Genomic DNA, 225,611 nt, shown 5'->3' with positions numbered 1-225,611 from the left:
GCCGCGCCTTCCCATTCGGATCGGCGTCGGCGGAACGCCGCAGTCATTCGCGCGGGCGGGCCAGCTTGGGCTTCCACTAATGATCGCGATCATCGGAGGCAGTTTCGAGCGTTTCCGGCCGCTGGTCGATCTTTATCGCGAAACCGGCCTGCAAGCCGGTCACAACCCCGACAGTCTTTCTGTCGGAGTGCACGCGATGGGGTTTGTGGGCGAAACGGATAAGGAAGCGAGAGATGCCTTCTATCCCGGTTGGGCGCATCTGACGGGGTCGATCGGCCGTGAACGCGGCTGGACACCTCCGACGCGCCAACAGTTCGATGACATGGCGGGCCCGGACGGAGCGTTTTTGATCGGCGATCCGACCACGGTCGCCACCAAGATGCGCCATGCCAGTGACACGCTTGGGGGTATTTCACGCATGACTTTTCAAATGAGCACGGCTTCGCTCGAAACGGCTGCGATGAAGCGCTCCATCGAATTGCTCGGTAATGAAGTCGCGCCGATCGTCCGCGAAGGGATACCGCACGACGCCCTCATGCAGAAAACCTGACAGCGCGGGCCGTGGAGCGCGGCGAGACGTGGAAACAGGATGAGATGGAAAAGCACGAACAGATTCAATTTTAAAACGAGGGGAAGAAGTCAAAGCATCGAGATACGGCGACCTGGATCGCGAACCGCGCGCCGATAGTCGGTTGGACTGATTTTCTGATGTTTGGTGAACACACGGGCAAGAACCTGGTTCGACGAATAGCCGACTTCAAGCGCGATCTCGGTAACGGAAAGCTCGGTGTGTTCGAGAAGCTCACAGGCTTTCTCTACTCTCAACCGCGTCAGGTAGACACGGGGCGGCACACCGAGGCTGTGCTTGAACATACGCGCAAAATGAAATGGCGAGAGATGTGCTTCGGCGGCGATTTCATCCAAGGTGATGTCTTCGGAGAGCCTGGCGCGCATCAATTCCAGGCAGCGACGTTCTGCCCAAGGTGCAAGGCCGCCCTTTACTTGCCCGAATGGCGTTCCGCCCAATCGGCAGAGTTCAGCGAGGATTTCACATCCTGCAGCGCGCGCCAGCAAGCGCGATGGCGCACCCTCCTCATCACAAAGAGCCCAAAGTGTCCGGAGCCCCGATCGGATGGCCGGCGAGTCGAACTTCCCGTTGTAAATGGGAAGGTCGAACGAGAACCGACCGTTGGACGCATCGTCGAGCATTTCCCGCCACTGCGCCACAGGAAACGCCACGGCGCGAACCTGCTGGCGGATATTGACCGTGGACGAAAGGGCGAAATTCGGCGCAGCCGCAGCAATGTCGCCTTTATGGTAAACCACATCGAAACTTCCGCCGCCCAAATTGCCGAAGATACGACTGCCGCCGCTCAAGTCTTGACATAGGACGAGATCCGGAAGGCCTGGCCGAGACATTTCTCCGGCCGGTCGCTCGAACTCAACCAGATCCAGAATGCCACCTGTAGACTTCGCCTTGCGCAGTTTATATCCGCAGTTGCCTTCGCGGTACCACCGGGCGGATTCAGAATAGGCATGCACGGTCATTGCTTTGTTCCCAAGCCGGCTTTAATCAATCCCAGTATTCCTCCGAGGCTTTTAACGGTCGGAAATAGTACGTTTGTTCGCACTCGCGATGCCGTTGGGCGAGCGACGAATGGCCTGCAGCATCATTCGGTCTCCTGTCGAACGGCTAGTTTCCCTTTCGGCAAGACGTTTTTGCACGGCGCAGATGCGAGCCAGTCCCACCGCAATCGCGAATTCATCGAGAAAAATCGTCCGAACCCCTGCCGCAATCTCATCCTGAGGATTGAGGGCTTGGATGAACCCGTCTCACGCCTCATTTTTCACGCCCAGAATGGCGGATTGCGTGGTGCGTTGGAACTGAGCCACAGTATGTCACAGCCTACCAAAGGTATGAGGCAATCATACCAAGATATGAATCGTGCTTGCGCGATTTGGCTTCGGGACAACTCTCGGCAGAAAGCCGATGATCGTTCTCATGCGAGGATAGGAAAAGATGAAAACCCGCGCCGCGACAGCGGAATATTGCAAGAAAAATCGACAGTAGCACCTGCCAATAGATGCAGTGCGCGGGAAAACACTTTCTTGCGGCTCGGTAAGATATCTAATTTCAGGAAATGCTTCAGCAGCTCGAGCGGAAATCATTAATGAGGACAAACGATGCGCGGTGCAGCCTCATCTTCATCTGACGGTCAGCTCAAGCTTATCTCCCGAAAGAAACCTTCACGACTGCAAATCGGTCTCGCCGCCGGGTCGATCTTTGTCCTAGCAGCGATTGCCCTTCTAACAGCCGGTGCCAGCCAGCCGCCCACGCAAGGCGGCAAAGCTCTACTGCCGGCCTATGCGGCCTGCATTCTGATCGTCGAAGTGCTTACCGCCAGCCTGCTTCTCACCCTTTACAGAACCGAACCAAGCCTGTCGTTGTTGATACTTTCCACCGCCTATCTTTTCACAGGTCTTATGGTCGTGCCTTGGGCTTTGACTTTTCCGGGTATCTTCGATGATTTCCGTTTCGACGTAGGTTTGCAAACGACGGCATTCATCGCGGCAATTCGACGTCTCGGCTTTCCGATCCTCATTCTCGCCTACGCGCTGTTAAAAAACGCTTCAATAAATACCGAGACGAACCGTTACAGCCCTTCGGTATTGGCAATCTCCGTCTGCGCCATCGCCATTCTTTTGGTGTTCGCAATCAGTTGGTTCGCGATATCGGGGCGGGAGCTTCTGCCGACATTCATGATGAATCCGACCGAAACAACTCGATTGTGGAATACTGTCCCGATTGCGTCGATCCTTATCTCCTGTACCGTTCTCGTCTTGCTGTCCCGCAAGAGCAGCACACTCGACCTCTGGCTCATGGTGGCGATCGGCTCCTCCATCATCGAAACGATCCTTCTTGCCTATGTGGGCGGAGGAATCCGACTGAGTGCCAGCTGGTGGGCCGGCCGATTGTGCGGTCTTTTTTCCGCGAGCATCCTTCTGTTGCTGATGATTGCCGAGACAATGGCTCTTTATGAGCGACTGGCAAAAGCCATCGCATCCGAGCGGCGTATGAAAGAAACAAGAGTAAGCGAGATGGAGGCCATGTCCGCATCCATCATCCACGAACTGACGCAACCGCTGGCGAGTATTTCGGTGAATGCCAACGCAGCGCAGAACTGGCTGGCAAAGGACCCTCCGAACGTTGAAGAGGCAGAACAATCAGTCCGGCAAATCTCGTCAGACAGTCACCGCACGTCCGAAGTCATTCAGGGATTGCGCTCCGTATTCAAAAAAGCCCCGCAAGATTTCATGCGGGTCAACATCAAACGCACGATACTGGACGCTGTCAAATCATTGAGGTCAGAAGCCACCGAAGCTCATGTATCCATCAAAACCGACCTTGGATCCCATCCGCTTGCGGTCCATGGTAACGCGGTGCAACTTCAGCAGGTTGTTACGAACATTATTCTCAACGCGATCGAAGCGATGTCGACGACCAGAAATCGCGCCCGTATTTTGTCAGTTTCCAGCCGACCTCAGGGTGAGGACGAACTTTGCCTGTCGTTCACAGACACAGGACCAGGCATAAATTCGGCGGATCAGGAGCGGATTTTCGATCCGTTCTTTTCCTCAAAACCGCATGGCCTGGGCATCGGTCTCATGGTCAGCCGATCGATAATCGAAGCTCATGGAGGCAGATTGGATCTTGGTAAAAACGGTCCGGATGGCGTGACCGTGGAACTGACATTGAAAACTGCCGATTAACGGGCGCTGTCGTCAATATGAGTGCGAGATGAGTGAAAGGATCTCATGGACAAGTTGTTTGCCGTCAAACGGTTTTTCGAGAATGCGCATATCCAATCCAATCGGTCGGGTCCGTTCATCCGGGTAAGCCGTGATCAAGATCGTTGGGACCCATCTATTCAAGGCCTTCAAGTGAGCGCACAAGTCCCACCCGCTCATTCCGGGCATCTTGATGTCGCACACGAGACAGTCGGGAACACTCGTCCTGTCTGCCAGAAAGTCTTCGCCAGAAGGGTACAATCGCACATCAAAGCCATCCGAGCGCAGAAGACTGCCCAGGGCCGCTCGCACGGAACTGTCATCGTCCACGACACTGATCACACGGGGTTCAACAACCATTCACCTTCGCCATGAATTTTTCATTTCACCTGCAAGAAATGACCGGGACGTTCATTATTCAGTGCCGGAGAAGTAGTCTATGGCGTCTCAGAACTCCTTATGTTTTTGACTTCTTCAGCAAATCGCACCAGATCCGCAAAGGTTCGCGCCGCCATTTTCCGCATCACCTTGCCGCGATGGATTTTCACCGTGATCTCGCTCAGGCCAAGTTCGAAAGCGATCTGTTTGTTCATCATGCCGGCCGTCGCAAGTGACATCACTTCCCGCTCGCGCGGGGTCAGCCGATCATATCGAGACAACGTCTTAGCTTTCTCCTCGTTGACTTCGCGACGGTGCAAGTCCGCCTTGATTGCAGCGGCAACGGCATCGAGCATTTCCTGATCTTTGAAGGGTTTCGACAGAAAGTCGACTGCACCTGCCCTCATCGCGCGAACGCTCATCGGAATATCGCCATGGCCGGTCATAAAGACGATGGGGATTTCAAACTTTGCACGCGACAGTTCGACCTGAAGTTCTAGGCCGCTCGTGACCGGCATCCGAACATCGAGGATCAGGCAATTTACTGCCAGTAAATGCGGGCTGGACAGAAAAGCCTGAGGCGAAGGATAGACCCGAACCGAATAACCAACAGAGCGCAGCAGATTGTCCATTGACGATCTGATGGATGCGTCATCATCGACAACAGCCACCGTGATTTGTTCGGCACTGGATTTCTGCTTTTTCACTGGCGGTACCTTGGCAGTCGGCGTGGAAAAGAAAACTAAATGCCGCGTCGGAGCGTCAGGAGGAACTTCTGAAGGATATGGCAACGTGATGTCGTCCGCATCTTTCATAGACAAGCATCCTTTTGTCAAAAATCATACTCGGTTGCGGCTTGGCTATGGAAAGGCCACATGAAAGAGGGTGGAAAGTGAAACATTCCCGCTCTGGCCGACGGCGTTTCCGCGAAGATTAGCCTAGCCAGTGCGCGCTACAGGGAGCACTCATACGAAGGTATAGCCGCTACCAAAATTCCTTTTTATATTGCTGCTGGCTGCCGTGATCCTGGTCGCGGCTCCCGATTGTAATGCGGTACATTGCGGCTGAAGCGCGTCCCGATACGTCGATTGAAACTTCGGCCCGTCTGGCGCAGGCTGCCGGAAACGCCCGGAATGGAGACGCGCCATGTTGAAGACGACCCCTGTCACCCCTAATATCGCCCACTGGAAAGAGCGGGTCGAACTGGCCGCGGCATTCCGCTGGACGGCTCGGCTGAACATGCATGAGGCGGTGGCGAACCATTTCAGCCTGTCGGTCAACGACGACGGCACGCAGTTCCTGATGAACCCCAACCAGGTGCATTTTAGCCGGGTCAGGGCATCGGACCTGCTGTTGATCGATGCGGGAGACCCCGAGACGCTGGACCGCCCCGGTGCGCCCGACCCGACGGCCTGGGGCCTGCATGGCGGGGTGCACCGGGCCTGCCCGCACCACAGGTGCCTGATGCATGTGCATTCGATCCACGCCACGGTGCTGGCCAGCCTGGCGGACAGCCATCTGCCGCCGATCGACCAGAACTGTGCGACGTTCTTCAATCGCTACGTGATCGACGATCATTACGGCGGGCTGGCGTTCGAGGAAGAGGGCGAACGCTGCGCGGCGCAGCTGGGCGATCCGTCTAAGAAAGCGATGATCATGGGCAACCATGGCATCCTGGTGATGGGCGACACGGTCGCGGACTGTTTCAATCGGATGTATTATTTCGAACGGGCCGCAGAGACCTATATCCGGGCTTTGCAGACCGGCCAGCCGCTGCGGGTGCTCTCGGACGAGGTGGCCGAAAAGACCGCGCGGGAGATGGAGGAATATCCAGAGCAGGGGGAGCGGCATCTCGCGGAACTGATGGCAATTCTCGACGCGGAAGGATCGGATTACGCGGCATGAGGCCGGGCGGGCCAAAACTTTTGCTGAAAAGTTTTGGCAGAAGCTTCGTGAAGGCTTCTCGCTAGGCGCGGCCGGCCTCGGAGGACAGGGTGACCGAGCTTACGCCCAGCTTTTGCAGAGCGGATTCCCACTTGTTCGCGTCCGCGTGGGAGAACACGATCTCCTTGTCGGCCTCGACCGTGAGCCAGGCGTTCTGCGACAACTCGCTTTCGAGCTGGCCGGGGCCCCATCCGGCATAACCGAGCGCCACGATATTGCGCAGGGGTCCGCGGCCCAGGGCCAGGTCTTCCAGTATATCCATCGTTGCGGTCATGGCGAACTCATCGTTGACGTCCAGCGTGGAGATCGCCGAGTGGTAGCCATAGTCGTGCAGCACGAAACCGCGGCCATGTTCCACCGGGCCGCCGAAATGCACCGGCAGGTTGGTCATGTCGCGGCCCTGCGCGATGTCGAGCTGTTCCAGAAGGTCGGCGAGGCGCAGGTCGTCGGCGCGCTTGTTGACGATCAGGCCCATGGCCCCCTCGGGAGAGTGGGCGCAGATGAACACCACCGACTGGGCAAAGCGGTCGTCACCCATGGCCGGCATGGCGATCAGCAGTTTTCCCGTCAGGTCAATGTCGCTCAAGGCGGTCCCCGATTGTCTGGTTGCAGTCCCATGATGGGGGTCGCGGCACCTGTGTGCAACCATCCTGCCTGGAGGCGCGCGGGATTTCTCGCTTCAATGTGAATTGGCAAAGCAGGTGAAACCAGCCATGAGAGGCCCATGCGACACATAAAAACCTTTCTCAAAGCCGCCCTTCTGGTGGTCTGTGCCGGCCCGGTATGGGCGCAGGAAACCGCCGATATGGTACAGGTGGACGTGCTGCCCGGCTGGCGGGCGACGGATGGCAGCCATTACGCCGCCCTGCGGCTGGACCTTGCGCCGGGGTGGAAGACCTATTGGCGCAGCCCGGGCGAGGCCGGTGTGCCGCCGCTGTTCAACTGGCGTGGGTCTCGCAACATGGAGGGGCTGGACGTTATCTGGCCCGCGCCCAAGCCGGTGCCACAATTCGGGTACATGACCATCGGCTACGACACTGACTTAGTGGTGCCGTTGCGGATTCGCCCCGAGGCGAGTGGACGCGATGTGCGGCTGGAAGGCCAGTTGGAGATCGGGGTGTGCAAGGATATCTGCGTGCCGGTCAGCGTGAACGTGGCCCAAATCCTGCCGGGTGCCGTCAGCAAGCCGGACCCGACCATCGTGGCGGCCCTGACCGAGCGGCCCTACGGTGCCGACGAGGCGGGTGTGCGCGAAGTGGCCTGCCGGTTGTCGCCGGTGGCGGGGGTGTGCAGCTGACCGCGAAGATCCGGATGCCGAAGCTGGGCGTGTCGGAATACGCGGTGGTCGAATCGAGTGACCCCAAGGTCTGGGTCTCGCCGCCCGAGACCACGCGGCAGGGCGACAGCCTGATCGCGCGCGCGGTGCTGAGCCATGTCGACGGGCGGTCTTTCGCCGTGGACCGCAACGGTCTGCGCTTTACCGTGCTGAGCCGGGGCGGCGCCGTGGATATTCAGGGCTGTTCGGCGGGCTGACGTCGCATCGCGTGGCGGATCGCGACCACGGCGTAGAGCAGTAGCACGATCAGAAGGCTTCCCAACACGAAGAGCATCAGGGCCGCAGGCATTGGCGCGGTGACGGCCAGTGCCGAGAGCGGCGCCGGCAGGCTGCCCGTGATTGTGGCCGCGCCCAGCGTGGCGGCGAAGAGCGCCGCGATGGCCATCCCGCCCGCCAGCATGACGCCGCGCAATTCCCCGGGTTTGGAGCGCAGGGCGCGTCGCAGGGAGGCGGTCTGGCGCGCAACATCGGACTGGATCGCAATGATCGCGGGCACCAGCAGCAGGACGAGGACCATGCCGAAGGCCAGGCCGTAGACAAGCGTAATCACGGTGGGTTTGATGAACTGCGCCTGTGTCGATTGCTCGAAAAGAAGCGGGGCGAGGCCCAGCACGGTTGTGAGCGTGGTCAGCATGACAGGGCGCAGGCGGTCGACCGCGCCTTCGATGATGGCCGGCACGATGCCGCGCTCCTTGGCGTAGTCGTCGATCGTGGTCACCAGCACGATCGAGTCGTTGATGATGATGCCGGTCATGCCCAAGAGCCCCACCACGGTGAACATCGACAGGGGCACCTCCCAATATGCATGGCCGTAGATCGTGCCGACAAGGCCGAAGGGGATGATCGACATCACCACGATGGGCCGGGTCCAGCTGGCGAAGACCCAGGCGAGGACGAGGTAGATGCCGGTCAGGGTCAAAATCAGGCCGAGGCGGGCATCGTCGAGGAACTCGCCTTCCTGTTCGGCGAGGCCGCCCAGCTGCCATTCGACCTGGTGAACGCTGGCGATGCGGGGCAGGATCTCGGTCTCGAGCGCGGTGCTGATTTCGGCGGCGCGGGCGGGGTCATCCTCGGAAATGTCGCCCGTGACATTGATGTGCCGGATGCCGTTTTCGCGCCGGATGGTGGAGAAGCCCACGCGCTCGGTCACGCTGACGATATCGGCCAGCGGCACGTAGGCGCCGGTGGGGGCGCGGACCTGCATGCGTTCGAGGAAGTCGGCTGTGAGCTCGGACTCCGGCACCTCGACGCGGATCTCGGCGCTGCGGGCGCTGTCGGGATAGGTCGCGGCCTCGATTCCGTTCAGGCGGTGGCGCAGGACGGTGCCCAGCTCGTCGATGGTGAAGCCGAGCGCCTGGCCCTGCGGGGTCAGTTCCAGAATCAGTTCCTGCTTGTCATAGGCGAGGTTGTCCTCGACCGCCGACACCTCCGGGTAGTCGAGCAGCGCGGATTTGAGCGCCTCGGACGCGTCCTTCAGCGTCTCGGCGGTGGCGCCGTAGAATTCCACGTCGAGCGCGTCGCCGCCGGGGCCCGAGCGCCAGCCGCGAAAGCTGAGTTCCTCGGTCAGGGGGTGGCGGGGGACGGCATCCTGCAACTCGGCGACGAAGGCGAAGGAGGAATAGGGGCGCAGGTCGGGGTCGATGAGTTCGATGGAGATGCCGCCCAGTTGGTCGGGCTCCTTGGTGTCGGCGCCGGCGAGGCCGCCGCCGGCATTGCCACCGATCTGGGCGATGGCGAACTTGATGGGGTTGGCGCCGTAGCGGTCCTCGTAGTCTTGCCCGAGATCTTCGACGGCGGTCTGGATCTGATGCATCATGGCGATCGTGTCTTCGCGCGTGGCGCCGGGGGCCATGGAGAAATTGCCGGTGACGCTGCCGCGCTCGGGAGCGTTGAAAAAGCGCCATTGCACGTCGCCCTTGATGAATAGCGCAGCCTGCGACGCGAGGAGCACGATGATCCCGGCAAGCACCGGATAGCGCGCGCGGATGACCAGCGCCATGAAGGGACGGAAGGCGCGTTCGCGCAGCCAGACGAAGCCGCGGTTGACCGTGCGAGACGGCCAGTCGTACCAGCTTTCGCGGCCTGCGTGGGTGAGCGCGTTGGACATGTGGTGCGGCAGGATCAGGAAACATTCGACCAGCGAGGCCGACAGGACGACGATCACGGTGAAGGGGATGTCGATGATGAGGTCCCCGAAGCGCCCGCCGATGGCGACCAGCCCGAAGAAGGCGATGAGCGTGGTGAGCGTGGCGGAGAAGACGGGCAGCGCCATTCGCTGGGCGGCGCGTTCGGCGGCTTGCACGGGGTTCTCGCGGTACTTGCGGACGCGTGCATCGGCGTGTTCGCCCACCACGATGGCGTCGTCCACAACGATGCCGAGCGTGATGATCAGGGCGAAGAGTGAGATCATGTTGATCGTCAGGCCCGCCATGTACATCAGCGCGATTGTGGCCAGCATGGCGACTGGAATGCCTGCCGCGACCCAGAAGGCGGTGCGAGCGTTGAGGAAAAGGAACAGCAGTGCGACGACCAGCGCCAGCCCTGTCAGCCCGTTGTCCATAAGCATGTCGAGGCGGCCCGAAATGGCATCCGAGCGCGTGTTGATGAGCGTCAGGTCCGTGCCTTCGGGCAGGGTCGCTTCCATCTCGGCGGCGATTTCCTCGACCTGGGCCTGGATGGCCAGCGCGTCGCCGTTGGCCGAGCGGTCGACGCGGATTTGAAGGGCGGGGTTCTCGCCCACGAAATACTGCTGCTCGCGGTCGATGCCTTCGACGCGCACATCGGCCACGTCGCCGATGGTGAGCTTCGAGCCATCGGGATTCGAGCGCAGGATCAGCGCCTCGATCTGGTCAGTGTCGCGTTTTTCCGAGCCGATGCGAACGCGGGTGGCGCCGCCGGTGATGTCGCCTGCCGGGTCGGTGTCCGCCTCGGCGGCAATGACGGCGGCAATCTCGGCCATGGTGATGTCGTAGGCCAGAAGGTTGGTGGCGGGCACCTCGACGATGGTGTGCGGTGCGGCGACGCCCTGAAGCGTGGTACGGGTGACACCGGCATCGTAAAGGCGCGTCACCAGCTCGTCTGCAAACTGGCCGAGCTGTGGCGTGGCCACGGGGCCGGTCAGGACGATGTCGGTGACCCGGTCGCGCCAAGCGCCGCGGGTGACGCGCGGCTCCTCGGCCTCTTCGGGCAGGTCGGTGATGCTGTCGACGGCGGCCGAGACGTCATCGGCGGCGCGGCCCATGTCCCAGCCCGGTTCGAATTCCAGCCGGATGCTGGCAGTGTTCTCCCGCGAGGTGGCTTGCGAGGTTTCCACGCCCTCGACCGCCAGAAGGGCGGGCTCGAGCACCTGCACGATGCCGCTGTCGATATCCTCGGCGCTGGCGCCGTCCCAGAGGACCGAGACGCTGACCTCGTCGACGATGACATCGGGGAAGAACTGGGCCTGCATGCGCGGGGCAGCGGCGAGGCCCAGCACCACGAGCACCACCAGCAAAAGGTTCGCCGCCGTGGGGTGGCGCGTGAAATAGGACAGGATGCCGCTGGCGCGGTCGGGCAGGTCGCGGACCATCGCCTAGCTGCCCATGCGGCGTTCGAGCCGTTCGACGGTCTGGGCCGGGACCTGGGGTTGCTCAAGTTGACCCAGCAGGCGGGTCTTCATGGCGGCAGGGATGTCGGGGCTGTCCTCGACGAACTGGCGCAGGCGGGCGCGGCGGTCCTCGCTGAGTTCCAGCATCTGGGCGGTGTTGTCGGCCTCGGGCGTGTTGCCAAGGGGACGGACCTTTAGGCCGGGGCCGAGAAGTGGGCTGCGCTCAGTCACTATCTCCAGGCCGTCGAGGTCGTTGCCGGAAACCAGGATGTCGTTGCCCTGACGGCGGACCAGCGTGACAGGGACCGCGCGCAGGCGGTCCTCGGACGTCAGCGCCAGCACGGTGCCATCGGAGCCGAGCGCCGTGGCGGGCAGGCGCACGACGTTGTCGAGCGGCGGTTCCTCGATCAGGACGGAGACGAAGTCGCGGGGTTTGAGGCCCTGCGGGTCGTCGATGCGAGCATAGACCAGCCGGCCGGTCTGACCTTCCTCGATGCTGGCGCTGTCGCGGGTGATGCGGCCGGTAGTTTCCATTTCCAGGCCGAAGACGTCGAGCCGGATGCGGACGGGGGCGAGGATCAATTCGCCGTTTTCATCCAGCAGGCGGCGATGCTGGGCGGTGGAGACGCGGAAGGCCACGTCGAGCGCGTCGGCGTCGATGAGGTCGGCGAGTTTCTCGTTCGCGGAGACCAGGCGTCCTTCGACCACGCTGACCGCTTGGAGCGTGCCGGTGAAGGGGGCGGTGATGGTGGTCTCATCGAGCGCCTTTTGCGCCTCGGCCAACGCAATGCGGCTGCGCGAGAGGCGGGTCTGGGCCTGGTCGACGCGCGCCTCGGCGGTGGCCTCGGCCTGGCGGCGGGTCAGAACGGCCTGTTCGGCGCTGGCGGCATCCAGTTCGGCGAGTTCGACGGCGGCGGCGGTGCCGACGCCACGCTCTTCGAGGTCAAGCTGACGGTCGAGGGCGCGCCTGCGCAGTTCGGCCTGGGACTGCGCCGCCGCAAGTTCGTCGCGGGCAAGGTTCAGACCGCGTTCGGCCTCGCGTACCTCGGCCTCGGCATCGGTGAGGTCGGCGCGAGCGAGGTCCAGCGCGAACTGCGCGTCGGTGGGGTCGATGCGGGCCAGGACCTGCCCGTTGCGGACGCGGCCGCCATCCTCGAAAAGTGCGGTGAGTTCGGTGACGCGGCCTCCGGTATCGGAACGGATTTCCAGCGTGCGGCGGCTTTCGACCTCGCCATAGGCGGTCAGGACGGGCGTTTGCGTGCCCGGCGTTGCGGTAACGGTGTTGACAGCGAAGACGCGTTCGCGCCGCTCGGGCGCTTCGGTTTCGGCGCTCATTCGTTCCTGCACGGCGGAAAACACGATCTGACCGGCATAAGCGAACAGGCCCACTGTCAGGGACAGCAGGAATAGGCCGGTCAGGCTGTGGCGCAAGAACCGCATTCAGATCAACCTTTTAAGTCACTTGGCGCGGGACAGTCATACCATAAAGATAGACGCCTGCGGCAAGGTTTCATGGGGCTGATACGCGGCGAAAGGTCACTTCCGTCGCAAATGTTCGTCCAAGCGCGGCATTATTTCGACGAAATTGCAGGGGCTGTGGCGGTAATCGAACTGGTAGGACAGGATTTCGTCCCACGCGTCCTTGCAGGCGCCGGGGCTGCCGGGCAGGGCGAAAAGGTAGGTGCCGTTCGCGACGCCCCCTGTCGCGCGGGACTGTACGGCGGAGGTGCCAATCTTTTTCATTGAGACGATGGTGAAGACCGTGCCGAAGGCGTCGATTTCCTTTTCATAGACTTCCCTGTGCGCCTCGACCGTGACGTCGCGGCCCGTCAGGCCGGTGCCGCCGGTGGAGAGGACCACGTCGATCTCAGGGTTGGTGATCCATTCGCGCAGTTGCTCGGTGATCTGGTCGCGTTCGTCGCGGACGACCATGCGGTCGGCGAGCACATGGCCGGCGGCTTCGATGCGTTCGACCAGCACGGCGCCGGAGCGGTCCTGGCTGAGGTCGCGGCTGTCGGAGACGGTCAAGACGGCGATGCGGACCGGGATGAAGTCCCTGGTGTCGTCGATGCGGCTCATGGCGGGTCAGGTCCTTTCGATCAGGGCGAGGCGCAGGGCAAGGCCGGTGAAGATGGTGGCGCAGACATAGCCGATGCCCCGGGCGAAGCCGGGGGAGCGGGCCATGCGGCGTCCGAGCCCGCCGGCGAAGATGCCAACGGCTGCGTTGACGATGAAGCCGCCCGCCGCAATGACTGCGCCCAGGATCAGGAACTGGGCGAGGACGCTGCTACGCACGGGGTCGATGAACTGAGGCAGGAAGGCGAGCACGAAGAGAATCACCTTGGGGTTGGTGAGGTTCACGACCATCCCGTCGCGAAAAGCGCGGGCAGGTTTGACGGGGGTGTCTCGCCAGCTTGCGGCGGGTGGCGGAGCGCCTGCCAGGCGAGCCAGAGCAGATAGGCGATACCGGCCCAGCGGATGACGTCAAAGAGCCACGGCAGGGTGGCGACGGCGGCCCCGAGGCCGAGACCGGCGAGCGTGACATGCACCATGCCGCCCAGCACGATCCCGGCGCTGGCGGCCACGGCGGGGCGCGGTCCGCCGCGCAGGCCTTGGCCGAGACAGAACATCATGTCGGCCCCGGGCGTGAGGTTGAGCGCGACGGCGGCGGGTATGAAGGCCAGCAGGGTGAGCGTGTCGATCATCAGAGCTCGAACCAGTTGGGTCGGGGACCGAGATTGACCACCTGCGTCGCGCCGATGCGCCCGGTCACGCCCCAGCTGTCGTGAATGTGGCCGCAAAGCGCCAGTTTCGGTTGGATGCGCGCGATGGCGTCGCGGATGGCGGTGGAGCCCACGGACATCTCGAGCGACGTGAGGTCGGCCACGCCCTTGGGCGGGGAGTGGAGGACGAGGATATCGGCGGCCTCGCACGGGGTGAGAAGAGACGCGGCCTCGTCATTCGTGAGGTCGCAGGACCAGTCGCCGAAGGGCGTGACGGGCACGCCGTAGCCAAGGCCGAAGAGCGTGAGGTCGCCCTGGGTCGTACCGCTGCCGTGCAGAACGGTCATGTTGGGCAGGGCCGCTGAAGTGAGTTCGTCGAAGCTTTCAGCGTTGCCGGGGACGGCGACAATGGGTGCCGTGATGCCGGACAGCATCTCCATCGCCTCGTCCAGCCCGGCTCGGTGGTTGCAGAAATCGCCCGCACCGATCACGAGGTCGGCCTCGGCGCTGGCGGCGGCCAGGTCGGCGGCGCGAGCGCGGGCGAGGTGCAGGTCGGAAAAGGCGAGGATCTTCATGTGTTTCCTTCGAGGCGGGCCTGAAGGTCGAGCAGGTCGGCCCAGGCGACGCGTTTTTCGTGGGGTTTGCGCAAGAGGTAGGCGGGGTGGAAAGTGGGCAGCGCCGGCTTGCCGAAGGCTTGCGTCCACTGGCCGCGCAGGCGGGTGATGCCGCGTTTGCCCAGGGCGGCCTGACAACTAATATTGCCCATGAGCACGATGACCTCGGGATCGGCGAGCTGCACGTGGCGTTCCACGAAGGGCAGCATCATGGCGATTTCCTGTGGGTTGGGATCGCGGTTTTGCGGCGGGCGCCAGGGCAGGATGTTTGTGATGTAGGCGCCGGTGGCGGCATCGTCGTACTGTCGCGACAGGCCGATGGCGGCCAGCATCTTGTCCAGGAGCTGCCCGGCCCGGCCGACGAAGGGTTTGCCCTGCTGGTCCTCGTCGCGGCCCGGCGCCTCGCCGATGATCATCAGGCGGGCGGACGGGTGGCCGTCTGAGAAGACGAGGTTGCGCGCGCCGCGCTTCAGGTCGCAATGCTCGAACGCGGCGAGGGCGGATTTGAGCGCATCGAGAGAGCCTGCGTCGGCGGCGGCGAACCCCGCCTCGGCGGCGGTGTCGACCTCCGGGGCCTTGGCGGGGATGGGGGGCGGTATCCGGTTTCTTGGCGGGTGTCAGCTTCTCGGGTGCCTCAAAGCGGTTCACGGGCGCGTCGCCGATCGCCTCGGTCGCGCCGAGGTCGATCTGCCAGTCGAGCAGGGCAAGGGCGGTGTGCGAATCCAAGGGGGCGGTCATGGGGCGGAAGATAGCTTGTGTGGCGGGGCGGGGGAAGGTGGGTTGCTTGCCGGGCCGGATGGTCTGGTATTCGGTGTGTGGTCAGATGGTGTTAAGGTGGGGTGGAACCCCACCCTACGCGTGCGCGGCTGTTGTGGGTGGTGGGTTGGGACCCCACCCTACGCTTGCCCCGGCGTCCGGGCTTTCCTATAAGCGCGCAGACAGTTGACGACGGAGCGGTGGCATGGCTTTTCAACACGCGCATCTTCTGGGGATCGAACCCCTGGCGCCGTCGGATATCTCTACCCTGCTCGATCTGTCGGACCGGTACGTGGACCTCAATAGGCGCGACCAGAAGCACGCCGACGCGCTGGCGGGGCTGACGCAAATCAACATGTTTTTCGAGAACTCCACCAGAACGCAGGCCAGTTTCGAACTGGCGGGCAAGCGGCTGGGCGCGGATGTGATGAACATGGCGATGCAGGCCAGTTCCATCAAGAAAGGCGAGACGCTGATCGACACGGCGATGACGCTTAACGCGATGCATCCGGACCTGCTGGTAGTGCGGCATCCGCAATCCGGGGCGGTAGACCTGTTGGCGCAGAAGGTGAATTGCGCGGTGCTGAACGCCGGAGACGGGCGGCATGAGCATCCCACCCAAGCGCTCCTGGATGCACTGACGATCCGGCGGGCGAAAGGCCGGCTGCATCGGCTGAGCATCGCGATCTGCGGGGATATCGCGCATAGCCGCGTGGCGCGGTCGAACATCATCCTTCTGGGCAAAATGGAGAACCGCGTGCGGCTGGTGGGGCCGTCGACCCTGATGCCCGCCGGCATTTCCGAGTTCGGCGTCGAGGTGTTCGAGGACATGCGTGAAGGGCTGCGCGATGTGGATGTGGTGATGATGTTGCGCCTGCAACGCGAGCGGATGGATGGCGGGTTCATTCCCAGTGAGCGGGAGTATTATCATCGCTACGGTTTGGATGCCGAGAAGCTGGGCCATGCCAAGGCGGATGCCATTGTCATGCATCCCGGCCCGATGAACCGGGGTGTGGAAATCGACGGAGAGATCGCCGACGACATCAATCGCAGCGTGATCCAGGAACAGGTCGAGATGGGCGTGGCCGTGCGGATGGCGGCGATGGATCTGCTGGCGCAAAACCTGAGGGCGAAACCCAAGGAGGTGATGGCATGAGCGACCGGATCGAAATTCGCGAGAGCGAGAGCGGCGTGGTGCGCGTCTTTGACGTGGACCTGACCCGTGCGGAGGCCGAGACATTCAACCGGCGCAACGGAAGCTGGCCTTTGCAGGAGGCGCTGGGGGCCGAAAGCCTCGATCCGCATTACGTCGACCTGATGCAGGTCGAGGATTTGGAAGGGTATGGCCTGAGCCAGTACCTGGAGCAGGGGATGGGCGTCTCGTCGCACGACCTGGAAGACGCGCATGTGCTGATCGAGGGTCTGAAAGGCACGGTGCTGGTCGTCGGCTCGGGCGCCTTCGGCGGGCAGGCCCAGGTGCTGACGCCGCGCAAGCCGCTGCGGCTGGTGGCAGCATTCAGCGAGGAGTCTTCCCCCGTGCAGTTCGAACCGCTGCCGAGCGCCGGGGCACAGGTGGCGCCCGCGCCGGAGGAGGCGCGGGAGACGAAGGCGAAGAAGAAATCGGATGCGGCGATGTCGGGCCGGGTGGCGATGATCGCGCTGATTGTCCTGTTCGTTTTGACGGCTGTGGTTGTGTGGGTGGCTTCGTGAGCGACACGCGTTCCGTCATGGTTCCGGCGACGGAACTCGAACCCGGAGAGCGGTTCGTGGAAAGTTTTCACCCTGACCGCCCGGCTTATTGGCGTGATCACGCCTGGATGGCCGCGGGCGCGATGGCGCTGGGAATGGGCGCGCTTTCGGCCATCGGCAATCCGCATGTCTGGACTGGTGCGGTGGGCGGGTTGGCCGCAATCGCGGTACGCGCCGGGTACCTGGCTTCGGACGAGATGAAGGCGCGGTGGGATTTGACCGACCGGAGCGTGCTGAGCCCTTTGGGCAAGCAGGCGTGGTTGCGGGACATAGCGCGGGTGCGGGTGCTGGGCTCGGCGGTGCAGTTAGATACCACCCGCGGCGACAAGCACCTGATGAAATACCGGGCGGATCGGGACGCGGTGAGGGTGCGGATCGAGCGAGCGATGGCTGGGACGCAATGATGAGTGCGGGAGAAGACGAATGGGACGCAATTCTCTCGCCGGATGAGAGGATCCTCTGGAAAGGGCGGCCGGGAACGGGACTGACTTTCGACATGAAAAACGCGAAAGAGTTTCTGCCCGGCGCCTTGTCTTTGGGTTTCTCAATCGTCTGGATGCGTGCGACACGGGATGGCGCGACCGAAATGCAGGTTATAGGCTTGCTGCTGTTTCTGGCGGGCTTGTACCAGTTGTTTTTTGCCCCTTTTTTTCGTGGCTATTTGCGACGCGCGTGCACCTTCTACACCCTCACCGACAAGCGCGCATTCGTTGCGGTCGATCACCCACTGATCGGCAGGTCCCTGAAATCCTACAAAATCGGCCCGGAAACGTCGCTGGACTTCCAGCCTGGACCATACGCTTCCATCTACTTTGCGACCGAAGTCGAACAGGGACACGAAAGCACAGGGGCGCGCCGGATCGGTTTCGAGAACCTGAAGGATGGAGAGGCGGTGTTCGGCATGTTTGGGCAAGTACAGCAGGGACGGGCGTCATGAGTAGGAGCATCGGCTTGTCAGGGCACCGGTCCGGCTTGGGATGGCTGCGCAAAGCAGGGCCGGCGCGGGGAGAGCGGATAAGATGACGCGAGTGCTGTTCGAGAATGCCCGGCTGATCGATCCCGAGGCGGGAGAGGTGACCGAGGGCTGGCTGCTGGTCGAGGATGGCCGCATCACGGCCCGTGGATGCGAGGCCGCGGCGCCGCGGGCGGACAAGCGGGTCGATTGCGGTGGCAAATTCCTGGCGCCGGGCATGGTGGACTTGGGCGTCAAGGTCTGCGAACCGGGAGAGCGGCACAAGGAAAGTTACCGCAGCGCCGGCGCCGCGGCGGCGGCGGGCGGCGTGACGACGATGATCACGCGGCCTGACACTCTGCCTGCGATCGACAGCCCGGAAACACTGGAATTCGTCGCCCGCCGCGCCAACGAGGCGGCGCCGGTGAACGTGCTTCCCATGGCCGCGCTGACCAAGGGCCGGGAAGGGCGCGAGATGACCGAGATCGGTTTTCTGATGGATGCCGGTGCGGTGGCCTTTACCGATTGCGATCACGTGGTGCGTGACAACAAGGTGCTCAGCCGGGCGCTGACCTATGCGCGCAGCCTGGGCGCGCTGGTCATCGGGCATGTGCAGGATCCGGGGCTGAGCGCTGGCGCCGCAGCGACAAGCGGCAAGTTTGCCTCGCTCAGGGGATTGCCGGGTGTCGGCACGGTGGCCGAGCGCATGGGACTGGAGCGCGACCTGGCGCTGGTCGAGGCCACGGGCGCGCGCTATCACGCGGATCAGATCACCACGGCGGCAAGCCTGCCTGCATTGGAGCGCGCCCGCGCGACGGGACTGGACGTGACCGCCGGCACGTCGATCCATCACCTGACATTGAACGAGCTGGACGTGGCGGACTATCGCACCTTCTTCAAGGTCAAACCTCCGCTGCGGTCCGAGGACGATCGCCGCGCCATGGTCGAGGCCGTGCGCGACGGCAGCATCGACATCATAGGCTCGATGCACACGCCGCAGGATGAGGAATCCAAGCGTCTGCCCTTCGAGGAAGCGGCCAGTGGGGCGGTGGGGCTGGAAACCCTGCTGCCGGCGGCGCTGCGGCTCTACCATGCCGGGGAGTTGGACCTGCCCACGCTCTTTCGGGCGCTGGCGTTGAACCCGGCCAAGCGGCTGGGGCTGGAATCCGGGCGACTGACCGAGGGCGCCCCTGCGGACCTGGTTCTTTTCGATGCAAACGTGCCTTTCGTGCTGGACCGGTGGACGCTGCGCTCGAAATCGAAGAATACCCCGTTTGACGGCCAACGATTGCAGGGTAGGGTTCTTTCGACCTATGTCGCCGGGGAAGTGGTTTTCGAGAACATAAATGCCTGATTTCAATTCGACTCTGACGGTCCTCGCCCTGTGGAGCGTGATCGGTTACTTGCTCGGGTCAATCCCGTTCGGAATGGTGGTGGCCCGCGTCCTGGGCCTTGGCAACCTGCGCAATATCGGCTCGGGCAATATCGGCGCCACCAACGTGTTGCGCACTGGGAACAAGCTGGGGGCGGCGGCGACGCTGATCCTGGACGGTGGCAAGGGCGCCGCGGCGGTGCTGTTGGCACGGACCATGGCTGGCGAGGATGCCGCGCAACTGGCGGGGCTCGCCGCCTTTGCCGGGCATTGCTACCCGGTGTGGCTCTCGTTCCGAGGCGGCAAGGGTGTGGCAACGTTCCTGGGCATCCTGCTGGCGCTTGCCTGGCCGGTGGGTTTGGCCTGTTGCCTAAGCTGGCTGGTTGCGGCGGCGGTGACCCGGATTTCCAGCATGGCGGCGATCTACATGGCGGCGCTGTCGACGATCTGGATAGTGTTCCTGGGGTACAGGGAACTGTTCGTGCTGGGCATTGTTCTAACGCTGTTCATCTTTCTCCGCCACGCCGCCAATATCCGGCGGTTGAAGGATGGGACGGAGCCGAAGATCGGCCAGAAATGACGCTGGGCGCGCAGACGTCTATTTCCCGAAGCAGTGCGAATGACGCAGATCCGCAGCTCGAAGATGCTTGCCGATAGCTGGGAAGGACTTCAAAAACCCATAACGTGTCCCGGTCGGGACGGCCTAACTCTTTGAGGCGAGAGGCCCCGGGTCAGGCCCGGGGCGGCGCATCATTCAGTAGCTGAAGTCTTCGTAGATTTGGGTCAGGTCGCCGTTCCAGGCGCCGTGATAGCGGTCGAGCAGTTCGTCGGCGGGCACGCGGCCGGACTCTACGCTTTCCTGGAGCGCGTTCAGGAAATGGGTCTCGTCGGGAACCATGCCGCCGGCGCCGGGGCGGGCGCGGGCCTTGAGGCCGGACTGTGCTATGGAAAGGACCTCGCGGGCGAGATCGTGCATCAAGACATTGCCGACCTTTGCGTCGAGTGCCTGTTCGCTGGCGGCGACGCGTAGGGTCTCGCGGGTCTCGGCATCCCAGCCCTTGGCCAGGTCCCACGCCGCGTCGAGTGCGGACTGGTCATACATCAGGCCCACCCAGAAGGCGGGCAAGGCGCAGAGCCGCCGCCACGGGCCGCCATCCGCGCCACGCATTTCCATGAATTTCTTGATCCGCGCCTCGGGGAAGATGGTCGTGAGGTGGTCGGCCCAGTCGCTGAGCGTGGGCGTCTCGCCGGGCAGAGCGGGCAGTTCGCCCTTGAGAAAGTCGCGGAAGGACTGGCCAAGCGCATCGATATACTGCCCGTCGCGGTAGACGAAATACATCGGTACATCGAGGGCGTACTGCGCATAACGCTCGAAGCCGAAGCCGTCCTCGAAGACGAAGGGCAGCATCCCGGTGCGATCGGCGTCGAGGTCGCGCCAGACGCGGGAGCGCCAGGATTTGTGGCGGTTGGGCCGACCGTCGAGGAAGGGCGAATTGGCAAAAAGCGCGGTGGCGACGGGTTGCAGCGCGAGCGCCACGCGCAGTTTCTGCACCATGTCGGCCTCGGACGCGAAATCGAGATTGACCTGAACGGTGCAGGTGCGGCGCATCATGGTCTGGCCCATCGTGCCGACCTTCTGCATGTAGGCGTCCATGAGCTTGTAGCGGCCTTTGGGCATCATCGGCATGTCTTCGTGCCGCCAGATCGGGGCGGCGCCAAGGCCGATGAAGCCGACCCCGACCTTGTCGGCCACGTCCTTGACCTCGGCCAGGTGTACGTTCACCTCGTCGCAGGTGTGGTGGATCGTCTCTACGGGAGCGCCTGAGAGTTCAAGCTGGCCGCCGGGTTCAAGGCTGACATTGGCACCGTCCTTTTCCAGGCCGATGAGGTTGTCGCCTTCCATGATCGGCGACCAGCCGTGCTTGTCGCGCAGCCCTTCGAGCACGGCGCGGACGCTGCGCTCGCCGTCATAGGGAATGGGCCTGAGCGTATCCTTGCAATAGCCGAATTTCTCGTGCTCGGTGCCGATGCGCCACGCGTCGCGCGGCTTGCAGCCGCTTTCGAGATAACCTGCCAGTTGGACCTCGGACTCCACCGGGCCGCCGCCGGATTGGGGGATGGACATGAAGACTTTTCCTGCGTTGCGCGCGAACTTGGAAGAGAGGCTTGGCCCGAATGGACGGGGGTGTCAATGCAGCCGATTGGAGTAGGTTGACCAGACGGTGACGGTTTCGCGGTCTTGTGACGAGAGCGCCGCGAGCATTTTTTGCACGCGCAGGCCCGGCAGCGTCGCGAAAGCGTCGAACAGCATATCGGCCCCTTCTGCCGTTACCGGGATCATGAGGGCAGGCTGGCCGGGTTGGTGCAGGCCCCAATGCGCGGGCTTGGCGGCGTGGTCAAGCGTGAGGCGGGACATCTCGGCCAGGTCGACGGTGCCGCCGGTGAGCGGTCCGAAATAGGTGACGCGGCCCTCGTCCACCTGCACGATGCCGGGCCCGCCGCTGGCGCGGCGGAAGCGGGCGCGTTGCAGGCCGATGAACGCAAGTGCGGCCCCGACCGGCAACAGGATGTAGCCGACCCAAGAGAGGATGCCGATAAACCCCAGCGACCACCAGATTCCGATGAGGATGACGGTCGCGCCGATCAGAACCTCGCGCCAGCGGGAGAGGCTTTGAGCGGCTTCGGGGCGGATGAAGCTCATGCCCAGTCCCCGAAGCGCTGCTGCCAGACGGTCATGGCGGCCACGGCGGCGGTGTCGGCGCGCAGGATGCGGGGGCCGAGCGACGCGGCATGAGTGAAAGGCAGGTCGTGGAGGCGTACGCGCTCGGCATCTGAAAAACCGCCTTCGGGGCCTATGAGAATCGCCCAAGGCGCCGCTTGTCCGTCCTTGCGGCCGGCCTCGCCTGGTCTGGCGAGGGCTTCGTCGCAGAACATCAGTTGGCGGCCCTCGGGCCAGTCGGCAAGCAGGCGGTCGAGCTTTTGCAGATTCGTCACTTCGGGAACATATGTGCCGCCGCATTGCTCGGCGGCCTCGACGGCGTGGGCTTGAAGGCGGTCCTGCCGGATGCGTTCGGAATTGGTGAAATCGGTCTGAACGGGCAGGATGCGGGCGGCGCCCATCTCGGCGGCTTTCTCGACGATGAAGTCGGTGCGGGCCTTCTTGATCGGGGCAAAGAGAAGCCAGAGGTCGGGCGGGTCTTGCTGAGGGCGGGTCTGGCGCTCGACGTTCAGCAGGCCTTTGCGCTTGCCCGCCTCGGCCACGGTGGCGCGCCACTCTCCGTCGTGCCCATTGAAGAGCAGGACGGCGTCGCCCGCGCCTTGCCGCATGACCCCGAAAAGATAATGCGCCTGATCGCGATCCAGAGGAACCGTTTGCCCTTCCCCGAGGGGGTGCACTACATAAAGCCTGATCTTTGCAGTCGACATGGGGCCAACATATGACCGGACCGAACCAGACGCCAGATGCGACCGGAGAGGTGGCCGATGCGGTCAAGGGCAACTGGGTGGATCGATCGGCCCCGGCGTGGAGCCGGCCCTATCTGCGGCTGAGCCGGGCGGACCGGCCGATCGGGACGTGGCTGCTGCTGTTGCCGTGCTGGTGGGGACTGCTCTTGTCGATGCTGCATGACGGGCGCGCCACCTGGCACGACCTGTGGATATTCGCGGGCTGCGGGATTGGCGCGTTCCTGATGCGGGGCGCTGGGTGCACGTGGAACGATATCACCGACCGGCATATCGACGGGTCCGTTTCGCGCACCGCGTCGCGGCCCATCCCCTCGGGGCAGGTGAGCGTGATGCAGGCGCTGGCTTGGCTGGTGGCGCAGGCGCTGGTGGCGTTCTGCATCCTTTTGACCTTCAACATGGCGGCGATCACCCTTGGGATCATTTCGCTGGCGCCGGTGTGCATCTATCCCTTTGCCAAGCGGTTCACGTGGTGGCCGCAGATCTTTCTTGGCCTCGCGTTCAACTGGGGTGCGCTGCTGGCGTGGACGGCGCATAGCGGTCGGCTGGAATGGCCGGCGGTTGTCCTTTACCTCGCCGGGATCGGCTGGACGCTGTTCTACGACACGATCTATGCCCAGCAGGACGCCGAGGACGACGCGCTGATCGGCGTAAAATCCACCGCCAGGCTGTTCGCGGAGCGCACGCCGTTCTGGCTTCAGCGGTTCCTGATCGGGTCTGTCAGCCTGATGGCCTTCGCTGTGATCGGTGCGGCGGCGGGCGGCTCGGCGCTGGCCGTGCTGGTGGCACTGATCGGTCCGTGGGCATTCGGCTGGCACATGTTCTGGCAACTCAGGCAGTTCGACATGCAGGACGATCCCACATTGTTGCGGCTCTTCCGGTCGAACCGGGATGCGGGCCTGCTACCCCTGCCGTTTTTCGCCGCAGCCTTGTTCGTTTGATTGCACTCGGGGACCGTGGGGCATAAATAGGCCGGGTGGTAAACAACGGCGAGCCAACGGTTCATGCGCCTTTCTTCCATTTTCGCCATACTTGGTACGTTCTTCCTGGCCTTCGTGCTGTGCCTGTTCGCGGCGCGATTCTCGGTGCAGGTGATCGAGGAAGGTTCGCGCAATGCCGTGCGGGACACGCTGGACGAACGCGGCATGACGTGGGCGGAAGTGGACGCAGACGGTCTGCAGGTCTTCCTTGCAGGCACCGCGCCGTCCGAGGCAACCCGGTTCCGGGCGCTGTCGATCGCGGGGAGCGTGGTGGAATCGGCGCGGATCATCGACCAGATGCTGGTGGCCGACAGTGCCGATATCGCGCCGCCTCGGTTCTCGGTCGAGATCCTGAGCAATGACAGCGGGCTGTCGCTGATCGGGCTGATCCCGGCGGCGACCGACCGCGAGCAACTAATCGAGGACGTGTCCGAGAACGCGCCGGGCAAGGAGGTGACAGACCTTCTGGAAACCGCCGATTATCCTTATCCCGAAACGTGGGAAGCATCATTGGACTATGCCGTAGGTATCCTGGAGCGGATGCCACGCACCAAGATTTCGGTCGAGGCGCGGCGGGTCAGCGTCGTGGCCATGGCCGACAGTGACGAGCACAAGCGCAACCTGGAGACCCAGCTGGCGCGGCGAGTGCCCGACGGTGTGCGCCTGTCGCTGGACATATCGGCACCGCGGCCGGTAATCACGCCTTTCACGCTGCGCTATCTGCTGGAGGATGGCGTCGGTAGCTTTGACGCTTGCGCTGCCGATACCGAAGCCGCGAAAGACCGTATCCTGGCCGCCGCCGGCCAGGCCGGCTTGCAGCAGAAGGCGCAGTGCACGCTGGCGCTGGGTGTGCCATCCCCGCAATGGGGCCGCGCGGCGGAACTGGCGATCGGCGCGCTGGGAGAGCTGGGCGGCGGCAGCGTTACCTTTTCGGATGCCGATATCGCGCTGGTCGCCGCCGAGGGGACGGACGAGAAGCTCTACGACACGGTGATCGGGCGTCTGGAGACGAGCCTGCCGGATGTCTTCGCGCTGAAGGCCGTGCTGCCCAAGCCAATAGATGCGGCCGAGGAGGCGCCGCCGGAGTTTGTCGCCACGTTGTCGCCCGAGGGGCTGGTGCAGATTCGCGGCCGCGTCGAGAGTGCACAGGCGCGGGAGATGGTCGACAGTTTCGCCAAGGCCAAGTTCAGCTCGGACGTGGTCAGCACCACGGCGCGGGTGGCCGAGAACCTGCCGGCGGATTGGACGGTGCGGGTGCTGACAGGGCTAGAGGCGCTGGCCTACCTGTCCAACGGCGCCGTGACGGTGGGGCCGGGGGCCATCACCGTGTCGGGCCTGACCGGGCGAGAGGCGGCGAGCGCGGAAATATCGGCGATGTTCGCGGCCAAGCTTGGCGAGGCGGCGGAGTTCGACATCGACGTCGCCTACCGAGAGGAACTGGACCCTGTGGCGAGCAAGCCCACACCGGAAGAATGCGAGGCACAGATCGCCGAGGTGCAGGCCGACAGCAAGATCACCTTCGAGCCGGGCGAGACAGATGTCGATGCCAACGGTGCCGAGATCATGGACCGTATCGCGAATATTCTGAAAGCCTGCGGCGAGATCCGCATGGAGATCCAGGGACACACCGACAGTCAGGGCCGCGAGGTGATGAACCAGCAGCTGAGCCAGGCGCGGGCGCAATCGGTTCTCAACGAATTGCGGTCGCGGCGGGTTCTGACCTCGGCCATCCGGGCCAAGGGGTATGGCGAGAGCGACCCAATCGCCGACAACGACAGCGAGGAAGGCCGCGAGGCCAACCGCCGGATCGAATTCCGCGTCATCCGTCCGGAACCGATCGAAGAAGAACAAACAACGCTTGAAGCGTTGGAACAAGAAGCGCTAAACGAGACCGGTGCGGCGGGTGGGGACGCCGAGCAGGAATCTGGGACGGATGAACAGAACTGAATTTATCATAGCCACGGCGATCGTTCTGTTCGTGGCGTTCTGCATGGGTTGGTTCGCGAACTGGCTGGTCCATCGGTTCATCCGGGTATCGGGGTCGGATGTGGGAGAGCTGGAACGCATGGCGCAGGAACTGCACGAGGCGGAGGAAACCCGCGACCAGGCGATCACCTACCTGCAACAGCGCGAGGCGGAACTTACCAACCAGCTGAGCCAGACCGAGGCGGAACTGTCGGCAACGATGGACGGGCTGCGCGAGGCACGGCACGAAGCCGAGGAATTGCGCAACGCGTTGGAAAAAAACCGCGCCTGAGGCATGGCGCGAATGCCTTCGACGTCGCTAAGTTCACGATAGCGTAGGGCGTAGTTTCGCGCTGGCACCGCGTGGCGTAAGGTCACCCCAATGTGGGGTGGTCCCCGGTGCCTTGAGGAGCCGTAACGCTTGTTCCTGTCGCTGAATTGCCTAGTTTCCCGGGTGACGCTGCCCGGTGCGGCCGCATGGTGAGCTGCCGGACCGGACGCCCGATGACCGAACGAGCCTTCGTATGATAAGACGTTCCCTTCCCGTGGCCATGGCGGCGATCCTGGTATCGCTTTCCCTGCACGTCGCGGGCTTTGGTTGGCGGCAGGTTCTGGAAGCGCCCGAGGCGCCGCCAGTGACGCAGGAGGCGCCGCTACCGCCCGACACGGGACGCAATTTCGAGGATCTCGTCGAACCGCTCCCGGAGCCGCCAGCGCCGGAGCCGGCAGAGGCGCCCCAGCCGCCTGATGCGCTTCAACCGGATGAGATGCCGACAAGCCAGGCTATGGTGGCCTCCGACAACCCCGAGAACGTTATCTCTCCCGACGGTCCCGCGGGCGAAACCGGAAGCCCTGATGAGGGAGCCGGGCCCGTGGCCGAGGAGGCGGCCGAGGACAGCGGCGAGGACAGCAGCACGTCGGACATCGCCATGATCGCGCCCGATGCACCAGAGACCACGCCGCAACCGCCGGAGGGCGCACAGGATGCCGCGCCGGGCCCTGCCGAGGAGACCGCCGAGACCGAGACGCCGCCCGAGCCCGAGGCGGTCACGCCGGAGACCGACGAGGCGGCGCTGGCCCCTACGCCGGACGCGCCCGACACCGTTATCGCGGCCGAAGAGCCGGACCTTGCGGCGTCGGCCGTAACCCGCTCGTTGCGGCCGCCCTCGTCCCGGCCCACTGCCGAACAGCTTGGCGTGCCGGAGGAGCCCACGGCGCAGGCCAGCCGCGCGCCCAGCTACGAGTCGCCCCTCACAGCCTACAAGCGCGACGGCACCGATCTGACCGCCCTGGGGCGCATCGGCAATGCCAGTCCGGGCGATTTTGGCGGCTCGGGCGGGCAGGGCAATGCGGGCACCACGAACTATGCCGGGCGCGTTCTGATGCAGCTTAACCGCGGTCCGCGCGTCGACAACCAGGCCAAGGGCATGGCGCGGGTCTATTTCCAGATCAACCCGGACGGTACGCTGGGCTGGATCCGCATTCTCGATAGTTCGGGTGCGTCCGGAATTCGCAGCGCAGCCCAGGCTCAGGTCCGAAGCGCCGCGCCTTTCCCGCGCCCGCCGGGTGGCCGGCCGGAAAAGCTGGTCTTCGTCTATCGCAACCGCTGATCGTGCAGGAGGTGCGTCGCGGATCGCCTTGGACATCCCAATCCGGCCCGGTGGGCCGCAACCGCGATGCCGCAGCGGCTATAGTGTGGGACTGTGTGAATATTCGTACGAACTTTCACACGGGGGGCCGTGTGATTACCTGCTCGCTTTCCGCGCCTTTTTCCGGACCTTGTTCGCTTTCTTGGCGGCTTTCTTCTTGATCGCCTTGGCCTCGGTTTTCAGTTTTGCGGCGCTCTTTTTCGCCTTGGCCTTAGTCTTGCCGGACTTGTTCTTGGCCTTGTCGTCGGCTTTCGCCGCTTTCTTTTCGGCCTTTTTGGCTGCTTTTTTTGCCTTGGCCTCGATTTTTTCAGCCGCCTTCTCCGCCTTGGCTAACTCGGCCTTCGCGGGGTCTCCTCGGCTTTTTTCTCTTTTTTCTTGCCGGCTTTCCTGGCGCTTTTCTTCTTTCCGGCACTCGGCCGCGCATCCGTTTTCGCTGCCGGAGCCGGTGTGGACGTCTTTTGGCTGGCCGGCGTGGCAGGAGTGCTTGGCGCGGGCGTGGGCGCCGTCAGGTGCCTGGCCCGGGCAATGAGAACCGGCGCGGTACCTGCACCGATGCCGCGAATGGTCAGGATATCGGCAGGTTGCGCCTTGGCGAGCGCCTCGGCATCGGGCAACCCGGCGGCGGTCAACTGCGCGGCGAGGCCGGGGCCGATGCCAGTGACGCGGGTGAGGTCGGTCATGTTCATGCTCCGTGAGTGGTCGGTTTGAATGTATCGTTTCGAGTGATACATTGTATATACATTTCGCGCAAGTGGTCGCGATGCGATCATCAGGCCCGTGCGAAATCGACGATTGCCTTGACGAGGCAGTCGAGGCTGTCCGTGTTCGGTGTGCCGGGGGGCAGGGAGTGGGCCATCAAAGAGAGTTCCGTGCAGGCGATCAGCAGGTGATCCGCACCCTCTGCCGTCATGCGGGCGGCGATATGGCCCAGCCGTGGAGTAAGGGTGTCGAGCGCTTCGCCCGCCTTGACGGCGCGAATGATGGAGAGAAGCACGCCTTCCTCCTCGGCCCACAGGGGCACGAGGTCATGCGCTGCGAAGGCCGACTCGAACACGCCGGTCTTGCGCGTGGCCGGGGACGCGAGCATGCCGACCGTTTTGGCGCCCGCCGTCGCGAGGTGCTGGGCCGTCAGATTGATCATGTCGAGAAACGGCAGGCTGGTAGCGTGGGTCACCGCGACGGCGTAGTGGTGCGCGGTGTTGCAGGGCATGGCAAGCGCCTGGGCACCGGCGCGCTCGAGGTCCTGCGCCATGGAGATGAGGACCGGCATAGGGTCGGCGCCGCGGCCTTCCATCAAGGCTTTGATCCGTGACGGAACCTGCGAATTCTGGTGCACGATCAGGGGGATGTGATCAGCATCGTCCTGCGCGGGCACGGCGTCGAGGACCTTCTGCATGAGCAGGATGGTGGCCTCTGGTCCCATCCCGCCCAGGATTCCGACCGGCTTCATCGCGCGGCTACTTCGGCACGTCGAAACAATGGCTATACCCGGTGAGGCCGATGGCACCGCCGGTATGTAGGAAGACGACGCGCTCACCTTTCTTGAAATGGCCCTTGCGGCAGAGATCGATGAGGCCCGCGGCGCCCTTGGCCGAGTAAACTGGGTCCAGCAGGATCGCCTCGGTTTTAGCGAAAAGGTCGATCGCCTCCAGCGTGTCCTCGGCGGGGATGCCATAGCCGGGGCCGACGTAATCGGTGTTTGCGACCACGTCCTCGCGCGCGACGACGCCGGGGCAGCCCAGTTTCTCGGCGGTCTTTACGGCGAGGTTGTAGACATTTTCCTCCTGCTTGGTCTTGGGCGCGCGGACGCCGATACCCAGCAGCGGGATCTGCGCGTTCATCGCCTTGAGACCGGTGATCAGGCCGGCTTGCGTTCCGGCCGAGCCGGTGGCGTGAACGATATGATCGACATTCAGGCCGGTGGTAACGAACTGGTTCAGCATCTCGAAGGCGCAGTTGACGTAGCCAAGCGCACCGGTGGCGTTGGAGCCGCCGCCGGGTATGGTGTAGACCTTCTTACCCTCTTCGCGGAACTTGTCGGCCACGGCTTCCATCTCGGCGTTCATGTCGAGGTCAGGGCCGCGATGTTCCATAGTGGCGCCATGCAGGTGATCGAGCAGGACGTTGCCGTTATACTTGTAGTTGTCGTAATTGTAGCCGGTCCGATCCTCGAGCAGGATGTGACAGGCAAGGCCCAGCTTGGCCGCCGCGGCCGCGGTCTGGCGGGCGTGGTTCGACTGGGTGGCACCTTGGGTCATGACCATTTCGGCGCCCTCTTCCTGCGCCTCGGCCATCAGGAATTCCAGCTTGCGGGTCTTGTTGCCGCCTGTCGAAAGACCTGTGCAGTCGTCCCGCTTGATCCAGATCTCGGGGCCGCCCAATGCCTCGGAAAGGCGCGGCATGTGTTCGAGCGGAGTGGCAAGATGCGCAAGGCGCACGCGGGGAAACTTGGCGAGGTTCATTTGGTCTTATCCTTCGGAATTCGCGGTGAGTTTGGCAGGTCCGGCCAGTTTGTCCAGCCGGATATCGGCGGCCAGCGCGTGGCCCTCCATCCGCTCGGCGCGGCTGAGGGCTGCAGTGGCGCGGGCAAGGTCGGACACGGCCTCGTCCGAGACCGTCTGCCAAGTGACGGTCTTTAGGAATTTGTGCACTGAAAGACCGCCGGTATATCGGGCCGAACCTGATGTGGGGAGCACGTGGTTAGGCCCCGACGCCTTGTCGCCAAAGCTGACGGTGGTGTTCTCGCCCAGGAAAAGCGAGCCGTAGGCTGTGAGCCGTTCACGCCACCAGTCGAGGTCTTCGGCCATGACCTGAAGGTGTTCGGGGGCCTTGGCGTCGGCATATTGCGCCATTTGCTCGGGCGTGTCGCAAAGAACGATTTCGGCCAGGTCGGTCCAGGCCTGTATGGCGGCGGCGCGGTTTGGGTCTGGAAGCGCCTCGATCAACTCGGGCACGCGGGCCAGGACCGTGTCGGCAAGCATGCGGTCGGTGGAGGCAAGCCAGACGGGGCTGTTTGCGCCATGCTCGGCCTGGCTGACCAGATCGACGGCGACGACCTCGGGGTCGGCGGTGTGGTCGGCCAGCACGAGGCTGTCAGTGGGGCCTGCGAACATGTCGATGCCAATGGGGCCGAAGAGCTGGCGCTTGGCCTCGGCGACATACGCGTTGCCGGGACCGACGAGGATATCCGCGGCGGGCGCCCCGAACATGCCGAATGCCATGGCGGCGATGCCCTGCACCCCGCCGATGCACAGGATACGCGTGGCGCCGGCGAGGTGCATGGCGTAGAGCATCGCGTCGGGGATGCCCTTCTCGCCACTCGGCGGAGAGCAGGCGGTGATGTCGGGCACGCCCGCCTCGCGCGCGGTGGCGATCGACATGAGCGCCGAGGCGATATGGGTGTAGCGCCCGCCGGGGACGTAGCAGCCCGCCGCCTGCACAGGGATCTGGCGCTGGCCGGCGATCAGACCGGGGCGCAGCTCGATCTGCATGTCCTGGGCTGTGGCGCGTTGCGCGGCGGCGAAGCGCGAGATGTTGTCGTGGGCCCAGCGGATATGATCTTTCAACTCCTGCGGGACGCGGACAATGGCGGCCTCGACGGTGGCAGTGGGCACCACGATCTCATCGGTCCATCCATCCAGTTGGCGGGCATATTCCAAGGCGGTCTGCGCACCGCCGGCCCGTAGTCGGGCAAGCATGACCTGAACGGTGTCCGCGATGTCTGCCGCGGTTTGAGGCGGCTGGCCGGGGGCGGTCTTGAGATAGGTAAGGGGCATGGCAAATCTCCTGTCGCTATCCCGATTGCGCCGATCGCGGTGATCAGGCAAGGGGCGCGACCCGTTCGACGGACTGTTTTTCCAAGGCCGGAAAGGGAATTTCGGGAAAGGCGAAACTATGACCGAGGCTGGCGAGTATTCGTACGAATAATCTGCGAGGGGCGACCGTGGACCATGGCGCAGTGTTGGTGGATCGCTGGGGGCGAATCGTTTCCAAAACGTTTGAAGGAGATATATGAGCCGAACCATGGCATCCGGCGCGGAGGTGGCAAATACCCATGAGCAAAATCGTGATCCTGACAGGGGCGGGGATCTCCGCCGAAAGCGGCCTGGGCACGTTCCGGGACGAGGACGGGCTCTGGGCGCAGCACCGGATCGAGGACGTGGCGACGCCCGAGGGGTTTGTCCGCAATCCCGCGCTGGTGCAGGCATTCTACAATGCGCGACGGTCGCAAGCCGCCGACGCGCGGCCTAACCCGGCCCACCAGGCCCTGGCGCGGCTGGAGGCCGAGCATGACGGCGATGTGCTGGTGATCACACAGAACGTCGACGGTCTGCACGAGGCCGCCGGAAGCCGCAACGTTCTGCACATGCACGGGCAGTTGGACCGGGCGCTGTGCCATGTCTGCGACCACCGGTGGCCGGCGCCGGACGAGATGCGGGTCGAGGATGCTTGCCCCGCCTGCGGAGCCTGTCAGACACGGCCCGACGTTGTCTGGTTCGGCGAGATTCCCTATGGCATGGACCAGATCGACCCGGCGCTGGCCGAGGCGGATATCTTTGCCGCCATCGGGACCTCCGGAAACGTGTATCCCGCCGCGGCCTATGGCCAGCATGCACGGCGGATGGGTGCACATACGGTGGAGCTGAACCTGGAGGTCTCCACCGCTTCGCGCGACTTTGAGGAGCACCGCCGCGGACCGGCCAGCGAGGTAGTGCCGCTTTGGGTGGAGGAAGTTCTGAAAGGGTGAACCGGCTCCGCCCGCCCGGACCGTATCGAAAGGGACGCGGGCCAGCGGAGGCCGGACGATGGATCAGCCGCCGAGTTGGCTGGAGAACTCCACCACGATCGGGTCGAAGCTGATGTTGCGGATCGACGTGTCGCCGTGGGGGTTCTGGTCGGTCGATATGTCGTCGCCCGTCGTGTCGCTGAGATAGGTTACGGCATCGAGATAGCCCGGCAGGTTGCGCTGTATCAGGATCAGGCCGCCATCCTCGGCGGGGCCGATTGTGGCACAGCCGATGGGCGCGCAGCCGGGGACGGGCCGCAGGCGCGTGGTGACGATAGGATCGGTGATGATGCGACTGACGAAGCGGGCACCGTCGGAGGGTTGCCAGCGCCAGACCTCGGTGGGCGCGGTGCGGATCGAGGTGGCGGTGCCGTCGCCACCGTCCTCGCGGGCCGAAAAGATCACCGAGGCAAAGACCGCGCGGCCGCCCCTGCCGATGGTGAGTTCGGTGCCGAGCGTCATGATCGGGCCGTTGCCGTCGAAATCGCGGTCGGCGCCGGCGCGCGCGACGGTGGGGACGATATCGGAGGTAAGGTCGCGAAGAACGATGGTGCCCTCTTCCGCGAAGGCGGCGGGGACGGTGGTGGTGACGGCAAGGAAAGTCAGCGTGAGAAAGCGTTTCATCGAAACTGCTCCTTTCGGGTTGATGGGCATGGGTCGGCTAGGGAGTTGCCGAGGTTCAACAGCGCTTTTCTTTCGTGGCCGCACCGGGCAGGGTGGCGGCCAAAAGGAGGGCGCGGATGACCGGCCATGTCGACCCCACCAAAGAGCGTTTTGCGCGGTTCCGAGAGATGGAGCGACCGGGCCCGGTGCACATGCTGAACCTGATCCGGTTGCGGCAGGATGCAGCCTACGAGGACGGCACGCAGGCCACGGGGGCCGAAGCCTATGCAGCCTACGGACGGGAGAGCGCGCCGATCCTGCGCGACCTCGGCGGGCTGATCGTCTGGGCGGGACAGCCGGAGCTGATGCTGATTGGCCCGGCAGAGCAGTCATGGGACATCGCGTTCATCGCCGAGTACCCCAGTATCGCGGCCTTTGTGGGCATGTTGCGCGACCCCGAGTACCGCAAGGCGGTGCGGCATCGGCAAGCGGCCGTCGCGGACTCGCGGCTGATCCGGACGCGGCCGGGTATTCCCGGTGCCGGGTTCGGGGACATGACGCTGGCCGACTCATGAAGATGCGGCTGAAACAGTGCTCATGAACGGAGCGGTCGTTTTCGATCTGGACGGGACGCTGATCGACAGCGCGCCGGACATTCATGCCGCCGCCAACACCGTGCTGGAGCGCCACGGGATCGCGCCGTTCACGCTTGCCGAGGTGCGTGGCTTTGTCGGCCATGGCGCGGAGGTCTTTGTGGAACGGTGCCTGTCGGCAAGGGGCCTTGCCGGAGATGCGGCGCTCGAGGCGCAGGTTCTGGACGAATTCCTCGACCTATACGAACAAGCGGTGCACCTGACGCGACCCTATCCGGGGGTGATGGCCTGCCTCGATGCGCTGGCGGCTGAGGGATTGACCCTGGCGATCTGCACCAACAAGCCGGAAGGCCCGACCGCCGCGGTGCTGGCGCATCTCGGAATGGACCCGTATTTTGCCGTGGTGGTCGGGGGCGATACGCTGGCAAAGCGCAAACCCGACCCCGCGCCGCTGCGCGAAGTCATCTCGCGGGTCGGGGCGGCCAGAACCGTGTATGTCGGCGACAGCGAGGTCGATGCCGAAACCGCCGCGCGAGCCGAGGTTCCCTTTGTGCTTTATACCCAAGGGTATCGCAGAACCCCGGCCGAGGACCTGCCCCATGACGCGCGGTTCGGCATGTTCGGCGGTCTGCCCTCCGTCGTGCGGCGATTGCTGGCGGCGGCGTGAGCGCTTTCAATTCGCCGAGGCGCTGTTAGGCTGTGCCAAGGCGGCGAACAAAGCGAGCGGGAACGATGCGGATTCAGTCGAAGATATCGCGTGCCGGTGTCCTGCGCCGGTTTGAAGTGAGGCGGGGTGACAGGCTTGCCGGCTGGATAGACATCGGGAACCAGCGCTGCGGGACGGTGGCATGAGCCCGGACATCACCGCAAGATTGATGGCGGAGGTGACGGCGCGGCGCGAGGACTTGGTGGCGCTGACCCAGTCATTGATCCGTATCCCGACGCTGAACCCGCCGGGAGCGCACTACCGCGAAATCTGTGATCTGCTGGATCGGCGGTTGCTGAAGGCGGGTTTCCACACCGAACTTGTGCGCGCCGAAGGTGCAGTGGGCGACAGCGACCGGCATCCGCGCTGGAACATCGTGGCGCGGCGCGAGGGCAGCGGCCCGGGACAATGCGTGCATTTCAACAGCCATATCGACGTGGTCGAGGTGGGCCGCGGCTGGACCGTCGATCCGTTCGGCGGAGAAGTAAAGGAGGGCCGCGTCTATGGCCGGGGCGCCTGTGACATGAAAGGCGGACTGGCGGCCAGCATCGTCGCCGCCGAGGCCTTCATTGCGGTTTGCCCCGAATATGCCGGTGCCATCAAGATAAGCGGCACGGCTGACGAGGAATCGGGCGGGTTCGGTGGCGTCGCCTACCTGGCCGGGAAGGGGTATTTCAGCCCCGAGCGGGTTCAGCACGTGATCATACCCGAGCCGCTGAACAAGGACCGCATCTGTCTGGGCCATCGCGGCGTATGGTGGGCCGAAATCGAGACGTTGGGCGAGATTGCCCATGGCTCGATGCCGTTCCTTGGCGATTGCGCCGTGCGGCACATGGGGGCGGTCGTGGCCGAGATGGAAAAAACCCTGTTCCCGGCCCTGGCGCAGAAGCGCACGGACATGCCGGTGGTGCCGGAGGGCGCAAAGCAGTCGACTCTGAACATCAACTCGATCCATGGCGGCGAGCCGGAGCAGGACATGGATTATACCGGCCTGCCCAGCCCCTGCGTGCCCGACAGGTGCCGAATGGTGATCGACCGTCGATTCCTGATCGAGGAGGATATCGGCGAGGTCGAACAGGAGGTGCGCGATGTGCTGGAACGGGTGCGCGCGGGTCGGGCCGGGTTCGACTATACGATCAAGGGCATTCACAGCGTCGAGCCCACCATGACCGAGCGGAACGCGCCGGTCGTGGGGGCGGTTGCGGGCGCGGTCCAAACGGTTTTCGGGCGCGAGGCGCAGTATGTGGTCAGCCCCGGCACCTACGATCAGAAGCATATCGATCGGATCGGGCGGCTGAAGAACTGCATTGCCTACGGACCGGGCATCCTGGACCTGGCGCACAAGCCGGATGAATATGTCGGGATCGATGACATGGTGGAAAGCGCGCAAGTGATGGCGCTGGCATTGCACCGTTTGCTGCAGGCGTAAGGCGCGTGAAAACCCCACGCCGCGCGGGACGGTGCGGCGCGATCCCTTGATTTCCCAAATGTTCGGCGCAGTTCGACAGTGGAACTTAACAGGAGGACACTCATGAAACGTTACGTTCTGGCCGCGGTGGCGGCACTTGCAGCGGGCCCGCTTGCGGCGGGCGAGCTTGCGACCGGCGATGAAATCACGTCGGCGATATCCGGCAATACCGTTCAGGGCGACATGTCCGATGGCACGGCCTACACCGAGTTCTACGATACCGATGGCACGATCCGTGGGGCCGACTACACCGGTAACTGGCGGGTGTCGGATGACAAGATGTGCTTCGATTACGGCGAGGGCGAGAACTGCTGGGGCGTGTCGCTGGACGGAGAGGGGGTCAGCTGGATGAACGGCGACGTGTCGGACGGCACAGGCACGATCCTGGATGGAAATCCCAACGAATTTTGAGCGGCGTCGCGTCCCAGCCCCTGTCGGTGTGCGCAAGTCACGCGATTAGGGTGGTCTGTGTGCGGTGGATCAGACCGCAATGTTGTCGATGAGCCGCACACCGGCGAGGTGCGCGGCGGCGAAAAGGCGCGCAGGCTGGGCGGTGTCCTGGACACTGCGCAGATCCGACTGGGCACGCAGGTCGAGGTAATCGACTTGCGTGAAGCCGGCCGTGAGCAGGCGGGCAATGGCGGCCTCGCGCAGCGGCTCGAAGTCCTCACCGCGCGACAGCGCTGCGGCGATTTCTTCCATTTCATCGTGCAGGCGCGGAGCCATGGTGCGGGCCCGGTCCGACAGCAGAAGGTTGCGCGAACTGAGCGCCAGCCCGTCGATGTCGCGGATCGTGGGGCAGCCATGCACGGTGACGCCGAGATTGAGGTCGGCGGCGAGGCGGCGCACGATGAGGAGCTGCTGAAAGTCCTTCTCGCCAAAGAACGCATCGGTGGCGGAGGTCTGGGTGAACAGCTTGGTCACCACGGTGGCAACCCCGTCGAAATGGCCGGGGCGATAGGCGCCGTCCATCACGTCGGTCAGCCCGGAGACCGACACGGTGGTGGCGAAGCCGTCCGGATAGACCTGGTCGGCGTCCGGCACCCAAAGCGCGTCGACATCGAAGCGGGCGAGTTTGCCGGCGTCCTCGGTCTCGGTGCGGGGATAATTGGCCAGATCCTCGGGGTTGTTGAACTGCCTGGGGTTCACGAAAATCGTCACGATGACGTGGTCGCAAGCCTTTTTCGCCGCCGCCACCAGCGACAGGTGCCCGTCATGCAGCGCGCCCATGGTGGGGACCACACCGATGCGGGCGCCGGCCCGCAGCCAGGGCGCGGTGGTGGTGCGAAGCTCGTCAAGTTGCCGCAGGATCGGCGCCGTCATTTTACCGGCGCCTTGTCCGCGAACATATGCTCCTCGGCCGGAAAGGCGCGGGCGCGGACCTCTTCGGCATATGTGGCGATGGCCTGTTCGGCGTCTTCGCCCAGGTTGGCGTAGCGCTTGACGAATTTCGGCTTGAAGGCAGTAAAGAGCCCCAGCATGTCGTAATGCACGAGGATCTGGCCATCGCAGCCTGCCGAAGCGCCGATGCCGATGGTCGGAATCGCGATTTCCTCTGTAATTTCGTCCGAGAGACTTGCCGGCAGCTTTTCCAGAACCACCGAAAAGGCGCCGGCATCAGCCACCGCGCGGGCATCGCGCAGGACTTGGCCGGCACCGGCGTCGCGGCCCTGCACCTTGTAGCCGCCAAGCGTGTTGATCGATTGCGGCGTCAGGCCGATATGCGCCATGACCGGCACGCCACGTGCGACCAGAAAGGCGAGCGTGTCGGCCATGTGCACGCCCCCTTCAAGCTTGACCGCGGCGCAGCCCGTTTCCGCCATGATGCGCGATGCGTTGCGGAAGGCCTGTGCGGGGTTTTCCTCGTAGGAGCCGAAGGGCATGTCGACGACCAGCATCGCGGATTCAAGCCCGCGGCCCACGGCCCGGCCGTGCATGATCATCATCTCCATGGTCACGGCGAGCGTGTTCTGCATGCCGTGCAGGACCATCCCGACGCTATCCCCCACCAGTACGAAGTCGCAATGGGCATCCATCAGTTGCGCCATGGGCGTGGTATAGGCCGTCAACGAAACGATGGGCGTGCCGCCTTTCATGGCGCGGATATCGTCGGGAAGGGGGGCGGATTTGCGGGCTGTGGCGCTCATGGGACGCTCCGGCATTGGCTTCGTGCGAGATGACCTAACAGGTATGTGAAACCGAATCCAGCGTGGAAGCCCAGGGCGTCAAGTTGCTGAAATCGGGGCCAATTGCGTCATGTAGGTCGGGCGCGCACGCGGCGCTGGCGCGGCATTTCGGGGCATCGGGACCGGAAGGGGCTTTCAAACCGGCGGAGAATAAGTACGGTGGCCGGACGTGACGGTGGCATGTCCCGCTCACCCCTGCCGCCCAGGATAGGAGACACCCCTTGCGCTTACTTGCCGTTATAGCCTGGCTTGTGCTGGCCGGCACGGGGCTTGTCATGGCCCAGGAAAAGGCCACGCAATCCGAGCGGCAGGAGGTGATCCGTCTGTTGGGGCAGTTGCCCGATATCGCGCCCATCCGCGAGGATTTGCGCCTGCTGGGATTCAGCGGCGAGAACCTCGAGTTGGCAGTGGCGCAGGCGGAACTTCTCTACCGTGACCCGGTGATTGCGGGACACGTGGCCGACCAGGTGATTGCCGCATTCGAGGACCCGACTGCCGTGCGGGTTTCGGACGGGCTGATGTGGCCTTTGATCGAGCGCGGGCTGGGTCATCTGCCGACGCGGGATCTGAAATTCTATTACACCGTCGAGCGCAAGATCATGGAGACGCTGACTATTCGGCAATGCGGCATGGCCGTGAGCAACCGGATGCGTCCGGCGCGATTTGCCGAACTGACCTCGCGCGTGGCGGCGCGGCTGAACACCGACGCGTTGCAGAAATATTACGGGATCCAGGCCAAGGCAGCCCGGATCGGGGCGCGGCGCCAGCCGGTCATGCTGAGCGACGCGGCCACCCAGCGGGTCGAGGACCGCATTCAGGCCAGCATGACGCGAAGTATTCAGGCCACCGACCGTGCCCCGGACTTGATGGTTGCGATGATGAATCTCGGCCAGGCCAGCAACACCGAGGCCTGCGCTATCGGACGGCTGTTCATGAACACGGTTCTCCAGTTCGAGGGCCGCGCGCTGCGCGACACGCTGGTGTACATGAGCCGGCCGTGACATCGGCGCTGCGGATCGGAAACCGGGCCGCGAGGCGGCTGTGGCTGCATGCCAACGGGCTGGGCGCTGCGCCTGGCGGGCCGGTGGACGTCATGGGTACGATCAGGCGCCTGGGGTTCGTGCAGATCGACACGATCCGCAACGTGACGCGTGCGCATCACCACATCCTGTGGAGCCGCAACTGCAACTATCGCGAGCGACAGTTGTGGCCGCTCTTGAAGAACGGCCAGTTGTTCGAGCATTTCACGCATGACGCCTCTTTGATCCCGATGGAGGTCTTGCCCTACTGGCAGCGGCAGTTCCGGCGACTTGGGGAAAAGGTCTCGCGGGCGGACTGGTACCGCTCAGGGCTGGGGCAGGAGGAGGTGCGGCGCATCCGCGAGCGCATCGCGCGAGAGGGGCCGCTGTCGACCCATGCGTTCGATACCAAGGCGGAAAGCCGTGAAATGTGGGCGCGGCCGCCGCACAAGAAGGCGTTGGACCAGATGTGGTACGGCGGCGAACTGGCGACCTGTCACCGCGAGAACTTCGTGAAGTTCTATGACCTGGGCGAACGGGTGTTTCCCGAAGCGCTGCGCCAGTGTCCGGGCGAGGACGTGGCCGCCGACTGGCTGTGCGATGCGGCGCTCGACCGGCTGGGGATGGCGACGGTGGGCGAGGTGCAGCGGTTCTGGGAGGCGATGACTGCCCCGGAGGCGAAGGCGTGGTCGCAACGCCGCGACCTGGTGCCGCTGGAAGTGCAGGGCGCGGACGGCATCTGGCGGCAGGCCTGGGGCGCGGCCGACATCGAGGAGAGGCTGGCAACGGCCGAGAGCGTGTCGTCGCATCTGCGGCTTTTGAACCCGTTCGACCCGGCGATCCGCGACCGGGCTCGGCTGGAGCGACTGTTCGGCTTTGCTTATCGCAACGAGATGTTCGTGCCGAAGGACCAGCGCATCTGGGGGTACTACGTCTATCCGCTGCTGGAGGGGGACCGGTTCATCGGGCGACTTGAGCTGAGGGCCGACCGTGCGGCAGGCTGGATGCAGGTGACCGGGTTCTGGCCCGAGCCGCGGGTGAAGTGGACGGCGAAGCGGCTGGCCAAGCTGGAGCTCGAACTGGTCCGTTTCGCCCGATTGGCGGGGATCGGAAACATAGGCTGGAGTGTGCCGCGTCCGGTGTGATCCGGCAGACAGGGCTTGCGCCGCAAGCCATGGCAGAGTGCCATGTGCCGAAAGGCGGGAAGGAGATTGAAGATGCGGTTGCAGGGAAAGACGGCAGTGGTGACCGGCGGTGCAAGCGGCTTTGGCGCAGGGATCGTGCGCAAGTTCATCGCCGAGGGAGCACAGGTGATGATCGCCGACCTGAACGGTCCTGACGCAATGGCCTTGGCCGAGAAACTGGGCGCGGCGGCCTGCCCGGTCGACGTGTCGGAAGGGGCCAGCATGAAAGCACTGACCCTGGCGGCCGAAATGACGTTCGGCCTGCCCGACATCGTGGTGAACAATGCCGGAATCACGCATCTGCCGCAGCCCGCCGAAGATGTCGCCGAGGAAGAGTTCGACCGGGTGTTCGCGGTCAACTGCAAGTCGGTCTACCTTGCGGCACAGAACTTCGTGCCGGGGATGAAGGCGCGGGGATCAGGCGTGTTCCTGAACGTCGCCTCGACCGCCGGGGTCAGCCCACGACCGAATCTCAACTGGTACAACGCATCGAAAGGCTGGATGATCACGGCGACCAAGGCATTGGCGGTCGAGCTGGCACCCGAAGGCATAAGGGTCAATGCGCTGAATCCGGTGGCGGGCGAGACGCCGCTGTTGAAGTCTTTCATGGGCGAAGACACGCCCGAGATGCGCGCCAAGTTCCTGAGCACGATCCCGTTGGGGCGGTTTTCGACGCCCGAGGACTTGGGCAATGCCGCGGCTTTCCTGTGCAGCGACGAGGCGAGCATGATCACCGGCGTCTGCATGGAGGTGGATGGCGGGCGCTGCATCTGAGCGGGGGCATTCTCCGCGCGGAAAATGGGATAGAAAATGCGCATTTTCTATTCCGGAATTTGCGCAAATTCCGAAAACGCCCGGCGGCTTGGGCCTGTTCATTTTCCGCGCGAGGCATTACGGACATGCGAAAGACAGGATTGCGGGGGCCAGGCCCATGAAGACAGCACTGATTACAGGCGTGACGGGACAGGACGGGGCGTATTTGTCGGAGCACCTGCTGGCCGAAGGCTACGAGGTGCACGGGATCAAGCGGCGCACATCGCTGTTCAACACGGCGCGGATCGACCATCTGTTCGAGGGCGAGCCGGGGCGGACTGGCCAGTTTCAACTGCATCACGGAGACATGACCGACAGCTCGTCGCTGACCCGAATCCTTCAGGCGGTGCGCCCGGACGAAGTTTATAACCTTGCCGCGCAAAGCCACGTGGCGGTCTCCTTCGAAGAGCCGGAATACACCGCTAATTCAGATGCGATGGGCGCGCTGCGCCTGCTGGAGGCGATCAGGTTCCTTGGGCTGGGCGACAAGACACGGTTCTACCAGGCGTCGACCTCCGAGCTTTACGGGCTGGTGCAAGAGACCCCGCAGCGCGAGACGACGCCGTTCTACCCGCGCAGCCCCTACGCGGTCGCCAAGCTCTATGCCTACTGGATCACGGTGAACTACCGCGAGGCCTATGACATCTATGCCTGCAACGGCATCCTCTTTAATCACGAGAGCCCCATTCGTGGCGAGACCTTCGTCACGCGCAAGATCACGCGGGCGCTGGCGCGGATCAAGCTGGGCACGCAAAAGGACCTGCGGCTGGGCAACATGGACGCGCTGCGAGACTGGGGCCACGCGCGGGATTACGTCAAGATGATGCACCTGATGTTGCAGCAGGACAAACCCGAGGATTACGTGATCGCCACGGGACAGCAGTATTCGGTCCGCGAGTTCGTGAAACGCGCGGCTGACGTTTTGGGCATGACCGTCACCTTTGAAGGCGAGGGAGTCGACGAGGTGGGTCGTGACGAAACCGGCCGCGTGATCGTGCGGGTCGATCCGGCCTATTTCCGGCCTGCCGAGGTGGAGACACTTCTGGGCGACGCCAGCAAGGCGCGGCAACAGCTGGGCTGGACCCCGGAGACGCCGTTCGAGACGCTGGTCGAGGAGATGGCGCTGTCGGATTTCGAGGAAGCAGCGGCGCAGAAGCGGGCGCAGGAGCAGGGATGAAGGTACTGCTGACCGGCGGGCGCGGCATGGTGGGCCGCGCCATCCAGGACCATCCGCGGGCTGCGGCGCATCGGATCGTGGCGCCTACCAGCGCCGAGCTGGACCTGACGGACCGGGCTGCAGTGATGACTTTCGTTGGCGAGACCGCGCCGGACATCATCATCCACTCGGCGGGCCGCGTGGGCGGGATTCAGGCCAACATGGCCAACCCGGCGGCGTTCCTGACCGAGAACATGGATATGGGGTTTAACGTCGTGATGGCCGCAAGGGAAGCCGGCGTGCCGCGCCTGCTGAACCTCGGCTCGAGCTGCATGTACCCGCATGACGCGCGCAACCCGCTCCGCGAGGACATCCTTGGCAAGGGCGAACTTGAGCCGACGAACGAAGGGTACGGGCTAGCCAAGGTCGCGGTGGCGCGGCTTTGTGCCTTTGTCAGCCATGAACGCGACGACCTGGCGTACAAGACCTTGATCCCGTGCAATCTGTATGGGCTGAACGACAAGTTCGACCCGAAGGTCTCTCACCTCGTGCCGGCGATTATACGCAAGCTGCACGAGGCGAAGGAAAGCCGCGCGGAAACCGTGGAGATCTGGGGCGATGGGACTGCGCGGCGCGAGTTCATGTTCTCGGGCGATCTGGCGGATGGGATCTGGGCGGCGGTCGAGCGGTTCGACGCGCTGCCGGAGCGGATGAATATCGGTTTGGGATATGACTATTCGATCAATGAATATTACGCCGAAGCCGCCCGCGTGATCGGATGGGACGGCGCATTCGTGCATGACCTGACCCGGCCCACCGGCATGAAGCAGAAGCTGCTGGACGTGAGCGCGCAAAAGGCGTTTGGCTGGCAGGCGCGTACCTCGCTGACGGACGGGATCGCGCAAACCTACGCGCATTTTCAGCACCTGGTGGAACGGGGGACGGCATGAGCGATGCCAAGGGTTTCCCGCTGGCGACGACCAGCTGGGACGAAAAGGAGTACGCGGCCATCGACCGGGTGGTGCAGTCGGGCATGTTCTCGATGGGTCCGGAGGTGAAGACGTTCGAGGAGCAATTCGCGGCGGCGATGGGATCCGCCCACGCGGTGATGGTGAACTCGGGCTCGTCGGCGAACCTGCTTATGGTGGCGGCGTTGCGGTACCATTCCAAGATCGACCTGCCCGCGGGGGCAGAGGTGATCGTGCCTGCGGTTAGTTGGTCGACGACATACTATCCGCTGCACCAGTACGGTCTGCGGCTCAAGTTCGTGGATATCGACGCCGATACGCTGAACTACGACCTTGAGGCGCTTGAGGATGCCATCGGCCCCGAGACCAGGGCGATCATGGTGGTGAACCTGCTAGGCAATCCCAACGATTTCGACCGGATCGAGGCCATTGTCGCCGACCGCGACATCGTGGTGATGGAGGACAATTGCGAAAGCCTGGGCGCCACGTTCCGGGGTCGGCAGGCGGGCACCTTCGGGATCGCTGGCACCTATTCGTCGTTCTTCTCGCATCACATTGCCACGATGGAAGGCGGGCTGGTGGTGACCGATGACGAGGAACTGTATCACATCATGTTGTCGGTCCGAAGCCACGGCTGGACCCGGCATTTGCCCAAGTTCAACCACGTGACCGGCGAGAAGAGCGACGATTCGTTCGAGGAAAGCTTCAGGTTCGTGCTGCCGGGCTATAACCTGCGCCCGCTGGAGATGAGCGGGGCGATCGGTCAGGAGCAGATCGCGAAGCTGCCGATGATCGTCGGCGAGCGGCGCAAGAATGCCGAGGCATTCCGTGGATTGATGCAAGGCTATCCGCAGATCCGCATCCAGCGTGAGATCGGCCAATCGAGCTGGTTCGGCTTTTCGATGGTGGTGCAGCCCGATGCCGGGTTCTCACGCGCCGATCTGATTGCCTCCCTGGGCCAACAGGGTGTGGAATGCCGGCCCATCGTGGCGGGGAATTTCGCCAAGAACGAGGTCGTCACAAAGCATATGGATCACGTGATCCACGGCTCTCTGCGCGACGCCGACGAGGTCGACACCAATGGGCTTTTCATCGGCAATCACCATTATCCGCTGGCCGATCAATGGGATCTTCTGCGCGCGGCACTTGACGCCGTGACGGGGTCCTGAGGGCGCGCCCCAGATTATTCTGCGAATAATCTGACCTGAGAAAATTCGTACGAATTTTCTCAGGCGACGCCGGCGCGCAGGGCGTCGTGAATGTGGACGAGGCCCACAAGGCGGTTTTCGGTATCGGTCACGAGCAGCACCGTCCGCTTGTTGGCATTCATCACGCCAAGTGCTTCCACCAGGAGCGTATCCGGCGCGGTAACAAGAGGCGATTTCGTCGCGACTTCGCCGGCGGTGCGTGTCATCAGTCCGTCCATGTTGCGGCGCAAGTCGCCATCGGTGACGATGCCGACGAGATTATCCCCCGAGACCACGGCGGCGACGCCGAAGCTTTTGCGGGTCATTTCCACCAAGGCCTCGCCCATCGGGGTGTCTTCGGTCACGAGGGGGAGTTCGTCGCCGGTGTGCATCACTGCCGAGACCTTCAGCAACTGCGCGCCCAGCGTGCCGCCGGGGTGGAAGGCGAGGAAGTTTTCCCGCTCGAATCCACGCAGTTTCATCATGGCGACGGCCAGCGCATCGCCCATCGCCATGGCGCAGGTGGTCGAGGTGGTGGGGGCCATGCCGATGCCGCAAGCCTCTGGCGCGTCGGGCAGGGTCAGGACGTGGTCGGCCTGCCGCGCAAGCGCACTATCGGGCTTCTTGGTGAGCGCAACCAGCTGTATGGAAAAGCGGGCACAATGGGCGATGATATCGGCCAGTTCGCGGGTCTCGCCGGAATTCGAGATCAGGATCACCGCGTCCTGCCGCGTGACCATGCCCAGATCGCCGTGGCTGGCCTCACCCGGGTGAACGTATTGCGCGGGCGTGCCGGTGGAGGCGAAGGTGGCGGCGATCTTGGCGGCCACGTGGCCGGACTTGCCCATGCCCGAAACGATGACGCGGCCCGGCACCCTGAGCAGGCACTCGACCACAGCATTGAATGCCTCTGGCAGGGTATCGCGCATCAGGTCGAGCGCATCGCGTTCGATGGTCAGCACGTCGCGCGCGATATCGGTGGGGGTCGGAGTGTCCGTCATGGGGGTCGCTTTGCTATGTTGCGGTGAGCCTGTCCGAGGGGGCGTAGCCGGTCAAGCATCGTCCTCGTGTACGATCTTGATGTGGCGGGTGCCACGGGCCTCGGCCAGGGCCATTTGTTTCTGGCGTTCGCGGAAGCGGTTCTTGTCGGCCTCGCTGGTCTCGGCTGCACAAAGGTGGCAGGCAACGCCCTGTTCGTATTCGGGGCGCTGCGTGTCCTCGGGCAAGATCGGGCGGCGGCAGGCGTGGCAGAGCAGGTGCGGTCCTTCCCGAAGGCCGTGGCCCACCGAGACGCGCCCGTCGAAGACGAAACACTCGCCCTTCCATTTGCTGTCCTCGAGCGCGACCTCCTCGAGGTATTTCAGGATCCCGCCCTTGAGGTGGTAGACGTCTTCTACACCCTGCCCCAGCAGGTAGTTCGTGGATTTCTCGCAACGGATGCCGCCTGTACAGAACATCGCGATCCGCCTGCCCGCGAAACGATGCTTGTTCTGCTCCCACCACGCGGGGAAGTCGCGGAAACTTTCGGTCTTTGGATTGATGGCGCCTTGGAACGTTCCAATGGCCACCTCGTAATCGTTGCGGGTGTCTATGACGGCAACGTCTGAAGATTGGATCAGGTCGTTCCAGTCGGCCGGGCCGACGTAGTGTCCGGTTTTTGCCAGCGGATCGACATCGGGTTGACCCATCGTGACGATTTCTTTTTTCAGCCGGACCTTGAGTCGACGGAAGGGTTGCGACGCGGCGGTGCTTTCCTTCCATTCCAGGTCGTCACACCCCGGAAGCGCGCGAATGTGGGTTATCACCGCGTCGATCCCCGCACGAGGCCCGGCGATGGTGCCGTTGATACCCTCATGCGCCAGCAATAGCGAGCCCGATATCCGTTCCGCCTCGCACAGCGCGAGCAGGGGACCCTGAATCGCGGCGGGGTCGTCGAACCGGGTAAAATGATAGAGCGCGGCAATGGTATACATGCGCCGCGATCTACGCTCTTCGATGAATTTCAGCAAGACCCGGGCGGTCAGCCCGCTGCGGTCTTGGCCAGACGCTTCAGCTGCTTGGCGATGAACTCACGCGTGTTGTCGTCGGTCAGCTTGCCGTTTTCGATCTTGCCGGCCGCGCCGCCAATGGCGATCTCAAAGCCCGATTGCACGTCGGCATTTATGACAGACAGCACCTGGCGCAGATTGTAATGGGCCGTCAGGCCCGCCGTGGCGCCGGGCGACTGGGTGATGATCAGAGTGGGCTTGCCGGAAAAAGGCGCGTTCGGCTCTTTCGACATCCAGTCGATCACGTTCTTCAGAACGCCCGAGGTGCCGCGGTTGTATTCCGGCGACACCACGACGATGGCATCGGCGGCGGCCAATTTCTCGGCCAGGTCGCGGACCGGCAGGGGAGAGGTGTCGCCGTCCTTGATGTCCTCGTTGTAAAGCGGGATGTCCGCGATGTCGTGACGGGTGACGGTCACGCCGTCGGGAACAAGCTCCTGCAGGGAGTCGGCGACGGAGGTGCTAAGGCTGCCCTTGCGAAGCGAGCCGCTGATGGTGGCGATGTTGAGGTCTTTGGTCATGGTCAGGTCTCCTTTGACGTTACAGATAATCGGTTTGGGAATGAAAGAAACAGAAAGGTTCGCAGGCGTTCTCTGCAATTCCGCACAGAAAAACCGGGGCGTTGACCATTGCTTGCTGCTGCTTCAGGGTCCGCCTCGCATTGGCAACAGGAGAGACTCATGCCCAAGGCCCTGATCGTGATCGACGTGCAGAACGATTTCTGCCCCGGCGGCGCACTGGCCGTAGACGGCGCCGACCGGATCGTGGCCGGGATCAATACGATGATGAAGGAGGCGGGCGCGGTCGTCCTGACGCAGGACTGGCACCCGGCGGGCCATTCTTCCTTCGCATCGAGCCACGAGGGCAAGGAACCGTTCGAGATGACCGAGATGCCCTATGGCCCGCAGGTCCTGTGGCCGGATCACTGTGTTCAGGGCTCGCCGGGGGCCGAGTTTCATCCTGACCTGGAAACGGACCTGGCCGACATGATCGTTCGCAAGGGGTACAATCCGGCGATCGACAGCTACTCGGCATTTTATGAAAACGACCACGAGACGCCGACCGGCCTGCACGGATACCTGCGCAGCCGGGGCATCACCGAACTGGTGATGGTCGGACTGGCCACGGATTTCTGCGTGAACTATTCAGCCGTCGATGCGGCGCGGCTGGGGTATCCGGTGACCGTGCTGCGCGACCTTTGCCGGGGGATCGATCTTGACGGGTCGCTCGAGGCGGCGTTGAACGGGATGCGCGACGCCGGGGTGACGCTTGCCTGACGATATTGTCCGGAAGATCGAGACCTGCCGGATCTGCGCCGATCGTTTTGCCGCGACAAAGACTGCTCATGCACCGCGCCCGGTGGTGTGGTTCCGGCCCGGCGCCCGCATCCTGATCGCGGGTCAGGCGCCGGGGATCCGGGTCCACCAGTCTGGCAAACCCTTTGACGATCCGTCCGGCGACCGGCTGCGTGACTGGCTGGGCATGACGGCCGAAGAGTTCTATGACAAGCGCCGCGTGGCGGTGATTCCGATGGCGTTCTGCTTTCCGGGATATGACGCAAAGGGGGCCGACCTGCCACCACCCAAGATTTGCGGGCAGACATGGCATGACCGGGTGATGGCAGCACTGGGCGAGGTGCGGCTGAAGGTGATCGTGGGCAGTTATTCGCATCGCTATCACTTAGGCACGAAGGGGCCGGTGACGCAGACGGTGCGCAACTGGCGCGACCATGCGCCGGAGGTTTTTCCCTTGCCGCATCCGTCCTGGCGCAATAGCGGATGGTTGAAGAAGCACCCGTGGTTCGAGGCAGAGGTGCTGCCCGCCTTGCGGCAGGAGGTGAGACGCGCATTGGATGACTGACGAGACACACCTGGATCGGGCCCACGCTGCGATGGAAGCGGGCGGCGAGGCCGAGCGGCTGCGGTATTACCAGACGCTGGCGGCGGCGGAATTGTTCTTGTTGCTCGAGGCGGAGGCCGAGGACGACGACGTGGTCCCGCAAGCCTTCGAGGTGGAGGGCCAGACCTTTGTGCTGGCCTTTGACACCGAGGAGCGGCTGGCGGCTTTTGCCGGGGCCAAGGCGCATTACGTGGCGCTGTCGGGCCGGGCGGTGGCCGACATGCTGGCCGAGGCGGACCTCGGGCTGGGCCTGAACCTGGAGTCGGGACCTCAGGCGGCGCTCTTGCCCAATGCGGCGATGGTCTGGCTGGTCGAGACGCTGGCCGAGGGACCCGAAGAAGTCGAAGCACAGCCGGCGTCGTTCCACCCGCCCAGGGGTCTGCCCGAAACATTGGTGGCGGCGATTGACGCGCGCCTGGCGGCGATGGGCGGGCTGGCGGAACTCGCGTATCTCGTGGGCGTGACCTATGACAACGACACGAGGGGACATCTGCTTGGCGTCGTGGACGCAGTGCCGGGGGCGGAGCCGGCGATAGCGCGGGCCGTGTCGGAAGTGCTGGCGCTGTCGGGGCTGGAGGCCGGGTTGCTGGATGTGGGGTTCTTCCGCGGGACGGACGCGGCGGCGGCGCGGATGGCGTTGGTGGGTTTGCGCTTCGATCTGCCCAAGGCAGAAGAGACACAACGCGCGGCGCCGGGAACCGACCCCGACGAGCCGCCGAAGCTTAGGTGAGCGAGGCGTTTTCTTTAAAAGAAAACGGCCCCGGAATTTCTTGAAAATTCCGTCCCCGCGGCCAAGGGGGACACCGTACTCTCAGGCGTGGTCAGTACCCCAGATCACGATCGACAAGATGCAGCAGATCTTCGCCCGCTTCGCCGCGCCGAATGTTCTCGGCGATCACCTGCGCTGCCGTGTCGGGCCGGGTTTCCGAGGCGATATGCGGCGTGACCGTCACCTTGGGATGGCCCCAGTAGGGATGTTCTGGCGGCAGGGGCTCCGTGCGGAAGACATCAAGCGTGGCGTGACCGATATGGCCGTCGTCGAGCGCCGCGAGCAGGGCGTCGTCGTCGATCAGCGGGCCGCGGCCGGGATTGATAAGACATGCGCCTGCAGGCATTCGCGCAAGCGCATCGGCATCGATCACGTTCTCGGTCTGTGGCGTATCTGGCAGCAACAGCACCAGTATCTGCGCGGTGCAGAGGGCTTGGGGCAGTCCCGCGTCGCCTGAAAGGCACGCGATCCCGGCGATGTTCTTCCGGCTGCGCGACCAGCCCGTGACGGGGAAACCCAGATACACCAGCGCCTCGGCGCAGGCCCCTCCAAGAGCGCCGAGACCGAGAATCGTTACAGGGCGGTCCTTCGCCAGCGGGGGCACTTCGTGGCGCCATGTACCGTCCTGGCCAAGCACATGTGCATCGGTGCCCAGGTGGTGACGCAACACGTGGCCGGTGACCCACTCCACCATCCCGCGTTCCAGCCCGTCATCGACCATGCGGGTCAGCGGTTGCGTCAGGGTTTCGTTGCGAACGATTCCTTCGACCCCGGCCCAAAGATTGAGCACCGCCTTCGCGCGGGTGTAGGGCGTGAAGTCCTGCAAGGGCGAGTTCGGCGCGTAAATGATGTAGTCCACCTGATCGGCGGGCAGGTCCATCGACAGCGTGTAGCCATCAATACCTGCGTCGGACAGCGCCTTGTGCAGGGGGGCTTCGTACTCCGTCCAACGCTCGGGGCGGGCGGCGAAAAGTATGTTCAGGGGCATAAGACCTATCGGGGACGATGAATGTGGGCGCTTTGCACTAGGCCGAAACCCAGCATCAGGATGAGCATGGCCGAGCCGCCGTAGCTGACCAGTGGCAGCGGCACGCCGACGACCGGCGCAAGGCCCATCACCATCGACATGTTGACTGCAAAAAACAGGAAGAAGGTCACGGCGACCCCAAGCGTCATGAGAGACGAGAAACGGTCGCGGTTCGCAAGCGCCGAGGTGACGCAGAATACGACGATGAGCGCGTAAAGCACGAGCAGCGAGATTGCCCCGACGAAACCGAACTCTTCGGCGAGGGTAGTGAAGATGAAGTCGGTATGTTTCTCGGGCAGGAAGTTCAAACGCGATTGCGTGCCCTGCATGAAGCCGCGCCCTGTCCAGCCGCCGGACCCGAGCGCGATCTTGGACTGGGTGATATGATAGCCGGCGCCCAGCGGATCGGACGACGGGTCGAGAAAGGTGTCGATGCGCCGGTACTGATAGTCGGCCAGCAACTGCCAGTCGGTGCCGCGACTTTTGAAGACTGCCGTGATCAGTCCGCCGATACCGGCAATGACGGCTGCGAAATACGCCCAGTGCACGCCCGCGAGGAACATGATCAGCCCGCCGCCGGTGATCAGCAGGATCGACGTGCCGAGATCGGGCTGGCGCAGGACCAACGCGACGGGGATCAGGATCAGTGCGACGGGCAGCAGAACCCAAAGCGGGCGCGAGGTCTTTTTCAGCGGCAGCCAGTCGTAATAGGCCGCCAGAAACATGACCAGCGTGACCTTCATCAGCTCGGACGGTTGCAGGCGCATGAACCCCAGGTCGATCCAGCGCTGCGCACCCTTCCCCTCGACGCCGACCAGTTCCACCGCCACCAGCAGCAGGACGGACACCGTGTAGGCCAGCACCGACATGTTGCGCCAGAACCAGATCGGCACCATCGCCACGAAGAACATGGCGGCAAACCCGAGCGCATAGCGTTTCGCCTGCGGTTCCGCCCAGGGATTGAACGATCCGCCGGCCACCGAGTAGAGCATCAGGATTCCGATGGCGGCGACTGCCGTCAGCAAGAGCGCCAGCGGCCAGTTGAGGTAGAGCACCTTGCGCAGGCCAGAGGGCGTATGCTTGACGGTATATTCAAGATAGCTCATGCCGCACCCTTCATGCCCGGTCGCTGTCTTCGCCGTGGCGACGGTCCAGCCGCGAGCGCAGTTGTTCCTGCTGCGTCTTGATGCGGCCCCTGTCCTTGGACGGATACGCCTCGAGCGGGGGTCCTCACCGTAGAGGGCCTGCAGGGTGATGTCGCGGGCAATCGGCGCCGCCGTGGCAGAGCCGCCGCCGCCGTGCTCGACGATTACCGCCACGGCGACCTTCGGCGTCTCGTAAGGCGCGAAATTGACGTAGAGCGCATGGTCGCGGCGCTCCCACGGCAGGTCCTCGTTGCGAAACACGCCGCGGGCGCGTTCGGCGGCGGTGATGTTGCGAACCTGGCTGGTGCCGGTCTTGCCGGCCATGCGGAACGCGCCTTCGATGATGCGGCTGCCATAGGCCGTGCCGCGCCGGTTGTTGGATACGGCGTACATAGCGCTGCGGATTTCGCGCAGGATGTTCTCGTTCAGGCCGAGGGACTCGCTGGGTTTGGGCGGTTCCTCGACGCCGTCGACCGAGCGGACGAGACGCGGCGAAACAGAGCGGCCCGTGGCCAGCCGCGCCGTCATGACGGCCAGTTGCAGGGGCGAGCTGAGCACGTAGCCCTGGCCGATGGCAGCGTTGGCCGTGTCGCCGATGCGCCAGTCCTCGCCGCGAGACGTCGCCTTCCACAGCTTGTTCGGGATCAGGCCTTCGGCTACGGAGGTCATCGGCAGGTCGTGTTCAACGCCTAGGCCCAGTTTGCGAGCCATCTCGGCCATCTTGTCGATGCCGACACGAAGGGCGAGGTCATAATAGTAGACGTCGCAACTTTCGCGCAGCGAGCGGTGCAGGTCGACATTGCCGTGACCCGCGCGCTTCCAGCAGTGGAAGCGACGGTTCGAGACCTTGAGGAAGCCCGGACAGTAAACTGTCTCGTTCGGATCGACCTGTCCGTCCTCGAGCGCGGCCAGCGCCGTGATCATCTTGAATGTCGAGCCGGGCGGATACACACCCTGCACCGTCTTGTTGGGCAGCGGGCGGTACTTGTTGTCGAGAAGCGCGGAATAATCGGCTTGCGAAATCCCGCGCACGAAGAGGTTGGGGTCGTAGCCCGGCGTCGAGGAACAGGCCAGCAGGTCGCCGGTCTCGCAATCCATGACCACGGCGGCGGCGCTTTCGCCTTCCAGCCGGGCGGTGACATAGGATTGCAGCGCGTTATCCAGTGTCAGTTGAATGTCCGTGCCTGCCTCGCCTTCGACCCGGTCCAGTTCGCGCATGACGCGGCCCGCGGCATTGACCTCGACCCGCTTGGTGCCGGCCTTGCCGCGCAGCGTGTCCTCGCGCCGGCGTTCCAGGCCGATCTTGCCGATCTGGAAGCGCGGGATCAGAAGCAGCGCGTCGGGCGCATCGATGCGTTCCAGGTCGCGGTCGCTGACCGGGCCGACATATCCCACGACATGCGCGTAATCCTCGCCCATCGGATAGTGCCGCGACAGGCCCACCTCGGGGGTGACGCCGGGCAGGGCGGGGGCGTTGACGGCGACGCGGCTGATATCCTCCCAGCTGACGCGATCGGCTACGGTCACCGGCGTGTCACCGCGCAACTTGGCCAGATCTTCGCGGGCCTTTTCAAGTTCCTCGGGGTTCAGCCGCACGAGCTTGGACAGGCGGGCGATCAGGTCCTCGAGGTCGCCGGCCTGTTCGCGGATGATGTTGATCCGATACGAAGGAATGTTCTCGGCAATCACACGCCCCTCGCGGTCGAAGATACGGCCACGGGACGGCGGGATCAGGTGGATGTTGATGCGGTTCTCGTCGGCCAGAAGACGGAACTGGTCGGCTTGGTCGACTTGCAGGTAGCGCATGCGCAGACCCAGAAGGCCCACGAATCCCGCCATGCCGCCCCCCAGCAGAAGGCCGCGCCGGGTGATCTTGCGCTGGCTTTCGGTATTGTCGCGGGTGGGGCGCTTCATGTCCGGCCTCCGAGTGCGTCGATATCGCCGGGCGCCAGTTTACGCACCCCGAAGAGAGATTGCGAGACCAGCACGACCAGCGGATAACAAATCATCGTCATCAGAAGCTGGATGAAACTGAGGCCGAGCGGCGCCTGATCGACCAGCAGCACGGCAAGAATGGTGCGGTAGGCCAGCGTCATGACCACCAGCGTGGTTGCGACCGAGACCCATTCCACTGCAAAGGTGAGGTCACGCAGCCCGATATGCCGGGCCCGCAGCGCCTCGGCCGCGATCAGCACCAGCGCGGCCCAGAGACCGGGCGGGCGGTGGAACATCAGGTCGCCCAGCAGGATCACCCCGGCCACTAGAAGAGGCGGAACGTATTCAGGTCGCCGCAGGATCCACGCAAACGTCAGCGCAACGATCAGGTCCGGCCCGGCCCAGCCGCGCGGCAGGGTTTGAAGCGGCAGCAGGCTGAAGAACATTACGAAAAGCGCGAGCCCCAGATAAAGCAGGCGCATCGTCCACATTTGCAGCGCGGCGTTGTCACCCATCGGTAGCCTCGCTGGTCTGTGCTTCGGCGGGCAGTTGCGGTTCCGGATCGGGATCAGCACCCTGCACGACCGGCACGGACGGCTGAATGAGACCGCCTGGGTCCAGTACGCGCTCATGCCCGTAATTGCGCAGCACGCGCAGGAATTCCAGCCGTTCGTAGTCGGCGGCCAGCCGGACGCGCATCCGTCCACCCGGGTCCTCGGCCATCTGCCCCACCAGCAGGCCGGCCGGAAATACCTCGCCATCGCCCGAGGTCAGGACGCGATCGCCCGGGCGCACCTTGTCGGCATCCTCGATGAAGTCGATCGGCGGCGAGGCGGTGTTGTCGCCGATCAGCAGTGCCTGCTGGCCCGAAGGCTGGATCGTGACGGGTATGCGGCTGGAGGTGTCGGTCAGCAGGATCACACGTGCGGTATTGTCGCCAACGCCCGAAATGCGGCCCACAAGCCCCAGCCCGTCCATCGTGGCCCAGCCGTCGACGATACCGTCACGAGCGCCAACATTGATCAGCACGGACTGGCGGAAAGGCGAGCCGCTGTCGGCCAGCACGACGCCGGTGACAAAGGTCAGTCGGGGGTCGAGTTGCACGTTATTGAGGTCGAGCAGACGTGCGTTCTCCTGTTCCAGTTGCAGCGCGGCCTCTTTCCACGCCTTCATCTGCTGCAATTCGCGGCGCAGTTCCTGGTTTTGCTGGTAGATGCGCTGATAGCTCTGGAAATCGCGCAGAATGTTGACCGCGCCAGTGACCGGTGCCATCGCCCAGTCGAAGCTGGGCACAACCCGGTCGATCACCTGGGCGCGAAACCGTTCCACGCGCGGGCTGTCGATGCGCCACAGCAGGAACAGACCGATAAGGCACACCACCAGAATCCCCAGAAGCAGACGCTTCAGAGGTCCGGTGTAGTCACTGCTTTGTCCTCTGTCTCGGGCCAATGGCGTCCCCGGATTGCAAATGGCCTTGGCGGTGTTGCCACACCACAGATATCACCGTGTGCCATAACCTCAAAGAGCGGGCGCCTCAGCTGTCGTAGTCGATGGCGTGGCGCAGCTGTTTTTCGAATTCCAGCGCCTTGCCGGTGCCGAGCGCCACGCAGTTGAGGCTGTCATCGGCAATGGAGACCGCCAGCCCGGTCTGTTCGCGCAGTGCGAGGTCGAGGTCGCCCAGGAGCGCGCCGCCGCCGGTAAGCATTACGCCACGGTCGACGATGTCGGCGGCAAGGTCCGGCGGGGTGGCTTCCAGCGCCGTCATCACCGCCTCGCAGATCTGCTGGACGGGTTCGGCCAGCGCCTCGGCCACCTGCGCCTGGCTGATCTCGGTTTCCTTGGGCACGCCATTGAGCAGGTCCCGGCCGCGGATCTGCATGGAACTGCCGCGCCCGTCGTCGGGCATGCGGGCCGTGCCGATGGAGGTTTTGATGCGCTCGGCGGTGGATTCACCCACCAGAAGGTTCTGCTGCCGGCGCAGGTAGTTGATGATCGCCTCGTCCATACGGTCACCGCCTACGCGGATCGAGCGGGCATAGACGATGTCGCCCAAGCTGAGGACGGCAACCTCGGTGGTGCCGCCGCCGATATCGACGACCATGTTGCCCGTGGGGTCGGTGATCGGCATCCCCGCACCGATGGCCGCCGCGATTGGCTCGGCCACCAGGCCTGCGCGCCGCGCGCCGGCACTGAGCACGGACTGGCGGATCGCGCGTTTTTCAACGGGTGTCGCGCCGTGGGGGACGCAGACGATGATCTTGGGCTTGGAGAAGGTCGAGCGCTTGTGCACCTTGCGGATAAAATGCTTGATCATCGCCTCGGCGGTGTCGAAATCGGCGATGACGCCTTCGCGCATCGGGCGGATCGCCTCGATGGACCCTGGCGTGCGGCCCAGCATCAGCTTGGCGTCCTCGCCCACGGCCAGCACCTTCTTGACGCCGTCCTTGACGTGATAGGCCACCACGGACGGCTCCGACAGAATGACGCCCCGCCCCTTGACGTAGACCAGCGTATTGGCCGTGCCGAGATCGATCGCCATGTCGGCGGTGAAGAGCCCGGGGATTTTGTCAAAGATGGACATGGGTGCCTGCGTCCTATGGTTAATAGTTTCCTGGTCCCCGACTCGACCACCGGAAACCGTTCGCTCTTATAGAGTGGGCGATTGCCGGGTGAAAGGGTGGTTTCGGGACTGCTAAGCATCAAATTGCCGGGGGTGATCACGATGCGCCAACCTAACGTGCCCCCGGATATGCAGAAAACCGCGATGCATTGAAGAGGCGCGCGCCGCAAGAGAGCCTGTTTTGGTGCTGAATGGAGCAAGACCGGGATGATCACCTCGTCGGTGATCATGGTGCTGCTGGGGAGGATTGAACTCCCGACCTCACCCTTACCAAGGGTGCGCTCTACCACTGAGCTACAGCAGCGCCGGTTCGTGGCGGGGTGATTAGACCGTTCCGTGCATTCGTGCAAGCGTAATCTGGACGCTTTTTGGCGACTGCTGTAGACAGGCGGCATGAGCACGAACCCCCCGCCCAAATCAGGCGCCAAACCCAAGCAGAGCCGAGAGGATCGGCTGAAGGTGGCGTTGAAGGCGAACCTGGCGCGCCGCAAGGCCCAGGCACGCGACAAGGCAGCGGGACAGGAGGGGCAAGAGGCAGGTCAAGGCAAGAAAAAGGGCGGATAGGGCGCATGGATTCGATACTCGTGACGGGCAATGGCCCGCTTGAAGGGCAAATCCCGATTGCCGGGGCCAAGAACGCGTGCCTGACGCTGATGCCGGCCACGCTTTTGAGCGAGGAGCCCCTGACACTGACCAACGCGCCGCGCCTGTCGGACATCAAGACGATGACCGCGTTGCTGCAATCGCTAGGCGCCGAAGTGACGACGCTGCAGGATGGCCAAGTCCTGGCGATGTCGAGCCATGACCTCGACAGTCACGTGGCCGACTATGACATCGTGCGCAAAATGCGGGCCTCGATACTGGTGCTGGGCCCGATGCTGGCGCGGGACGGTCACGCGGTGGTGTCACTTCCGGGCGGATGCGCCATCGGGGCGCGTCCCGTGGACCTGCACCTCAAGGCGCTGGAGGCGATGGGCGCGGAGCTTGAGCTGAAGGAAGGCTATGTGCATGCCAAGGCGCCCGGGGGCCTGAAGGGCGGCACGGTGGACTTTGCGTTGGTGTCGGTTGGGGCGACGGAAAATGCGCTGATGGCGGCCACGCTGGCTAAGGGCACCACGGTCCTGAAAAACGCGGCGCGCGAGCCCGAGATCGTCGATCTGGCGCAATGCCTGCGCAAGATGGGCGCGCAGATCGAGGGCGAAGGCACGAGCGAGATCACCATCCAGGGGTCGAGCGGCTGAATGGCGCGACCCATCCGGTCGTGACCGACCGGATCGAGTTGGGCACGTTCATGCTGGCCCCCGCGATCTGCGGCGGCGAGGTGGAGTGCCTCGGCGGGCGGATCGACCTTGTCGAGGCGTTTTGCGAGAGGCTCGACGCCGCCGGTGTTTCCGTCGAAGAGACCGATGCCGGCCTGAAGGTCACCCGGAAGAATGGGCGCGTACGCGCCGTCGACGTGGTGACCGAGCCGTTTCCGGGCTTTCCGACCGACTTGCAGGCGCAGATGATGGCGCTGATGTGCACAGCCGAGGGCACCAGCGTTCTGGAAGAGAAGATTTTCGAGAACCGTTTCATGCACGCCCCGGAACTGATGCGGATGGGCGCGCGGATCGACGTTCATGGCGGCACCGCAACCGTGACCGGCGTCGAACGGCTCAAGGGCGCGCCGGTCATGGCGACCGATCTGCGGGCGAGCGTCTCGCTGATCCTGGCGGGCCTGGCCGCCGAAGGCGAGACGCTGGTCAACCGCGTCTATCACCTTGACCGCGGCTATGAGCGGGTCGAGGAAAAGCTGGGCAATGTCGGCGCAAAAATAGAACGGGTGCAGGGCGAATGACCGAAGACGCGCGTTTCGAAGATGGGCGCGAGGCGCCGCTAAACCTGGGCGCCTTCGATGCAGAGGATCTCGACGTGGTGTCGAGCCTGGTACAGGACGCTGTCTTTACCTTGCAGGATATGGCCTGGCGCCCCCGCGAGCGCCGACTGGCGCTGCTGATCAACCGGTTCCGCTGGGAGGACGGCGCGCGGGCGCGGCACGGAGCCGAGCGGGTGCGCTCGCTTCTGGTGATCGACAATGTCGAGGGCGTCTCCAGCCAAGGGTTGGATCGCAGTGATCCCGATGTGGTCCTGTCGGTGCTTTCGGTCGGGTTCGAGCCCGACGCCGCCGAGGACGTGGCAGGCTATGTGACGCTGACTCTGGCAGGTGACGGCGCCTTGCGGGCCCGGATCGAGGCGCTGGAAGTCACGCTGCGCGATGTCACGCGCCCCTATCGCGCACCGTCCGGCAAGGCGCCGGACCACGACGCATGAGGCTGCGCGTCCAGAGGCGGGGCCGGCGGGCATGAACATCGCGCGCTTCGTCATCATCGCCGTTCCGCTGGGTGTCGTTCTGATTTATTTCGTCATGCAGTCGCTCACCATCGGCGAGGCCGCGCACCGGGACCTGGTGGATGACGGCAATCTGATGGAGGAGATCCGAAAACGCTCGTTCCCCGGCCTTTACGACGCCATCGAAGCCGGCTTTCCCGAAGACTATGCCGAGCATGTCGAGGAGATCGAGGAGATCGCGCTGGATACCGATGTGGCTCGGCACGACCTCGACCCCGAACTGATGGCCGAAAGCGATGCCTTCGTGGCCGAATTGCGGGCCGATAACGCCATGCATGTCCGCAATGCGGGGCGCGACCCCTGATGGAGATCCAGCGGGCGCAGCTGGCGCTTCTCAAGGGCCTGACCGATGCGCCGGATCTGTGTATTCGCGTCGCCAAGGGCGGGCTGGGCAGGCTGGACCGTGTCGAGCTGAGCCGGATAGAACCGGACCTGCATGGCCGCTGGCTGACCGCGCAGTTCGCGGCGATGGCGGCGGGACGGGACATGCCGGAGAGTTTTGAAAAACCGTCTGAAGCGGACTGGCGGATCTTCCTGCAGGGCTGGCGCGAGGCGGAAGGCGAGACGACGCCCGCGATGCAGGCCTATCTTTGGTCGGACGAGGAGGATCCCGGCCTTTACTGCGAGGGGGCCATCGGGTTTGCCCGGCCGCTGATCGCGGATGCCACGCCGTCGGGCCTGCGTATCCTAGCCGACTATACGGCGAGCCTTGTGCGGTAACACCGAATTGGCGGTGGTGGCGCAGGGGCTTGAGGCGCGGCAGGCGTCGGTCTAAGTCTGCGCGGCGACAGGAGGATGCCCATGCCGGTGCGACTGACCACCAAGGACGAAGATTTCGAGGCGCGGTTCACCGCGCTGCTGAACGCCAAACGTGAAGACAGCCCCGACGTGGACAAAACCGTGGCGCGCATCATCGCAGATGTGCGGGCGCGGGGCGACGCGGCGCTGATCGAACTGACCGCAAAGTTCGACAGGCAGGAACTGACGCCGGACCGGCTGCGGTTTTCGCCACAGGAAATCGCGACACTGGTGGCAGATGTCCCACGGGACGAGATGGCGGCGTTGGAACTGGCGGCCGCGCGCATCCGGGCTTATCACGAACGGCAACTGCCAGAGGATGCCTCTTGGCAGGACGAATGCGGCGCAACGCTGGGCTGGCGCTGGTCGGCGGTCAGCGCGGCGGGCCTTTACGTCCCCGGCGGGCTTGCGTCCTATCCGTCTTCGGTGCTCATGAACGCGATCCCGGCCAAGGTGGCAGGGGTAAAGCGGCTGGCCATCGTGGTGCCGACGCCGGATGGTGTGGCAAATCCCGCCGTCCTGGCCGCAGCACAGATCGCCGGGGTGGACGAGATCTACCGCATGGGCGGGGCGCAGGCAATTGCGGCGCTGGCCTATGGCACCGAAACCATCGCGCCGGTCGACAAGATCACCGGACCGGGCAACGCCTATGTCGCGGCGGCCAAGCGGCGGGTTTTCGGCAGGGTGGGTATCGACATGATCGCCGGGCCGTCGGAGATATTGGTGATCGCCGACCGCGACAACGAGCCGGACTGGATCGCGCTGGACATGCTGAGCCAGGCGGAGCACGACGAGAGCGCGCAGGCCCTGTTGATCACCGATGATGTCGCCTTTGCTGACGCGGTGGAGGCGGCGATAGCGTCGCGGCTGGAAACACTGGAACGTCGGGCGATTGCCGGGGCAAGCTGGCGCGATTTCGGCGCGGTGATCGTGGTCGAAGACATGGACGAGGCCGCGACGCTGGCCAACCGGATCGCGCCGGAACACCTCGAGTTATGCGTGGCCGAGGCCGAAATTTTGGCCGACAAGATCACGCATGCGGGCGCGATGTTCCTTGGCGCCTGGACTCCGGAAGCGATCGGCGACTACGTCGGCGGACCGAATCACGTTCTACCCACGGCACGCTCCGCACGTTTTTCCAGTGGGCTCAACGTGCTGGATTTCATGAAAAAAACCACCATGGCGCGGATGACGCCCGGAGCACTGAAGGCGATCGGACCGGCGGCGGAGACGCTCGCGCAGTCCGAGAGCCTCGAGGCGCACGGGTTGAGCGTACGGGCACGGCTGGACAAGCTGAACGAAGGCTAGCCGGCTGGCTGATCGGGCCTTGCGGGTCACATCGTCGCAAAAACGCCATGACAGGACGTTCGGCTGCATTGCTCGTTCCCGGGGGTGGGGTAGGCAGGATCGAGACTGCCGAAGAGAAGACCCATGAGCCGTATCTGTCATATAGAGTTGGATGATGCCAACCTGCCGCCGCCCACGCCCGAGATCGAGCAGGAGCGGAAAGTGGCGATGTTCGATCTGATCGAGGAGAACTCGTTCAGCCTGCCCATCCGCGACGACCGGGTTGCGCCAGATGGGCCTTACCGCGTTGGGTTGTCGATCCGCGAGAAGCGGCTGGTGTTCGACATTCGCACCGAGGATGATGCGCCCGCAGCGGAATTTCACCTTTCTTTGTCGCCCTTTAGACAGGTGGTCAAGGATTACTGGGCGATCTGCGAAAGCTATTTCGACGCAGTGAAGAACATGCCGCCGAGCCAGATCGAAACCATCGACATGGCCCGCCGGGGCATTCACAACGAGGGCGCCCGGGTGCTTGAGGAGCGGCTGGAGGGCAAGGCGAAGGTGGACAACGATACCGCGCGGCGCCTGTTCACGCTGATCTGCGTGCTGCATTTCGGGAGCTGACGCGAATGGTCGAGGAGCTTCCTCAGTCCGTTCTGTTTTGCTGCGATCATAATGCGGTTCGGTCTCCGATGGCCGAGGGAATCATGAAAAAGTTATATGGCGCAGACACTTACGTCCAATCGGCGGGCGTGATGGGGGACATGGACATCGACGGGTTCTCGATCGCCGTCTGCGACGAGATCGGCGTTGAGCTGGCACGCCACCGCACGCGCAGCTTCGACGAGATGGAGCAATGGGGAGATGATCTGTCCTCGTTTGACCTTGTGGTCGCGCTCAGCCCGGCGAGCCAGCGCAAAGCCCTTGATCTGACACGGGTTTTCCATCTCGACGTCGTTTATTGGCCGATCATGGACCCGACCGGGCTGGGGGAGACGCGGGAGGCGAAGCTGAACGCCTATCGCCAGACGCGCGACCAGATCGTGGAGCATCTGAAGAAAAGGTGGGGAAACCCCAAGGATTTGACATGACTGCAAAAAATGTAATCGACGCGTATTTCCAAGCGTTCAACAAAGGCGACGTGGACGGGATGCTGGAGTGCCTGAGCGAGGACGTGGCGCACCACGTGAACGAAGGGCAGGTGCGGACGGGCAAGGCGGCGTTTGCGGCGTTCTGCGAGCACATGAGCCGGTGCTACAAGGAACACCTTGATAACATGGTGATTTTCGAGGCCGAAGACGGCACGCGAGGCGCGGCGGAGTTTGTGGTTAACGGGACTTACCTGGCGACAGACGAAGGGCTTCCGGAGGCAAAGGGACAAACCTACAAGCTGCCGGCGGGGTCGTTTTTCTCTTTGGAAAACAACAAGATCACGCGGGTCGTGACCTATTACAACCTTGCGGACTGGACGCGGCAGGTCAGCGCCTGATGCGGGTCGAGCGGCTGACGGGCGAGGGGCTTGCGGCGGCGCTGGACGAGGTGGCGCAGCTGCGGATCACGGTTTTTCGTGATTTTCCATACCTTTACGATGGCAATGCCGCCTACGAGCGGGCCTATCTGGAGCCTTATCGGCAGAGCGAGGACGCGATAATGGTGGCGGCGTTCGACGGGGACCGGCTGGTGGGGGCCTCGACGGGGACGCCGATGGAGGACCACGCCGAGGATTTCGGGGCGGCGTTTTCCGGTCAAGATATTGAAATGGAAGATATATTTTATTGTGCCGAGAGCGTTTTGCTGCCCGAGTACCGCGGCCGCGGACTGGGGCATGCGTTCTTCGATGCGCGGGAAGCCCATGCAAGGGCGCTCGGCCGCGACTACGTCGCCTTTTGCGGCGTGGTGCGCCCGAAAGATCATCCTTTGAGACCAGAGGGTTACCGACCTCTGGACGGGTTCTGGCGCAAGCGGGGATATGCCCCGGTCGAGGGGGCCGTGGCGACCTATCGCTGGAAGGATATCGACCAGCCGCAAGAGACCGATCACCCGCTGCAATTCTGGGTGCGGCGACTCGAAGGTTAATAGCGCCGATCGCCCGGGAAAACGGAACGTCGGTATCGTGTCGGTATTTCAGCGGTACGCCAACGGTGCGATTTTCGCGACTGACCGTGGTTAACCGGGCGTGCGCTAGTGGTCGCGCAGAAGCTGCCCGAGACCGGTCAGGCGGTCCTCTATCCCGGCGAGGCGCAACACGTCCCAGAGCATCGCCTGGTTCGAACAGATCACCGGCTTGCCCAAGCGCTGTTCGAGCCGGTCGACCACCTCGATGCTGCGCAACGCGCCGCAACTGATCAGGACGGCGTCGGCCTCGGGGCGGTCGATGGCGCAGGCGAAGTCGAAGATGTAATCGGGCGCGACGCGGATCATTTCGGTGTCGTAGTGGAGGCCCATGCCGTGGGCGGCGAGGACCTCGATGCCGGACCGCGCGAGGAAGCGGGCGACGGTGTCGTTGAGGTCGGAAGTGTAGGGGCTGCCCAAGACGATGCGGCGCAGCCCCAAGGCCCCGAGCGCCTTGCGGACGGACCCGGCGAGTGACGTGGCGTGCGCGCCCGGAGCGCCCCTGGCCAGTTCGGCGCAGGTTTCAGCCTCGCCCACGGCGACGGTGCCCGAAGTACAGGCGAAGGAGATCACGTCGAGGCCATCGTCGGGCAGGATGCGGGCGGCGGCGGTGGCGAGGGTTTCGCGAACCTGCGCGAGGCTGTCGGTGGAGATTTCGCGCGGCATCGAAGCGCGGGCGAAGAAGGCGCCGACGCCGGGGGGAAGGTGGCGAAGCATCTCGTGCTCGGTGGTCTGTTCGTTTGGGATGAGGACAAAGCCGACGCGGGCGCGATGATGGACGCCTTCGTCGAAACGGGGGGCGGAGAGGACCGCCGCGCGGGCGGCGTCGGAAAGGGGGGCAGCGTTGGTCATGCGCGAGGGGCCTTTGCGGTAGGTGTCGGGGTGGAGGGTAGCATGGATCTGGTCCCGGGTCTTCCCGGGGTCGCCGCAACGTCCTCTTTCGGCGATTGCCGAAGTTCGCCGTTCGGTCAGCGGATGATCGTGCGGTGATACGGGACCGGACTTCATCCCGGACTGGATCCGGGATCTCCTGCAACCGTGAGGTCCCGGGTCAGGCCCGGGACGGGTGGCGGAATTGTTGCGTGAAGCCCACGGTGCGGAAATTCGGGAGATCGACAATGGCTCCGCGCGGCGCTTTCGGTGTACCCCTTCAGAGCCCGGGGGGCGAAGGGAATGGGACGATCGACATGACGCGCCTCCTTGCAGCGTTTTTTGCCGCTTTTGCCGTGCTGGCGACGGGTCAGTCCGCCGACGCCACCCCGCGCGAGCGGATCGGCTATGGCTGGCTGGCGACCAACGACATTTTCGGCGACCTGCACGACCGTTGGCAGACCGGCTCGGTCTCGACCAGCCGGATCTGGGGGCGGGGCTGGGACGGGCGTCTGCCGCAGGGATTTGGCGAGGTGCTGGAGCTGCGCTTCAACGGGCGGATCGTGTCGCCCCAAAATCTGAACAGGCCCGCGCCGGGCGACCGGCCCTTTGGCGGCGCGCTGTCGCTGGGGCTGCACACGCATTTCGCCCGAGGTGCGATGGACTATGTCGTGGGCGTGGACGTGGTGGTGACCGGGCCGCAGACCGGCCTCGACGATTTGCAGAAGTTTCTTCACGACTACCTGGGCGGGCGGAACATTTCCGGCCGGGTGCGCCGCAACCAGGTCGGCAATGACGTGAACCCCGAACTGGTGATGGAAGCAGGCCGCAGCTTCGACCTTGGTGGCAACGCCGAGCTTCGGCCCTTTGTCGAAGGGCGCTGGGGGTTCGAGACGCTGGCGCGGGTGGGATTTGACATGACGATCGGCCAGCGCGGGCGCGATGGCCTGCTGGTGCGCGACCCGGTGACCGGCCAGCGGTATGTCGCGGTGCAGGGCAGCGAGGCGCCCGGCGCGAGCTTTGTCTTCGGCGCGGACGTGGCCTATGTGGACAGCAGCGAACTGTTGAACCGCGACCGGGGCATTCAGCTGACAGATGCGCGGACAAGGGTGCGCACGGGCGTCAACTGGCAGGGCAAACGGGGTGGCACGGTGTTCTATGGCCTGACCTGGCTGGGCGAGGAATTCGAGGCGCAGAAGGAAGGCCAGCTTGTGGGCTCCGTGCGACTGCGCCTCAATTTCTGAACGTAACCCCTTGAAATTTCTTCCCACAGTGATTCGCGCCTGTTAGGTTGCCGGCACAAAAAGACTAAAAAAGACTACAAAAGGCAGGCATACAGGCAATGGGAACGACCTTTCGGGGCGCGTTCGTCATATCCTGGTCGCAGACGGAAGTGGACGGTTTGGACGCCGCTCCTGTCCAGTCTCTGAACGTGGGGGCCGCATGGTCCTGGCGCGGGGATCTGGTGCGGGTGGACGGGCCTAACGAAGTTCTGCGCCTGGAGCGGACGGAACGGGACGCAATGAGCCGCAAATGCGCGGCCAAGCTGGTGCGGCGGCTGGTGAAGGCCGCGCGCACGGGCACGACGCAACTGGACGAGGTGGAGGTGCGCGAGCCGCTGATGGACAGCGGATTCGTGGTGACCAACGGAGTTCGAAGCTATACCATCACGGTGATCGACGTGGGGCATGGTGCGCCGCCACTGCTGATGTTCCTTGACGACATTCCGCCGAGAAATACCGAGATGTGGGTGGTGCATCAGGCGCTGGGCGCGCATCGCAGCCAGACGACGGACGTGGAAAGCGGCGGGGTGATCTGTTTCACGCCGGGCACCCGGATCGAGACGCCGGACGGGCCACGGTTGATCGAGGAGTTGCGCGAGGGCGACTATGTGCAGACCAAGGACAACGGCGCGGAGGAAATCCAGTGGATCGGCAGCCGCCGGATGACCGGGGCGCGGCTCTTTGCGATGCCGCATCTGCGGCCGGTGCGCATTCGCGCGGGCGCGCTGGGCGTCGAGCGGCCGGACGAGGAACTGCTGGTCAGCCCCGAGCACCGGATGCTGGTCGAGGGCGAGATCGCGCAGACGCTCTACAACACGCCCGAGGTTCTGGTGTCGGCCAAGGACCTGATCAACGGCGGCAACATCGCCATCGACCTTGCGGCGCGGGAGGTGACCTATGTGCATCTGCTGTTGCCGCGCCATCAGGTGCTGTGGGCCAACGGGGTGCAGACCGAGAGCTTTCATCCCGCCTCGGCCTCGCTTCAGGCGCTGGACGAGGACGATCGCAAGCGGCTTCTGGAGTACAATCCGACGCTGGAATTCGAGCCGCAGACCTATGGCGGGTTCGCGCGGCGCAACCTGAGCGCGTCGGAAGCGGCGATCCTGATGCACGAGGCGGCCTGACGCGACAGAAGGTTGCAGGCGGGATGTCCCGAGAGATGTACCGTGCTGCATATGCACGAATTTATGATGCAATAACCACCCCTTATATCGAGGGCCCGGTGTCGTTTTTTCTTGCACTCCCGTCGCTGGAATGCAGTTTAGGCCGGAATTTACGAACCTGTTACGCCAAGGAGTTCGCGTGTCCCTCTTCTTTATCGTAGCACTTCCGTTTTTCGGCGCCCTGCTGCCGGGCTTGATGAATTCGGCGGGGCGGTCCTCGTGCGCCGGGGTCACGTTCACGGTGTCGCTGGCGGCGTTCATCGGGCTTTTGACCAACCTTCCGACGGTTCTGGCCGGGGGCACGGTGATGGCGCAGATCGACTGGATGCCGGCGCTGGGGCTGAACTTCACGCTGATGCTGGACGGGCTGGGGTTCTTCTTTGCCTTCCTGATCCTGGGCATCGGGATGCTGATCATCGCCTATGGCCGGCAATACCTGAGCCGCGAAGACCATATGGGCGAGTTCTTCACCTACCTGCTGCTGTTCCAGGGCGCGATGGTTGGGATCGTGCTGAGCGACAATATCCTGCTTTTGCTGGTGTTCTGGGAGTTGACCTCGCTGTCGTCCTTCCTGCTGATCGGCTATTGGAAGCATCTGCCCGAGGGTCGACAGGGCGCGCGGATGGCGCTGGCGGTGACCGGTATGGGTGGCCTGGCGATGATCGGGGGGATGCTGATCCTGGGCCAGATCGTGGGCAGCTACGACCTGAGCGTGATCCTGCAAAACCGCGAGATGATCCAGGCCGATCCGATGTACGTGCCGGCGCTGATCCTGATCCTGCTGGGGTGTTTCACCAAGTCGGCGCAGTTCCCGTTCCATTTCTGGTTGCCGCACGCGATGGCGGCGCCGACGCCGGTCAGCGCCTACCTGCATTCGGCCACCATGGTGAAGGCGGGCATCTTCCTGATGGCGCGGATGTGGCCGGTTCTGTCGGGCACGCCGGAATGGTTCGTGATCGTCACCACGGCGGGGCTGATCACGATGGTGCTGGGCGCGGTGATTGCGCTCTTCAAGCATGACCTGAAGGCGCTGCTGGCGTTCTCGACGGTCAGTCACCTGGGGCTGATCACGATGCTGCTGGGCACCGGGACGGCGTTTGGCGCGATGGCGGCGGTGTTTCACATCCTGAACCACGCGACGTTCAAGGCGGCGCTGTTCATGTCGGCGGGGATCATCGACCACGAGGCACACACGCGGGATATTCGTCTGCTTGGTGGGTTGCGCAAGCTGATGCCGGTGACGTTCGTGATCGCCACGCTGGCCGCACTCTCGATGGCGGGGATTCCGTTCCTGAACGGCTTTCTGTCCAAGGAAATGATGCTGGAGGAGGCCAACCACACGGTGCTGTTCGACACGTGGTGGTTCGTGCCGGCGCTGGCGGTGATTGGCTCGCTGTTTTCGGCCGCCTATTGCTTCCGTTTCATTTCGCACACGTTCCTGGGGCCGGTGCGCGACGATTACCCGGCCAAGCCGCATGATCCGCCGGCGGGCATGTGGCTGCCGCCCGCGATCCTGGTCGTGCTGGTGGTGGTGATCGGCGTGGCGCCGTTCCTGGTGCAGGATTTCGTGTTCCTTGTGGCCAAGGCGGTGATCGGCGGGGTCGAGCCGCTGGAGGTGAAATACATCAAGATCTGGCACGGGCTGGTCCCGGCGCTTTACATGTCGATCGCCGCCGTGGTGGGCGGGCTGATCGTGCTGGCGCTGTTCAAGCCGTTGCTCAAGCTGTGGGATGCGGCGCCGCGGCCCGAGGCCAAGGTGATCTTCGAGTGGATCGTCGAGACGGCAGCGGCGGGGGCGCGGGCGCTGATCCATCCGATTCATAACGGATCGTTCACGCGCTATGCCGCAGTGGGGTCGGTGGCGATCATCGTGGTGGGCTATTATGCGTGGGCCACCGGGACCGTGGCGGAAGCCACGCGCAGCATGCAGCCCGCGACGGCCGTGACCATCGCCGGATGGCTGATGCTGGTGGCGGCGACCGGGGCGCTGGTGATCCTGCATCGCAACCGCTTCTTCTCGTTGATCCTGATCGGGATCGTGGGGCTGATGGTGTCGGTGGGCTTCATCTTCTTCAGTGCGCCGGATCTGGCGATGACGCAGTTCACCGTCGAGGTGGTGACGATCATCCTGTTGCTTCTGGCGCTGAATTTCCTGCCCAAGACGACGCCGGTGGAAAGCAGCCTGCTGCGCCGGGTGCGCGATGCGGGCGTGGGCATCGTCGGTGGGCTGGCGGCATTCGGGCTGTCCTATCACTACCTTCTGCGCGACGCGGTGAGCAGCCCGATTTCCGAGTATCATCTGGCCAACTCCTATAAGGGCGGCGGCGGGACCAATGTGGTGAACGTGATCCTCGTCGATTTCCGGGGTTTCGACACTTATGGCGAGATCATCGTGCTGGGGATCGCGGCACTGCTGATCTATGCGCTGACCGAGACGCTGCTGAACAGCAACGTGCGGGCGCGGCTGCTGAACCGCAAGCCGGACCAGCCGCGGGCGGGCGACATGCATCCGATGATGATGGTGGTGCTGACGCGGGTGATCATGCCGGTGGTCATGATGGTCGGTTTCTACATCTTCCTGCGCGGCCATAACGAGCCTGGCGGCGGGTTCATCGCCGGGCTGGTCGTGTCGATCGGCGTGGTGATGCAGTACATGGCGAGCGGCTTTGCCTGGACGTCACAGCGGTTGAGATACCCCTATCACGGGGTGATCGGCGCCGGCGTCCTGATTGCCGGGCTGACCGGCATCGGGTCGTGGTTCGTGGGCAAGCCGTTCCTGACCTCGGATTTCACCTATGTGCGCATCCCGCCCTTCGAAAAGTTCGAGCTGGCGACGGCGGCGCTGTTCGACCTGGGCGTGTTCCTGGCCGTGGTGGGCGCGGTGATGCTGAGCCTTGAGAGCTTCTCGCGGCTGGCGCGGCGGGCGCATACGCCGGACACGGAACACCCGATGGACATCGATCCGTCACGGGATGACCCGCCGAAAACGGTGGGCGCAAGCGGGGGGCCTGTCTGATGGAGTTTCTTGTTGCATCGGCCATCGGTGTCATGACCGCGGGCGGCCTCTACCTTGTGCTGCGGCTTCGGACCTTTCCGGTGATCCTTGGAATTTCGCTGCTGACCTATGCGGTGAACGTGTTCCTGTTCGCCTCGGGGCGGCTGACCGTGGGGGCGCCGCCGGTACTGGTGGACGGGGTGGAGACCTATACCGATCCGCTGCCGCAGGCGCTGGTGCTGACGGCGATCGTGATCTCGTTCGGGATGACGGCGGTGGTGGTGATGATCGCGCTGGGATCGTTCCTGGGTGCGGATGACGACCACGTGGACGACCAGCCCGAGGAAGACGAAGACGCGCAGGCGGAGGGCCAGCAATGACCCATTGGATTATCGCGCCCGTCGTGCTGCCGGCGTTGCTGGCGCCGTTCATCGTGCTGGCCGCACGGTTTCATTTCGGAATTCAGCGGGCCTTTTCCGTGGCCGGTGTCGTGGCGCTGATCGCCATTTCGGCAAGCCTTGCGTGGTCCGTGTCGGACGGTGACGTTATCCTCTACCAGTTGAGCGACTGGGCCGCGCCCTTCGGCATCGTGCTGGTGGGCGACCGGCTGTCGACGCTGATGGTGCTGCTGACCTCGGTGCTGGCGCTGTTCGTGCTGCTTTATGCCATCGGGTCGAGATGGGACGAGCGGGGCTGGCATTTCCATGCGCTGTTCCAGTTCCAGTTGATGGGGATCATGGGCGCGTTCCTGACCGGCGACCTTTTCAACCTGTTCGTGTTCTTCGAGGTGCTGCTGATCGCCTCCTACGGCCTGATGATCCATGCGGGCGGCAATGAACGGTTGCGGGCGGGGGTGCAGTATGTGCTCTACAACCTCATCGGCTCGACGCTGTTTCTGTTCGCGCTGGGTTCGATCTATGCCGAGGCGGGGACGCTGAACATGGCGGACCTCGCGCAGCGGGTCACGCAGATCGGCGCGGAAGAGACCGTGGGCATCCGGGTGGCCGCCGTGCTGCTGCTGCTGGTATTCGCCATCAAGGCGGCGCTGGTGCCGCTGCATTTCTGGCTGCCGTCGAGCTATGCCGAGGCACCGGCGCCGGTGGCGGCCCTCTTTGCGATCATGACCAAGGTGGGGGCCTATGCCATCATCCGGGTCTACACGATGATCTTTCCGCCCGACCTGGAGGCGACGGCGGGGCTGCACGTGGTGTGGCTGATGCCGGCCGCGCTGGTGTCGCTGGCGATCGGCATGATCGGCGTGCTGGCGGCCAAGAAGCTGGACCGGCTGGTGGCGTTCTCGATCATCGGGTCGATGGGCATGGTGATGGTGGCGATTGCGCTGTTCACCGAGGACGGGATCGCGGCGGCGCTCTATTACATCGTGCATTCGACGCTGGCGGGCGCGATCCTGTTCCTGATCACCGACCTGGCGCGGTCGGGGCGCGACAACCTGAACCTGACGGCACAGCCGCCGGTGGCGGGGGCGGCACTGACGGCGGGGCTGTTCTTTGTCGGCGCGATTGCCATGGCGGGCCTGCCGCCGCTGTCGGGGTTCCTGGGCAAGCTGCTGGTGCTGGACGCAGCCTATGACAGCGCGCAGATGGCGTGGATCTGGGCCGTGGTGCTGGCCTCCAGCCTGATCAGCATCGTCGGGTTTGCCCGGGCGGGCAGCAACGTGTTCTGGAAGGCCCGCAGCGTCGCGCGGCCCGAGGGGGCGCCGCTGGTGGCCGCGCCGTCGGCGCTGAGCTATACCGCTGTCGGCGGGCTGGTGGCGCTGTTGATTGCGCATACGGTCTTTGCCGGGCAGGTGCACGGCTATACCAGGGCGATCTCGGCACAGCTGTTCGCGCCCGAGCCTTACATCTCAACCGTGCTGGAAACGCCGGGCAAGCTGGGCCGGCCCGAGGACAAGGCCAAGGGCAGCTATGGGGACGACGCCCATGGCGACGGCGATGACGCGGCCGCGGGCGAGACCAGCGGCGGCTATGGTGACGAGCAAGAGGACGAGGGGTACTGACATGACGCGCGCGTTCTACTGGCTGATCCCGCATCCTTTCCTGACCCTGCTGCTGACGCTGGTTTGGGTGCTGTTGCAGAACGGATTTTCCGCCGGGATGGCGGTGTTCGGGCTGATCCTGGGCATCATCATCCCCTGGATGACGTCGATCTGGTGGCCGGACACGCCCAAGGGCTTCAACCTGTTCCGTATGTTCACCTATGGCCTGATCGTGATCTGGGACATCATCATCGCCAACCTTCAGGTGGCGTGGATCGTGCTGACGGTGCCGAACGACAAGCTGAAGCCGGCCTGGATCGTGGTGCCACTGGATCTGCGCCAGCCCGAGGCGATCACCGTCCTGGCAGGCACGATCACGCTGACGCCCGGCACGGTGTCGTCGGACCTGTCGGATGAGGGGCACAGCCTGTTGGTGCACGTGCTGCACACCGACGACCCGGACGGCGTGCGCGACGAGATCAAGACCCGCTACGAGGCCCGGCTGGAGGAGATTTTCGGATGAGCAACCCTGCCGACATCATGGATATCGCGATCGTCATTTCTTTCGTGGCGCTGGCACTGGGGCAGCTTCTTTCGATGGTGCGCCTGGTAATGGGGCCGACGCCGGGGGACCGGATCCTGGCGCTGGACACGATGGTGATCAACGCGCTGGGGCTGGTTGTGATGGTGGGCATCTACCAGGGCGTGCAGGTCTATTTCGAGGTCACGTTGCTGATCGCGATGCTGGGCTTCGTTTCCACGGTCGCGCTGGCGCGGTTCATCCTGAGGGGGGACATCATCGAATGAGCTGGATCGACATCGGATATCTTGCCGTCGCGTTCTGCCTGCTGGTGGGCTCGGGCTTCGTCATGGTAGGCGTCTTCGGCCTGCTGAAGTTCAACGACCCGATGGCGCGCCTGCACGCGCCCACCAAGGTGGGCACGCTGGGGATCGGGATGTTCCTGCTGGCGTCGTTGATCCACTCTTTCCTGATTGGCGACAGGTCCTTTCACGAGCCGCTGATCATGGCGTTTCTGTTCGTGACGGCGCCGATCTCGGCGCATTTCATCGCCAAGGTTAACATCCACAAGCGGGCCTGCGAGACCCCGCCCAGTCCGCCGCGGGATGACACGTGGTCGACCCTGACGGACCCGGACGTGGAGAAAGAGGCCGAGGCGGACGCGGCGAAGGCGCGGGAGTAGGCGCGCGACAGGGTGGCGTGAGGTCCCGGATCGGGTCCGGGACGGCAGTTTTCCAATTTTGCACACGCGGAACAAGGGGTGACGGCGCGCCTTGGGGCCGCGCCGCCGCGTGGGTTTTCACCCGCCCTACATGAACTTCGGCTAAAAGTTAGCTTTTTGACTTAGTGTTATTGACGCGGCCCCGCTTGGTGGATTACTTAGTCGTATGGCTAAGTATGATTCGAAGCTGGACCTGTGTTTCTCCGCGCTGGGTGATCCGACGCGGCGGGTTATCCTGCAACGGCTGGCACGCGGCCCCGCGAGTGTCAGCGAACTGGCCGCGCCACACGACATGGCGCTGCCGTCCTTCATGAGCCACCTGAAAAAGTTGGAGGAGGCCGGGCTGGTCACCTCCGACAAGCAGGGCCGGACCCGGACCTGCACCCTGGCCCCGGACGCGTTCGCGCCGGTCGACGACTGGCTGAGCGAGCAGCGCCGGATCTGGGAAGGCCGGCTGGATCAGCTGGACGATTACGTTGCAACCCTGATGAAGGACCGAAAGACATGAACCTGAATCCCGAAACCGATCTGAGCTTTACCCGCACCCTGAACGCTCCGCGTGCGCTGATCTGGGGGTGCTGGACCACGCCGGAGCACATCAAGCATTTCTTCGTGCCCAAGCCGCACAGCATCGAGAGCTGCGAAATCGACCTGCGCGTGGGCGGGCGGTTCAACACGGTGATGAACGTGGACGGACACCTGATGGACAACAAGGGCGTATACCTGGAGGTGGTCGAGATGGAACGGCTGGTCTTTACCGATACCTATACCGAGGGCTGGGCGCCGGTGCCGGACCCGTTCATGACGGCGATCCTGGACCTGGAGGACGACGGTCAGGGCGGCACGATCTATACCGCGACGGCGCGGCACCGGTCGCCCGAGGCGAAGAAGACCCACGAGGACATGGGGTTCTTCGATGGTTGGGGCACGGTGGCGACGCAGTTGGAGGAGTACGCGCAGAGCTTGAGGTAGAGGGCGAGGGCGCGTGGGTTTTCACCCACCCTACGCCTGCGTTGCGGGAAATGTGCGGATTGAGCGAAGCGACGTGTTGACTCTGCCCCGAACCCTTATATAAGCGCCGCTTCATTGGTGTTGGTGGCCCTCGCAAGGGGATGCCTGTCGCCCGAGAGCCCGGATCAAGTCCGGGACAGGGAAAGGACAACGCCCTTCCTGTCCACGCCCCGAAAAGTGGAAACCGGTTTTCGGGTCAAGGCGTGGAAGCAAATCGAGAAGGAGATCAGCAGATGACGAAGAGAACTGCTGCCAAATACAAGATCGACCGCCGGATGGGCGAAAACATCTGGGGGCGTCCGAAATCCCCGGTCAACCGCCGCGAATACGGCCCCGGCCAGCATGGCCAGCGCCGCAAGGCGAAGATTTCCGACTTCGGCCTGCAGTTGCGCGCGAAGCAGAAGCTGAAGGGCTATTACGGCGACCTGACCGAAAAGCAATTCCGCCGCATCTTCCGCGAGGCCGAGCGTCTGAAAGGCGACACCGGCGAGCTGCTGATCGGCCTGCTGGAGCGCCGGTTGGACGCGGTCGTGTACCGTGCCAAGTTCGTGCCGACCATCTTTGCCGCGCGTCAGTTCGTGAACCACCGCCACGTGCGCGTGAACGGTCAACTGGTGAACATCCCGTCCTACCGTGTTAAAGAGGGCGACGTGATCGAGGTTCGCGACCGTTCCAAGCAGATGGCCGCCATCCTGGAAGCCACGCAACTGCCCGAGCGCGACGTGCCGGACTATATCGACGTGGACAATTCCAAGCTGACCGCGACCTTCGTGCGGACGCCGTCCTTGGGCGACGTGCCGTACCCGGTGATGATGGAACCGAACCTGGTCATCGAATTCTACGCGCAGAACTAAGCCTCTTAGGTCTGCAGCACCTGATCCGGAAGGCCGCGCCGCTGGGCGCGGCCTTTTGCATTTGCAAGGCATTTGAAGCTGGAGGAGACGCAGAGCATGGCACAGGACTTTCCAAAGTACGGGCGTATCGACGGGACCATCGTGATGATCGGCTTCGGGTCGATCGCAAAGGGGACCTGGCCGCTGATCGAGCGGCATTTCGACTATGACGCCGACAAATTCGTGGTGATCGAGCCGAACGCGGCCAATCACGAGGCGTTGCGCGAGCTTGGCTTGCGGTTTGTTCCCGAGGCGGTGACGGCGGAGAATTACCGCGACCTGCTGGGCGGGCTGATCGAGCCGGGCAAGGGGTTCGTGGTGAATCTGAGCGTGGATACCTCGTCGCTCGACCTGATGAAGTTCTGCCGCGAGCAGGGCGTACTTTACATCGACACGGTGGTGGAGCCCTGGGCGGGGTATTACTTCGACACGACAGACAACGCGGCGCGGACGAACTATGCCCTGCGGCAGGCGGTGCGGGACGAGAAGGCGGCCAATCCGGGCGGGACCACGGCGGTGAGTTGCTGCGGGGCCAACCCCGGGATGGTGAGCTGGTTCGTGAAGGAAGCGTTGCTGACTCTGGCCCGCGATACCGGCAAGGATGCGGACGCGCCGAAGGACCGGGAAGGCTGGGCCAGGCTGATGCAGGGGCTGGGCGTGAAGGGCGTGCATATCGCCGAGCGCGACACGCAGGCGCGGGCGCTGCCGCGGCCACGGGGGCATTTCGTCAACACATGGTCGGTCGAAGGCTTCATCGCCGAGGGGTTCCAGCCCGCCGAGCTGGGCTGGGGCACGCATGAGACGTGGTTTCCCGAGAACGGGCACAGCCATGAGACGGGCTGTCGAGCGGGCATCTGGCTGGAGCGGCCGGGGGCGATCACGCGTGTGCATACGTGGTGCCCGACGCCGGGGCCACAATTCGGGTTCCTGGTGACCCATAACGAGGCGATCTCGATTTCCGACTTCTACACGGTCGGCGCGGCGGAAGCGCCGGAGTTCCGGCCCACCTGCCACTATGCCTATCACCCCTGCGACGACGCGGTGCTGTCGCTGCACGAGATGTTCGGCGCGGGCCGGCAGCAGACCATGCACGAGATCCTGGACGTGGACGAGATCGTGACCGGCATCGATGAGCTGGGCGTGCTGCTTTACGGGCATGAGAAGAACGCGATGTGGTACGGCTCGCGCCTGTCGAACGTGGAGACCAAGGACCTTGCGCCCTACCAGAACGCGACCGGGCTGCAGGTTACGAGCGCGGTGCTGGCGGGCATGGTCTGGGCGCTGGAGAACCCGCAAGCGGGCATCGTGGAGACCGACGAGATGGACCATGCCCGGTGCCTCGAGGTGCAGCGGCCGTATCTGGGACCGGTGGAGGCGCATTATACCGACTGGACGCCCTTGCAGGACCGGTGGGAGCATTTCCCCGAGGATATCGACGAGAGCGATCCGTGGCTTTTCCGGAACGTGCTGGCGTCATGAGACGGGCGCGGCGTGGTCTGGACGCCGCAGGTCGTGTGATTTGATCATCGCGGGGCTGGTCACGACACGCCGCTGTCGGTAATGCGGACGAGGACCACCTGTTCCGGGCTGCTGCGGCCCGGCACAGTGCGTGTCGCTGCCCCGCGAGGAAAGACATCATATGACCAAGATCATGCCACAGCCCGGGATACTGGATATCGCGCCCTATGTGGGCGGAGCCAGCCATGTCGAGGGGGTGAGCAACGTGGTCAAGCTCAGCTCGAACGAGAACCCGTTCGGGCCGAGCGAGGCGGCAAAGGATGCGTTTCGCAAGGTGGCGTTCGACCTGCACCGGTATCCGTCGACGGATCATGCCGGCCTGCGCGGTGCGATTGCCGAGGTACACGGGCTGGACCGCGACCGGATCATCTGCGGTGTGGGTAGTGACGAGATCCTGTCGCTGTTGTGCCAGTGCTATGCGGGGCCGGGCGACGAGGTGATCCATACCGAGCACGGGTTTGCGATCTACAAGATCGCGGCGCTGTCGAACGGCGCGGCGCCCGTGGAGGTGCCCGAGCGCGAGCGGGTAACGGATGTGGACGCGATCCTGGCGGCGGTCACGGATGCGACCCGGCTGGTCTTTGTCGCCAATCCCAACAATCCGACGGGCACAATGGTGGGCGACGGTGAGATCGCGCGGTTGGCCGAAGGGCTGCCGGAGCATGTGTTGCTGGTGCTGGACGGAGCCTATGCCGAGTATGTCGAAGGGTTTGACGGAGGCGCGAGCCTGGTGGATGCGCGCGAGAACGTGGTGATGACGCGGACCTTTTCCAAGCTTTACGGGCTGGGCGGGCTGCGCGTGGGCTGGGGCTATGGCCCGGCGCATGTGATCGATGTGCTGAACCGGGTGCGGGGGCCCTTCAACCTGAGCCAGGCGGCGCTGGTCACCGCCGAGGCCGCGGTGCGCGACCAGGCCTGGGCCGAGAAATGCCGGACCGACAACACGCGGATGCGGGCCTGGCTGGCCGAGGCGCTGGCGGGGCATGGCGTACCCTCGGACACGTCGCTGGCCAATTTCATCCTGGCCCGCTTTGCCGACCGGGAACAGGCCGAGGCCTGTGACGAGTATCTGAAATCCGAAGGGCTGATCGTGCGGCGCGTGGCCGGCTACAACCTGCCGAACTGTCTTCGGATCACGGTTGGCGACGAATCCAGCTGCCGCCGTGTCGCCCATGCCGTCGGTCACTTCATGGGAGACGCGGAATGAGCGTGATCTACGATCGGGTTGCTCTGATCGGGCTGGGGCTGATCGCGTCGTCGATGTTCTGGGCGATGAAGCGCGCGGGGCTGGCGGGCGAGGTCACGGGCTATGCCCGGTCGGAAGAGACCCGCGCCGTGGCGCGCGAGATCGGACTGTGCGACCGGATTTGCGGCAGTGCCGCAGAGGCTGTCGAGGGCGCGGACCTGGTGGTGTTGTGCGTGCCGGTGGGCGTGATGGGCGCCGTGACCGAAGAGATTGCGTCGGCACTGAAACCGGGCGCGACGGTCAGCGACGTGGGATCGGTCAAGAAGGCCGTGATCGAGGCGGTCGGCTCACACTTGCCCGATGGCGTGCATTTCGTGCCGGCGCACCCGATGGCGGGCACCGAGCATTCGGGGCCGCGTTCGGGCTTTGCCGAGTTGTTCGACAACAAATACACCCTGATCGTGCCGGTCGAAGGCAGCGACCGGGAGGCGGTGGACCGGCTGGAACAGCTGTGGCAGGCGATGGGCGCGCGGACCGACGAGATGGATGCCGATCACCATGACCTTGTCTGTGCCGTGACCAGCCACACGCCGCACCTGATTGCCTACACGATGGTGGGGGTGGCCGACGACCTGCGCCGGGTGACCGACAGCGAGGTCATCAAGTATTCTGCCGCCGGTTTCCGCGACTTTACCCGGATTGCCGCCAGCGACCCCACGATGTGGCGCGACGTGTTCCTGACCAACAAGGACGCGACGCTGGAAGTGCTGGGCCGGTTCACCGAGGAACTCTTTGCGCTGCAGCGGGCGATCCGCACCGGGGACGGCGATTTGCTGCACGCGTATTTTACGCGGACGAGGAGCATCCGGCGTGGTATTATCGATGCCGGGCAAGATACGGATGCGCCGGATTTCGGGCGCGGGAAAAAAAGGTGAGCAGGATGCGCTTGGCGTGGATTTTTCCAGTCTTTCTGGCGAGTTGTTCGTTTGGCGGTGGCGACAGGGAGGACCCCGAGCTGGTGACGCGTGGTGCGGTCTGCGGTGATCCGTCGATCCAGGGCGTCGTGGTGGGCGATGTGCCGGGAAGCGGCGCCTGCGGGATCGCCAACGCGGTCGAGGTGGACGCGGTCGGCGGGGTTCTGCTGAGCCAGCCCGCGACGATGAATTGCCGGACCGCGCAGACCCTGAATGCCTGGGTGAAGAACGACATGAAGCCGATCGTGGGAGACACGGGCGGCGGCGTCGTAAGCCTGAAGGTGGCAGCGCACTACGTGTGCCGCACCCGGAACCACAAGCGCGGCGCTCGGCTGTCGGAGCATTCCAAGGGCAACGCGATCGACATCTCGGCGTTTATGTTACGGGATGGTACGGATATTTCCGTGCTGAACGACTGGGGCACGGGCAAGCGGGGCAAGATCCTGCGGCAGTTGCACAGCAGCGCTTGCGGGCCATTCGGCACGGTGTTGGGGCCGGGATCCGACGGGTATCACAACGACCACTTCCATTTCGACACGGCGGAGCACCGGAACGGATCGTACTGCCGGTAATCATCCAGGTTCGACGGGGTGAAGCTCAAGAAATCTGCACGGCGAGAGCAGCCACGCGTCAGGCAGTGTCGGAGGCGTGCTCTTTCAGCACGTCGATAGGCACGATATCCAGCGCGCGGGCGTGGGTGGCCTCGAGCCGGACCTTGGGCGCGCAGCCTTCGTCATGGGCCTGAAGGAAGCGGCCGGCGCAAAGGCACCAGTGGTCGCCGGGTCTGAGACCGTCAAAGCCGAATTCGGGGCGCGGCGTGGAGAGGTCGTTGCCAACGTACTTGGAATAGGCGAGGAATTCGGCGGTCATCAGGGCGCAGACCGTGTGGCTGCCCTGATCCTCGGCGCAGGTGTTGCAGTGCCCGTCGCGGAAAAAGCCGGTCATCGGCGCGGTGGAGCAGCTTTCGAGCTTGCCGCCCAGCACGTTGACGGAGGTGTCCATTTCGATAGCCATGCGGTGCTCCTTGGTCCGGTTGGGCATATCCTGCACGGGCCGCGCCCGTGGGGCAAGGGAGGCGGGGTGTCGCGGCCCTAGAACGTTTCGGCGATGCGGCGGAACATGGCGATGTTGGCGTCGTTCACGCCCGGCTCGCGGAAGGCGCGGTCGGCGGCGGTGGTGACGATGACCACGTCGCGGCCCTGGTCGATATAGATGTACTGACCGTAGATGCCGCGGGCCATGAACTGGCCCGGCTCGGCGCCTTGCGGTATCCACCATTGGTAGCCGTAGCCGATCTGGCCCGGCTCGGTGGGGGCGCTGGGGGCGGTGGAGTCGGCGATCCAGTCGGCGGGGACGACTTGCCGGCCGCCCAGCTGGCCGTTCTGTTCGATCATCAGGCCGAAGCGGGCATAGTCGCGGGTGGTCAGGTTTAGGCCGCCGAGCACGAAGGCCACGCCTTCGCCGTCGGTGATGTAGTAAGGCGCGGACTCGAGCCCGAGCGGGGCAATGATCTTTTCCGACAGAAGCGAGGGGATATCGCGGCCCGTGGCGCCGCGGATGATCATGCTCAGGACATGTGTGTCGATGGAGACGTATTGCCAACGCTGGCCGGATTCCGTGTCCCGCTCGGCGAGGCCGGCGGCGAAGCCGTCCATCGTGCCGCCCAGTGCCAGGACGCGGCCCATGCGGTTGATGTCGGAATCGTAGTCCAGGTAATCCTCGTCGAAGCGCACGCCGCTGGTCATCTGCAGCACGTTGCGGATGGTGGCGCCGTCGTAGGCGCTGCCCTTCAGCATCGGGGCATACTGCGTGACCGGGTCGTCGAGCGAGGCGATATCGCCCTCGGCCACGACAATGCCCATCAACGCCGAAAGAAAGGACTTGGCCACCGACCAGCTGATGCGGCGGTCGTCGGGTGAGGTGCCGAGGTGATAGCTTTCGTGGACGACCTCGCCCTGGTGCAGGACCATGAGCGAGGTGACGGCGCGGGTGTCCATCCAGTCCTCGGTGCCGTTCGGCAGGGTCATGGGCTGGCCCTCGGGCAGGGGCATGACGGGGGCGTCGCCGCGCGGCACGGAGGTGTGCAGGAAGGCGCTGTCCATGTTGGAGAAATTCTCGACGATGTGCTCGGCCTCGAAGAGCGTGTTGACCGCCATGAGGCGCGCGATCTGCTCGCGCTTCCAGAGGCCGATGGCGATGGCGGCGATGGCCAGGACGGCAAGTATCCGGAGCGTCCATTTCAGGATGCGGCGCATGGTGTGGTCCTCCCCGACAGGCAGCAAAGCACCAGGGGCGCGGGGCGGCAAGGGGAACGCGGCGTTACCTGAACTTGTCGATGAGCTTTTGCAGGGGGCTGCGGTCTTCGGTGCCCGAGGGGGCGGGGGGCTCGTCGGACTTTGCCGCCGGTCTCGCGTCGGCTTGCGGTTTCGGGGCGGATTTCGAGGAGCGGGCGGGTGCGGTGCGCAGGGAAACGGCGTTGAGGAACTTGTCGTTATGGCCCGCGGCCAGTTCGGAGGCGCCATCCGACAGGCCGCGCAGCAGGTCGTCGAGCCAGTCGGCGTCGGCCTTGGCGAAATCCTGAAGCACGTAATGCGACACCAGGTCCTTGCGGCCCGGGTGACCGATGCCGAGGCGAACGCGGCCATAGGCCTCGCCGATATGCGCGTGGATGGAGCGCAACCCGTTGTGCCCGGCGTGGCCGCCGCCCTGTTTGACGCGGCATTTGCCGGGGGCAAGGTCGAGCTCGTCGTGGAAGACGATGACGTCCGACGGCTCCAGCTTGTAAAAGCGCATGGCCTCGCCGACCGACTGGCCGGACTTGTTCATGAAGGTTTCGGGCTTGAGCAGCAGGACCTTTTCGGAGCCGAGCTTGCCCTCGGTCAGCTGGCCCTGGAACTTTGCCCGCCAGGGCGCGAAGCCGTGATCGGCGGCGATGCGGTCGAGCGCCATGAAGCCGATATTGTGGCGGTTCTTCTCATATTTGCCGCCCGGATTGCCCAGGCCCACGAAAAGCAGCATTGCCGATCACCCATTCTTTGATGAGGATGGTCTACGCGGCGCAGCGCGCGGAATCAACAAGACCGGCAGGGGCAGGGGAAATGGGCGAATACGCGGTGAACGGTGTGACGCTGGTGGTGCCCGACGAGATGCTGAACGACCGGGTCGCGGGCAAGCTGGCAAGCGGAACCTACGAGGCGCACGAGGCGCAGGCGGCACAGATGCGGCTGCGCGAGGGGATGCGCGTGCTGGAGCTGGGCGCGGGCGTGGGATACATCGCGTCGATCTGTGCGGGCGTGGCCGGCCCTGCGCACGTGGTGACGGTGGAGGCCAACCCGGCGATGCTGCCGGTCATTCGCGCCAACCTTGACCGCAACGGGTATCAGGCGACGCGGCTGATCCACGGGGCGGTGACCGGGGAAGGCGATGCGGAGGAGATCGCGTTCGACCCCAAGAAGGTGTTCTGGGCCGGGCGGATCGCGGACGAGGAGGCGGACGCCGAAAAGCTGGTGACGGTGCCGATGCTGCCGCTTGCAGGATTGCTGAAGGAGCACCGGCCGCACCTTGTGATCATGGACGTGGAGGGGGCCGAGCGGCATCTGTTCGATGCACCCTGGCCCGAGCACGTGTGGGCGGTGATGATGGAACTGCACCCCAACCAGTATCCCGACCGGGTGATCAAGCAGATCGTGGATTGCATGTCGCAGTCGGGGCTGACTTATGATCCGGGGCCGTCGCGGGGGCGGATCCTGTGCTTTCGCCGGTTGCGCCACACAAAAAAAACGCGAGGGCCGGGACCCTCGCGCTGATGTTCTCGCAATTGGGAGAAGAGCTTACTCTTCGCCGCCTTCTGCTTCCTCGACGCTGTCCGGGCCGGCCTCTTGCTCGGTTGCCGGAACCTCGTCGGCTGCGACGTCTTCGTCTTCATCCTCGGCATCGGATTTCAGCGCCGACGGAGCCGCGATGTTGCAGATCACGAAGTCACGGTCGGTGATCGTGGGTTTGGCGCCCTGCGGCAGCTCGATCTGGCTGATGGTGATCGTGTCGCCGATGTTTTCCATCAGGCTGAGGTCGACGGTGATGCTTTCGGGGATGTCGCCGGCGGTCACGACGAGTTCGATCTCGTTGCGGATGACGGTCAGCACGCCGGTCTTCAGCGCCTCGCACTTGTCCTCGTTGATGAATTCAACGGGGATGAAGAGGTTGATCTGGGTCGTGCGGCGCAGGCGCATCAGGTCGAAGTGGGTCGGAAGGTCCTTGACCACGTCGCGCTGAACGTCGCGGCAGATCACGCGGACGTCGTCGTGCCCGTCAACCTTGAGGTTGAAGAGCGTGGACTTGAACCGGCCCTGTTTCAGCCGCTTCAACAGGACGTTGAACGGAATGTTGATGGGCAGCGGTTCGACGTCGCCCCCGAATACGATCCCCGGAACCATGCCGTCGCGGCGTGCAGCACGAGCGGCGCCCTTGCCCGTCCCCGTGCGTTCCTGGGCGTGAAGATCAGGAATTTCTCCAGCCATTGTAATTCTCCATATGCAAAGGCGGGGCTCCTCCAAGGCTGTAGCCCCGCGTGAAGCCGTCGCTTTAGAGGATTAAGGGCGGCTTGAAAAGACCAAATATGCAAGGTTTTGCGGGTTTTCCGACCGCAGGTCGCGGGTCATGCCGGACGCGTCAGTTCCGGCCCGGTTCGGGATCGTCGAAGCACCTGCGGCCATTGCGGATCGCGACCAGGCTGAGGATCGTGATGACGCCGGTGGCGGCCAGGCCCATGATGCGCTCGACCAGGCCGTCCCACCGGGTGCCCATGGTCAGAAAGACCGGGACGAGAACGACCCATATGGCACCAAGCGCGATCATGGCGCGCGCCGACTTCGGCGCGACGTGGCGCAGGGCGCTGGCCATGGTGGCGGGGACAAGGGCGAATAGCGCGCCCAGCATGTAGACCAGATAGATGTGGATCACGACGCCGTCCTGGTCGCCGTCGCCGTATTCGTTGCGGGCACCCACGATAACGACGATTCCCGCGATGGCGGCGAGGCTGAGCACGCCGATGGACCAGCCGGACTCGCCCAGGTGATCATGCGACGCGGCCAGGGCGGTGGCCATGATGCCGGTGGCGAAACCGTAGAGCGCCACGTCCATGATGATTTCCGAATCGCCCGCCGCCAGGTCGCTGACGGTGTCAGACCACCAGTTGTAGTCCGGCACGTAGAATGGCGCGACGAGCGTTCCCAGGATGAGGCAGAGACAGCCGGCAATGCCGAGAAGGCCCAGGAATATCATGAAGACCGGACGCTTGCGGTGCGCCGGATCGAAATCTTCCCTGTGAAGTCGTGCCATCCGGCTCGCGCCCCCCTTCGCCGTGATGCAAGGTCAACGCGATCGAGGACGGGGACGTTCCGGAGTTACTGCCAGTCGCCGGAAAAATCCTTTGGTATCATAAGGATATCTCTGTCGACCTTGTTGATGTCGGTGTGGCCGCAGAAGGCCATGGAAACGTCGAGTTCCTTGTGGATGACCTCCAGCGCGCGGGTGACGCCTTGTTGGCCCATGGCGCCAAGGCCGTAGACATAGGCGCGGCCGATATAGGTGCCCTTGGCGCCGAGGGCGATGGCCTTGAGCACGTCCTGGCCCGAGCGGATACCGCTGTCGAAATGCACCTCGATCTTGTCGCCGACGGCGTCCATGATCTGGGGCAGGGCGCGGATGGCCGAGAGCGCGCCGTCGAGTTGCCGGCCGCCGTGATTGGACACGACGATGGCGTCGGCGCCCACGTTCAGCGCCTCGCGGGCATCGCGGGGGTCGATGATGCCCTTGATGATGAGCGGGCCGTCCCACATCTTGCGAAACTCGCGGATGCGGTCCCAGTTGAGCGCCTCGTCGAACGCCTCGGCGGTCCAGGAGCTGAGCGAGGAGGGGTCCGAGACGCCCTTGGCGTGGCCGACGATATTGCCGAAGAACCGCCGCTTGGTGCCCAGCATGCCGAGGCCCCACTGCACCTTGGTCATCATGTCGGCAATGGACTTAACAGTCAGTTTAGGCGGCGCGCTGAGACCGTTCTTGAGGTCCTTGTGGCGCTGGCCCAGCACTTGCAGATCGACTGTAATGACGGCGGCGGAACAGTTCGCGGCCTTGGCACGGTCAAACAGACGCTGCATAAAATCGTTATCTTTCAAGGTGTAAACCTGAAACCAGAACGGTTTTTCCGTGTGGGCCGCGACGTCCTCGATCGAGCAGATCGACATGGTCGAGAGCGTGTAGGGCACGCCGAAGTCTTCGGCGGCGCGGGCGGCCTTGATCTCGCCATCGGCGTGCTGCATCCCCGTCAGGCCCACGGGCGCGAGGGCCACGGGCATCGACACGTCCTGGCCGATCATCCGGCTGGCGGTGGAGCGGTTCGACATGTCCACGGCGATGCGCTGGCGCAGGTATATGTCACTGAAATCGCTGGAGTTCTGACGGAAAGTCTGTTCCGTCCAGCTGCCCGATTCCGCGTAGTCGAAGAACATCTTGGGCACGCGGCGGCGGTAGATCTTTTTCAGGTCGTCGATATTGGTGATGACGGGCATGGGCAAAGGCTCGGGCTTTGGTCAGGTTTTATGACCACTAGCCCGGATCGGGGCGGCTTGTCCATGCGGCGCACCGTCCTGCGCGGAAGAGGTTAACGCCGCCGGGAAGGGCGGCAGCAGGGGGTGACATGCGTGCACCCTGCGTGCACCGGGCGTGCACCGCCACGGCGCGGCAATGGTGTTGCGCGAAAATTTTTAACGCGCCGCGCGGCGGGACGGCGCCTCAGGCGGAATGCGCGCCGTCGGCGAGGCCCTTGACGAAGTCGAGCACCTGCGCGGGGCTTTCGCCGTCGGCCAGCTTGCCGACGATGGCGGAGCCGACGACGCAGCCATCTGCGACCGAGGCGATCTCGCGGCTGCTTTCGGGCGTACGGATGCCGAAGCCGACGACGATGGGCAGGTCGGTCTGCGACTTGATGCGTTTCACCTCGGGGCCGACATCGGCGGCCTCTGCCGCCGCCGCGCCGGTGATGCCGGTGATCGAGACGTAATAGACAAAACCCGAGGTGTTGGTCAGCACCTTGGGCAGGCGCTTGTCATCTGTGGTGGGGGTGGCGAGGCGGATGAAGTTGAGCCCGGCCTTCTGCGCGGGGATGCAGAGCTCGTCGTCTTCCTCGGGCGGCAGGTCGACCACGATGAGGCCGTCGATGCCGGCCTCTTTGGCGTCTTTCAGAAACGTCTCGACGCCGCGATTGTAGATCGGGTTGTAGTAGCCCATGAGCACGATCGGCGTGGTGTCGTCGCCCTTGCGGAATTCGGCGGCCATGTCGAGGGTGCGTTGCAGGGTCATGCCCTTTTCGAGCGCGCGCTGGCCCGCGAGCTGGATCGTCGGGCCATCGGCCATGGGATCGGTGAAGGGCAGGCCCAGTTCGATGATGTCGACCCCGGCGGCGGGCAGGCCCTTGACCACTTCGAGCGAGGTGTCGAAATCGGGGTCGCCAGCCATGACGTAGGCCACGAAGGCCTTCTTGTTCGCGTTGCGCAGTTCTTCGAATTTGGCGTCGATGCGTGTCATGTCGCGGTCCCGTCGTGATGTTCCGGCATGGTTTGGCGAATGCGGCGCGAAAATGCAATGGTATGTGCGTGTGGCAGACGCCGGAAATGAGTATTTGAAGCAAGAAAAAGCGGGGCGTTGCGCTGGGCGCGGCTTGGGCATAGAAGGCGCCGGAACGAGAGCAAAGAGGTGCATCATGGGCTTCAAGATGGGAATCGTGGGGCTGCCCAACGTGGGCAAGTCGACGCTGTTCAACGCGCTGACCCGGACGGCGGCGGCGCAGGCGGCGAATTTTCCGTTCTGCACGATCGAGCCCAATGTGGGCGAGGTGGCGGTGCCCGATGCGCGGCTGGACAGGCTGGCGGCGATTGCGCAGTCGAAATCCATCATCCCGACGCGCATGACCTTTGTCGATATCGCCGGGCTGGTGAAGGGCGCCAGCAAGGGTGAGGGGCTGGGCAACCAGTTCCTGGCCAATATCCGCGAGGTGGACGCGATTGCCCATGTGCTGCGCTGTTTCGAGGATGGCGACGTGACCCATGTGGAGGGGCGCGTGAACCCGGTGGAGGATGCCGAGGTGATCGAGACCGAGCTGATGCTGGCCGACCTGGAAAGCATCGAGAAGCGGCGCGCGGGGCTGGTGCGCAAGCTGAAGGGCAACGACAAGGAGGCGGTGCAGGCGGACCGTCTGCTGGCCGCGGCGCAGGCGATGCTGGAAGAGGGCAAGCCCGCGCGACTGGTCGAGGTGGATGCCGAGGACGCCAAGGCGTGGAAGGGGCTGCAGCTGCTGACGTCGAAGCCGATCCTGTATGTCTGCAACGTGGACGAGGCCAATGCGGCGGATGGCAACGATCATTCGGCTGCGGTGGCGAAGATGGCCGAAGAGCAGGGGGCGGCGCATGTGATCATCTCGGCGCAGATCGAGGAGGAGATCAGCCAGCTGGATGCCGAGGAAGCCGAGATGTTCCTGGAGGAAATGGGGCTGGAGGAGGCGGGCCTCGACCGGTTGATCCGGGCGGGTTACGACCTTCTGCATCTGGAGACCTATTTCACGGTCGGCCCCAAGGAGGCGCGGGCCTGGACGATCCGCACCGGCACGGCGGCGCCGCAGGCCGCGGGCGTCATCCACGGGGATTTCGAGAAGGGCTTCATCCGGGCCGAGACGATCGCCTATGACGATTTCGTCTCGCTGGGCGGTGAGCAGGCGGCGAAGGAAGCCGGCAAGATGCGGGCCGAGGGCAAGGGGTATGTCGTCAAGGACGGCGATGTGCTGCACTTTCTTTTCAATACCTGAGGCGCCGGCGCAGGCCGGATCGGGTGCGGATGGCAATGCGGCGCGGGCCTTTTGCAGGAAGGACCATCGGGCGCCTGTCGCCAGGTCCGCGCGCACGGCCGGGGCCGGCGCCGGGTTCAGAGCGTAGGAAGGTTTTTCGCCCGGCGGGCAGAATCGCCTTGTAATCCCCAGGTTTGCTTGGCTATACGCGTCGGCGGAGACGTGGCCGAGTGGTCGAAGGCGCTCCCCTGCTAAGGGAGTAAACGGGAGACCGTTTCGAGGGTTCGAATCCCTTCGTCTCCGCCATTCGCGGTAAGTCATTGAAATGTAAGGTTGTATCCGCATGTGGTACGCCCTACTTGGTGGTACATGACGTACCACAAGGAGCAATCGGCAAACGTGTCAGGCACCGAGGCGTCTGACATGCAGTACCTGATCAAGCCAAGTGGACCTGTCACGCTTTCGTGCCGCTCCGATTGCTCACTTATGCAGCCTTCGCTTCGAAGGCCAAGGGGCTTTTCCAGCCCAATGCTGAGTGCCTTCGACGCGGATTGTAGAAGCCGTTGATGTATTCGAAGATGGCCATCTCAGCATCGCGACGTGTCCGCCAAGACCGCTGCCACAGCAGTTCCGCCTTGATGGTCTTGAAAAAGGTTTCGACGGCAGCGTTGTCGTAGCAGTTCCCGGTCCCACTCATCGATGCCTTGAAGCCGTGCTGGCGCGGAGAAAAACTGGCGGATTGCGCCCAAACAGCGACGCAGTCATAGTGACTTTAAGGGCAGGTTAGCGTTCTTCTGCGGAGGATGGAGAGACGTGTGGTCCTATTAACTGGGGAACCCCATAAATCTATATACCCCTTCTACCACAACATACCTACTCCCACATCACCACGCTGCCTTGACGATCTTTTTGTGAAGAAGATGCGGAGCTGTCGCTGCGTTGGTTTCGACCAAAATCACCATCCGGTCGATCAGCGCCTCGATCTTGTAGTTGTTGCGGATGGCAATATCCGGCACCAAGACGATCTTGTCATTCCGATCAAAGCGGATCATGCCGCTCGTTGACGTGGAGGATGTCGCAGCTGGCAAATATCGCAGACGGGATCGCGGCAAGAATATCCCGGCATGACCTCTATATTCCTCCTCCTGCGCAGGCGATGAATAGCGGAGCTCAATCTCGAATGCTGACAGTAGTGCCGGCACTGGCGTCACTGGCTTCGTCATAGCGGAAGCTTTCGTTCCCGGTCGGTCCGTGCTTTTTCCAGTGATCGCCTTCAGCACCTTCTCGATCTCTGGCGATTTCTTGATCTGCTTGCCGTCGACCACATAGGCACCGGACTTCAGGTGTTCCATGTACCTGAAGGGCATCGACGCTGCGGTTGTGATACCGTGCGATCGCGTTCGTAAGGCGCTCGGAGAGCAACGCCTCCCTAAACTCGTAGTTGCCTCCGCCATCAAACGATTATGCCGTAGCAATAAGCTCTCTTTCTGCGACGAAAAAGGTGCGCCGCGTCTCACGGACGAGGTCCCTGATCGGCCTCACGCCGCACCGGTCGGCAAAGGCTGACCGGCCCTTTTCCTTGCTGAACAGGCGCCCTTTCGTCGGAGGCCAAACTTGGATCGAGGGCTGTTCAGGATGTGGATACATGCTAAAGGATGTATGTGGGCCGTTGACGGCTGAAAGACAGGCTACGCGTACATGCGTTCACACGACTGCCCAGGTGTCGCACGGCGTTGCGCGGTGTGGCGATGCGACGGTCCAGGCGCGGTCGGCGCGCGAATTTGTCGAATGTATGGGCCTCATATACTAACTTATGCTTCCCAGTGCCGTAATTAGTTGTATAATGACAACTGGTATAGGTTTGTGGCAGGTCTATCTGCTTTTGGATGAAGTTCCTTGTCGGGTTTGCAGGTAAGTGGCTGCAGGCACTACAGGATCACTTGGAGGCCCGAGGGCGTGGTGGCGAAGAAGGGTAGGCACGAATCGGTGGATCACACCGGAGAGAACGGCGCGCCGTCTCTCTCTGCGAGCGTGCCTGACTCCGATCGGCAGGGGCCCCGGTCCGGCCTGAACGGAGCGGCGTCCAGCGCCATCGGCATGGGCCTGGTCCTGCAGAGCGGCCGCGCGGAGGCGCGTGCCACCGAAAGCGGCGAGGCCGTGGTGCAGGACGAGGCGGTCCGCACCGAGGAGCGTCAGATCTTTACGGTCGAGGAGGCCGAGGTCGAGGCCGCGTCCGAGGTGCCCGATGTGCAGGTAATGGCGCAGGCGTCTTCGGGAGTGAGCGTGAAGGAGACGGAGGCGGAGCCGCCGGTCGAGGTCGCGGAGCTTCCGCCGGCCGGAGCTGTCGCGGCTTCGGGGGGCACGTCGGAAATCGAGGATGCCGGTGCGGCAGCTGCGTCCGCCGCCGCCATGCTGGCGGAAGGCGAGGACGCAGAGACGCTCATCCCGCGCGCCCAGGCGCCGACCGAGGCACCGAAAGTTTATGTCGAGATCGATTCCGAGGATGGCGAGGATGGCCTGTTGGGGCCGGTCCTCGACCCCGTGCTTGACCCGGTGCTGGGGGAAGGCGGCGTTGTCGACGGCCTGTTGGGCGCGATTGCCGGCGATGGCGGTGTCCTGGACAGCCTGCTTGGCGAGGGCAGTGTCATCGACGATGTGATCGATACGATCATCGGCGACAATGGCCTGCTGGACCCTGACGTGCTTGAGGGCCTGCTGGGCGAGGGCGGCTATCTTGGTGGCGTTGTCGATGTCGTGCTCGGCGACGAGGGTCTGGTCACGGATATCCTTGGCGAGGACGGGGTCGTGGACGACCTGCTGGACCCGCTGCTCGGAGACGAGGGCGTGCTGGACGGTATCCTGAGCCCGGTGCTTGGCGGTGGCGCGGTCGATGATCTGCTGGGCCAGGACGGTGTCGTGCCGGGGCTCGTCGGGGACCTGATCGGTGAGGACGGCCTGGTGGACGAGATCGTCGGAGATATTCCGGTGGTGGGTGATCTGCTCGGGTCCGACGGGTTGCTGGGAGGCGTGCTCGGGGGCGACAGCGCGCTGGGCGGGCTGCTTGGGCTGGGCGGCAGCGGCATTGATTCGACGGACGACGGCACCGGGTCCGACGGTTTGCTGGGCGGCGTGCTGGGCGATGATGGCCCGGTAGGCAGTTTGCTGGGCGATGACGGCCTTGTGGACGGCGTGCTGGGCGATGAGGGCCCGGTGGGCAGCTTGCTGGGTGATGACGGCCCGGTGGGTAGTTTGCTGGGCGATGACGGCCTTGTGGGCGGCGTGCTGGGTGATGATGGCCTTGTGGGCGGCGTGTTGGGTGATGACGGCCCGCTGGGCGGCGTGCTGGGCGATGAGGGCCCGGTGGGCAGCTTGCTGGGTGATGACGGCCCGGTGGGCAGTTTGCTGGGCGATGACGGCCTTGTCGACGGCGTGCTGGGCGATGACGGCCTTGTAGGCGGCGTGCTGGGTGATGCTGGCCTTGTGGGCGGCGTGTTGGGCGATGATGGCCCGGTGGGCAGTTTGCTGGGTGACGACGGCCCGGTGGGTGGTTTGCTGGGTGACGACGGCCTTGTGGGCGGCCTTCTTGGGGCGGGCGGCGACGATGATGATACCGCTGCGGATGACGGTGATTCCGGTGGCAGCGCCAGTGGCCTGCTGGGATCGCTGACAGGCGGCGGCGGGCTGATCGGCGGCCTGTCGGGTATTGTTGCCGGCGGCGGTGGTGCTCAGAACAACGCGGTAGTGACCGGCGCCGGTGATACCGGCAGCGTGGAGTCCGCGTCGGCGGATGATTCTGTGTCAGGTGCGCCTGACGCGAACGGCTCGGAGCCTGAACAGTCTGAGCCCCTGCCCGAAACGGGCACGGATCCGGAAGCAGGTGCAGATTCGTTCGATGACCTGGAGGAGTCGGGGGATGACGGATTTCTCGATACCCTTGTCGGAGCGGGCGATGACGTGGCCGCGGACCTTGCGGAGAACCTGACGCAGTTTGGCGGGGGCCTTCCCGTTGACGGGATGGACGATGTCCTGACCGGGCTTCTTGGGGACGACGACGCGTTCGGCGTCGAGGTTCCCGAAAGCGAGATCGACGGCTTCGACGACCTTTTCGCCGGTCTTGTCGGGGACAGCAGTCTGACCGGCACATTGGTCGGGACGGGCGGTGACCTGCTGGCCGACGGCGAGGTCGATGACCTGCTGAGCGAGATCCTCGGGCCTTCGAGCGCGGATGTCACCGGTGGGGACGGCGACGTGATCGGGGCGCTGCTGGGCGATGCGGATGCCGATGGCGCAGATTCGCAGGTTGGCGGTCTGCTGGCAGATATCGGCGGCCTGTTTGGCGACGCTGCCGGTGGCATGAATGCGGACAGTTCGCTGTTGGATGATCTGTTCTCGTCTCAGGACGATAGCGTCTAATAGAACACAACCATAACGTTGCAGGCTATTGAGACTAAATGGGATAGTGCACTACATCCAATTCGGTGGTAATTGTTCCTTGCAATGCTTTCGGCTGTAAGAGATCTTTTACTTGCGGTTGAATTGTGTATCTTGATTAAGCGTGGGGTTGAATATCAGGGGGTGCCGTCCTTTTACAGGGCCGGCGCCAGTGGTGTCGTGGGATGAGCAAGCAGCGCGAGCTGTCATTTCGTAGGGGGCGCGCTTTCGAAAGCAATGACCGGGGCCGTTCCGCCGCGGCTGCCTTCGATGCTTTGAACCGGCCGGTTGCGGTCATTGCCCTGTCTTTCCTTTTCATTCTTGCCATTGCCAGCCCGGTGCGGGCGCAGATGTCGCTGCAGGAGGCGGTTCTGCTGGCCGCGCAGACGGATCCGGGCGTCGAGGCGCTGCGGCAGGAGGTCGCGATAAAGAGCGTGGATATCGACGCCGCGCGCGACGCCTATTTCCCCGCGATCAGCCTGTCCGGTGAAACCAGTACGACCGCCAGCGACGGGCCCGGCCTGGTGCTGAGCGTCACGCAGCTGCTTTTCGACTGGGGCAAGACGAAGGCGGAGATCGAGCAGGCCTCGCAGGTGCGGGTGCAGGCGATGGCCGACCTGAAGATGGCGGTGGAGGACCTGTCCTTCGAGATCGCGGGATATTTCCTCGATGTCGAGGTGCTGGATCGCAAGATTGCCTATACCCGGGAATACATGAGCTTTTCCCGCCGCCTGGCGGGACAGGCGCAGGACCGTGCCAGGGGCGGTGTCGGCGACAACAGCGAGGTCGCGCGCGCCCGGCTGGAGATCGCGCGCGCGGAAGAGCAGATGTCGCAGCTCTTGGCGAACCGGCAGATCGCGCTGGCGCAGCTGGAATATCTGGTGGGCCGGCCGCTGGGCGATGTGCGCAGGCCGCCCGCGATCGGGTTTGCGCAGCATTACGGGTCAGTCGAGAAGATCCGCGCCGCCATCCGGATCGCGCCGGAATACACCGCCGCCCGGGCCGAGGTGGCGGAGGCCGAGGCGGGGATCGATACCGCGAAGGCGCAGCGCTTTCCCACCATCAACCTGCAGGCGCAGGGACGCGCGGACCTGAATGGCGGTGACACGCAGACCGCGCTTGGAATCTCGGCCGGGGTCGATCTGAATTCGCGCGGCTTCGGCCAGCGGCAGATCCAGAGCGCGCGGCTGGAGCTGGAAGGCGCGAAGGCGTCGATGCGCGGGGTGGAGCGCGAGTTGCTGAACACCACGACAACCGCGCTGGAGCGGCTGCAACTGTTGCGGACGAGCGAACGCTCGAAAGCGGCGCAGCTGGTGGAATCGGAAAAGGTGCTGGCCTCGTACGAAGAGCAGTTCATCGCGGGACAGCGCGAGATTCTGGACCTGCTGACCACGGGGCGTGACCTTTACGACGCGCAGATCGACGAGATCGATACCTATGACGAGAGAAAGAGGACCGAGTACGAGTCCGCCAGGGACCTTGGTGTCCTTGGCACGATGCTGTCGGCGGGCACGGTAAGATGACGACGGGAAGACACGGGGAAAACGCGATGACTGATGCGGAATTGCACGATCCGCTTGTATTGGGGCTGTTGCAGCTGTGCAGGATCCAGGGCGTCACGACCTCCTCGGCTCAGCTGACCGAGGGGCTTCCGCGGGAGGCGGGCAGCCAGTTGTCCGCGGACCTGGCGCCGCTGGCGCTGAGACGGGCGAACATGAGCTGCCGGACGACGCGCGAACCGCTGCAGTCGCTGCCGGAGCACAGCTTTCCGGTGCTGGCGTTCCTGAAGAACGGCCGCACGGTCATCGTGGAGGCCTACAAGGAGGGTCGGGCCAAGGTGCTGTTGCCGGAATCCGGCGGTGGCAGGGCGGTCTGGACCGCCGAGGAACTGGACCGGCTGCGCGACGACAGGGTCCTGATCTCGAAACCCATCGACATCGTGTCGGGCCGCCTGGATGGCAAGAAAGAAGGGCGCGGGCACTGGTTGACGGGGCCGGTCTGGGAGAACTGGTGGATCTATCGCGACGTGATGATCGCCTCGATGGCAGCAAATATCCTTGCGGTGGCCACGGCGCTGTTCTCGATGCAGGTTTATGACCGCGTGGTGCCCAACAACGCGATGGATACGCTATGGATCCTGGCCAGCGGTGTCGGCATCGCCATCGTTCTGGAGCTGATTCTGCGCCTGATGCGGTCGTCGCTGGTGGACGTGTCGGGACGGGACCTGGACCTGCGTCTGTCGGCGCAGCTTTTCGACAAGGTCGCGAACATGCGGCTGATCAACCAGCCGGCCTCGACCGGGGTGTTTGCCAACCAGGTGCGGGATTTCGGCACGGTGCGGGAGTTCTTTACCTCGAACACCGTGACGGCGATTTGCGACCTGCCGTTCGTGATCATCTTTCTTGGCGTGATCTGGTTCATCGGCGGACCCATCGCGCTGGTGGTGCTGGCGGGCGTGATCCTGACCGTGCTGCCGGGGCTGCTGATGCAGAAGAAACTGGCAAACGCCTCGCGCGAGAACACGCGGGAGGCGGCGGCGCTGAACGGCCTGCTGCTGGAGACGATCACGAACCTGGAGACGGTCAAGGCGGCCCGGGCCGAAGGACGGCTGCAGCGGTCGCACGCACAACTGACGGCCACCATGGCGACCACGGCAGTCAAGACCCGCAACCTGACCGCGCTGATGACGCAGCTTGTCAGCACGGTGCAGCGGCTGGCCTATGCGGGCGTGGTGATCGTCGGGGTGTACCTGATCGGCGCCGGGGAACTGACCGTGGGCAGCCTGATCGCCTGTACGCTGTTGTCGACCCGCGCGATGTCCCCGATGGGGCAGGTGGCCGGGCTGCTGGCGAAATGGCAGCAGGTGCGTGCGGCGATGGAAGGGCTGAACGAGATCATGAAGCTGCCCGTGGAGCGGCCGACGGACCGGCATTTCGTGCGCGCCACGGACATGAAGGGCGATTACCAGATCCAGGACGTGGTGTTCCGCCACGATCCGCAGGCACCGCCAGTTCTGGCCATTCCCGAACTGAAGATTGGCGCCGGAGAACGCATAGCTATGCTGGGCGGGAACGGGGCTGGCAAATCCACGCTGCTGCGGCTGCTGGCCGGCCTGACCGATCCGCAGGCGGGCAGTGTGCTGGTAGACAACCTTGCGATGAGCCAGATCGACCCGATCGACCGGCGGCGCCAGATCGGCTATCTGCCGCAGAGCGTCGCCCTGTTCCAGGGAACGCTGCGGGAAAACCTGCTGCTGGATCACGGGCTGCATTCCGACGCGGAATTGCTGGAGGCTCTGGACGCTGTGGGGCTTGGCACGTTCGTGCGGCAGCATGTGCGGGGTCTCGACCTGCAAATCCAGAGCAACGCGAATGTCTCGGGCGGTCAGCGGCAGTCCATCGGGCTAGCCCGCGTGCTGCTGCAGGACCCCAGGGTGGTGTTGCTGGACGAGCCGACCTCGGCCTTCGACCACGTGACCGAAGCGAAAGTGATCAGCTATCTGAAGGAGTGGCTGAAGGGGCGCACGGCGATCATCGCGACGCACAAGCGCGAGCTGTTGGGGCTGACGGAACGAGCGCTTGTTCTCAAGGACGGCAGGGTCGCGCGTGATGGCGACCTGTTGCAGATACTGAACGCGGCGCGCGCCAACACGGCACAGAAGAAACCGGTGCAGGCAGTGACATGAGCCACGCGGAGCTGGAAACCACGAGCCATCTGGACGGCACCTATCGTCGTCAGACGCTGCGGCGGGCGCGCTGGGTGATCCGCACTGTGGTTCTGTCGCTGATCATCGCCGTGGCCTGGGCGGCGATGGCCGAGATCAACGAGATCACGCGCGGCGATGGACGCGTCGTCCCCCTGCGGCGGTTGCAGTCGATCCAGAGCCTGGAGGGCGGTATCCTGGCGGAACTGCATGTCAGCGAAGGCGACATGGTGGAGGAGGGCCAGCTGATCGCGCGGCTTGATCCGACGCGGTCGGAGACGGCCTTCAACTCGACCCAGGCCGAGATCACCGCGCTGACGGCGGAGGTCAAGCGGCTGGAGTCGGAGGTTCTGGAAGTGCCGGAACTGGATTTCGGGCCGAACCCGACCGAGACCGAGGCCACCGAATTGCGCCTGTTCGAGGCGCGGCGCAAGAAGCTGGACGCCTCGCTGGCGTCGCTGGAGGAGGAGCGCGAGACGGTCCAGAGCCAGATCGACATCACCAGCCCACTGGCGGCCGGCGGCTCGGTCAGCCAGATCGACCTGTTGCAGCTGCGCCAGCAAAAGGCCGAGCTGGACGGGAAGATCAACGAGGTGCGCAACGCCTATGTGCAGGAAGCCTACAAGGATCTTGCAACGCGGCGCGCCAAGCTGACGACCTTGCGGCAGGACCTGATCCAGAAGCGCGACGAGTTCCAGCGGACGGAAATCAAGTCGCCGGTGTCGGGGCGGGTGAACAACATCAAGATCACCACGCTGGGCGGCGTCGTGCAGCCGGGCGAGCCGATCATGGAGATCACCCCGACCGACGACCAGTTGCTGATCGAGACCAAGGTCAAGCCGCAGGACGTGGCCTTTGTCGCGCCGGGAATGCCGGCGAGCGTCAAGATCACGGCCTATGATTTCGCGACCTATGGCGACCTGCTTGGCGTGGTCGAGCAGATTTCCGAGGATACGGTCGAGGAAGAGACCGCGCAGGGGATGCAGGATTTCTATCGGGTGATGGTGCGCACCGAGAGCAGCTATCTGAAGAGCTTTGGCGAGGAATACGCGATTCGTCCGGGCATGGTCGCCCAGGTCGATATCGAAAGCGGGAAACGTTCCATCCTGAGTTACCTGACGCGGCCGCTGACCCGTGCTAGATTGAGATAGACGCTCCGAAAGGGGCAGGCCGGAGCGTGACGCGGGGGGCGCGGCCACGCAACGGTTTACTGGAAAGAAAGAAGAATATGCTGCCGCCAGAAATCGTTTCTTCCCGGCGATTCCCGGGGTAAACCTTTGTTTCGCCGTGCTTTTCGTCTGTGGCATGTCGCTGACGCCAGCGGCGTTCGCGCAATCGGTCCGAACGTTCGAGAGGGTCGAGGTACGCGGCGCGGAGTTCATCCCCGAACAGGATATTAAGGATACCTGCGGTGCGGTGCCGAACGTGCCTTACCTGGAGCTGGAGTTGCGGGCGATCGAGGAATGCCTGATGTCGACGGGCGTGTTCGAGAGTGTCGCGCTGGTCCCCGAGGGGGACACGCTGGTGATCGAGGTCGAGGAGCTGAACACGCGCCCCGGACGGATCGAGGGATCCATCGCCTATGCATCCGATGACGGGCTGATCGCGGGCCTGTTCTTTGAGCGGTACAACCTGTTTCCCGACACCTACGGGTCGGCCCGCGTAGAGGTGAACGAAGACGTCAATCGCGTACTGGGGCAGCTGTATCGCGTGGACGTTTTCGGCGATTCCATCGACCTTGGTTTCAAGGCCGGGTGGGAAGACACGTCCTATGACGACCACGCCTTTTCGCAGGAAACCTACCAGGCGGAGGCCTATCTTGCCTGGACGCCGAACGAGGCGACACGGTTCGAGGCCGGGCTGGGATACCGCGATCACCGGCTGTACGACGTGGCGCCGGCGACCAGCGCGCTGTTGCTGAAGGAGCGGACCTCGGGCATCGAGGCGCCATATCTGCGGCTGGGCCTGGAGCACAGTTCGATGACCGCGGAAGATACCGGGTGGTCCTCCATGGAATACAGCGTGGGGCTGGACCATTACTTCTGGAACCTCGGGACCAGTGACCGTCTTTCCGATTTCAGGCTGGAGACACGGTCTTATGTGCCGCTGTCATCGAGGATGCGCCTGGTGTTTGGCCTGGATGCGGGAACGGTTTCGAGCCTGGGCAGCAATCCCAGCCGCGCCGTCGACCGGTTCGCGTCAGGCGCGAACGGGTTTCGCGGCTTCGCGCCGCGGGGAATCGGCCCGCGCGACCAGGGTGCTGCGCTGGGCGGACAGAATTACCTGGTGTCGACCATAGAACTGCAGCGGAACCTGGAGGACATATTCGAGGCGCCGCTGATCGGGGGGCTGTTCTGGCAGACCGGTGGGGTCTGGGACCTCGATGATACGCTGGGCGGCTCGATCGACGACAGTTTTCACAAGCGCAGTTCCGTCGGGGTGTCGGTATCGTTCGAAGTGGGCAAGACGCCTGTTTCGGTTTTCGTCGCCGTGCCGGTCGAGAAGGAACCGGGCGACAAGGAACAGCTGTTCGGCCTGAGCCTGACCACGAATTTCTGAGTGCGGGCGAGCCGCCGCGGGGATCGTGGCCTGGTGGGCGAATCATCGGGGTTTTCAAGGTGTTGCCAGCACGCGTGCGCGCAGGAAATGCAGCGCGCCGTTCGGTTTGCCGGGGTGCGGAGCCCGTGGGGCGGCAAGCATGACGCTTGGACCGAGCGCGGTATCGGAGCCATTGTTTACAGGGCTTTTGCAAGGAGGAGCAGGTTTGGCGTCATTGGAGTTACATACAAAAGAATGGTAAAGTGATAAAATACTAGTAAAAAGAATGTCTGTATTGTAGAAAGTATGTAATCCGGAGCGTCAGGAAAGCTGCCGTTTTACGCGACGTCCGGACCTTTTTTATCTGGTTTCGGTTCGTTCCGACGCCGCAGGGGATGTTGGTATCAGGATGAAATGGCTTCGATCCGCTCGGGCGAATTACGGGCCCTCTTCGGCGCCCAGTCTTGCCGACCGCATTTTTCACCGCACCGAAGACGAGATGGAGCGCGCGTGCTGCCTGCGCGCGGATGTCATCGGGCTGCTGCGTGTCAATCGGGATGCTGCCATTTCTGCGTGTACCAATCGGAGGAACAGGCGGACATCGACACCTGTCGACTGGATTTCCCGGGTTGGTTCAGGGGCGGCCCAAGACGTTGCGTGGGGTTCATGACAGAGATTTTCGAAGGGGATGTTTCATGCTGCTGTATAATTTCGAAATGGAAACCGCGATACCCGTCGCCGGACAGGCCCCGCGGGAGGAGCGGAGGGTCCTGGCCTTTCTCGACTGGGACCATCTGCCCTATGAGCTGAGCCGGCCCGGACAGGGGTTTCGGATGTGGCTGTTGCGCGGGGAGGATTCGGACCGTGCGATGGGCCTTTTGCGAAAGTGCCAGGCGCCGCTGGACGTGTTGATCGTCGACGAGGATTTCTTCGGCTTTCCCGAGGATGCCGCCGACATCTGCCTGCAGATCCGCCGCATGTATCCGGATATCCGCATCGTCGGGATAGAGAGCGAGATGGTCGAGGGCGACTCGGTTTTGATGTCGCTGGGGCTGTGCGACCGGACGTTGCCGGCGGCCCCCGATGCCGGGGCGATCGCGGGCACGCTGATGGCGCTGGACGCAACCCGGCCGCACGCGGGGGGGCGCCACCCGTCAGATGTAGTTCATGTCCCGCGCCACGATGACCGCCTGCGTGCGGTTGCTGGCGCCCAGCTTGGTGCAGATCGACTTGACGTGCATCTTGACCGTCGCCTCGGCCAGCGACAGCGCCTCGGCGATCTCGCGGTTCGGGCGGCCCTCGGTCAGAAGGCCGAGAACGTCCATCTCGCGGTCGGAAAGCGGGGCCTTGGTGGTGCCGCGCGACTTGAGCCGCTGCTGATCGATCAGTTCCACCGGAACGTACCGGCCCCCCGCCGCCATGAAGCGGATTTCGTTGGCCAGGTCCTTGAGCGACGCGGTCTTGAGGATCACGCCGGAGCTGCCCATCTGGAGGATTTCGGAGATCACCTGCGCGGCAGGATCACTGGTGAGAAGGCCGGTCGGGCGGCCGCTGTTCGCCTCCATCGCGCGGGCGAGCCCCGATGTGCCGTTCATACCGGGCATGTTGAGGTCGACGAGAACCAGATCGAACGGACCTTCGCTGGAGATGATCGACAGGGCCGTGTCGAGATCGGGGGCGGTGGTGACCTCGAAATCGGGCAGGTTGGAAAAGAAATGCTCGAACATCTCGAGCACCAGGGCATGGTCGTCGGCAATCAGCACACGAATGACCGACGCCTGGAAACTTCCAGATGATGCAGCTGTCGTCACGCGTTTTTCCTCTGCGCAGTTGGTTGCCCTTCGGCATCATTGATGTGCCATCCGGCAAGATGGCGGAGACCTCTAAAACAAAAACTAATGCTGCATAAAGAAGATCACGCGCGAAAAACAAAGGTGTGCGATTTTTGCGACATTGCGTTGCTCAAGAGCCTCAGTCGAGCCGCTCAAGGGCGTTTTGCGTTTCTTGTACGGCAGCTTCCAGCTGGTGGACGCCCGGTTCGATTGATTGTCGGCTTTCCAGTGCCAGCTCGACCGCGCGCAATCCCTTCTCGACCGTCGCCAGTCCCGTAAGCGTACACGCGCCGGTGGCCGCGTGCAACATGCGGCCCGTATCCTGGCCGATGCCGTCGTCGCGCAGGCGGGACAGCACATCGGAAGCCTCGTTCAGGGCGCGTTGCATGAAGGAGATGGCACCGGATTTCCCGAACTGCTCGAGCAGGTCGTTGACGACGTAGCTGTTGAGCGGGCCCGGCGGCGCCTGCGGTGCGCTGGCCGGCGTCGGGGCCGCGGGGGCCGCCGCGGCGTCATCCGCGCGGGTGGAATCGAGCACGTTCAGGATGACTTCGCGCAGGATGGCGGGGCGCACCGGTTTCTCGATGACTTTCTCGATGCCGCCGGCGTGACAGGCGTCGACGATCTTCTGGCCGACATGCGCGGTGAGCGCGATGATCGGGCCGGTCCAAGGCGCGCTGATCGCGTTGCGGGCGCGGTGTGCGAATTCGACACCGGTCATGTAGGGCAAGGTCATGTCGGTGATGATGAGGTTCAGCCTGTCGCGCACGTCCGGGCTGTCCAGCAGCGACAGCGCCTCGGCTCCGTTTCCCGCCGCCCAGACCCGGGCGCCCGCGCTCCTTAGGACCTGTCCGATCCAGTCGCGGCTGGAGGGGCTGTCCTCGACCAGGATGATGCCGATGCCGGACAAGTCCCCCTCTGGGGCCCCGCCGTGGTACGCCGCGGCCTCGGGGAGGATGTCTCTTTTGCCCTGGAGCAGGGGAATCGTGACTTCGATCACGGTGCCGATCACCGCGCCGGCCGGGTCGTCCCCGGCGTGGCGGTCTTCGAGGTCGAGCTTTCCGCCAAGCTGACGCAGGGCGTGGGCCAGTACGTTCAGGCCGGCCGAAGGTCGGTCGGGCCGGGGCGCGGTGGCGCGACCGAGTGACCTGGTCTGGCCCAGAGCCTCGTACAAACGCGCCTTCTGATCGTCCGGGAGCCCGCCGCCGAGATCCTTGACGACGAGGGATATCCTGAGGCTGTCCTGAGTGCCGTCGGCCGAGGGCAGGGCGCGGCAGGTCAGGATAATCTCGACCTCGCTGCCACCGTGTTTGGCCGCGTTGTCGATCACGTTCTGGAACAGGGCGCGCACGAACTGAACCGGGCCGTGGACCCAGATATCCTCGTGCGGGTCGAGCCGCAGTTTCAGTTCGACGTCGCGCTGCCGGGCGATCGGGCCGATCACCACGAGCATCGACCTGAGTTCCTCGGTGATGTTGAAGGTCTCGTCGGGGCGGATGCCTGCGAGGCTCTGGTCGCCGCGAATGACGCCGAGCACGTTGCTGATGTGATCGAGCGCCACCTCGGAGGAGTGCCGGAGCTGGTCGCGGTCCCGTTTCCTTTCCGCTTCGGTGGCGTGCTCGGTCTCGATCATCTTTTCGGCGGTCGCCAGGAGCGACTGGATCGGGGTGCGCAGGTCGTGTGCGACGCGCAACAGGGTGGCCGAGCGGGACCGGTTGCGCAGCCAGGACGCCTCGTGGTCGTTCTCGGCCAGGCGCAGCAGGTAGCCGTCGCGCGCGCCGAGGGAGATATGCACCACCTCACCCTCAAGCTCCATCGTGCCGAGCGAGAGCGAGGCGGCGGTGCTGCCGGCGCGGTGGGCTTGCGTGCACAGGGTTGTCCAATCGAGCTTTTCCCGGAGTGTCGCCTGATTGAGGCCGAGCCGCTGCGCGGGCGGGTTGGCAAGGAGCACCTTGCCGCTGTCGCTGGCCAGCAGGGACGGTCGGCGATCCGTCGCGATCATGCGCGCGATCGTCTGGATCACCGGGCGCATGCTGAACTCCGGCTTGGCGGATGGCCTGGACGTGTCGGAGATCATACGCGTTTTCATCCCGTTACGATAATCGCAATGGCGGATCGACGGCCTCGGCGGCTGTCGCGTTCAGTCTCTCCGAAATCGCAGTCGCGAGAAACAGGTGCGTGTTCTTCGCGCGGAGGTTCTTGCGAAGCTGGCAGGAGTGCAACACCGAAGGATATAGTGTCTAGACAAAAGTTTAATATTGATACATACATTTGATATGTAATTTGCCGTGGGGGCAATCCTAAGTTTGTGATTCTGGCCTCAGGGGGCCTTGTGAAAAAGGATGTAAGATATGGCGATGAGTGGACAGGTGGCAGGTGATGCGGTGGATGTCCAACTTTCGGTCAACCGCGACAGCGTGAGCCGATTTACGAGGTCCGGGGACGACCTGATGGTCGAACTGACCAATGGCGACACCATTCGGATCGAAGATTTTTACGGCGGCGCCGCGAACGGAGAGGCGCATCGCCTTATCTATGCGGATGGCAGCTATAGCGGCGTGGAAGGCGTGATGGGCGAGGAGGCCGTCGCAGGCCTTGGCCAGGGCTTCGGGATGAACGGCCTTGGGGCCGGGCTGGCGGCCGCGGCGGGCATCGGGGGCATTGCCCTGGCGTCGCACCTGGATGACAGCAACGGCGGCGAGACGCTGGATCCCGATCCCGACCCGGAGCCCGATCCCGACCCGGAGCCCGATCCGGATCCGGAACCCGATCCCGACCCGGAGCCTGATCCGGACCCGGAGCCGGAACCTGACCCCGATCCGGAGCAGACGACCGGCGTTCTCGACTCGGTCATTGCCGACGATGGCATTCTTGGCCCCGTCACCGGCAACGACGGCGGCCTGGGCGCGATCACGGGGTCGGAAGGTTTGCTGGGGACGCTGGCCGGCGATGACGGATTGCTGAGCCCGGTGACCGGCAGCGAGGGTCTTCTTGGTTCCCTGTTGGGGGCGGGACTGATCGGTGACGGTTCGATGTCGGACGACCCGCTGGACAGTGTGACGGACGGATTGCTGGGAGAGGAGTCGCTTCTGGGCGGTCTGCTCGGAACGACGGGTCTGACCTCTGGCCTGGCCGAACCGGACGGCGTTGTCGGCGGCCTGTTGACGGAGGACGGACTGGTCGGCGGCTTGTTGACGGAGGATGGTCTTGTCGGCGGCCTGTTGGCCGAAGACGGGCTTGCCGGCGGTTTGCTGGGTGGCGACGGCCCGGTGGGCGGTCTTTTGGGCACCGAGGGCCTGGCCGGCGGTCTGCTGGGCGAGGACGGCCTTGTCGGTGGCCTGCTTGGCGACGAGGGGTTGCTGGGTGGCGTGACCGGAGAAGAGGGCCTGCTCGGCGGTGTGACCGGCGATGACGGTCTGCTGGGTGGGCTTCTGGGCAGTGAAGGACTGGCCGGCGGTCTGCTGGGCGAGGAGGGCCTTGCCGGTGGCCTGCTTGGCGACGAAGGGTTGCTTGGAGGCGTGACCGGAGATGAGGGCCTGCTTGGCGGCGTGACCGGGAATGACGGTCTGCTGGGCGAGGACGGTCTTGTCGGTGGCGTGCTTGGCGACGAAGGGTTGCTGGGTGGCGTGACTGGCGAGGACGGTCTGCTGGGCGGCCTGCTTGGCGGTAAGGATGACCTGCTGGGTGGCGTGACTGGAGAGGACGGGCTGTTGAGCGGCCTTACCGGGGATGACGGTCTTCTCGGCGGCCTGACCGGAGGGTTGCTCGGTGGCGAAGGCGGCGGGCTGCTTGATCCGGCGATTGCCGATGGCGGTCTGCTGGGCGATGTGACCGGGAACAGCGGCGTGCTGGGCGACGTGACCGGGAATGACGGCCTTCTCGGCGACGTGATCGGTGACGAAGGGGTCGTGACGGAAGTGACCGACCTCGTGCTGCTGACGGATGGTGATTCGTCGGGCTCCGGCGGCCTGCTCGGCGGTTTGCCCGGTGGCCTGCTGGGAGGCGATGACGGCTTGCTCGGTGGTCTTCTCGGAGCAGAAGACTCCCTCATCTGATCCGACTTGCCGGATCGGCACCTTGACGCCCCGCCTTTTGGTGGGGCGTTTTTTATGCCGAGAGGTGGGCGGCGGCCCTGATTTTTGGAGTGTTTTGCTGCGGACGCCGGAAAATCGCCATGAATGGCGTGCAGAAGTCTTGACTTTTAGTGCTTTGGGTCGTCTGATATATACTTAAGGATTTCGCACATACTTAAGGCTGTAGATTTCAGGGGCCTGTGCGAGAGGGGGTTGAAACAGGAGTGGAAAACATGGCGAACAGAATTATCCAAGCGTCCCCGACGGAGGTGCGCGTCTTTCTGAATGTCGATCAGACAGGACAGGAAGTTTATACACGGTCCGGCAACGACCTTGTCATTGACCTGGGGGCCGGAGAGACGGTCACGGTCAAGGACTACTACCTGCCGACCGAGAACGGCTCGCTGCACAGCATCGTGTACAGCAACGGCCCGGTCGTCGATGGCGACCCGACCGACGGCGGCGGCCTTGGCGCCGGGTTCTCGGAGGAGGGAATCGCGGCGGCGGTGCTCGGCGGCCTTGGCCTTGCGGCGGTGGCCGCGAGCGGCGGCAGCAGCGCGCCGCTGGATGATACGGATGCTGATGCGGATGCTGACGCCGACGCGGATGCTGACGCGGACGCTGATGCAGATGCTGATGCTGACGCCGATGCTGATGCGGATGCTGACGCCGACGCGGATGCTGATGCGGATGCGGACGCGGATGCCGATGCGGACGCTGATGCAGATGCCGATGCGGACGCTGATGCAGATGCCGACGCTGATGCTGATGCAGATGCCGACGCGGATGCCGACGCCGACGCTGACGCAGATGCCGACGCTGACGCAGATGCCGACGCTGACGCGGATGCCGACGCTGACGCAGATGCCGACGCGGACGCAGATGCTGACGCGGATGCAGATGCTGACGCTGATGCCGATGCTGACGCAGATGCAGATGCAGATGCTGACGCGGACGCAGATGCCGACGCGGATGCTGATGCTGACGCGGATGCCGACGCGGATGCTGACGCGGACGCAGATGCCGACGCGGATGCTGATGCTGACGCGGATGCCGACGCGGATGCTGATGCTGACGCGGATGCAGATGCAGATGCTGACGCGGACGCGGATGCTGATGCTGATGCGGACGCCGACGCAGATGCCGACGCGGACGCCGACGCGGATGTCCAAGGCTTGCTCGATCCGGTGATCGGCGCCGGAGGGCTGCTCTCGGGGGTCACCGATAATGGTGGGCTTCTGGGAGATGTCACCGGCTCGGAAGGGCTGCTTGGCGATCTGGTCGGTGCCGACGGCGCGCTCGGCGAGTTGGGCGATGACCTGTTCGGCCAGCCGATCCTGGGTGACGGCGTGCAGGGTGACGAGACCGGCCTGCTTGATGGCGTGGTTTCCGATAGCGGCCTGCTGGGCGACCTGACCGGAAACGAGGGCGTCCTGGGGGATGTCACCGGGTCCGAGGGCCTGCTGGGTGACCTGCTGCAGAATGACGGAGCGCTCGGCGACGTGACCGGCTCGGACGGGCTGGTCGGTGACCTGATCGGCACCGGGTCCCTGGGCGAGAACGGCATGCCGGATGACGGGATGGGCGGCGACGGGCCTCTGGACGGTCTGATCGGTGAGGACGGCCTGTTGGGCGGTCGTACCGGAGACGATGGTCTTCTGGGCGGTCTGCTGGGAGGCGACGGCGGCCCGCTGGACGGCCTGCTGGGAGGAGACGGCGGCCCGCTGGACGGTCTGACCGGCGACGACGGCCTGTTGGGCGGTCTGACTGGTGAGGACGGTCTGCTGGGCGGTCTGCTGGGAGGCGATGGCGGCCCGCTGGACGGTCTGCTGGGAGGAGATGGCGGCCCGTTGGACGGTCTAACTGGTGAAGATGGTCTGCTGGGCGGTCTGACTGGTGAGGATGGTCTTCTGGGCGGTCTGCTCGGAGGCGAAGGTAGCCCGCTCGACGGCCTGCTGGGCGGCGACGGTGGCCTGCTGGATGGTCTGACCGGTGAAGCCGGCCTGTTGGGTGGTTTGACAGGCGGTCTGCTGGGCGGCGAAGGCAGCCCGCTGGATGGCTTGCTGGGCGGCGAAGGCAGCCCGCTCGACGGCGTGCTGGGCGGCGACGACAGCCCGCTTGACGGCCTGCTGTCCGGTCTGACCGGCTCGGATGCCGGGCTGCTGGATGACGTGGTGTCGGACGGCGGATTGCTGGGCGATGTCACCGGCAACAGCGGCCTTCTTGGCGACGTGACCGGCAATGACGGCCTGTTGGGCGAGGTGATCGGAGACGAGGGGCTGGTGGCGGACGCGACCGACCTGGTGCTGATCACCGATGGCGACCCGTCGGGCGGCGGCGGACTGCTGGGCGGTCTGACGGACGGCCTGCTGGATGGCGGCCTGCTTGACGGCGGCCTGCTGGACGGGCTGACCGGCGGGTTGACTGGCGGGAGCGACGACACGGCCATCTAGGGCCAAGAGAAAATGTTTCCGGGCGGGTCTGCCGCCCGGAAATCATCCGAAAGGGGCGTGGACACGCGCAGACGAGAACCCGGGATCGCTGACCTGACAGACAGGGAGGCGTAGGAGGAGGCCCCCCTGAAAGCCTTCTCCGAGCGCTGGGACGCCCCGTACCGGAGGCGCCCCAGCAGAGAGGCGGATTGTGCCACCCCCCACCACCACTCACCTAGCATGGTCCGCCTCTCTCCATCGAAAGAAGGGAATTACCAGGTGAGGTGATGCATCGCAGTGTTGTGCGAATGATCGCTCAAGTCCAGAGAAATAGGGGGAAATCGCGCTGGCGAGGCGGCGCGGGAAGGCGGTGGAAACTGCGTTCGGGGATCCTGTCAGGCCTTGCAGTCCTGGGTTGATCGGCAAAAGCTTTGCATACCAAAGGCTTGCAAGTTCTCTCCGATCGAGGGGCACGTCACGTGCGGATGCCGGTGGTGTGACAGAGCTGCGACAGATGGTTTTCGCGGGCGAGCAAAAAACAATACGAAAGATTTATCAATACATACTAAAAATATTGACAATATACTTATGGCGTTGAATTACATGCATAAGCTCTGGGTGAGGGTGAGGCCCATCACGGGCCGCTGATAAATGGGAGTGTTAAAGAAAATGGCGAACAGAACGATTCAAGCGTCTCCGGACCAGGCCCGTGTATTCCTGAACATGGATCAGACCGGTCAGGAGAAATACGTACGGACGGGCGATGACCTGGTGATCGACTTTGGCAATGGCAACACGGTGACGGTCAAGGACTACTACGTTCCGACCGAGAACGGGTCGCTGCACAGCATCGTGTACAGCAACGGCCCGGTCGTCGATGGCGACCCGACCGAAGGCGGCGGCCTTGGCGCCGGATTCTCGGAGGAGGGAATCGCGGCGGCGGTGCTCGGTGGCATCGGGCTGGCGGCTTTGGCGGGTGGCGGAAGCAGTAGTGCGCCGCCGGATACGGATGCGGACGCTGATGCCGACGCGGACGCCGATGCCGATGCGGATGCTGACGGGGATGCGGATGCCGACGCTGACGCGGATGCGGACGCCGACGCTGATGCGGATGCCGATGCGGACGCGGATGCAGATGCGGACGCCGATGCAGACGCGGATGCTGACGCGGACGCCGATGCGGATGCAGATGCTGACGCGGATGCAGATGCAGATGCAGATGCTGACGCGGATGCAGATGCAGATGCTGACGCGGATGCAGATGCTGACGCTGATGCGGACGCCGACGCGGATGCCCAAGGGTTGCTCGATCCGCTGATCGGCGCTGGCGGATTGCTGGCCGGCGTGACCGATGATGACGGTGTCCTGGGCGACGTGACCGGTTCGGAAGGGTTGCTTGGTGATCTGGTCGGTGCCGAGGGCGCGCTTGGCGATCTTGGTAAGGAACTTCTGGGGCAGCCGATCCTGGGCGACGGCGTGCAGGGTGACGAGACCGGCCTGCTTGATGGCGTGGTTTCCGATAGCGGCCTGCTGGGCGACCTGACCGGAAACGAGGGCGTCCTGGGGGATGTCACCGGGTCCGAGGGCCTGCTGGGCGACCTGCTGCAGAATGACGGTGCGCTGGGCGACGTGACCGGATCGGACGGGCTGGTCGGTGATCTGATCGGAACCGGCACGCTCGGCGAGAGTGGCACGCCGGGCGGCGGCACCGGCGGTGACGGCCTGCTGGGTGGTCTGACCGGTGAGGACGGCCTGCTGGGGGGTCTGGCCGGTGAGGAAGGTCTGCTGGGTGGCCTGCTCGGAGGCGACGGCGGCCCGCTGGACGGTCTGACTGGTGAGGATGGTCTGCTGGGCGGTCTGCTCGGAGGCGAAGGTAGCCCGCTCGACGGTCTGCTGGGCGGCGACGGTGGCCTGCTGGATGGTCTGACCGGTGAAGCCGGCCTGCTGGGTGGTCTGACAGGCGGTCTACTGGGCGGCGACGACAGCCCGCTGGATGGACTGCTGGGCGGTGAAGGCGGTCCGCTCGACGGCCTGCTGTCCGGGCCGACCGGTTCGGATGCCGGACTGCTGGATGACGTGGTGTCGGACGGCGGGTTGCTGGGCGATGTCACCGGCAACAGCGGCCTTCTTGGCGACGTGACCGGCAATGACGGCCTGCTGGGCGAGGTGATCGGCGACGAGGGGCTGGTGGCGAACGCGACCGACCTGGTGCTGATCACCGATGGCGACCCGTCGGGCGGCGGCGGACTGCTGGGCGGTCTGACCGACGGCCTGCTGGATGGCGGCCTGCTGGATGGCGGCCTGCTGGATGGCGGCCTGCTGGACGGGCTGACCGGCGGGTTGACTGGCGGGAGCGACGACTCGGCGGTATAAGCCGACCGGACCCCGGCCCCGGAGCGCACGCCGCCCGGGGCCGGATATGCCATCCGCCGATATGCGCGCGAGATGGCATGCTGCTTTCCGGGGAAGGGAGATGCCTGCATGCCCGACTGGACATTGAGGACTGTCGCGACGCTCCTGCGCGGGGCCGCGTGGATGCATGTCGAGGACGAGAGCCGGGTCGTCTCGGGCATTTCGACCTATTTTCCGACCTACCGACCCGGCGATATCGTTTTCCTCAGAACGGGCGAGATGGCCTTCGGCATCACGCCGGAGACATTGGCGCGCGAGGGGCTGCGCCCGCGGCTGGTGGTCGTTTCAGACGAGGTGCCGGCGGCGCTGGAGGCGGAAGCGATTTTGCAAGTGCCGAACCCTATGCAGGCGCTGATGCGGCTGGCGCGAGATGCCCGCGGCCGAATCGAGGCGCCGGTCGTGGCGATCACGGGCAGTTCGGGCAAGACATCGACCACGGACCTGACCGCACATGCGCTGCGGTCGCTTGGGCCGGTCTATGCCACGCGCGAGAGTGGCAACCGGCCGAGAGGCGTGGCCTGGAACCTGGGCTGCGCGTCGGAGCGCGACCGGTTCGTGGTGCTGGAGCTTGCAATCGGCGGCATGGCGGACAATTCCAGGCTGGCACGGCCTGACGTCGCGGTGTTTACCAATATTCAGCTGGCACATGTCCTCTATCACCAGGACTTGCGCACGATCGCAAAGCGCAAGGCGCGAATCTTCGAGGGGATGCGCCCCGGCGCGCCGGTGATCCTGAACAGCGGCATGCACGAGGGTGCGTATCTGCAGGAGGTGGCCCGTAACAAGGGGCTGGAGGTGATCCATTACGGTCGCCGGGCTCAGGATCACGTGGTGTTGCTGGGGTTCGATGCCAAACGCGGTGTGGCGACGATCGGCATAGGTGACAGGCGGGTGCAGCTGGCGCATTGTCTTCGGCACGGGCCGCACATGCTGGAGAATTTCATGGCGACCTGTGCGGTGTTTCACGCCTTGGGCCTGCCATTGAACCGGCTGGAAGAGCGCTTTGCGAGTTTTCGCGTCACGCGCGGCCGCGGCGACATGCATCGGCTGCCGGTCCAGGCCGGGGCCTGCGTGCTGCTGAACCATTCCTACAACGCCAATCCGGCGTCGATGCGCGCGGCATTGATCCACCTGCGCAATACGCCCACACAGGGCCGGAGGATCGCGGTGCTGGGGTCGATGGCGGAGCTGGGCGATGTCAGTGCGCAGGAACACGCCAAGCTGGTGGCGTATCTGGGCGAGCTGAAGCTGGACCGTGTCTATACGTTGGGCCCGGAGTTCGATGGCGCGGCAGACCTGCCAGGCCACCGGGCGCTGGGCGGGCCGGAGGGCCTGCGGGAGGTTCTGAAATCCGAAGCGCGGGCAGATGACGTCATCATGGTGAAGGGTTCGAACGCAACGGGGCTCAACCGCGTGGTCGACGCTCTGCTGAAAGAGTGCACGTGCGCAGTTCCCGAAGGGGTGCCGCCGGGCGTTGGCGCGTGGGGCGCGGGGAGTCAGGCGGGTGGCTCTACCGGGATGGGCCGCGGAAACAGGTAGCAGTCGCTGTTCGGTCTTTGGCCGAGGACGCGAAGCTCGATCTGGAGCGCGCCGGGAACGATATGTTCCTGTGCGGGCGGGCGCAGGCCGTAATGATCGTAATAGATCCGTCCCGGCTGCCAGCGGCTGGTGGGTTGCATCCAGTCGCACGGGTCGTGGTCGGTTCCCCGGCCCCATTCGGCCGCTTCCCCGGAACCTTGCGGGATGGCGACGAAGCTGAGGCGGAGGTCTTCCCGGACAGGTTTGGGGCTGGACCACCAGGTCTCGATCCAGAGCATCTGCCGGCAGGTGATCGATGATGGCCGGATCCGCATGCCAAGCAACTGAAGCCCGTTCAGAGACACCGGTGCGATGCGCGCGTCGCCGGGAACGAATCCTGCCTGCCCGAGGGCGGCATCGGGCGTATAACCTGCCAATACGTCGTGACGGTAGCGGTCGGAGGGCCGGATTGCGGGGGCGGCGGTGCTGCCGGAGCGCGGCGCCGAGGGATCGACCCGGACGAAGGCCTGTTCCGCGTTGCGGGTGAGCGCAGTACCCAGTGCATGGCAGGCACTGTCGAAGCTGTCGATGGCCCATGTTGCCGCCTCGCCTTCGAGGCGCTGGCTGAAGCCGTCGCCGATACCGACCGGCACGTATTCGACCCATGCGATCCCGGTCTTGCCCAGGCCGAAGCGGAAAAGCCCGCCGGGCCGGAACCACGCGCGCGGGGTGTCGGACAGCAGGGAGCCGGTGCCGTGGATGATCGGTTTCCCGTGATAGAGTTCGATCCCGTGGAGATGCGCGCCGGTGGTGCCGAGCACGCCGTGGGCGCCGGCATCGACCAGGGCATGGGACAGCGTGCGGATGTCACTGTCCCGTGTCGGGGCGCTTCGCGCGGGCCAATGCACCGAGACGAGGACGATATCGGCGTGCTTGCCGGCAGCCGCGATCCGTTCGCCCATAACGCGGCGCCAGGCCTGCGGATCCCTGGGGGACAGGTAGGCGGTGCCGAAGCCGTCATCGCCGGCGGCGAAGCGATGCTGGGTCGTGTCGACGCTGAGCAAGGCAACGCGAACATTACCCGCGCGGCAGATGACGGGTGCGAAAGCATCCTGCCGGTTCGCGCCGCTCCCTGTGCTGGCGATACCGAGCGCGTCGAGAATTTCATGCTGCTGTTGCAGGGCGGTTGGCCCGTAATCGCCGCTATGAGCGTTTGCCACGGCGACGGCGTCGATTCCGGCGGCGGTCAGGACACGCAGCATCTCGGGGCGGGCGCGATAGTAGAAAGGGCCGTCCTCGCCCTTGTCGATGCCCTGTGTGCCAAGAGTGCTGACGACGCAGTCGAGGTTCACAACCGCAAGGTCGGCGGCGCGCAGTTCGGGAATGTCGAGGACGTTTTCCGCCCCGAGCTGGGCCGTGCGCATATGCTGGCGCCGGCCGAGGTTGACAGCACCGCCCCAGGCCAGCACCGCGTCGGCGGGCAGGGGCAGGTCCCGCGCCGGGGCCGGATCAGATGACGGGAGGGGCGGCGCAACATCGCGGTGCAGGTAATGGCGAAGATAGGCCACGAAACCGGACAGGTAGTGTTCGACATCGTCGATGCGGACCCGGAACGCGTGATGGCGGATGAAGAAGCTGCCCAGAATGCGTTTCGGATTGCGGAAATACATCGCCGTTTCGGGCCAGAAAAACCCGTTCAGCAGATACTGTGCCCGTGTTTCCAGCGCGCGGTAGAACTTGTCGCGGTCGAGATGTTTCAGGAGGTGGCGATGCGCGTCGCTCTGCTCCAGCCGGAGGATCATCTTGTGCGCCGCCATCATCAGTTCCAGCAGCGTCGGGAAGGTGGTGATCCTTTCAATGACGAAGTCGAGATGGGTGGCGACGTTCTGCAGGCCGAAGCGGAAATAACGCTCTTCCGGGCGGTAGAGCGTCAGTTCGTTGACGCAGTAGCCGAGCCAGTGATCGTTGGTGCGCCAGTGTTCCTGTGCGATGAAGTAGTCGAAGGCCTTTTCCACCAGTGCCAGCCAGCGCGGGTCTTTCGTCAGGCCGTAAAGGCGCATCAGGCCGAAAGCGGCCTCGCCGTCGTAATAGATGATGCGGAACCGTTCCTTGACGGAGAGATCCTCGGCGTCGAGGACGTGCGACAGTTGACCGGTGGCAGGGTCCTGCATGTGGGCGATGCCCTGCGCCAGCTGTTCGAGAAGCGGCAGGTGGCGTTCGTCGCCGGTCAGCTCCGTATAGGTGACGAGGGCGAGAAGACAGACCGCGCTGCCGCCCAGTTTCACCTCGTCGTTGACGTCGAGGAGATAGGCGACCCGTTCGCCACCGGGGAGGGTGTATTGCCGGATGAGTCCTTCGGTCAGCAGGCGCAGGGCACGGTCGATCGCGGCCTTGAGCCCGGCGTCGCGGGTGACCTGCCACGCCTCGAGCATGGCATAGACCGTGCTGGCGTGGCGCAGGGTGTTGTAGGCCTTTATCTCGCGGTCGAAGCAGGGGTGAAGGCCGTAGATGAACTGGCCCTCCGGATCCACCTGGGCGGCGAGGAAGCGGCTGGACTGGTCGATCATGTCATCGACCGTGGCCGCGTCGAGTGGATCGACGCGGCGGCGGCCGGTGTCGCGGCCCTCGGTGCCGCCGCTGAACCCGTGCAGGGGCACCGGGGGCCGATCCGGCTGAAGCAGAAAGGCATCGGTGGCGAAGAGGCGCACCGGATCGGTCGGTGCGTCGGGCAGGTGAAAGTCGTGACCGAAGCGGCGCTGGCCGTAGATCTGCGTGTTCTTCGCGTTCAGCCCGCCCTCTTGCCGGTCGTTGCCGAGGTAGAGCATGGCGTTGGCGTTCAGTTCCTGCTCGAGGAAGGCCTGGCGGAAGGCTGGGTCGAGGGCGATGCCGTAGCGGAAATAGTTGCGCTTGCTGAGGGATATGGCGAGCTGGCACTGCTCCCATGTCAGGTTCCAGGTGCGGGTGACCCAATCGACACGAAGCCAGCGGACCTGCGGATCCGGGTCGGGGCAGGCGCGGCGCCACGAATCGAACCGGGACCAGATCGTTTCGGCGTCCGGACCTGTGAAATGCACGACGCGGGCGCGGGTCTTGCCGTCGCAGACCGAAAAGAACACGCGCAGGGGGGCGTCCTGTTCGGCCGAGGCGAGCGCGTATGTCAGCGCCGCACGTGCCTGTGGCAGAAGGGCCGACAGGGGGGCCTCGGGATGGGCTGCGATGGGCGGCACGAGGTCCGCGATGCCGAGCCCTTCAAAGGATGCGTGTGCCTTCGTCATGAGGATCACCAGTACCGCATGGACGTCGACCGGAGCAAGCTGGCGCTAAGGAGCCGGCGCAGGCTCGCGGCGGAGCAGGCTGCGCCCGGCGACCGGATGCCGCTGGGTTCAGTTGGCGCGCGTGGTGCCACGCCGCGTCTCATTATCCTTTGCGCCGGTACGGGGGCCGGTTGGCAGCGCGCGTGCACTGTCCGGTTACGATGAAACGGATCGCCCAGATTGCCAGCACGAGCAGCCCCGTCACCCAGCCGACCAGCACATAGGCGAGCAGCATGGTCCATAGGTTGGCGCCGTGGAGAAACGCGGTGATCGCCGCCGTCGTGCCGCAGATCATGCCTATGAGAACGAGACCCACGAGGTGCCGGCCGTCCTGCTCTGCGCCGCCAGGATCGGGTTCGTGGCATTCGCTGCTGTCGTACCGGTCAATTGCCGCCATGGATTGCCTCTCGACGAATAGCTAAGGTATGGTTTACACAGTAATAAGGCTATATATACAATACATACGTATGTTTTGCAAGCGGAAGTTGCGCGTGTTTGGTTGCATTTTGCTAAAGACGACGGGCGGAATCCGGCAGGTTTTCAAGTCAATCACGTTTGGAATTGAATGGACGCCATACTTTCATCATATCCTTTAGGATGGGTTACTGGAAGACGGTTACGACCACGAAGATGGGCAAGATGCGCAACCGGCGTGACGACATCGAATACCTGCTGTGGCAGGTCAGGAAAATGCAGGCGGAGCAGCAGATCCGACCTTTCGCGTTTCATCGCGCCGTGGTGCTGCTGGTACGCGACGAACGCTTTATCGAGGCGCTTGCGATCTGCGAGTATGTGCGGCGCTGGTGCGTGAGAGCGGAAGCGTATCACGACGGGACTTCGGAGATGATCTGGAAAAGCCCCCGTCTGCGAAACTGTATCGAGCGTATCGATCAGCTTTATGGCAACCTCTGACGCCGGATGCGCCGGGACACGAGCGTTGCCGGTAATGTGATGGAAGGCCGCTTGCGGCGTCTTTATTAACTGCTCATTATCAATGCCTTCGCGCAAAGCGTTCGCAATGATTTCGTACATTGCTTGTTCAGTCTGGCGGGCCGGCGCCGAAGTTAAGCGAGCAGTGAAGGTTTCTGTGGATACTCCAGATCAAAGAGCCTAGGAGACAATCTTGCAGATGTAACGCGGTAGAATCCGCCATCGAGGGTCGAAACGCAATGACGAACCGTTCCATCCTAGCCGTCGTGACAATGGTCCTGGGCTTGACTGTTTCAAGCCTGTTCACCGGGCGCGCAATGTCTCAGCAGGCCCAGGAGCCGGTGCCGGTCGTGGTTGTCACCTTGCAGGCGCAGACGGTGACTCTGACCTCGACGCTTCCCGGTCGGGTCGCGGCGTCGGCGGAGGCGGAGGTGCGTCCGCAGGTCAACGGAATCATTACGGAACGGCTGTTCCGGGAGGGCGCGTTTGTCGAGGCGGGCGAGGCGCTCTACCGCATCGATTCCGCGACCTATTCCGCCGCGGTCGAACAGGCGCAGGCCGCGGTGACGCAGGCCAGGGTCCAGTTGGATGCGGCGGAGGTCGAGGCCGAGCGGCTGGTGGAGCTGCGCGAGCGCAACGTGACGAGCGAGCGGGCCTTCGACGAGGCCAAGGCGGTTCGCGACACCGCCGCGGCTGCGGTGGAGGTGGCCCAGGCGCAGTTGCGGTCGGCCGAAATCGAGCTGGAACGCACCACGATCCGGGCGCGCCTGTCGGGCGAGATCGGCCTGGCGCGGACCAGTCCGGGCGCGCTGGTGACGGCCAGCCAGGCCGAGCCGCTGGCGGTGATCCGGGACATCGATCCGGTTTATGTCGATGTGACCCAATCGGCCGCAGACCTGCTGCGGTGGACCCGCGGGCAGACGGAAGACCAGTTGACCAATGCCGACACGACGGTGCGCCTGACCCTGGCGGACGGGTCGGAATTCGACGAGACGGGCACGATCACCGCCGCGGAGCCGAACGTCGACCCGCAGACCGGCGTGGTCGTGCTGCGCATGCAGTTCGACAATCCCGACCGCCTGTTGCTGCCGGGGATGTACGTGCAGGTCGAACTGCCGGTGGGCACCGCCGAGAACGTACTGTTGGTGCCGCAGGAAGCGGTGCAGCGCGACAGGCGCGGGCGCCCGTTCACCTGGGTGGTGACGGCCGAGAATGTCGTCGAGGAGCGCCAGGTGACCATCCTTCAGGACCGCGGATCCGAATGGGTGGTCAGCGACGGGTTGCAGGACGGCGAGCGGGTGGTCGTCGCCGGTTTCCAGAAGACCGGCGTCGGCGCGACCGTGGCGCCCGAGGAACGCCCGGACCCGGAGGCCGCGCCGGACGGCGAGGACACCGAAGAGCCTGCCGAGGCGGGCGAACAGACATCCCCATAAGGATCCACTTCAATGGCGCGTTTTTTCATTGATCGCCCGGTCTTTGCCTGGGTCATCGCGATCCTGATCATGGGAATCGGGGTTCTGGCTATCCGGATTCTGCCGATTGCGCAGTATCCGGAAATCGCGCCGCCGTCGGTCTCGATCAACGCGACGTATCCCGGCGCCTCGGCCGAGACGGTGGCCAACACGGTGACGCAGGTCATCGAGCAGCAGATGACCGGGCTGGACGGGTTGCGGTATTTCTCGTCCAACTCGACCTCGGCGGGGCAGTCGAGCATCACGCTGACCTTCGAGACCGGCACGGATGCCGATATCGCGCAGGTCCAGGTGCAGAACAAGCTGTCGCGCGCCACGCCGCTGCTGCCGGAAGCCGTTCAGCGGCAGGGTGTGACGGTGGAGAAATCCTCGGCCGGGTTCCTGATGGTGATCGGGATGATCTCGCGCGGGGACAATTTCGACCAGGTCGACCTGTCGGATTACATGGTCACGAACCTTGTCGACGAGCTGAGCCGGGTCGAGGGGTCGGGTCGGTCCAGGTATTCGGCGCGCAATACGCGATGCGGATCTGGCTGGATCCGTCCAAGCTCGCGGCCTTCGAGCTGACGCCTGCGGACGTTGTGAACGCGGTGTCGGCGCAGAACGCCCAGATTTCGGCGGGGGCGTTCGGCTCGCGTCCGACGGTCGAGGGGCAGCAGCTGAATGCCACGATCACCGCGCAGTCGCTTCTGACCTCGCCCGAGGATTTCCGGCAGATCGTCCTGCGGGCCGAGACCGACGGCGGGCTGGTGCTGCTGGATGACGTGGCGCGCGTCGAGATCGGCGCGGAGAACTATGCCACCATCGCACGCTTCAACCAGGATCCGGCCGCCGGCCTAGCCGTCAGCCTGGCGCCGGGGGCCAATGCGCTGGACACGGCAGAGGCCGTGAAGGCGCGGATGGCCGAGTTCGCGGAGTTCTTTCCCGAAGGCGTGGAATACGTCATTCCCTATGACACCACGCCATTCGTTCTGATCTCGATCAAGGAGGTCATCAAGACGCTGTTCGAGGCGATCGTGCTGGTGTTCCTGGTGATGCTCCTGTTCATGCAGAACCTGCGCGCGACGCTGATCCCGACGCTGGCGGTGCCGGTGGTGCTCTTGGGCACGTTCGGCGTTCTGGCGGCGGCCGGATTCACGATCAACACGTTGACGATGCTGGCAATGGTGCTGGCGATCGGCCTTTTGGTCGATGACGCGATCGTGGTGGTCGAGAATGTCGAGCGGATCATGGAGGAAGAAGGCCTGCCGCCGCGCGAGGCGACCTACAAGTCGATGGGGCAGATCACCGGCGCACTGATCGGGATAGCGCTGGTGCTGTCGGCGGTGTTCGTGCCGATGGCGTTCTTTCCCGGCTCGACAGGGGTGATCTACAAGCAGTTCGCGATCACGATCGTGTCGGCGATGGCGCTTTCGGTGGTGGTTGCGCTGACCCTGACGCCGGCGCTGTGCGCGACGATCCTCAAGCACAAGGATCGCGACAAAAGAAAGGGCGCATTCGGCTGGTTCAACCGCGGCTTCGACTCGGTTCTGGGCCGGTATACCCGCACGGTCGCCTGGAGCGTCAAGCGGCCCGTCCGGGTGGGTATTGTCTATCTCGCACTTGCCGTTGCGATGGCCTTCATGTTCGCGCGCACGCCGACCGCGTTTCTGCCGGACGAGGACCAGGGCATCCTGTTCACCCTGATCCAGACGCCGACCGGCGCCACGGCGGAGCGGACGCTGGACGTGCTGGAACAGGTAGAGGATTATTTCCTGACGCAGGAGACCGACACGGTGAAATCCATGTTCGGCGTCGTGGGATTCAGCTTTGCCGGCAGGGGTCAGAACATGGGCATCGCCTTTGTCCAGTTGAAGGACTGGGACGAGCGCAAGTCGGAGGGCCAGAGTGTGCAGGCGCTGGCCGGGCGCGCCTTTGGGGCGCTGAGCGGGATACGCGACGCGATGGTGTTTCCGATCGTGCCGCCCTCGGTGATCGAGCTTGGCAACGTGTCGGGCTTCGACGTGTACCTGCAGGCGCGGGGCGGGCAGAGCCACGAGGAACTGCTTCAGGCCCGCAACCAGCTTCTGGGGCTGGCGGCGCAAAGCGAGCTGATCGCGTCGGCCCGGCCCAACGGGCTGGAGGATGCCTCGCAGTTCAACCTGGATATCGACTGGCGCAAGGCGGGCGCGATGGGGGTCACGGCAAGCGATGTTGGCCAGTTGCTGACGGTGGCCTGGGCAGGATCATACGTGAACGATTTTATCGACCAGGGCCGGATCAAGCGCGTCTATGTGCAGGGCGACGCGCCCGATCGCGCGATCCCGTCCGACATCGACAAGTGGCGGGTACGCAATGCCAGCGGCGGCCTGGTGCCGTTCTCGAACTTTGCGAAAGGATCATGGAATTACGGGCCGCAGGGCCTCTACCGCTTCAACGGTATTCCGTCGATGCAATTGCAGGGCGCACCCGCCCCCGGTGTGTCGACCGGTGCCGCGATGGCCGAGATGGAGCGCCTGGCCGAGCAGTTGCCGCCGGGTTTCGCGCTGTCCTGGACCGGCCTGTCGCTGGAGGAACGGCAATCGGGCAACCAGGCGCCGCTGCTTTATGCGCTATCGCTTGCGGCGGTGTTCCTGTCGCTTGCCGCGCTTTATGAAAGCTGGTCGATCCCGTTCGCGGTCATGCTGGCCATGCCGATCGGCGTTGTGGGCGCCTTGTCGGCGGCCTATTTCGGCGGGTTCGACAATGGTGTCTTCTTCCAGGTCGGGTTGCTGACGGTGATCGGCCTGACGGGCAAGAACGCGATTCTGATCGTGGAGTTCGCGCGTGACAGGCACGTGGCGGGCGAGCGGGTTGTCGACGCGGTGGTCGTGGCCGCGCGGCAGCGTTTCCGTCCGATCATCATGACCTCGATGGCGTTCTCTCTGGGCGTGCTGCCGCTGGTATTGAGTTCCGGCGCGGGGTCCGGCGGGCGCAACGCGATCGGCTCGGGCGTTCTGGGCGGAACGATATCCGGCACGGTGCTTGGCGTCATTTTCGTGCCGCTGTTTTTCGTGATCGTCACCAGGCTTTTCCGGTTCGGACGCGGGAAGGCCAAGGGCGCTGACGCTGGATAGGGTCGTGATCGCATTCCGGGCTTTTGGTCCTGGCGCGCTGAGGTCCGGCAAAATCCGGGTCCGGATTGCCGGGCCCGGTCACATGCGACGCAACAGGTAGCTGTCCATGATCCAACCGTGCCGGGCGCGGGCCCGGGCGCGTGTGTCCACGATTTTCTGTCCGACCTTTTCCAGGGGCCCCTCGATCAGGATCTGGTTGTCGGAGCCGAGATAGGCGCCCCACCAGATATGCAGGCCCGCCGGGTCGAGTTGCTGGAACGAGCACAATCCGTCCAGCATGACGACCGCGGTGGTTTCCTCTGGCGGCAGGCCATTCGCGCGCAGTTGCCGGCCCGTCGTTATGCGGACGGGGCCGTCCACGGTATTGAGCGGGATGGCGTGGGCCGCGGTCAGCGCCTGGATCGCCGTGATGCCCGGCACGACGCGCAGCGCCGGTTTGGGCGACAGGCGTTCTGCGATCCTGATCGTGCTGTCGTAGAGGGATGGGTCGCCCCAGACCAGCAAGGCGACCGGTCCGTCGACGGAGTGCCCGTCGAGGGCCTTGATCCAGCGTCGGGCGATCTCGTCGTGCCAGGCGGCGACGCGTTCCTCATAGGGCAGGTCGGGGTCGCGCACCGGGTATTCGAAGGGGACGATGCGGGCCGTGCTGCCGGACGCCGTGATGATGGCGTGTCGCAGGTGGGCGAGGTCCTCCTTGTCGTCGCCCTTGGTCGGCAGCAGGATGATGGCCGCATCGCGCAGCGCATCGGCGCCTTCGAGGGTGACATGCGCGGGGTTGCCCGTGCCGATCCCGATGAGCCAGAGATCTTCGATCATGGGCAGGGTCCGGGTGCGGCGGGTCCCGATGCACCGATGGTGCGGCAATGGGGGGCGGGTCGCTGCGTCATGTGTCTGCCAGCGAACCGTAGAGGATCAGGGCGGGATGGTCGCTGCTCTCGCGGCGCAGCAGGTCCGACAGGGTTGCGACGGTGTGGCGGGTGATCTTCTGTTCGGGACGGCTGACGGCTTCGGCCAGGATCGCGGGCGTCGCGGGCGGAAGGCCCGCATCCATCAGGCGCGCGGCCAGTTGCGGAAAGGTGCGCTTGCCCATGAAAACCACGGTCGTCGCGGCCGGGTCGGCCAGGGCGGCCATGTTGACGTCCTCGGGCAGGGCGCCGGTGACGTCGTGGCCGGTGATGTATTGCACGCGCCGGGCGGTCAGGCGGCGGGTCAGCGGAATGCCGGCGGCGGCCGCGGCGGCATTCGCGGAGGGAACGCCGGGAATGATCTCGTATGGAATTCGCTCTGCCTTGAGGGCGACGATTTCTTCCTCCAGCCGGCCGAACACGCCGCTGTCGCCGGATTTCAGACGCACGACGCGCTGGTCGAGGCGGGCGTAATCCACGAGCAGGCGGCTGACATGGTCCTGCTTGGGCGAGTTGCGCCCGGCCCGCTTGCCCACGCCCACAAGGTCGGCGCCGCGCCGTGCGTGGGCCAGGATCGGCCCCGAGGACAGGTCGTCGAAGAGCACGGCGTCGGCGCGCTTGAGCCGGTCGACGGCCTTGAGCGTCAGCAGGTCCGGGTCGCCCGGTCCCGAAGAGACGAAGGAGACGAAGCCGGTCATGGCGTTTCGTCCCCGGTGATCAGGTGAAAGAACGTGCCGGACGCGTGGCCCCGGACCGAGCCGGTTTCCGACACAGGGTTGCCATCGGCATCCGCGACCTGCGCCAGGGGTGCGTCGGGCTGGTCGAGGATAGTGGAATAGTGGAACTCATGACCGCGCAGGGTTGCGCCTGCATCGAATCCCGGCATCGGGGCCGAAAGGGTCGCGCGGCGGTATCCAAGGTGGAACTTGCGCTTTTCATAGGAGGTGACGAGGCCCAGCAGCCCGGCCATTTCGTGGCGTGTTCCCTCCTTGTCGATCAGCGCCTGGCCGAGGGCCATGTAGCCGCCGCACTCGCCATGCACCGGCTTTGCCTCGGCGTGTTTGCGCAGCGCAGTGCGGAACCGCGTGGCGGCGGCAAGTTTGCCGGCGTGTAATTCGGGATAACCGCCGGGTAGCCAGACGAGATCGGCGTCGGGATCGGGGACTTCGTCCGCGAGGGGGGAGAAAGGCAGGATCTGGGCCCCGGCGGCGTGCCAGCCTTCCAGCAGGTGCGGGTAGGTGAAGCTGAAGGCGGCGTCGCGGGCGATGGCGATGCGTTGCGCGGGGGGGCGCGGCAATGCGGCGGGCGCGGGCAGAGGGGTGCCACGGGCGGCGGATCTGATCGCGTCAAGATCGACATTCTCGCGCAGGAAGGCGGCGTATCCGGCGATGGCGGCGTCAAGGTCGGGATGCTCGACCGCCTGGATCAGCCCCAGGTGGCGTTCCGGCAGGGTCAGGTCGCCGCGCCGGGGCAGGACACCCAGCACGGGCAAGCCGGCGCGGTCCATGCCCAGCCGGGTCAGCCGCTCGTGGCGGGGCGAGGCGCATCGGTTGAGGATGACCCCGGCGAAAGGCAGGTCGGGCATATATTGCCGGAACCCCAACGCCGTTGCCGCGGCGGATTGCGCCTGGCCGCCCACGTCGAGCACCAGCACCACGGGCCAGCCCATGGCCAGCGCGGTTTCCGCACTTGAGCCGAAGCCTTGCTGGCCGCGCGTGGCGACGCCGTCATAAAGCCCCATCGAGCCTTCTGCGACGCAGATATCCGCGCCTGCGGCCTGCCCCGCGATGGCCTGCCAAAGCCCCTTGCCCATGGCCCAGCCGTCGAGGTTGAAGCTGTCCCGCCCGCAGGCGGCCTTGTGAAAGGCGGGGTCGATATAGTCGGGGCCGGACTTGAAGGGTTGCACCTTGAGCCCGTCATCGGCCAGCGCCCGCAGCAGGCCCAGCATCACGGTCGTCTTGCCGGTGCCCGAGGAGGGGGCGGAGATCAGCAGGCCGGCGCTCATGACGTGCCTTCGCTTTCCGGGGTCCAGTCAGACCAGGGGCTGTCGGCGCTTTGCGGCCGGTAGCGGCGGTCGTAATCCACGGCATAGAGGCAGGACTCGTCGAACCCTTCGCCGGCAAGCGCGGGGCCGACGAGGATCAGCGCGGTGCGGGTGATGTCCTCGCCCAGGCGGGAGGTGATATAGCCGAGCGTGCCACGGATGATCTGCTGATCCGGCCAGGAGGCGCGGTAGACCACGGCGACCGGACAGTCGGCGCCGTAGGCCGGGGTCAGGTCGGCGGTGACTTTGCCGAGATTCTGGATCGACAGGTGAATGGCGAGCGTCGCGCCGGTGGCGGCGAAATTGGCGAGCGTCTCGCCCGCGGGCATCGAGGAAGCGCGACCGGGGGTGCGGGTCAGCACCACGGATTGCGCGATGCCGGGCAGGGTCAGTTCCATTCCCAGTGCCGCGGCGGCGGCGGAGAAGGCCGGCACGCCCGGTGTGACAGACACGGGGATGTCCAGCGCCCGCAGGCGGCGCATCTGTTCGCCCATGGCGGACCAGACCGAAAGATCGCCGGAATGCAGGCGGGCGACATCCTGGCCGGCGCGATGGGCGGTCTGGATTTCCGCGATGATCCGGTCGAGATCGAGCGGGGCCGTGTTGACGATACGCGCGCCTTCCGGGCAATGCGACAGCACCGCCTCGGGCACCAGAGAGCCGGCGTAAAGGCAGACCGGGCAGGACGCGATGATGTCGCGGCCGCGCAGGGTCAGAAGGTCGGGCGCGCCGGGACCGGCGCCGATGAAGTGAACGGTCATGGGGTCTTTCCTTTGGCCAGGGCACAGGTGGCCATGCGGTCGGTTGAAATGCAGCGGGGGGCCAGCAGCGTCGCGCCGGGGCCCGCGGCGGCAAGGGCCGCGGCTTCGGCGACCGAGCCGGTGCCGCGTGCGCGCAGGGACGCCGCGGAGCTGCTCTGCGTGGCTTGCCGCGCCAGGTCTTCGGGCGGTATCGCGTGCAGGGGCAGGCCAAGTTCGCGGGCGAAGGGCGCCAATTGATCGGCCTTGTCCTGCGCGGTGGCGAGCGCATCGGGCGTGCCGCCGGTCCGGGCCAGGGCATCGCGGAACGATGCGCGCGTGGCGCGTGTGGTGAAACCCATTCCGGCGACTATCATGGAAAGCTCCATTGCGTGATCGGGTAGGCCTGCGTCCAACCGCGTTTGCGCCCCATGGGTTGGGCTTGTGCCACTTCGAAGCGGTGCAGTTCGCCGCCGCGGCGGGCGTGGGCATCGGCCAGAAGCGCCTCTGATTCCAGGGTGACCGCGTTGGCGACGATGCGTACGTCTTTCAGTCCTTCGACAAAGGTCAGAAGGTCGGAGGAAAGACCGCCGCCGATGAAGACGGCGTCGGGTTTCGGCAGGTCTTTCAGGGCGGCGGGGGCCGTGCCCTGGACCACATGCAGGCGGTCGACGCCGAGCGCGCGGGCATTGGCGTTTATCAGCGCGATACGGTCGGCGCGGGGCTCGACGACGCTGGCCGTGAGGGATGGATCGCAGAGCAGCCATTCGATCCCGATAGTGCCCGAGCCACCGCCGATGTCCCACAGGTGCTCGCCCGGTTTCGGGGCCAGGGCCGAGAGGGTCAGCGCCCGGATGTGGCGCTTAGTCATGACGCCGTCGGTTTCAAAGAGCGTGTCGGGCAGGCCGCTGGCGCGGGGCAGGACGGGGCCGTTGCCCGCAACCTCGATCGCGGTGCAGACCGGGTGGGCGAAGTCACCGGACAGGGCGTCGGCGGTGGCGTGCGTGATACGTTCGCGTGGGCCGCCCAGTGCCTCCATCACGGAGACCTTTGAGGTGCCGAAACCGGTGTCGTGCAGGTAGGTCGCAAGCTCTGTCACCGCGTCGCCGTCGCGCAGCAGGACGAACAGGCGCGCGCCCGGGGCCAGGTGCGGGCGCAGGCGGGTCAGCGGCGCCGCGTGCAGGCCGGTGCAGATCGTGCGGTCGAGCGGCCAGCCGAGGCGGTTCGCGGCGAGTGAAAACGTCGACCGGCCCGGATAGGCACGCCATTCGGACGGATCCAGATGCCCGGTGATCGTCGTGCCCGCGCCGAACCAGAACGGGTCACCCGAGGCCAGGACGACGCAGGGCGTGCCGCGCAGTTCCAGCAGGTCTTCGACCCCCTTGGCAAAGGGCACAGGCCAGGGGATCGTGCGGGCGGGCGTCTCGATCAGTGACAGGTGCCGCTCGGGTCCCATGACGATTTCCGCCGCCTCCAGCGCGGATCGGCTTGCGGCGCACAGGCCGTCCGGGCCATCTTCGCTTAGACCGATGATCGTCAGCCACGGAGCCTCAGACATGACACCGACCGTTCTGCTTCTGGGGGGTACGACCGAAGCCATGCGGATGGGGCAGGCACTGGCCGCGCGGGGCGTGCGGGCCACGATCAGCCTTGCGGGACGGGTCAAGTCCCCCGCGGAGCAGCCCCTGCCGGTGCGTATTGGCGGCTTTGGCGGTGTGGACGGGTTGGTTGCCCATCTCAAGGCGGAAGGCGTGACCCATGTCATCGACGCTACCCATCCCTTTGCCGCGCAGATGAGCGCCAATGCGGTTGCCGCCTGTGATGCGTTGGACCTGCCCCTGCTGGCGCTGACACGGGCGCCGTGGAAAGCCGGGGCGCAGGATCGCTGGATCCATGTGCCGGATATGGATGGCGCGGTGGCTGCGCTGTCGGGTCGGCCGAGGCGCGTTTTCCTGGCGCTGGGGCGGATGAACCTGCCCGCCTTTGGCGCGCAGCCGCAGCACGACTACCTGTTGCGGCTGGTCGATGCGCCGGATCGCTTGCCGCTGCCAAAGGCGCAGGTCGTCATCGACCGCGGTCCGTTCGAGGTGGAGGGCGACCTGGCACTGATGCGGGCGCATCGTACCGAACTGGTGGTGTCGAAGAACGCGGGCGGCACGGGGGCGCAGGCCAAGATCGTCGCGGCGCGGAAGCTTCGCCTTCCGGTGGTCATGATCGACCGGCCCGCCATACCGGCCCGCGCCGAGGCGCATAGCGTCGAAGAGGTGCTGGACTGGCTTCATGGCGACACCGCGCGCGGGGTGTAGACGAGGGGCGCGCCGCGCCGCTCGATCAGCCGGGTGGTGGAGTTGCCGACAAGGACGACCGTGCGCATGTCGGCCAGCTCGGGTGTGCAGCGTGACAAGGGCACGACCTGCAAGGTTTCCTCGGGGGTGCTGACGGCGCGGGCGAATATGACCGGGCGGTCGTCGCCGCAGGCGTTGTTCAGGATGTCCAGAGTCCGGGCAAAGCCTTCGGGCCGGGATTTCGACCGTGGATTGTAGAAGGCCATCGCGAAATCCGCCTCTGCCGCGAGGCGCAGGCGCTTTTCGATCAAAGCCCAGGGCTTGAGATTGTCGCTGAGGTTGATGGCGCAGAAATCGTGCCCCAAGGGCGCGCCGGCGCGCGCGGCGGCGGCCAGCATGGCGGTGATGCCGGGCAGGACGCGGATATCAAGGTTACGCCATTCGGCCGGGCCGGCCTCGACCGCCTCGAACACGGCGGAGGCCATGGCGAAGACGCCCGGATCGCCCGAAGATACCACGACCACGCGCTTGCCCTCGCCCGCCATCTCAAGCGCGTGGCGGGCGCGGTCCAGCTCGACACGGTTGTCGGACGGGTGCAGGGTGAGCCCGGGACGTTCGGACACGCGGGCGACGTAGGGAATGTAGCCGACCACGTCGGTGGCCTGCGCGAGCGCTGCGGTGACTTCGGGCGTCACCAGGTCGTCGGCGCCGGGGCCGAGGCCTGCTATGAAGATGCTGCCCGTCATGGACGCCGGCCCTGCCCGTGCACGATGATAATCGAGAAATAGGGCGTGATCTTGTCCTCGGCCTCGGACAGGCGCTGCACTGTCTGGTTGGGCATCGAGGCGTATTCCACTAGCCACGCCGCATCGTACCGGCCCGCCCGGCGCAGGGCGCGGCGGATCTTATCGATGTTGCGGCCGATCTTCATGATCACCAGCGCGTCGGACCGCGTCATGTGATCGACCAGCGTGTCCTCGGGCAGTGTGCCCATCAGGGTCGAAAGGATGTCGTCACCCCAGGTAATCGGAGCGTCGGTGGCCGTCCATGCGGCGGACATGCCGGTGATGGCGGGGACGACCTGCACCGGGCAGTCGTCGCGCAGGCGTGAATGCAGGTGCATGAAAGAGCCGTAGAAGAACGGGTCGCCTTCGCAGATGATCACCACGTCCTCGCCTGCCTTGGACAAGGCACTCAAACGGTCGGTGCAGGTCTGGTAGAATGCCGACAGAATGTCGTTGTAGCGCGGATCGGTCAGCGGAATTTCGGTGGTGACGGGGTATTCCATGGCGATCTCGGTGACGTCTGGGCGCAGCATTCCTTCTACGATGCGCCGGGCCTGTCCCTGTCGCCCCGCCTTGCGGAAAAACGCGACGTGCCGCGCGCCGCGCAGCAGGCGGTCGGCCTTGACCGACAGAAGCTCGGGGTCGCCGGGGCCGAGGCCCACGCCCCAGATCGTGCCCGGCGTGCTCATTCCGCGCGGCTCGCGATGGCATTGATGGCGGCCACGGTGATGGCGCTGCCGCCCAGCCGGCCCTCGACGATGCAGCAGGGCACGGGCTGATCGGCCCAGAGCGCATCCTTTGATTCGCGCGCGCCGACAAAGCCGACGGGGCAGCCGATGATGGCCGCCGGGCGCGGGCAATCCGGGTCTTCGAGCATGTTGAGAAGATGGAAAAGCGCGGTGGGCGCGTTGCCGATGGCGACAAGCGCCCCGGCCAGTTTCGGGCGCCACAGTTCCAGTGCCGCGGCAGAGCGCGTGTTGCCCATCTCGCGCGCACGCTCGACGATGCCTTCGGCGTGCAGAGTGCAGATCACCTCGTTGTCGGCGGGCAAGCGGCTGCGCGTGACGCCTTCGGAGACCATGCGCGCATCGCAGAAGATCGGCGCGCCGTTTTCAAGCGCGGCACGGGCGGTGCGGGCGAAGCCGGGGGAGAAGCGCACATGCTCTTCCAGCCCGACCATGCCGGCGGCGTGGATCATGCGGACGGCGATGGGTTCTTCATCCGCGTCGAACCTCGACAACGCGGCTTCGGCCCGGATGGTGGCGAAACTTTCGCGGTAGATGGCCGCGCCGTCCTTTTCGTATTCGTATGGCATCAAATGGTCTCGTTCAGGTCTTCGGGGCCGAGGCCCCGTGCGCAGGGTGTGTCCCACGGTGCTCCGTTGCGGACAAGGTCGAAACGTCCGTCGCGTCCGGTCAGGGTGGTGTCTGCGGCGCGGGGAAGGGCGCAGCCCTTGGCGCAGCCGGAGACGTGCAAGGTGCCGGAAACGCGGGGAGCCAGATCGCGGGCGATGTCCATGGTGGAAACGGTCGCCTGCGGGCAGAAAGGCGCGCCGGGACAGGCGTGGGCGGACATGAGCGGATTGCCGGGTTGGGTGACGAAGGGCGTGTCACCGGGCGTGCCGTCCACCAGCAGGAAGAGACGGTTCAGCATCAGGCGCATGTGCGATGCGCCGGTGGTTTCCAGCAGGGTCTGTAGATCGGTGGCGGACATTTTGCCGAAAGGTGCGCCGAGAATGAAACCGTCGGGTACGGGGCCGGGATTGCTTGGGGCGGACTGCATGCGCGGTTCTGCGACAGTCCAATCTTGTGGAAGGGGTGCGTCGCCAGATGCCGCGCCATGCGGCCCGACGCGTGGCCGCCGGTCTCGGTGAACCAGTGGGCGAGGTCCAGAAGGGCGGAAGTGGCCGAGGCCTCTGTCACGGGGCGGGCCTTGGCGGCGCCGTCGGCGCGCAGGAGCAGCGCGCCGGAGGCGTCCCGCTCGAACCGGAAATCCGCCGAGCCGTCGACCAGACATGCCGCTGGCCCGGTGTCGATGGCAAAGCCCATCTTCTGAGGCAGGTCGGGCAGGTCAGGAAGGGTGGCGAGGACCCGGTCATAGAGCCGGTCGGTCAGCCCGCCCGCATCGCGCCGGGCCGGGACAAGGATGTTGCGATGACCCTCGATGGCGGGGTCGGCATCTATCAGGCCAAGCGTGTCGAGGGCGGCAAGCAGGGCGGGATGGTCGGCCTCGGTGACGCCGCGCAGTTGCAGGTTGGCCCGTGAGGTGAGGTCGATCACGCCGTTGCCGTAGCGCCGCGACAGGTCGCACAGGGCCAGAACCTGCGCCTTGGTCAGCTCCCCCCGGAAGGGCCGCACGCGCACGACCAGCCCGTCGCCCGACATCATCGGGCGGTGCGCGCCGGGGCACCAGCCCTTGACGATCGGGGGCGCGGCACCGTTCATGCGCTGTCTTCCAGCCCGGCCAGGATGGCGTTGCGGCGGGTCTGCCAAAGGCCGGCATCTAGCAAGGCGCGGAACCGGTCCTGCATGGCGGCATACGCTTCGGGGTTGGCCTCGCGCAAAAAGGCATCGGTGTCGGGGTCGCCCAGCGTCGCGTCGTGGTAGGCGTCAAAGAGATGCGGGCCGACGACCTGCGCGAGATGGGCGAAGGCGGCCATGTGGTCGAGCGTGGCGGCGATCTCGGCGGCGCCCCGGAAGCCATGCCGCTTCATGCCCGCGATCCAGCCGGGGTTGGTGGCACGGGCATGGACCACGCGTGCGATTTCCTCGGGCAGGGTGCGGGCGCGCGGGCGCTTGGGATCGGTGTTGTCGAGATGGTAAAGCGCGGCGTGCCCGCCGGTGACAGATTGCGCGGCGGCAAACCCGGCCTCGTGCGTGGCATAGTCGGCGGCCAGCAGAAGGTCGGTTTCGGGCAGGTCCTGAAGGTGGACGAAGCTGTCGGCGTTTTCGACCCGGGCGCGGATGCCGGCATCGTCGCGCGTGGCCTCGTCGCCGTCGAGCGCCCAGGCGGAGGCGGAGAGCCAGGCCTCGCCCGCCTGGCTGCGGGCCTCCGGAGTGTAGGTTTCGGGTGCGGCGCCCATGCCGAGGCCGAAGCTGCCGGGGGCGGGGCCATAGACGCGCGCGCCCGAGGCGTGACCGGCATAGGGGTTCCAGTCGGGGGCTTCGTCGCGTTGTTCGAGGGCGCGCACGGCTTGAGAGAAGAGGCCCGAGAGGGTCGGGAACACGTCGCGGAAAAGGCCCGAGACGCGCAGGGTGACGTCGATGCGGGGGCGGTCGAGTTCGGCGATGGGCAGAACCTCCAGCCCTGAGACCCGTGCCGAGCCCTTGTCCCAGACCGGCTTGACGCCCAACAAATGCAGGGCCATGGCGAATTCCTCGCCCGCCGTGCGCATGGTGGCGGAGCCCCAGAGATCGACGATCAGGCCGCGGGGCCAGTCGCCTTCTTCCTGCAGGTGGCGGCGGATCAGTTCCTCGGCCAGCCTGACGCCCTGGGCGTGTGCGGCCCGCGTGGGAACAGAGCGGGGATCGGTGGTGAAGAGGTTGCGCCCGGTGGGCAGCACGTCGTCGCGGCCGCGATAGGGCGAGCCGGAGGGGCCCGCCGCGATGCGGCGTCCGTCGAGCGCGTCGAGCAGGGATTGCCGCTCGGCCAAGGCGCTGTTTTGCATCGGTTCCGCGTCGGTATCCGGTCGGCCCCAGATGTGCAGGCCGTCGCCAAACATGCTTTCCTTGATGTCGCACACAAAACGGTCGATGCGGGTGATCGCATCGGCGGTCGATGTGGCGCGGTCGAGGCCCAGGTCGTCCTCGACACCGAGCGCCTGCGCCTCGGCGCGGATATCGGCCTGCAGGCGGTCGCGGCGGCGGGGTCGAGCCCGTCGGCGGTGGAGAACTCGTCAAGCAGCGATTCCAGCGTCGACAGGCGGTCGGGCGCTGCGCTGGCCTGCATCGGCGGGGGCACGTGGCCAAGAGTCACCGCACCGATGCGGCGCTTGGCCTGCGCGGCCTCGCCGGGGTCGTTGACGATGAAAGGGTAGATGACGGGCAGCGCGCCGGTCAGCGCCTCGGGCCAGCAGGCGGGGGACAGGGCGACGGCCTTGCCCGGCAGCCATTCAAGCGTGCCATGCGCGCCGATATGGATGAGTGCGTCGGCCTGGGTCTGAAGCCAGAGGTAGAAGGCGACATAGGCGTGGCGGGGCACGCGGGACAGGTCGTGGTAGTCGTCGTCGCGGGCCTTGGGCGTGCCGCGTTCGGGTTGCAGCGCGACGATGGCGTTGCCGAGGCGCAGGGCGGCGAAACGGAATTCCCCGTCCTGCGCGTCGGCGTCGTCCTCGGGACGGCCCCAGGCAAGGTAGAGGTCCTCGCGCAGAGGGGCCGGGAGCCGCGCCAGCAGCGTCTTGTAGTCCGCAAGCGGCAGGCGCATGTCGCGCGCCAGCAGGCGGTCTTCCAGTGCCGCCGGTGTCGCGTCCAGCGTGTAGCCCGCGTCGCGCAGGTCCGACAGGATGGCGCGGGCCGAGGCGGGGGCGTCGAGGCCCACGGCGTGGCCCATCTGCCAATCCTTGCCGGGATAGGTGGAGAGGATAATCGCCGGATGACGCGACGCGGCGGGCGTGGCGGCGAGGTCGAGCCAGCCTTGCACGCGGGCCACGAGTGCGGCGGTCAGGTCCGGCTCGGCCCGGTGTGCAAAGCGGGAGAATTCGAGGTCCGGATCGCGCGTGCCCGGTTCCTTGAACGAGATCGTGCCGCCGGTCAGGCGGCCGTCGACCTCGGGCAGGACGACATGCATGGCAAGGTCAGCGGGCGACAGGCCGCGTTCGGAGCCGTCCCAGGCGTCGCGGGTGGAGGTTGCCAGCGCGGCCTGAAAGACCGGCACGCCTCCCGCGTCGAGCGGCGAGGTGCCGTCGTCGCCCTTGCCGGAAAACGCAGTGGCGTTGACGATGGCGTGGGGGGCGTAGGCCTGCACCTGCCGGCGCAGCCAGCCCGCTGCCTCGGGGGCCTTGAGCGACGGGGTGAAGAGCGCGCGAACGTGGTGGCCCCGCGCCTGGAAGGCCCGCATCAGTGCCTCGATCGGGGCGAGGTCGGCGGCCACCACGTAGGAGCGGTAGAAGACGATCAGGATGCGGGTCTGGGTGACGGGCAGGTCGACGAGCGGGCAGCAGGCACCGTGCTCGGGCGTCCAGGCGCCCACCATGGGCAGCACCTTGGCCCCGCGCACCGGCGCGGCGTATAGGCCCGCGGCCAGCGACAGTTGTTGCAGGGCGGCCTGTGCCGCGATGCTGCCGCCGTTGTCGCAAAGCTCTGCCAGCCTTCGCAGGGTCGAGACGGGCAGGGTGGAATAGGCGTCGAGCCGGGGGTCGGGCCGGCCGTCGGCGGGCAGGACGGCGAGCGCGATGCCTTTCTCCTGCGCCAGGGCCAGGACCTGCTGCAGCCCATATTCCCAGTAGGGCACCCCGCCGATGAGCCGGATCAGGATGCCCTTGGCGCCGGTCAGCGTCTGTTCGACATAGGTGTCGACCGACAGCGGGTGCCGCAGCGCGGTGAGGTTTGCCAGACGCAGGCCGGGCAGGCCGTCGCGCCGCCGATGCCAGCCTTCCGCGAAGGCGCCAAGGTCGCTGTCGGAAAACGACAGCACCACCAGGTCCGCCGGGCTTTGGCCCAGGTCGGTCGGGGTGTCGGTTTCTTCCAGACCGTGACTTTCGCGGAAGACGACGTGCATCGGTTACTCGGCCGCCTCGGCCGGCGCCAGCACGGCGCGGATCGCGTCGACATTCACGTCGTCATGCTCGGCGATGACCACGAGACGCCCGCGGCGGGCCTCGTCCGGTTTCCACGGGCGGTCGTATTGATGGCGCACGCGCGCGCCCACGGCCTGCACCAGAAGGCGCATCGGCTTGCCGGCGACGCTGGCATAGCCCTTGACGCGCAGGATGTTCTGGCTGTTGGCCAAGTCTTCGATGCGGCTGACCAGATCGGCGGGATCGCTCAGTTCCGGGATGTCGATGACGACGGATTCGAAATCGTCATGCTCGTGATCGTCATGGTCGTCGTGGTGGCTGGGCCGTCCGTCCATGTCGTCTTCTGCTGCGGCTTCCAGCCCGAGGATCACGCGCGGATCGACGACGCCTTCGGCAACCTCGACCACGGGCAGCGGGCGGGGGGCCTCGGCGGCGATGACCTCCTTGGCGCGCGCCACGCCGTCGGGGCCGGCAAGGTCGGGCTTGGTCAGCAGGATGATGTCGGCGCAGGAAATCTGGTCCTCGAACACTTCCGAGAGCGGGGTTTCGTGGTCGATGCTGTCATCTGCGAGGCGCTGGGCGTCGACCCGGGCCACATCGGGGGCAAAACGGCCTGCGGCGACGGCCTCGGCATCGGCGAGGGCGATGACACCGTCGACGGTGATCTTGGAACGGATATCGGGCCAGTCGAATGCCTTGAGCAGAGGCTTGGGCAGGGCCAGCCCGCTGGTTTCGATCAGGATGTGATCGGGGCGCGGATCGAGCGCCATGAGCGCTTCGATCGTGGGGATAAAATCGTCGGCCACGGTGCAGCAGATGCAGCCATTGGCCAGTTCCATGATGTTTTCCGCCGGGCAATCGGGGATGGCGCAGCTTTTCAGGATGTCGCCGTCGACGCCGACATCGCCGAATTCGTTGACCACCACGGCCAGGCGACGGCCGCCGGGGTTCTGCATCAGGTGGCGCACCAGCGTCGTCTTGCCGGAGCCCAGAAAGCCCGTGATGACGGTGACGGGAAGTTTCGCGAGATCGGTCATTGGTCAGCCTTTGCGGTCAGGGGTGGGATGCGCGCAACGCAGTTGCGCTTGAAGTGTTCGGGGCGCTGGCGCCACGGGATCAGCCCGTCCTCGGTCTGTTGATAGAGGACCGCGCCTTCCAGCAGCATGTCGGGATGCGACGTTTCGTCGAGATTTCCGTACAGATACGTCCAGCGTTCGCCGCCGCGCATGGCGGCGGTGCAGCCCGCGTCGCAGTTTTGCAGGCATTCGACAGGTGTCACGGTGACGCCGTCGGGCAGCGCACGCGCCGTGACCTCCTCATAGAGGCGCTGGCCGGGGCGGCGCTCGTCCTCGGGGAGCTCCTGCCCCTTGCGGCACTTGATGCAGATCAGCAGCTCGATGGGCGTGCTCATGTATCCTCCAGTATCAGGGGTGCGCGCGGGAGTGGCGCGTGGCCACCCATCCGAGCCCGGCACACCCCGTCCGGTCCGTTTTTTCCTTCTGGTTGGCAGGTCTCCCGGCTTGCGGTTTCGGGCTTTTCGGCCCACGGTTTCCGGCCTTCCCGGCATTGCGCCAGTGGCGGTGGAAACCTTCCCGGTTCACGGTCGCGGGGGCGGCTGTGCCTGGCGCGTTGCGCTGCACATTCCCTTTTCACCTGTTTACACAGGCACCAACACGGTGCGACATGCTGCGAAAACCCACCTTGTGTCAAGGAGACGTCCCATGTCCGACCCGTCTGACGCGGAAAAGACCGCCCGCCACAACGAGAAGATGAAGAAGATAAAGGCCGCGCGCGACCGCATGATGGCGGACAAGACCGAGGAGAAAGGCCTGATCATGGTCCATACCGGGCCGGGCAAGGGCAAGTCGTCTTCTGGATTCGGGATGATTCTGCGTTGCATCGCGCACGGGATGCCCTGCGCGGTGGTGCAGTTCATCAAGGGCAACTGGGTGACCGGCGAGGCCGAGATGTTGCGCAATCGGTTCGCGGACGAATGCCGCTTCTTCATTTCGGGCGAGGGGTTCACCTGGGAGACGCAGGACCGGGAGCGCGACATTGCCGCGGCGCAGAATGGCTGGCGCATCGCGAAAGAGCAGATTCGCGACCCCGAGATGAAGTTCGTGCTGCTGGACGAGATCAACATCGCGCTGCGCTATGACTATATCGATATCGACGAGGTCGTGGATTTCCTGCTGCACGAGAAACCGGCGATGACGCATGTCTGCCTGACGGGGCGCAACGCCAAGCCCGAACTGATCGAGGCCGCCGACCTCGTGACCGAGATGAACATGGTCAAGCACCCCTTCCGGGACGGGATCAAGGCCCAGAAAGGCGTGGAGTTCTGATGCGTTTGGTCGTGGCCGGCGGAGGGAAGTGCCCGGCGGCGATACCATGTGACAGGGGCCGGCCATGCCTGCGATAATGATCCAGGGCACGGGGTCGAATGTCGGCAAGTCGATGCTGGTGGCGGGCCTGTGCCGGGCGGCGCGGCAGCGGGGCTTGAGCGTGGCGCCGTTCAAGCCGCAGAACATGTCGAACAACGCCGCCGTGACGGATGATGGCGGCGAGATCGGGCGCGCGCAGGCGTTGCAGGCTATGGCCTGCGGGGTGGCGCTGCACACCGACATGAACCCGGTTCTGCTGAAGCCGGAAACGGATGTGGGCGCACAGGTGATCGTGCAGGGCAAGCGTCTGACCACGGCGAAGGCGGTGGAGTATTCCAGGCTGAAGCCGACGCTGATGGCGGCGGTGCAGAACAGCTTTGCCCGGCTCAGCGCACAGCATGACCTCGTGATCGTCGAGGGCGCAGGCTCGCCCGCCGAGATCAACCTGCGCAAGGGCGACATCGCGAATATGGGGTTTGCCGAGGCGGCGGACGTGCCCGTGGTCCTGTGTGGCGATATCGACCGCGGCGGCGTCATCGCGCAGATCATAGGCACGCAGGCGGTTTTGCCGGAGGCGGATGCGGCGCGCATCGGGGGTTTCTGATCAACAAGTTCCGCGGTGATCCGGCGCTGTTCGAGGATGGTTACAGGGAAATCGAGGCGCGCACGGGGTGGCGCGGCTATGGCGTGGCGCCGTGGTTTCCCGAGGCGTGGCGGCTGCCGGCGGAGGACGCGCTGGATATTGCCGACAGCCCGATCCAGGGCGCGTTTCATATCGTCTGCCTGCAACTGTCGCGGATCGCGAATTTCGACGATCTGGACCCGTTGACGCAGGAGCCGGGCGTGCGTGTCACGATGCTGCAACCGGGACAAGTGCTGCCGTGCGACGCCGATCTGGTGATCATTCCGGGCTCGAAATCGACGCGTGGCGATCTGGAATTTCTGCGCCGGCAGGGATGGGACATCGACCTTCTGGCGCATCACAGGAGGGGTGGCCGCGTGCTGGGTATCTGCGGCGGCTACCAGATGCTGGGCCGCATGGTCTCTGACCCTGACGGGATTGAGGGGCCGCCCGGGGACACGCAGGGGCTGGGACTGCTGGACATCGAGACGGTCATGGGGGGCGACAAGAGCCTGGCCCAGGTCGACGCGCACCACGTGGGGCTGGATCTGACGTTTTCCGGCTACGAGATTCACATCGGCCGCAGCGACGGCCCGGACCGCGCGAGACCGTTCGCCAGGGTGGCTGGTATGGACGAGGGGGCGGTGTCTGCCGATGGTCGCGTGGCAGGCAGCTATCTGCATGGCATGTTCGGCGACGACAGGTTCCGCGCGGCCTGGCTTGGCTCGAACGGGGCAGATGCGTCGGACCTGGGGTACCTGGCCATGGTGGAGCGCACGCTGGATGAACTGGCGGCGCATCTTGAGGCGCATCTGGATGTCGCGGGCCTTCTGGCGCTGGCCAGGTGAGGTCAGGCGGCGCCGATCGCCGCCTCCAGCTGCGTCCATCGGGTTCGCGGCGGCAGGCCGAGGCGTAGCCAACGGCTCGAGTAGGGGAAGATGCGGGACCACACCCTGTTGATTGCAAGGGCCTCTTGTGCCGTGTGGGCCTCGGGCACCTCGTAGGTGCGAAAGAGCGGGGTGCCTCCGACCAGGGTCCAGCCGGCGCGAGCCGCCAGGTCGTCCAGTCGTGCGGCGTCTTTCGTCAGCCTTTCGACCGTGCGCGCCTGCCAGCCGGTGTCGGCGAGCGCGGCACAGGCAATCTCGATGGCGGGACCGGAGACGGGCCAGGGGCCTGCCAGCTCGGCGAGACGGTCGGCGACCGCCCCCGAGGCGAGCGCGAAACCGAGGCGCAGGCCGGCCAGACCGTAGAACTTTCCGAAGGATCGCAGGATGAGGCAATTGGCGGGACAATCCCTTGAGCCGATGGACAGGTGCGGCTCGGGGTCGACGAAGCTTTCGTCGACGACCAGCAGGCCCACATCGCTCGCGAGGTCGAGCATTGCATCGGGCGAGGTGCGGCGGCCGTCGGGGTTGTTCGGGTTGACCACCACCGCAAGGTCCGCGCCCCGCACGGCGTCTGTTGAGGCCACCTCTGCGACCTGCCAACCGCAGGCCCTGAGCGCGGCGGCGTGTTCGTTGTAGGTGGGGGCCATCACGGCGGCGCGGCCCGGTTTGGCCAGCCACGGCACGAGCTGAATTGCGCCTTGGGCGCCGTTCATCGGGATGACGCGCAGGGAGGTGGCATAGGCGCTGGCCGCCGCATCGCGCAGCCGCGCCAGGTCTGATTTACGCGGCAGAACCGCCCAGGCGTCGCCAGAGATCGGTGGCACCGGGTAGGGTTCGGGATTGATGCCGGTCGACAGATCGAGCCAGTCGGCGGGGGCGCCGCCCAGCCTGGCGATGGCGGCGTCGAGGTTGCCGCCGTGATCCCGGATCCGTGTCATGAGGCCCTTAGAGCAGCGCAAGACCCGCCAGCGCAAGGGCGCAAAGCGCCATCGCGCGCCGGTAGAGCGACAAGGCGTGCCCCAGGTCTTCGGGTGTCGGATCGGGGGCGGCGCCGTTCAACCAGGGCTCTTCGTTGGCGCGCCCGTCATAGATGCGCGGGCCGGAGAGCCGAACGTTCAGGGCACCGGCCATCGCGGCCTCGGGCCAGCCCGCATTCGGGGACCGGTGCCCGGGCGCGTCCTGGCGCATGATGTGAAGCGCGTGAAAGAACGCCCCCGAGGCCAGTGCGAAGAGAAGCCCGGTCAGGCGGGCGGGAAGCCAGTTCACCAGATCATCCAGCCGGGCGGCGGCTTTGCCGAAGGCCTCGAACCGGTCGTTGCGGTGGCCGATCATGGAATCCATCGTGTTGATGGCCTTGTAGGCGGCGATGCCGGGCAGGCCCAGGATCACGCCCCAGAAGACGGGGGCGATGATGCCGTCGGAGGTGTTCTCGGCCAGGCTTTCGGTGGCTGCCCGCGCGATGGCTGGCGGATCGAGCCGGGACGGGTCGCGCCCGACGATCATGCTGACGGCGTGGCGGGCGGCGGGCGTATCGCCGGAGGCCAGCGGGCGTGCGACGGCGGCCACATGCGCGTGCATGGAGTGCAGGGCGACGAGCGGCCAGGCCAGCACCGCGCCGATCAGCGCGCCGGTCCAACCATCGGGCAGAAATGCCTGGACGAGCAGGGCGGGCAGGGCGGCGAGAAGGATTATCCCGAGGACTGTCACGCCGCCGGCGATCAGACGCCGATGGCGGGCGCCGGTGTTCAGGCGATGCTCGGCCGCCGTGATCGCCCGGCCAAGCCACGTGACCGGGTGGCCGATCCGGGCGTAGAGCCTATCGGGCCAGCCAAAGGCGAGGTCGAGGGCCAGGGCGCCCAGCATCATCAGGGCGAAACTCATGGGCTGCCTGTCTCGAAGCTGAGAATGGCCTCAAGGCCCGCTTCCTGCAGGGCGGATGCGCCGTGCGGCGGGATGGTTTCCGGTGCGAAGATCAGACCGCGGGCGGACCCGGTATGCGCGCGGACCATGCCCAATGCGCCGAGATCACGTGCAAGATCGGCCATCGGATCGGGCGGGCCACGGCGGGCGGTGCAACGGCGCGCGGAGTCCGAAGCCAGGGCGGCGACGCGGGGCAGGTCGCGTGCCTCGGTCGCCGCGGCCCATTCCTCGGCGAGGTCGGACACATCGTCGAACGCCTGGTCCTGTGCGTCGGTACACACGGGCGCGCCCCACAAGCCTCCAAGGATCGCGGCGCGGGGCGGGGCGGGCATGGTTCTGAGCACCTTGCCCGACCGGGAGGCCCAGAGGTGCTGATCGGGAGTGTCGAACATAAGGGGATCGGTGGCGCCCTCGACAGCGATGCAGGCCCTGGCCAGCCGTTCCGGCGTGCCGTCATAGCCCGCTGCCCTTGCGGTGGCCACCAGCGTTGCCGTCGATCCGCCTGCCCCGATGCCGAGCGCGAAATTGCGGCTCGCGCCGGGGAGGGTGTCCAGCCCGAGGGCGGCGGCAAAGCGGGCCAGTTGGTCTGCGGTGAACGGCAGGGCCTCCCCGGACGGGGCCGTGACACGCAACGGGGAACAGGCCAGGGTGATCAGGGCCACCGGCCCCGAAGGACCGAGCCGCCCTTGAATCCATTCCCCGAAATGGCCGAAGACCGTGACATTGTTCATGTGCGGTTGACCTCGATCACCGAGAGCGGGCCGTCCGGGCCACAGCGCAGGCGCGTTACCGACAGGTGCGCCACCTCGAATGCCAGCCCGCCGGGGGCGTGCCCGGTCACGAAGCCGAGCGCGGCGCGGATCACGCCGGCATGAACGACCAGCGCTACCGGACCGTGCGCGGCGGCATGGCGCCCATGCTCGATCAGGGCGGGGATCACGCGCGCGCAGAGGTCGTTGAAACTCTCGCCGCGTGGCGATCGGTGCGCTGCCAGGGCCGCGCTGTCCAGAACGCCGATGTCGGGTAGCTGATCCAGGCCGAGGCCGTCATGCGTGCCGAAATCCTGCTCCCAAAGGCGCGCGTCCTGCTCGAAGGGTCCGAAAATCGCTTCGGCGGTCTGGCGGCAGCGTTGCGCCGGGCTGCTGATGACCCGCGTGACGGAGGTCAGCCGCCGTCTGAGCGCCGCGACCGCGGTGTCGTCGAGGATGGCCGCGACATCGGTTCGGCCATAGAGGCGGCCGGGATCGGCCACGGGGGCGTGACGGATCAGGACAAGCTCTGGCCGGGGGGGCGCAACGGGTTCCAGGATGTCGCCTTTCAGCTTTCTTTTTTCTCGAAAAGTGCTTTCCCACGCTGCAATGAAAAAGTCGATACTCATCACCGGGGGCGCGCGTTCGGGCAAGTCCGCACTGGCCGAGCGGATGGCTTTGCAGCCCGCCGGCCGGGCGATTTATGTCGCCACCGCGCGTCTGCACGCCGGCGACGACGAGATGGCCGACCGGGTGGCGAAACACAAGGCGCGGCGCGGCGCGGCGTGGGAGGATGTGCATGCGCCGACCGATCTGGCCGGGGCGCTGCGGGATACCGATGGCACGCTGCCGCGCTTGGTCGATTGCCTGACGCTGTGGCTGACGAACCTTATCCTGGATGACAGTGACTGGCGGGCCGAGACCGCCAGGTTGGTCGAGACTCTGGCGGGACAGGCCGCGCCGGTGATCCTTGTCACCAACGAGGTGGGGCAGGGGATCGTGCCGGAAAACAAAATGGCCCGGCTGTTCCGCGATGCGGCGGGGCATGTGAACCAATCCGTTGCCGCCGCCTGTGACGAGGTGTGGCTGACCGTGGCGGGCTATCCGATGAAGGTGAAGCCGAATGACCATTCTTTCTGACGTCTCGTCGCTGGATCAAGTTGCGGGACTCGCCGGGTCTTTGCCCGTATCCGATACCGACGCCGCCGAGGCGGCGCTGGCGCGTCAGAACAGCCTGACCAAGCCGCCGGGCGCCTTGGGGCGGCTGGAGGAGCTGGCGATCTTCATGGCGGGGTGGCAAGGCACGGAACGGCCCGCCATCGCCAGCGCGCAGGCCCTGGTCTTTGCCGGCAATCACGGCGTCTGCGCGCAGGGGTCAACCCGTTCCCGCAGGACGTGACGGCGCAGATGGTGGCGAATTTCGAGCATGGCGGCGCGGCGATCAACCAGTTGTGCCGGGCGAACGGGGCCGATCTGTCGGTGATTGCGCTGGAGCTGGACCGGCCGACCGCGGATATCACCGCCGGGCCGGCCATGTCGGAAGCCGAAACGCTGGACGCCATGCGCCGAGGGGCTGCGGCCGTCGATCCTGGGGTCAGCGTTCTGATCCTCGGCGAAATGGGCATCGGAAACTCGACCATTGCCGCCGCAATGGCCAGGGGCGCCTTCGGCGGAGACGCGGCGCATTGGGTCGGCAAGGGGACGGGATCGGATGACGCCGGGGTCATCCGCAAGATCGACGTGGTGACACGCGCCTGCGCGCGTCATTTGGATGCCGGCGGGCTGGACATCCTTGCCCGGCTTGGCGGGCGCGAGCAGGCGGCGATCTGCGGCGCCGTGCTGGAAGCGCGGGCGCGGGGCATTCCGGTCATCCTTGACGGGTTCATCTGCACGGCCGCGACCGTGCCGCTTTTTGCCGCCGACCGGCGGTTCCTGGACCATTGCCTTGTCGGGCATGTCAGCCGTGAGCCGGGCCATGCGCGGCTATTGTCGGAACTGGGAATGCGGCCGATCCTGTCGCTGGACATGGCGCTGGGCGAAGGGTCGGGCGCGGCGATCGCGCTGGGCGTGTTGCGCGCGGCGCTGGCCTGTCACGACGGGATGGCGACCTTTGCCGAGGCCGGGGTGTCCGGTCAATGACCCTGCGTGCGCGCGTTGCCGAGCTTCAACTGGCGGTGATGCTGCTGACCCGGCTTCCGGCGGGGCGGATCGGTGACGACCCGCCGACGATGCTGGCCGCGCGGTGGGCGTTCGTGCCGGTGGGGGCGCTTGTCGGCGCCGTGACGTGGCTGATTTTCAGTCTGGCGGAGGTGGTCGGCGCGTCCGAGCAGATTTCGGCCCTCCTGGCGTTGGGAGGACTGGCGCTTGTCACCGGGGCGCTGCATTTTGACGGGCTGGCGGATTTTGCCGATGGGCATGGCGGCGGGCGCGACAAGGCGCACGCGCTGGAGATCATGCGCGACAGCCGCATCGGCAGTTACGGCGTGGTTGCAGTGGGGGTGATCGCGGCCCTGTGGGCGGTGTCGGTGGCGGACGCCGATCCCGGCTGTTGGGCGTTCGTCGGCGCGGCCATGCTGAGCCGCGCAGCCATGGTGGCGGTGCAGGAGAGCCTGGCGCCGGCCCGCGCGGATGGTCTGGGGCGCAGCGCGGCGGGGCGCAGCAAGGCCGCGCGCGGGGTTCTGGCGGTTGTGGCAGTCGTGGCGCTGGTGGTTTCGCCCTGGGCGCTGCTGGGCTGTGCGCTGGTGACTTTTACCATCGGCTGGCTGGCGTGGCGCAAGATCGGCGGGCAGACCGGCGACGTTCTGGGGGCTGTGCAACTGGTCTCGGAAACCGCGATCTGGGTGGCGCTGGCGTGCCTTTGACGGCCCTTTGGCCGGGCTGTCAGTCCTGCCAGCCCTCGTGCATGATCAGGTCATCGAGCGAAATCCGCTGCCGCCACCCCTTGGCTGCCAGTTCGGGCTGGTCGTAGAGCTGATCGACATACCCCACGCAGAGATAGGCCACCAGCTCGACATGCTCGGGGATGCCGAGCAGGGCGGCGATTTCGCGGTGATCGAAAATGCTGACCCATCCGACGCCGATCCCTTCGGCGCGGGCCGCGAGCCAGAGGTTCTGCACCGCGCAGACGGTCGAATAGAGGTCCATGTCGCGGTTATGCGTCCGGCCCAGGACCACCTTGCCGCCGCGAGTGCGGTCGCACGTGACCACGATATTGAGCGGCGCCTTGGTGATTCCTTCCAGCTTCAGCGACCGGTAGGTGGACTGCCGGTCGTCAGAAAACATGGCGGCGGCTTCCTCGTTGGCGCGGCTGAAGACGCGCTGCACCTCGGCCCGGCGCTCGGGGTCGCGGATCAGCAGGAAGTTCCACGGCTGCATGAAGCCGACGGACGGCGCGGCATGGGCCGCTTCGAGAACCCGGCGCAGGGCGTCCTCGTCGATCGGGTCGGGCAGGAACTCGTTCCGCACGTCGCGGCGCGCGGCGATGATGTCATAGAGGCTCTGCCTTTCCTGCGAGGAAAAGATGCGTGCCGGGCTTGGCCTGGGTTGATCCGCCATGAGGGGCCTCTGCGATAGATGCGGCGAGTTTCGGGCGACCCTTTCGGAGGGCGATATCGTGTGAAAAGCGTCGGCAAGCGGCTTTGCTTTGGCTTCCGGCGCGGCGGTTGTCATGTCTATGTCAGAGTGGGGCGGGACTTTGCAAGCATGACGCAGATTGGGTGCCCGGGGCCGGCGGGAACCCTGGCCTTGCGGTTCGGTCGCTGGGTTCGAGATTCGCTTATTGTTATGCGTTGTATTGTTGACAGGTCGCAATGCTTGCTAGACTAACGGGAATGATCGGTTCCATTTCCGCACGGGATGGAGAACAGGGAACGCGGTGCGCCGGAAAACATTCGGCAATTCCGTGGCTGTCCCCGCAACTGTAGGCGGCGAATCAGGCTGAATACGTCACTGGAGCAATCCGGGAAGGCCAGCCAGACGATGAAGACCCGCAAGCCAGGAGACCTGCTGATCGCGACTGAAACCACAAGGCCTTCGGGTGTGAAGGCAAAGAGGTAGAATTATGAATGTAGAGACTGCAACAGCCACACAGACGACATCCGCCTCTGCGCTGGTTTCGGCGTTCGCGATTGCCGCGCTGGGCCTTGGTGTGATCTTCGTGGCAGGCCATGTGCAGGCCGGGACGCTTCACGACGCGGCGCATGACGTGCGTCACGCCACCGGCTTCCCCTGCCACTGAACCGATGTTCACGCGTCTGCTGACCAGCGCCCTGTTCGCTGGCGCTGCCGCAGGGTTGATTATCGCCCTGTTGCAGCTCTTTTTCGTGCAGCCGGTCCTGCTTCATGCCGAGCTTTATGAAGGCGGTGATCTGGTGCATTTCGGCACCGACTCGACCGTTTCGGCCACGCCGGAGCTGCCTGGCTTCGATGCCGTGCGGGATGGTTTGAGCATCATCTTCACGATGCTGATCTATTCCGGTTACGCGATGATCCTGGTGGCGCTGATGTCGCTGGCCGAGACCCGTGGTGCGGCGATCAACGCGCGGACGGGCCTGGTCTGGGGTGTTGCCGGGTTCGTGGCGGTGCACCTGGCGCCGGGCTTTACCCTCGCGCCGGAGGTTCCGGGCGTGGCCGCGGCGGATGTCTACGAACGCCAGATATGGTGGTTTGCGACCGTGCTGACGGCAGCGATCGCCATGTGGCTGATCGCGTTCAGCCGGAGCTGGGCCGGGTGGGGTGCCGCCGTGGTGCTGTTGCTGGCGCCGCATGTCATCGGTGCGCCCGAGCCCGAGGTCTTTACCGGGCCCGTTCCGACCGAGATCGGCGCCCTGTTCGCGTCGCGCGCACTTGGGATCGGATTGGCGGCCTGGGTCATGCTGGGGGCTTTCGCGGGTTTCTTCTGGTCGCGCGAAAGCGAAGCGACGGGCCAGGCGCAGACCGTCTGACACCGGCATATCATATCCCGGGCGCGTGCCGTGCGCGCCCGCTTTCTTTTCAAGCCTGAGGTCGGATTCGCCAATGGACCGTTCCATTCCAATGCTTCTGATCGGCCTCGTTTTCGGCGGGGGCATCGGGTTTACGGTCGCCGCGGCGAACGGTGTCGCCCTTGACGGTCATGATCATGGCGACCCGGCCCATCATGGCGGTCATGAGCAGCACGCCGGGGCGGCCATGCACGACCACGGCGACATGTTGTCGGTTCCGGCGGGCGCCGATGCGCCAAAGCTGGAGATCGAGGTGACGCCTGATCCGTCTGCCGGCTGGAACCTGCATATCATGACCGAGAATTTTCGGTTCTCGCCGGAAAATGCCAGCCGCGACCATGTTCCGGGCGAAGGACATGCCCATGTCTATGCCAACGGCGTCAAGCTGGCCCGGGTCTATGGTCCCTGGGTGCATCTGGACACCCTGCCCGAAGGCGAGGTGGAACTGGAGGTGGCGTTGAACAGCAACGACCATCGGCCTTTGGCCGTGGACGGTGCTCCGGTTGCGCAGACCGTCACGCTTGGCAACTGAGCGCGGGGACGCGGCCCACCAGACAGAACCGAAGCCTGCCGCAGGGCTGGGCGTCCTCGATCCAACCGTCCGGGGCGGCGAGGTAGGCGCGCAAGGTTGCGACGATATCCGCAGCGTCCTTCACCGGGTCGACCCCGTTGAAGAAATAGGTGGCCCGGCCCGGGCCCTGCATGGCCATTGAAACCGGGCTGGCGCAGCCGTTCATGCACCCGCGTTCGACGATACTCACCGCGTCTGACAGGCCTGAGGCCGCCAGTTCCTCGTGCAGGGGCGCAAGGTCCAAGGGGCCGCAGTTCTGACAGAAATGGACGGTGGCGGCGGGGTCATCCGGTGTCTTGCATTGCTTACAGGCTTCGATGCATACAGATCCCAGCCTTCAGTGTCCCGGATTTTCCGGGTCGGCATCCGCATCGCCGCGGTCGAAAGCGACCGCCCAAGCGTTCAGCAGGGCGCTGTCGCCGTGCTGGCGGCGCCATTGGCGGATCGCGTTGCGCAGACCGGCCCGGGCCACGCGGGTGTCGGCTTCGACCCAGGTTTCGGGTTCACGTGCCTCGCGGAGCGCGGTCCACACGCGCTGTTTCTGGTCGACGTAGTCCGTTGGGCCCCAATCGGACAGCAGCGCCTGGAAGGCCGCGAATGAAGTCTCGTCAAAGTCCTGGTCCTCGCCGAGGCGTCCCATGACGGGACTGTTCGGGTGAAAGCCGCAGCAGGGTACCCAGCCGTCGGGAATGGGCGTGTTGGCGGAATGGGTCCGGTTGGCACGTAACAGCTTGGGCAGCACATGGGTGTGCGGCCCCTCGGGCGAGGTGCCGCCTGTGTCCGGTCCGCCGATCATCTGGTAGACCTCGACCCGGCCCAGGCGGGTGAGGGCCACGCGATGCGGATGCGCCTTGAGGATCGCACCCATTGCCGGGTTGTCCTGCTCGAATAGCGAGCGACCGGCGTTCGCGCGGAGAGTCTCGAGCAACGCGGGATCGGCTGTGCGGATGCAGAAATCGACCTGCGGCTGGGCGAGGCCCATGTCGAAGATGACCGCCTCTCGGTCTTCCTCGCGGATCGCATCGGTGTCGGGGCCGAGTTCGGTCAGAACCTCGCGCCGGTTCATCGAAGCGACGTCTTCGGGCAGGCAGAGCGAGACCGCCTGCGTCCAGCGGTGGGATTTGGGGCTGAGCGTCTCGTAGGCGACGGGCCGGACGCCCTCCAGCGTGTCGATACGGATGCCGCCGCGCGATGTGACCTGCTGCAATGCCGATGCTTCGGACGCCGGGGGATCGCCCACCACGTGGTGAAATTCTGCAATCGCGCCGAAAGAGCCCATGTTCCAGCCCGCGTTTGGGTCGTTCAGCCCTTCCTTCAGTACCGATTCAAGATGTTGCATCGAACATTTCTCCTCTTGTGGCCAACCATTGGCGTGCGCCGTCCAGAACGGCGGAATAGACGGCGCGGCCCGTGGCTTCGCCGATTTCGGTGTGAAGGCCGGCATAGCGTGCCCGCCCCGGCAGTGCCGCGATGGCAAGGCAATCGGTTCCGGTCCCGGTGGCGCGCCCCGGCGCGAGAGGCATGTCCACGCCCATCACAGCAGCCGTACGCGCCTGAATCGCGATGCTCATGGTCTCGATAAGGGCGGCTTCGGCAAGACGGCGGTTGAGACGGAGTGCTATGTTGATGGTGCCCCAGTGTTCGCCTTCGGGAGCGGTCCTGTGCCCCACGCGCTCGGCATTGCTGAGACCGACGGTCGCGACGGCCTGCGCCTCTGTCGCGCCGGCGGTGGCGACGGCGTGGGTGAAGCTGCGAACATCGCGGGAGGTCAGAAAGGCCACGGCATCCTCGGCGTTTCGCGCGGCAAGCTCGGCTTGCAGCCAATCATGGGCCTCAAGGTCCGGTGTCAGGTCCGCGTCGCGCACTTCGCGCCAGACGATGCATCGCGCCTGAACGAGGCCGGGCCTGTGGACGGCCCAGCTCAGCACCTGCATCTCCTGTCCGAGGTCGAAGTCCAGCCAGGGGCGATGGAGCGAGACGCCGTTCATCACAGCACCTCGAGCGGTTGGAACACGAAGCCGCTGTCGGTGTCCTGAAACCATGCGGTGACGCCGAAAATGTCGGCAAGGCGTTGGTCGGTCAGGACATCGGCGGGATTGCCGTCCGCGACGAGGCCCTTGTTGCCCAGCATGACCAGACGGGTGCAGTGACGGGCGGCAAGCCCGAGGTCATGCAGCGACACCAGGGAGGATTTGCCGGTCCGTGCCAGCGCCGCGAAGGTCTGCATGGTGGAAATCTGGTGGGCGGGATCCAGCCCGGCAATCGGCTCGTCGGCGACAAGCAGCGGAGTTTCCTGTGCCAGCGCCCGGGCGATCAGCACGCGGGCCTGTTCGCCGCCCGAAAGCTGCGTGGCATCTCGGTGGCGAAACTCGGTCAGCTCCATCCAGTCGAGTGCGTCGTCGACGGCCTTGCGGTCTTGGGTGCCCGGGTTCTGGATAGAATTGAGATAGGGTGTGCGGCCCAGCATCACCACGGTTTCCACGGTCACCGGCCAGGCGATCTCGCGTGCCTGGGGCATCCAGGCGGCTTGCCTGGCGCGGGCGTTCTCCGACAGCGTGGCGAGGTTGCTGGAGCCGGTGAAGGACAGCAGGCCGAGCGCGGCCCGCATCAGGGTGGTCTTGCCCGCGCCATTGGGGCCGATGAGGCCGACGAACTCGCCTGTCCCGATCTCGAAACTGACGTCGCGCAGCACCTCGCGGTTGCGCAAGGCGACGGTGAGGCCCTCGACGGACAGAAGGGTCATATCCGTTCCTTTCGCAGCTTCAGGATGAGATGCAGGAACAAGGGCGCGCCGACAAGGGCGGTCAGCACGCCAAGCTTCAGGTCGCGGGCGGGCAGGATGACCCGCACGGCGATGTCGGCGGCCAGAACCATGGTCGCGCCGCCAAGCGCCGAGGCCCAGAGCAGGCGCGAGGGATGCGCCCCGACCAGGGGGCGCAGGAGGTGCGGGACCACGAGGCCGACAAAGCCGATGGCGCCCGCGACGGCCGTGCCCGCGCCGACGACGCAGGCGGTGCCGAGCACCAGCAACAGGCGCAGGCGGACAAGGCGGATGCCCATGGCCGCCGCGGCGTCCTCGCCCAGCGTCATCGCGTCGAGGCCACGCCCCAGGCCGGCCAGAAGGGCAAAGCCCACGGCCATGAAGGGCAGGGCGAGCCAGACATGTGTCATCGAGCGGTCGGTGAGCGAGCCCATCATCCAGAAGACGATTTCATTCGCGGCGAAGGGGTTGGGCGAGAGGTTGAGCACCAGAGAGGTCAGCGCCCCGGCCAGGGCAGAGACCGCGATGCCGGCCAGGATCAGGGTCAGGGACGTGCCGCGCGGGCCGGCCAGTGACATGACCAGGATCACGCCCAGCAAGGCGCCCGTGAGCGCGGCCATGGGAAGGCCGAGCACGAACGCCCCCGCGAGCCCGGTATGGATCGCCAGCACAGCCCCGAGCGCGGCAGAGCCGGAGACGCCGATCAGGCCGGGCTCTGCCAGCGGATTGCGCAGGTAGCCCTGCATTGCCGCCCCGGCCAGCCCGAGGCTGCCTCCGATGAGCACGGCGAGGATGGCGCGCGGCAGACGCACCTCGCGCATCACCAGCGTCAGGGGGCCGCCATCGCCCAGGAAAAGCGCCGACAGGCTTTGCCGGATGCCTATGCCCGCGGGGCCGATCAGAAGCGAGGCGGCAAAGAGCGCGACGACCACCAGCAGGAGCGAGAGGAACAGTGCCTTCATTGCTGGCTCCCGAAGAGGGCTTCGCGATCGGCGGCAAGCTCCTCGATGGCACGCAGCACGTATGGCGTGCCGCAGACCCAGTCGCGATCGGTGATGCTGGCCCGTTCGCCCGTCCGGCGCAGCGTTTCGATGACGGGGTGGTTCATGATCGCCTCGGCGCGGGACTCGCCGGGATAGGGCTGCGAGGTGATCACCAGATCGGGGTTCGTGACCGCCAGCACCTCGAGCGGGATCTTCATGCCCGATCCGTATCCGGCCTCTGCCGCGGCGTTGGCAAAACCCGCCGTGGTCAGGATCTGGCCCGCCAGCGTCTGTTCCCCCGAGGTGTAGCCGTTGGCGTAGTAAAGCACCGCACGGGGCCGCTGCGCCACGTCGGCCCGCAGGTTGGCCAGACGCGTGTCGAAGTCCGACACCATGGCCAGTGCCTTTTCCTCACGGTGCAGCACCTCACCCATCTGCAGGATGAGATCGCGCACATCGTCAAGCGACGAGGCGGGATCGAACACGACGACCGGGATACCCAGCCGGCGCAGCATTTCCACGGTGGCGCGGGCCGAATAGGCACCCGCGATCACCAGGTCAGGCTGCATCAGGTAGACCTCTTCGGCGAGACCGTGATTTATGACGTACTCTTGTGCCTCCTCTGCCATGGCCGAGGAGCGGGCGTCCGCCGCGATATAGGTCACCGAATGCAGCTGACCAGGCTCTGCCAGCATCATGGCCAGCTGATCGGTGCAGAGGTTCATGGAGACGACGCGGCGCGGCGCCTCGGCCACGACCGGACTGGCCCCGCACAGCAAGGCTGCGAGGGTCAGTCCGGCAAGAGCCTTGGGCAGGCGCCGCGACTTCATCTCAGAAGGTCGCCGTCAGACCGACGAACGCCGTGCGGCCGGGGGTCTCGAAGCCGAGGACCTCCTGGTATTTTTCGTCGGTCAGGTTCTCGATCCGGCCATAGATCTCGACGCTGTCGGTCACTTGGTGCCGCAGGCCGACATTGACAAGCGTGTAATCGGGCAGGGTCACCGCTACGGATGGGTTGGGAAATGGCGGGAAGAACGAGTCGACATTGTTCGCCACGTGCTGCACGTCCATGCTGAAGCGCGTGCGGTCATCCGGGAAATCGTAGCCAAGCTGCAAGAGCACCTCGTGTTCCGGGCGGCGAACCTCGGTGCTGCCGTTGGGGTTCTCGGCATCCAGCCACGTATAGTTCAGCCCGAGGTCGAGCCGCGCGTTGACCTGCCAGGTCGCACCGATTTCCACGCCCCGGCGGTCACTTTTGCCGGCCTGGTTGAAAGGAGTCAGGCTACCGGTTCCCGGATCGACGGTGGACGAGATCTCGTTGGTCAGCTCGTCATCGAAATAGGTGACGTCGATAAGGCCACGGCCGCCCAGGAACTGTTGCTCGACGCCGATATCCCAGCCTTCGCTCTGCTCGGGTTCCAGGTTGGGGTTGCCGATGAAGTTGTTGGAAAAGCCGAACTGTTCGAACATGGTGGGGTTCTGGACGCCGGTGCCGTAGGAAGCATGCAGTCGCGTGGTCCGGTTGGGCAACATGTATGACACACCGACGGCGTAGGTCGCGAAATCCTCGAACTCGTCATTGAAATCATGCCGCACGCTGGCCTGCACATCAAGACTGTCGGTCAGGTTGCCCTGGTATTCCGCCACGAGAGCGGTCTGCTCGCGCGTCTGCTTGATCAGCTGGCTGGGTGCGAAGACGAAGGCGGGGTTGTTGTTGACGAAGGTCTCCCGCTCCCACTCGGCGCCGAGGGTCAGGATGTGACGGGCGGTATCGACCGTGCCGCCATCCAGCGCGACGCTGCCCTTGTAGCTGATCTTGTGCCGTGTCTCTGTCGTGTCGCCCGACTGCGCGCCGGTGCCGTTGAAATGATCGGTCTGGATGTCCGCGAAGGACAGGTCGAGGCGGTTCCGGAAACGTCCGCCGAACGTGTCGAGCACGGCGTAGATCGAACCGAAGGTTTCAGAGACGTCAGAACCGGAAAGGTCATCGACGAGGATCTGTCCGGCAGGTGTGAGCGCCGTGTAGATCTGACCGTCAAGGTCCGAGTCGCTTTTCACGTGCCGCAGCGTGCCGCCGAAGGTCAGCGTCTCGGTCGCGTAATACTGAACGTTGAGGTTGTAGGTTTCATTGAGATCGCCGTCGTCCTCGCCGTTCAGGCCGGACACGTCATAGCCGCCGGTATCCCGGCGCGTCGCGGAAAAGCTGAGCGCCAGTTTGTCCGTGCGTTGCCGCAAGGCCAGGCTGACTTGCGTCGTTTCGTCGGTGCCGATCTCGAACCCGGCCTGCCCGCTGAAACCCGGCTCGGTCGCGCGCTTGGTGGTGATCGAGATCACGCCGCCGATGGCGTTCGAGCCGTAAAGCGAGGATTGTGGCCCGCGCAGGACCTCGATGCGCTCGATATCGGCGCTGAGAAGGCCACTGAAATCGTATTCGCCCTGGCTGGGCGAGGCCACCTTGACGCCATCAATGATGACCAGCGTGTGGTTGCCCTCGTGGCCGCGCATACGGACCTGGGTCAGGCCGCCGGCGGGGCCGGTCCGCGAGACGGAAACGCCCGGCAGTGAGCGGATGAGATCGACGGCGTATCTTGAGCCGCGATCCTCGATATCCTGTTCGGTCAGAACCGTCCCGGCGCGGCCGTAGGCGCTGCCTTCGATCGGGGTCAGGCCGCCGGAGACAAAGATCGTCCCGAGGTCATAGGGCGTGTCCTGCGCAATGGCGGGCTGGGTGAAAAGGGCAGTGGATGCCGCAAGTGCGGCTTTGAATGAGCGTGACATGGCATGCCCCTCCGGATCTCGCTTGACGCGATGGCTGTTGGTTTGGCCTTTGGAGGGGTGACTCCGCAGACGGTGATGACGTCACCGCTACGGAAAGTCCGTTGTCGAAACGCGCCCCGCGTTTGGACAGGGTGATCACCTCGGCAGGTCTCCTGACTTGCGGGTCAACACTTGGCCGGGTCTTCCCATCATGCACAGCATGACAGTGACATGGTCCGGCTTCGCTCTCCGCCTACAGTTGCGGGGGCAGTTGCGGAATGGACGCCTTGGGCGTCGCACCGCATTCCCTATTATCCCGCCGGCAAACCACCGGGAACCGAAGTGAGTCGATGCGTAAAGGATGGAAAGGTTCGAGAAAAGATAAAACTTGAAGACTGGAAACTTTTACATGCCGACGTGGCGGGAAGAGGTACGCAATCTTTCCTCGATGTCGCGCAGAACCGACCTGAGATCCAGGGCAGGGTGTGCACTCTTGCTGCCGAACAGAAAGATATCAACCGGGCGCAGGGCGATGTGATCCCTCGTCAACGGCGTTACGGTTTCGCTGGACAGAAGGTGGGCCGCAAGGGCGCGAAACCGCGGAATATCTTCGGTCGCGGCGTATTTCCGCAGTCGGCGCAGCTGTTTCTTCAAATGCAACTTGCGGCGCAGGGCGAGGGTGGCGGATGACGCCCCCGACCGGCCTCGGAGCGCCAACAGGACAACGATCATCGTGGCCCCGGAAAAAACCGCGATGTGCGCTTGGCCGACGCCGATGTCCTTGCGCCAGCCGGCCGCGGCGTTGTCGCCAAAGTTTGCATAGCCGATGGGTGCCGCGGGCAGTTTCGCGACACGCGCCGTGCGGGCCTCCGTGTCGAAATAGGGAATCGTGACCTCTGGCAGCACGCCGGGCTCTCCGGTGATGGGGCGCAGTTTCCAGACCCAGACCAGGGTCGTGACAGGACCCTGCGAGGTGACCTGGAAGTCGCGCTCCTCCGGCGGGGTGAAGGTGATCAGCCACGGCTCGCGCAAGGCGGGTTGTTGTGGCATCATCTCGGGCGTGGCGCCGAGCGCGCGGAGCACGACCCGGCGCGTTACGCCTTGTCCGTCCTCTAGCTGCGCCGCGTCGGCGTCCCACGTGTCTGAGACTTCCAGCGCGCGGACGGGGAACCATGTCTCTTCGGCGCCTGCGGGTTTTTCAACCACCTCGATGCGCACCGGTTCGGATCGGACAAGCACGGTTTCGCGTTGTCCGCTGTCGCCGGGGACCTCCAGTTCATGCACGATAGGCAGGAGCTCCAGCGTTCCGGCGCGCTTGGGAAAGAACGCGATCCGCCGCTCGAACACCCGCGACATGCGCCCGTCGACGCGCTGGTCGGTCCATTCGTCCTGGCCCAGCCGCGTCCAATCGAAATCTGTCATGCTGCGCAGCTTCAATTCCTCGTTGGTGATGGTCTCGCGATAGATCCCGCGGATGGTGGCAAGGATCATCTCGCCCTCCATCGGGGCTTCGTCGCGTGGGTCGAGCACCAGTTCGAGGCTCAGCGTCTCGTGCTCCTGTGCGGCCAGGGGGTGGCGAGCAACAGCAGGAGTACCAGGATTCTCACCATCGGCTGGGCTCCTCTCGATGGGCCTCGCCGTCCTTGCGCCGGCGTTCCATCTCGGCGGCGATGCGGCCCTTGAGATAGGCCCCAGGCGCATCGGCCAGCGAATCGAGCCAGCCCATATCCGCCGCCGCCGTCCGCTCGCCGGTGACCGAGCGTTTCAGGCTGGCACGCTTTGGGTCGCGTTCCGCCGCCTGAATGGGCCGCGCGGGGGCGTCGGGATCGAAGGCCGCGGTTTCGACGCCGCCTTGGGACAGGATCGTCTCGATGCGTCCGTGACCGCGCGCTTCGCCGATCACGGGCTCGATCAGGGCCGCAACGACCCGGCGGTTGTGCTGCGCGTCGGCATCGTAGCGGTCGGCGAAGAGCACGGCATCAAAATAGGCGACCGACAGGCTGTAGTCGCCTGTCGCGGCCAGGGTCATGCCCCGGTTGTAGGTGGCGCTGCGGCCGATCTGGGCGAAAACGGCGTCGGCCTCGGCATAGCGTCCGGCCTGGAAGAGTGCCGCGCCGCGCGCGCCGGGGTTTTCGATCAGGGGCAGGGCAAGCGCGGGATGGCCCGCGCGACAGATCAGCTTTGCCCAGGCCTCGGGGCCCGCTGCGATGGCGCAGAACAAAGCGGCGGCAAGGATCGACAGCGAACCGCGGCTCATGCTTCATCCCTTCTGCGCAAGAGGAAAGCCAGTGGCAGCAACGCGAAGGCCAGCAGCCACCGGCCCTGATCGGCGTAGCGCAGGTTTCGCAGGGTGGAGTCCGACGCGACTGCTCCCTGACGCTCGGACAGGATCTTTTCGACGGTGGCGATATCTGTGGCGTCCGCGATCATGCCGCCGCCCGCCGAAACGATGGCGGCCAACCCGTCGCGATCAGGCGGCGGCATCCCGTAGGGTGGCTCGTCAGGCGGGACGAAGACGGCCGAGACGCGTATTCCCTCGGCGGCCATCTGGCGGGCACGGTCCAGCGCCTCGGGGCCGGCACCGCCGCCGTCGGAGACCAGCACGACATCCGGATACGCCGCCGCGGCGTCGGTCAGGGTCTGGCGAGCGAGGTCGAGTGCGCGGTCGGGACGGCTGCCGCCGACCGGCATCGTCTGGCTGTCGGCCACGGCGATGACCGTTTGCAGGGCGGCCGGATCCTCGGTCGGTACGCTGACCAGGAAACTTTCGGCGGAATAGACGGCCATGGCGACGGGCCGCGTGCCGTGACGGTCGATCAGGCGCGATACGGCGGCCTGCGCGTCGTCGAACCCGCCGCCCTCGGTGACCGAGGGCGAAAGGTCCATCAGGATCATCACAGCGTCGAGGTTTCGCAGCACCGGCGCGTCCGGGTCTCGCGTGGCAGGGCCGGCCAGTGCCAAGGCGGTCAGCCCGCCTGCCATGGCCAGCAACCACGGGTCGATAGTGCGGCGCCCGTCCGATACATGCCCCCGCTTGCGCAGCGCCGAGAGCAGTTCGGGGTCGATCACCCGGCGCCACCGATCCAGCCCGCGGGCGGCCCAGGCGACGGCGCCGCCGGCCAGCAAGGCCAGCGGAATGCCGATCAGCCACAGCGGGCGCAGCAGCACGAACTCCCAGCCGTCCGTCATGCCGCCTCCCGCGCCTGCAGCCCGAGCGCCGTGGCCAGCAACGCGAGTGCCGCGCTGGCCAGCCATGGCCAATATTCCTGCCAGCCCCGAACCGGCGGCGAGTCGGCCAGGCTCGGTTCAAGCCGGTCGATGGCTTCGGTCACCGCCAGGAGGTCCTCGGTGCTGCGCACGCGGAAGGTTTTGCCATCTGCGGCCGCGGCAATGAGGCGCAATGTTTCGCTGTCCACCGCGTCGCGCGTCTCCGGGGCGGTCTCGAGGTCGGCGGGACCGAGCGCGATGGTATAGACCCGTACGCCCAGCGTCTTGGCGGTGGTGGCGGCGGCAACGGGATCGACCGCGCCGGTCGTGTCCTGCCCGTCCGACAGCAGCACGATGACGCGGCTTTCGGCCTCGCGCTCGCGCAGGCGTCGAAGCGCGAGGCCAAGACCGTCGGCGATGGCCGTGGCCTTGCCCGAAACCCCGATCTGGGCAGTTTCGATCACCTGTGCGACGGCGGACACATCATGTGTCAGGGCCGCCGCCACATAGGCCCGGTCGCCGAAGACGACCAACCCGACACGGTCACCCGTGCGGCCGCGGACAAAGCGGGCGCCCACGTCCTGCACCGCTGCCAGGCGTGACACCTGCGCGCCGTTCAGGGCGAAGTCCTCACGCTCCATCGAGCCGGAAAGGTCGAGCGCAAGGACGATATCGCGCCCCGAGGCCGGCACAACATCGAGAATGCACTCCACGCGCGGGCCGGTCAGGGCGGCGACCAGCAAGACCCAAGCGAGGATCAGCAGGGTTGTGTGCGCATGGCGCCGAGCCGGAGACGTGTCGGTGGGCCGGAATGTCTCTGCGATGGCCGGTGGCAGGCTTATCGCACCTTCCGCGATCCGGCGCTTTGGCAGAATGCGAAACAGCAGAAGTGGCAGCACCAGCAGCAGCGCCGCCCAGGGGGCTGCGAAACTCATTGGCGCGGGCCTTTCGCGGCGGCGATGATGGCGGCTTCCAGCGGGGCCGGGTCGAACCGGCGGCGCGGGTTATAGAGCGCCTGGCCCAGCCCGTCGGGAGGCGTGCCGCCATGGTCCAGCAGGAGCTGCGTGAGACCTGCAAGCCGGGCCTGCGGTGCGGCACCGGACAAACCGGCGATGGCGGCGCGGGCGGCCTCGGCCGGTCGTGTCTTGCGCACCGTTGCGAACCGGGCGATCCGTGCAATCAAAAGCCCCGCAACCAGACCGAGGGCCGCAGCCGCCATCGCGTCCTGAAGGCCGAAGCGGGCAAAGCTTTCGGGTATGCGGACATCGGCTAAGTGGGCGGTCAGGTCCTCGGGTGTCATGCGGCCTCCGGAAGTACCGGGTCTGCCGCGTTTACGATCCGGTGGGGGATGCACCGGGCTGCAAGGTGGTCGGCTGAGACGGAGGTGCCGAACCGGCCGCGGGTGATGCGCCCGCAGATAAGTGCCGCAAAGCGCCCGGTTGGTGGTGTGGCCTCCACGCTGTCGCGGATCAGCAGGAGTTCGAGCGGGCATTTCTGCATCAGGGCCGCCGCCGCCCTGCCGAAATCCGCGCCGGGCGCGTCAAGCCCGGTTGCGATCTTTACAGCCGTGCCGGGCGCTGCACGGGCGGAGATTGCCTCGAGGAGCACCGCGAGGCTGTCATAGCCGGCCTCCGGCGCATCGAGTGCGGCGGCATGGGCGCATGAGAACGCGCCCGCTGCGCGCAGCATTGCCGTTTCGCGCGGGCGCGGGGCCAGCATCTCGATGGCGCTGCCGGTGACGATCATCGCGCCCACGCGCCCGCCGGCCAGCACCGCGCGCCAGCCCTCCACCGCCAGCGCCTCTGCGGCGGCGACCGAGCGGAAACGCCCGCGGGTGCCCCAGAGCATTGGCGGGCGAAAATCGGCGACCAGAAGCAGGGTGTGCTCCACTTCCTCGTGGCGGCTGCGAACCTGGGGCCGCCCGCTGCGCGCCGTGGCGGCCGGATCGATCCGGCGCAGGTCGTCACCGTCCTGAAACGGGCGCAGGTCGAAGAGATCGCCGCCCTCGCCGCGGCGCGGACCGGAGAGACCACCCGCGAGCCCGTGGGAGAGACCGGGCGGGTGTTTGCCCGCGACGAGGCCGCCGATCGCGACGAGACGGTCGAGTGAGACCTCCGCCCCCGATGCTCGGGGCAGGCTCATAGCGGCGCCACACCGGCGAGGATCTCGGAAAGGATCGTGCGGGCCGTGTGGCCTTCGGCCTGTGCCCGCCATGTCGGCGCCATGCGGTGGCAGAGCACATCGGGCGCCAGGGCCGCGACGTCTTCGGGCACCGCATAGTCGCGACCGTGCAGCCAGGCACGGGCACGGGCGCTCGACGCCAGGGCAAGCGTGCCGCGCGGGCTGACCGCGTGGCGGATCCGGTCGGTCACGTCAATGGTCTCGTTCGCGCGGCGCGTCGCCATGACCAGCGCTACTATGTATTGCTTCAAGGCGGGCGACAGGTGGACCTGAAGCACGTCTTCCTGCATGGCGGCGAGCGTCGCGTGATCCAGCGTTGGTGCTTCGCGCCCGGCATGGCTGCGCAGTTCCGCCTCGACAAGGTCGAGAATTTCCATCTCGGCGGCCTCATCGGGCAGGTCCAGCATGACATGCATCAGGAACCGGTCAAGCTGCGCCTCGGGCAGGGGAAAGGTGCCTTCCTGCTCCAGCGGGTTCTGCGTGGCGATGACCATGAAAGGGTCGGGCAGGGCACGGGTCTGGCCACCGGCGGTGACCTGGCCTTCGCCCATCGCCTCGAGCAGCGCGGATTGCACCTTGGGCGGCGCGCGGTTGATCTCGTCGACCAGGACAAGATTGTGAAAGACCGGGCCGGGCAGGAAATCCATCGTGCCGCTGTCCTGCCGGTAGATCTGTGTGCCGGTGACGTCAGACGGCATCAGGTCGGGCGTGCACTGGATGCGGGAAAAGCTGCCCTCGACCCCCTCGGCCAGCCGCCGCACCGAGCGGGTCTTTGCAAGGCCCGGCGCGCCTTCGATCAGGACGTGCCCGTCGGTCAGGAGCGCGATCAACAGCCGTTCCACCAGCGCGGCGTGGCCCACGAGGCCGAGTTCCATACGAGCCGCCAGCAACGCCGCGGGGTCTGCCCGAGTGCCTGTCGTCCTGTCTGCGATATCCTCCATCGGCTCCTCCTTTTGCCCGTGACACAGAAACATGGGCGGGACATGCAAAGAAGATCTTGCTGACCTTTTCGGCGCATGTCGGGCAAATTGCCCGAGACATGACGGCCGGTTTGCCCGATCCTCGGGTGCAGTACATTTCGGGAGGGAATGACATGAGCCTTCGGTTCCGACTGGTTCTGACGCTCTGGCTGGTGACGGCGCTGGCCGGGGCGATCACCCTTGGCCTGGCAGCAGCAGATGCATACCGGAGCGCCCGCAGCGATACCCAGACGACGCTGACGCGGGCCAGCTATGTGCTGGAGCGGAACTATCACATGGAGCCGCGCGTGGGCGACCCGCTCTATGCCGAGATGACGTCGATCAAGCTTCTCGGCGTGATGGCCCCGGGCACCTGCATCCGGTTCGACCAACGGATGATCTCGGAGCGGCGGCTATGTGCCGGCTGGCAGGTCTTTGGGCAGATCGCGCCCGGCTGGTTCCGCGACCTGTCCGAACGCGTTTTCGAGCCGCCCGCGCCGGTCGCGCGGTCCGGATCGGCGTCACAAAGCGGCGCGTTCCGTGTCGAGGCAACCTTCGATCCGGTGGCCGCCGCGACGCTGGCCTGGCAGCGCACACGGCTGGCCCTGTGGCAGACACTGGCGATGGCGGCAGGCGTGCTGATTTTGGGCTCTTTCGCGATTGTCTGGCGCCTGGGGCCGGTGCGCGGCATCGTCGCCGGGCTAGACCGGCTGGCCCACGGCGACCTCGATGCGCGGGTCGAACTGGGTGGCGCGCGCGAGTTCGGCCAGATAGCGCAGGCCGTCAATCATTTGGCCGAGCGCCTGAGAGCCAGCGCCGAGCGGAGCCGTGCGCTGACCCGCAAGCTGATCGAGGTCGAGGACGTGGAGCGGCGCCAACTGGCGCGCGACCTTCATGACGAGTTCGGTCAGACGCTCACCGCGACGGCCGCGCTTGCCGCTTCGATGCGCTATGCCGCCTCGGGGGACCGCCCCGATATCGAGCGCGACGCGGAGGCCGTCGGTGATAATATCCGCAACATGATGGATTGCCTGCGCGGGGCGTTCGCGCGTCTGCGACCGCCGGATCTGGAGGAGGTCGGCCTGGCCGCCAGCCTGCGCACGATGCTGGGCGGGTGGGAAAAGCAGCGCGGCACCCGCCTGACGCTCGATTGTGACCTGGACGAAGGCGGGATGACGGATGCCGTGGCGCTGGATCTCTACCGTATCGTTCAGGAATGCGTGACGAACGCGATGCGGCATGGCGCACCGGAACATGTTCGCGTGATGCTGCGGCAGGTGGAGGGAAGCATCACGCTTACCGTCGAGGACGATGGAGGCGGGACGCTGGCCCGGGAGCGGCCGGGTCATGGCATCCTCGGCATCACCGAGCGGACGGCGGCCATGGGCGGGCGATTGAACATGCAGCAGACGGTAGACGGCGTCAGGGTCGACGTGACCGTTCCCGGCGCGATCATGCGAAGCGCCGCATGACCGAGCATCGCATCATGATCGTCGATGACCACCCGGTCGTACGCGAGGGGTATCGCCGGCTGATCGACCTGCAACCGGGCCTGCGCATTGTATCCGAGGCCGAAGACGCGCGTAGCGCCTACATCCGTTTCCGGGAGACGAAGCCGGACGTGGTGGTGATGGACGTGACCTTGCCCGGGGCAAGCGGCATCGAGGCGATCCGCCATATCCGCCAGTTCGATGAGACCGCCCGAGTGGTGGTTTTCACGATGCACCAGGGATCGGCCTTTGCATTGAAGTCTGTCGAGGCCGGGGCGGCGGGGTATGTCACCAAGAGCAGCGATCCGGCGAACCTGATAAACGCTATCCTGGGGGTGCTGGAGGGGCGGACCGTGATCTCGCCGGATGTGATCGAGTCTATCGCGCAGGACCGGATTGCCGGGGCCGGCATCGGCCTTGACGAGCTGAGTACACGCCAGACCGAGATCCTGCGCCTGCTGGCAAGCGGCTGGCCCGCGGAGAAGATTGCCGACGCCCTGTCGATCAGCCTCAAGACGGTGCGCAACAACCACTACCAGATCAAGAGCGTCCTGGGGCTGGAAACCGACGCGCAGATGGTCTGGTTCGCGCTGAAGGCAGGGCTGGTGGACGGGTCGAAGGACGCCCAAAGCTAGCTTCGGATAATGCCGGGCCAAGGCCTACGGTGGATACTGGTGCGTCACCGAAAATTAAGCTTTTGACGCCGTTTTGACACTAGGGATAAATTGAGTCGTCGAATTACGAAATTCGGGACAATGAAAAACTATAAACTGACCGACTTCGATGCCGTGCTCGCAATCAGCCGCAGAGGGACATTCCGGGCCGCGGCACTCGATTTGGGGATGTCGACGAGTGCTCTCAGCAATGCGGTCTCCAAGCTGGAAGGGCAGTTGGGGGTGCGCCTGTTCAATCGCACGACGCGCAGTGTCTCGCTGACCGAGGCGGGGCACAGATTCGTCGATCAGGTCAGCCCGGCAGTGCGGGATATCCATCAGGCGTTGGACACGGTCCGGTCGCAACAGGAGACGCCTTCCGGCACCTTGCGCATCAACACCTTCGTCACTGCCGCGCAGGAAATTCTTGCGCCGCTGATCCTGGAGTTTCTGAATCGGTTTCCGGAGGTTCAGATCGATCTCGTGACCGAGGGGAGCCTTGTGGACATCGTGGCGGACGGGTTTGATTTCGGGGTGCGCAGCAAGACGCTCGTGCCGTCGGACATGATCGCGATTCCGCTGGGGCCCGCGCGCCGACACGCCGTCGTGGCCGCGCCGTCCTATTTCGCGAACCGGGATGTCCCGCGCGTTCCGGCTGACCTGAAGGCGCATACCTGTATCCGCGTCCGCCTGCCGAACGGTGCGCTGTATCGCTGGCAGTTCGAATCCGAAGGCCAGCCAGTGCATGTGGAGGTGGACGGGCCACTGACCCTGGATGAGGCCAGCCTGGCGCGCACAGCGGTCCTCGATGGTGTGGGCATCGGGTATTTCATGGAGTCGAACGTGCGCGAAGATATCGCGGCGGGCCGGCTGGTGCGGATCCTCGATGACTGGACCCCGCCGATTGCGCCGCTGTGCCTGTATTACCCCAGCCGGCGCAACCCACCGGCCGCGTTCAAGGTGTTCGTCGACCTTGCGCGCGAGTTGGCGCGCTCGGCGCGGGCTGTGTGAAGAGTGGCCGGGCTATCGCCGGAACGGGGCGATGGCGAAGGCGCGGGCAAGGTGGTCGATGAAGGCGCGAAGCGCCGAGGCCCTAGCGGTGTCGCGCGAGAACACGGCGTAGATTGTGCCCTCGACCGTCGAGATGTCCGGCAAGACACGCATCAGGTGGCCGGCTGCAATATCCGGCATACAGGCATGTTCGGGCAGCAGGGCGACGCCCAGCCCCCTGATCGCGGCGTGCCGCAAGGTGGCGATGTCGCTGGTGACAAGCCGCGGAGAGACGTCAATTGTGTGGGGTGTGCCAGCCCGGTCGAAAAGCGCCCATTCGCGGCTGTCGCCGGGCAGGCACAGGGTGGGGACAGTCTGCAAGTCCCGAGGCGTCAGCAGATGGCTCGTACCGGCAAGGGACGGCGCGGCAACAAGGATGCCACGCGACACGCCGAGCCGCCGCACGACATGCGAGGCGCCGGCCTCGACCTGCGACCGCGCGCGGATCGTGATATCCACATCGTCCCTGACGAGGTCGAGCGGGCCCGCCATCGCGACCAGTTCGATCCGGACCCTGGGAAAGTCGGTGAGGAAATCGGCGATGACTTCATCCAGCAGATCATCCAACAGCCCTGGCGGACAGCCGACGCGGATGCGGCCCGAGGGCCCGTCGCTGTCGCTGGCTGCAAGCCTTGCCGCGTCGAACGCGTCGACCATCGTCTTGCCGTGATCCGCAACGATACGTCCGATTTCGGTGGGTCGCATGTTGCGCGTCGTTCGCTCCAGCAGGCGCACGCCAAGATCCTGTTCGAGCCGGGCGATGGCCTTGCTTAGGGTGCTTTTGGGTATGCCGAGGTCCCGCGCTGCGGCGGCAAACGAGCCTTTGTCGACGACTTTCCTGAAGCGGGCCAGGTCATCGAGGCTGGGCGTTTTCGGCATGTGATTGTCCATCCGGGCAGACAGTGAAACGAAATTCCACTCTATAGTGGCGACGGTTGCGCGCGCATAGCTTTCCTTTCTCAACAAGAGGAAAGCGACATGACAGAACAAGAACCCGTCCGGCTGGCAATCGTCTATTACAGCAGTACCGGCAACACCTACACGATAGCACGGGAAATCGCCGCAGGCGCCGAAGCACGCGGCGCCGCGGTCAGGATACGGCGGGTTGCGGAACTGGCGCCTGACGCGGCGATCGATGCGAACCCGGCGTGGCGGAAACACCTCGAGGCCACGCGCGAGGTTCCCGTGGCGACTCACGAGGACCTGGAATGGGCGGACGGTTTCGTTTTCGGCACGCCGACGCGTTTCGGACTGCCGGCCGCGCAGTTGAAGCAGTTCCTGGACACCTGCGGCGGTCTGTGGATGAACGGGGCGCTGACGGACAAGGTCGTCAGTGCATTCACCGGGGCCGGTAACGTTCACGGTGGACAGGAATCCACCCTGCTTGCGCTGCATAACGTGTTCTACCACTGGGGCGGGATCATGGTGCCTCCGGGGTATACCGATCCGGCGATCCATGCGGCCGGCGGGAATCCTTACGGCACCAGCTTCACCGACGGGCAGGGCGCGGCGCTTCCCCAGACGACGTTGCAAGCGGCGCGGCACCAGGGGGCGCGGATGGCCACATGGGCGCAGGCGGCGCGACGGGTCAGGGCAGGGTGAGAGCGCAAGGGCGGTCCGGGGGCATGGCCCCCGGACTCGGTCAGAACGCCAGAGGTGCGTTGTCCTTGACTTCCTTCAACACGAAGAAGGTACGAATCTGGCGGACGCCCGGCAGGGTGATGAGTTTGCGGCCGTGCAACAGGTTGAACCCTTCCATGTCGCGCGTCCTGATCTTCAGAAGATAATCGAAGTCTCCGGCGACAAGGTTGCAGTCCAGGACCTCTTTCATCCCTCCGACAGCCTCTTCGAACTCGGAAAAGCTCTCGGGTGTGGAGCGGTCTAGCACGACGCCGACCATCACGAGCGTGCCCAGCCCCACGCTGGCCGGTGCGATCTGCGCGCGGACGGACGAGATGTACTTCTGTTCGATCAGGCGCTGGGTGCGGCGGTGGCATGTCGCGGCACTCACGTTCACCAGTTGGGCCAGGTCGGAGTTGGGCACGCGGGCGTCTTTCTGCAGCGCGCGCAGGATGTTTCGATCGATCCGGTCGAGGTCCGGACTGATGGGATCTTCCGGCATTCTATGCCCTTTTGCGGCTTTCAGGCGCTCTTGTGCACCTTTCTGGGTCATCTAAGACACAGATCGGGTGTGGGTGAAAGCGTGCTGTGGGCGCCTCGCCGCGTGTGGCGCGCGCAAACCGGGGGCGAAGTCGGCAGGTCGTGCGGATCGAAGGGCTTGCCACCGATCCGCTGACGTTTCGCTTATGCCCCGGCTTCGACGGGCATTGCGGTGTGCGCCAGCCCGTGCTGAAGGCGGATCATGTCGGCGGCACATTCCCCGATCACAACGCAGGGGGCCATCGTGTTGCCGGTGGTGATGCGCGGCATGATCGAGGCATCGGCGATGCGCAGGTTGTCGATGCCGTAGACCTTGAGCTGAGGATCGACGACCGACATCTCGTCGCGTCCCATCTTGGCGGTGCAGGATTGGTGCCAGTAAGTGACCGCGGAGTTGCGGATGAAATCGGCCAACGCCTTGCGATCCCGCCTGCCGGGCGCGACTTCCTGCCGGACGAGGGGCGTGAAGGCCTGGTGGTTGCCGAGCTCGCGGCACATCTCGACGGCGGCAAAGGCGGTCTCCAGATCCTCGGCCTCGCTGAGGGCGTTGGGCTCGATCAGGAGCGGATCGTCGGCATTCGGCCCGGACAGACGCAGGCGGCCCCGGCTTTTCGGCTGGGCCAGCCCGGCGAACATGGTCCAGCCATGCGGGGGCGTCTCGATCCCGGCTTCGGGGGGCGCGGGCACCGGGAATTCGAGCTGGCATTGCAGGATATCCGGCTGTTGGAGGCGCGAGTCGCTCTGCCAGTAGAGCGTCGCCTCGCACCCGCCGCCGCCGACGCCTTCGGGCTTGTGATAGGCCCAGGTGCAGCCGAAGGCGAGGTGGTCCTGGTGGTTGCGGCCGACGCCGGGAAGGTCGCGCACGATCGGGATGCCGTGGGCGGCGAGCTCTTCCCTGGGGCCGATACCCGATTGCATCAGCACCTTCGGCGTCTGGATGGCGCCGAGCGACAGGATGGTCTCGCAGCGCGCGCGGATCTGCCGGGGCTTGCCGTCGAGCAGGAGTTCGACGCCGGTGGCGGAGGTGCCCTCCAGCAGGATGCGGGTGACCAGGGCGCCGGTCAGGACGGTCAGGTTGGGCTGGTGCATGACGCGGTGGGTGTAGGAGCGGAAGACCGACTGGCGTCGGCCGTCGCGGATGCGGAGATCCGCGATAGCGGCGCCGCCGGGGCCTTCCATCATCGCCCCGTTCGGGCTGTCGAAGACCGGGAGGCCCATCTGGCCGGCGGCCTCGAGCATCGCGCGGGCGACGGGCTGGGGCGAGGCGGGTTGTTCGACATGGACAGGGCCGCCCGTGCCGCGCCGTTCGGCGTCGGGTGTGCCCTGCCAATCCTCGATGCGGCGGTAGTAGCCGAGGACGGATTGGTACCCCCAGGCGGGGTCGCCGGATTCGGCGGCGAAGTGATCCCAGTCTTCCTTGTGGCCACGGGCCCAGACCATGACGTTGATGCTCGACCCGCCACCCAGGCCCTTGCCCATGCTGAGCGGAAGCCTGCGGCCATTGAGGGTCGGGCTGGGTTCGCTCGAGAAGCCCCAGTCGCGCTCGCTGCCGAGGTTCAGGGGCCACATGGCGGGGCTGGTGACCGTGTCTGCCGTGTCGTCGCCGCCGGCCTCGAGCAGGAGAACGCTGACCTCCGGCTGTTCTGCCAGCCGGGCGGCGACGACCGAACCGCTGGACCCGGCGCCGCAGACGATGAAATCGTATTCGGAGCGAAGGGCTTGGCGCAGGACATTTTGGTTGTCCGCGACGTCAATGTCGTGTCGCGAGAGGTCAGGATTGGTGTCCATAAGGATCTCCTTGGGGATGTTTGTCGTCTGGTCGAAATGGCTCTGATCGCGATCACGTGGTTGCGGCGGGGCGCAACCAACAGACCACCATTGGTGGTTTCACCGTTCACCGGGGTGGACGATGCCGCGCCCACCGTTGGCCATGCGGCCTGGAGCCGGTGTTTCGGGGCCCGACGGGCAAAGGGTCAGGTGCTCAGACGGTCGGAACGGTTCCACCGTCTATGGTGTACTCGGTGCCCGTGATCGTGGCCGCGCGATCCGAGGCCAGAAAGGCGATCAGGCTGGCGACCTCGTCGGGTTTGGTCGGGCGGCCTATGGGGATGCCGCCGAGCGACTGCATGATGATCTGCTTGCCGCCTTCGTAATCGGTCCCCGTCTCCTCGGCGAGGCGCTGGGCGAGGCGCACCGATGCCTCGGTCTCGATCCAGCCGGGGGAGACGCGCAGGACGCGGACACCTTTCGGGGAGACTTCCTTGGAGAGGCTCTTGCTATAGGCCGAGAGCGCGGCCTTGGCCGCGGCATAGGCTGTCGTGGCCTCCGGCAGGGGCAGGAGACGCTGGATCGAGGTGACGTGGATGACGACGCCGTGGCCCTGAGCCACCATCTGCGGCACCAGCAAGCGGTCGAGCCGAACCGACGGGAACAGGTTCAGGTCAAGCTCCCTTTGCCATTGATCGTCATCGAGTGCCGCGTATCCGCCGCCCGGCGCGGACGACCCGCCGACCATGTGGACGACGATGTCGATGCCGCCCAGCTCGTCCTTGACCGCATCGGCAACCGCCTTGCAGCCTGCGGGTGTCGTCAGGTCTGCGGCAACGAACGCGTTTGCATTCATCTGGTCCGGGCGCGAGCGCGCGGTTGTCAGGACCGTCGCGCCGAGCATTCGCAGCAGCTCGACGGTGGCGGCGCCGGCGCCCTGGGTGCCCCCGGTCACGAGTGCGCGCTTGTCTTTCAGGTTAAGAAAATCGTGCATGATCCGAGCTCCAGATTTATCGCTGAGTGTTGCTTGCTGGAAAACCTAGGCGATATGTCTGGTTTGGATAACTGGGATAAACGAGTATGCGCTGTTCTGAATTTCCGGATAATGGCATTATCCTGATTTTCGGGATTTGACGTATCGATTTATCCACATTCTTAAATTTTCATCTGGTCCTAAATTGGCTTTCAGCGCGACTGGCAGAGGTCGCAGCGCCTTGAACCACAACAGGAGAATGACCATGAAACCCGAACTACCGACAGTGATCGCCAAGTATTTCTCGGCCGACAAGAAGGGCAACGCGCAAGCTATAGCGGAGTGCTTTACGGAGGACGCCGTGGTCGTTGATGAAGGAAATACGTACAAGGGCCGGGAGGCGATCCGGCAGTGGATGGCCAATGCCTCGACCCAATATACCTATACCGTCGAGCCGTTTTCCCTGACCGAGGAAGGTGAGCGCACGATCGTGACCAGCCACCTTGTCGGCAACTTTCCCGGCAGCCCGGTCGATCTGCGGTACCTGTTCCGTCTCGAGGGGGACAGGATCGCGGAGCTGGAGATCGTTCCCTGACGAGACGCGTTGTCCGGGGCGGTGTGTGACGTTCGAGACCTTTTGCGAGCTTGTTTCGAGATCAGACGTCGACGTGACAGCAAACGCCCGCGCCGGACCGCATCAAGAAACGCAGGCATGTCGTCTGACGTGCCTCGCGTTTATTGAAGCGGTCCTTGCGGGTGGTTAGATGGCAGTGCTTCTGGCGAGTTCTTCGCTTGTCACGCTATCCCTGTCCGCGCTCAGCTTGACCGCTCCGCGTTCGATCACATAGAAACGGTCGCCGAGGTCGAAGGCAAAGCTGAAATACTGCTCGACCAGGATGATAGCGATGTCGCCCTGGGACCGCAGCAGGCGGATTGCCTCGCCGATCTGCTGGATCACGTTGGGCTGGATGCCCTCGGTCGGCTCATCGAGGAGCAGGACCTTGGGCTTGGTGATGAGCGCGCGGGCGATGGCAAGCTGCTGTTGCTGCCCGCCCGACAGGTCTCCGCCGCGCCGGGGCATGAATTCCTTGAGGATCGGAAAGAGGTCGAAGATATCGTCGCGCAGGTGGCGTTCGCTGCGCGGCAGGCAGGCGAAGCCGGTCTCGAGGTTTTCCTCGACCGTCAGGAACGGGAAGATGTCGCGCCCCTGCGGCACGTATCCGATGCCGCGGCGTGCCATGTCATAGGCGCCGAGTTTCCCGACGGTCTCGCCCGCCAGCGTATAAGTGCCACCCGAGCGCGGATGAGTGCCGGAGAGCGCCTTGAGCAGGGAGGTCTTGCCGACGCCGTTGGTGCCCATGATGCAAGTCACTTCGCCCAGACGTGCGCCCATGTCGATGCCGTTCAGGATCTGGCTGCCGCCGTAGTGGAGGGTCAGGCCCTCGACGCTCAGGATGTCATCGGCCAAGATACACCTCGATCACGTTTTCATTCTTGGTGACATGGTCGATGGAGCCTTCGGCCAAAACCGAGCCTTCGTGCAGCACCGTGACCTTGCAGCCGAGGCGGCGGACGAATTCCATGTCATGTTCGACGACGACGACGGCGCGGGTTCTGGCGGCTTCGCGCAGCAGGTCGGTGGTCTTCTCGCGCTCGGCGGTGGTCATGCCCGCCGCGGGTTCATCGACCAGCAGAAGCTGCGGTTCCTGCGCCAGCAGCATCCCGATCTCCAGCCATTGTTTCTGACCGTGCGAGAGTTCGCCAGATTTGCGCTGAAGCGCCTGCGCAAGGCCGATCGTGCCCGCCAAATCGGCGACGCGGTCGCGGTCTTCGGCGCTGGGCTTGAAGAAGAGGACGGCGAAGGGTGAGCGCGGCTTGCGCAGAGCCATCATCAGGTTCTCGAACACGGTCTGGTCCTCGAACACGGTGGGGCGCTGAAACTTGCGGCCGACACCCGCCATGGCGATGGTGCTTTCCGATTTGCCCAGCAAAGAGACGGGCGGCTCGCCCCAGAGCACGCGGCCTTCGTCGGGCTTCGTCTTGCCGGTGACCACGTCCATGAAGGTGGTCTTGCCCGCGCCGTTGGGGCCGATGACGGCGCGTAGTTCCTTGTTGGCGATAGAGAAGGACAGGTTGTTCAATGCCTTGAAACCGTCGAAGCTGACCGAGACGCCGGAAACCTCCAGAAGCTGGCTCATTTGTCGGCCTCCTGTTCGCGCAGAGCGCCCTGGTCGGGGCCGAGGTCGGCGCCGTGGCGGTTGGGTGTCAGGCGATCCGCCAGCAGGTCGAAGAGCCCGCCGATGCCCTTGGGCGCAAAGAGCGTGACCGCGACGAAGGACACGCCCAGCAGCACGGTCCACCAGTCGACCCACTGGATGCGCCAGCTTCCCAGCACGATGTCCGGGGCCTGTCCGCCGGTGAACCACGTGGATAGAAGCGATACGAAAGCGGCGCCGATGACTGCCCCGTAAAGCCTCCCGCGCCCGCCGATGGCGACCCAGACCGCGAGATAGATCGAGGCGATGGGCGCCAGTTCCGCCGGGTTGATGATGCCGGCCTGCGGGTAATAGAGCGCGCCGGCGATGCCGGCGATGACCGCCGACAGGGTGAAGACGAAAAGCTTGTACGCCTCGACCGGATAGCCAAGGAATCGCACCCGGGCCTCGTCATCGCGGATGCCGCGCAGGACCGAGCCGAACTTGCCCGACACGACCCATGTGGCCAACCAGAAGCCCAAGGCGAGAGCAAGCGCCGAGGCCCAGAGGAACCACACCGAGACGACGGATTGCGGGACATTGCCGAGGCCGGGCAGGTTTTGCAGGCCCGAAAGGCCGTTGTTGCCGCGCAACCCGCTGTCGTTCTGAAAGAGGTAGAGGGCGAGTGCGAGGGTCATCGCCTGCGTCAGAATCGACAGGTACACGCCCGTCACTCGGCTGCGGAAGGCGAACCAGCCGAAGACCAGGGCCAGCAGACCGGGCACCAACACCACGGCGGCAAGTTGCAAGGGCAGGGAGTGGGCGACCGCCCAGATGGGCGGGAACTCGGACGCGCCGACGACGCCGAAGATCTGGCTGGCGATGCCGTCGGAGATTTGTTCGGGTGTGGGCGGCAGTGCTTGTGCGGACATGCTTTCGACCACGATAAGGCGGGTGCGTTCATACATCAGCCACATGCCGATGGCGTAGCCGCCCAGCCCGAAAAAGGCCATGTGCCCGAGCGACAGGATTCCGCAATAGCCCCAGACGAGGTCCATCGCCAGCGCCACGAGGCAAAGGCAGAGCGTCTTGCCCAGCGTCTTGACGAAGCTGGTGGAAATGACGCCGATGCCGAACCCCTCGGACAGGATGGTGACGCCGACAGTAAAGAGCGCGAGGCAGGCCATGAAGATCAGGATCGCCGGAAAGCGCAGAGCCAAGGGCTGGCGCGGGGCGGTGCCGGTTAGGGTGCTGTCGGTCATGTCAGGCCTCCGCCGCCCGGCCCTTGAGCGCGATGATGCCGCGCGGCCGGAACTGTATGAAGAGGATGATGAAGAGGATCATGTAGGTCTGGGCCGCCAAGGTATTCGAGGGGTTGAGCCATTCGATGCCTTTCTGAAGCGAGCCGACCAGCGTGGCGCCCAGCAGCGTGCCCCAGATGTTGCCGACGCCGCCGACGACCACGGTCATGAAGCTTTGCACGATGTAGTCCGCGCCCATTTCGGACGTGACCTTGGCGTATAGCCCGATGGCAACGCCCGCGATGCCCGCGATGCCCGAGCCGAAGCCGAAGGTCAGCATGTTGATCCGGTCGGGGTTGATGCCCATAGAGGCCGCCATGCGGGGTTCTGCGTCACCGCGCGCACCTCCAGCCCCAGCCGGGTACGGTTCATCACCAGGAGGAACAGCGCAAGGAAGAGCAGCGCCAGCACGAAGATCGCGATGCGGATATAGCTGATTGAAACGATGTCGTTGAATACAAGCGACCCGTCGAGCCAGCCGGGGGCCGTCAGCGGGCGGGCCTGCGTGCCGAAGATGTTCTTGGCGATCTGTTGCAGCGCGATGGAGATGCCGAAGGTGGCCAGCAGCGTTTCCAGCGGGCGGTGATAGAGCCAGCGGATGACCAGCCGTTCCATCGCCACACCCGCCGCGAAGGTCACGGCAAAGGCCAGCGGGATGGCGAGGATGACCGACAGCGTCTGATCGGGGATGATCTGCTGCACGACGAAGCCGGTATAAGCGCCCATCATGATGAATTCGCCATGGGCCATGTTGATCACCCGCATAACGCCGAAAGTGATGGCGAGACCGATGGCGGCGAGGAAATAGATCGAGCCGAGCGAGATGGCATCGAGGGCGAGGTCTGCGGCCTGATTGACCGCGACGCGGGTCTCGATGCCGTTGAGCGCGTCCATCGCGGCCATCGCGACGGCAGGCGGGGCGCCGGTGAAGATCTCGTAGAAGGTGTATCGGTCCAGCGTCTCGTCGATCTCGGCCTCTGTGGCGACGGGGTCGACCGTGCCTTGCTCGGCCAGCTTGGCGTAGGCCAAGTCGCGTGCGTCTTCGGTGTCGAGGGATGCCACCTGGATGCCAGCGACAGCCTCTCCGTCTATATTGGCGACAAGTGCTGCAGCCTTGTCGGCGCGGCTGATACGGGGCTTGGCGAAGCCTTCGGTGACCAGAAGGTCATAGGCCGCTTCGCGCGTCAGGGCTTCGGAGCCCAGTTTCAGGACGCGGGCAACTTCCGGGCCTTCAGGTTCGGTTTCGGTCGCCTCGAGGTCTGTTGTGACCAGCGGGTTGAGCGCGCCGCGCAGGTCGACGCCCAGGTCACCCTTGAAGCTTTCGATGGCGGCGATGCGTTCGTCTTCGGTTTCACCGAAACGGATGGTCAGCAGACGTTCGAGCCGTTCCGCGCGAGCCTTGAGGGTCGGACTCGTCTCGGCCTGGATCGCCTCGCGCAGGGGGGCGAGGTGCGAGGCTTCGGCGTCACGCTCGATGTTATTGATTGCGGTGCGGCGGGTGGCGATGTCTTCGGCGGTCAGCTGGAACTTGACCAGCGCGGCGCCGATCATCTTGCGGACACCGGAATTGGGTTTGGACTGGTCGTAGTCGTCGTCGGGCAACTCGCCCAGGGCCGTGTCACCGGCAAAGTCGAAGCCGCGGATCGTGTCGCGGTCGATCTCTTCGGCCCAGATGAAAAGGCCGGTCTCAACGTTGCGCCAGAGCTCCTTGTCCTGCCATTTGCGCAGGACGGTCTGCGCCTCGGGGAGGCCGCTGGATGCGATGGCGTCGATGGTGGGCGCGACCTTGGTGCGCGATGGCTTGGCCAACTGGTCTGCATGTTCCTGCAGGAGTTGCTGGATCGGTGCGTCGGCCTGTTGCGCCGTTGCGGGCAGACATGCGACGAGGAATGCGAGGATCAGCGGCAGGCGTGCCATGCACGGGCCTCCTTATCGGAAGGGGGTAAAGGGCGGCGCGTGGCCGCCCTTTCGGTTCTCAGGAGATCAGTAGTTCGACTCGATCTGCACGCAGGTCTCGGTCTCGGTGTTGTACATACCGCACTCGAGCTCCTGCCAGTCGGACTTCAGCACGGCTGATTCCGGCAGGAAGTCGGTCCAGGCGTCGCCCGGGACTTCTTCGGTCTGGCTGATGATGTCGAACTGCCCGTCTTCCTGGATCTCGCCGATCAGGACGGGCTTGGCCAGGTGGTGGTTCGGCAGCATGACCGCGGTGCCGCCGGTCAGGTTCGGGAATTCCTGCCCGTACATGGCGGTGCGGACCGCGTCGACATCGGTGGTGCCGGCCTCTTCCGCGGCGTTCACCCACATGTTGAAGCCGATGTAATGCGCCTCCATCGGATCGTTGGTCACGCGTTCCTCGCCCATGCGCGCCTTCCACGCTTCGACCCATTCGGCGTTGGCGTCGGTATCGGCGGACTGGAAGTAGTTCCATGCCGCCAGGTGGCCGACGAGGTTCGAGGTGTCGAGGCCCGAAAGCTCTTCCTCGCCCACCGAGAACGCGACTACGGGGATGTCATCGGCCGACACGCCTTGGGCCGCCAGTTCCTTGTAGAAGCCCACGTTGGCGTCGCCGTTGATGGTGGAGATCACGCCCACCTGCTTGCCACCTGCGCCGAGCGCCACGACGTCCGACACGATCTTGGACCAGTCGGAGTGACCGAAGGGGGTGTAGTTGACGAAGATGTCCTCGTCAGCGATGCCCTTCGATTTAAGGTAGGATTCCAGGATGTTGTTCGTGGTGCGCGGGTAGACATAATCGGTGCCCAGTAGCGCGAAGCTTTCGACGCCCAGTTCATCGAGGAAGTAATCCGTGGCGGGGATCGCCTGCTGGTTGGGCGCGGCGCCGGTGTAGAACACGTTCTTGGAGCTTTCCTCGCCCTCGTACTGGACTGGGTAGAACAGCAGGCCGTTGAGTTCCTCGATGACGGGCAGAACCGACTTGCGGCTGACGCTCGTCCAGTTGCCGAAGATCACGTCGACCTCGTGTACGGTCAGAAGTTCGCGCGCCTTCTCGGCGAAGAGCGGCCAGTCAGAGGCAGGATCGACGACCACCGCTTCCAATTGGCAGCCCAGAACGCCTCCTTTTTCGTTTTGCTGCTCGATCAGCATTTCCATGGTGTCCTTGAGCGTGGTCTCCGAGATTGCCATGGTGCCGGACAACGAGTGCAGCACGCCGACCTTGATTGGGCAGTCCTGCGCCATCGCGGGCAGCGCGGTAGCCATTACGGCAGCGACAGTGCTCAACAGCTTTTTAGACATTTATTCAGTCCCCTTTGCGTAACGCGCAGGGTGCTTGTGGACTAAAGTCGAATGTCCCATATATCCCCCACGCAACTTGTTGCGGAGTGCGGTGGTGATCTGGATTGCAAGGCCTGCACCATCGCACGTTCGACAGGACAAGATTCGTCCGTCGGGAACAGTGCTTTCACAAGCTTCTGCGCTGCGGCGAGGACGCAGCGGCGTAACGAGCCAAAACCTGCTGCGGGAGCCCAATTTTTCAGCGTGATTCGGGGTGTTCGCCTGTTTTTTGACCAGTCGCTCTGTGCGCGACGATCAGCTGTCCAGCAGCAAGCTTTGGCAATAGCCGATCTCGACTTCGGCGCGGCGTCTGGCCCAGCGGGCGATGCCGGGATCGCCAGAGAATTGTGCCAGGTTCAAAATGTGCGCATGCGCGCTTTTGGCCTTTATCCGTTGGTCCATGAGGACGCTGCGCATGCCATGTGGAGTCACAGAAGCGAGCATGTCCTCGAAACGCGCCCGCCGCCGTTCCAGCGCTTCGGACTTGGCATCCCGCATCAGCCACGCATGTTCAAGCTCTGCGGAAAAGCGCCCGGTGCACCCGGCGAAAACTTGCGGCAGCGTGGCGGCGGCAGCCGGGCCGCCAAGCAGGATGCTCAGAGCAATGATGATAGTTTTCAATCCGCTCATTTCTTGATCATCACGCCAATAAAGCAGGCGGGCAAGTGATGTTTTTCCACCGCTTCAAGGCTCGCTTGTCGTGTGGCCAATCCATCTCGTGCGCGCCTGTTTTAAAGGCAGGCGCAAGAATATCGCAAAATTAATAGGCGCATGGATGGGGCGTTGTGGCCGCCGGAAACGCTTGGGCTGGATCAGGTGGCGCGGTGCGTGCTCGGTTCCGGCGTCCTGGTAAGCGAAAGCGCCTATGCACCTTGTTCAGAACTTCGAGGCCTCCGCCGACGCACCGCGCCTTCCCCGGGCGATCGGCCAGTTGCGCGTGTCCTCCAAGATGCGCGACGGGACCAGTTGTATCGACGGGCTGTACAGCGCGGGCTGCGCACGGGCTGTCTTTCCGCGCCGAACGGATGCCGTTGAGGCCATCGTGGTGAACACGTCGGGAGGGCTGACGGGGGGTGACAGTTTCGACGTCGACGCACGCGCCGGACGTGGCAGCAGGCTGGTGATCACGACGCAAGCCGCCGAACGGGCGTATCGCAGCACCAGCGGGCAGGCGCGCGTCAGAACGAAGATTGCCGTAGAGGCAGAGGCGACGATGTGCTGGCTTCCGCAGGAATTGCTGATCTTCGAAGGGGCGACTCTCGATCGGCGGCTGGAGGTCGACCTGTCCGCGAAAGCGGCGGAATTCTTAATGGCCGAGCCGATCGTCCTGGGCCGTACCGCCATGCGCGAAGTGATCCATGATGCGACCTTTCTCGACAGGATCAGCGTTCGGCGCGGCGGGCGACCGGTCTATGAAGACCGCCTTTCGCTGACGGGCGATGTGCAGGCGCTTCTGGGTCAGGCCGCGACCGCAGGCGGGATGCAGGCGATGGCCAGCGCGCTCTATGTCGGCCCCCGTGCCGAAGCCCTGCTGCAACAGGTGCGCGCGCTTCTGCCGGCAACCGGAGGGGCCAGCCTGCTTCGTCCGGATATACTCGTGGTCCGACTGCTTGGGCGGGATGGTTTCATGCTGCGGTCGGCGCTGTGTCCGGTGCTTGAGGCATTGTCCGGGGCCGTACTGCCAAGATCCTGGAGGCTTTGAGAAACATGCAACTTACGCCAAGAGAAAAGGACAAGCTGATGGTCGCGATGGCGGCAGAAGTCGCGCGCAAGCGACTCGCGCGGGGGTGAAGCTGAACTACCCCGAAGCGATTGCCCTGATCACCGATGCGGTCGTGGAGGGCGCGCGGGACGGCCGATCTGTCGCAGACATGATGGCGGCCGGGGCTGAAGTGGTCTCGCGCGGTCAATGCATGCAAGGGGTACCTGAAATGATCCATGAGGTTCAGGTCGAGGCTACCTTTCCCGACGGCACCAAGCTTGTCACCGTTCACAATCCCATCCGCTGACCCGATAGGAGACATAATCCATGCGACGCCTCGCCCTTACCCTAGTTCCTGCCTTGCTGGCTGCCGGCCCGGCACTTGCCCATCTCGATCCGGGTGAACACGGCTCTTTCGCGGCGGGTTTCTCGCATCCGGTATTCGGGGCCGACCATATTATGGCGATGGTTGCGGTAGGGCTGTGGGCGGCCAGCCTTGGCGGACGGGCCTTCTGGGCATTGCCGGCGGGATTTGTGGGCGCGATGGCCGGTGGGTTCGTGATGTCACTGGGCGGTGTGCCGCTGCCCCTGGTCGAGCCGATGATCCTCGCGTCGGTACTTTTGCTTGGGCTGTTGATCGCGCTGGCGGCGCGGCTACCATTGCCTGCGGCCGTGACGATCGTGGCGGCGATGGGGCTCTTTCACGGTCACGCGCACGGCGCCGAGATCGGCAGCGCGGGGGCGCTGGCCTACGTTGCGGGTTTCGTCGTCGCGACGGGGGTGCTGCACGCGCTGGGCGCCGCCGCCGGCTGGGCACTGGGCCGGTCGGGCGGCGCTTTGCTGTCACGTGGGGCCGGGCTGGCGGTCGCCATTGGCGGGTCTGCGCTGGTCATGGGGGGATGAGGCGATGATACCCGGAGAAATTTTTGCCGCAGAAGGCGCACTGGAGTTAAACGCTGACCGTCAGGCTATCACGTTGGAGGTCGCGAATACAGGCGACCGGCCCGTTCAGGTAGGCAGCCACTACCACTTTGCCGAGACGAACCCGGCGCTTGATTTCGATCGTGACGCCGCCCGTGGCCACCGTCTGGACATCGCCGCGGGTACTGCCGTGCGGTTCGAGCCGGGCCAGCGCCGCGAGGTGCAGTTGATCCCCATCTCGGGGGAGCGCCAAATATTCGGATTCAACCAGCAGGTCATGGGAGAGCTATGATGGGTCGCACATCCGACGCAATGAATGCTTGGTCGAACGCGCTCGAAGCCGGGATGATCATGGCCGAGGCCTATGCCGTCATCGCCATGCGGCTCTGGGGCATGGCCGGGCTGTGGGCGGTCACACCGTCCGAAAACCACCGCATGATGTCCGAAAAGGCGGCGGCATTGACGCGCTCGATGCTCGATGCCAACACCGCTGCCTTTCGCGGTGGTGACCCGTCCCGGATCATCGCCGCCGCGATGAAGCCCGTCCGGCAGAAAACCCGTGCCAACGCCCGCCGCCTCGCCAAACGCGGTCCGAAGAGAAGGTAAGCTTATGCCCACCAGTATCTCTCGCTCGGATTATGCCGCCATGTTCGGTCCCACGACCGGCGACAAGGTGCGGCTGGCCGACACTGATCTGATCATCGAGGTCGAACGCGACTTGACGGCCCTGAACGCGGGTGCAGCCACGACGGGCGGTACCGGAGACAACGCCACCCTTTACGGCGAGGAGGTCAAATTCGGCGGTGGCAAGGTTATCCGGGACGGCATGGGGCAGTCTCAGGCCACCCGGTCCGAAGGCGCGGTGGATACCGTGATCACGAATGCCCTGATCCTGGACTACACCGGCATCTACAAGGCGGATGTCGGTCTGAAGGACGGCACCATCTTTAAGATCGGCAAGGCCGGCAACCCCGACACCCAGCCGGGCGTCGACATCATCATCGGCCCCGGAACCGAGGTCATTGCAGGCGAATGCCGCATCCTGACGGCAGGCGGTTTCGACAGTCATATCCATTTCATCTGTCCGCAACAGATCGAGGACGCGTTGCATTCGGGACTGACGACGATGCTGGGCGGTGGTACGGGGCCGGCGCACGGTACGCTCGCCACCACCTGCACGCCGGGGCCGTGGCATCTCGGGCGGATGTTGCAGGCCGCCGATGCCTTTCCGATGAACCTGGCCTTCGCGGGAAAAGGAAACGCGTCGCTGCCGGCGGCGCTGGAAGAGCAGGTTATCGCGGGGGCCTGCGCGCTAAAACTGCACGAGGACTGGGGCACGACCCCGGCGGCCATCGACTGTTGCCTGTCCGTCGCGGACGCGATGGATGTGCAGGTGATGATCCACACGGACACGCTCAACGAGTCGGGCTTCGTGGAAAACACCGTGGCGGCGATGAAAGGCAGGACGATCCATGCCTTCCATACCGAGGGCGCGGGTGGCGGGCACGCACCCGATATCATCAAGATCTGCGGGCAGGAAAACGTCTTGCCCTCCTCGACCAACCCGACGCGGCCCTTCACGGTGAACACGCTGGAAGAGCATCTGGACATGCTGATGGTCTGCCACCACCTCGACAAGTCGATCCCCGAGGATATCGCCTTTGCCGAAAGCCGCATCCGGCGCGAGACCATCGCCGCCGAGGATATCCTGCACGACATGGGAGCGTTCAGCATCATCGCATCGGACAGCCAGGCCATGGGTCGTGTCGGAGAGGTGATCATCCGCACGTGGCAGACGGCGGACAAGATGAAGAAACAACGCGGTCGCCTGTCCGAGGAGACCGGCGAGAACGACAATCTGCGGGTCCGTCGTTATGTCGCCAAGTACACGATCAATCCGGCCATCGCGCACGGCCTCTCGGGCCATATCGGCTCCGTCGAGGAAGGCAAGAGGGCCGATCTGGTGCTGTGGCATCCGGCGTTCTTCGGAGTGAAGCCCGAGATGGTTCTGATCGGCGGGTCGATCGCCTGTGCGCAGATGGGCGACCCCAACGCCTCGATCCCGACGCCACAACCGGTTTACACACGCCCCATGTTCGGCGCCTTCGGTCGCGCCGTCGAAGCCTCGGCGGTGACCTTCGTTTCGGCAGCTGCCGCGGATGCGGGCATCGGAGACAGCCTTGGGCTCGCCAAGCAGACGCTGCCCGTTCAGAAAACCCGCGGCATCGGCAAGGCCGACCTGAAGCTCAACGATGCTTGCCCGGAGATCGACGTGAACCCCGAAACCTACGAAGTGCGCGCCAACGGCGAATTGCTGACCTGTGAACCGGCCAGCGAGTTGCCCATGGCGCAGCGCTATTTCCTGTATTGAACGCCATGACACACCTTCCGATCGCCCAGAAACTGCACGAGGCCGGCACCTGGACCGGTGAGGCGGCGCTGTGTGCGCTGACCTACGAAGACCGTTTTTTCCGACGCCGCAAGCTTACCGTGGATCAAGGTTGGTCGCTTGTGGCCGATTTCGAACAGACGGTGTCGTTAAATGACGGAGACGCCCTGGAAACCACCGATGGGCGGCTTGTGCGCATCGCCGCGGCCCCGGAGGCACTGTTGGCAGCGTCGGGGCCCGATCTGGCGCGCTTGGCTTGGCATATCGGCAACCGGCACACACCCTGCCAGGTGGAGGCGGACAGGCTTTTGATCCGCGATGATCCGGTGATCGCGCATATGCTGGCCCATCTGGGTGCGACCATGACGCCGGTCACCGAACCCTTCAAACCCCAGGGCGGCGCCTATGGCCATGGCCGGACCCACAGCCACGAACACGGAGCGACGGCCCATGCGCACTGATGCCCGGCTATTGACACTGGCTCAGTGGCTGTCCCCGGCATATCCCATTGGCGCCTTCGCCTGGTCGCACGGGATAGAACAAGCCGTTCGTGATGGACAGATCACGGATGCCGTCACCTTGCAGGCATGGCTGCGCACCTGCCTGAGCGAAGGCGCGGGCCGCACGGACGCGATCTGGCTGCGGCTCGCCGCGGGGCCCGGCGACGTGAACGAGATCGACGCGCAACTTCGCGCCTTCGCGCCCTCCGCCGAACGTCTGTCCGAGACAGTTAGGCAGGGAGCCGCTTTCGTGAATACAACCAACGCCGTCTGGGGGCTCGAGCTCCCTCAGCTTGCCTTGCCGGTTGCAACGGGACGCGCGGCGCATCTGATGAAGCTCGACATCGACGCCTGCGTGCTGCTCTACCTGCAATCTTTCGTGTCCAACCTCGTTTCCGCCGCCCTGCGCCTGATGCCGCTCGGCCAGACGGAAGGGCAGCGCGTTCTGACTGCGCTTCAGGATGACATCCTACGCGTCGAAGAAGAGACACGGGGCGCAGACATCAACGACATCTTCAGCAACGCATTCCTGTCCGACATCGCGTCGATGCGGCATGAGACCCTCGAACCAAGGCTTTTTCACTCATGACCAGGATGAACGGTCCCCTGCGCATCGGAATTGGCGGTCCGGTTGGCGCGGGCAAGACCACGTTGACCGCCCGTCTGTCAGAGCGGATGAAGGACACGTATTCGATCGGCGTGATCACCAACGACATTTACACTCAGGAAGATGCCGACGCGCTGGTGCGGATGCAGATCCTGCCCTCGGACCGGATCATCGGAGTCGAAACTGGAGGCTGTCCGCACACGGCAATCCGCGAAGACGCATCGATAAACCTGGCCGCTGTCGCCGAAATGCGCGACCGCCATCCGGATGTCGAGGTGGTGTTGATCGAGTCGGGCGGCGACAACCTGTCCGCCACGTTCAGCCCGGAACTGGCCGATCTGACGGTCTACGTGATCGACACTGCGGCGGGCGAGGAGATACCGCGCAAGGGCGGCCCGGCGATAACACGATCCGACCTGCTGGTGATCAACAAGACGGACCTCGCACCGCACGTAGGCGCGTCGCTGGACGTGATGCGAGAGGACGCTGCGCGGATGCGGCAGGGGCGCCCCTTCATTTTCACGTCGCTCAAGTCAGGTGTCGGCGTCGATGAAGTTCTGAACGAAATCAAAGTCATATCCGGTCTCGGCAATACAGGGTAGGCATGTCAACTCACAGGCGTAAGGCGCTTAGGGTTGATACACGGCTTCTGCAGAGAAGTATGGTGAGGTGTCCGAGACCTGGCGGCGTGCCGCGGCCCGAAACCGGCTTCTGTGCCTGATTGCGAGGGCGGCATCGAAGTCCGACAGCTTAGAGCTTTGATTGTCCCGATTTTCGTAATTCAACATCTCAATCTATCCCGATTATCAAAATGGCGTCAAAAGCTTAATTTACGGTCACGCACCAACCGGACGAAAGGAGTAGACCGCGCAATTGCTTACCGGGATCAGCCCCGATTCGGGCGATCCGATGATGAAATAATCTTCCATATAGGACGTGTTTCTTTTTCCTGAACACGCCAAATCCCGACCATCATGCAACGTCTACGCCAAATTCTACGGCAAAGTTGCAAGCACCCGTCAAAGAAAAAACGCTACCCTGCTGACGCCTGCGACGGGGAAGCAATCCAGCAATCGTTCCGGAAAGCCGCCCTCCCACGGCCTTTATGGATCTCTCGAAATATCGAACAAAGGAACTTTAAATGTCCAAGAAACTCAGGACTGCCGTCGCCGCCGCTGCCGCCGCCGCGACCATCACCGCCAGCGCAAGCGCGCAGGAAACGATTCCCGCGGAACAGCGGGTCAAATCCGTCGTCCTCGTCCACGGCGCCTTTGCGGACGGTTCGGGCTGGCGCGGCGTGTACGATATCCTTACCGCGCGGGGCTATCGTGTCAGCATCGTTCAGAACCCCCTGACCTCCCTGCAGGACGACGTGGCCGCAACCGACCGCATCCTAGACCGTCAGGACGGTCCGTCGATCCTCGTCGGGCATTCCTACGGCGGCACGGTCATCACCGAGGCGGGCATCAACCCCAACGTCGCGGGCCTCGTATACGTTTCCGCGCTGGCCCCGGATGTGGGAGAGACCACGGGCGATCAGTTCGCCGACATCCCCGCGCCGCCCGAGTTCATCATCGAAACCGGCGAGGACGGTTTCGGCTTCGTCAACCTCGAGGAATTCAAGACGGGCTTTGCCGGCGACACTACTGATGCAGACGCCGCCTTCCTCCGCGATAGCCAAGTGCCGATCAACATGGATATCTTCGGAACGCCCGTGAAGCATGCCGCCTGGAAGGACAAGCCGAGCTGGGCCGTGATCGCGACCGAGGACAAGGCCATCGACCCGAAACTGCTGCGTCACACCGCCGACCGGATCGGCGCCGTTTCGGTCGAGGTGCCCGCCAGCCATGTGGTCTTCCTGACCAAGCCCGGCGAAGTTGCCGACGTGATCGATCAGGCCGCCCGTGCCTCCGGCGGAAGCTGACCTAGCAAGCTCATGCGGCGGGCTGGTCTCGCCGCGTGAACCTCCAGCCCGTTCACCCAGAAATCTTATGCGGGGAATTCAACCCGGCAATGGAGCCAGACAATGTCCCGTATTAACGTGAAATCCATTCTTTCGTGGATCGTAATCCTGTTCCTGATCTCTGTAGCGGCGGTTTCCATCGCCACGTGGATCGTCAACGTCGACAGTTTCTCCGGCAGCTACCCTCAAGCCGACCGCGCATGTAACTTGCCCGGATCCGAGCCGTGCCAGATCGTCATATCGGGCAAGCGCCATGTCCGGTTCTGACTCGTTCCACATGACCCGGCGCAGTGCGATTGCCGGCGGCGCGGGTCTGCTGATTGCGGCGAGCACGCCTTGCCTGACCGCCTCCGGCCTGCGGGCCGAAACATCACCCTCCAACACAGGACCACAGACCATGACCTATATCTCCGCCGATGACGGCACGCAGATCTTCTACCGCGATTGGGGCCCGCGTGATGCGCAACCCATCGTGTTCCACCACGGCTGGCCCCTGACGGCCGACGAATGGGACGCCCAGATGCTCTATTTCCTAGACAAGGGCTTTCGCGTGATCGCTTTCGATCGGCGCGGGCACGGGCGCTCGGACCAGACGGAAACCGGCAACGAGATGGACACCTATGCCGCCGATGTCATCGCCCTGGCCGACGCGCTGGACCTGAAGGCAGCCGTGCATGTGGGCCATTCCACCGGCGGTGGCGAGGTCGTGCACTACGTCGCCCGCGCCAAGCCCGGGCGTGTCTCGAAACTGGTGCTCATCGGAGCCGTGCCGCCGGTGATGGTGAAGAAGGACGGCAACCCCGACGGCACGCCGCTGGAGGTGTTCGACGGTTTCCGCGAGGCGCTTTTGGCGAACCGGCCGCAATTCTACCTCGACGTGGCAGCGGGCCCCTTCTACGGCTTCAACCGACCCGGTGCGGAGGTCAGCGAAGGACTGATCCGCAACTGGTGGCGGCAGGGAATGCAGGGCAGCGCCAAGGCGCATTACGATTGCATCAAGGCCTTCTCCGAGACCGACTTTACCGAGGATCTGAAGGCGATCCAATTGCCGACGCTGGTGATGCATGGCAGCGACGATCAGGTCGTCCCCTTCAAGGCCTCCGCGGCGCGGACGGCCGAGATCATGCCGAACGCGACGCTCAAAGTCTATGACGGGGCACCGCACGGTATGGCGGCAACGATTGCCGGCAAGATCAACGAGGATATCCTGGGCTTCCTCAAGTCCAGCTGAAAAGGCGCGCCTGTCCCCCGATGCGCGCCTGCGCGGGCCCTGCCGCCCGCCAAGCTTCCCCCGCTCCTCCCCGGGGGAAGCTCATGTAAGCTGAAACGATGAAGAACTCATTTACCTGGAACGGTGCGGCATCCAGAAATAGAAGCCTCGAACTGTGAACCTTGAAGACCAAGCCCGCGAGGTTTTGAAGATGGTTGGGATAAATCGCATCATCGCGTCAAGGATCGCTCATGCCAATTGTCGGTCCCATTTCGTGCCGGGCACAGCCGCCAGAAGGCTACGCGTGTAGTCCTCCCTGGGATCGAGAAAGACCTCGGCTACCGGGCCGATTTCCACCAGCTTGCCCTTTTGCATCACGGCCACCCTGTCGCAAAGCTGCGCCGCCACGCGCATGTCATGGGTGATGAACATCAGGGAAAGGTTCAGTCGGCTTTGCAAGTCTCGCAACAGGTCAAGCACCTGGGCCTGGATGGACACGTCGAGCGCGGATACGGCCTCGTCAGCGATGATAAGGTCGGGATCCATGGCCAGGGCCCGGGCAATCCCGATGCGCTGTCGCTGCCCGCCCGAAAACTCGTGCGGATAGCGGTCGGCGGCGCCGGCATCCAGTTCGACGATTTCCAGAAGTTCCCGTGCGCGCGCATGGGCTTTATGTTTGGGAACGCCTTGCACGATGGGACCTTCGGAGAGTGCGTGCAGGATCTTCTTGCGCGGATTGAGCGAGGCATAGGGATCCTGGAAGATCATCTGCACGCGCCGGCGCGCGCGGCGCAGTTCCTCTGACGTGAGGCTGTTCATGTCCTGTCCGTCCAGGATGACTTCGCCGCTGTCGGCCTTTACAAGCCGTACGATTGCACGGCCCACGGTCGACTTTCCCGAGCCGGATTCTCCGACGATGCCCAGCACCTCGCCGCGCGAAAGGGTGAAGGAGACATCGTCGATTGCGGTAACGCTGCGTGCGGCCTTGAACAGACCGCCCGAGGTGACAAAGGTCTTGCACAGGTTGCGCACCTCCAGCACGGGCGTCGCGCGTACCGGCTCCGGCGTCGGGACGTGATCGGACGGGATCGCCTCCAGCAGGGCCTTGGTATAGGCGTGCTGCGGGTTGTCCAGAACCTCGCGCGCCTCGCCTTGCTCGACGATCTCGCCATGGCGCATGACGATGACCCGGTCGGCGATTTCGGCGACGACGCCGAAATCATGGGTGATGAACATCACCGCCATGCCATGCCGGGACTGGATGGTCTTGATCAGGTCGAGGATCTTTGCCTGCGTGGTCACATCCAGAGCGGTCGTCGGCTCGTCCGCGATCAGGATCGCCGGATCGAGGGCCAATGCCATGGCGATCATGGCACGTTGACGTTGACCGCCCGACAATTGGAACGGGTAGGCGCGAATGATCTTCTCGGGGTCGGGCAGCCCTACTTCGTGGACAAGGGCCAGCGCCTTGGTGCGCCGCTCGGACGGGCTGTGGCGGTTATGCGCCTCGAAGACCTCGGTGATCTGGTCTCCGATCCGCATCAGGGGTTGAGAGCCGTCATCGGTTCCTGGAAGATCATGCCGATCCGGTCACCGCGCAGCTGGCGCCGCTCATTGTCCGGCATGGCCAGCAGGTCGCGCCCTTCGAATAGGGCAGAGCCCTGAGCGACCTCAACCTGATCGGGCAGCAGCCCCATGAGAGCGTTGGCGGTCATGGATTTGCCCGATCCGGATTCACCCACGACACAAAGGATCTCACCGGACTTCAGATCGAAGCCCACCTTCTGAACGGCATGGTCGCGGTCGGCCCCAGGCGGAAGCGATATCGCCAGATCGCGGATCGACAATACGGTCTCCATCTCAGCGTCCCTTCCGTGCCAGCCGGGGTTCAAAGCGTCGTTCAGCCCCTCGCCAATCAGGTTCAGAGCCAGAACCGTCAGCAGGATCGCCACACCCGGAATGAAGCTCAGCCACCAGGCCGAGCGGATCACCGTGCGCGCCGCGCCGATCATGTAGCCCCAGCTCATGATGTTCGGGTCCCCCAGCCCGAGGAACGACAACGAGCTTTCCAGCAGGATTGCCGTCGCCACCATCAATGAGGCCATTACGATGATCGGCGACATCGCATTCGGCAGGATATGCCCGAAGAGGATACGACCGTTGGACAGCCCCGCGAGCCGGGCGGCATCGACAAATTCACGTTTGCGCAGGGACAGCACTTCGGCCCGCACGAGGCGCGCGACGGGCGGCCAACTGACGATAGCGATGGCCAGCGTTATCGTCGGCAGCGTCGGTTCCAGGATCGCGACCAGGACAATGGCGAGCGCAAAGTTCGGGATGGTCTGGAAAAATTCGGTAAAGCGCATGGCCCCGTCATCGACCACCCCCCCATAGAAGCCCGCGAACGCCCCCAGCGGCACGCCGATCAACAGCGCCACGAGGGTCGACACCAGCCCCACGATCAGTGACACGCGCGCGCCATGCACAAGACCTGCCGCCACGTCGCGGCCCAATGTATCGGTGCCCAGAGGAAAGCCCTCGGTGCTGAACGGTTCGAGGAAAGGGCGTTGCACCATCTTCCACGGGCTTTCCGGGTAAATCAGCGGCGCGAAGATGGCCAAGAGAACGACGCAGCTCAGGATCACCGCTCCGATCACCGCGCCGCGGTTGCGGGAAAACCTCTTGAGGAAATCTACCATGCGTGTCTCCTCAGATCCGCGGATCAATCAGCCGATACACGATATCGGTGATGATGTTGAAGGCGATGACCATTGCCGCCGAGACGAGGAACACGCCGAGAAGCGTGTTGTAGTCCCGCGCGGTAAGGCTCTCGAACATGAGGCGGCCGATGCCGGGCCACGCGAACACGGTTTCGGTCAGAACGGCACCGCCCACCAGTTGCCCGGCCTGCAAACCGGCCAGAGTCACGACGGGTAACAGCGCGTTGCGCAGTATATGACGCCGCCGGATGGTTCCCTCCCGCAGACCCTTCGCGCGGGCGGTCTTGACGAAATCCATCTGGCTGACTTCGAGAACCGACGATCGGGTCATCCGCAGGTACACCGCCATGAAGAACAGCCCCAAAGTCAGCGCTGGCAGGAAGAGGTGTTCCAGCCGATCCAGCACCGCGGTCATGCCGGTGTATTCGGCGCCCACGGTTTCGTATCCGAAGGCCGGAAACCAGCCCAGATGAACCGAGAAGAGCACGACGGCCATCAGCGCCACCCAGAAAAGCGGTGTCGCATAAAAGAGCAATGCCATGGTGGTGATCGCGGTATCGCTCCATTTGCCCTGACGGGCGGCGGCGGCAAGGCCGAACAAGACCCCGAGAAGCAGAGACATGCCAAAGGCGGTCATGGTCAACAAAAGCGTGGCGGGCAACCGGTCTAGTATCAGGTCCAACACGGGCATCTGCTGACGGTAGGAGTAGCCCAGGTCAAGCTGGACTACGCCCGAGACGTAATTCCAGAACTGTACGTAGAGCGGCTGATCCAGCCCGAACTGTCTGCGCAGTTGCTGGATGAATTGTTCGTCTGCAGCGCCTGCCTCGCCTGCCATGACCATGGCCGGGTCACCGGGGGCGGCATGGATTAGGAAGAAATTCAGCACAACGACCAGCAAAAGCGTGATGACAGCTTTGGCGGTACGGCCAAGTATGGCGGCGGCGAGATTCATTTTCTGGGCCTGCTCGGTTCGCGGTGGTCTCTAGTGGCCGAAAAAGGGCTGGCCCGGGTCACGTCGGGCCAGCCCTTCGAATTGCCCGGAGGCTATTGCTCGACCCAGGCGTCGCGCAGTCCGTCGTTGACACCTATGGCGGTGGTCACGAGGTCCTGCACGTCACAGCGATAGATCGTCGGGAACTCGATCTCCAGCAGCCATGCTACCGGCACGTCGTCGACCAGTTGCTTCTGGACGTCGGTATAGATCTCCTGACGCTCTTCCGGGGTCGCCGCGGTGGCGGCCTCGGCGAACATCTCGTCCACCTCCGCATTCTCATAGCCGGCGACGTTGTTCCACGGGCTGCCCTTGGCGATGTTGGACGACAGGTAGCTGCGCGCAACACCCAATGCCGGATCGCCGTACTGGTAGAGATAGGTGAAGGCGATATCGAAATCCCACTCCGCCTGTTTCTGGTTCCAGCCGGCGACGTCCGTGGCCACCACTTCGACATCGACGCCCACCTCTTCGAGGTTCTGCTTCATCGCCTCGGCCCAGCGCTGCCATGTCTCGCCGTAAGGCAAGGGCAGGATGCGCACGGTTTCCCCAGCATAGCCCGCGGCCTCCAGATGCTCTCGCGCCTTGTCCGGGTCATGGTCGTACATGATCGTGTCATCGGTGTAGAAGTTCGTCTTCGACGACACAGGGCTGGTGGCGACCGTCCCGAACCCGTTCCAGATCACATCCTTCACGAATTCTCGGTCCATGGCGTACATGACAGCCTTACGGAAATCCTTGTTCGCCGTGGCGCCTTCGCGGTTGTTCATCCACGCCATCGCATGGGGCGCGAAATACTCCCACCCCTTGCCGGTGGAACAGACGCCTTCCATCTCGGTCAGTCGCTTGACGTCCCAGTTCTCGACAGAGCCACCGGGCAGCACGTCGACTTCGCCATTCTCGAACGCCACTGCGCGCGAGGCAGCATCGGGAATGACGCGGTAGTACACCTCGTCCAGATAGGGCTGCCCGTCCAGATAGTAATCCTCGTTCTTCACAAGGTGGATGTAGCTGCCCTTCTCCCATTCATTAAACTTGTAGGGGCCTGTGCCGATCGGCGTGTTGTTGGCCTCGTTGTTTGCGAAGTCTGTCCCCTCGTAGATATGCTTGGGGATCATCGGCATGGTTCCCGCCTCGAAGACGCCGATGAACGGACCGAAGGGATTTTTCAGCTTGAACACCACCGTGTGATCGTCCGGGGCGGTGATGGATTCGACATGTTCCAGGCTGACCCGAAGGCGCGCATGGGTTTCGCGCAGGAACTTGTCGACCGAAAACACCACATCCTCGGAGGTGAAAGGTTCTCCATCGTGCCAGGTGACGCCGTCTTGGAGCGTGAACGTGTAGGTCAGCGCATCGTCGGAGATCTCCCACGACTTTGCCAGTGACGGCATGGGGTTCAAGTCCGTGTCATAGCGCAGGAGGCTTTCGTAAATGTCGCCAGCGACAAGCTGTGTCGGCCCGTTCTGCACAAGGCCCAGCATCAGGCTGGGCGGTTCGGGTTGCACTACGATGTCAAGCCGCCCGCCGGCGTCCTGCGCGCCAGTCGGCAGCGCGAGCCCGAGGTACAGAATCGAGGCTGTCAGTGTCTTCTTCATCTAAGTCTCCCTGTTGATTTGCGCGATGATCATCAAACCGGGTTTCCAAACGAACGTCAGTTCCCGCCGATCCCACGCGATTTTTTTCGTCGCACGCCGCGTGCCGGTCCCCGGTCTGTCGGAGCGTGCTACGTTTACATATGCCTCCGTTCCAGAGGCGTCTGGCATCTCCAAAGTTCATCGGCGGGTCGGTTGGAAGTCAAGGTGCAATGTCGACAGACGACAAACTGACGTCCCCCAAAAAGGCTTTGGTACAAGCTCGAAGCTGCGTTTTTAGCAGTTTCAGCAGCAGTCGTGGATCTTGGCCGCCCGAGTGACAGGTAGACAGGAATAACTATTCGAACGGGGCTATTCGGTTTTCGGCGCGCTAAAGGAGGCGGTCGCTGACCTGATGCTCTAAAACCGTTTGCTCAAAAAAGCATGCTCATCTGACGACCGACACGTAGAAATTCGACAGCCGGGGTAGCTAGCTGCGCCAAAACTTTTCAGCGTATACCGCCGTGCTTTTCGTGCGAGGCAAGTGAGAAAATTTCAGATCGATTCAACTGATCAGACGGGCCGCCCTTCTCGCTGTATCGTCGACGTTCTCGCCACCATTCTCCACGTACTCGCAGAATTGGCGACGCATTCTGGGGTCCCAGAAATCCTGCAGGTGGTTCGCGACGCGCTCGGCCTGGTCGTTGCCGGGCTGGGATTTGAAGAACGTGGCGATCTGGTTGGCCATCATGACCAGTTTCTCAGGCGACATCGGGAACCTCGTGGGAAATGCGGTGCGGGTTGGAATAGAGATCGAAACCGCCGCCGCGGGCAAAGGCGGCCAGCGTGATGCCCGCCTTGTCGGCGAGGCGCAGGGCATGGGCCGTGGGGGCGGAGACGGCGATCAGCGTGCCGCAGCCGGCCATGGCGCATTTCTGCACCAGCTCGACCGAAAGGCGGCTGGTCATGACGAAAGCGCCCGCCGCCGGGTCGCGCCCCGCCCGCCAGAGCGCACCGATCAGCTTGTCGAGCGCGTTGTGGCGGCCGACATCCTCGCGCGCCATGACGACGCGCTTGCCCGGCAGGACGAAGCCCGCCGCATGGGTCGCGCGGGTGCGGCGGTGCAGGGGCTGGATATTGGACAGAGCGTCGGCGGCATGGGCGATGTCGTCGCGGCTGAAATTCGGGCCAACCTGAGCCACGCTTGGCACGTCGCGCACCGCCTGATCCAGCGAGTCGATTCCACACAGCCCGCAGCCCACCGGACCGGCCATGAAACGACGGCGTGCCGCCAGCGCCTCACGGCGGTCGGCGCGCAGCCAGAACCGGGCCTCGATGCCCCGGTCGTGTTCCGCGATCTCGAAGCTTTCGATCTGGGCGGGGTCGGTCACGATCCCCTCGGTCACGGCGAAGCCATGGGCGAAATCCTCGATATCGCCGGGTGTGGCCATCATCACCGCCTGGGTCGAGCCGTCGAAGACCAGTGCCACCGGCAGTTCTTCGGGAAGGGCGCGGCTGACCATGCGCGCGCCTTCTGCCTGAACGGACAGGCCCGAGCGGCTTTGGCAGGGAGAAAAACCCAAACCCATCATTCCGCCGCCGGAAGGATGCGGCGGGCCTGCGCTGCCTGCGCCGCGTAGTCCTCCTGCCAGTCGGTCGGCCCGTTGGAGGGGCTGACCTGCACCGCCGTCACCTTGAACTCGGGGCAATTCGTGGCCCAGTCCGAGAAATCCGTGGTGATGACATTGGCCTGCGTGTCGGGGTGGTGAAACGTGGTGTAGACCACGCCGGGGCTGACCCTGTCGGTGATCTTGGCGCGCAGCGCCGTCTCGCCCGAGCGGCTGGCCAGCTTGACCCAGTCGCCTTCGCTCACGCCCCGGTTCTCGGCGTCGTGGGGGTGGATTTCCAGCACGTCGGCCTCGTGCCAGATGGTGTTGTCCGTGCGCCGTGTCTGGGCGCCCACGTTGTATTGCGACAGGATGCGCCCGGTGGTCAGCAACAGCGGGAAGCGGGGGCCGGTCCTTTCGTCGGTCGCCACGTACTCGGTGATGATGAACTTGCCCTTGCCGCGCATGAAGCTGTCCACGTGCATCAGCGGCGTGCCCTCGGGGTGCTCCTCGTTGCAGGGCCATTGCACGCTTCCCCTGGTTTCCAGCAGGGCATAGTCCACCCCGGCGAAAGAGGGCGTGGTGGCCGCGATCTCCTCCATGATGCGCGCGGGATGGGTATAGGTCCATTCCGCACGCCCGGATTTCTTCAGCATCGCGTTGGCCAGCAGTTGCGTCACCTCCCAGTCGGCATAGCCGTTCAGCGGCTTCATCACCTCGCGCACACGGTTGATGCGGCGCTCGGCATTGGTGAAGGTGCCTTCCTTTTCCAGGAAAGATGAACCGGGCAGGAAGACATGCGCGTAGTTGGCCGTCTCGTTCAGGAAGAGGTCATGCACGATGACGCATTCCATCGCCGCAAGGCCCGCCGCGACATGCTTGGTGTCGGGGTCCGATTGCAGGATGTCCTCGCCCTGGCAGTATAGGCCCTTGAAGGTGCCGTCGACCGCGCAGTCCAGCATGTTGGGGATACGCAGGCCCGGCTCGGGGTCGATCTCGGTGCCCCAGAGCGCCTCGAACATCTCGCGCACGTCGGCGTTCTTGACGTGGCGATAGCCCGGCAGTTCGTGCGGGAACGAGCCCATGTCGCAGGCGCCCTGCACGTTGTTCTGTCCGCGCAAGGGGTTCACGCCCACTCCGCGCCGGCCAAGGTTGCCGGTCAGCATGGCGAGGTTGGCGATGCCCATGACGGTGGTCGAGCCCTGGCTGTGCTCGGTCACGCCCAAGCCGTAATAGATCGAGCCGTTGCCGCCGGTGGCATAAAGATGCGCAGCGGCCCGCAGTTCTGCCGGATCGACGCCGGTCAGCAGCGCGGTCGCCTCGGGGCTGTGGCGCGGGTCCGAAACGAAGGCGGCGTATTCCTGGAATTCCTCCCAGTCGCAGCGGCTGCGGATGAAGTCCTCGTCCATCAGCCCTTCGGTCACGATCACATGCGCCAGCGCCGTGACCACGGCAACGTTGGTGCCCGGGCGCAGCGGCAGGTGATGCGCCGCCTCGATATGGGCCGACTTCACCAGGTCGATCCGGCGTGGGTCGATCACGATCAGTCTGGCCCCCTGGCGCAGGCGCTTTTTCATGCGGCTGGCAAATACGGGGTGACCGTCGGTAGGGTTGGCGCCAATGACGATGATCACGTCGGTGTCTTCGACGCTGTCGAAATCCTGCGTTCCGGCGGAGGTGCCGAAGGTCTGGCCCAGCCCGTAGCCGGTGGGCGAGTGGCAGACGCGGGCGCAGGTATCGGTGTTGTTGTTGCCGAAGACCGAGCGCGCCAGTTTCTGCACCAGGTAAGTTTCCTCGTTGGTGCAGCGGCTGGAGGTGATGACGCCGATGGATTTCTTGCCGTAGGTTTCCTGCAGCCCCAGCATTTTCGACGCGGCAAAGTCCAGCGCCTCGTCCCAGCTGACCTCGCGCCAAGGCTCGTCCACCCGGTCGCGGATCATCGGGTTCAGGATGCGGTCGCTGTGATGGGCGTAGCCATAGGCAAAGCGCCCCTTGACGCAGGAATGGCCCCGGTTCGCCTTGCCGTGCTTGTAGGGCACCATGCGGACCAGTTCGTCGCCCTGCATCTCGGCCTTGAAGGAACAGCCGACGCCGCAATAGGCGCAGGTGGTCACGACCGAGCGGTCGGGCGTGCCCATCTCGATCACGGATTTTTCCTGCAGCGTCGCGGTGGGGCAGGCCTGCACGCAGGCGCCGCAGCTGACGCAATCCGAGGCGAGGAAATCGTCCTCGGCGGTGCCCGCGCTGACACGGGACTCGAAGCCGCGCCCCTCGATCGTCAGGGCAAAGGTGCCCTGCACCTCTTCGCAGGCGCGCACACAGCGGTTGCAGACGATGCACTTGCTGGGATCATAGCTGAAATAGGGGTTCGAGGTGTCCGCGGGGATGTACTCGGGATTGCCCTTGTCGCCCTCGGGGGCACGGGCCCGGATGTCGCCCTGCGCCAGCGTGCCGCCCTTGGCGTCGTAGTGGTTGCGCCCGGCCTCGTATCGCTGGTCGCGCAGGCCCACGGCGCCGGCCATGTCCTGCAACTCGCAATCGCCATTGGCCGAGCAGGTCAGGCAATCCAGCGGGTGGTCGGAGATATAAAGCTCCATCACCCCGGTGCGGATCTTGCGCACTTTCTTCGACTGCGTGTGCACGGCCATGCCGGGGGCAACCGGCGTGGTGCAGGACGCGGGTGTGCCGCGCCGGCCTTCGATCTCCACGACGCAGAGGCGGCAGGAACCGAACGCGTCAAGGCTGTCGGTGGCGCAAAGCTTGGGCACCTGGATGCCCGCCTCGGCCGCCGCGCGCATCACGCTGGTGCCTTCGGGCACGGTCACCTCGAAGCCGTCGATGGTCAGGGTCACGGGCTCGCCCGTCTTGGCGGGTGTGCCCATGTCGCGGTCGTCGGGAATGATCAGGTCTTTCATTCTGCGGCCTCCTTCGTGGTCGAGAACTCGTCGGGAAAGTGGGTGAGCGCGGACATGACCGGATAGGGCGTGAAGCCGCCCAGTGCGCACAGCGATCCGTCGGTCATGGTCTCGCAGAGGTCGGTGAGGATGGTCACGGCGTCGGCGTCGCCGCGCGCGATGCGGTCGATGGTTTCCACCCCGCGCACCGCGCCGATGCGACAGGGGTACACTTGCCGCAGCTTTCCACGGCGCAGAATTCCATCGCGAAGCGCGCCATGCCCAGCATGTCGGCGGTGTCGTCGAACACCACCAGCCCGGCATGGCCAATGAGCCCGCCTTCGGCGCCGAATTCCCTCGTATCCCATGGGCGCGTCGAATTTCGACCGCGGCATGTAGGCCCCCAGCGGCCCGCCGACCTGCACCGCCTTGAACGGGCGGCCGGTAGCGGTGCCGCCGGCAAGATCGTCGATCACCTCGCCCAAAGTCACGCCGAATCCGGTCTCGAACAGGCCGCCGCGCGCGACGTTGCCCGCGATCTGAAGCGTGATGGTGCCGCGCGATTTGCCGATCCCGAAGCTGGCGTGATGCTCGGCGCCTTTCTCGAAGATCACCGGCACGGTGGCCAGGCTGATGACGTTGTTGACCACGGTGGGCCGGCCCAGGAACCCTTCGAGCGCCGGAAGCGGCGGCTTGGCGCGGACGACGCCGCGCTTGCCTTCGAGCGAGTTCAGCAGCGAGGTTTCCTCGCCGCAGACATAGGCGCCTGCGCCCTTGCGGATTTCCATGTCGAATTTGTGGGGCGACCCGAGGATATTCTCGCCGAGGACGCCCTCGGCGCGGGCGATCTCGACCGCGCGGGTCATCACCGCGATGGCATCGGGGTATTCTGAGCGCAGATAGACATACCCCTTGGTGGCCCCGACACCCAGACCGGCGATGGTCATGCCCTCGATCAGGGTGAAGGGGTCGCCCTCCATGATCATGCGATCGGCGAAGGTGCCGCTGTCGCCCTCGTCGGCATTGCAGACGATGTATTTCTGCGGCGCCTCGGCGTCGTGCACGGTCTGCCATTTGATCCCCGTCGGGAAGCCCGCGCCACCACGGCCACGCAGGCCGGAGGTCTTGACCTCGTCCACGATCTGCTGGCCGGTCATGGAAAGGGCACGTTTCAGCCCGGCAAGGCCGCCATGCGCCTCGTAGGCATCCAGCGACAGCGGGTCGATCACGCCGACGCGGGCAAAGGTCAGCCGGGTCTGGCGCTTCATCCAGTCGAGATTGTCGACCGGGCCAAGCGCCTTGGCGCTGCTGCCATCGAGAATGGCTGCCGCGTCGTCCGGCGTTGCGGGGCCAAAGCCGTGGCGAACCCCGTCGATCTCGACCTCGACAAGCGGTTCCAGCCAGATCATGCCACGGGTGCCGGTGCGGATGATCTGCGCCTCGGGGGCGGCCTTTTTCAGCGCCGCGACCACCGCGTCAGCGCCAAGCGCCTTGGCAGCACTGTCCATGGGAACAAAGATCTTCATGCGCCCGCCTCCGCCAGCAGCGCGTCCATGCGGCTGCGGTCCACCCTGCCCAGGCAGCGATCGTCCAGCATCGCGGCCGGAGCGCAGGCACAAAGGCCAAGGCAATAGACCGGCTCGACCGTGACGGCGCCGTTGGTCGTGGTGCCGTGCCAGTCCAGTCCCAGCTTTGCCAGTGTCTCTTCGGCCAGTGCGTTGCCGCCCATCGCCTGGCAGGCCTCGGCGCGGCAGATCTTCAGAACATGCCGCCCGGCAGGGGCTTTGCGGAAGTCGTGGTAGAAGCTGATGACACCATACAATTCCGCCTTGGTGATGTTGAGCCGATCCGCGATCATCTGCATGGCCGGCTGCGGGATGTGCCCGAAATTTTCCTGCAGCGCGTGCAGTATCGGCAGCAACGGACCTTCCAGTCCGGCATTCGCGTCGATAAGCGCGGCGATCTCGTCTTCGGTGGGGGTGGGGGCGGCTGTTGGCAAGGGCTGACCTCCTGTATGCTGTTGCGCCAAGCAGACAGAAGGTGCGGGCCGACAACAATATCGCAGATCGGTCGACCGATAGGGATCGGCTATCAATCCGCTTTCGACAGTTTCCTTGTGGTCCGCAAAAGGGCGTCCAGAACCGGGGTATGGGGCTCTCGGTACGGGGCCACGAGTCCGACCGCGTGAGACGGCTCGCGGCCCGTCAGCGGCACGACGGTCAGGGCCTTTCCGGCCACGAGGAAGCGTGCCAGTTCCTCGGGAAGCACTGTCAGGTAGCCGCCGGATTCGACATTCGCCACCAAGACGATCGTCGAATTCGATTCGGTACAGGTGTCCGGTGTGACGTTGGCCGCCGAGAAATTACGGTTGATGATTCGCCGGTTCTGCATGTCCGGGGTCAGCAGGCAGAGCTTTTCGCCGGACAACTCCTCCCACGCCACGTCGTGCCGATTCGCGAAGGGGGGAATCGTTCGTGCACACGAGCATGTAGCGTTCCTCATAGAGCGGCTCGGTGCTGACGCGCCCCATCGGTTCGTTGTCGAGATAGGAAATGCCCGCGTCCACCTCCAGGTTGTCGAGCATCGACATGATCTCGACCGAGGTTCGCGACAGTATGGTGAAATGCACTTTCGGATGCTTGGCGTTGAAGCGCTGGCACAGCCGCACCGCCACCGTCAGGGCCGTCGGAATGACGGCGATGCGCAACTGCCCCGACAGGCCATGCCGCTTGACGCGCATCTCCTCGCGCAATTGCCGGGTGTCGCCGACGATCTTCCTGGCCCAGTCAAGCGCGGTCTGGCCTTCCGGCGTCAGCCCGCCAAAGCGCGAGCCGCGAAAGATCAGCTGCACGCCAAGCTGTTCTTCCAGCGTCTTGATCCCGTTCGACAGGGTCGGCTGGGTGATGCCCAGACCGGAGGCCGCGCGACCGAAATGGCCCTCCTTTGCCACGGCGATGAACATTTCGAGCTTGTCAATCATATGGGTGAACCCAATCGAAACCGGCTGTCCTGATAGATTTCGTGAATGATTTGTCTTTTCCCGGACGCGGCTTTCTCGAAACCGGGGCCCGACGCAGTGGCTTCGTCATTCCGGTTCTTCCGCTTTTTGGGCCCACAGGCGGGTGAGAACGGCCTTCCGGACCGCCTCGGCCAGCGTGCCCAGGATCAGACCGATCAGCGGGTTGCCCAGAAGCGTCGCAAGGGCGGTGATCGCGATGACGGGCCTGCAAGAGGGTCTGGCATCGAAAAGCCGGCGATTGGCGGCCAATTCCATCGCGGCAATCAGCAACAAGGCCCCCAGGGTTGCGGACGGGATCGCCAGCAACGCCATGTGCCGCAGGTCTTGCGGCAGCAGCGCCACCGCCAGAAGCGCGGCCCCCAGCATCACCGGCGCGCCCCCGCTGCGTGCGCCGAAACGGTGATGCGCGGCCACGCCGCCGGCCCCGTGGCACATCGGCAAAGCTCCGAACGAGGCCAGGGCCAGGTTGGCGGCACCCGAGGTCAGGCACAGGCGCTTGGGCGTCACTCGCGCGGCGCGCGCGCCGTAACTGTCCTGCGCCACGAGTGCGGTCAGGAAAACGGCGTTGGTCAGGGTCAGGGCAAGTTGCGGCAGGGCGAGGTCGGCAATGGCGATCCGCATATCCTCAAGGCCTGGAACCGGCGCCAGCCAGCCCAGAGCCGCAGCACCCGACAGATCGGGCAGGGCCTCGTGGCCGACGAAATGGCCTGCCGCCACGCCGAAACCCAGCGTCATGAGTGCCGCGTGTGTCCCCAGCCGCAACGCCGCAGCCGCAAGCCCCAGCGACAGCAGCCCGATCAGCGGCTGCCCGGCCATCAGTCCGAGCGATATCCAGGCCAGCGCCAGGCCCAGCCCCAGCTGAAGCCCGGTCAGCACCGATTGCGGCACCAGCCGCGCGATCCGGTCTATGACGCCCGTTCCCCCCAGCAAGAGCAGCGCCGCGCCGATCAGAACTCCGCTCAGCGCGATGGAGGCGGGCGAGATCTCGGCCACCAGCGCCACGGCAACGATGGCCTTCATCGGCTGGACCGGAACCGGCAGGCGGTAGATCAGGCCGGTGACGATGTAGAACAGGCCGAAGCCCAGCAGTACCTGTGTCGCCGACAGCCCCACAAGGGCGATGGCCCCGATGGTCAGCGGCAGCAGCGTCCCCAGGTCCCCCAGGGCCCCGTTCACTTCGCGCAGGTCAAAGCGGAACCGTTCTGACGCGCGCGGGCTCATCGCAACTGCTCCCGGTCCCGACGGCGTCGCGCAATCCGCGCGGGGTTGTTGAAATCGGGGCCGTGCTTCATATCGTCAGCACGAAATTCACAATGACAGGAGACACCCGCCATGAAACTCAGCGCACGCAACAAGATGCCCGGAACCGTGACCGCCATCGACAAGGGTGCGGTCAACGCCACCGTGCTGATCGACCTGGGCGGCGGCACCACCGTGACGGCGATGATCACCAATGCGTCGGTCGAGGAGTTGGGGCTGGAGGTCGGCAAGACGGCCTACGCAATCGTCAAGGCGTCGGACGTGATCGTCGGGTCCGACTGAAGGTGAAGGGACGGCAGGCAGACCTTTCGGCCTGACCCGGTGGTCTCAATGGTCACGGGAATACCGTAAACCGTGCTCAGGTTGTGCGCGGTCAGCACCTCGCTGGCCGTGCCGTCGGCGATGATCCGGCCCTGGTGCATCAGCAGCACGCGGGCATTGAGCGCAAAGGCCTGGTTCGGGTCATGGGTCGACAGGATGATTCCGCGCCGCTCGGACGACGCGCCCTGCGCCAGCCTTGCGATCCGCGCCAGCACCTGCACCTGGTTCCCGAAGTCGAGGCTTGCGGTGGGTTCGTCCATCACGATCAGCGGCGTATCCTGCGCCAGCGCCCGCGCAATCAGCACAAGCTGCCGCTGACCGCCGGACAGGCGCGAATAGTCTCGCGCCTCAAGGTCGCCGATCCCAAGCTGGTCCATCGCGTCCAGCGCGGCATCACGATCCGCCTTGCCCGGTTGGGCAAACGGGCCCAGCCGCGCGGTGCGCCCCATCAGGACCACCTCCAGCGCCTCGAACGGGAAGGGCGGGGCATGAGCCTGCGGGACATAGGCGATGCGCCGGGCAATCTCGGCGCGGCGCTGCGCGGTGACGGGTGTGTCCCCTAAGCGGACCTCACCGGCCAGCGGCGGTAGCAACCCCAGCAAGGTGCGGAAGAGCGTGGTTTTCCCGCACCCGTTAGGGCCAAGCAGGCATAGAATATCTCCGGCCTGAACCGACAGGCGCAGTTCCGCGCCCACCTGCGCGTCTCCGTATCCGATGGCAAGGTCCCGCGCCTCCAGCATCACGACCAACCCCGCCGGCCCTGGGCCAGCAGCCAGACGAAGAAGGGCGCGCCGATCACTGCGGTCAGGATACCCAGCGGCACCTCGGCCTGCGCCATTGTGCGTGCGGCCGTGTCGACGATCAGAAGATAGCCCGCGCCGATCAGCACCGAGGCCGGCAGGAGCCGGCCAAAGCCGGGGCCGACGAGCATCCGCGCGATATGCGGGATCACCAGCCCGACCCAGCCCACCACGCCCGCCAGCGCCGTGACGCTCGCGGTGATCAGCGTGGCGGAGGTGATTACCAGGAACCGCGTGCGCCCGGCCTCGACCCCCAGCGCGCGCGCTTCCTCATCCCCCAGGCTGAGGACATTGATCCGCCACCGCAGCAGAACCAGCGGTATGAGGCCGGTCAGCACCATGGGCAGCGCGGGCCGGATGTCTTCAGAGGTGATCGCGGCCAGCGAGCCCAGAAGCCAGAAAGTGATCGCCGGCAACTGGTCATAAGGGTCGGCCGTCACCTTGAGCAGCGACGTCGCCGCCCCGGCCAGCGCGCCGATCACCACGCCGATCAGCACCAGCGTCAGCGTGCGGTCAGTGTTGCGCACGAGGGAGGCAACCAGCATCACGAGGCCCACCGCCGCCATGCCGCCGACAAAGGCCGACACCTGGATCGCCGCGACCGGCAGCGAAAGGAAGATACCGGCAACCGCGCCCAGGCCCGCACCCGCCGAGACGCCCAGGATATCCGGCGACACCAGCGGGTTGCGAAACAGCGCCTGGTAGCTGGCCCCCGCCGCCGCCAGTGCCGCGCCCACCAGCATCGTCGCCGCGACGCGGGGCAGGCGGATGTTCCACACGACGACCTCTGCCTGACGGTCGCCTTGGCCCAGCAACGCTGCCAGCGTCTGGCCCGGGGACAGGCCATAGGGGCCTATCATGATCGCGCCGAAGGCCAGCGCGGCCACGCACAGGGCAAGGCCGCCGGCCAGGGTCAGGCCGGGTTTTGAGCCTCTCAGTTCAGCGGTCGTCCCTCGGCCCATTCGAGCAGCCTTTCAAGTTCTTCGTCGCTCAGGTCGACATGATAATAGAGTTCGTAGAAGGCGCGGGTCTCCGCGCGCAGATCGCGCTCCCACCTGTCAGGATAAAGCAATCCGGCCATCCATATCAGGCCCATCATCCGGTTCAGTGATGGCGGCCGGTCGATCCAGCCGAAGGGGGCGGTGGGCGACAGAAAGACGCGCCCATCATCGACCGCGTCGATCCCCTGCCACAGCGGGTCGTCGAAGACGGTACTATGGAAATGTGGGTCCCACGTCACGATGGTGTCCGGGTTGGCCACGATCACCTGTTCCATCGACGCCTGCACCAGCCCGCGCGTGGCGCCGCCGTCGTCGGCCACGTTGCGCCCGCCCGCGCGCTCGATGATCTCGGTGTTGATCGACCCTTTCATGCCCGTCTCCAGCCCCTCGGGACCACGGGCCAGATAGACGCGAGGGCGGTCCTCTTCCGGGACGTCCTCGAGAATGGCGTCGATCCGGCCAAACGTCGCCTCGACATCCTGGGCCAGGGCGTTGCCGCGCTCCGGCACGCCGAGTGCCTCGCCCAGAAGGCGTAGTGCCTCTGGCGTATTCTCGAACCGTCCGTCGATCAGGATATAGGGGATGCCGGTCTGGTCCTGCACCCGGTCGGCGAGGTCGATATAGGTGTCCCGGACTGAGCCGAAATCGAGGATCAGGTCGGGCGCGATCTGCAGCACGCGCTCCAGGTTCGCCTCGCCGCCGCGCCCGGTCAGACGGCCGGTTTCGGGCAGGTCGCGATAGGGTGCGGCGATATACGCGCGCTCCTCGGGGCGCAGGGCACGGGGCCAGCCTGTCATCGCCTCGGGCTTCATGACGTAAAGCAGGATGGCGGCCGGTGGACCGGCGGCGAAGACGGTGGTCACGTCCTCGGGGATTTCCACGACGCGCCCGGCACTGTCGGTGATCGTGCGGGCCTGAACCGGCAGCGCCACCAAAATCATCACAATAAGCAGATATCTCACGTCACTCTCCTTTCGACACCGCGGCGGCGTCGACACCGTATTTCAGCCGGTCCTGACGTGGGCAGTCCTCGCGCTGCATTTGAGGTGTGCGGATGATTCCGATGAACTGGAGCGAGGCATGGGCAGGCGGCGACGTCGCGACCGTAATCTCGCCGGGCAGGGCAGGGTCATGCCACTCGTGGGCGTGTCGTAAATTTTGCAGTCTCAAGCAAGGCGCAGGGAACATGTCAGCTTTCCTAGGTAAATAGCCTCTCTTTTCAGGAGCTGCCGTGGAGCTTCGTCCATCATGTCGCATAGTGTGCAATGGAGCGGAGGATTTGCAAGTTGGTAAATTTTGCATTCTTCGAGAAAAACCGCACGACAACGACAGACAGGATGTGTTCGGCTACATCGAGATGTTCTGTAACCCGAAACGCAAGTCGCCTAAGCTTCAAAACTTAAATTTAGTTAACACCAGGTACAGTGCACATTCACGAGAATCTCTTTGCCGCCGGCGGCAAACTCACTGAAACGGTTGATTTTTGGCCTTTGGGTCTCGCCATCACCGGAAAAAATGCGACTCCTTGGTAGAAAAAAGGTGGTAAGCAAGGCATTACGGCAAGTTAGAAAAGAAGGCAGCGCGACGCGATGCATTCTCCTCAAGCTTCATATCTGAAAGCGACCGAACAGCCTTTCGTCGTTTCCTGCTTTCTCGTACCCGGCTTTTCGATGCTTGCCCTGAGCTCCCTGATCGAACCCCTCAGAAGCGTGAACCGGCTGTGCGGCGAAGACCGCTATCGGTGGGTTGTAACGAGTACGCAAAAGGGCCCCGTCAGCGCCAGCAACGGGCTGGAGATCAAGGCCACACATGATCTCGACGCCTTGCCCGAGGCGGACCTGACGATCATCGTGGCCAGTCTGGGACTGGAGCACTTCGCGGGGGCCAAGCTGTTGAGCCACATCCGCTGGCTTCGCCGTCAGAACCGCATGTTCGGCGCGATCAGCAACGGAACCGTCCTGCTGGCACAAGCGGGTGTACTGGAAGCGCGGAAGGTCACCGTTCACTGGGAAACGCTGGAACCCTCGTTGCGGCTTACCCGGACCTGCAAGTCAGCTCCGAAATGTTCCAAATAGACGGCAATGTCTTTACCGCCGCCGGGGGGGCGGCATCCATGGACATAATACTGGACCTAATCGCAAGCCGCGAGGGACGGTCTGTCGCCGCCGATGTGGCCGAGCAATTCCTTCACGGGGCGATCCGGCCGTCGACCGATGAACAGCGGCCTGACCTGAGGTGGCGCTACAGGCTCTTCGACAAGCGGCTCGAGAAAGCTATCATGACGATGGAAAAGAACTGCATAAAGCCTATCAGGATCTCGGAGTTGGCCCAACGGTCAGGTTGTGGCCGCCCGCGATGTCGACATGGAAGTACCCGCCGGGGAAATCTGCGTGTTACTGGGCCCGTCCGGCTGCGGCAAGACCACGGCGCTGAAGATGATCAACCGCCTGATCGCGCCTACCTCCGGCAAGATCTACATCGGGGATGAGGACACCTCGACGCTGAACGATGTCGAACTGCGCCGTTCAATCGGTTACGTCATCCAGCAAATTGGCCTCTTTCCCAACATGACGATCGAGGAAAACATCTGCGTGGTCCCGAAACTGCTGGGCTGGGATCGCACCAGGGCGAAGAAGCGCGCGGCGGAACTGCGGACCTTGTAGGACTCGACGCGAACCTCTTTTTGAAACGCTATCCCAAGGAGTTGTCGGGCGGTCAGCAACAGCGCGTCGGCGTGATCCGCGCCCTGGCGGCCGATCCGCCGGTTATGCTGATGGACGAGCCGTTCGGTGCCATCGACCCGATTAACCGTGAGGTGATCCAGGACGAATTCCTTAAGATGCAGGCCGAGATCAAGAAGACGATCATGTTCGTCAGCCACGACATCGACGAGGTGGTCAAGATGGCCGACAAGATTGCCATTTTCAAGGACGGAGTGATCGAACAATACGACAGTCCCGACAACGTGCTGGCGCATCCCTCGAACGCTTTCGTCGCGGATTTCGTGGGGGCGGACAGGACGCTGAAGCGGCTGCGCCTGGTCACGGTCGAGCAGGTGACCGACACCGATGTGCCGTCCGTGTCGCGCCATGCCAAGGCGAAGGACGCGCTGACCATGCTGGAAAGCAGCGGCTCAGAGCTGGCGGTCGTCATCGACGGCGACCATCGCCCGGTCGGCTACGTCAACGCTCAGATGCTGGAAGGCGCCCGCGGCTCGGTGCAGGAACTGGCGCGGTCGCTGCCGGCAACCGTGCCGCATCACGCCGATTTGCGCGCCGTCGTATCGGAAATGTTCGCCAACGACGTAATGTGGCTGACCTGCGTCGATGACAGCGGTCGCTATACCGGCGTGGTGACCCAGCCTGCCGTCACCGGCGCGCTGGGCGAGACCTATCGCAAGTCATCGAACAAGGCGGCCTGAGATGAGCGCAAAGGCAAGACCTCACGCCACGAAACGCTCCGCGCGGATTTTCCCGTGGCTTTTGCTTGGCGCGGGCGTCCTGAACGGGTGCTCGGGGATCATCGACCAGATCCTGGCCTACTGGGATGACATCACCTATCTGACGCGGCAGCACGTCGTGCTGGTGGCGGCCTCGGGTGGGGCGGCGATCGCGATCGGCGTGCCGATCGGCATATGGCTGTCGCGTCCATCGATGGCCCGTGTGGCCGAGACGATCATGCAGATATTCAACATCGGCACGACCATTCCGACGCTGGCGGTGATCGCCCTTTCGATGACCCTGCTGGGCATCGGCTTTGCCCCGGCCTTTTTCGGCCTTTTCGTGGCGTCCCTTCTGCCCATCGTACGCAACACCTATGCCGGTCTCCTGGCAGTGCCCGCGCATTTGAAAGAGGCCGCGCACGGCATGGGCATGACGCCCGCGCAGATCCTGTTCCGGGTCGAATTGCCCAATGCGCTTTACGTCATCTTCTCGGGCATCCGCACGGCGCTGGCGATCAATGTCGGCACCACGCCGCTGGCTTTCCTGATCGGTGGCGGCGGGCTGGGAGAACTGATTTTCACCGGTATCGACCTCATGGACACCGGCATGCTGTTGGCCGGGGCGATCCCGACCGCCGCGCTGGCCGTGCTGGTAGACTTCCTGGTCGGGCAGGCACAGCTTTGGCTGATCCCGAAAGGCGTTAACCCATTGCGCTGATAGCGCAAAACAAGACAACCAAGAAAGGAAAAGGCAATGTTTGCAAAATTTGCCAAAACAGTCTTCGCGGGCGCGTTCATGCTCGCCGGCGTCGCCCATGCAGAAGAGATCGTGGTCGGCGGCAAGAACTTCACCGAAGAGCAGCTTCTGTCGTCGATGACGGCCTAGCTTCTCGCGGCCAACGGTTTTGAGGTGGACAACCGCGCCGGCATGGGCTCGGCCGCTGTCCGCCAGGCCATGGAAAACGGGCAGATCGACGTCTACTGGGAATACACCGGCACTTCGCTGATCACCTACAACGAGGAAAAGCTGAACGCCGACGAAACCTATACCCGGGTCAAGGAACTGGATGCCGAGAAGGGCATCGTCTGGCTCGAACCGTCTGCGGCCAACAACACCTACGCGCTGGCCATGCGCAAAGCCGAGCCCGAAGAACTGGGCATTACCACGCTCTCCGATCTGGCCGCCCGCGTACAGAACGAGAATGACCTGACGCTGGCGTCGAACGCCGAATGGTATGCGCGGCCCGATGGCTTCAAGCCGCTGCAAGAAACCTACGAGTTCGACATGAGCCGCGACCAGGTGAAGCGGATGGACACCGGCCTTGTCTACGAGGCACTGAAGAATGGCGACGTGAACGTCGGGTTGGTCTTCGCCACCGACGGCCGCATCCCCGCCTTCGACTTCGTGACGCTGGAAGACGACAAGGGCTTCTTCCCGGCCTACGCCCTGGCCCCTGTCGTGCGCGATGAGGTGCTGGAAGCGAATCCCAAGATCGGCGAGCTGCTGAATGCACTTGGAGAAAACAACCATCCATTGCAGGCGAGTGCCATTCAGCCTGCCCAGCTTCCTGCCTGTTTTTTCCGATTGCGTTAGAAGGATGAGCGGATGTTTTTGGAGTTGTACTTGGGATTGCCGCCGAACGCCTTCTCATCCATTAAATCCGCGTGGCTATCCTCCAACAAGCGCACTGTCGGCAAATTGTCGAAAAGCTCATACTTGATTGCATACTCGCGGAATTTTTTCCCCTGCTCGGATAGACAGTTGTAATACAGCAGCAGAAGCTCTTGATCTGACAGCTGGGCCCTTAGAAGTTTGGCATGATATACTTCACGCGCGGGACTTTCATCAAGGAAACGGAAGGTATTGAACAAGAAACGAAAGTAGTGCCCCAACTCAAGCTGATGGTCCTTCCAAAAGTTGAAGTATGATAGCCTCAATATGGCGTCTCCTGAGTGTAACTTTCCCCCTTTTTCCTTGTTTTCTCGGTAGATCTTATTGAGGCGAGTGTAAAAAACGCGAAAGCAGTCACGGCCGCTACTCTCCATGCCGTTAGCTTTATTGTAAAGGTCAATCGAGTCAACTATCGCATTGAAAGTACTTAACATCTGAAAGAAAGCCACCTCAAAATTCTGCTTTTCGATTGACGTGATCTGCTTCTCCAACGCGTCGGCGGAGCGTTCCAGCTCTCGCCTGGTGAGACCAAGTTCAAGACGTTGCAGGAAGATTGAAAGTAGAACGCCAGTAAAGGCGAAAAATGTCAGTATTGGGTTGAGTGTGCCGCCTATGAAATCTCCCCAACCTCCTTTCGCCAACGCACCCTCTGGGTCGGCCAACGCATAGCGGAATACAAACACAGAAATAGCTATGCCCAGAAAAAACAGCATGAGTAAGGAAATGCCAAACATGTAGCTCCTCACATTTGCGAAGCTGCGTTTAACAATTGGCCACATGAGAAACCTTCTGATTTACTGCTTTCATATCATTCATGATGATGCACATCGATCACCGACATTCCACAACTTCAAGGTGAGACCAATCTGCGGCGTACGCTTTGCATTCGCCGTCGCGACCAACGTTGAGTTCGATAACGGCCTCGGGCGGTATCCGCGTTTCTTCAACCAGCAAGGCCAGTCTTTCGCCACCAGCGGCGATCTTTTGGGAGGATGAATCGGTGAAGCTGAATTCATCGCTGAGCGCTTGAGAACCCTTGCGGATCGTCGCGGCCAGTTTCGAAGGTAGTAGGTCCTCAAGCTCTTGTAGCTTCGTCAGAGCTTGATTGATCTGCCCTTCAGTTCCATCCCGCAAAACCTGTTCCAATGGTCCCAGGTCGGAACTGGGGCGAACACTTGCCCGAACAGTTCCTTTTAGCTTTCTGCTGACCTTCTTCGCGGCCTTCTCAAGGTCACGATAGGCTTTTCGGTCAGCTTTTTCCCATTCATCGACTATGCCCTGTCGTGCCTTTAGTTCGGCCGCCAGTTCCGAAACAGCCTGATCCTTCTCCCCTTGCTTCGGTTCAAGAACAGCGACCTGATTTTTCACAGTCAGGTAAGCGTGGGGATCGAAACCATCACCCTCCAGTTCTTTCTTGAGCGACTTGTACGTCGCCTCAACAGCATCGGCTTTTGGCCGCCACTCAGATCGTATAGCAGCCAAACCGGCGGCTGCATTTTGAGCCGCTTTTGCAATCACCTCTGCCGCTTGCACTTTGGCGTCGTGCATTTCCTGCGCAATCGCTTGGGTCTTGGCCAAGTCATCCCTGTGTGGGAGTTTCACTTCTTTTTCTGGCGGCAAAACGGTTGATGCGGTTTCTCCGTCCGGCTTTAGCGCTTCTCCCGCTTTTTCAAATCCCGTTATTGCGTTGGAGAAGTCGTCGAGTATTCGTTGTTCATGCTGGACAGATGCCTGTTCTTGCAGGCGTGTCGCAAGCTCGGTCTCTTCGAAGCGTTTGAGTTGTTCCTTGAGCCCCGGCAGAGTGGCCAAAGCAAGGTCCAATTCGGCGATTTTTTCGTCCAGGTCCGTGATTTTCTTTCGAGAGCTTCGGAAGCGTTCCCTGATCCCGTCCTCACTGATCGCTGCTTCGTTATCAGTGCCGACAAAGCGCCCAAGCAGTTCGGCAAGCTGTCCTTTGTGCCTCGTGATCTCAGAAATCTCGTGCTGGCCGTAAACCTCCAAGTCAGAAATTATGTCACAGGGCTTCAGGTCAGCCACGATTTCGCCCGACTGATTTCTAACTCGGGCCTCCTGTTTGTAGGCTCGCTCAATAAGGTAGTAGCCGGGCGACGGGCTTGGCGAAAAGATCAAGACGGAAACCGCTGAACGTGACCCCAATAGATGCTTGATCATCGATTCATGACTCTTCGCGGCATCCGCACCCAACGGTGGTATGTCGAAGGCGAAGCGCAGGCTTTCAACGATTGTGGACTTGCCAGCGCCACGACCGCCAATCATCACATTCAATCCAGCATTCAGCGCAACGTACTGTCCATCGAGTAGGCCGCCATCCCAAGTGACGGCGACAACTCGCGCGAATTCAGCTGGTACGTCGTCCGAGTTGAGCATGATCCGGCTTTCACCATCGAGAAAAGCCTGCCGCAAACCTTCTATCGAGACCTCTGTCATTTTTAGTAGGGTCGTATTGCCGGGTTTCGCGAAATCCCCCGGTGCTGAAACGTCAGATGCGTTGACAAAGCTGACGGGCCGGTCTCGTTTGTGTGCTCCATCTTTGTTGAAGCAAATTTGCCTGTATTCAGTCGGCACATCACCAAGCGGTCCAGGGATAGCTGACGCCAAATGCAATGGCGACTTCCATGCATTCATGCGCGTCTGACCAGAAAGTTCTTTCAGCAAGCCACTGCTTTGGGTCACGTGCGCTGAAATTGTGATGCCTCCACGCTCATTTACAACTTCGAGTATTTCCTCGAATCCTTTGCGTGCTATAGGTGAAGGATCGTCGCGATTTCGAATGTCGCAGGCACCCACATTCTCATTCATATCGGTGCCAGATGTTCCCAGTGGAAAGAGGCAAAGTATGTGTACACCCTCAGCGGAATTTGCTTCGAAGCCGGGAAAAACCTTGATCCCGGCATCTTCCAACTTCGCTCTGAGGTTCTCGGAATCGTCAAAACAGAAGTGATCGGTAAGCGCGACCACATGCACACCATTTTCTTGGCATGTCTTGACCATCGCATCATTGTACTGGTCTTCGTCTGTAAAACCATTCGTTTTGGAATGACGACTTCCATAAGCGAAAGGGTTCACCTGAAAGGCGCATTTCACGTATTGGCTGCCGTCTGAGGAGGTCAATGCATCCTTGATGCCTTGTGGCGTTGCTCCGTGGGCAGCCAGTGTGGTCAGCATAGGATCTATAAGCTTTTTCATTGAACGACTTTATTGCAACGGCTTAGCGGGAATGGGTCACGCGATCATTGATGAGGCATAAGCCCCTTGCATGTAAAGGTTGCTTTCTTAGGCCAAAGCGAACGTCGGCTTTGACACATGAGCCTTTGTCGTCTTGCTTAAGCAGCGAAGGTCGGCTTCCCGCCCTTTTCATCGTGCGCCGTTGCGATCATCATCGATGGGTCCTTCTGGGCCCCTCTCTGCACGCGGGTAATTCGCACCGCGTGGCATCTGACTGTAATGAAGTTCAAGTCCGTTGAGATTTGGGTTCTTGTTGTTGTCTTCGTTCGGACGGCAACCCCACAACAGCTTTCGGACTAGAGGTTAGTCCTAAACTGGACGGATCTGCGGAACTCAACCTACACATTGCTATTTGGAAAGGGTGGACTGACTGTCATTAGCAGCAATTTTTGATTTCTAGAAAAAATGAATTCTTTCAAAGGTATCAAGATTGTATGATTTCCGCTGTGCGGACAAAGTGGTTGTTCGATGCCACTGCGTCATTGTCTGCCTTGATCGTTTGCGCGAATAGCAGGCTCCTTGGCTGTGTTTTCAGGGTAAAGCCATGCCATCAGTAGCGGGATCGGCGCCGCCTTCGAGGCCAGTTTCCGCGATACGGATGCCATGGACCCAGGCAATCCCATAGCTTCGCGCGTCGCGGATTACCTCGTATCCCAGCGCCTCGAGTTCTTCGGTAACTGATCTTGGTATGCGATTGACCACGTCGATGGCGTTGCTTGTTGCCGAGAAACGCGGCCGCGTCACGGCTTCAGACATCGAGCAGTCGAAATCCAACACGTTCAAAACGGATTGTAGGACACCCATCGCGATTTGCGTCGCGCCCGGGGCGCCGATGACGACATAGGGAGCCCCGTCCCGGAAGATGATTGATGGACATACCGAACTGAACCTTGCCTTCCCTGGCGCAATCGAACCAGCCAGACCGGGGCGCGGATCGAAGACGCCCATACATCCATTGTACATGAAACCAAGGCCATCGGTAATGACGCCCGACGGCATCCCCAAGGAATGCGTCATCGAAACACACATCCCGTCGCCATCGACGATAGAAATCTGCGTTGTGTCGCGGCACTGGCCGGCGGGGTCGAAACGCGGAACATCGGCTTTTTCGCCGCTTTTGATCCGGTCGGCCAATTCTGCCGCATAGTCTTCCGACAAAATACGGTCAGCAGGTACGTCGACAAAGTCTGGGTCGCCGATGAAGCGGTCCTTGTCTATCGTGGCATACTTCATCGCCTCGGCGACCGTTCTGACGTAGTCCGCGCTGTTGTGGCTCATGGGCGCCAAGTCGAACCGGCCAAGGATATTAAGCATTTGCGCGAGCATCAGGCCGCCGCCCGGCGGCTGGTTGGTGGTGACGGTGAAGTCCCGGTAGCGGGAGGTCAGCGGCGGGTTGATCTTCGCGTCATAACATTCGAGATCACGCGCTGACAGCAGTCCGCCATGCGCTTGCATGTCCTCTGCGATGCTGGCCGCGATTTCGCCCTTGTAAAACGCGTCTGCGCCCTCATCAGCGATCTGGCTGAGGGTCTGGGCGAGGTCGGGATTGATCACTCCGTCGCCAACCTGTTTCGGGCTGCCGTCTTCCCGGCAATAAAGTGCACGGCTGGCGGGCGTGTGGGCGATGCGGTCGGAATTGGCCACACGTCCCATGCGGGAAGGTTCCGACCAAAACTCACTTACATGCGGTCGGACGGCCCAACCTTTCTGCGCCCAATCTATCGCATGTCGGACTAGCTCTGCCCATGGCATAGTACCGTGGCGTTCGTGCGCCGTGGCATAGGCCCGCAACGAGGCGGGAACGCAGATGGATTGATAGCCGATGTCATTCACTCGGTTCTTCAGGACGAAGCCATATCCATCGCGCGCCTCTCCTTCGATCAGATCGCTCCACATCTCATCGGTGGCGGCGCCCGGAGCGGGGGCGTGAAAGTCTATATATTCATGTTTACTCTTGAGCGGATCGTACACAGCCATGCTTCCAAAACCGGCGATGCCGCACATCAACGGATCGACAACTCCCTGCACGAATGCGGTGGCAATTGCCGCATCGACCGCATTGCCGCCCGAACACAGGATGTCATGACCCGCTTCGGTGGCTTCGGGCTGTGGCGTGACAATCATGCCTTGCTGTGACTTGCGGGGCATCTGGGCTCCTTTTCTGCGATCACTGGGTGTTGATATAAACGACGACGCATTCTGTTTTCCCGCAATTCTCGAACCGGTGCGGGCGGTTGCTGTCGAAACAGAAACTGTCACCAGCGCCGAGGACATAGAAGCGATCCTGGACCTCGAGATTGAGGGTGCCGGAGAGCACAAGACCGAGGTCGAGGCCGGAATGCTCGTAATTGCGGCGCCCCGACATCGCGCCGGGCTTCAGATGCACCAGCATGAACTGCATACCTTCCAATGCGGGGGGTGACAGCATCCAGGCGGTCATGTCTGTGCCTCCGAAAGTCATCACCGGGCGACTGCCCTCGCGGATCACGATACCATCCTCTGCCTCTTCCCCTGAGTTGCCTGTGTCGAAGAAATAGGCGGTCGGCAGGCCGAAAGCATTGGCTAGTTTGCGGACCGTCCGAAGTGACGGGCGGGAGAGGCCGCGTTCGACTTGGCTGATCGTCCCGATGGATAGGCCCGCACGGTCGGCCAGCTGTTGCAGTGACAGGCCGTGTTGCTGCCGTAGGTCTCCGATTCGGTCCGCCAGAACCTTGCCGTCGATCTCTTTAATATTCGGCGGCCGGGCGATTTTGCGTGCTACAACCAAGTCGATCCTCCCGCGGCTCATACTTAAAAATAGGCGTCAAAAGACCAAAAATGAAAATCTTTGCCCATTAGTTTCATTTTATCTTGCCACATCACGACGAAAATGAAAGCTTTTGGTAAATCTTTTTATTTTTGGGGTGAACAATGCGGGTTGGAATTGAAGTCGGGGGAACGTTTACCGACATGGTCGCAGTGGAAGCAGACCGGATCGAGCTTCGCAAAGTGCCATCTACCCCGTCTTCGCCGGATCGTGGTGTCCTGAACGCCTTGGAGGAGTCCGGGGTCGACTGCTCACAGATCAAAGACATCGTGCATGGTTCCACCGTGGCGACAAATGCGCTGCTAGAGCGTAAGGGCGGACGCGTGGCCTTTGTCACCACTGCCGGCTTTCGTGATGTCCTGTTCCTGCAGCGTCACGACCGTCGGAATATTTACGACCTGCGTTACCGGCGGCCGGTGCCGGTAGTAGAGCGGGTGAACTGCTTCGAGGTGGAAGAGCGTATCGACGCACAAGGTCAAATTCTGCAGGCCATAGACCTCGACGCGGTCAAGCGGGAGCTAGTGCCGACACTGAAAGAGGGCAATTACGACGCGGTTGCGGTGTGCTTGCTGTCATCCTACGTAAATCCAGCCCATGAGGAGGCGCTTCTGGAACTGCTGACAGATGCGCTACCGGAGACGGTGATTTCCATATCCTCGCAGGTGACCAAAGAATTCCGCGAGTTCGAACGCGCCTCTACCGTGACACTCGCTGGTTATGTACAGCCCGTGATCGACCGGTATATCGCTAGGCTGGAGCAGTCGCTCGAGGACCTGGGGGTCAAGGCGCGGCTGTCGATCATGCAGTCCAATGGTGGACGCGTTCCGGCCACCGCGATGCGGCGCAACGCGATTGCAGCACTCTTCAGCGGACCGGCGGCTGGTGTGGTCGGCGCGATCAGCCAGGCCGGGCGCAGTGGAGAGCGCAACCTGATTACATTCGACATGGGGGCACGTCGGCCGACGTATGCCTGGTGACGGACGGACGCCCCGGCATTTCACCCGACACCGAGATCGACGGGTTGCCGGTGCGCACGCCGGTCATCGACATCTCGACCGTGGGGGCGGGCGGCGGCTCGATCGTGTGGATCGACGATGGCGGGATGCTGCGCGTCGGCCCCACCAGCGCTGGCGCAGAGCCGGGACCGGCTTGTTACGGCAAGGGCGGCAAAGAGCCCACGTTGACGGACGCCCATGTGATCCGTGGCAGCTTGCGACCCGAGGCCTTCTTGGGCGGAGCGATGAAGATTGACCGCGACGCAGCTGTCGCGGTGTTCAAGCCCGTGGCCAAGGCGTTGGACCTGACGGTGCCCGAGGCCGCGGCGGCGGCCCTGCGGCTAGGGGCGGCCAATATCGTGCGGGCGATTCAGCATATCTCGACCGAGCAGGGAAAGGACCCGCGCGACTATGCGCTGGTGCCCTATGGCGGGGCGGGACCGCTGCTGGCCGCAGAAATTGCCGACGAGCTGGGCGTGAACCGCGTGATCGTGCCGCCCAATCCGGGTGTGCTGTCGGCTTATGGCCTGATTGCATCGGATTTCTCGCGCATCTACGCGGCGACGCACCGTTTTGTGGTGGATGACACGGCGGCGGACAGGGTGCGAGCCATCAAGGCCGAAATGGAGGCAGAGGCGCGTGCCGATTTCGAGACCTTCGAGTTGGGCGGCGACGTGGAGATCGACTTTGTCGCCGATATGCGGTTTGTGGGCCAGGCCTTCGAGGTGCCGGTGGAACTGGACGCAGCCACGCTCGACACGCTGGATGCGGCGAAGCTGGAGGACCTGTTTCAGCAGGCGCACCACCGGATCTTCCTGCATGGCGGCACCGAAGGGCAGAAGATCGAGGCGGTCAGCTTTCGCGTGACGGCCACCCGGCCCATCAGTAGCCTTCCAGCGTTCCGTGAGAAGCCCAGCAAGATGGACCGGCCCGAGACTATAAAATTTGAAACCGTGGACGGCCCGCGCGAAGCTAGCCTGCATTCATCCTCCGAACTGCCGATAGGCGAGGCGGTGCCGGGGCTGGCACTGATCGAGGGCTATTCCTCGACCGTGTACCTGCCGGAAGGCTGGAGCGTCAAACGCGACGAGCATGACAATTTGATGATGGAAAGGAGCCCGGCATGACCGTAAGCGCGATCGACTATGCCGTGATTAGCCAGGCGGTTCTGGCCGGCGCGCGCGAGATGGGCGCCAAGCTGATCCGCTCGGCCTATTCGACCATCCTGCGCGAGGCACGGGACGGCTCGGCGGCCATTCTAGACCGCAACGGCTATACCGTAGCGCAGGCGGAATTGATCCCGATGCAGCTGGGCTCGATCGGGTCGATTTTTCAGTCCTGTGCGCAGCTCTACGACCTTGACGAGGTGTCCGACGACGACTTCTTTGTCGTGAACGATAGCCATTCGGGCGGGCAGCACCTGCAGGATGTGTTCTTTTTTCATCCGATCTTTGTCGGGGACCGCCGGGTGGGCTTTGCCGCGTCGGTGGCGCACCATCTGGATATTGGCGGTGGCAGTCCGGGGCTTTCACCGCATGCGCGTGACGTACATTCCGAGGGTCTGATCATTCCGCCGACGAAATTCTCGATGTCGCGCGACTGGAACGGCGGCCCGCTGGAGCGGATGCTGCGGGCCAACGTGCGTGCGCCCTTGCAGACGATGGGCGATTTTAACGCTCAGATTGCCGCCAACCGGATCGGGCAGAAGCGCGTAGCCGAACTATGCGAACGCTATGGCACCGAAAAAGTTGAACAGGTGATGGCCGATTTCCAGAGCTATACCGAGCGGCGGGTGCGAGCGGGGATCGCGCAGGCGCCGGACGGCGTTTACTACGGCGAATCCGAGATCGACGACGATGGGCTGACCGACAAACCAGTGCGCGTGCGCTCCAAGGTCACAATCGAAGGCGACCAGATCACGGTGGATTACACTGGGACCGACGATCAAGTGGCGACCAACGTGAACGCGCCGTTGGCATCGGCCATTTCGGCCACGATGTCTTGTATCAAGAGCGTCCTTAGCACGCCTGACATTCCGTTTAACGACGGGCTGTGCCGGTCGGTTGAGGTGGTCGTTCCTGAGGGTTGCATCCTGAACCCGCGCTATCCTGCGCCGGTGCGTGCGCGGATGAATGTCTGCTACCGCGCGTTCAACGCCACTATGAAGGCGCTGGCGCAGGCGGTGCCCGAGCTGGTGATCGCGGGGGGCTACGATTCTACTTCGGTTGGTTGCCTGTCCTGGCTGAACAACGGCAAGTATTCGGTTTACCTGGAAGTGTTCGGCGGCGGCTATGGAGCGTCAAGCACCGGTAACGGCTGTGATGCTATCGACAGTCCGCTGGCCAATTGCGCGAACACGCCGGTAGAGGCGATCGACCAGGATTACGAGTTCTTCCGGGTCGAGGATTACCGGCTGCGACCCGACAGTTTCGGCCACGGACGGTACCGGGGCGGCGCTGGGTTCGAGCGCAGTTTCCGTATCCTCAAGGACGGCGCGACCGTGGCGCTTTATGCCGACCGATTCAAGCTGCCGGCCGAAGGGCTGTTCGGGGGCACCGATGGGACCACGGGCGCCTGCGAAATCCATCGCGGGGACGAGGTGATCTCGCTGTCGTCCAAAGACATGCGGGATCTGCGCAAGGGTGATTTGGTTGTCTTCCGGTTTGGCGGCGGTGCAGGTTATGGCTCGCCGGACGAGCGTGCGCCCGAGGCGATCGAAGATGATCTGCGGCAGGGCATGCTGACCGCAAAGGAAGCTGATCGCGCCTATCCCGGGAGGGTCGCCAGCTGATGGCACAAAGCGCCGCGACATTTTTTGACAGCCTTTGGTATGCCGGTAGCGCGGAGCCGGCGCGTGAAGCAGACGCACCCGCCGATGCCGACCTTGTGGTGGTGGGCGGTGGATATACCGGGCTGTCTGCGGCGCTGCATGTCGCGCAGGCGGGCCACAGCGTCACTCTGTTCGAGGCGCGGGAGGTCGGGTTTGGCGCGTCGGGGCGCAATGGCGGGCAGGTGATACCGGGGTTCAAGCATGACCCCGACGCGGTGATCGCCCGGTTCGGCCCCGAGGCCGGAGAGGCGCTGATCCGGTTGGGCGGGGAGGCCGCCGAGCTGGTCTTTGGCCTGATCGCTCGGCACGGCATCGCCTGTCAGCCGCGCCGCAACGGGTGGATCCAGGCCTCGCATTCCGAAATCGCGCTGGAGACGGTAAGGGCCCGCGCCGCGCAATGGCAGGACCGAGGCGTCGACGCGCGGGTGCTCTCGCGCGACGAGATCGCAGAGATGTCTGGAGCTACTTGTTACGCCGGTGGCTGGCTGGACCCGCGTGCGGGACAGATTCAGCCGCTGGCCTACGCGCGCGGGCTGGCGCGGGCCGCGCAGAATGCGGGCGTACGCATTGTGTCCGGGTGCCCGGTTACGGACCTTCGGTCCGACGGTGACGGCTGGCGCGTGACGGCGGCGCATGGGACCACCCGCACGGGCCGCGTGCTTTTGGCGACGGGCGCCTATAGCGACGGCAAGCTGCTGCCGAGCCTGCCGCGCAGCATCTTACGGGCGCAAAGCAATATCGTTGTCACCGCTCCGCTGGAGCCGGCACAGATCAAGGCGATACTGCCTTTCGGCGGCTGCCTGTCGGAGATTCGCAAGCTGGCCTTCTACATCCGCCTGTCCGAGGACGGGCGGCTGGTGATGGGTGGGCGCGGGGCGATCGGCGACAGCCACGGGCTGGCGCATCAGAAACGGCTGGAGTGGGCAATGCGCCGGATGTTTCCGCAAGTGGGCGATTTGCCGGTGGAGTACGTATGGTCCGGGCAGGTGGCGCTGACGATGGATGGCTGGCCGCATCTGCACCAGCCGCAGCGCGGGCTTTATACAGTTTTGGGGTACAACGGCCGCGGCGTGGCAATGTCGACGGCGGTGGGCGCGATGATCGCGGACCACCTGGCCGCGGATGTGCCGCTTTACCTGTCGGAAACACCGTTGCGAGCGATCCCGTGGCACGCGCTGCGGGCGCCGGTGACGCGCATCGGTATCGGATACTACTGGCTGAAGGACAGTCTGGGATTAGCAAGCTGAAGGAGGCAGGATGACATCAAGTGGCGTCGCGCCCGCGTGCGTGACCCGGAGCGAAAAGACAAACCGAAACGAAGCGGGCGCAACCCGCTCTTTCATAAAAAACTGGGAGAAGAACAGAATGAAACAAAGAATTGCATGTGCCCTCGTGGGCGCGACACTGCTGGCCGGAACGGCCCATGCAGAGGAAATCACCGCCAGTGTCTGGTTTCCCGAAACCCATCCGCTGACAGGGGACGGCTACATGGAGCTGGCCAAGACACTGGAGGAAGTCTCAGGCGGGGAGCTGACGATGCAGGTCTACACCGGCACATCTCTGCTGCCGCCTGCGGCGCATCTGTCGGGGTTGCAGGACGCCATTGTCGATATGACCTATCACGCGGGCACCTACACGCCGTCGGACCTGCCCGAGGATAACGTGCTGGCTTCGCTGGGGATCGGCATGAACCAGAGCATGGCCGGGATGATGGCCGTCGCCGATTTCTACATGAATGATCCGGGCATGAAGGCAATGTTCGACCGGCTTGGTGTCGTCTTTCTAGGCTCTTACGCGACACCGCAATACGTGATGATTTGCAACACCAAGGTTACCACGCTGGATGAGATTTCGGGCAAGAAGATCCGCACGCCTTCGCCGGTGCACGCGGCCTGGGTGGAAAGCGTGGGCGGTACGCCCGTCAGCGTGCCGTCCTCGGAGATGTTCAACGGGCTGGAAAAGGGCCAGTTCGACTGCGTATTCAACGCGGCCAACGACCTGAAATCGCGCTCGCTATGGGACGTAGCCAAGCACACGACGCTGCTGGAAGTGGGATCGTATTTCGCGGGCTGGGAATATGCCATGCGGGCCGACCGCTGGCAGGAGTTGAGCCCCGAGCACCGGCGCCTGATGTTGGACGCGATGCCTGACAACTTGGTGAATATTGGCCAGAAGTACCAGGAATCCTCCGATGTTGCTTTGAGCGAGTCAGAAAGCCACGACGTCACGATTTATGAGCCGGGTGACGACCTTCAGGCCAGCCTTGACGAGTTCGTGGCCAATCAGGTGGAGCCGATGGCGTTAGAAACCGCCGAGAATCTCGGAGCGCCCGATGCCGAAGGCCTGGTGTCACGGTTCCAAGAGACCTACGACAAGTGGCAGGGCCTGCTGGAGGGGATCTCGAACGACGACGCCGAGGCACTGAGCGCAGTTCTGGCTGAGAACCTTTATGACACGATTGATGAGTCGAGCTACGGTATCGAGTAACGACAAATGGTCCGGCACGGGAGCGTTTGCTTCCGTGCCGGTAGTCAGGGGGCGAGACGCCATGACACGGATAGACGCATTAATCGACCTTGCGTTGAAGTACCTGTCGGGACTCCTGGCAGTGATTGGCGGGGTCGCGTTGGTCTTGATGATGGTGCAGACCGTGGCGGACGTAATCGCCGACCAGTTCTTTTCCAGGCCGATCCCCGGTAACCTCGAGGTCATCTCGGTGCATCACATGGTACTGGTAGTGTTCTTACCTCTGGCCTTCGTCGAACGACGGCACGAACACATTCAGGTCGACCTTGTTTACCAATTGATGCCGCGTTTGATGCAGCGCTGCACCCTGGTCTTTGGATATCTGATTAGCACCGGATTTTTTGTTGTTCTCGCCTGGCGCACGTGGGGTGACGCCATGAGATCACTTGCCAAGAACGAGATGATGATGGGCAACGTCTACGTCATCATATGGCCTGCCAAATTCGTGCTGCCGATCGGATTTGCAGCAATCGGTCTAGTGGTGCTTCTACACGCTTGGCGCGCAGCGACGGATTCAGCTTTTTCCCCAGAGCCAGCGGCGACGGAAGAAGGCCATATCTGAAAGATGTCCACAGATATTGAACGCCGAATTACGCCGGTGAGAATTTACGAAAGGCTCCTCGCATGAGCAATGTCGACATCGGTTTCATTGGTCTTGGTGTCAGCATCTTGTTGCTGCTATTGCGGGTGCAGATCGGTGTGGCGCTTGGTCTGGTCTCTTTCGTTGGCATCGCGATCCTGCTGAACCTGCGTGCCGCATGGGGCATCATTACCGCGATCCCGTTCAACTTTGTCGGAGACTGGAATCTTACCGCGATCCCGATGTTCCTTTTGATGGGCTTCGTCGCCTCGGAAGCGGGGCTTTCGTCGGGCCTTTTCCGCACGATGCGTTTACTGTTGTCTTGGTTACCTGGTGGGCTTGCCGTTGCCAGCGTCGGCGCCAGTGCCGTGCTGGCCGCGGCCTCGGGATCCTCGGTGGCGACGTCTTCGGCATTTGCGCGCATCGCGACACCGGAGATGCTGCGATATCGCTACGATCCCGGACTTGCGACCGGTGTCATCGCCGCCGCGGGCACGCTTGGTTCGCTCATCCCGCCCAGCATTCTGATGATTATTTACGGGTACGTGGCGGAGGTTTCGGTCGCGCAGCTTTTCGCGGCGGGGGTGGTGCCGGGAATCCTCACTGGCGTGGCCTTCTCCTCGATGATCGTGCTTCGCTGCATCCTAAAACCGTCGCTTGCACCGCCGGTGCGAGAAAAGTTCACAAGGGCCGAAGTAAAGCAGGCGATAGCGGAGACCTGGGCGCTGCCCGTCATCATCCTCGGTGTGCTTATGGGCATCTTCCTGGGCTTTTTCACACCCACGGCCGCAGGCGCTGTCGGCGCCGCGTTGGCAATCGTCGTGGCGCTGCTGCGACGGGCGATGAATTTGGGCGTAATGACCCGAGCGATCCAGCAGACTCTGATCGGAACCGCGAGCATCTTCATGGTCGTCATTGGCACAGCGTTGCTGGGCAAGTTCATGGCTCTGTCTGGCGTTCCGACATTCGTCGCCGAAAGCTTCGTCAGCTTCGGCACCTCCGAGTTGCTGGTCCTGGTGGCCATCGCGCTGCTGTACCTGTTTCTTGGCTGCTTTCTTGACTCAATCGGTATCCTTCTACTCACGATGCCGATCATCCTGCCAATGGCCAACGAGGTCGGCATGGACCTTATCTTCCTAGGCATCATCTTGGTGAAGCTGCTTGAAATCGGCCTTTTGACGCCGCCAGTGGGTCTGAACGTCTACGTGATCAAAGGCGCACTTGGTGACCGCGTAAAGTTGACGACAATTTTTCGCGGCGTCGGGTGGTTCATTGCGGTCGACTTGGTCGTCTTGCTGCTGCTGGTGTCCTTCCCGGAACTGTCGCTTTGGCTTCCGGGTCTGATGGAATAGGTACGCTCGACCAAACTGGAAAGGTATGCTGACTTGACGATCAAGGATTACGATAAGCTAACTTCTCACTCCGGTGCAGCACCCTTTCAACCGGTGGTATTCGACCTGGTTCAAGATCGGACTGTCATGGTCCACATCGATGCGCAGAACGATTTTCTGCACGAAGATGGTGCCTATGCGCGGCAACAAATCAACATCGCGCATATGCAACGTGTTATTGCGCCGATCCGCCGTCTGGTCGAGGTCGGGCGCAGACATGGTATCCCGCAGATCTGGACACGGCACGGAACCCGTGGAGCAGTCGACGCCGGTGCTTTTCACAAGCTGCGCCCTCAATTGGAGCAAGGCGGACTTCGCCAGGGCACTTGGGGGTATCAGCTTCTCGACACTATCGGCGCTCAAGATGAAGATTGGTTCGTCGAGAAGACCCGGCTGAGTGGTTTTTTCCAGACAAATCTGGAGGTGATCCTTCGCGGTCTTAAAGCAGAAACGGTATTATTTACCGGTGTTCTGACGAACCAGTGTGTTGCGGCAACCAGCAAGGATGCGATGTTTCGTAATTTTCAGCCAATCGTGATTGAAGAGTGCACTGGAACGACCTTGCCCAATCTCCATGAGCCGGCGCTTGCAATGATGAAAGTCGGTTGGGCGGAAGTAACTACGCTGGACGACATCTTGTGCCGGATTGACGCCTTGCCTCGTGCATAAAAACGAAGCGCTTAGGTACATATCTTGCTGATAAACGCTGACTGGCTCTGACCAAGGGGGCTGTGAATGAGTGACCTGTTTGAGACTTCGCCGAGCGTAAGCACGAAGTGTTGGAGGTTTCCGAAAGGAACAAAGGAACGTTCTGAGATTCGGCGAAGCCCAGGACGAGATTCTGTTCGCTTGGTAAGGCGCGCGAAGAGTCTCTGCGTGCTTTTCTGATGGCGCATACCGAGGGCAGTGTCCAATACAGCAGGTCTCGCCTAGGATTCGCGATCGCGCTTTTCGCGCTTGCATATTTCTTTTCGCTATTCTTCCGAACGGTCAACGCCGTGTTGTCACCCGATTTGCAGGCAGACCTCCATCTCGATGCGGCCTCGCTGGGCTTGCTGACGGCGGCTTACTTCCTCGGCACTGCCGTTTCGCAAGTACCTATCGGAATTTGTCTCGACAGGTATGGGCCAAGACGTGTTCAGACTTTTTTGCTCATCCTGGCGGCTGTTGGTATCGCGACATTTGGTCTTGCAGCGTCTGTGCCGATCCTGATTTTCGCGCGCTTCCTGATCGGTGTTGGTGTCGCTGGGTGCCTGGTGGCGTGCTACCAAAGCGCGAGCCTTTGGTTGCCCGCACGCAGCCTTCCGCTGGCAAGCGGACTTTTCCTGTCGGTCGGCGGGGTGGGTGCGCTGGCGGCGACGCAGCCAGTCATGATCGCGATCAGACTTACGGATTGGCAGACACTATTCGTGGCGCTATCTGGTATCGTTCTCGCGAACGCTTTCGCGATTTGGTGTGTAGCCGGGGATCCGCCACGGCGTCCGAAAGTATCTCTAAAAGCATGGCGTTCCGGTTTCGGAACGGTACTGAGGAATCGGCGTCTTCTGCGATACCTGCCAATTGCGGCTCTCTGTTTTGGAAGCGGATCCTCCATGCAGAGCCTTTGGGCAGCGCCATGGATGCGCGACCTCGGAGGGCTAAGTCCGGACTCTGTGACATGGTCTTTGACGGCGATGGCGGTCGCTTTGATGCTCGGCTCAGCGCTCGGCGGTGTAGCTGGATCATCGCTTGGTCGTTTGGGGCTTACTTTTCCAAGGTTGATCGTGGGAAGTGCCTGTATCTTCATTACAGCCGAACTCTGTCTCGTGCTTTTCCCGGGCCAATTCGACCTCTTTAGCTGGCTTGTCATTGCGTTTACCTACAATCCGGTGACCCTGGCATACGCCTACGTCGCCTTCTCGCAGGATCGAGCTTTCATCGGTGTTTCGAATGCCGTTATGAATAGCGGAGTCATTATGGCAACATTCATGATTCAGTACGGTCTCGGAGCGATCTTCCAAGCCACGAATGCAACGGAAGAGAAATGGCCGTATCTCTATTCCATGACAGGATTGATATCACTTCAGATCGCAGCTTTGATTTGGTGCTTGGGTGGATCGAGAGGTCAGGCGTAACGCCCTTTATATTAACGTTCCGTTCGCGCCCTTCGCCTCGTATTTGCTGCGATGAACCAGAAATCCTCCGTTGCGAAAACCTCAAATCTGTCCCATAGGCGCTGACCTGCCACTGAACTTTCACCCATCCGGAACCAGAGCCCTTCGGGTTGATACGCCGATTGGCGCAGGTGGAGCAACCGACATCCGCGCGGAGCTTTCAGATGGCGCAGCGCGGGTGTCGGTTGCGGTGAACAGGCGCTCGGCGAACGCCTTGGGCGTCTGATAGCCAAGCGCCGAATGTGGGCGCTCCTCGTTGTAATCTGCTGCCCAGGCACGGATCACGGCGCGCGCATGGGGCATGTTGCGGAACATGGTTTCGTTGAGGAGTTCATCGCGCATGCGCCCGTTGAAACTCTCCACAAACCCGTTCTGCATCGGCTTGCCCGGGGCGATGTAATGCCATTCGATCCCCTGCGCGGTAGCGAAGGTTAAGATCGCGTTACTGGTCAGTTCGGTGCCGTTGTCCGAGACAATCATGCCGGGCTTTCCACGCCGTTCGATCAGGGCCGCCAATTCCCGCGCGACACGCCGCCCCGAGATCGATGTGTCCGGAACGGCCGCCAGGCATTCCCTCGTCACGTCATCGACCACGTTCAGGATGCGGAACCGCCGGCCACAGGCGAGCTGGTCATGGACAAAATCCAGCGACCAGCGCGCATTGGGCCGGGCCTCGACCAGGATCGGTGCCCGGGTTCCTACCGCCTTGCGCCTGGCCCGGCGTTTGCGCACCGCCAGACCTTCTTCTCGATACAGCCGGTAGATACGGTTGATCCCGGAGGGTTCTCCCTCCCGGCGCAGCAGCACAAATAGCCGCCGATAACCGAACCGGCGGCGTTCATTGGCCAGATCCCGAAGCCGCTGGCGCAGCCCGGTCTCGGGCGGTCGCGCGGACCGGTAGCGGATCATCTTGCGGTCCGCTCCAACAATCTGACAGGCCCGCCGTTCCGACAGGCCAAGCCTGGCCCGCAGATGCGCAACGGCTTCGCGCTTCACGGCGGGCCTCACCATTTTTTTGAGAGCAGTTCCTTCATCGCCGCAGCGTCGAGCATCTGCTCCGCCAGCAACTTCTTCAGCTTGGCGTTCTCGTCCTCCAGCGCCTTCAGTCGTTTGGCGTCCGAAACCGTCATCCCACCAAACTTGGCTTTCCAGGCATAAAAGGTGCCTTCCGACATCCCGTGCTTGCGGCACAGATCGGCGCACTTCGCGCCTGCCTCATGCTCGGTAAGGATGCCGATGATCTGTTCTTCGCTGTATCTCGTTCGCTTCATTGTCCGTCCCTTCGTTGGGGCGGACTCTAATTCCAAATGGAGGAAAAATCCCGTGGCAGGTCAGTGCGGCTGAAGAAAGGCGAAGAGCCGCGACAGAGATCAGATATGATTGAGGTTCGCCACTCAAATACTCCTGACACCAACCGGACGGAAATTCGGTTTTCAATACCGTTCGGTGCGACTGTCCCATCTCGTCAGAAGCCGGAGTAAGTAGGCGAGCCGCCCTTGAAGGCGTCGGCAGGGCGGCAATACTGCACAGCAGCAAGAAGTAGCGAAAACTTGGAATTATCGCACCCTAAACGAGCCCAAGCCTTGAGCCATTTTTGAAGGTCTGCTTTGGGGAAGCTGCGTTGCAGCATGGGGCTTCATCGTGAGCGGCAGCTTTGGGCCGTGTACGGACGTTGCACTTGACCCCGCCGAGTGCATGAAATACTCCTCTGAATTGTTGAGCGGGCGTTGTGTAATGGTAAGACCTCAGCCTTCCAAGCTGATGATACGGGTTCGATTCCCGTCGCCCGCTCCAAAAATTCATTTCCGACAGTTTGCCGACAAAAACACTCAATGCGTGCGTTTTAGTGTTAAAAAAAATGGTAGAAATTTCCATTTGCGTACCTGTCTTCCAAGCTGATGATACGGGTTCGATTCCCGTCGCCCGCTCCAGCCTCCGTCCTGCCAATGCCTGTGCCCAATTGTCCACCAAACGGTTACGCCCTTGACCCCGGCGGCGCGCCCGGCCATGAGGAGGGCTGGACAAAAGTCACGCGCGGGGATGCATGGTAAGACGGGCCGAAAACGGCGCAGACATGATCGAGCGGGAAAGGTCGAAGCGGATGGGCGCGCTGTCGGAGCTTTGGCCGTTCCTGCAGCCTTACCGTCGTCTGCTGGCCCTTGCCGTCGCGGCGCTCGTGCTCACGGCCTGTGTTTCGCTGATCTTGCCCTTGGCGGTGCGGCGCGTGGTCGACAATTTCTCGGCGGAAGACGGGGCGATTCTCGACAAGTATTTCCTTGCCGCGGTCGGCATCGCGGGGCTGCTCGCGATCGGGACGGGGCTGCGATACGCCTTGGTGACACGGCTGGGCGAACGCGTCGTGGCGGACATGCGAAAGGCGGTGTTCGACAAGGTGATCGGGCTGAGCCCGGCCTTTTACGAGCGCACCATGACGGGCGAGATCCTGAGCCGCGTCACTACCGATACGACGCTGATCCTTTCGGTGATCGGATCGTCCATTTCCATCGCGCTGCGTAATCTGCTGATCTTCGCGGGAGGGTTGGTGCTGATGCTGTTCACCTCCGCCAAGCTGACCGGGATGGTGCTTTTGCTGGTGCCGCTGATCATCGTGCCGATCCTGACTCTGGGGCGCCGGTTACGCAAGCTGAGCCGCGAGAACCAGGACTGGATCGCGGCCAGTTCCGGCAACGCCTCGGAGGCGCTGTTGAATGTGCAGACGGTGCAGGCCTTCACCCATGAAGGGGCCAGCCGGGCGGCGTTCTCGGACGTGACGGAACGCAGTTTCGACGTGGCGCAGCGGCGCATCTGGGTGCGGGCGCTGATGACTGTTATCGTGATATTTCTGGTGTTTACCGGCATCGTCTGCGTGCTGTGGATCGGGGCGCGGGACGTGCGCGCCGGCGTGATGACCGCAGGCACTCTGGTACAGTTCGTGATCTATTCGGTCATGGTGGCCGGGGGCGTGGCCGCCCTGTCGGAGATCTGGGGTGAGTTGCAGCGTGCCGCCGGGGCGACGGAACGGCTGGTGGAGCTGTTGCAGGCCGAGGACGAGGTGCAGGACCCGGCCCGCCCAGAAGCGCTGCCGCGTCCGGTGAAGGGGCGCATTGCCTTCGAAAATGTCAGTTTCACGTATCCTACAAGGCCCGATGCCCCGGCGCTGCACGCGCTGGACCTGGTGATCGAGCCAGGCGAGACCGTGGCGCTGGTGGGCCCCTCCGGTGCGGGCAAGACCACGATCATCCAGATGATCCAGCGGTTCTATGATCCGCAATCGGGGCAGGTGACGCTGGATGGTGTTCCGCTGGATAAGATGGCGCGACCGGACTTTCGGGCGGAGCTGTCGCTGGTGCCGCAGGAGCCGGTGATCTTTGCAGCCTCGGCGCGCGACAACATCCGGTTCGGCCGGATCGACGCGGGCGATTCCGAGGTAGAGGCTGCCGCACGGGCGGCGGCGGCGCATGAGTTCGTCATGGCGCTGCCGGACGGGTATGACACCTACCTTGGCGAGCGCGGTGTCATGTTGTCGGGCGGGCAAAAGCAGCGCGTTGCCATCGCCCGCGCGATCCTGCGGGACGCGCCGGTGCTGCTCTTGGACGAGGCAACCTCGGCGCTGGATGCCGAGAGCGAACGGGCGGTGCAAGAGGCGGTCGATGGGTTGGCCAAGGACCGCACGACGGTGATCGTGGCGCACCGGCTGGCGACGGTAAAGAAGGCCGACCGGATCATCGTGATGGAGCAGGGCCGGATCGTGGCGGAGGGGACCCATGACAGTCTCGTCGCCGAAGAAGGTCTTTATGCGCGGCTGGCGCGGTTGCAGTTCACCGACGGGGCGGCAGCCTAGGGCGGGACCAAAAGCTTTGAGAAAGCTTTTGGTAAATCCTTTCTCAAAGGATTTTCGGCGGCGGGTTGGTTTCCGATGGCGCCTTGCGTAGTCTGCTCGAAACACCAGCGGGTGCCGTTGATGCGCGAGGATTCACCCTACCTTTTGCAGCCTTCCGGCGCGACGATGCGTGTTGTCCTGTTGGGGGCAAGCGGCACGATCGGGCGGGCGGTGTTGGAGGTGCTGCTGGCCGAAGACCATGACGTGGTGTGCCCGTTGCGCCGCGCCGACCCGGCAGTGCCTGAGCGGGTGCAGTATGTCATCGGTGACCTGTCCGCGCCCGAGCTGCTGGAAAAGGCAATGCGCGGGGCCGACGCCGTGGTCAGTTGCCTGGCGTCGCGAACGGGTGCGCCCGGGGATGCCTGGGCCGTGGATCACGGGCTGAACGCGGCGGCCCTGCGCGCGGCAAAGGCGCAGGGCATCGCGCGCTTCGTTCTGTTGTCGGCGATCTGCGTGCAGAAGCCGGTGCTGGCGTTCCAGAAGGCCAAGCTGGCCTTCGAGACGGAATTGCAGGCCTCCGACCTGTGCCACGTGATCGTGCGGCCGACGGCGTTTTTCAAATCGCTGTCCGGACAAGTGGATAGGATGCGGGCGGGCAAGCCTTACCTTGCCTTTGGCAACGGTCGGTTGACCGCTTGCAAGCCGATCAGCGACGGCGATTTGGCGCGGTTCATCGCGAACGCGCTGACGAATCCGGCCTGTGCCAACCGCATCCTGCCGGTGGGCGGGCCCGGTCCGGCGCCGACCCCGGAGGAGCAAGGCCGGTTGCTGGCCGATTCGCTGGGCGTTCCGTTCCGGATGAAACGGGTGCCGGTGGGTTTGCTCGACGCCATCACTGCCACACTGAGTGTTACCGGAAGGTTAAACAGGCGCGCCCGGGCCAAGAGGGAGCTGGCGCGGATCGGGCGGTACTACGCGACCGAGTCGATGCTGGTCTGGGATGAAGCAAGGCAGTGCTATGATGCCGACGCGACACCGGAATTCGGGCAGAATCGGCTGGCGGATTACTACGCTACGTTGGCGAGCGGCGAGGTCGTGCTGGAGCGGGGGCCCATGCGGTGTTCTGAACTGGTCAAATACGCAGGGATCGGGTAGGGGAAGCCCTTGTGACAAAAGGCTTTGCATCATGACCCAACGCGCCGGTTTCATTGCCCTGATCGGGGAGCCCAATGCGGGCAAGTCCACGCTGCTCAACCGCATGGTGGGCGCGAAGGTCAGCATCGTGACGCACAAGGTGCAGACCACGCGGGCGCGCATTCGCGGCGTGGCCATCGAAGGCGACGCGCAGCTTGTGTTTGTGGATACGCCGGGGCTGTTCGCGCCGCGCCGCAGGCTGGACCGGGCGATGGTGGCCGCGGCCTGGAGCGGGGCGGCGGATGCGGACGTGATCGTGCTGCTGGTCGAGGCGCATCGGGGCGTGACCGAAGGCGTCGAGAAGATCCTCGAGGGGCTGGACGAATTGCCCAAGGGGCGGCGCGTGGCGCTGGCGATCAACAAGATCGACCGGGTGCAATCCGAGGTGCTGCTGGGGCTGACCAAGGAGCTGAACGAACGGCATGAATTCATTGAGACTTTCATGATTTCCGCCGAGAAGGGACATGGTGTCGAGGACCTGCGCAAGTGGCTGGCGGACGAGATGCCGGAGGGGCCGTGGCTCTATCCCGAGGACCAGATCGCGGACCTGCCGATGCGGATGATCGCGGCCGAGATGACGCGCGAAAAGCTGACCCTGCGGCTGCACCAGGAACTGCCCTACCAGCTGACCGTCGAGACCGAGAACTGGGAAGAGCGCGAGGACGGGTCGGCGCGGATCGACCAGGTGATCTATGTCATGCGGGACGGTCACAAGGGGATCGTCCTGGGCAAGAAAGGCGAGACGATCAAGGCGGTTAGCCAGGCGGCGCGCACCGAGCTGGAAGAGTTCCTGGGGCGGCGGGTGCACCTGTTCACGCAAGTGAAGGTGCGGCCCAATTGGCTGGAGGAAGCCGAGCGGTATTCCGAGATGGGCCTTGATTTCAAGGACGGAAACGGGTGATCGGCCTTGGCACAGAGGTCCCGGATCGGGGTCCGGGACAGGCCCCGGATCGGGGTCCGGGGCGGGATGCGCCATGAGTCGGCTGACGGCGGAGTTCTGGGTGCAGGCCTACCTGGCACGGCTGCGGCTGATGGAAATCCCGGCCTTCGTGGTGGCGCATGGTGATGACACCGGCGGCGCGGTGCTGGTGAAACTGAACACGCTGGATGGGCAAGCGTCTGTTTTCCAACGGTCTTTCGACCTGATGAGCGGCGCGCGGACATGGGTCACGCTGGCCGAGGGGGACGAGCGCGATGTCGATCAGGCAGTGGCGAAACAGCGGTCTTTCGATCCCGATCTATGGGTGATCGAGGTGGAGGACCGGCAGGGGCGGCACCTGCTGGACGAGCCTGGCTTGCGGGATTGAGGGCAGGTGGGTTGGCACCCACCCTACGGAGCCGGACAAAGGTTAACGGGCTCGAATTCAGTGAAAACGGGACGTCGGTATCGCGTCGGTATCCGGGTGGTATTGCGACGGTGCGGTTCCGTGAGTTTCGGCGGGTTAACGAGGCGTGCGCGGTAAAGGGGCGGTTAAAGCCTTCAACGTTGGTCCGGGTGGCCGGCAGGTCCCGGATCAGGTCCGGGACGGCGATGTGACAGCCGGGGGGTGCTACGCCTCTTCCTGGCGGGCGATCCACCATGTCGTGCCGCTGGCGTCGCGGACGCCGCCGCGCAGGTCGCCGTCGCCTTTGGACTGCATCGGCTGGACGATCGCTGCCAAGGCGCGGTCGAAGGCGGCTTCGGCGTCGGCGAGGTAGAGGTGCAGATGGGCATCCGGGCCGTCCGGCATTTCGCCCATCATTACGACGCTGTCGCCGATCCGGCATTCGGCGTGCATGATGCCGTCGCCGCCCTCGCGTTCGATCACGCGCAGGCGGTCGGCGTTGAAGGCGGCGGCGCAGAAGTCGAGCACCGCCGCCGCGTCCCGCACGATCAGGTAGGCGGAAACATCCGGGTAGCCTTGGGGTTTGTGCATGGGTCTACTCCACGGTGATGACCTTGCGGGCCAGAACCTCTTGCCCCGCGACGTCGAGGAAACGCAGCTCGTAGACGCCGGGTTCATTCGGCAGGTCGATCTGTGCGGTGGTGGCGCCGTCGGTGATCTTGACCGCCTGGAGCCAGGTGAAGATCGCCTGGTTGCCGCGCGCGAGCGTGATGCGCTGGTCGGCGCTGGCGCTGTCCACCTGCCAGGAGACGTCGATGGTGCTGCCCGGCGCCGCGCTGTCGGGGGCGGTGAGGGCGGCGCCGGTGTTGAGGGCGGCGTCCTCGGCCAGCACCTCGACCGTGTGGCGGGCCAGAACGCGGGTGCCTTCGCGCAGGACGTAGCGGATCTCGTAGAGGCCGGTTTCCGCCGGGGCCTTGAGCGTGCCGGAGGTGGCCTCGCGCACGGTGAAATAGGTGCCGAATGTGTCGTCCGCCGCGCCCATCGGGACGAGGTTGATATAGTCGTTGGTGGCGACCGTGCCGGTCCAGTCCACGGCGATGTCGTCGCCTGCGCGGATCTGTTCGGGGCCGGTGATACTGACCTCGGGCGGGGTCAGTTCGATCATGGCGGTGGCCAGCACCTTGGGGCCCTCGCGCATGAGGTAGCGCAGCTCGTACATGCCGGGATCGGCGGGCATGGTCAGCGCCACCTGGGACGCGTCGCGCACGACCTGGTAATTGCCGAACTTGTTTTCCGGCGCACCGGCGGGGACGACCACGACGTAGTCCTGCGGGTTCACGGTGCCGGTCCATTGCACGGTGACCGATGCGCCGGTGGCGGCGCTGTCGGGACCGGAGATGGTGACCTGCGGTTCGGTGACCTCGATCATGGCGGTGGCCATGACCCTGGAGCCTTCGCGCAGGAGATAGCGCAGCTCGTACATGCCGGGGTCGGAGGGCGCGGTGAGGCGCGTCTCGGTGTCGTCGCGCACGGGCTGGTAGCTGCCGTAGGTGTTGGGTTCGGCCCCGACAGGGACGATGGTGACGTAATCCTTGGGGTTGACCGTGCCGGTCCAGGAGACGGTGAATTGTGCGCCGGTGGCGACGGCTTCGGGGCCGGAGACGGTGACCTCGGGGGCGGCGACCTCGATGGGGGCGGTTGCCAGCACGCGCGGGCCTTCGCGCAGGACGTAGCGCAGTTCGTACATGCCGGTATCGGAGGGCATGGTGAGCGTCACGGTGTCGTCGTCGCGGGTGGGCTGGTAGCTGCCGTAGGTGTTGGGCTCGGCGCCGGTGGGCACGATGGTGATGTAGTCCTTGGCATTGACCGTGCCGGTCCAGCTGACCGGGACCTGCGCGCCGGTGACGGCGGTGGCGGGGCCGTTGATCGTGACCTCGGGCGCCAGCAATTCGATGGTGGCGCTGGCGAGCGTCTTGTTGCCTTCGCGCTGGATGTAGCGGATTTCATGCATCCCCGGATCGGCGGTGGCCAGAAGGCGGCCGGAGCTGTCGTCGCGGACGGGGAAGTAGTTGGTGTAGGTGCCTTCCTCGGCGCCCATCGGGACGATGGTGATGTAATCCTTGGCGTTGACCGTGCCGGACCAGC

Annotated in this window: 206 protein-coding genes, 3 tRNA genes, 17 pseudogenes and 3 riboswitches (2 of these 229 only partly in view); of the genes and pseudogenes, 117 read left to right on the top strand and 109 right to left on the bottom strand. The window is 64.3% G+C overall.

The annotated features are described in order from the left end of the window. Positions 1-550 carry the 3' portion of an Atu2307/SP_0267 family LLM class monooxygenase gene (locus tag ACSQ76_RS18750; RefSeq protein WP_437157745.1) on the top strand. Its footprint begins 509 nt before the window's first position, so the window shows 550 of its 1,059 coding nt (coding positions 510-1,059); the start codon falls outside the window, past its left edge; it ends in the stop codon at positions 548-550. 89 nt (positions 551-639) lie between these two features. On the opposite strand, the gene ACSQ76_RS18745 is transcribed toward ACSQ76_RS18750, so the two are convergent. Next, positions 640-1,548 (bottom strand): helix-turn-helix domain-containing protein, encoded by a 909-nt coding sequence (locus tag ACSQ76_RS18745; protein WP_437157744.1) that lies wholly within the window; start codon positions 1,546-1,548, stop codon positions 640-642. Positions 1,549-2,184: 636 nt separating this feature from the next. Here ACSQ76_RS18745 and ACSQ76_RS18740 point away from each other — a divergent pair. Further along, the gene (locus ACSQ76_RS18740) at positions 2,185-3,771 is read left to right on the top strand and encodes a sensor histidine kinase (RefSeq protein WP_437157743.1); all 1,587 of its coding nucleotides are present in this window, start codon (positions 2,185-2,187) and stop codon (positions 3,769-3,771) included. 12 nt (positions 3,772-3,783) lie between these two features. Here the strand turns inward: ACSQ76_RS18740 and ACSQ76_RS18735 are convergent, their stop codons facing one another. Both ACSQ76_RS18735 and ACSQ76_RS18730 read right to left on the bottom strand, forming a co-directional pair. Then, positions 3,784-4,149, bottom strand: a complete 366-nt coding sequence (locus ACSQ76_RS18735; RefSeq protein WP_437157742.1) for a response regulator transcription factor — start codon at positions 4,147-4,149, stop codon at positions 3,784-3,786. Positions 4,150-4,226: 77 nt separating this feature from the next. Continuing rightward, positions 4,227-4,982 (bottom strand): response regulator transcription factor, encoded by a 756-nt coding sequence (locus tag ACSQ76_RS18730; RefSeq protein WP_437157741.1) that lies wholly within the window; start codon positions 4,980-4,982, stop codon positions 4,227-4,229. A gap of 331 nt (positions 4,983-5,313) precedes the next feature. On the opposite strand from ACSQ76_RS18730, the gene ACSQ76_RS18725 reads away from it, so the two are divergent. Continuing rightward, positions 5,314-6,072, top strand: coding sequence for a class II aldolase and adducin N-terminal domain-containing protein (locus ACSQ76_RS18725; RefSeq protein ID WP_437157740.1), 759 nt, complete (start codon positions 5,314-5,316; stop codon positions 6,070-6,072). 61 nt (positions 6,073-6,133) lie between these two features. Here the strand turns inward: ACSQ76_RS18725 and ACSQ76_RS18720 are convergent, their stop codons facing one another. Then, complete coding sequence (locus ACSQ76_RS18720) at positions 6,134-6,688, bottom strand: YqgE/AlgH family protein (protein WP_437158233.1); 555 nt, start codon at positions 6,686-6,688, stop codon at positions 6,134-6,136. 147 nt (positions 6,689-6,835) lie between these two features. Here ACSQ76_RS18720 and ACSQ76_RS18715 point away from each other — a divergent pair, with 147 nt between their 5' ends. Together ACSQ76_RS18715 and ACSQ76_RS18710 are read left to right on the top strand one after the other, a co-directional pair. After that, positions 6,836-7,408, top strand: a complete 573-nt coding sequence (locus ACSQ76_RS18715; protein WP_437157739.1) for a protein-disulfide reductase DsbD domain-containing protein — start codon at positions 6,836-6,838, stop codon at positions 7,406-7,408. Next, entirely contained in the window at positions 7,399-7,644 is a 246-nt protein-coding gene (locus tag ACSQ76_RS18710) for a hypothetical protein (RefSeq protein ID WP_437157738.1), read from the top strand. The genes ACSQ76_RS18715 and ACSQ76_RS18710 overlap by 10 nt, the downstream gene beginning before the upstream one ends. Here the strand turns inward: ACSQ76_RS18710 and ACSQ76_RS18705 are convergent. The 6 genes and pseudogenes from ACSQ76_RS18705 to ACSQ76_RS18680 all read right to left on the bottom strand — a co-directional run bounded on the left by ACSQ76_RS18705 (position 7,623) and on the right by ACSQ76_RS18680 (position 15,108). Next, positions 7,623-11,015, bottom strand: coding sequence for an efflux RND transporter permease subunit (locus tag ACSQ76_RS18705; RefSeq protein ID WP_437157737.1), 3,393 nt, complete (start codon positions 11,013-11,015; stop codon positions 7,623-7,625). The two genes, ACSQ76_RS18710 and ACSQ76_RS18705, sit on opposite strands and share 22 nt — an antisense overlap. 3 nt (positions 11,016-11,018) lie before the next feature. Further along, positions 11,019-12,473: an efflux RND transporter periplasmic adaptor subunit gene (locus ACSQ76_RS18700; protein ID WP_437157736.1), complete on the bottom strand. Its 1,455-nt coding sequence runs from the start codon at positions 12,471-12,473 to the stop codon at positions 11,019-11,021. A 96-nt stretch (positions 12,474-12,569) separates the two neighbouring features. Further along, complete coding sequence (moaB, locus tag ACSQ76_RS18695; RefSeq protein WP_437157735.1) at positions 12,570-13,112, bottom strand: molybdenum cofactor biosynthesis protein B; 543 nt, start codon at positions 13,110-13,112, stop codon at positions 12,570-12,572. A gap of 6 nt (positions 13,113-13,118) precedes the next feature. Beyond that, positions 13,119-13,738, bottom strand: a pseudogene (locus tag ACSQ76_RS18690) (LysE family translocator). Then, on the bottom strand, positions 13,738-14,331 hold the full coding sequence (locus tag ACSQ76_RS18685; RefSeq protein ID WP_437157734.1) for a metallophosphoesterase family protein: 594 nt from the start codon (positions 14,329-14,331) through the stop codon (positions 13,738-13,740). Before ACSQ76_RS18685 ends, ACSQ76_RS18690 begins: the two are co-directional and overlap by 1 nt. After that, a pseudogene (locus tag ACSQ76_RS18680) lies at positions 14,328-15,108 on the bottom strand (uracil-DNA glycosylase). Before ACSQ76_RS18680 ends, ACSQ76_RS18685 begins: the two are co-directional and overlap by 4 nt. 223 nt (positions 15,109-15,331) lie before the next feature. Between ACSQ76_RS18680 and ACSQ76_RS18675 the strand changes: the two are divergent. From ACSQ76_RS18675 to plsY, 6 genes are all read left to right on the top strand, one after another. Next, positions 15,332-16,282, top strand: coding sequence for an aspartate carbamoyltransferase catalytic subunit (locus tag ACSQ76_RS18675; protein ID WP_437157733.1), 951 nt, complete (start codon positions 15,332-15,334; stop codon positions 16,280-16,282). Further along, entirely contained in the window at positions 16,279-16,836 is a 558-nt protein-coding gene (locus ACSQ76_RS18670) for a hypothetical protein (protein WP_437157732.1), read from the top strand. The genes ACSQ76_RS18675 and ACSQ76_RS18670 overlap by 4 nt, the downstream gene beginning before the upstream one ends. After that, entirely contained in the window at positions 16,833-17,279 is a 447-nt protein-coding gene (locus ACSQ76_RS18665; RefSeq protein ID WP_437157731.1) for a hypothetical protein, read from the top strand. The genes ACSQ76_RS18670 and ACSQ76_RS18665 overlap by 4 nt, the downstream gene beginning before the upstream one ends. Next, positions 17,276-17,812 carry a hypothetical protein gene (locus ACSQ76_RS18660; protein ID WP_437157730.1) on the top strand — a complete coding sequence of 179 codons (537 nt, stop codon included), beginning with the start codon at positions 17,276-17,278 and terminating at the stop codon, positions 17,810-17,812. The genes ACSQ76_RS18665 and ACSQ76_RS18660 overlap by 4 nt, the downstream gene beginning before the upstream one ends. Positions 17,813-17,894: 82 nt before the next feature. Then, on the top strand, positions 17,895-19,181 hold the full coding sequence (pyrC, locus tag ACSQ76_RS18655; RefSeq protein WP_437157729.1) for a dihydroorotase: 1,287 nt from the start codon (positions 17,895-17,897) through the stop codon (positions 19,179-19,181). Continuing rightward, the gene (plsY, locus tag ACSQ76_RS18650) at positions 19,174-19,779 is read left to right on the top strand and encodes a glycerol-3-phosphate 1-O-acyltransferase PlsY (RefSeq protein WP_306130755.1); all 606 of its coding nucleotides are present in this window, start codon (positions 19,174-19,176) and stop codon (positions 19,777-19,779) included. The genes pyrC and plsY overlap by 8 nt, the downstream gene beginning before the upstream one ends. Before the next feature lie 174 nt (positions 19,780-19,953). Here plsY and ACSQ76_RS18645 read toward each other — a convergent pair whose 3' ends face one another. The 3 genes from ACSQ76_RS18645 to ACSQ76_RS18635 all read right to left on the bottom strand — a co-directional run bounded on the left by ACSQ76_RS18645 (position 19,954) and on the right by ACSQ76_RS18635 (position 22,625). Beyond that, a complete protein-coding gene (locus tag ACSQ76_RS18645) occupies positions 19,954-21,324 on the bottom strand; it encodes a glutamate--cysteine ligase (RefSeq protein WP_437157728.1) in 1,371 nt (456 codons plus the stop codon). A gap of 63 nt (positions 21,325-21,387) precedes the next feature. Continuing rightward, positions 21,388-21,900, bottom strand: a complete 513-nt coding sequence (locus tag ACSQ76_RS18640; RefSeq protein WP_437157727.1) for a hypothetical protein — start codon at positions 21,898-21,900, stop codon at positions 21,388-21,390. Continuing rightward, the gene (locus ACSQ76_RS18635; protein ID WP_437157726.1) at positions 21,897-22,625 is read right to left on the bottom strand and encodes a 16S rRNA (uracil(1498)-N(3))-methyltransferase; all 729 of its coding nucleotides are present in this window, start codon (positions 22,623-22,625) and stop codon (positions 21,897-21,899) included. The genes ACSQ76_RS18640 and ACSQ76_RS18635 overlap by 4 nt, the downstream gene beginning before the upstream one ends. An 11-nt stretch (positions 22,626-22,636) precedes the next feature. On the opposite strand from ACSQ76_RS18635, the gene ubiA reads away from it, so the two are divergent. The 4 genes from ubiA (at position 22,637) to ACSQ76_RS18615 (ending at position 27,216) form a co-directional block, all read left to right on the top strand. Beyond that, positions 22,637-23,602, top strand: a complete 966-nt coding sequence (ubiA, locus tag ACSQ76_RS18630; RefSeq protein ID WP_437157725.1) for a 4-hydroxybenzoate octaprenyltransferase — start codon at positions 22,637-22,639, stop codon at positions 23,600-23,602. Between the two features lie 63 nt (positions 23,603-23,665). After that, a complete protein-coding gene (locus tag ACSQ76_RS18625) occupies positions 23,666-25,588 on the top strand; it encodes an OmpA family protein (RefSeq protein ID WP_437157724.1) in 1,923 nt (640 codons plus the stop codon). Next, positions 25,575-25,898 (top strand): hypothetical protein, encoded by a 324-nt coding sequence (locus tag ACSQ76_RS18620; protein ID WP_437157723.1) that lies wholly within the window; start codon positions 25,575-25,577, stop codon positions 25,896-25,898. The genes ACSQ76_RS18625 and ACSQ76_RS18620 overlap by 14 nt, the downstream gene beginning before the upstream one ends. A gap of 232 nt (positions 25,899-26,130) precedes the next feature. Then, positions 26,131-27,216 carry a TonB family protein gene (locus ACSQ76_RS18615; protein ID WP_437157722.1) on the top strand — a complete coding sequence of 362 codons (1,086 nt, stop codon included), beginning with the start codon at positions 26,131-26,133 and terminating at the stop codon, positions 27,214-27,216. Between the two features lie 368 nt (positions 27,217-27,584). Here the strand turns inward: ACSQ76_RS18615 and ACSQ76_RS18610 are convergent, their stop codons facing one another. The 4 genes from ACSQ76_RS18610 to hisD (ACSQ76_RS18595) all read right to left on the bottom strand — a co-directional run bounded on the left by ACSQ76_RS18610 (position 27,585) and on the right by hisD (ACSQ76_RS18595) (position 31,031). After that, a complete protein-coding gene (locus ACSQ76_RS18610) occupies positions 27,585-27,935 on the bottom strand; it encodes a helix-hairpin-helix domain-containing protein (protein ID WP_437157721.1) in 351 nt (116 codons plus the stop codon). A gap of 89 nt (positions 27,936-28,024) precedes the next feature. Next, complete coding sequence (locus ACSQ76_RS18605) at positions 28,025-28,705, bottom strand: aspartate/glutamate racemase family protein (RefSeq protein ID WP_437157720.1); 681 nt, start codon at positions 28,703-28,705, stop codon at positions 28,025-28,027. Between the two features lie 7 nt (positions 28,706-28,712). Continuing rightward, positions 28,713-29,717 (bottom strand): D-cysteine desulfhydrase, encoded by a 1,005-nt coding sequence (locus ACSQ76_RS18600; RefSeq protein WP_437157719.1) that lies wholly within the window; start codon positions 29,715-29,717, stop codon positions 28,713-28,715. A 6-nt stretch (positions 29,718-29,723) separates the two neighbouring features. Next, the gene (gene hisD, locus ACSQ76_RS18595; protein ID WP_437157718.1) at positions 29,724-31,031 is read right to left on the bottom strand and encodes a histidinol dehydrogenase; all 1,308 of its coding nucleotides are present in this window, start codon (positions 31,029-31,031) and stop codon (positions 29,724-29,726) included. A 278-nt stretch (positions 31,032-31,309) separates the two neighbouring features. Between hisD (ACSQ76_RS18595) and ACSQ76_RS18590 the strand changes: the two genes are divergently transcribed. Continuing rightward, the gene (locus ACSQ76_RS18590; RefSeq protein ID WP_306130766.1) at positions 31,310-32,002 is read left to right on the top strand and encodes an NAD-dependent deacylase; all 693 of its coding nucleotides are present in this window, start codon (positions 31,310-31,312) and stop codon (positions 32,000-32,002) included. Between the two features lie 63 nt (positions 32,003-32,065). Here ACSQ76_RS18590 and ACSQ76_RS18585 read toward each other — a convergent pair whose 3' ends face one another. Then, on the bottom strand, positions 32,066-32,665 hold the full coding sequence (locus ACSQ76_RS18585; RefSeq protein ID WP_437157717.1) for a hypothetical protein: 600 nt from the start codon (positions 32,663-32,665) through the stop codon (positions 32,066-32,068). A gap of 116 nt (positions 32,666-32,781) precedes the next feature. Here ACSQ76_RS18585 and ACSQ76_RS18580 point away from each other — a divergent pair, with 116 nt between their 5' ends. The 4 genes from ACSQ76_RS18580 (at position 32,782) to ACSQ76_RS18565 (ending at position 35,822) form a co-directional block, all read left to right on the top strand. Further along, complete coding sequence (locus tag ACSQ76_RS18580; protein ID WP_437157716.1) at positions 32,782-33,219, top strand: DUF1330 domain-containing protein; 438 nt, start codon at positions 32,782-32,784, stop codon at positions 33,217-33,219. Positions 33,220-33,241: 22 nt separating this feature from the next. After that, positions 33,242-33,904, top strand: a complete 663-nt coding sequence (gph, locus tag ACSQ76_RS18575) for a phosphoglycolate phosphatase (RefSeq protein ID WP_437157715.1) — start codon at positions 33,242-33,244, stop codon at positions 33,902-33,904. 181 nt (positions 33,905-34,085) lie between these two features. Beyond that, the gene (locus tag ACSQ76_RS18570; RefSeq protein ID WP_437157714.1) at positions 34,086-35,372 is read left to right on the top strand and encodes an acetylornithine deacetylase/succinyl-diaminopimelate desuccinylase family protein; all 1,287 of its coding nucleotides are present in this window, start codon (positions 34,086-34,088) and stop codon (positions 35,370-35,372) included. A 102-nt stretch (positions 35,373-35,474) separates the two neighbouring features. After that, positions 35,475-35,822: a hypothetical protein gene (locus tag ACSQ76_RS18565; protein ID WP_306130771.1), complete on the top strand. Its 348-nt coding sequence runs from the start codon at positions 35,475-35,477 to the stop codon at positions 35,820-35,822. Positions 35,823-35,891: 69 nt separating this feature from the next. Here ACSQ76_RS18565 and panC read toward each other — a convergent pair whose 3' ends face one another. Then, on the bottom strand, positions 35,892-36,734 hold the full coding sequence (gene panC / locus ACSQ76_RS18560) for a pantoate--beta-alanine ligase (RefSeq protein WP_437157713.1): 843 nt from the start codon (positions 36,732-36,734) through the stop codon (positions 35,892-35,894). Then, entirely contained in the window at positions 36,731-37,558 is an 828-nt protein-coding gene (gene panB / locus ACSQ76_RS18555) for a 3-methyl-2-oxobutanoate hydroxymethyltransferase (RefSeq protein WP_437157712.1), read from the bottom strand. Before panB ends, panC begins: the two co-directional genes overlap by 4 nt. A 260-nt stretch (positions 37,559-37,818) precedes the next feature. Between panB and ACSQ76_RS18550 the strand changes: the two genes are divergently transcribed. From ACSQ76_RS18550 to ACSQ76_RS18525, 6 genes are all read left to right on the top strand, one after another. Then, positions 37,819-38,598 (top strand): hypothetical protein, encoded by a 780-nt coding sequence (locus ACSQ76_RS18550; protein WP_306130774.1) that lies wholly within the window; start codon positions 37,819-37,821, stop codon positions 38,596-38,598. Then, positions 38,595-39,761, top strand: coding sequence for a winged helix-turn-helix domain-containing protein (locus ACSQ76_RS18545; RefSeq protein ID WP_437157711.1), 1,167 nt, complete (start codon positions 38,595-38,597; stop codon positions 39,759-39,761). Before ACSQ76_RS18550 ends, ACSQ76_RS18545 begins: the two co-directional genes overlap by 4 nt. A 72-nt stretch (positions 39,762-39,833) precedes the next feature. Next, positions 39,834-40,574 (top strand): SDR family oxidoreductase, encoded by a 741-nt coding sequence (locus ACSQ76_RS18540; RefSeq protein WP_437157710.1) that lies wholly within the window; start codon positions 39,834-39,836, stop codon positions 40,572-40,574. A gap of 157 nt (positions 40,575-40,731) precedes the next feature. Beyond that, positions 40,732-41,790, top strand: a complete 1,059-nt coding sequence (gene gmd, locus ACSQ76_RS18535; RefSeq protein WP_437157709.1) for a GDP-mannose 4,6-dehydratase — start codon at positions 40,732-40,734, stop codon at positions 41,788-41,790. Then, positions 41,787-42,719: a GDP-L-fucose synthase family protein gene (locus ACSQ76_RS18530; protein ID WP_437157708.1), complete on the top strand. Its 933-nt coding sequence runs from the start codon at positions 41,787-41,789 to the stop codon at positions 42,717-42,719. Before gmd ends, ACSQ76_RS18530 begins: the two co-directional genes overlap by 4 nt. Next, the gene (locus ACSQ76_RS18525) at positions 42,716-43,906 is read left to right on the top strand and encodes a DegT/DnrJ/EryC1/StrS family aminotransferase (RefSeq protein WP_437157707.1); all 1,191 of its coding nucleotides are present in this window, start codon (positions 42,716-42,718) and stop codon (positions 43,904-43,906) included. The genes ACSQ76_RS18530 and ACSQ76_RS18525 overlap by 4 nt, the downstream gene beginning before the upstream one ends. 59 nt (positions 43,907-43,965) lie before the next feature. On the opposite strand, the gene ACSQ76_RS18520 is transcribed toward ACSQ76_RS18525, so the two are convergent. The 3 genes from ACSQ76_RS18520 to ACSQ76_RS18510 are packed head-to-tail and all read right to left on the bottom strand — an operon-like array spanning position 43,966 to position 46,493. Beyond that, complete coding sequence (locus ACSQ76_RS18520) at positions 43,966-44,925, bottom strand: KpsF/GutQ family sugar-phosphate isomerase (RefSeq protein ID WP_437157706.1); 960 nt, start codon at positions 44,923-44,925, stop codon at positions 43,966-43,968. Between the two features lie 51 nt (positions 44,926-44,976). Continuing rightward, entirely contained in the window at positions 44,977-45,897 is a 921-nt protein-coding gene (trhO, locus tag ACSQ76_RS18515; RefSeq protein ID WP_437157705.1) for an oxygen-dependent tRNA uridine(34) hydroxylase TrhO, read from the bottom strand. A gap of 47 nt (positions 45,898-45,944) precedes the next feature. Beyond that, on the bottom strand, positions 45,945-46,493 hold the full coding sequence (locus ACSQ76_RS18510; RefSeq protein WP_437157704.1) for an NADPH-dependent FMN reductase: 549 nt from the start codon (positions 46,491-46,493) through the stop codon (positions 45,945-45,947). 159 nt (positions 46,494-46,652) lie between these two features. Here ACSQ76_RS18510 and pncA point away from each other — a divergent pair, with 159 nt between their 5' ends. From pncA to ACSQ76_RS18495, 3 genes are read left to right on the top strand one after another with little or no spacing between them, the layout of a single operon-like run. Continuing rightward, positions 46,653-47,249: a bifunctional nicotinamidase/pyrazinamidase gene (gene pncA, locus ACSQ76_RS18505; RefSeq protein ID WP_437157703.1), complete on the top strand. Its 597-nt coding sequence runs from the start codon at positions 46,653-46,655 to the stop codon at positions 47,247-47,249. After that, positions 47,242-47,832 carry a uracil-DNA glycosylase family protein gene (locus ACSQ76_RS18500; RefSeq protein ID WP_437157702.1) on the top strand — a complete coding sequence of 197 codons (591 nt, stop codon included), beginning with the start codon at positions 47,242-47,244 and terminating at the stop codon, positions 47,830-47,832. Before pncA ends, ACSQ76_RS18500 begins: the two co-directional genes overlap by 8 nt. Beyond that, positions 47,825-48,601 (top strand): SseB family protein, encoded by a 777-nt coding sequence (locus ACSQ76_RS18495; RefSeq protein ID WP_437157701.1) that lies wholly within the window; start codon positions 47,825-47,827, stop codon positions 48,599-48,601. The genes ACSQ76_RS18500 and ACSQ76_RS18495 overlap by 8 nt, the downstream gene beginning before the upstream one ends. A gap of 91 nt (positions 48,602-48,692) precedes the next feature. On the opposite strand, the gene ACSQ76_RS18490 is transcribed toward ACSQ76_RS18495, so the two are convergent. The 7 genes and pseudogenes from ACSQ76_RS18490 to ACSQ76_RS18460 all read right to left on the bottom strand — a co-directional run bounded on the left by ACSQ76_RS18490 (position 48,693) and on the right by ACSQ76_RS18460 (position 55,671). Beyond that, on the bottom strand, positions 48,693-49,628 hold the full coding sequence (locus ACSQ76_RS18490; RefSeq protein ID WP_437157700.1) for a 2-hydroxyacid dehydrogenase: 936 nt from the start codon (positions 49,626-49,628) through the stop codon (positions 48,693-48,695). Between the two features lie 5 nt (positions 49,629-49,633). After that, entirely contained in the window at positions 49,634-50,773 is a 1,140-nt protein-coding gene (gene rodA, locus ACSQ76_RS18485) for a rod shape-determining protein RodA (protein WP_437157699.1), read from the bottom strand. A 10-nt stretch (positions 50,774-50,783) separates the two neighbouring features. Beyond that, positions 50,784-52,726, bottom strand: a pseudogene (mrdA, locus tag ACSQ76_RS18480) (penicillin-binding protein 2). After that, positions 52,723-53,262, bottom strand: a complete 540-nt coding sequence (locus tag ACSQ76_RS18475) for a rod shape-determining protein MreD (RefSeq protein ID WP_306130789.1) — start codon at positions 53,260-53,262, stop codon at positions 52,723-52,725. Before ACSQ76_RS18475 ends, mrdA begins: the two are co-directional and overlap by 4 nt. Beyond that, entirely contained in the window at positions 53,255-54,196 is a 942-nt protein-coding gene (mreC, locus tag ACSQ76_RS18470; RefSeq protein ID WP_437157698.1) for a rod shape-determining protein MreC, read from the bottom strand. The genes ACSQ76_RS18475 and mreC overlap by 8 nt, the downstream gene beginning before the upstream one ends. Positions 54,197-54,281: 85 nt before the next feature. Then, entirely contained in the window at positions 54,282-55,328 is a 1,047-nt protein-coding gene (locus tag ACSQ76_RS18465) for a rod shape-determining protein (RefSeq protein WP_057792035.1), read from the bottom strand. A gap of 268 nt (positions 55,329-55,596) precedes the next feature. Continuing rightward, positions 55,597-55,671 (bottom strand) — tRNA-Thr (locus ACSQ76_RS18460). A gap of 89 nt (positions 55,672-55,760) precedes the next feature. Here ACSQ76_RS18460 and ACSQ76_RS18455 point away from each other — a divergent pair. The 10 genes and pseudogenes from ACSQ76_RS18455 to ACSQ76_RS18410 all read left to right on the top strand — a co-directional run bounded on the left by ACSQ76_RS18455 (position 55,761) and on the right by ACSQ76_RS18410 (position 61,916). After that, positions 55,761-55,931, top strand: a complete 171-nt coding sequence (locus ACSQ76_RS18455; protein ID WP_437157697.1) for a hypothetical protein — start codon at positions 55,761-55,763, stop codon at positions 55,929-55,931. A gap of 5 nt (positions 55,932-55,936) precedes the next feature. After that, positions 55,937-57,204: pseudogene (gene murA / locus ACSQ76_RS18450) on the top strand (UDP-N-acetylglucosamine 1-carboxyvinyltransferase). Then, a complete protein-coding gene (locus ACSQ76_RS18445; RefSeq protein WP_437157696.1) occupies positions 57,201-57,677 on the top strand; it encodes a DUF2948 family protein in 477 nt (158 codons plus the stop codon). The pseudogene murA and the gene ACSQ76_RS18445 overlap by 4 nt, the downstream one beginning before the upstream one ends. A 31-nt stretch (positions 57,678-57,708) precedes the next feature. Beyond that, entirely contained in the window at positions 57,709-58,059 is a 351-nt protein-coding gene (locus ACSQ76_RS18440) for a hypothetical protein (RefSeq protein WP_437157695.1), read from the top strand. Next, positions 58,059-58,475, top strand: coding sequence for a hypothetical protein (locus ACSQ76_RS18435; RefSeq protein WP_437157694.1), 417 nt, complete (start codon positions 58,059-58,061; stop codon positions 58,473-58,475). The genes ACSQ76_RS18440 and ACSQ76_RS18435 overlap by 1 nt, the downstream gene beginning before the upstream one ends. 81 nt (positions 58,476-58,556) lie before the next feature. After that, entirely contained in the window at positions 58,557-59,861 is a 1,305-nt protein-coding gene (gene hisD, locus ACSQ76_RS18430) for a histidinol dehydrogenase (RefSeq protein WP_437157693.1), read from the top strand. 123 nt (positions 59,862-59,984) lie between these two features. Then, positions 59,985-60,464 (top strand): UPF0262 family protein, encoded by a 480-nt coding sequence (locus ACSQ76_RS18425; protein ID WP_152475813.1) that lies wholly within the window; start codon positions 59,985-59,987, stop codon positions 60,462-60,464. Between the two features lie 5 nt (positions 60,465-60,469). Beyond that, positions 60,470-60,931, top strand: coding sequence for a low molecular weight phosphatase family protein (locus ACSQ76_RS18420; RefSeq protein WP_437157692.1), 462 nt, complete (start codon positions 60,470-60,472; stop codon positions 60,929-60,931). Beyond that, a complete protein-coding gene (locus ACSQ76_RS18415; RefSeq protein WP_306130797.1) occupies positions 60,928-61,329 on the top strand; it encodes a ketosteroid isomerase-related protein in 402 nt (133 codons plus the stop codon). Before ACSQ76_RS18420 ends, ACSQ76_RS18415 begins: the two co-directional genes overlap by 4 nt. Further along, on the top strand, positions 61,329-61,916 hold the full coding sequence (locus tag ACSQ76_RS18410; protein WP_437157691.1) for a GNAT family N-acetyltransferase: 588 nt from the start codon (positions 61,329-61,331) through the stop codon (positions 61,914-61,916). The genes ACSQ76_RS18415 and ACSQ76_RS18410 overlap by 1 nt, the downstream gene beginning before the upstream one ends. A 105-nt stretch (positions 61,917-62,021) precedes the next feature. Here the strand turns inward: ACSQ76_RS18410 and ACSQ76_RS18405 are convergent, their stop codons facing one another. Then, positions 62,022-62,804 carry a maleate cis-trans isomerase family protein gene (locus tag ACSQ76_RS18405; protein ID WP_437157690.1) on the bottom strand — a complete coding sequence of 261 codons (783 nt, stop codon included), beginning with the start codon at positions 62,802-62,804 and terminating at the stop codon, positions 62,022-62,024. Between the two features lie 335 nt (positions 62,805-63,139). Between ACSQ76_RS18405 and ACSQ76_RS18400 the strand changes: the two genes are divergently transcribed. The 15 genes from ACSQ76_RS18400 (at position 63,140) to ACSQ76_RS18330 (ending at position 77,654) form a co-directional block, all read left to right on the top strand. Next, complete coding sequence (locus ACSQ76_RS18400) at positions 63,140-64,066, top strand: lipid A-modifier LpxR family protein (RefSeq protein ID WP_437157689.1); 927 nt, start codon at positions 63,140-63,142, stop codon at positions 64,064-64,066. 98 nt (positions 64,067-64,164) lie between these two features. Then, a complete protein-coding gene (locus ACSQ76_RS18395; RefSeq protein ID WP_306130801.1) occupies positions 64,165-65,229 on the top strand; it encodes a Hint domain-containing protein in 1,065 nt (354 codons plus the stop codon). Positions 65,230-65,407: 178 nt separating this feature from the next. Further along, positions 65,408-68,284, top strand: coding sequence for a monovalent cation/H+ antiporter subunit A (locus ACSQ76_RS18390; RefSeq protein ID WP_437157688.1), 2,877 nt, complete (start codon positions 65,408-65,410; stop codon positions 68,282-68,284). Beyond that, on the top strand, positions 68,284-68,643 hold the full coding sequence (locus ACSQ76_RS18385; protein WP_306130803.1) for a Na+/H+ antiporter subunit C: 360 nt from the start codon (positions 68,284-68,286) through the stop codon (positions 68,641-68,643). Before ACSQ76_RS18390 ends, ACSQ76_RS18385 begins: the two co-directional genes overlap by 1 nt. After that, entirely contained in the window at positions 68,640-70,280 is a 1,641-nt protein-coding gene (locus tag ACSQ76_RS18380; RefSeq protein WP_437157687.1) for a monovalent cation/H+ antiporter subunit D, read from the top strand. The genes ACSQ76_RS18385 and ACSQ76_RS18380 overlap by 4 nt, the downstream gene beginning before the upstream one ends. 1 nt (position 70,281) lies before the next feature. Beyond that, the gene (locus tag ACSQ76_RS18375) at positions 70,282-70,782 is read left to right on the top strand and encodes a Na+/H+ antiporter subunit E (RefSeq protein ID WP_306130805.1); all 501 of its coding nucleotides are present in this window, start codon (positions 70,282-70,284) and stop codon (positions 70,780-70,782) included. Then, on the top strand, positions 70,779-71,066 hold the full coding sequence (locus ACSQ76_RS18370; RefSeq protein WP_152475805.1) for a K+/H+ antiporter subunit F: 288 nt from the start codon (positions 70,779-70,781) through the stop codon (positions 71,064-71,066). The genes ACSQ76_RS18375 and ACSQ76_RS18370 overlap by 4 nt, the downstream gene beginning before the upstream one ends. Continuing rightward, the gene (gene mnhG / locus ACSQ76_RS18365; protein ID WP_306130806.1) at positions 71,063-71,461 is read left to right on the top strand and encodes a monovalent cation/H(+) antiporter subunit G; all 399 of its coding nucleotides are present in this window, start codon (positions 71,063-71,065) and stop codon (positions 71,459-71,461) included. The genes ACSQ76_RS18370 and mnhG overlap by 4 nt, the downstream gene beginning before the upstream one ends. 205 nt (positions 71,462-71,666) lie before the next feature. Continuing rightward, positions 71,667-72,008, top strand: a complete 342-nt coding sequence (locus tag ACSQ76_RS18360) for an ArsR/SmtB family transcription factor (RefSeq protein WP_437157686.1) — start codon at positions 71,667-71,669, stop codon at positions 72,006-72,008. Next, a complete protein-coding gene (locus tag ACSQ76_RS18355; protein WP_437157685.1) occupies positions 72,005-72,472 on the top strand; it encodes an SRPBCC family protein in 468 nt (155 codons plus the stop codon). The genes ACSQ76_RS18360 and ACSQ76_RS18355 overlap by 4 nt, the downstream gene beginning before the upstream one ends. A 272-nt stretch (positions 72,473-72,744) precedes the next feature. Continuing rightward, on the top strand, positions 72,745-73,365 hold the full coding sequence (rpsD, locus tag ACSQ76_RS18350; RefSeq protein ID WP_103763254.1) for a 30S ribosomal protein S4: 621 nt from the start codon (positions 72,745-72,747) through the stop codon (positions 73,363-73,365). Positions 73,366-73,461: 96 nt separating this feature from the next. Further along, positions 73,462-74,883 carry a homospermidine synthase gene (locus tag ACSQ76_RS18345; protein WP_437157684.1) on the top strand — a complete coding sequence of 474 codons (1,422 nt, stop codon included), beginning with the start codon at positions 73,462-73,464 and terminating at the stop codon, positions 74,881-74,883. A gap of 160 nt (positions 74,884-75,043) precedes the next feature. Further along, on the top strand, positions 75,044-76,129 hold the full coding sequence (gene hisC, locus ACSQ76_RS18340; protein WP_306130811.1) for a histidinol-phosphate transaminase: 1,086 nt from the start codon (positions 75,044-75,046) through the stop codon (positions 76,127-76,129). Next, positions 76,126-77,043, top strand: a complete 918-nt coding sequence (locus ACSQ76_RS18335; RefSeq protein ID WP_437157683.1) for a prephenate/arogenate dehydrogenase family protein — start codon at positions 76,126-76,128, stop codon at positions 77,041-77,043. The genes hisC and ACSQ76_RS18335 overlap by 4 nt, the downstream gene beginning before the upstream one ends. Before the next feature lie 5 nt (positions 77,044-77,048). Further along, on the top strand, positions 77,049-77,654 hold the full coding sequence (locus ACSQ76_RS18330) for an extensin-like domain-containing protein (protein ID WP_437157682.1): 606 nt from the start codon (positions 77,049-77,051) through the stop codon (positions 77,652-77,654). A 58-nt stretch (positions 77,655-77,712) separates the two neighbouring features. Here ACSQ76_RS18330 and ACSQ76_RS18325 read toward each other — a convergent pair whose 3' ends face one another. The 3 genes from ACSQ76_RS18325 to pth form a co-directional block, all read right to left on the bottom strand. After that, positions 77,713-78,096, bottom strand: coding sequence for a DUF2237 family protein (locus tag ACSQ76_RS18325; RefSeq protein ID WP_306130814.1), 384 nt, complete (start codon positions 78,094-78,096; stop codon positions 77,713-77,715). A 77-nt stretch (positions 78,097-78,173) separates the two neighbouring features. Then, positions 78,174-79,337, bottom strand: coding sequence for a serine hydrolase domain-containing protein (locus ACSQ76_RS18320; protein ID WP_437157681.1), 1,164 nt, complete (start codon positions 79,335-79,337; stop codon positions 78,174-78,176). Positions 79,338-79,401: 64 nt separating this feature from the next. After that, complete coding sequence (pth, locus tag ACSQ76_RS18315) at positions 79,402-80,100, bottom strand: aminoacyl-tRNA hydrolase (protein WP_437157680.1); 699 nt, start codon at positions 80,098-80,100, stop codon at positions 79,402-79,404. Positions 80,101-80,180: 80 nt separating this feature from the next. Between pth and ACSQ76_RS18310 the strand changes: the two genes are divergently transcribed. Continuing rightward, positions 80,181-80,888, top strand: a complete 708-nt coding sequence (locus ACSQ76_RS18310) for an FkbM family methyltransferase (protein WP_437157679.1) — start codon at positions 80,181-80,183, stop codon at positions 80,886-80,888. A 24-nt stretch (positions 80,889-80,912) separates the two neighbouring features. Here ACSQ76_RS18310 and ACSQ76_RS18305 read toward each other — a convergent pair whose 3' ends face one another. The 4 genes from ACSQ76_RS18305 to trpA form a co-directional block, all read right to left on the bottom strand. After that, entirely contained in the window at positions 80,913-81,599 is a 687-nt protein-coding gene (locus ACSQ76_RS18305; protein ID WP_306130818.1) for a 50S ribosomal protein L25/general stress protein Ctc, read from the bottom strand. 151 nt (positions 81,600-81,750) lie between these two features. Continuing rightward, positions 81,751-82,419 (bottom strand): DUF998 domain-containing protein, encoded by a 669-nt coding sequence (locus tag ACSQ76_RS18300; RefSeq protein ID WP_306130819.1) that lies wholly within the window; start codon positions 82,417-82,419, stop codon positions 81,751-81,753. A 65-nt stretch (positions 82,420-82,484) separates the two neighbouring features. After that, the gene (locus ACSQ76_RS18295) at positions 82,485-83,648 is read right to left on the bottom strand and encodes an alpha-hydroxy acid oxidase (protein WP_437157678.1); all 1,164 of its coding nucleotides are present in this window, start codon (positions 83,646-83,648) and stop codon (positions 82,485-82,487) included. A 223-nt stretch (positions 83,649-83,871) separates the two neighbouring features. Then, on the bottom strand, positions 83,872-84,663 hold the full coding sequence (trpA, locus tag ACSQ76_RS18290) for a tryptophan synthase subunit alpha (protein WP_306130821.1): 792 nt from the start codon (positions 84,661-84,663) through the stop codon (positions 83,872-83,874). A gap of 175 nt (positions 84,664-84,838) precedes the next feature. On the opposite strand from trpA, the gene ychF reads away from it, so the two are divergent. Both ychF and ACSQ76_RS18280 read left to right on the top strand, forming a co-directional pair. Then, a complete protein-coding gene (ychF, locus tag ACSQ76_RS18285) occupies positions 84,839-85,936 on the top strand; it encodes a redox-regulated ATPase YchF (RefSeq protein ID WP_437157677.1) in 1,098 nt (365 codons plus the stop codon). 195 nt (positions 85,937-86,131) lie between these two features. Further along, a tRNA-Ser gene (locus ACSQ76_RS18280) sits at positions 86,132-86,221 on the top strand. Between the two features lie 178 nt (positions 86,222-86,399). Here ACSQ76_RS18280 and ACSQ76_RS18275 read toward each other — a convergent pair. Then, positions 86,400-86,636 (bottom strand): annotated as a pseudogene (locus ACSQ76_RS18275) (integrase core domain-containing protein); the annotation flags it as partial. A gap of 163 nt (positions 86,637-86,799) precedes the next feature. Further along, complete coding sequence (locus ACSQ76_RS18270) at positions 86,800-87,267, bottom strand: hypothetical protein (RefSeq protein WP_437157676.1); 468 nt, start codon at positions 87,265-87,267, stop codon at positions 86,800-86,802. 634 nt (positions 87,268-87,901) lie between these two features. On the opposite strand from ACSQ76_RS18270, the gene ACSQ76_RS18265 reads away from it, so the two are divergent. The 5 genes from ACSQ76_RS18265 (at position 87,902) to ACSQ76_RS18245 (ending at position 96,608) form a co-directional block, all read left to right on the top strand. After that, positions 87,902-90,328: a hypothetical protein gene (locus tag ACSQ76_RS18265; protein ID WP_437157675.1), complete on the top strand. Its 2,427-nt coding sequence runs from the start codon at positions 87,902-87,904 to the stop codon at positions 90,326-90,328. Between the two features lie 203 nt (positions 90,329-90,531). Continuing rightward, a complete protein-coding gene (locus ACSQ76_RS18260) occupies positions 90,532-91,869 on the top strand; it encodes a TolC family protein (RefSeq protein ID WP_437157674.1) in 1,338 nt (445 codons plus the stop codon). A gap of 26 nt (positions 91,870-91,895) precedes the next feature. After that, entirely contained in the window at positions 91,896-94,031 is a 2,136-nt protein-coding gene (locus tag ACSQ76_RS18255; protein WP_306130974.1) for a type I secretion system permease/ATPase, read from the top strand. Next, entirely contained in the window at positions 94,028-95,200 is a 1,173-nt protein-coding gene (locus ACSQ76_RS18250) for an HlyD family type I secretion periplasmic adaptor subunit (RefSeq protein ID WP_306130975.1), read from the top strand. The genes ACSQ76_RS18255 and ACSQ76_RS18250 overlap by 4 nt, the downstream gene beginning before the upstream one ends. A gap of 154 nt (positions 95,201-95,354) precedes the next feature. Beyond that, complete coding sequence (locus tag ACSQ76_RS18245) at positions 95,355-96,608, top strand: BamA/TamA family outer membrane protein (RefSeq protein WP_437157673.1); 1,254 nt, start codon at positions 95,355-95,357, stop codon at positions 96,606-96,608. A gap of 1,133 nt (positions 96,609-97,741) precedes the next feature. Here the strand turns inward: ACSQ76_RS18245 and ACSQ76_RS18240 are convergent. Together ACSQ76_RS18240 and ACSQ76_RS18235 are read right to left on the bottom strand one after the other, a co-directional pair. After that, entirely contained in the window at positions 97,742-98,398 is a 657-nt protein-coding gene (locus ACSQ76_RS18240) for a LuxR C-terminal-related transcriptional regulator (RefSeq protein WP_437157672.1), read from the bottom strand. Between the two features lie 160 nt (positions 98,399-98,558). After that, positions 98,559-100,451: a hybrid sensor histidine kinase/response regulator gene (locus tag ACSQ76_RS18235; RefSeq protein WP_437157671.1), complete on the bottom strand. Its 1,893-nt coding sequence runs from the start codon at positions 100,449-100,451 to the stop codon at positions 98,559-98,561. Between the two features lie 319 nt (positions 100,452-100,770). Between ACSQ76_RS18235 and ACSQ76_RS18230 the strand changes: the two genes are divergently transcribed. From ACSQ76_RS18230 to ACSQ76_RS18210, 5 genes are all read left to right on the top strand, one after another. After that, positions 100,771-102,474 carry a BapA prefix-like domain-containing protein gene (locus ACSQ76_RS18230; RefSeq protein WP_437157670.1) on the top strand — a complete coding sequence of 568 codons (1,704 nt, stop codon included), beginning with the start codon at positions 100,771-100,773 and terminating at the stop codon, positions 102,472-102,474. Positions 102,475-103,059: 585 nt separating this feature from the next. Further along, positions 103,060-103,683 carry a hypothetical protein gene (locus ACSQ76_RS18225; protein WP_437157669.1) on the top strand — a complete coding sequence of 208 codons (624 nt, stop codon included), beginning with the start codon at positions 103,060-103,062 and terminating at the stop codon, positions 103,681-103,683. Further along, positions 103,668-104,945 (top strand): hypothetical protein, encoded by a 1,278-nt coding sequence (locus ACSQ76_RS18220; RefSeq protein ID WP_437157668.1) that lies wholly within the window; start codon positions 103,668-103,670, stop codon positions 104,943-104,945. Before ACSQ76_RS18225 ends, ACSQ76_RS18220 begins: the two co-directional genes overlap by 16 nt. Positions 104,946-105,593: 648 nt before the next feature. Beyond that, on the top strand, positions 105,594-107,297 hold the full coding sequence (locus ACSQ76_RS18215) for a hypothetical protein (protein ID WP_437157667.1): 1,704 nt from the start codon (positions 105,594-105,596) through the stop codon (positions 107,295-107,297). Between the two features lie 108 nt (positions 107,298-107,405). Further along, positions 107,406-108,875, top strand: coding sequence for a UDP-N-acetylmuramoyl-tripeptide--D-alanyl-D-alanine ligase (locus ACSQ76_RS18210; protein WP_437157666.1), 1,470 nt, complete (start codon positions 107,406-107,408; stop codon positions 108,873-108,875). On the opposite strand, the gene ACSQ76_RS18205 is transcribed toward ACSQ76_RS18210, so the two are convergent. Further along, positions 108,833-112,129 (bottom strand): CapA family protein, encoded by a 3,297-nt coding sequence (locus tag ACSQ76_RS18205; protein WP_437157665.1) that lies wholly within the window; start codon positions 112,127-112,129, stop codon positions 108,833-108,835. The genes ACSQ76_RS18210 and ACSQ76_RS18205 overlap by 43 nt on opposite strands. Positions 112,130-112,271: 142 nt before the next feature. Further along, positions 112,272-112,565 carry a hypothetical protein gene (locus ACSQ76_RS18200; protein WP_437157664.1) on the bottom strand — a complete coding sequence of 98 codons (294 nt, stop codon included), beginning with the start codon at positions 112,563-112,565 and terminating at the stop codon, positions 112,272-112,274. Positions 112,566-112,798: 233 nt separating this feature from the next. On the opposite strand from ACSQ76_RS18200, the gene ACSQ76_RS18195 reads away from it, so the two are divergent. From ACSQ76_RS18195 to ACSQ76_RS18185, 3 genes and pseudogenes are all read left to right on the top strand, one after another. After that, positions 112,799-113,080 carry a hypothetical protein gene (locus tag ACSQ76_RS18195; RefSeq protein ID WP_437157663.1) on the top strand — a complete coding sequence of 94 codons (282 nt, stop codon included), beginning with the start codon at positions 112,799-112,801 and terminating at the stop codon, positions 113,078-113,080. A 257-nt stretch (positions 113,081-113,337) separates the two neighbouring features. Further along, a complete protein-coding gene (locus ACSQ76_RS18190; RefSeq protein ID WP_437157662.1) occupies positions 113,338-114,531 on the top strand; it encodes an efflux RND transporter periplasmic adaptor subunit in 1,194 nt (397 codons plus the stop codon). Between the two features lie 12 nt (positions 114,532-114,543). Beyond that, positions 114,544-117,665: pseudogene (locus tag ACSQ76_RS18185) on the top strand (efflux RND transporter permease subunit). 78 nt (positions 117,666-117,743) lie between these two features. Here the strand turns inward: ACSQ76_RS18185 and cobF are convergent. The 6 genes from cobF to cbiE all read right to left on the bottom strand — a co-directional run bounded on the left by cobF (position 117,744) and on the right by cbiE (position 122,909). Then, a complete protein-coding gene (cobF, locus tag ACSQ76_RS18180) occupies positions 117,744-118,481 on the bottom strand; it encodes a precorrin-6A synthase (deacetylating) (RefSeq protein WP_437157661.1) in 738 nt (245 codons plus the stop codon). A gap of 67 nt (positions 118,482-118,548) precedes the next feature. Further along, entirely contained in the window at positions 118,549-119,268 is a 720-nt protein-coding gene (cobA, locus tag ACSQ76_RS18175) for a uroporphyrinogen-III C-methyltransferase (protein ID WP_437157660.1), read from the bottom strand. Further along, positions 119,265-120,575 carry a cobyrinate a,c-diamide synthase gene (locus ACSQ76_RS18170; RefSeq protein WP_437157659.1) on the bottom strand — a complete coding sequence of 437 codons (1,311 nt, stop codon included), beginning with the start codon at positions 120,573-120,575 and terminating at the stop codon, positions 119,265-119,267. The genes cobA and ACSQ76_RS18170 overlap by 4 nt, the downstream gene beginning before the upstream one ends. Next, positions 120,572-121,375: a precorrin-4 C(11)-methyltransferase gene (gene cobM, locus ACSQ76_RS18165; RefSeq protein ID WP_437157658.1), complete on the bottom strand. Its 804-nt coding sequence runs from the start codon at positions 121,373-121,375 to the stop codon at positions 120,572-120,574. The genes ACSQ76_RS18170 and cobM overlap by 4 nt, the downstream gene beginning before the upstream one ends. Next, positions 121,372-121,728: a cobalamin biosynthesis protein gene (locus ACSQ76_RS18160; RefSeq protein ID WP_437157657.1), complete on the bottom strand. Its 357-nt coding sequence runs from the start codon at positions 121,726-121,728 to the stop codon at positions 121,372-121,374. The genes cobM and ACSQ76_RS18160 overlap by 4 nt, the downstream gene beginning before the upstream one ends. Beyond that, complete coding sequence (gene cbiE, locus ACSQ76_RS18155; protein WP_437157656.1) at positions 121,725-122,909, bottom strand: precorrin-6y C5,15-methyltransferase (decarboxylating) subunit CbiE; 1,185 nt, start codon at positions 122,907-122,909, stop codon at positions 121,725-121,727. The genes ACSQ76_RS18160 and cbiE overlap by 4 nt, the downstream gene beginning before the upstream one ends. On the opposite strand from cbiE, the gene ACSQ76_RS18150 reads away from it, so the two are divergent. Then, complete coding sequence (locus tag ACSQ76_RS18150; protein WP_437157655.1) at positions 122,908-123,657, top strand: cobalt-precorrin-6A reductase; 750 nt, start codon at positions 122,908-122,910, stop codon at positions 123,655-123,657. The genes cbiE and ACSQ76_RS18150 overlap by 2 nt on opposite strands. Here the strand turns inward: ACSQ76_RS18150 and cobJ are convergent. The 8 genes and pseudogenes from cobJ to ACSQ76_RS18110 all read right to left on the bottom strand — a co-directional run bounded on the left by cobJ (position 123,630) and on the right by ACSQ76_RS18110 (position 131,566). Continuing rightward, complete coding sequence (gene cobJ / locus ACSQ76_RS18145; RefSeq protein WP_437157654.1) at positions 123,630-124,382, bottom strand: precorrin-3B C(17)-methyltransferase; 753 nt, start codon at positions 124,380-124,382, stop codon at positions 123,630-123,632. The two genes, ACSQ76_RS18150 and cobJ, sit on opposite strands and share 28 nt — an antisense overlap. Beyond that, on the bottom strand, positions 124,379-125,110 hold the full coding sequence (locus ACSQ76_RS18140) for a precorrin-2 C(20)-methyltransferase (RefSeq protein ID WP_437157653.1): 732 nt from the start codon (positions 125,108-125,110) through the stop codon (positions 124,379-124,381). Before ACSQ76_RS18140 ends, cobJ begins: the two co-directional genes overlap by 4 nt. After that, positions 125,107-125,736 (bottom strand): precorrin-8X methylmutase, encoded by a 630-nt coding sequence (locus ACSQ76_RS18135; RefSeq protein ID WP_437157652.1) that lies wholly within the window; start codon positions 125,734-125,736, stop codon positions 125,107-125,109. Before ACSQ76_RS18135 ends, ACSQ76_RS18140 begins: the two co-directional genes overlap by 4 nt. Next, on the bottom strand, positions 125,736-126,083 hold the full coding sequence (locus ACSQ76_RS18130) for a hypothetical protein (RefSeq protein ID WP_437157651.1): 348 nt from the start codon (positions 126,081-126,083) through the stop codon (positions 125,736-125,738). Before ACSQ76_RS18130 ends, ACSQ76_RS18135 begins: the two co-directional genes overlap by 1 nt. Continuing rightward, positions 126,074-126,865, bottom strand: a complete 792-nt coding sequence (locus tag ACSQ76_RS18125) for a hypothetical protein (protein WP_437157650.1) — start codon at positions 126,863-126,865, stop codon at positions 126,074-126,076. The genes ACSQ76_RS18130 and ACSQ76_RS18125 overlap by 10 nt, the downstream gene beginning before the upstream one ends. Then, positions 126,862-130,136: pseudogene (gene cobN, locus ACSQ76_RS18120) on the bottom strand (cobaltochelatase subunit CobN). Before cobN ends, ACSQ76_RS18125 begins: the two are co-directional and overlap by 4 nt. A 3-nt stretch (positions 130,137-130,139) precedes the next feature. Beyond that, on the bottom strand, positions 130,140-131,192 hold the full coding sequence (gene cobW, locus ACSQ76_RS18115) for a cobalamin biosynthesis protein CobW (protein WP_437157649.1): 1,053 nt from the start codon (positions 131,190-131,192) through the stop codon (positions 130,140-130,142). Beyond that, positions 131,189-131,566 (bottom strand): DUF1636 family protein, encoded by a 378-nt coding sequence (locus tag ACSQ76_RS18110; RefSeq protein ID WP_437157648.1) that lies wholly within the window; start codon positions 131,564-131,566, stop codon positions 131,189-131,191. Before ACSQ76_RS18110 ends, cobW begins: the two co-directional genes overlap by 4 nt. 77 nt (positions 131,567-131,643) lie before the next feature. Next, positions 131,644-131,843, bottom strand: a riboswitch (cobalamin riboswitch). Positions 131,844-131,876: 33 nt separating this feature from the next. On the opposite strand from ACSQ76_RS18110, the gene cobO reads away from it, so the two are divergent. Further along, positions 131,877-132,500, top strand: coding sequence for a cob(I)yrinic acid a,c-diamide adenosyltransferase (gene cobO, locus ACSQ76_RS18105; RefSeq protein WP_437157647.1), 624 nt, complete (start codon positions 131,877-131,879; stop codon positions 132,498-132,500). 64 nt (positions 132,501-132,564) lie between these two features. Continuing rightward, positions 132,565-134,009: pseudogene (locus tag ACSQ76_RS18100) on the top strand (cobyric acid synthase). A gap of 2 nt (positions 134,010-134,011) precedes the next feature. Here the strand turns inward: ACSQ76_RS18100 and cobD are convergent. The 4 genes from cobD to ACSQ76_RS18080 are packed head-to-tail and all read right to left on the bottom strand — an operon-like array spanning position 134,012 to position 137,346. Beyond that, positions 134,012-134,977 (bottom strand): threonine-phosphate decarboxylase CobD, encoded by a 966-nt coding sequence (gene cobD / locus ACSQ76_RS18095; RefSeq protein WP_437158232.1) that lies wholly within the window; start codon positions 134,975-134,977, stop codon positions 134,012-134,014. A 16-nt stretch (positions 134,978-134,993) separates the two neighbouring features. Further along, positions 134,994-135,929 carry an adenosylcobinamide-phosphate synthase CbiB gene (cbiB, locus tag ACSQ76_RS18090; protein WP_437157646.1) on the bottom strand — a complete coding sequence of 312 codons (936 nt, stop codon included), beginning with the start codon at positions 135,927-135,929 and terminating at the stop codon, positions 134,994-134,996. After that, the gene (locus ACSQ76_RS18085) at positions 135,926-136,699 is read right to left on the bottom strand and encodes a hypothetical protein (protein ID WP_437157645.1); all 774 of its coding nucleotides are present in this window, start codon (positions 136,697-136,699) and stop codon (positions 135,926-135,928) included. The genes cbiB and ACSQ76_RS18085 overlap by 4 nt, the downstream gene beginning before the upstream one ends. Beyond that, complete coding sequence (locus ACSQ76_RS18080) at positions 136,696-137,346, bottom strand: histidine phosphatase family protein (RefSeq protein WP_437157644.1); 651 nt, start codon at positions 137,344-137,346, stop codon at positions 136,696-136,698. Before ACSQ76_RS18080 ends, ACSQ76_RS18085 begins: the two co-directional genes overlap by 4 nt. On the opposite strand from ACSQ76_RS18080, the gene cobU reads away from it, so the two are divergent. From cobU to ACSQ76_RS18065, 3 genes and pseudogenes are all read left to right on the top strand, one after another. After that, the gene (cobU, locus tag ACSQ76_RS18075) at positions 137,327-137,857 is read left to right on the top strand and encodes a bifunctional adenosylcobinamide kinase/adenosylcobinamide-phosphate guanylyltransferase (RefSeq protein WP_437157643.1); all 531 of its coding nucleotides are present in this window, start codon (positions 137,327-137,329) and stop codon (positions 137,855-137,857) included. The genes ACSQ76_RS18080 and cobU overlap by 20 nt on opposite strands. Continuing rightward, positions 137,841-138,856 (top strand): annotated as a pseudogene (gene cobT, locus ACSQ76_RS18070) (nicotinate-nucleotide--dimethylbenzimidazole phosphoribosyltransferase). The gene cobU and the pseudogene cobT overlap by 17 nt, the downstream one beginning before the upstream one ends. After that, on the top strand, positions 138,853-139,578 hold the full coding sequence (locus tag ACSQ76_RS18065; RefSeq protein ID WP_437157642.1) for an adenosylcobinamide-GDP ribazoletransferase: 726 nt from the start codon (positions 138,853-138,855) through the stop codon (positions 139,576-139,578). The pseudogene cobT and the gene ACSQ76_RS18065 overlap by 4 nt, the downstream one beginning before the upstream one ends. A gap of 19 nt (positions 139,579-139,597) precedes the next feature. Here ACSQ76_RS18065 and bluB read toward each other — a convergent pair whose 3' ends face one another. Next, entirely contained in the window at positions 139,598-140,272 is a 675-nt protein-coding gene (bluB, locus tag ACSQ76_RS18060) for a 5,6-dimethylbenzimidazole synthase (RefSeq protein WP_437157641.1), read from the bottom strand. Positions 140,273-140,535: 263 nt separating this feature from the next. After that, positions 140,536-140,741, top strand: a riboswitch (cobalamin riboswitch). Between the two features lie 36 nt (positions 140,742-140,777). On the opposite strand from bluB, the gene ACSQ76_RS18055 reads away from it, so the two are divergent. The 3 genes from ACSQ76_RS18055 (at position 140,778) to ACSQ76_RS18045 (ending at position 142,231) form a co-directional block, all read left to right on the top strand. Then, complete coding sequence (locus ACSQ76_RS18055) at positions 140,778-140,954, top strand: CbtB domain-containing protein (RefSeq protein ID WP_437157640.1); 177 nt, start codon at positions 140,778-140,780, stop codon at positions 140,952-140,954. A gap of 4 nt (positions 140,955-140,958) precedes the next feature. Then, a complete protein-coding gene (locus ACSQ76_RS18050; RefSeq protein ID WP_437157639.1) occupies positions 140,959-141,660 on the top strand; it encodes a CbtA family protein in 702 nt (233 codons plus the stop codon). 73 nt (positions 141,661-141,733) lie between these two features. Beyond that, complete coding sequence (locus tag ACSQ76_RS18045) at positions 141,734-142,231, top strand: hypothetical protein (protein ID WP_437157638.1); 498 nt, start codon at positions 141,734-141,736, stop codon at positions 142,229-142,231. Here the strand turns inward: ACSQ76_RS18045 and ACSQ76_RS18040 are convergent. The 14 genes from ACSQ76_RS18040 to ACSQ76_RS17975 all read right to left on the bottom strand — a co-directional run bounded on the left by ACSQ76_RS18040 (position 142,215) and on the right by ACSQ76_RS17975 (position 155,100). Beyond that, the gene (locus tag ACSQ76_RS18040) at positions 142,215-142,589 is read right to left on the bottom strand and encodes a DUF1636 family protein (RefSeq protein ID WP_437158231.1); all 375 of its coding nucleotides are present in this window, start codon (positions 142,587-142,589) and stop codon (positions 142,215-142,217) included. The genes ACSQ76_RS18045 and ACSQ76_RS18040 overlap by 17 nt on opposite strands. 18 nt (positions 142,590-142,607) lie before the next feature. Further along, positions 142,608-143,609 carry a DUF6925 family protein gene (locus tag ACSQ76_RS18035; protein WP_437157637.1) on the bottom strand — a complete coding sequence of 334 codons (1,002 nt, stop codon included), beginning with the start codon at positions 143,607-143,609 and terminating at the stop codon, positions 142,608-142,610. Next, the gene (locus ACSQ76_RS18030; RefSeq protein ID WP_437157636.1) at positions 143,596-144,258 is read right to left on the bottom strand and encodes an adenosylcobinamide amidohydrolase; all 663 of its coding nucleotides are present in this window, start codon (positions 144,256-144,258) and stop codon (positions 143,596-143,598) included. Before ACSQ76_RS18030 ends, ACSQ76_RS18035 begins: the two co-directional genes overlap by 14 nt. Further along, complete coding sequence (locus tag ACSQ76_RS18025; RefSeq protein ID WP_437157635.1) at positions 144,258-145,013, bottom strand: ABC transporter ATP-binding protein; 756 nt, start codon at positions 145,011-145,013, stop codon at positions 144,258-144,260. The genes ACSQ76_RS18030 and ACSQ76_RS18025 overlap by 1 nt, the downstream gene beginning before the upstream one ends. Continuing rightward, complete coding sequence (locus ACSQ76_RS18020) at positions 145,010-145,993, bottom strand: FecCD family ABC transporter permease (RefSeq protein WP_437157634.1); 984 nt, start codon at positions 145,991-145,993, stop codon at positions 145,010-145,012. Before ACSQ76_RS18020 ends, ACSQ76_RS18025 begins: the two co-directional genes overlap by 4 nt. Beyond that, positions 145,990-146,844 carry an ABC transporter substrate-binding protein gene (locus tag ACSQ76_RS18015; protein WP_437157633.1) on the bottom strand — a complete coding sequence of 285 codons (855 nt, stop codon included), beginning with the start codon at positions 146,842-146,844 and terminating at the stop codon, positions 145,990-145,992. The genes ACSQ76_RS18020 and ACSQ76_RS18015 overlap by 4 nt, the downstream gene beginning before the upstream one ends. A gap of 1 nt (position 146,845) precedes the next feature. Beyond that, on the bottom strand, positions 146,846-148,792 hold the full coding sequence (locus ACSQ76_RS18010) for a TonB-dependent receptor plug domain-containing protein (protein ID WP_437157632.1): 1,947 nt from the start codon (positions 148,790-148,792) through the stop codon (positions 146,846-146,848). Between the two features lie 125 nt (positions 148,793-148,917). Then, positions 148,918-149,128, bottom strand: a riboswitch (cobalamin riboswitch). A gap of 48 nt (positions 149,129-149,176) precedes the next feature. Continuing rightward, a complete protein-coding gene (locus ACSQ76_RS18005) occupies positions 149,177-150,301 on the bottom strand; it encodes a hypothetical protein (RefSeq protein WP_437157631.1) in 1,125 nt (374 codons plus the stop codon). 73 nt (positions 150,302-150,374) lie between these two features. Beyond that, positions 150,375-151,028, bottom strand: a complete 654-nt coding sequence (locus ACSQ76_RS18000) for a hypothetical protein (protein WP_437157630.1) — start codon at positions 151,026-151,028, stop codon at positions 150,375-150,377. After that, positions 151,025-151,960: a vWA domain-containing protein gene (locus tag ACSQ76_RS17995; RefSeq protein WP_437157629.1), complete on the bottom strand. Its 936-nt coding sequence runs from the start codon at positions 151,958-151,960 to the stop codon at positions 151,025-151,027. Before ACSQ76_RS17995 ends, ACSQ76_RS18000 begins: the two co-directional genes overlap by 4 nt. Further along, on the bottom strand, positions 151,957-152,913 hold the full coding sequence (locus ACSQ76_RS17990; RefSeq protein ID WP_437157628.1) for a VWA domain-containing protein: 957 nt from the start codon (positions 152,911-152,913) through the stop codon (positions 151,957-151,959). Before ACSQ76_RS17990 ends, ACSQ76_RS17995 begins: the two co-directional genes overlap by 4 nt. Next, entirely contained in the window at positions 152,910-153,278 is a 369-nt protein-coding gene (locus ACSQ76_RS17985; protein ID WP_437157627.1) for a hypothetical protein, read from the bottom strand. Before ACSQ76_RS17985 ends, ACSQ76_RS17990 begins: the two co-directional genes overlap by 4 nt. Then, the gene (locus ACSQ76_RS17980) at positions 153,275-154,120 is read right to left on the bottom strand and encodes a DUF58 domain-containing protein (RefSeq protein WP_437157626.1); all 846 of its coding nucleotides are present in this window, start codon (positions 154,118-154,120) and stop codon (positions 153,275-153,277) included. The genes ACSQ76_RS17985 and ACSQ76_RS17980 overlap by 4 nt, the downstream gene beginning before the upstream one ends. After that, the gene (locus ACSQ76_RS17975) at positions 154,117-155,100 is read right to left on the bottom strand and encodes an AAA family ATPase (RefSeq protein ID WP_437157625.1); all 984 of its coding nucleotides are present in this window, start codon (positions 155,098-155,100) and stop codon (positions 154,117-154,119) included. Before ACSQ76_RS17975 ends, ACSQ76_RS17980 begins: the two co-directional genes overlap by 4 nt. Positions 155,101-155,252: 152 nt before the next feature. On the opposite strand from ACSQ76_RS17975, the gene ACSQ76_RS17970 reads away from it, so the two are divergent. From ACSQ76_RS17970 to ACSQ76_RS17960, 3 genes are all read left to right on the top strand, one after another. Further along, positions 155,253-156,590, top strand: a complete 1,338-nt coding sequence (locus ACSQ76_RS17970) for a histidine kinase (protein WP_437157624.1) — start codon at positions 155,253-155,255, stop codon at positions 156,588-156,590. Then, positions 156,587-157,243 (top strand): response regulator transcription factor, encoded by a 657-nt coding sequence (locus ACSQ76_RS17965; protein ID WP_437157623.1) that lies wholly within the window; start codon positions 156,587-156,589, stop codon positions 157,241-157,243. Before ACSQ76_RS17970 ends, ACSQ76_RS17965 begins: the two co-directional genes overlap by 4 nt. 120 nt (positions 157,244-157,363) lie before the next feature. Next, the gene (locus tag ACSQ76_RS17960; RefSeq protein ID WP_437157622.1) at positions 157,364-158,272 is read left to right on the top strand and encodes a LysR family transcriptional regulator; all 909 of its coding nucleotides are present in this window, start codon (positions 157,364-157,366) and stop codon (positions 158,270-158,272) included. A 12-nt stretch (positions 158,273-158,284) separates the two neighbouring features. Here the strand turns inward: ACSQ76_RS17960 and ACSQ76_RS17955 are convergent, their stop codons facing one another. Then, on the bottom strand, positions 158,285-159,190 hold the full coding sequence (locus ACSQ76_RS17955) for a LysR family transcriptional regulator (protein ID WP_437157621.1): 906 nt from the start codon (positions 159,188-159,190) through the stop codon (positions 158,285-158,287). Between the two features lie 99 nt (positions 159,191-159,289). Here ACSQ76_RS17955 and wrbA point away from each other — a divergent pair, with 99 nt between their 5' ends. Beyond that, positions 159,290-159,913 (top strand): NAD(P)H:quinone oxidoreductase, encoded by a 624-nt coding sequence (gene wrbA / locus ACSQ76_RS17950; RefSeq protein ID WP_437157620.1) that lies wholly within the window; start codon positions 159,290-159,292, stop codon positions 159,911-159,913. A 40-nt stretch (positions 159,914-159,953) separates the two neighbouring features. Here the strand turns inward: wrbA and ACSQ76_RS17945 are convergent, their stop codons facing one another. From ACSQ76_RS17945 to ACSQ76_RS17935, 3 genes are all read right to left on the bottom strand, one after another. Next, positions 159,954-160,433: an Lrp/AsnC family transcriptional regulator gene (locus ACSQ76_RS17945; RefSeq protein WP_306130019.1), complete on the bottom strand. Its 480-nt coding sequence runs from the start codon at positions 160,431-160,433 to the stop codon at positions 159,954-159,956. Positions 160,434-160,615: 182 nt separating this feature from the next. Next, positions 160,616-162,259 carry a GMC family oxidoreductase gene (locus tag ACSQ76_RS17940; RefSeq protein WP_437157619.1) on the bottom strand — a complete coding sequence of 548 codons (1,644 nt, stop codon included), beginning with the start codon at positions 162,257-162,259 and terminating at the stop codon, positions 160,616-160,618. A gap of 193 nt (positions 162,260-162,452) precedes the next feature. Beyond that, a complete protein-coding gene (locus ACSQ76_RS17935) occupies positions 162,453-163,232 on the bottom strand; it encodes an SDR family oxidoreductase (RefSeq protein ID WP_437157618.1) in 780 nt (259 codons plus the stop codon). Between the two features lie 244 nt (positions 163,233-163,476). Between ACSQ76_RS17935 and ACSQ76_RS17930 the strand changes: the two genes are divergently transcribed. Beyond that, a complete protein-coding gene (locus tag ACSQ76_RS17930; RefSeq protein ID WP_306130022.1) occupies positions 163,477-163,806 on the top strand; it encodes a nuclear transport factor 2 family protein in 330 nt (109 codons plus the stop codon). A 165-nt stretch (positions 163,807-163,971) separates the two neighbouring features. Here the strand turns inward: ACSQ76_RS17930 and urtE are convergent, their stop codons facing one another. From urtE to ACSQ76_RS17900, 6 genes and pseudogenes are all read right to left on the bottom strand, one after another. After that, entirely contained in the window at positions 163,972-164,667 is a 696-nt protein-coding gene (gene urtE / locus ACSQ76_RS17925) for an urea ABC transporter ATP-binding subunit UrtE (RefSeq protein ID WP_306130079.1), read from the bottom strand. A gap of 1 nt (position 164,668) precedes the next feature. Further along, positions 164,669-165,409, bottom strand: a complete 741-nt coding sequence (urtD, locus tag ACSQ76_RS17920) for an urea ABC transporter ATP-binding protein UrtD (RefSeq protein WP_437157617.1) — start codon at positions 165,407-165,409, stop codon at positions 164,669-164,671. Continuing rightward, positions 165,406-166,668, bottom strand: a complete 1,263-nt coding sequence (urtC, locus tag ACSQ76_RS17915) for an urea ABC transporter permease subunit UrtC (RefSeq protein ID WP_437157616.1) — start codon at positions 166,666-166,668, stop codon at positions 165,406-165,408. Before urtC ends, urtD begins: the two co-directional genes overlap by 4 nt. Position 166,669: 1 nt before the next feature. Continuing rightward, positions 166,670-168,624, bottom strand: a pseudogene (gene urtB / locus ACSQ76_RS17910) (urea ABC transporter permease subunit UrtB). Positions 168,625-168,690: 66 nt separating this feature from the next. Then, a complete protein-coding gene (gene urtA, locus ACSQ76_RS17905) occupies positions 168,691-169,965 on the bottom strand; it encodes an urea ABC transporter substrate-binding protein (protein ID WP_306130026.1) in 1,275 nt (424 codons plus the stop codon). A gap of 294 nt (positions 169,966-170,259) precedes the next feature. Then, the gene (locus tag ACSQ76_RS17900; RefSeq protein WP_437157615.1) at positions 170,260-170,625 is read right to left on the bottom strand and encodes a hypothetical protein; all 366 of its coding nucleotides are present in this window, start codon (positions 170,623-170,625) and stop codon (positions 170,260-170,262) included. A gap of 244 nt (positions 170,626-170,869) precedes the next feature. Here ACSQ76_RS17900 and ACSQ76_RS17895 point away from each other — a divergent pair, with 244 nt between their 5' ends. From ACSQ76_RS17895 to ACSQ76_RS17840, 12 genes and pseudogenes are all read left to right on the top strand, one after another. Further along, positions 170,870-171,706, top strand: coding sequence for an urease accessory protein UreD (locus ACSQ76_RS17895; protein ID WP_437157614.1), 837 nt, complete (start codon positions 170,870-170,872; stop codon positions 171,704-171,706). A 5-nt stretch (positions 171,707-171,711) separates the two neighbouring features. Next, positions 171,712-172,013: pseudogene (locus ACSQ76_RS17890) on the top strand (urease subunit gamma). Positions 172,014-172,033: 20 nt separating this feature from the next. Then, positions 172,034-172,609 (top strand): HupE/UreJ family protein, encoded by a 576-nt coding sequence (locus tag ACSQ76_RS17885; RefSeq protein ID WP_437157613.1) that lies wholly within the window; start codon positions 172,034-172,036, stop codon positions 172,607-172,609. 4 nt (positions 172,610-172,613) lie between these two features. Continuing rightward, positions 172,614-172,919, top strand: coding sequence for an urease subunit beta (locus ACSQ76_RS17880; RefSeq protein ID WP_437157612.1), 306 nt, complete (start codon positions 172,614-172,616; stop codon positions 172,917-172,919). Further along, the gene (locus ACSQ76_RS17875) at positions 172,916-173,233 is read left to right on the top strand and encodes an antifreeze protein (RefSeq protein ID WP_437157611.1); all 318 of its coding nucleotides are present in this window, start codon (positions 172,916-172,918) and stop codon (positions 173,231-173,233) included. The genes ACSQ76_RS17880 and ACSQ76_RS17875 overlap by 4 nt, the downstream gene beginning before the upstream one ends. A gap of 4 nt (positions 173,234-173,237) precedes the next feature. Continuing rightward, positions 173,238-174,998 (top strand): urease subunit alpha, encoded by a 1,761-nt coding sequence (gene ureC / locus ACSQ76_RS17870; RefSeq protein ID WP_437157610.1) that lies wholly within the window; start codon positions 173,238-173,240, stop codon positions 174,996-174,998. Positions 174,999-175,003: 5 nt separating this feature from the next. Further along, positions 175,004-175,477 (top strand): urease accessory protein UreE, encoded by a 474-nt coding sequence (locus tag ACSQ76_RS17865; protein WP_437157609.1) that lies wholly within the window; start codon positions 175,004-175,006, stop codon positions 175,475-175,477. Next, positions 175,467-176,105: an urease accessory protein UreF gene (locus tag ACSQ76_RS17860; RefSeq protein ID WP_437157608.1), complete on the top strand. Its 639-nt coding sequence runs from the start codon at positions 175,467-175,469 to the stop codon at positions 176,103-176,105. The genes ACSQ76_RS17865 and ACSQ76_RS17860 overlap by 11 nt, the downstream gene beginning before the upstream one ends. Continuing rightward, positions 176,102-176,725: an urease accessory protein UreG gene (gene ureG, locus ACSQ76_RS17855; RefSeq protein ID WP_437157607.1), complete on the top strand. Its 624-nt coding sequence runs from the start codon at positions 176,102-176,104 to the stop codon at positions 176,723-176,725. The genes ACSQ76_RS17860 and ureG overlap by 4 nt, the downstream gene beginning before the upstream one ends. 539 nt (positions 176,726-177,264) lie before the next feature. After that, positions 177,265-178,047, top strand: a complete 783-nt coding sequence (locus ACSQ76_RS17850) for an alpha/beta fold hydrolase (RefSeq protein WP_437157606.1) — start codon at positions 177,265-177,267, stop codon at positions 178,045-178,047. A 102-nt stretch (positions 178,048-178,149) separates the two neighbouring features. Further along, positions 178,150-178,353 carry a hypothetical protein gene (locus ACSQ76_RS17845; protein WP_437157605.1) on the top strand — a complete coding sequence of 68 codons (204 nt, stop codon included), beginning with the start codon at positions 178,150-178,152 and terminating at the stop codon, positions 178,351-178,353. Next, entirely contained in the window at positions 178,340-179,317 is a 978-nt protein-coding gene (locus ACSQ76_RS17840; protein ID WP_437157604.1) for an alpha/beta fold hydrolase, read from the top strand. Before ACSQ76_RS17845 ends, ACSQ76_RS17840 begins: the two co-directional genes overlap by 14 nt. A gap of 228 nt (positions 179,318-179,545) precedes the next feature. Here the strand turns inward: ACSQ76_RS17840 and ACSQ76_RS17835 are convergent. From ACSQ76_RS17835 to ACSQ76_RS17785, 11 genes and pseudogenes are all read right to left on the bottom strand, one after another. Next, positions 179,546-181,155: pseudogene (locus tag ACSQ76_RS17835) on the bottom strand (ABC transporter ATP-binding protein). Position 181,156: 1 nt separating this feature from the next. Next, positions 181,157-181,995, bottom strand: a pseudogene (locus tag ACSQ76_RS17830) (ABC transporter permease). 10 nt (positions 181,996-182,005) lie between these two features. After that, positions 182,006-182,971, bottom strand: coding sequence for an ABC transporter permease (locus ACSQ76_RS17825; RefSeq protein WP_306130042.1), 966 nt, complete (start codon positions 182,969-182,971; stop codon positions 182,006-182,008). Between the two features lie 92 nt (positions 182,972-183,063). After that, positions 183,064-184,608, bottom strand: coding sequence for an ABC transporter substrate-binding protein (locus tag ACSQ76_RS17820; RefSeq protein WP_437157603.1), 1,545 nt, complete (start codon positions 184,606-184,608; stop codon positions 183,064-183,066). A gap of 541 nt (positions 184,609-185,149) precedes the next feature. Next, positions 185,150-185,356, bottom strand: coding sequence for a formate dehydrogenase subunit delta (locus ACSQ76_RS17815; protein ID WP_306130044.1), 207 nt, complete (start codon positions 185,354-185,356; stop codon positions 185,150-185,152). Next, on the bottom strand, positions 185,346-186,176 hold the full coding sequence (gene fdhD / locus ACSQ76_RS17810; protein WP_437157602.1) for a formate dehydrogenase accessory sulfurtransferase FdhD: 831 nt from the start codon (positions 186,174-186,176) through the stop codon (positions 185,346-185,348). Before fdhD ends, ACSQ76_RS17815 begins: the two co-directional genes overlap by 11 nt. Then, entirely contained in the window at positions 186,173-189,106 is a 2,934-nt protein-coding gene (gene fdhF, locus ACSQ76_RS17805) for a formate dehydrogenase subunit alpha (protein ID WP_437157601.1), read from the bottom strand. The genes fdhD and fdhF overlap by 4 nt, the downstream gene beginning before the upstream one ends. Then, positions 189,103-190,611 (bottom strand): annotated as a pseudogene (locus tag ACSQ76_RS17800) (NADH-ubiquinone oxidoreductase-F iron-sulfur binding region domain-containing protein). The gene fdhF and the pseudogene ACSQ76_RS17800 overlap by 4 nt, the downstream one beginning before the upstream one ends. Then, positions 190,608-191,084: a formate dehydrogenase subunit gamma gene (locus ACSQ76_RS17795; RefSeq protein ID WP_437157600.1), complete on the bottom strand. Its 477-nt coding sequence runs from the start codon at positions 191,082-191,084 to the stop codon at positions 190,608-190,610. The pseudogene ACSQ76_RS17800 and the gene ACSQ76_RS17795 overlap by 4 nt, the downstream one beginning before the upstream one ends. 92 nt (positions 191,085-191,176) lie before the next feature. Continuing rightward, positions 191,177-192,065 (bottom strand): annotated as a pseudogene (locus ACSQ76_RS17790) (LysR family transcriptional regulator). Between the two features lie 105 nt (positions 192,066-192,170). Further along, positions 192,171-193,325 carry a putative sulfate/molybdate transporter gene (locus ACSQ76_RS17785; protein ID WP_437157599.1) on the bottom strand — a complete coding sequence of 385 codons (1,155 nt, stop codon included), beginning with the start codon at positions 193,323-193,325 and terminating at the stop codon, positions 192,171-192,173. 111 nt (positions 193,326-193,436) lie between these two features. Here ACSQ76_RS17785 and ACSQ76_RS17780 point away from each other — a divergent pair, with 111 nt between their 5' ends. Next, positions 193,437-193,646: a TOBE domain-containing protein gene (locus ACSQ76_RS17780; RefSeq protein ID WP_437157598.1), complete on the top strand. Its 210-nt coding sequence runs from the start codon at positions 193,437-193,439 to the stop codon at positions 193,644-193,646. On the opposite strand, the gene ACSQ76_RS17775 is transcribed toward ACSQ76_RS17780, so the two are convergent. Genes ACSQ76_RS17775 through ACSQ76_RS17760 form a run of 4 tightly spaced genes read right to left on the bottom strand, consistent with a single transcriptional unit; the run spans position 193,601 to position 196,674 of the window. Beyond that, a complete protein-coding gene (locus ACSQ76_RS17775) occupies positions 193,601-194,425 on the bottom strand; it encodes an ABC transporter ATP-binding protein (RefSeq protein WP_437158230.1) in 825 nt (274 codons plus the stop codon). The genes ACSQ76_RS17780 and ACSQ76_RS17775 overlap by 46 nt on opposite strands. Next, the gene (locus ACSQ76_RS17770; RefSeq protein WP_437157597.1) at positions 194,425-195,447 is read right to left on the bottom strand and encodes a FecCD family ABC transporter permease; all 1,023 of its coding nucleotides are present in this window, start codon (positions 195,445-195,447) and stop codon (positions 194,425-194,427) included. Before ACSQ76_RS17770 ends, ACSQ76_RS17775 begins: the two co-directional genes overlap by 1 nt. Further along, positions 195,420-196,448: an iron ABC transporter substrate-binding protein gene (locus ACSQ76_RS17765; RefSeq protein WP_437157596.1), complete on the bottom strand. Its 1,029-nt coding sequence runs from the start codon at positions 196,446-196,448 to the stop codon at positions 195,420-195,422. The genes ACSQ76_RS17770 and ACSQ76_RS17765 overlap by 28 nt, the downstream gene beginning before the upstream one ends. 1 nt (position 196,449) lies before the next feature. Next, complete coding sequence (locus tag ACSQ76_RS17760) at positions 196,450-196,674, bottom strand: hypothetical protein (protein WP_437157595.1); 225 nt, start codon at positions 196,672-196,674, stop codon at positions 196,450-196,452. A gap of 482 nt (positions 196,675-197,156) precedes the next feature. Here ACSQ76_RS17760 and ACSQ76_RS17755 point away from each other — a divergent pair, with 482 nt between their 5' ends. The 6 genes and pseudogenes from ACSQ76_RS17755 to ACSQ76_RS17730 all read left to right on the top strand — a co-directional run. Then, positions 197,157-197,561, top strand: a complete 405-nt coding sequence (locus ACSQ76_RS17755) for an AraC family transcriptional regulator (RefSeq protein ID WP_437157594.1) — start codon at positions 197,157-197,159, stop codon at positions 197,559-197,561. A 267-nt stretch (positions 197,562-197,828) separates the two neighbouring features. Further along, complete coding sequence (locus ACSQ76_RS17750) at positions 197,829-198,149, top strand: ATP-binding cassette domain-containing protein (RefSeq protein ID WP_437157593.1); 321 nt, start codon at positions 197,829-197,831, stop codon at positions 198,147-198,149. A gap of 20 nt (positions 198,150-198,169) precedes the next feature. Then, positions 198,170-198,907, top strand: coding sequence for a CBS domain-containing protein (locus ACSQ76_RS17745; protein WP_437157592.1), 738 nt, complete (start codon positions 198,170-198,172; stop codon positions 198,905-198,907). A gap of 1 nt (position 198,908) precedes the next feature. Beyond that, a complete protein-coding gene (locus ACSQ76_RS17740) occupies positions 198,909-199,646 on the top strand; it encodes an ABC transporter permease (RefSeq protein WP_437157591.1) in 738 nt (245 codons plus the stop codon). Positions 199,647-199,682: 36 nt separating this feature from the next. Beyond that, positions 199,683-199,814 carry a hypothetical protein gene (locus tag ACSQ76_RS17735; RefSeq protein ID WP_437157590.1) on the top strand — a complete coding sequence of 44 codons (132 nt, stop codon included), beginning with the start codon at positions 199,683-199,685 and terminating at the stop codon, positions 199,812-199,814. A 12-nt stretch (positions 199,815-199,826) separates the two neighbouring features. Further along, positions 199,827-200,522: pseudogene (locus tag ACSQ76_RS17730) on the top strand (glycine betaine ABC transporter substrate-binding protein); the annotation flags it as partial. Here ACSQ76_RS17730 and ACSQ76_RS17725 read toward each other — a convergent pair. From ACSQ76_RS17725 to ACSQ76_RS17710, 4 genes are all read right to left on the bottom strand, one after another. After that, a complete protein-coding gene (locus ACSQ76_RS17725; RefSeq protein ID WP_437157589.1) occupies positions 200,519-201,334 on the bottom strand; it encodes a putative phage abortive infection protein in 816 nt (271 codons plus the stop codon). The pseudogene ACSQ76_RS17730 and the gene ACSQ76_RS17725 overlap by 4 nt on opposite strands. A 97-nt stretch (positions 201,335-201,431) precedes the next feature. Continuing rightward, complete coding sequence (locus ACSQ76_RS17720; protein ID WP_437157588.1) at positions 201,432-203,807, bottom strand: AAA family ATPase; 2,376 nt, start codon at positions 203,805-203,807, stop codon at positions 201,432-201,434. Between the two features lie 570 nt (positions 203,808-204,377). Next, entirely contained in the window at positions 204,378-205,994 is a 1,617-nt protein-coding gene (gene ggt, locus ACSQ76_RS17715; protein ID WP_437157587.1) for a gamma-glutamyltransferase, read from the bottom strand. Between the two features lie 19 nt (positions 205,995-206,013). Further along, positions 206,014-206,613 carry a cupin domain-containing protein gene (locus ACSQ76_RS17710; protein WP_437157586.1) on the bottom strand — a complete coding sequence of 200 codons (600 nt, stop codon included), beginning with the start codon at positions 206,611-206,613 and terminating at the stop codon, positions 206,014-206,016. 143 nt (positions 206,614-206,756) lie between these two features. Here ACSQ76_RS17710 and ACSQ76_RS17705 point away from each other — a divergent pair. The 9 genes and pseudogenes from ACSQ76_RS17705 to ACSQ76_RS17665 all read left to right on the top strand — a co-directional run. Continuing rightward, positions 206,757-208,135, top strand: a pseudogene (locus tag ACSQ76_RS17705) (hydantoinase/oxoprolinase family protein); the annotation flags it as partial. 135 nt (positions 208,136-208,270) lie between these two features. Further along, a complete protein-coding gene (locus ACSQ76_RS17700) occupies positions 208,271-208,774 on the top strand; it encodes a hypothetical protein (protein ID WP_437158229.1) in 504 nt (167 codons plus the stop codon). Then, a complete protein-coding gene (locus tag ACSQ76_RS17695) occupies positions 208,771-210,438 on the top strand; it encodes a hydantoinase B/oxoprolinase family protein (RefSeq protein WP_437157585.1) in 1,668 nt (555 codons plus the stop codon). The genes ACSQ76_RS17700 and ACSQ76_RS17695 overlap by 4 nt, the downstream gene beginning before the upstream one ends. Next, on the top strand, positions 210,438-211,724 hold the full coding sequence (locus ACSQ76_RS17690; protein WP_437157584.1) for an NAD(P)/FAD-dependent oxidoreductase: 1,287 nt from the start codon (positions 210,438-210,440) through the stop codon (positions 211,722-211,724). Before ACSQ76_RS17695 ends, ACSQ76_RS17690 begins: the two co-directional genes overlap by 1 nt. A gap of 118 nt (positions 211,725-211,842) precedes the next feature. Then, a complete protein-coding gene (locus ACSQ76_RS17685) occupies positions 211,843-212,964 on the top strand; it encodes a C4-dicarboxylate TRAP transporter substrate-binding protein (protein WP_437157583.1) in 1,122 nt (373 codons plus the stop codon). Between the two features lie 61 nt (positions 212,965-213,025). Then, positions 213,026-213,565 (top strand): TRAP transporter small permease subunit, encoded by a 540-nt coding sequence (locus ACSQ76_RS17680; RefSeq protein ID WP_437157582.1) that lies wholly within the window; start codon positions 213,026-213,028, stop codon positions 213,563-213,565. Between the two features lie 62 nt (positions 213,566-213,627). Beyond that, complete coding sequence (locus tag ACSQ76_RS17675; protein WP_437157581.1) at positions 213,628-214,935, top strand: TRAP transporter large permease; 1,308 nt, start codon at positions 213,628-213,630, stop codon at positions 214,933-214,935. A gap of 33 nt (positions 214,936-214,968) precedes the next feature. Then, positions 214,969-215,643 (top strand): cysteine hydrolase family protein, encoded by a 675-nt coding sequence (locus ACSQ76_RS17670; protein ID WP_437157580.1) that lies wholly within the window; start codon positions 214,969-214,971, stop codon positions 215,641-215,643. A gap of 218 nt (positions 215,644-215,861) precedes the next feature. Beyond that, positions 215,862-217,088 carry an MFS transporter gene (locus ACSQ76_RS17665; protein WP_437157579.1) on the top strand — a complete coding sequence of 409 codons (1,227 nt, stop codon included), beginning with the start codon at positions 215,862-215,864 and terminating at the stop codon, positions 217,086-217,088. Positions 217,089-217,208: 120 nt separating this feature from the next. Here ACSQ76_RS17665 and ACSQ76_RS17660 read toward each other — a convergent pair. After that, positions 217,209-218,398, bottom strand: a protein-coding gene (locus tag ACSQ76_RS17660) for an IS3 family transposase (RefSeq protein WP_437155805.1) whose coding sequence is annotated in 2 segments (ribosomal slippage) — positions 217,209-218,137 and positions 218,137-218,398 — 1,191 coding nt in all. Because the reading frame shifts where the segments join, the coding sequence is not laid out codon by codon here. A gap of 449 nt (positions 218,399-218,847) precedes the next feature. On the opposite strand from ACSQ76_RS17660, the gene ACSQ76_RS17655 reads away from it, so the two are divergent. From ACSQ76_RS17655 to ACSQ76_RS17635, 5 genes are all read left to right on the top strand, one after another. Then, positions 218,848-218,921: transfer RNA gene (locus ACSQ76_RS17655), tRNA-Gly, on the top strand. A gap of 280 nt (positions 218,922-219,201) precedes the next feature. Then, entirely contained in the window at positions 219,202-220,968 is a 1,767-nt protein-coding gene (locus tag ACSQ76_RS17650) for an ABC transporter transmembrane domain-containing protein (protein ID WP_437157578.1), read from the top strand. A 120-nt stretch (positions 220,969-221,088) separates the two neighbouring features. Further along, entirely contained in the window at positions 221,089-222,102 is a 1,014-nt protein-coding gene (locus tag ACSQ76_RS17645; RefSeq protein ID WP_437157577.1) for an NAD(P)H-binding protein, read from the top strand. Between the two features lie 31 nt (positions 222,103-222,133). Next, positions 222,134-223,042, top strand: a complete 909-nt coding sequence (gene era, locus ACSQ76_RS17640; protein WP_306130073.1) for a GTPase Era — start codon at positions 222,134-222,136, stop codon at positions 223,040-223,042. 73 nt (positions 223,043-223,115) lie between these two features. Further along, complete coding sequence (locus ACSQ76_RS17635) at positions 223,116-223,448, top strand: DUF1491 family protein (protein ID WP_222452510.1); 333 nt, start codon at positions 223,116-223,118, stop codon at positions 223,446-223,448. 243 nt (positions 223,449-223,691) lie between these two features. Here the strand turns inward: ACSQ76_RS17635 and ACSQ76_RS17630 are convergent, their stop codons facing one another. Both ACSQ76_RS17630 and ACSQ76_RS17625 read right to left on the bottom strand, forming a co-directional pair. Then, a complete protein-coding gene (locus ACSQ76_RS17630; protein WP_437157576.1) occupies positions 223,692-224,057 on the bottom strand; it encodes a VOC family protein in 366 nt (121 codons plus the stop codon). 4 nt (positions 224,058-224,061) lie between these two features. Then, positions 224,062-225,611 carry the 3' portion of a vWA domain-containing protein gene (locus ACSQ76_RS17625; RefSeq protein ID WP_437157575.1) on the bottom strand. The gene runs 901 nt beyond the window's last position, so only the last 1,550 of its 2,451 coding nucleotides appear in the window; its start codon lies off the right edge, out of view; its stop codon occupies positions 224,062-224,064.

Source organism: Roseovarius sp. B08 (assembly GCF_051417955.1).
Lineage (GTDB): Bacteria > Pseudomonadota > Alphaproteobacteria > Rhodobacterales > Rhodobacteraceae > Roseovarius.
Note: the sequence above shows the minus strand (reverse complement) of the source record. Positions and strands in the feature narration are given on the sequence as shown.

Coding starts and splice junctions, on each gene's coding strand:
- ACSQ76_RS17990 (WP_437157628.1), bottom strand. CDS start 152,913: ATGAGTTTCGCAGCCCCCTGGGCGGCGCTGCTGCTGGTGCTGCCACTT.
- ACSQ76_RS17875 (WP_437157611.1), top strand. CDS start 172,916: ATGATGGGTCGCACATCCGACGCAATGAATGCTTGGTCGAACGCGCTC.
- ACSQ76_RS17695 (WP_437157585.1), top strand. CDS start 208,771: ATGACCGTAAGCGCGATCGACTATGCCGTGATTAGCCAGGCGGTTCTG.
- cobM (WP_437157658.1), bottom strand. CDS start 121,375: ATGACCGTTCACTTCATCGGCGCCGGTCCCGGCGCGCCCGACCTTCTG.
- ACSQ76_RS18600 (WP_437157719.1), bottom strand. CDS start 29,717: ATGAACCTCGCCAAGTTTCCCCGCGTGCGCCTTGCGCATCTTGCCACT.
- rpsD (WP_103763254.1), top strand. CDS start 72,745: ATGACGAAGAGAACTGCTGCCAAATACAAGATCGACCGCCGGATGGGC.
- ACSQ76_RS18310 (WP_437157679.1), top strand. CDS start 80,181: ATGGGCGAATACGCGGTGAACGGTGTGACGCTGGTGGTGCCCGACGAG.
- ACSQ76_RS17960 (WP_437157622.1), top strand. CDS start 157,364: ATGAAAAACTATAAACTGACCGACTTCGATGCCGTGCTCGCAATCAGC.
- urtA (WP_306130026.1), bottom strand. CDS start 169,965: ATGTCTAAAAAGCTGTTGAGCACTGTCGCTGCCGTAATGGCTACCGCG.
- ACSQ76_RS17840 (WP_437157604.1), top strand. CDS start 178,340: ATGTCCGGTTCTGACTCGTTCCACATGACCCGGCGCAGTGCGATTGCC.
- ACSQ76_RS17825 (WP_306130042.1), bottom strand. CDS start 182,971: ATGAATCTCGCCGCCGCCATACTTGGCCGTACCGCCAAAGCTGTCATC.
- ACSQ76_RS18675 (WP_437157733.1), top strand. CDS start 15,332: ATGGCTTTTCAACACGCGCATCTTCTGGGGATCGAACCCCTGGCGCCG.
- ACSQ76_RS18670 (WP_437157732.1), top strand. CDS start 16,279: ATGAGCGACCGGATCGAAATTCGCGAGAGCGAGAGCGGCGTGGTGCGC.
- rodA (WP_437157699.1), bottom strand. CDS start 50,773: ATGAGCTATCTTGAATATACCGTCAAGCATACGCCCTCTGGCCTGCGC.
- ACSQ76_RS17700 (WP_437158229.1), top strand. CDS start 208,271: ATGGAGGCAGAGGCGCGTGCCGATTTCGAGACCTTCGAGTTGGGCGGC.
- ACSQ76_RS17845 (WP_437157605.1), top strand. CDS start 178,150: ATGTCCCGTATTAACGTGAAATCCATTCTTTCGTGGATCGTAATCCTG.
- pncA (WP_437157703.1), top strand. CDS start 46,653: ATGCCCAAGGCCCTGATCGTGATCGACGTGCAGAACGATTTCTGCCCC.
- ACSQ76_RS18530 (WP_437157708.1), top strand. CDS start 41,787: ATGAAGGTACTGCTGACCGGCGGGCGCGGCATGGTGGGCCGCGCCATC.
- ACSQ76_RS18055 (WP_437157640.1), top strand. CDS start 140,778: ATGAATGTAGAGACTGCAACAGCCACACAGACGACATCCGCCTCTGCG.
- ACSQ76_RS18045 (WP_437157638.1), top strand. CDS start 141,734: ATGGACCGTTCCATTCCAATGCTTCTGATCGGCCTCGTTTTCGGCGGG.
- ACSQ76_RS18270 (WP_437157676.1), bottom strand. CDS start 87,267: ATGGAACACCTGAAGTCCGGTGCCTATGTGGTCGACGGCAAGCAGATC.
- ACSQ76_RS17720 (WP_437157588.1), bottom strand. CDS start 203,807: ATGAAAAAGCTTATAGATCCTATGCTGACCACACTGGCTGCCCACGGA.
- trhO (WP_437157705.1), bottom strand. CDS start 45,897: ATGTATACCATTGCCGCGCTCTATCATTTTACCCGGTTCGACGACCCC.
- fdhD (WP_437157602.1), bottom strand. CDS start 186,176: ATGATGGGTTTGGGTTTTTCTCCCTGCCAAAGCCGCTCGGGCCTGTCC.
- ureC (WP_437157610.1), top strand. CDS start 173,238: ATGCCCACCAGTATCTCTCGCTCGGATTATGCCGCCATGTTCGGTCCC.
- ychF (WP_437157677.1), top strand. CDS start 84,839: ATGGGCTTCAAGATGGGAATCGTGGGGCTGCCCAACGTGGGCAAGTCG.
- ACSQ76_RS18215 (WP_437157667.1), top strand. CDS start 105,594: ATGGCGAACAGAACGATTCAAGCGTCTCCGGACCAGGCCCGTGTATTC.
- ACSQ76_RS18615 (WP_437157722.1), top strand. CDS start 26,131: ATGATAAGACGTTCCCTTCCCGTGGCCATGGCGGCGATCCTGGTATCG.
- ACSQ76_RS18590 (WP_306130766.1), top strand. CDS start 31,310: ATGAGCAAAATCGTGATCCTGACAGGGGCGGGGATCTCCGCCGAAAGC.
- ACSQ76_RS18435 (WP_437157694.1), top strand. CDS start 58,059: ATGGAGATCCAGCGGGCGCAGCTGGCGCTTCTCAAGGGCCTGACCGAT.
- ACSQ76_RS18255 (WP_306130974.1), top strand. CDS start 91,896: ATGACTGATGCGGAATTGCACGATCCGCTTGTATTGGGGCTGTTGCAG.
- ACSQ76_RS17880 (WP_437157612.1), top strand. CDS start 172,614: ATGATACCCGGAGAAATTTTTGCCGCAGAAGGCGCACTGGAGTTAAAC.
- ACSQ76_RS18370 (WP_152475805.1), top strand. CDS start 70,779: ATGAGCAACCCTGCCGACATCATGGATATCGCGATCGTCATTTCTTTC.
- ACSQ76_RS18420 (WP_437157692.1), top strand. CDS start 60,470: ATGGTCGAGGAGCTTCCTCAGTCCGTTCTGTTTTGCTGCGATCATAAT.
- ACSQ76_RS17780 (WP_437157598.1), top strand. CDS start 193,437: ATGAAACTCAGCGCACGCAACAAGATGCCCGGAACCGTGACCGCCATC.
- ACSQ76_RS18140 (WP_437157653.1), bottom strand. CDS start 125,110: ATGAGCACGCCGGGCACGATCTGGGGCGTGGGCCTCGGCCCCGGCGAC.
- ACSQ76_RS17725 (WP_437157589.1), bottom strand. CDS start 201,334: ATGTTTGGCATTTCCTTACTCATGCTGTTTTTTCTGGGCATAGCTATT.
- urtC (WP_437157616.1), bottom strand. CDS start 166,668: ATGACCGACAGCACCCTAACCGGCACCGCCCCGCGCCAGCCCTTGGCT.
- mnhG (WP_306130806.1), top strand. CDS start 71,063: ATGAGCTGGATCGACATCGGATATCTTGCCGTCGCGTTCTGCCTGCTG.
- ACSQ76_RS18465 (WP_057792035.1), bottom strand. CDS start 55,328: ATGTCCATCTTTGACAAAATCCCCGGGCTCTTCACCGCCGACATGGCG.
- ACSQ76_RS18020 (WP_437157634.1), bottom strand. CDS start 145,993: ATGAAGGCACTGTTCCTCTCGCTCCTGCTGGTGGTCGTCGCGCTCTTT.
- ACSQ76_RS18510 (WP_437157704.1), bottom strand. CDS start 46,493: ATGACCAAAGACCTCAACATCGCCACCATCAGCGGCTCGCTTCGCAAG.
- ACSQ76_RS17760 (WP_437157595.1), bottom strand. CDS start 196,674: ATGTTCCCTGCGCCTTGCTTGAGACTGCAAAATTTACGACACGCCCAC.
- moaB (WP_437157735.1), bottom strand. CDS start 13,112: ATGAGCCGCATCGACGACACCAGGGACTTCATCCCGGTCCGCATCGCC.
- ACSQ76_RS18230 (WP_437157670.1), top strand. CDS start 100,771: ATGGCGATGAGTGGACAGGTGGCAGGTGATGCGGTGGATGTCCAACTT.
- cobW (WP_437157649.1), bottom strand. CDS start 131,192: ATGACCGATCTCGCGAAACTTCCCGTCACCGTCATCACGGGCTTTCTG.
- ACSQ76_RS18700 (WP_437157736.1), bottom strand. CDS start 12,473: ATGCGGTTCTTGCGCCACAGCCTGACCGGCCTATTCCTGCTGTCCCTG.
- ACSQ76_RS17630 (WP_437157576.1), bottom strand. CDS start 224,057: ATGCACAAACCCCAAGGCTACCCGGATGTTTCCGCCTACCTGATCGTG.
- ACSQ76_RS18640 (WP_437157727.1), bottom strand. CDS start 21,900: ATGAGCTTCATCCGCCCCGAAGCCGCTCAAAGCCTCTCCCGCTGGCGC.
- fdhF (WP_437157601.1), bottom strand. CDS start 189,106: ATGAAAGACCTGATCATTCCCGACGACCGCGACATGGGCACACCCGCC.
- ACSQ76_RS18085 (WP_437157645.1), bottom strand. CDS start 136,699: ATGAACAATGTCACGGTCTTCGGCCATTTCGGGGAATGGATTCAAGGG.
- ACSQ76_RS18490 (WP_437157700.1), bottom strand. CDS start 49,628: ATGCCCCTGAACATACTTTTCGCCGCCCGCCCCGAGCGTTGGACGGAG.
- ACSQ76_RS18725 (WP_437157740.1), top strand. CDS start 5,314: ATGTTGAAGACGACCCCTGTCACCCCTAATATCGCCCACTGGAAAGAG.
- ACSQ76_RS18065 (WP_437157642.1), top strand. CDS start 138,853: ATGACCCTGCGTGCGCGCGTTGCCGAGCTTCAACTGGCGGTGATGCTG.
- cobU (WP_437157643.1), top strand. CDS start 137,327: ATGAAAAAGTCGATACTCATCACCGGGGGCGCGCGTTCGGGCAAGTCC.
- cobO (WP_437157647.1), top strand. CDS start 131,877: ATGTCCGACCCGTCTGACGCGGAAAAGACCGCCCGCCACAACGAGAAG.
- ACSQ76_RS18345 (WP_437157684.1), top strand. CDS start 73,462: ATGGCACAGGACTTTCCAAAGTACGGGCGTATCGACGGGACCATCGTG.
- ACSQ76_RS18080 (WP_437157644.1), bottom strand. CDS start 137,346: ATGAGTATCGACTTTTTCATTGCAGCGTGGGAAAGCACTTTTCGAGAA.
- ACSQ76_RS18380 (WP_437157687.1), top strand. CDS start 68,640: ATGACCCATTGGATTATCGCGCCCGTCGTGCTGCCGGCGTTGCTGGCG.
- ACSQ76_RS18425 (WP_152475813.1), top strand. CDS start 59,985: ATGAGCCGTATCTGTCATATAGAGTTGGATGATGCCAACCTGCCGCCG.
- ACSQ76_RS18295 (WP_437157678.1), bottom strand. CDS start 83,648: ATGCCCGTCATCACCAATATCGACGACCTGAAAAAGATCTACCGCCGC.
- ACSQ76_RS18225 (WP_437157669.1), top strand. CDS start 103,060: ATGATACGGATGCTGATGCGGATGCTGACGCCGACGCGGATGCTGACG.
- ACSQ76_RS17970 (WP_437157624.1), top strand. CDS start 155,253: ATGAGCCTTCGGTTCCGACTGGTTCTGACGCTCTGGCTGGTGACGGCG.
- ACSQ76_RS17965 (WP_437157623.1), top strand. CDS start 156,587: ATGACCGAGCATCGCATCATGATCGTCGATGACCACCCGGTCGTACGC.
- ACSQ76_RS18050 (WP_437157639.1), top strand. CDS start 140,959: ATGTTCACGCGTCTGCTGACCAGCGCCCTGTTCGCTGGCGCTGCCGCA.
- pyrC (WP_437157729.1), top strand. CDS start 17,895: ATGACGCGAGTGCTGTTCGAGAATGCCCGGCTGATCGATCCCGAGGCG.
- panB (WP_437157712.1), bottom strand. CDS start 37,558: ATGAGCGCCACAGCCCGCAAATCCGCCCCCCTTCCCGACGATATCCGC.
- ACSQ76_RS17865 (WP_437157609.1), top strand. CDS start 175,004: ATGACACACCTTCCGATCGCCCAGAAACTGCACGAGGCCGGCACCTGG.
- ACSQ76_RS18355 (WP_437157685.1), top strand. CDS start 72,005: ATGAACCTGAATCCCGAAACCGATCTGAGCTTTACCCGCACCCTGAAC.
- ACSQ76_RS17980 (WP_437157626.1), bottom strand. CDS start 154,120: ATGAGCCTGCCCCGAGCATCGGGGGCGGAGGTCTCACTCGACCGTCTC.
- ACSQ76_RS17665 (WP_437157579.1), top strand. CDS start 215,862: ATGGCGCATACCGAGGGCAGTGTCCAATACAGCAGGTCTCGCCTAGGA.
- ACSQ76_RS17775 (WP_437158230.1), bottom strand. CDS start 194,425: ATGCTGGAGGCGCGGGACCTTGCCATCGGATACGGAGACGCGCAGGTG.
- gmd (WP_437157709.1), top strand. CDS start 40,732: ATGAAGACAGCACTGATTACAGGCGTGACGGGACAGGACGGGGCGTAT.
- ACSQ76_RS18200 (WP_437157664.1), bottom strand. CDS start 112,565: ATGGCGGCAATTGACCGGTACGACAGCAGCGAATGCCACGAACCCGAT.
- ACSQ76_RS18705 (WP_437157737.1), bottom strand. CDS start 11,015: ATGGTCCGCGACCTGCCCGACCGCGCCAGCGGCATCCTGTCCTATTTC.
- ACSQ76_RS17975 (WP_437157625.1), bottom strand. CDS start 155,100: ATGGAGGATATCGCAGACAGGACGACAGGCACTCGGGCAGACCCCGCG.
- ACSQ76_RS17940 (WP_437157619.1), bottom strand. CDS start 162,259: ATGGACACCAATCCTGACCTCTCGCGACACGACATTGACGTCGCGGAC.
- ACSQ76_RS18210 (WP_437157666.1), top strand. CDS start 107,406: ATGCCCGACTGGACATTGAGGACTGTCGCGACGCTCCTGCGCGGGGCC.
- cbiB (WP_437157646.1), bottom strand. CDS start 135,929: ATGAGTTTCGCCCTGATGATGCTGGGCGCCCTGGCCCTCGACCTCGCC.
- ACSQ76_RS18300 (WP_306130819.1), bottom strand. CDS start 82,419: ATGGCACGACTTCACAGGGAAGATTTCGATCCGGCGCACCGCAAGCGT.
- ACSQ76_RS17785 (WP_437157599.1), bottom strand. CDS start 193,325: ATGAGCCCGCGCGCGTCAGAACGGTTCCGCTTTGACCTGCGCGAAGTG.
- ACSQ76_RS18110 (WP_437157648.1), bottom strand. CDS start 131,566: ATGAGCACGCCCATCGAGCTGCTGATCTGCATCAAGTGCCGCAAGGGG.
- ACSQ76_RS18540 (WP_437157710.1), top strand. CDS start 39,834: ATGCGGTTGCAGGGAAAGACGGCAGTGGTGACCGGCGGTGCAAGCGGC.
- ACSQ76_RS18455 (WP_437157697.1), top strand. CDS start 55,761: ATGAGCACGAACCCCCCGCCCAAATCAGGCGCCAAACCCAAGCAGAGC.
- era (WP_306130073.1), top strand. CDS start 222,134: ATGACCCAACGCGCCGGTTTCATTGCCCTGATCGGGGAGCCCAATGCG.
- ACSQ76_RS18250 (WP_306130975.1), top strand. CDS start 94,028: ATGAGCCACGCGGAGCTGGAAACCACGAGCCATCTGGACGGCACCTAT.
- gph (WP_437157715.1), top strand. CDS start 33,242: ATGAACGGAGCGGTCGTTTTCGATCTGGACGGGACGCTGATCGACAGC.
- ureG (WP_437157607.1), top strand. CDS start 176,102: ATGACCAGGATGAACGGTCCCCTGCGCATCGGAATTGGCGGTCCGGTT.
- ACSQ76_RS18605 (WP_437157720.1), bottom strand. CDS start 28,705: ATGAAGCCGGTCGGAATCCTGGGCGGGATGGGACCAGAGGCCACCATC.
- ACSQ76_RS17995 (WP_437157629.1), bottom strand. CDS start 151,960: ATGACGGACGGCTGGGAGTTCGTGCTGCTGCGCCCGCTGTGGCTGATC.
- ACSQ76_RS18335 (WP_437157683.1), top strand. CDS start 76,126: ATGAGCGTGATCTACGATCGGGTTGCTCTGATCGGGCTGGGGCTGATC.
- hisD (WP_437157718.1), bottom strand. CDS start 31,031: ATGCCCCTTACCTATCTCAAGACCGCCCCCGGCCAGCCGCCTCAAACC.
- ACSQ76_RS18520 (WP_437157706.1), bottom strand. CDS start 44,925: ATGACGGACACTCCGACCCCCACCGATATCGCGCGCGACGTGCTGACC.
- cobA (WP_437157660.1), bottom strand. CDS start 119,268: ATGACCGGCTTCGTCTCCTTCGTCTCTTCGGGACCGGGCGACCCGGAC.
- ACSQ76_RS18635 (WP_437157726.1), bottom strand. CDS start 22,625: ATGTCGACTGCAAAGATCAGGCTTTATGTAGTGCACCCCCTCGGGGAA.
- ACSQ76_RS17885 (WP_437157613.1), top strand. CDS start 172,034: ATGCGACGCCTCGCCCTTACCCTAGTTCCTGCCTTGCTGGCTGCCGGC.
- ACSQ76_RS17860 (WP_437157608.1), top strand. CDS start 175,467: ATGCGCACTGATGCCCGGCTATTGACACTGGCTCAGTGGCTGTCCCCG.
- ACSQ76_RS18025 (WP_437157635.1), bottom strand. CDS start 145,013: ATGACCCTTCTGTCCGTCGAGGGCCTCACCGTCGCCTTGCGCAACCGC.
- ACSQ76_RS18400 (WP_437157689.1), top strand. CDS start 63,140: ATGACGCGCCTCCTTGCAGCGTTTTTTGCCGCTTTTGCCGTGCTGGCG.
- pth (WP_437157680.1), bottom strand. CDS start 80,100: ATGCTGCTTTTCGTGGGCCTGGGCAATCCGGGCGGCAAATATGAGAAG.
- ACSQ76_RS18745 (WP_437157744.1), bottom strand. CDS start 1,548: ATGACCGTGCATGCCTATTCTGAATCCGCCCGGTGGTACCGCGAAGGC.
- ACSQ76_RS18445 (WP_437157696.1), top strand. CDS start 57,201: ATGACCGAAGACGCGCGTTTCGAAGATGGGCGCGAGGCGCCGCTAAAC.
- ACSQ76_RS18610 (WP_437157721.1), bottom strand. CDS start 27,935: ATGACCGACCTCACCCGCGTCACTGGCATCGGCCCCGGCCTCGCCGCG.
- ACSQ76_RS18735 (WP_437157742.1), bottom strand. CDS start 4,149: ATGGTTGTTGAACCCCGTGTGATCAGTGTCGTGGACGATGACAGTTCC.
- ACSQ76_RS18260 (WP_437157674.1), top strand. CDS start 90,532: ATGAGCAAGCAGCGCGAGCTGTCATTTCGTAGGGGGCGCGCTTTCGAA.
- ACSQ76_RS18715 (WP_437157739.1), top strand. CDS start 6,836: ATGCGACACATAAAAACCTTTCTCAAAGCCGCCCTTCTGGTGGTCTGT.
- ACSQ76_RS18375 (WP_306130805.1), top strand. CDS start 70,282: ATGACGCGCGCGTTCTACTGGCTGATCCCGCATCCTTTCCTGACCCTG.
- ACSQ76_RS18205 (WP_437157665.1), bottom strand. CDS start 112,129: ATGACGAAGGCACACGCATCCTTTGAAGGGCTCGGCATCGCGGACCTC.
- ACSQ76_RS18195 (WP_437157663.1), top strand. CDS start 112,799: ATGGGCAAGATGCGCAACCGGCGTGACGACATCGAATACCTGCTGTGG.
- ACSQ76_RS18580 (WP_437157716.1), top strand. CDS start 32,782: ATGACCGGCCATGTCGACCCCACCAAAGAGCGTTTTGCGCGGTTCCGA.
- ACSQ76_RS17945 (WP_306130019.1), bottom strand. CDS start 160,433: ATGCCGGAAGATCCCATCAGTCCGGACCTCGACCGGATCGATCGAAAC.
- ACSQ76_RS17930 (WP_306130022.1), top strand. CDS start 163,477: ATGAAACCCGAACTACCGACAGTGATCGCCAAGTATTTCTCGGCCGAC.
- ACSQ76_RS17955 (WP_437157621.1), bottom strand. CDS start 159,190: ATGCCGAAAACGCCCAGCCTCGATGACCTGGCCCGCTTCAGGAAAGTC.
- ACSQ76_RS18015 (WP_437157633.1), bottom strand. CDS start 146,844: ATGAAGTCGCGGCGCCTGCCCAAGGCTCTTGCCGGACTGACCCTCGCA.
- hisD (WP_437157693.1), top strand. CDS start 58,557: ATGCCGGTGCGACTGACCACCAAGGACGAAGATTTCGAGGCGCGGTTC.
- ACSQ76_RS18410 (WP_437157691.1), top strand. CDS start 61,329: ATGCGGGTCGAGCGGCTGACGGGCGAGGGGCTTGCGGCGGCGCTGGAC.
- ACSQ76_RS18160 (WP_437157657.1), bottom strand. CDS start 121,728: ATGATAGTCGCCGGAATGGGTTTCACCACACGCGCCACGCGCGCATCG.
- ACSQ76_RS18565 (WP_306130771.1), top strand. CDS start 35,475: ATGAAACGTTACGTTCTGGCCGCGGTGGCGGCACTTGCAGCGGGCCCG.
- ACSQ76_RS18495 (WP_437157701.1), top strand. CDS start 47,825: ATGACTGACGAGACACACCTGGATCGGGCCCACGCTGCGATGGAAGCG.
- ACSQ76_RS17690 (WP_437157584.1), top strand. CDS start 210,438: ATGGCACAAAGCGCCGCGACATTTTTTGACAGCCTTTGGTATGCCGGT.
- ACSQ76_RS17820 (WP_437157603.1), bottom strand. CDS start 184,608: ATGAAGAAGACACTGACAGCCTCGATTCTGTACCTCGGGCTCGCGCTG.
- ACSQ76_RS17735 (WP_437157590.1), top strand. CDS start 199,683: ATGTTTGCAAAATTTGCCAAAACAGTCTTCGCGGGCGCGTTCATGCTC.
- cobF (WP_437157661.1), bottom strand. CDS start 118,481: ATGATCGAAGATCTCTGGCTCATCGGGATCGGCACGGGCAACCCCGCG.
- ACSQ76_RS18395 (WP_306130801.1), top strand. CDS start 64,165: ATGGGAACGACCTTTCGGGGCGCGTTCGTCATATCCTGGTCGCAGACG.
- ACSQ76_RS18190 (WP_437157662.1), top strand. CDS start 113,338: ATGACGAACCGTTCCATCCTAGCCGTCGTGACAATGGTCCTGGGCTTG.
- ACSQ76_RS18030 (WP_437157636.1), bottom strand. CDS start 144,258: ATGAACGGCGTCTCGCTCCATCGCCCCTGGCTGGACTTCGACCTCGGA.
- ACSQ76_RS18325 (WP_306130814.1), bottom strand. CDS start 78,096: ATGGCTATCGAAATGGACACCTCCGTCAACGTGCTGGGCGGCAAGCTC.
- ACSQ76_RS18730 (WP_437157741.1), bottom strand. CDS start 4,982: ATGAAAGATGCGGACGACATCACGTTGCCATATCCTTCAGAAGTTCCT.
- ACSQ76_RS17680 (WP_437157582.1), top strand. CDS start 213,026: ATGACACGGATAGACGCATTAATCGACCTTGCGTTGAAGTACCTGTCG.
- ACSQ76_RS18625 (WP_437157724.1), top strand. CDS start 23,666: ATGCGCCTTTCTTCCATTTTCGCCATACTTGGTACGTTCTTCCTGGCC.
- ACSQ76_RS17675 (WP_437157581.1), top strand. CDS start 213,628: ATGAGCAATGTCGACATCGGTTTCATTGGTCTTGGTGTCAGCATCTTG.
- ACSQ76_RS18135 (WP_437157652.1), bottom strand. CDS start 125,736: ATGCCATACGAATACGAAAAGGACGGCGCGGCCATCTACCGCGAAAGT.
- ACSQ76_RS18235 (WP_437157671.1), bottom strand. CDS start 100,451: ATGCGCCCGGTGATCCAGACGATCGCGCGCATGATCGCGACGGATCGC.
- ACSQ76_RS17635 (WP_222452510.1), top strand. CDS start 223,116: ATGAGTCGGCTGACGGCGGAGTTCTGGGTGCAGGCCTACCTGGCACGG.
- trpA (WP_306130821.1), bottom strand. CDS start 84,663: ATGACACGCATCGACGCCAAATTCGAAGAACTGCGCAACGCGAACAAG.
- ACSQ76_RS18330 (WP_437157682.1), top strand. CDS start 77,049: ATGCGCTTGGCGTGGATTTTTCCAGTCTTTCTGGCGAGTTGTTCGTTT.
- ACSQ76_RS18125 (WP_437157650.1), bottom strand. CDS start 126,865: ATGAACGGTGCCGCGCCCCCGATCGTCAAGGGCTGGTGCCCCGGCGCG.
- ACSQ76_RS18150 (WP_437157655.1), top strand. CDS start 122,908: ATGACACCGACCGTTCTGCTTCTGGGGGGTACGACCGAAGCCATGCGG.
- ACSQ76_RS18130 (WP_437157651.1), bottom strand. CDS start 126,083: ATGCGCCTGATGCTGAACCGTCTCTTCCTGCTGGTGGACGGCACGCCC.
- ACSQ76_RS18440 (WP_437157695.1), top strand. CDS start 57,709: ATGAACATCGCGCGCTTCGTCATCATCGCCGTTCCGCTGGGTGTCGTT.
- cobJ (WP_437157654.1), bottom strand. CDS start 124,382: ATGACGGGCAGCATCTTCATAGCAGGCCTCGGCCCCGGCGCCGACGAC.
- ACSQ76_RS18645 (WP_437157728.1), bottom strand. CDS start 21,324: ATGTCCATCCCCCAATCCGGCGGCGGCCCGGTGGAGTCCGAGGTCCAA.
- ACSQ76_RS18170 (WP_437157659.1), bottom strand. CDS start 120,575: ATGAGCGCCGGCCTGCTGATCTCCGCCCCCTCCTCGGGCACCGGCAAG.
- ACSQ76_RS17985 (WP_437157627.1), bottom strand. CDS start 153,278: ATGACACCCGAGGACCTGACCGCCCACTTAGCCGATGTCCGCATACCC.
- panC (WP_437157713.1), bottom strand. CDS start 36,734: ATGACGGCGCCGATCCTGCGGCAACTTGACGAGCTTCGCACCACCACC.
- plsY (WP_306130755.1), top strand. CDS start 19,174: ATGCCTGATTTCAATTCGACTCTGACGGTCCTCGCCCTGTGGAGCGTG.
- ACSQ76_RS17685 (WP_437157583.1), top strand. CDS start 211,843: ATGAAACAAAGAATTGCATGTGCCCTCGTGGGCGCGACACTGCTGGCC.
- ACSQ76_RS18585 (WP_437157717.1), bottom strand. CDS start 32,665: ATGAAACGCTTTCTCACGCTGACTTTCCTTGCCGTCACCACCACCGTC.
- hisC (WP_306130811.1), top strand. CDS start 75,044: ATGACCAAGATCATGCCACAGCCCGGGATACTGGATATCGCGCCCTAT.
- cbiE (WP_437157656.1), bottom strand. CDS start 122,909: ATGTCTGAGGCTCCGTGGCTGACGATCATCGGTCTAAGCGAAGATGGC.
- ACSQ76_RS17850 (WP_437157606.1), top strand. CDS start 177,265: ATGTCCAAGAAACTCAGGACTGCCGTCGCCGCCGCTGCCGCCGCCGCG.
- ACSQ76_RS17895 (WP_437157614.1), top strand. CDS start 170,870: ATGCACCTTGTTCAGAACTTCGAGGCCTCCGCCGACGCACCGCGCCTT.
- ACSQ76_RS17650 (WP_437157578.1), top strand. CDS start 219,202: ATGATCGAGCGGGAAAGGTCGAAGCGGATGGGCGCGCTGTCGGAGCTT.
- ACSQ76_RS17815 (WP_306130044.1), bottom strand. CDS start 185,356: ATGTCGCCTGAGAAACTGGTCATGATGGCCAACCAGATCGCCACGTTC.
- ACSQ76_RS18620 (WP_437157723.1), top strand. CDS start 25,575: ATGAACAGAACTGAATTTATCATAGCCACGGCGATCGTTCTGTTCGTG.
- ACSQ76_RS18405 (WP_437157690.1), bottom strand. CDS start 62,804: ATGACCAACGCTGCCCCCCTTTCCGACGCCGCCCGCGCGGCGGTCCTC.
- ACSQ76_RS18245 (WP_437157673.1), top strand. CDS start 95,355: ATGTCGCTGACGCCAGCGGCGTTCGCGCAATCGGTCCGAACGTTCGAG.
- ACSQ76_RS18360 (WP_437157686.1), top strand. CDS start 71,667: ATGGCTAAGTATGATTCGAAGCTGGACCTGTGTTTCTCCGCGCTGGGT.
- wrbA (WP_437157620.1), top strand. CDS start 159,290: ATGACAGAACAAGAACCCGTCCGGCTGGCAATCGTCTATTACAGCAGT.
- ACSQ76_RS18525 (WP_437157707.1), top strand. CDS start 42,716: ATGAGCGATGCCAAGGGTTTCCCGCTGGCGACGACCAGCTGGGACGAA.
- ACSQ76_RS18660 (WP_437157730.1), top strand. CDS start 17,276: ATGATGAGTGCGGGAGAAGACGAATGGGACGCAATTCTCTCGCCGGAT.
- urtD (WP_437157617.1), bottom strand. CDS start 165,409: ATGAGCCAGCTTCTGGAGGTTTCCGGCGTCTCGGTCAGCTTCGACGGT.
- ACSQ76_RS18685 (WP_437157734.1), bottom strand. CDS start 14,331: ATGAAGATCCTCGCCTTTTCCGACCTGCACCTCGCCCGCGCTCGCGCC.
- ACSQ76_RS18475 (WP_306130789.1), bottom strand. CDS start 53,262: ATGGGTGACAACGCCGCGCTGCAAATGTGGACGATGCGCCTGCTTTAT.
- ACSQ76_RS18385 (WP_306130803.1), top strand. CDS start 68,284: ATGGAGTTTCTTGTTGCATCGGCCATCGGTGTCATGACCGCGGGCGGC.
- ACSQ76_RS18010 (WP_437157632.1), bottom strand. CDS start 148,792: ATGTCACGCTCATTCAAAGCCGCACTTGCGGCATCCACTGCCCTTTTC.
- ACSQ76_RS18570 (WP_437157714.1), top strand. CDS start 34,086: ATGAGCCCGGACATCACCGCAAGATTGATGGCGGAGGTGACGGCGCGG.
- ggt (WP_437157587.1), bottom strand. CDS start 205,994: ATGCCCCGCAAGTCACAGCAAGGCATGATTGTCACGCCACAGCCCGAA.
- ACSQ76_RS17935 (WP_437157618.1), bottom strand. CDS start 163,232: ATGCACGATTTTCTTAACCTGAAAGACAAGCGCGCACTCGTGACCGGG.
- ACSQ76_RS18320 (WP_437157681.1), bottom strand. CDS start 79,337: ATGCGCCGCATCCTGAAATGGACGCTCCGGATACTTGCCGTCCTGGCC.
- ACSQ76_RS17740 (WP_437157591.1), top strand. CDS start 198,909: ATGAGCGCAAAGGCAAGACCTCACGCCACGAAACGCTCCGCGCGGATT.
- ACSQ76_RS18305 (WP_306130818.1), bottom strand. CDS start 81,599: ATGGCTGGAGAAATTCCTGATCTTCACGCCCAGGAACGCACGGGGACG.
- ACSQ76_RS17755 (WP_437157594.1), top strand. CDS start 197,157: ATGCTTGCCCTGAGCTCCCTGATCGAACCCCTCAGAAGCGTGAACCGG.
- ACSQ76_RS18035 (WP_437157637.1), bottom strand. CDS start 143,609: ATGCAACATCTTGAATCGGTACTGAAGGAAGGGCTGAACGACCCAAAC.
- ACSQ76_RS18000 (WP_437157630.1), bottom strand. CDS start 151,028: ATGAGCCGCGGTTCGCTGTCGATCCTTGCCGCCGCTTTGTTCTGCGCC.
- bluB (WP_437157641.1), bottom strand. CDS start 140,272: ATGGCGGATCAACCCAGGCCAAGCCCGGCACGCATCTTTTCCTCGCAG.
- ACSQ76_RS17645 (WP_437157577.1), top strand. CDS start 221,089: ATGCGCGAGGATTCACCCTACCTTTTGCAGCCTTCCGGCGCGACGATG.
- ACSQ76_RS18740 (WP_437157743.1), top strand. CDS start 2,185: ATGCGCGGTGCAGCCTCATCTTCATCTGACGGTCAGCTCAAGCTTATC.
- ubiA (WP_437157725.1), top strand. CDS start 22,637: ATGACCGGACCGAACCAGACGCCAGATGCGACCGGAGAGGTGGCCGAT.
- ACSQ76_RS17770 (WP_437157597.1), bottom strand. CDS start 195,447: ATGGGCCGAGGGACGACCGCTGAACTGAGAGGCTCAAAACCCGGCCTG.
- ACSQ76_RS18415 (WP_306130797.1), top strand. CDS start 60,928: ATGACTGCAAAAAATGTAATCGACGCGTATTTCCAAGCGTTCAACAAA.